The sequence below is a fragment of the Lentzea sp. NBRC 105346 genome, from assembly GCF_030269605.1.
Lineage (GTDB): Bacteria > Actinomycetota > Actinomycetes > Mycobacteriales > Pseudonocardiaceae > Lentzea.
Genome location: NZ_BSTQ01000001.1, coordinates 881,465 through 1,112,150 on the forward strand (window position 1 = coordinate 881,465; position 230,686 = coordinate 1,112,150).

Annotated in this window: 123 protein-coding genes and 1 pseudogene (2 of these 124 cut by a window edge); 63 read left to right on the top strand and 61 right to left on the bottom strand. The window is 69.3% G+C overall.

The window, feature by feature from the left end; all coding sequences use genetic code 11:
- Window positions 1-5,230, bottom strand: partial view of a non-ribosomal peptide synthetase gene (locus QSK35_RS03360; RefSeq protein WP_285742082.1) — the start only. It extends 8,474 nt beyond the left edge of the window; the window shows 5,230 of its 13,704 coding nt (coding positions 1-5,230); its start codon is at window positions 5,228-5,230; its stop codon lies off the left edge, out of view.
- Window positions 5,227-16,770, bottom strand: coding sequence for a non-ribosomal peptide synthetase (locus QSK35_RS03365; RefSeq protein ID WP_285742084.1), 11,544 nt, complete (start codon window positions 16,768-16,770; stop codon window positions 5,227-5,229). Before QSK35_RS03365 ends, QSK35_RS03360 begins: the two co-directional genes overlap by 4 nt.
- A 174-nt stretch (window positions 16,771-16,944) precedes the next feature.
- Here QSK35_RS03365 and QSK35_RS03370 point away from each other — a divergent pair, with 174 nt between their 5' ends.
- Both QSK35_RS03370 and QSK35_RS03375 read left to right on the top strand, forming a co-directional pair.
- A complete protein-coding gene (locus tag QSK35_RS03370) occupies window positions 16,945-18,498 on the top strand; it encodes a tryptophan halogenase family protein (RefSeq protein WP_285742086.1) in 1,554 nt (517 codons plus the stop codon).
- Complete coding sequence (locus QSK35_RS03375; RefSeq protein ID WP_285742474.1) at window positions 18,498-18,983, top strand: flavin reductase family protein; 486 nt, start codon at window positions 18,498-18,500, stop codon at window positions 18,981-18,983. The genes QSK35_RS03370 and QSK35_RS03375 overlap by 1 nt, the downstream gene beginning before the upstream one ends.
- Here QSK35_RS03375 and QSK35_RS03380 read toward each other — a convergent pair.
- Window positions 18,964-20,199, bottom strand: coding sequence for a cytochrome P450 (locus tag QSK35_RS03380; protein ID WP_285742088.1), 1,236 nt, complete (start codon window positions 20,197-20,199; stop codon window positions 18,964-18,966). The genes QSK35_RS03375 and QSK35_RS03380 overlap by 20 nt on opposite strands.
- A 145-nt stretch (window positions 20,200-20,344) precedes the next feature.
- Between QSK35_RS03380 and QSK35_RS03385 the strand changes: the two genes are divergently transcribed.
- From QSK35_RS03385 to QSK35_RS03395, 3 genes are all read left to right on the top strand, one after another.
- Window positions 20,345-21,568, top strand: coding sequence for a cytochrome P450 (locus QSK35_RS03385; protein WP_285742090.1), 1,224 nt, complete (start codon window positions 20,345-20,347; stop codon window positions 21,566-21,568).
- Entirely contained in the window at window positions 21,568-22,779 is a 1,212-nt protein-coding gene (locus QSK35_RS03390; protein ID WP_285742092.1) for a cytochrome P450, read from the top strand. Before QSK35_RS03385 ends, QSK35_RS03390 begins: the two co-directional genes overlap by 1 nt.
- Window positions 22,780-22,926: 147 nt before the next feature.
- Window positions 22,927-25,728 carry a right-handed parallel beta-helix repeat-containing protein gene (locus tag QSK35_RS03395; RefSeq protein ID WP_285742094.1) on the top strand — a complete coding sequence of 934 codons (2,802 nt, stop codon included), beginning with the start codon at window positions 22,927-22,929 and terminating at the stop codon, window positions 25,726-25,728.
- Here QSK35_RS03395 and QSK35_RS03400 read toward each other — a convergent pair.
- Window positions 25,725-26,330 carry a GNAT family N-acetyltransferase gene (locus QSK35_RS03400; protein WP_285742096.1) on the bottom strand — a complete coding sequence of 202 codons (606 nt, stop codon included), beginning with the start codon at window positions 26,328-26,330 and terminating at the stop codon, window positions 25,725-25,727. The genes QSK35_RS03395 and QSK35_RS03400 overlap by 4 nt on opposite strands.
- Window positions 26,327-26,479 (bottom strand): hypothetical protein, encoded by a 153-nt coding sequence (locus tag QSK35_RS03405; RefSeq protein WP_285742097.1) that lies wholly within the window; start codon window positions 26,477-26,479, stop codon window positions 26,327-26,329. Before QSK35_RS03405 ends, QSK35_RS03400 begins: the two co-directional genes overlap by 4 nt.
- Window positions 26,480-26,533: 54 nt before the next feature.
- On the opposite strand from QSK35_RS03405, the gene QSK35_RS03410 reads away from it, so the two are divergent.
- A complete protein-coding gene (locus tag QSK35_RS03410) occupies window positions 26,534-27,481 on the top strand; it encodes a helix-turn-helix transcriptional regulator (RefSeq protein WP_285742099.1) in 948 nt (315 codons plus the stop codon).
- Here QSK35_RS03410 and QSK35_RS03415 read toward each other — a convergent pair.
- The gene (locus tag QSK35_RS03415; protein ID WP_285742101.1) at window positions 27,444-28,631 is read right to left on the bottom strand and encodes a cation:proton antiporter; all 1,188 of its coding nucleotides are present in this window, start codon (window positions 28,629-28,631) and stop codon (window positions 27,444-27,446) included. The two genes, QSK35_RS03410 and QSK35_RS03415, sit on opposite strands and share 38 nt — an antisense overlap.
- 117 nt (window positions 28,632-28,748) lie before the next feature.
- Here QSK35_RS03415 and QSK35_RS03420 point away from each other — a divergent pair, with 117 nt between their 5' ends.
- Window positions 28,749-29,930 (top strand): cytochrome P450, encoded by a 1,182-nt coding sequence (locus QSK35_RS03420; protein WP_285742103.1) that lies wholly within the window; start codon window positions 28,749-28,751, stop codon window positions 29,928-29,930.
- Between the two features lie 12 nt (window positions 29,931-29,942).
- On the opposite strand, the gene QSK35_RS03425 is transcribed toward QSK35_RS03420, so the two are convergent.
- From QSK35_RS03425 to QSK35_RS03445, 5 genes are read right to left on the bottom strand one after another with little or no spacing between them, the layout of a single operon-like run.
- Window positions 29,943-37,115 carry a non-ribosomal peptide synthetase gene (locus tag QSK35_RS03425; protein ID WP_285742105.1) on the bottom strand — a complete coding sequence of 2,391 codons (7,173 nt, stop codon included), beginning with the start codon at window positions 37,113-37,115 and terminating at the stop codon, window positions 29,943-29,945.
- Window positions 37,112-53,563, bottom strand: a complete 16,452-nt coding sequence (locus QSK35_RS03430) for a non-ribosomal peptide synthetase (protein ID WP_285742107.1) — start codon at window positions 53,561-53,563, stop codon at window positions 37,112-37,114. Before QSK35_RS03430 ends, QSK35_RS03425 begins: the two co-directional genes overlap by 4 nt.
- The gene (locus QSK35_RS03435) at window positions 53,560-55,767 is read right to left on the bottom strand and encodes a non-ribosomal peptide synthetase (RefSeq protein ID WP_285742109.1); all 2,208 of its coding nucleotides are present in this window, start codon (window positions 55,765-55,767) and stop codon (window positions 53,560-53,562) included. Before QSK35_RS03435 ends, QSK35_RS03430 begins: the two co-directional genes overlap by 4 nt.
- A 10-nt stretch (window positions 55,768-55,777) precedes the next feature.
- Window positions 55,778-56,608 (bottom strand): SDR family oxidoreductase, encoded by an 831-nt coding sequence (locus QSK35_RS03440; protein ID WP_285742111.1) that lies wholly within the window; start codon window positions 56,606-56,608, stop codon window positions 55,778-55,780.
- Window positions 56,605-57,282 (bottom strand): thioesterase II family protein, encoded by a 678-nt coding sequence (locus tag QSK35_RS03445; RefSeq protein WP_285742113.1) that lies wholly within the window; start codon window positions 57,280-57,282, stop codon window positions 56,605-56,607. The genes QSK35_RS03440 and QSK35_RS03445 overlap by 4 nt, the downstream gene beginning before the upstream one ends.
- Before the next feature lie 113 nt (window positions 57,283-57,395).
- On the opposite strand from QSK35_RS03445, the gene QSK35_RS03450 reads away from it, so the two are divergent.
- Window positions 57,396-58,661, top strand: a complete 1,266-nt coding sequence (locus tag QSK35_RS03450) for a glycosyltransferase (protein ID WP_285742115.1) — start codon at window positions 57,396-57,398, stop codon at window positions 58,659-58,661.
- Here the strand turns inward: QSK35_RS03450 and QSK35_RS03455 are convergent.
- The 5 genes from QSK35_RS03455 to QSK35_RS03475 are packed head-to-tail and all read right to left on the bottom strand — an operon-like array spanning window position 58,658 to window position 100,282.
- The gene (locus QSK35_RS03455; protein ID WP_285742117.1) at window positions 58,658-62,977 is read right to left on the bottom strand and encodes a type I polyketide synthase; all 4,320 of its coding nucleotides are present in this window, start codon (window positions 62,975-62,977) and stop codon (window positions 58,658-58,660) included. The genes QSK35_RS03450 and QSK35_RS03455 overlap by 4 nt on opposite strands.
- Window positions 62,970-73,037 carry a type I polyketide synthase gene (locus QSK35_RS03460; RefSeq protein ID WP_285742118.1) on the bottom strand — a complete coding sequence of 3,356 codons (10,068 nt, stop codon included), beginning with the start codon at window positions 73,035-73,037 and terminating at the stop codon, window positions 62,970-62,972. The genes QSK35_RS03455 and QSK35_RS03460 overlap by 8 nt, the downstream gene beginning before the upstream one ends.
- Before the next feature lie 13 nt (window positions 73,038-73,050).
- Complete coding sequence (locus QSK35_RS03465) at window positions 73,051-87,384, bottom strand: type I polyketide synthase (protein WP_285742120.1); 14,334 nt, start codon at window positions 87,382-87,384, stop codon at window positions 73,051-73,053.
- The gene (locus QSK35_RS03470; RefSeq protein ID WP_285742122.1) at window positions 87,384-99,311 is read right to left on the bottom strand and encodes a type I polyketide synthase; all 11,928 of its coding nucleotides are present in this window, start codon (window positions 99,309-99,311) and stop codon (window positions 87,384-87,386) included. The genes QSK35_RS03465 and QSK35_RS03470 overlap by 1 nt, the downstream gene beginning before the upstream one ends.
- Before the next feature lie 8 nt (window positions 99,312-99,319).
- On the bottom strand, window positions 99,320-100,282 hold the full coding sequence (locus QSK35_RS03475; protein ID WP_285742124.1) for a TauD/TfdA family dioxygenase: 963 nt from the start codon (window positions 100,280-100,282) through the stop codon (window positions 99,320-99,322).
- 202 nt (window positions 100,283-100,484) lie between these two features.
- Between QSK35_RS03475 and QSK35_RS03480 the strand changes: the two genes are divergently transcribed.
- The gene (locus tag QSK35_RS03480) at window positions 100,485-101,759 is read left to right on the top strand and encodes a lysine N(6)-hydroxylase/L-ornithine N(5)-oxygenase family protein (protein ID WP_285742126.1); all 1,275 of its coding nucleotides are present in this window, start codon (window positions 100,485-100,487) and stop codon (window positions 101,757-101,759) included.
- Window positions 101,746-102,387, top strand: a complete 642-nt coding sequence (locus QSK35_RS03485; protein ID WP_285742128.1) for an FMN-binding negative transcriptional regulator — start codon at window positions 101,746-101,748, stop codon at window positions 102,385-102,387. The genes QSK35_RS03480 and QSK35_RS03485 overlap by 14 nt, the downstream gene beginning before the upstream one ends.
- Here QSK35_RS03485 and QSK35_RS03490 read toward each other — a convergent pair whose 3' ends face one another.
- Both QSK35_RS03490 and QSK35_RS03495 read right to left on the bottom strand, forming a co-directional pair.
- On the bottom strand, window positions 102,388-102,741 hold the full coding sequence (locus QSK35_RS03490; protein WP_285742129.1) for a hypothetical protein: 354 nt from the start codon (window positions 102,739-102,741) through the stop codon (window positions 102,388-102,390).
- 21 nt (window positions 102,742-102,762) lie between these two features.
- Entirely contained in the window at window positions 102,763-105,231 is a 2,469-nt protein-coding gene (locus tag QSK35_RS03495) for an ATP-binding protein (RefSeq protein ID WP_352243140.1), read from the bottom strand.
- Window positions 105,232-105,523: 292 nt separating this feature from the next.
- Here QSK35_RS03495 and QSK35_RS03500 point away from each other — a divergent pair, with 292 nt between their 5' ends.
- The 4 genes from QSK35_RS03500 to QSK35_RS03515 all read left to right on the top strand — a co-directional run bounded on the left by QSK35_RS03500 (window position 105,524) and on the right by QSK35_RS03515 (window position 112,120).
- Entirely contained in the window at window positions 105,524-107,917 is a 2,394-nt protein-coding gene (locus QSK35_RS03500; protein WP_285742130.1) for an ATP-binding protein, read from the top strand.
- On the top strand, window positions 107,914-108,870 hold the full coding sequence (locus QSK35_RS03505; RefSeq protein WP_285742132.1) for an ABC transporter ATP-binding protein: 957 nt from the start codon (window positions 107,914-107,916) through the stop codon (window positions 108,868-108,870). Before QSK35_RS03500 ends, QSK35_RS03505 begins: the two co-directional genes overlap by 4 nt.
- On the top strand, window positions 108,867-109,625 hold the full coding sequence (locus tag QSK35_RS03510; RefSeq protein ID WP_285742133.1) for an ABC transporter permease: 759 nt from the start codon (window positions 108,867-108,869) through the stop codon (window positions 109,623-109,625). The genes QSK35_RS03505 and QSK35_RS03510 overlap by 4 nt, the downstream gene beginning before the upstream one ends.
- 95 nt (window positions 109,626-109,720) lie before the next feature.
- A complete protein-coding gene (locus tag QSK35_RS03515) occupies window positions 109,721-112,120 on the top strand; it encodes an AMP-binding protein (protein ID WP_285742134.1) in 2,400 nt (799 codons plus the stop codon).
- Here QSK35_RS03515 and QSK35_RS03520 read toward each other — a convergent pair.
- The 4 genes from QSK35_RS03520 to QSK35_RS03535 all read right to left on the bottom strand — a co-directional run bounded on the left by QSK35_RS03520 (window position 112,102) and on the right by QSK35_RS03535 (window position 116,401).
- Window positions 112,102-113,142 (bottom strand): ABC transporter ATP-binding protein, encoded by a 1,041-nt coding sequence (locus tag QSK35_RS03520; RefSeq protein WP_285742135.1) that lies wholly within the window; start codon window positions 113,140-113,142, stop codon window positions 112,102-112,104. The genes QSK35_RS03515 and QSK35_RS03520 overlap by 19 nt on opposite strands.
- Window positions 113,139-114,668, bottom strand: coding sequence for an ABC transporter permease (locus tag QSK35_RS03525; RefSeq protein ID WP_285742136.1), 1,530 nt, complete (start codon window positions 114,666-114,668; stop codon window positions 113,139-113,141). Before QSK35_RS03525 ends, QSK35_RS03520 begins: the two co-directional genes overlap by 4 nt.
- Window positions 114,669-115,676 carry an iron ABC transporter substrate-binding protein gene (locus tag QSK35_RS03530; protein ID WP_285742138.1) on the bottom strand — a complete coding sequence of 336 codons (1,008 nt, stop codon included), beginning with the start codon at window positions 115,674-115,676 and terminating at the stop codon, window positions 114,669-114,671. It lies immediately after the preceding gene.
- A 275-nt stretch (window positions 115,677-115,951) separates the two neighbouring features.
- Window positions 115,952-116,401: a DUF4396 domain-containing protein gene (locus tag QSK35_RS03535; protein ID WP_285742139.1), complete on the bottom strand. Its 450-nt coding sequence runs from the start codon at window positions 116,399-116,401 to the stop codon at window positions 115,952-115,954.
- A 67-nt stretch (window positions 116,402-116,468) separates the two neighbouring features.
- Between QSK35_RS03535 and mmuM the strand changes: the two genes are divergently transcribed.
- Window positions 116,469-117,320 carry a homocysteine S-methyltransferase gene (mmuM, locus tag QSK35_RS03540; RefSeq protein ID WP_285742140.1) on the top strand — a complete coding sequence of 284 codons (852 nt, stop codon included), beginning with the start codon at window positions 116,469-116,471 and terminating at the stop codon, window positions 117,318-117,320.
- Window positions 117,320-117,754 (top strand): Hsp20/alpha crystallin family protein, encoded by a 435-nt coding sequence (locus QSK35_RS03545; RefSeq protein WP_285742142.1) that lies wholly within the window; start codon window positions 117,320-117,322, stop codon window positions 117,752-117,754. The genes mmuM and QSK35_RS03545 overlap by 1 nt, the downstream gene beginning before the upstream one ends.
- On the opposite strand, the gene QSK35_RS03550 is transcribed toward QSK35_RS03545, so the two are convergent.
- Together QSK35_RS03550 and QSK35_RS03555 are read right to left on the bottom strand one after the other, a co-directional pair.
- Window positions 117,741-118,898, bottom strand: coding sequence for an MFS transporter (locus tag QSK35_RS03550; RefSeq protein ID WP_285742144.1), 1,158 nt, complete (start codon window positions 118,896-118,898; stop codon window positions 117,741-117,743). The two genes, QSK35_RS03545 and QSK35_RS03550, sit on opposite strands and share 14 nt — an antisense overlap.
- Window positions 118,899-119,008: 110 nt before the next feature.
- Window positions 119,009-119,845, bottom strand: a complete 837-nt coding sequence (locus tag QSK35_RS03555) for a GNAT family N-acetyltransferase (protein ID WP_285742146.1) — start codon at window positions 119,843-119,845, stop codon at window positions 119,009-119,011.
- A gap of 17 nt (window positions 119,846-119,862) precedes the next feature.
- Here QSK35_RS03555 and QSK35_RS03560 point away from each other — a divergent pair, with 17 nt between their 5' ends.
- Window positions 119,863-120,615, top strand: coding sequence for an SDR family NAD(P)-dependent oxidoreductase (locus QSK35_RS03560; protein ID WP_285742148.1), 753 nt, complete (start codon window positions 119,863-119,865; stop codon window positions 120,613-120,615).
- Between the two features lie 151 nt (window positions 120,616-120,766).
- Here the strand turns inward: QSK35_RS03560 and QSK35_RS03565 are convergent, their stop codons facing one another.
- Window positions 120,767-121,306, bottom strand: a complete 540-nt coding sequence (locus QSK35_RS03565; RefSeq protein ID WP_285742149.1) for a TetR/AcrR family transcriptional regulator — start codon at window positions 121,304-121,306, stop codon at window positions 120,767-120,769.
- Between the two features lie 96 nt (window positions 121,307-121,402).
- On the opposite strand from QSK35_RS03565, the gene QSK35_RS03570 reads away from it, so the two are divergent.
- Together QSK35_RS03570 and QSK35_RS03575 are read left to right on the top strand one after the other, a co-directional pair.
- A complete protein-coding gene (locus tag QSK35_RS03570) occupies window positions 121,403-122,464 on the top strand; it encodes a cytochrome P450 (RefSeq protein ID WP_285742151.1) in 1,062 nt (353 codons plus the stop codon).
- A 40-nt stretch (window positions 122,465-122,504) separates the two neighbouring features.
- Window positions 122,505-123,374: a glycosyltransferase family 2 protein gene (locus QSK35_RS03575; protein ID WP_285742506.1), complete on the top strand. Its 870-nt coding sequence runs from the start codon at window positions 122,505-122,507 to the stop codon at window positions 123,372-123,374.
- Here QSK35_RS03575 and QSK35_RS03580 read toward each other — a convergent pair.
- Window positions 123,371-124,312, bottom strand: a complete 942-nt coding sequence (locus tag QSK35_RS03580; protein WP_285742153.1) for an NADP-dependent oxidoreductase — start codon at window positions 124,310-124,312, stop codon at window positions 123,371-123,373. The genes QSK35_RS03575 and QSK35_RS03580 overlap by 4 nt on opposite strands.
- A gap of 137 nt (window positions 124,313-124,449) precedes the next feature.
- Window positions 124,450-124,680, bottom strand: coding sequence for a hypothetical protein (locus tag QSK35_RS03585; protein ID WP_285742155.1), 231 nt, complete (start codon window positions 124,678-124,680; stop codon window positions 124,450-124,452).
- Between QSK35_RS03585 and QSK35_RS03590 the strand changes: the two genes are divergently transcribed.
- Window positions 124,679-125,770 carry an ABC transporter substrate-binding protein gene (locus QSK35_RS03590; RefSeq protein WP_285742157.1) on the top strand — a complete coding sequence of 364 codons (1,092 nt, stop codon included), beginning with the start codon at window positions 124,679-124,681 and terminating at the stop codon, window positions 125,768-125,770. The two genes, QSK35_RS03585 and QSK35_RS03590, sit on opposite strands and share 2 nt — an antisense overlap.
- A 10-nt stretch (window positions 125,771-125,780) precedes the next feature.
- Window positions 125,781-126,560 (top strand): alpha/beta hydrolase, encoded by a 780-nt coding sequence (locus tag QSK35_RS03595; RefSeq protein WP_285742159.1) that lies wholly within the window; start codon window positions 125,781-125,783, stop codon window positions 126,558-126,560.
- Between the two features lie 81 nt (window positions 126,561-126,641).
- Here QSK35_RS03595 and QSK35_RS03600 read toward each other — a convergent pair whose 3' ends face one another.
- On the bottom strand, window positions 126,642-128,414 hold the full coding sequence (locus QSK35_RS03600) for a beta-N-acetylhexosaminidase (protein ID WP_285742161.1): 1,773 nt from the start codon (window positions 128,412-128,414) through the stop codon (window positions 126,642-126,644).
- Window positions 128,415-128,533: 119 nt separating this feature from the next.
- On the opposite strand from QSK35_RS03600, the gene QSK35_RS03605 reads away from it, so the two are divergent.
- Genes QSK35_RS03605 through QSK35_RS03615 form a run of 3 tightly spaced genes read left to right on the top strand, consistent with a single transcriptional unit; the run spans window position 128,534 to window position 130,813 of the window.
- Window positions 128,534-128,881, top strand: a complete 348-nt coding sequence (locus QSK35_RS03605) for a hypothetical protein (RefSeq protein ID WP_285742163.1) — start codon at window positions 128,534-128,536, stop codon at window positions 128,879-128,881.
- A gap of 40 nt (window positions 128,882-128,921) precedes the next feature.
- On the top strand, window positions 128,922-130,472 hold the full coding sequence (locus QSK35_RS03610) for an MFS transporter (protein WP_285742165.1): 1,551 nt from the start codon (window positions 128,922-128,924) through the stop codon (window positions 130,470-130,472).
- A gap of 32 nt (window positions 130,473-130,504) precedes the next feature.
- The gene (locus tag QSK35_RS03615) at window positions 130,505-130,813 is read left to right on the top strand and encodes a hypothetical protein (protein WP_285742167.1); all 309 of its coding nucleotides are present in this window, start codon (window positions 130,505-130,507) and stop codon (window positions 130,811-130,813) included.
- A gap of 149 nt (window positions 130,814-130,962) precedes the next feature.
- Here QSK35_RS03615 and QSK35_RS03620 read toward each other — a convergent pair whose 3' ends face one another.
- Window positions 130,963-131,814 (bottom strand): glycosyltransferase family 2 protein, encoded by an 852-nt coding sequence (locus QSK35_RS03620; protein ID WP_285742169.1) that lies wholly within the window; start codon window positions 131,812-131,814, stop codon window positions 130,963-130,965.
- Between the two features lie 42 nt (window positions 131,815-131,856).
- On the opposite strand from QSK35_RS03620, the gene QSK35_RS03625 reads away from it, so the two are divergent.
- From QSK35_RS03625 to QSK35_RS03655, 7 genes are all read left to right on the top strand, one after another.
- On the top strand, window positions 131,857-132,681 hold the full coding sequence (locus tag QSK35_RS03625) for an SAM-dependent methyltransferase (RefSeq protein WP_285742171.1): 825 nt from the start codon (window positions 131,857-131,859) through the stop codon (window positions 132,679-132,681).
- 140 nt (window positions 132,682-132,821) lie between these two features.
- The gene (locus tag QSK35_RS03630) at window positions 132,822-133,304 is read left to right on the top strand and encodes a hypothetical protein (RefSeq protein WP_285742173.1); all 483 of its coding nucleotides are present in this window, start codon (window positions 132,822-132,824) and stop codon (window positions 133,302-133,304) included.
- 55 nt (window positions 133,305-133,359) lie between these two features.
- Entirely contained in the window at window positions 133,360-133,872 is a 513-nt protein-coding gene (locus QSK35_RS03635; protein WP_285742175.1) for a hypothetical protein, read from the top strand.
- Window positions 133,873-133,904: 32 nt separating this feature from the next.
- Complete coding sequence (locus tag QSK35_RS03640) at window positions 133,905-135,005, top strand: MAB_1171c family putative transporter (RefSeq protein ID WP_352243203.1); 1,101 nt, start codon at window positions 133,905-133,907, stop codon at window positions 135,003-135,005.
- 38 nt (window positions 135,006-135,043) lie between these two features.
- Entirely contained in the window at window positions 135,044-136,156 is a 1,113-nt protein-coding gene (locus tag QSK35_RS03645; protein WP_352243150.1) for a metallophosphoesterase, read from the top strand.
- A 78-nt stretch (window positions 136,157-136,234) separates the two neighbouring features.
- The gene (locus tag QSK35_RS03650; RefSeq protein ID WP_285742180.1) at window positions 136,235-137,887 is read left to right on the top strand and encodes a S8 family peptidase; all 1,653 of its coding nucleotides are present in this window, start codon (window positions 136,235-136,237) and stop codon (window positions 137,885-137,887) included.
- A 69-nt stretch (window positions 137,888-137,956) separates the two neighbouring features.
- Window positions 137,957-140,512, top strand: coding sequence for a CHAT domain-containing protein (locus tag QSK35_RS03655; protein WP_285742182.1), 2,556 nt, complete (start codon window positions 137,957-137,959; stop codon window positions 140,510-140,512).
- On the opposite strand, the gene QSK35_RS03660 is transcribed toward QSK35_RS03655, so the two are convergent.
- Both QSK35_RS03660 and QSK35_RS03665 read right to left on the bottom strand, forming a co-directional pair.
- Entirely contained in the window at window positions 140,481-140,855 is a 375-nt protein-coding gene (locus QSK35_RS03660; protein ID WP_285742184.1) for a YdeI/OmpD-associated family protein, read from the bottom strand. The two genes, QSK35_RS03655 and QSK35_RS03660, sit on opposite strands and share 32 nt — an antisense overlap.
- Entirely contained in the window at window positions 140,852-141,256 is a 405-nt protein-coding gene (locus QSK35_RS03665; RefSeq protein WP_285742185.1) for a VOC family protein, read from the bottom strand. The genes QSK35_RS03660 and QSK35_RS03665 overlap by 4 nt, the downstream gene beginning before the upstream one ends.
- A gap of 146 nt (window positions 141,257-141,402) precedes the next feature.
- On the opposite strand from QSK35_RS03665, the gene QSK35_RS03670 reads away from it, so the two are divergent.
- The 4 genes from QSK35_RS03670 to QSK35_RS03685 are packed head-to-tail and all read left to right on the top strand — an operon-like array spanning window position 141,403 to window position 145,488.
- A complete protein-coding gene (locus tag QSK35_RS03670; RefSeq protein ID WP_285742187.1) occupies window positions 141,403-142,617 on the top strand; it encodes a UDP-glucose dehydrogenase family protein in 1,215 nt (404 codons plus the stop codon).
- An 8-nt stretch (window positions 142,618-142,625) separates the two neighbouring features.
- A complete protein-coding gene (locus QSK35_RS03675) occupies window positions 142,626-143,711 on the top strand; it encodes an alpha/beta fold hydrolase (RefSeq protein WP_285742190.1) in 1,086 nt (361 codons plus the stop codon).
- Between the two features lie 54 nt (window positions 143,712-143,765).
- On the top strand, window positions 143,766-144,335 hold the full coding sequence (locus QSK35_RS03680) for a carboxymuconolactone decarboxylase family protein (RefSeq protein WP_285742192.1): 570 nt from the start codon (window positions 143,766-143,768) through the stop codon (window positions 144,333-144,335).
- Entirely contained in the window at window positions 144,328-145,488 is a 1,161-nt protein-coding gene (locus QSK35_RS03685) for an NAD(P)/FAD-dependent oxidoreductase (protein ID WP_285742194.1), read from the top strand. The genes QSK35_RS03680 and QSK35_RS03685 overlap by 8 nt, the downstream gene beginning before the upstream one ends.
- On the opposite strand, the gene QSK35_RS03690 is transcribed toward QSK35_RS03685, so the two are convergent.
- Window positions 145,421-146,515, bottom strand: coding sequence for a family 2 encapsulin nanocompartment cargo protein terpene cyclase (locus tag QSK35_RS03690; RefSeq protein WP_285742508.1), 1,095 nt, complete (start codon window positions 146,513-146,515; stop codon window positions 145,421-145,423). The genes QSK35_RS03685 and QSK35_RS03690 overlap by 68 nt on opposite strands.
- Window positions 146,515-147,363 carry a geranyl diphosphate 2-C-methyltransferase gene (locus QSK35_RS03695; protein ID WP_285742196.1) on the bottom strand — a complete coding sequence of 283 codons (849 nt, stop codon included), beginning with the start codon at window positions 147,361-147,363 and terminating at the stop codon, window positions 146,515-146,517. Before QSK35_RS03695 ends, QSK35_RS03690 begins: the two co-directional genes overlap by 1 nt.
- 167 nt (window positions 147,364-147,530) lie before the next feature.
- Here QSK35_RS03695 and QSK35_RS03700 point away from each other — a divergent pair, with 167 nt between their 5' ends.
- On the top strand, window positions 147,531-149,102 hold the full coding sequence (locus QSK35_RS03700) for a PKD domain-containing protein (RefSeq protein WP_285742198.1): 1,572 nt from the start codon (window positions 147,531-147,533) through the stop codon (window positions 149,100-149,102).
- A 171-nt stretch (window positions 149,103-149,273) separates the two neighbouring features.
- Window positions 149,274-150,890, top strand: a complete 1,617-nt coding sequence (locus QSK35_RS03705; RefSeq protein WP_285742200.1) for an alpha-L-fucosidase — start codon at window positions 149,274-149,276, stop codon at window positions 150,888-150,890.
- 81 nt (window positions 150,891-150,971) lie between these two features.
- On the opposite strand, the gene QSK35_RS03710 is transcribed toward QSK35_RS03705, so the two are convergent.
- Window positions 150,972-151,910 (bottom strand): hypothetical protein, encoded by a 939-nt coding sequence (locus QSK35_RS03710; RefSeq protein WP_285742202.1) that lies wholly within the window; start codon window positions 151,908-151,910, stop codon window positions 150,972-150,974.
- A 266-nt stretch (window positions 151,911-152,176) separates the two neighbouring features.
- Between QSK35_RS03710 and QSK35_RS03715 the strand changes: the two genes are divergently transcribed.
- From QSK35_RS03715 to QSK35_RS03725, 3 genes are all read left to right on the top strand, one after another.
- On the top strand, window positions 152,177-153,379 hold the full coding sequence (locus QSK35_RS03715) for an AMP-binding protein (protein WP_285742204.1): 1,203 nt from the start codon (window positions 152,177-152,179) through the stop codon (window positions 153,377-153,379).
- Between the two features lie 296 nt (window positions 153,380-153,675).
- Window positions 153,676-154,788 carry an HNH endonuclease signature motif containing protein gene (locus QSK35_RS03720; protein ID WP_285742206.1) on the top strand — a complete coding sequence of 371 codons (1,113 nt, stop codon included), beginning with the start codon at window positions 153,676-153,678 and terminating at the stop codon, window positions 154,786-154,788.
- A 257-nt stretch (window positions 154,789-155,045) separates the two neighbouring features.
- Window positions 155,046-155,390: an MmcQ/YjbR family DNA-binding protein gene (locus QSK35_RS03725; RefSeq protein WP_285742208.1), complete on the top strand. Its 345-nt coding sequence runs from the start codon at window positions 155,046-155,048 to the stop codon at window positions 155,388-155,390.
- On the opposite strand, the gene QSK35_RS03730 is transcribed toward QSK35_RS03725, so the two are convergent.
- The gene (locus tag QSK35_RS03730) at window positions 155,361-156,440 is read right to left on the bottom strand and encodes a glycosyltransferase (RefSeq protein ID WP_285742209.1); all 1,080 of its coding nucleotides are present in this window, start codon (window positions 156,438-156,440) and stop codon (window positions 155,361-155,363) included. The genes QSK35_RS03725 and QSK35_RS03730 overlap by 30 nt on opposite strands.
- A gap of 67 nt (window positions 156,441-156,507) precedes the next feature.
- Between QSK35_RS03730 and QSK35_RS03735 the strand changes: the two genes are divergently transcribed.
- Entirely contained in the window at window positions 156,508-157,728 is a 1,221-nt protein-coding gene (locus QSK35_RS03735; protein WP_285742211.1) for an MFS transporter, read from the top strand.
- On the opposite strand, the gene QSK35_RS03740 is transcribed toward QSK35_RS03735, so the two are convergent.
- Window positions 157,663-158,634 carry a beta-ketoacyl-ACP synthase III gene (locus tag QSK35_RS03740; RefSeq protein ID WP_285742213.1) on the bottom strand — a complete coding sequence of 324 codons (972 nt, stop codon included), beginning with the start codon at window positions 158,632-158,634 and terminating at the stop codon, window positions 157,663-157,665. The genes QSK35_RS03735 and QSK35_RS03740 overlap by 66 nt on opposite strands.
- Window positions 158,635-158,802: 168 nt before the next feature.
- Between QSK35_RS03740 and QSK35_RS03745 the strand changes: the two genes are divergently transcribed.
- From QSK35_RS03745 to QSK35_RS03770, 6 genes and pseudogenes are all read left to right on the top strand, one after another.
- Window positions 158,803-160,338 (top strand): FAD-binding oxidoreductase, encoded by a 1,536-nt coding sequence (locus QSK35_RS03745; protein ID WP_285742215.1) that lies wholly within the window; start codon window positions 158,803-158,805, stop codon window positions 160,336-160,338.
- A 417-nt stretch (window positions 160,339-160,755) separates the two neighbouring features.
- A complete protein-coding gene (locus QSK35_RS03750) occupies window positions 160,756-162,036 on the top strand; it encodes a serine hydrolase domain-containing protein (RefSeq protein WP_285742217.1) in 1,281 nt (426 codons plus the stop codon).
- A 59-nt stretch (window positions 162,037-162,095) separates the two neighbouring features.
- Window positions 162,096-169,637: pseudogene (locus QSK35_RS03755) on the top strand (amino acid adenylation domain-containing protein); the annotation flags it as partial.
- A gap of 77 nt (window positions 169,638-169,714) precedes the next feature.
- The gene (locus QSK35_RS03760) at window positions 169,715-187,990 is read left to right on the top strand and encodes a non-ribosomal peptide synthase/polyketide synthase (protein WP_285742221.1); all 18,276 of its coding nucleotides are present in this window, start codon (window positions 169,715-169,717) and stop codon (window positions 187,988-187,990) included.
- Entirely contained in the window at window positions 187,987-189,195 is a 1,209-nt protein-coding gene (locus QSK35_RS03765) for an MFS transporter (RefSeq protein ID WP_285742223.1), read from the top strand. The genes QSK35_RS03760 and QSK35_RS03765 overlap by 4 nt, the downstream gene beginning before the upstream one ends.
- Window positions 189,192-189,386, top strand: a complete 195-nt coding sequence (locus tag QSK35_RS03770) for an MbtH family protein (RefSeq protein WP_285742225.1) — start codon at window positions 189,192-189,194, stop codon at window positions 189,384-189,386. The genes QSK35_RS03765 and QSK35_RS03770 overlap by 4 nt, the downstream gene beginning before the upstream one ends.
- 52 nt (window positions 189,387-189,438) lie before the next feature.
- Here the strand turns inward: QSK35_RS03770 and hsaB are convergent, their stop codons facing one another.
- Genes hsaB through QSK35_RS03810 form a run of 8 tightly spaced genes read right to left on the bottom strand, consistent with a single transcriptional unit; the run spans window position 189,439 to window position 196,967 of the window.
- Entirely contained in the window at window positions 189,439-190,008 is a 570-nt protein-coding gene (gene hsaB / locus QSK35_RS03775) for a 3-hydroxy-9,10-secoandrosta-1,3,5(10)-triene-9,17-dione monooxygenase reductase subunit (RefSeq protein WP_285742227.1), read from the bottom strand.
- Window positions 189,972-190,874, bottom strand: coding sequence for an iron-dependent extradiol dioxygenase HsaC (gene hsaC / locus QSK35_RS03780; RefSeq protein ID WP_285742228.1), 903 nt, complete (start codon window positions 190,872-190,874; stop codon window positions 189,972-189,974). Before hsaC ends, hsaB begins: the two co-directional genes overlap by 37 nt.
- Window positions 190,875-191,678, bottom strand: a complete 804-nt coding sequence (hsaD, locus tag QSK35_RS03785; RefSeq protein ID WP_285742230.1) for a 4,5:9,10-diseco-3-hydroxy-5,9,17-trioxoandrosta-1(10),2-diene-4-oate hydrolase — start codon at window positions 191,676-191,678, stop codon at window positions 190,875-190,877.
- 9 nt (window positions 191,679-191,687) lie between these two features.
- The gene (gene hsaA, locus QSK35_RS03790; protein ID WP_285742232.1) at window positions 191,688-192,854 is read right to left on the bottom strand and encodes a 3-hydroxy-9,10-secoandrosta-1,3,5(10)-triene-9,17-dione monooxygenase oxygenase subunit; all 1,167 of its coding nucleotides are present in this window, start codon (window positions 192,852-192,854) and stop codon (window positions 191,688-191,690) included.
- Window positions 192,851-193,855 carry a 4-hydroxy-2-oxovalerate aldolase gene (dmpG, locus tag QSK35_RS03795; protein ID WP_285742233.1) on the bottom strand — a complete coding sequence of 335 codons (1,005 nt, stop codon included), beginning with the start codon at window positions 193,853-193,855 and terminating at the stop codon, window positions 192,851-192,853. Before dmpG ends, hsaA begins: the two co-directional genes overlap by 4 nt.
- Window positions 193,824-194,708, bottom strand: a complete 885-nt coding sequence (locus QSK35_RS03800) for an acetaldehyde dehydrogenase (acetylating) (RefSeq protein ID WP_285742235.1) — start codon at window positions 194,706-194,708, stop codon at window positions 193,824-193,826. The genes dmpG and QSK35_RS03800 overlap by 32 nt, the downstream gene beginning before the upstream one ends.
- 1 nt (window position 194,709) lies before the next feature.
- Window positions 194,710-195,480: a 2-keto-4-pentenoate hydratase gene (locus tag QSK35_RS03805; protein ID WP_285742237.1), complete on the bottom strand. Its 771-nt coding sequence runs from the start codon at window positions 195,478-195,480 to the stop codon at window positions 194,710-194,712.
- Window positions 195,474-196,967 carry an FAD-binding protein gene (locus QSK35_RS03810; RefSeq protein ID WP_285742239.1) on the bottom strand — a complete coding sequence of 498 codons (1,494 nt, stop codon included), beginning with the start codon at window positions 196,965-196,967 and terminating at the stop codon, window positions 195,474-195,476. Before QSK35_RS03810 ends, QSK35_RS03805 begins: the two co-directional genes overlap by 7 nt.
- 99 nt (window positions 196,968-197,066) lie before the next feature.
- Here QSK35_RS03810 and kstD point away from each other — a divergent pair, with 99 nt between their 5' ends.
- The 6 genes from kstD to QSK35_RS03840 all read left to right on the top strand — a co-directional run bounded on the left by kstD (window position 197,067) and on the right by QSK35_RS03840 (window position 202,426).
- On the top strand, window positions 197,067-198,656 hold the full coding sequence (gene kstD / locus QSK35_RS03815; protein ID WP_285742241.1) for a 3-oxosteroid 1-dehydrogenase: 1,590 nt from the start codon (window positions 197,067-197,069) through the stop codon (window positions 198,654-198,656).
- Window positions 198,653-199,783: a 3-ketosteroid-9-alpha-monooxygenase, oxygenase component gene (locus tag QSK35_RS03820; RefSeq protein ID WP_285742244.1), complete on the top strand. Its 1,131-nt coding sequence runs from the start codon at window positions 198,653-198,655 to the stop codon at window positions 199,781-199,783. Before kstD ends, QSK35_RS03820 begins: the two co-directional genes overlap by 4 nt.
- Window positions 199,776-200,015 carry a hypothetical protein gene (locus QSK35_RS03825; protein ID WP_285742246.1) on the top strand — a complete coding sequence of 80 codons (240 nt, stop codon included), beginning with the start codon at window positions 199,776-199,778 and terminating at the stop codon, window positions 200,013-200,015. Before QSK35_RS03820 ends, QSK35_RS03825 begins: the two co-directional genes overlap by 8 nt.
- On the top strand, window positions 200,008-200,973 hold the full coding sequence (locus QSK35_RS03830; protein WP_285742248.1) for a ferredoxin--NADP reductase: 966 nt from the start codon (window positions 200,008-200,010) through the stop codon (window positions 200,971-200,973). Before QSK35_RS03825 ends, QSK35_RS03830 begins: the two co-directional genes overlap by 8 nt.
- A 10-nt stretch (window positions 200,974-200,983) precedes the next feature.
- Window positions 200,984-201,850 carry an enoyl-CoA hydratase ChsH3 gene (chsH3, locus tag QSK35_RS03835; protein ID WP_285742250.1) on the top strand — a complete coding sequence of 289 codons (867 nt, stop codon included), beginning with the start codon at window positions 200,984-200,986 and terminating at the stop codon, window positions 201,848-201,850.
- Window positions 201,851-201,943: 93 nt separating this feature from the next.
- Window positions 201,944-202,426 (top strand): hypothetical protein, encoded by a 483-nt coding sequence (locus QSK35_RS03840; RefSeq protein ID WP_285742252.1) that lies wholly within the window; start codon window positions 201,944-201,946, stop codon window positions 202,424-202,426.
- A 39-nt stretch (window positions 202,427-202,465) separates the two neighbouring features.
- On the opposite strand, the gene QSK35_RS03845 is transcribed toward QSK35_RS03840, so the two are convergent.
- A complete protein-coding gene (locus tag QSK35_RS03845) occupies window positions 202,466-202,822 on the bottom strand; it encodes an excisionase (RefSeq protein WP_285742254.1) in 357 nt (118 codons plus the stop codon).
- A gap of 64 nt (window positions 202,823-202,886) precedes the next feature.
- Between QSK35_RS03845 and QSK35_RS42660 the strand changes: the two genes are divergently transcribed.
- Window positions 202,887-203,852, top strand: a complete 966-nt coding sequence (locus QSK35_RS42660; RefSeq protein ID WP_352243164.1) for a Clp protease N-terminal domain-containing protein — start codon at window positions 202,887-202,889, stop codon at window positions 203,850-203,852.
- Here the strand turns inward: QSK35_RS42660 and QSK35_RS03860 are convergent.
- Genes QSK35_RS03860 through QSK35_RS03885 form a run of 6 tightly spaced genes read right to left on the bottom strand, consistent with a single transcriptional unit; the run spans window position 203,832 to window position 210,289 of the window.
- Entirely contained in the window at window positions 203,832-204,974 is a 1,143-nt protein-coding gene (locus tag QSK35_RS03860; RefSeq protein ID WP_285742256.1) for a lipid-transfer protein, read from the bottom strand. The genes QSK35_RS42660 and QSK35_RS03860 overlap by 21 nt on opposite strands.
- Entirely contained in the window at window positions 204,971-205,354 is a 384-nt protein-coding gene (locus QSK35_RS03865) for a hotdog family protein (protein ID WP_285742258.1), read from the bottom strand. Before QSK35_RS03865 ends, QSK35_RS03860 begins: the two co-directional genes overlap by 4 nt.
- A complete protein-coding gene (locus QSK35_RS03870; protein ID WP_285742260.1) occupies window positions 205,341-206,234 on the bottom strand; it encodes a bifunctional MaoC family dehydratase N-terminal/OB-fold nucleic acid binding domain-containing protein in 894 nt (297 codons plus the stop codon). The genes QSK35_RS03865 and QSK35_RS03870 overlap by 14 nt, the downstream gene beginning before the upstream one ends.
- Window positions 206,234-207,376: an acyl-CoA dehydrogenase family protein gene (locus QSK35_RS03875; RefSeq protein ID WP_285742262.1), complete on the bottom strand. Its 1,143-nt coding sequence runs from the start codon at window positions 207,374-207,376 to the stop codon at window positions 206,234-206,236. Before QSK35_RS03875 ends, QSK35_RS03870 begins: the two co-directional genes overlap by 1 nt.
- The gene (locus tag QSK35_RS03880) at window positions 207,366-208,331 is read right to left on the bottom strand and encodes an acyl-CoA dehydrogenase family protein (protein ID WP_285742264.1); all 966 of its coding nucleotides are present in this window, start codon (window positions 208,329-208,331) and stop codon (window positions 207,366-207,368) included. The genes QSK35_RS03875 and QSK35_RS03880 overlap by 11 nt, the downstream gene beginning before the upstream one ends.
- Entirely contained in the window at window positions 208,331-210,289 is a 1,959-nt protein-coding gene (locus QSK35_RS03885) for an acyl-CoA dehydrogenase family protein (RefSeq protein ID WP_285742266.1), read from the bottom strand. The genes QSK35_RS03880 and QSK35_RS03885 overlap by 1 nt, the downstream gene beginning before the upstream one ends.
- Before the next feature lie 136 nt (window positions 210,290-210,425).
- Between QSK35_RS03885 and kstR the strand changes: the two genes are divergently transcribed.
- Window positions 210,426-211,040 carry a cholesterol catabolism transcriptional regulator KstR gene (kstR, locus tag QSK35_RS03890; RefSeq protein WP_285742268.1) on the top strand — a complete coding sequence of 205 codons (615 nt, stop codon included), beginning with the start codon at window positions 210,426-210,428 and terminating at the stop codon, window positions 211,038-211,040.
- Here the strand turns inward: kstR and QSK35_RS03895 are convergent.
- The gene (locus QSK35_RS03895) at window positions 211,015-212,052 is read right to left on the bottom strand and encodes an MBL fold metallo-hydrolase (RefSeq protein ID WP_285742270.1); all 1,038 of its coding nucleotides are present in this window, start codon (window positions 212,050-212,052) and stop codon (window positions 211,015-211,017) included. The two genes, kstR and QSK35_RS03895, sit on opposite strands and share 26 nt — an antisense overlap.
- Complete coding sequence (locus tag QSK35_RS03900) at window positions 212,045-213,112, bottom strand: DUF5005 domain-containing protein (protein WP_285742272.1); 1,068 nt, start codon at window positions 213,110-213,112, stop codon at window positions 212,045-212,047. The genes QSK35_RS03895 and QSK35_RS03900 overlap by 8 nt, the downstream gene beginning before the upstream one ends.
- A 119-nt stretch (window positions 213,113-213,231) precedes the next feature.
- On the opposite strand from QSK35_RS03900, the gene QSK35_RS03905 reads away from it, so the two are divergent.
- From QSK35_RS03905 to QSK35_RS03925, 5 genes are all read left to right on the top strand, one after another.
- Entirely contained in the window at window positions 213,232-213,822 is a 591-nt protein-coding gene (locus tag QSK35_RS03905) for a phosphoribosylanthranilate isomerase (protein ID WP_285742274.1), read from the top strand.
- 16 nt (window positions 213,823-213,838) lie between these two features.
- Window positions 213,839-214,561, top strand: coding sequence for a VOC family protein (locus tag QSK35_RS03910; RefSeq protein ID WP_285742276.1), 723 nt, complete (start codon window positions 213,839-213,841; stop codon window positions 214,559-214,561).
- Between the two features lie 153 nt (window positions 214,562-214,714).
- Complete coding sequence (locus QSK35_RS03915; RefSeq protein ID WP_285742278.1) at window positions 214,715-215,320, top strand: TetR/AcrR family transcriptional regulator; 606 nt, start codon at window positions 214,715-214,717, stop codon at window positions 215,318-215,320.
- Window positions 215,317-216,858 carry an MDR family MFS transporter gene (locus QSK35_RS03920; RefSeq protein WP_285742280.1) on the top strand — a complete coding sequence of 514 codons (1,542 nt, stop codon included), beginning with the start codon at window positions 215,317-215,319 and terminating at the stop codon, window positions 216,856-216,858. Before QSK35_RS03915 ends, QSK35_RS03920 begins: the two co-directional genes overlap by 4 nt.
- Window positions 216,859-216,918: 60 nt before the next feature.
- Window positions 216,919-217,506, top strand: a complete 588-nt coding sequence (locus QSK35_RS03925; RefSeq protein WP_285742282.1) for an acyl-CoA-like ligand-binding transcription factor — start codon at window positions 216,919-216,921, stop codon at window positions 217,504-217,506.
- Here the strand turns inward: QSK35_RS03925 and QSK35_RS03930 are convergent.
- Window positions 217,490-218,743 carry a cytochrome P450 gene (locus tag QSK35_RS03930; RefSeq protein WP_285742284.1) on the bottom strand — a complete coding sequence of 418 codons (1,254 nt, stop codon included), beginning with the start codon at window positions 218,741-218,743 and terminating at the stop codon, window positions 217,490-217,492. The two genes, QSK35_RS03925 and QSK35_RS03930, sit on opposite strands and share 17 nt — an antisense overlap.
- A 72-nt stretch (window positions 218,744-218,815) precedes the next feature.
- Between QSK35_RS03930 and QSK35_RS03935 the strand changes: the two genes are divergently transcribed.
- The 3 genes from QSK35_RS03935 to QSK35_RS03945 are packed head-to-tail and all read left to right on the top strand — an operon-like array spanning window position 218,816 to window position 222,292.
- The gene (locus tag QSK35_RS03935) at window positions 218,816-220,855 is read left to right on the top strand and encodes an McrB family protein (RefSeq protein ID WP_285742287.1); all 2,040 of its coding nucleotides are present in this window, start codon (window positions 218,816-218,818) and stop codon (window positions 220,853-220,855) included.
- Complete coding sequence (locus QSK35_RS03940; protein ID WP_285742289.1) at window positions 220,852-221,988, top strand: McrC family protein; 1,137 nt, start codon at window positions 220,852-220,854, stop codon at window positions 221,986-221,988. Before QSK35_RS03935 ends, QSK35_RS03940 begins: the two co-directional genes overlap by 4 nt.
- A gap of 13 nt (window positions 221,989-222,001) precedes the next feature.
- Entirely contained in the window at window positions 222,002-222,292 is a 291-nt protein-coding gene (locus QSK35_RS03945; protein WP_285742291.1) for a hypothetical protein, read from the top strand.
- 207 nt (window positions 222,293-222,499) lie between these two features.
- Here the strand turns inward: QSK35_RS03945 and QSK35_RS03950 are convergent, their stop codons facing one another.
- From QSK35_RS03950 to QSK35_RS03980, 7 genes are all read right to left on the bottom strand, one after another.
- Window positions 222,500-223,726, bottom strand: a complete 1,227-nt coding sequence (locus QSK35_RS03950) for an HNH endonuclease signature motif containing protein (RefSeq protein ID WP_285742293.1) — start codon at window positions 223,724-223,726, stop codon at window positions 222,500-222,502.
- A 279-nt stretch (window positions 223,727-224,005) separates the two neighbouring features.
- Window positions 224,006-226,333 carry an RICIN domain-containing protein gene (locus tag QSK35_RS03955; protein WP_285742295.1) on the bottom strand — a complete coding sequence of 776 codons (2,328 nt, stop codon included), beginning with the start codon at window positions 226,331-226,333 and terminating at the stop codon, window positions 224,006-224,008.
- Window positions 226,334-226,413: 80 nt separating this feature from the next.
- The gene (locus QSK35_RS03960; protein WP_285742297.1) at window positions 226,414-227,412 is read right to left on the bottom strand and encodes a TolB-like translocation protein; all 999 of its coding nucleotides are present in this window, start codon (window positions 227,410-227,412) and stop codon (window positions 226,414-226,416) included.
- Window positions 227,397-228,518, bottom strand: a complete 1,122-nt coding sequence (locus QSK35_RS03965; RefSeq protein ID WP_285742299.1) for an MFS transporter — start codon at window positions 228,516-228,518, stop codon at window positions 227,397-227,399. The genes QSK35_RS03960 and QSK35_RS03965 overlap by 16 nt, the downstream gene beginning before the upstream one ends.
- On the bottom strand, window positions 228,518-230,053 hold the full coding sequence (locus tag QSK35_RS03970) for a galactose-binding domain-containing protein (protein ID WP_285742300.1): 1,536 nt from the start codon (window positions 230,051-230,053) through the stop codon (window positions 228,518-228,520). Before QSK35_RS03970 ends, QSK35_RS03965 begins: the two co-directional genes overlap by 1 nt.
- A gap of 159 nt (window positions 230,054-230,212) precedes the next feature.
- Complete coding sequence (locus QSK35_RS03975; RefSeq protein ID WP_285742302.1) at window positions 230,213-230,485, bottom strand: YggT family protein; 273 nt, start codon at window positions 230,483-230,485, stop codon at window positions 230,213-230,215.
- Window positions 230,482-230,686, bottom strand: partial view of a serine/threonine protein phosphatase gene (locus QSK35_RS03980; RefSeq protein WP_285742304.1) — the final stretch only. Its footprint extends 422 nt past the window's final position; only the last 205 of its 627 coding nucleotides appear in the window; the start codon falls outside the window, past its right edge — the gene reads right to left on this strand; it ends in the stop codon at window positions 230,482-230,484. The genes QSK35_RS03975 and QSK35_RS03980 overlap by 4 nt, the downstream gene beginning before the upstream one ends.

Genomic DNA, 230,686 nt, shown 5'->3' on the forward strand with positions numbered 1-230,686 from the left:
CGCCGACCGGCACCGGCCGCAGCGACGAGTCCAGCACGTAGACCCGAGTGTTGATCAGTGGCCGGCCGATCGGGGCGCCATCGGTCAGCGGCGAGCTCATGGTCGCGCAGACGGTCGTCTCGGTCGGCCCGTACGCGTTGATCATCCGACGTCCGGGAGCCCACGCCGACACCACCTCGGCCGGACAAGCCTCACCGGCGACGACCAGGCATTCCAGGCCTTCGGGCGTCAGCCCGGTCAACGCCACCGGCGGCAGGGTCGCGTGCGTGACACCACGCAACGCGTCGGCGAGATCATCACCGATCAACTTGTGGTCCGACAGCACGAGCGTCGCCCCGGAGAGCAACGCCATGCAGATCTCCCACCACGCCGCGTCGAAACTCAACGACGCGAACTGCAACACCCGGCTCTCGGCAGTGACACCCAGGTGAGCCTGCTGCGACGCCAGCAGACTGGGGACGCCCGCATGCGACACCACGACGCCCTTGGGCTTACCCGTGGAGCCCGAGGTGTAGATGACATAGGCCGGGTGAGAGGGCCGTAGATCGACCACCGGGTCGGAAACAGGCGTGTCGAGCGACGGCAACGAGGAAAGCACGACCTGCGGCGCGGCATCCGCCAGCATGAAGTCGATCCGGTCCTGCGGATAATCAGGGTCGACCGGCAGATAAGCGCCACCGGCCTTCAACACACCCAGCACCGCGACGACCATGTCGATCGACCGCGGCATCGACACCGCCACCACCGACTCAGGCCCAACACCAAGACCGATCAGATGATGCGCCACCTGATTCGCCCGCGCGTTCAACTCCACATAGGACACAGACGTGTCCCCGAGCACCATCGCCGTACGATCGGACACCTGCGCAGCGAACAACTCCGGAACCGTCAACGCCGGCACATCACGACCAGTCGCGTTCCAGTCGACCAGGATGCGCGAACGCTCCTCAGAACCAAGCAGGTCAATGGCACTGAGAGGGCGTTCGGGCTCCGCCGCCACGGCTTCGAGCACCAGCACGAGCCGGTCGGCGAACGAGCGCATGGTCGGCTCGTCGAACAGGTCCGTGGCGTACTCGATCTTGCCGTGCAGACCGCGCGGCGTGCCGTCGGCGGCGCGCTGCTCGAAGAACGCGACGGTCATGTCGAACTTCGACACGCTGTGCGTGCCGGGCGGCTCCCCCGCGACCCGCAGACCGGGCAGTTCGAGGTCGCCGTCGGCGGCGTTCTGCAGGCCGACCATGATCTGGAACAGCGGGTGCCGCGCCAGCGACCGGGCCGGGTTGAGCACCTCGACGAGCCGGTCGAACGGCACGTCCTGGTGCGCGTACGCGGCCAGCGCGACCTCGCGGACGCGCTCGACCAGCTCGGTGAACGCCGGGTCGCCGGACACATCGGTCCGCAGCACCAACGTGTTGACGAAGAACCCGACGAGGTCGTCCAACGCGTCGTCGGTGCGGCCGGCGATCGGAGCGCCGAGCGGGATGTCGGTGCCCGCGCCGAGCCGCGTCAGCAGCGTCGCCAGACCCGCCTGCAGCACCATGAACAGGCTCGCCTGGCCACGCCGGGCCAGCGTCGCGAGCTGGGCGTGCACCTCGGGGCTGATCTCGAAGCTCAGGTCCTTGCCGCGGTACGTGGCGACCGCGGGCCGCGGCCGGTCCAGCGGCAGCGCCAGCTCCTCGGGAATCCCGGCGAGCGCCTCGGTCCAGTACGCCAGCTGGGCGGCGAGGGCGCTGTCCGGGTCGTCCTGGCTGCCGAGCAGTTCTCGTTGCCACAGGGCGTAGTCCGCGTACTGCACGGGCAGCTCGGGCAACAACGGACGTCGGCCCAACCGGCGTGCGCCGTACGCCGTCGCGAGGTCACGCCACAGCGGTCCCATCGACCACTCGTCACCCGCGATGTGGTGCACCAGCAGCAGAAGGACGTGCTCGTCCGGCTCGACGCGGAAAATCCAGCCGCGGATGGGGATCTCGGTGGACAGGTCGAACCGGTGCGCGGCCGCCTCACCCAAAGCCGACGCGAGACCGTCCCGGTCCACGTCGACCCGCTGCAACACCGGCCACGCCTCGTCCTCGGGAATGACCACCTGGCAGGCGACACCGTCCTGCTCGGTGACCACGGTCCGCAGACTCTCGTGCCGCACCACGACGTCACCAAGCGCTGCCCGCAGCGCGACCTCGTCGAGCTCGCCGGTGAGCCGCACGGAGAACGGGATGTTGTAGACCGGGTTCGGGCCTTCGAGGCGGTCGAGGAACCACAACCGCTGCTGCGCGAACGACAACGGCACCTGATCGGGCCGTTCACGCGGCTCCAAAGCCCGCCGGGCAACGCCACCCTGCGCACTGATCACCGCCGACAGGCCCGCCACGGTCGGCGCCTCGAACAGCGAGTGCAGCTCGATCTCCACCCGCAGCACCGCGCGGATCCGGCTGACCAGCCGGGTCGCGAGCAGCGAGTGACCGCCGAGGTCGAAGAAGTCGTCGTCGATGCCGACCTGCTCCACGCCGAGGATCTCGGCGAACAATCCGGCGAGCACTTCCTCCTGCGGCGTACGCGGTTTGCGGCCGCCCCCCGAGGTGAACTCGGGGTCGGGCAGCGCGGCCCGGTCGAGCTTTCCATTGGGCGTCAAAGGGAACACGTCCAGCTCGACGACCGCCGACGGGATCATGTGCTCCGGCAGGGCGAGCGCGCTCAGGTCGGCCTTGCCCGTCACGTACGCGACCAGGCGCGAGTCCCGCACGACCACGACCGCCTGCGTTACTCCGTCCTGCGCGGTCAGCGCAGCCTCGATTTCGCCCGGCTCGATGCGGAACCCGCGCAGCTTCACCTGCTCATCGGCACGCCCGACGAACTCCAGCTCACCGCCAGTGTTCCACCGGACCAGATCGCCGGTCCGATACATCCGGCCCCCGAAGGGACACGCCACGAACCGCTCGGCCGTCAACGAGGGCCGGTTCAGGTAACCACGCGCAAGTCCAGCACCCGCAACATAAAGCTCACCCACGACACCGGCCGGAACGGGCCGCAACGCCGCGTCCAGCACGTACACCTGGGTGTTGATCAGTGGCCGGCCGATGGGCACATCACCGGACAGTGGCGAGCTCATCGTCGCGCACACGGTCGTCTCGGTCGGTCCGTAAGCATTGATCATCCGACGGCCGGGAGCCCACGCCGACACCACCTCGGCCGGACACGCCTCCCCCGCCACGACCAGGCATTCGAGCCCCTCGGGCACCAGTCCGGTCAGGGCCGTCGGCGGCAACGTCGCATGGGTAACTCCGCGCAAAGCGAATGCCAGCTCGTCACCGAGCAGCTTGCGGTCCGACAACACGAGCGTCGCCCCGGAGAGCAACGCCATGCAGATCTCCCACCACGCCGCATCGAAACTCAACGAGGCGAACTGCAGAACGCGGCTCTCGGCAGTGACACCCAGCTCAGCCTGCTGCGACGCAAGCAGGCTCGGGATGCCCGCATGCGTGACCACGACACCCTTGGGCTTGCCCGTCGATCCGGACGTATAGATCACGTACGCCGGATGCGACGGCCGCAGATCAACAACCGGGTCAGAGGCCGGGGTGTCCAACGGCGGCAACGAGGAGAGCACGACCTGCGGCGCGGCATCCGCCAGCATGAAATCGATCCGGTCCTGCGGGTAGGAGGGGTCGACCGGCAGATAGGCACCACCGGCCTTCAACACACCCAGCACCGCGACGACCATGTCGATCGACCGCGGCATCGACACCGCGACCACCGACTCAGGCCCAACACCAAGACCGATCAGATGATGCGCCACCTGATTCGCCCGCGCATTCAACTCCACATAGGACACAGACGTGTCCCCGAGCACCAACGCCGTCCGATCGGACACCTGCGCAGCGAACAACTCCGGAACCGTCAACGCCGGCACATCACGACCAGTGGCGTTCCAGTCGGCCAGGATGCGCGAACGCTCGTCGTCACCGAGCAGCGGCAGATCCCGGACGAGCTGGTCCGGGTCGTCCGCGAACGCTTCCATGAACCGCACCAGCCGCGCGCCGATCGTCTCGATCTCGGCGGCGGTGAACACGTCGGTCCGGTACCCGAGCTTGAGCCGCAACCCGTCCGCGAGGCTCACGTTGAGGCTCAACGGATAGTGGGTGGTGTCGCCACCCTCACCACCGGCGGGCGCGATTCGCACGCCAGGCGCGGGCGTGTACGAGGTGTCCGGGTCGACCGGCAGGTTGACGAACACGGTCACGGTGTCGAACAGCTCGCCGACCCCGGCCTGCCGCTGGATCTCCACCAGCTCCAGGTGCTGGTGCTCGGTGAGCCCGGCCCGGTGGTCCTGGATCTCGGCCAGCAACGACGCCAGCGACGCGGACAGCCGCGGCCGCACCCGCACGGGCACGGTGTTGATGCACAACCCGACCAGCCGATCACTGCCCGGCAGCTCGGGCGGCCGCACCGCGACCGTCGTGCCGAACAGGACATCGGAACTGCCGGTCATCGTCCCGAGCAGCACCGACCACGCACCCTGCACGACCGTGTTCATCGTCAGGCCCCGGCTCCGAGCCACCGACGCGACGCGTGAAGTCAGATCCGCGGGCACGTCGACCGTCACCAGCGACGGTGTGTCCGGAGCGTCGACCAGACCGGCGGGTGCGATCCGCGTGGCGCGTTCGACCCCGGCCAGCGCGTCACGCCACGCCGTGCGCGCGTCGTCGCGGTCCTGAGCCCGCAGCCACGCCAGGTAGTTCCGGTACGACGGCGCCTTCCCCGGCACCTGACCGGAATACAAGGAGAACAGCTCTTCCAGCAGGATCGGCATGGACCAGCCGTCGAGCAGGATGTGGTGGCTGGTGAACAACAGCCGGAAGTCCGCCGGCCCCAGCCGTACCAGCGTGAACCGCAGCAACGGACGACCGGGATCGAACGGCCGGGCGTGGTCGGCGGCCAGCACCCGATCGAGCTCGGCCGGGTCGGCGGACACCTCCTCCCACGGCAGGTCGATCTCGCGCGGAATCAGCTGTACCGGCGTGTCGAGGCCCTCGTGGTGGAACCGCGCGGCCAGGTGCGGGTGCCGCCGCAGCAACGCGTGCGCCGCCTCCCGCAACCGCTCCGGCTCCAGCGGCCCGGACACCTCGTACACCAGCTGGACGACGTAGACATCCACGGCCCGCGGGTCGTACAGCGCGTGGAACAGGAAACCCTGCTGCAGCGGTGAGAGCGGCAGTACGTCGGCGAACCCGGTCATGACGTCGCCCTCCAGGCGGTCTCGAGCAGGTCGATCTCGTGCTGGCTCAGCCCGGCCAGCGGCAGGTCGGACGGCGTGAAGCCGCCCTCGGCGTGGTCGGCGTACGCCACGAGTCCACGAAGGACGGTGAACCACCGTTCGGCCAGATCACAGACATCGGCCTCGGTGAACAGGTCGCGGGCATACGACCAGTGAGCGGTCAGCTCGGGCCCGTCCACCCGGTCGTACGTCATGGCGTTCAACGAGATCGCGTGCGGTGGCGGCAGCACCGCCTCGCCGAGGTGCGCCCAGTCCTGGTCCTCGGGCGCCGGGAACCGGCCGAGGTAGTTGAAGCCCAGCTGCGGCTGTTTCGAGAACGACTCGCCCGCCAGGTAACGCAGCAGCCCGTAGCCGAACCCGTTGTCCGGCAACGCCCGCAGCTGCTCCTTCACCTTCTTCACCACGCGTCCCAGCGCCGGGCCGCCGGAGCGGACCTCGGACCAGTCGACCTGGCCGGGCTTCAGCCGGACCGGGTGCATGCTGGTGAACCAGCCGACCGTGCGAGCCAGGTCCAGGCCCGGGGCGTCGAGCGCCTCGGTCTCCCGGCCGTGGCCCTCGACCTCGACGAGCACGCCGTCCGGCCGGGTGCGCCAGTGCTGCACGGCGATCGCGAACGCGGTCAGCAGCACGTCGTTGATCCGGCCGTGGAAGAGCGCGGGCAACCTCGTCAGCACCGGCTCGGTGACGGCCGCGGGCAGCGTCACCGTCACCGACTCGGCCACATCCGAAGCGCCGACCGGCCGTGACGTCAGCAACGGGTCGGGACCGTCCACAACGGACCGCCACAGCGGCAGCTCGGACCGTCGCCCGGCGGCCTCCTCGCCGAGCACCTGCGACCAGCGGCGCACGGACGTGCCGACCGGGTCGACGGAACCGGTCTCCAGGGCCTGCCGCAGGTCCGGCAACAGGATCCGCCACGACACACCGTCCACCACGAGGTGGTGCAGCACGATCAGCAGCCGGTCCGGCGCGACCCGCACGAACCGCGCCATCGCGCCGCTCCACGGGTCCAGCTCGGCCAACGCGGTGTCCGCATCTGGAGTCAGCTGGGCGATCACCGATCCCGGCGGCGCGATCTCCATCTCCCACTCCGGAGACAGCCGCATCCGCAACGCGTCGTGGCTGTCCAGCAACACCTGTAACGCGGCGAGCAGGGCCGTGTCGTCGACGTCCGGCAGCCGCACCACCTGCGCCTGGTGGAACGTCCTGATGTCGCAGTCACGTTCACGCAGCCACGAAACGATCGGCAGCGGCCCGACGCGGCCGACACCGACGTCCTCCACGGCCACGTCCTCGACGGCGTCCGCGACCGCCTCGGCGAGACCCGCCACCGTCGGGTTCCGGAACACCTCGCGCACCCCGGACACCACGATCCCGCGCTGCCTCGCCCGGCTCACCACCTGCAAGGCGGAGATGCTGTCACCGCCGAGGTCGAAGAAGCCGTCGTCGACACCCACCTCGGACAGGCCCAGCACCTCGGCGAACACCTCCGCCAGCAGGCGTTCCCGCCGCGTCTCGGGCAGCCGGCCGTGGCTGAGGAACTCCGGCGCGGGCAGCGCGTCGCGATCCAGCTTCCCGTTGGGGCTCAACGGAAGCTCGTCCAGCACCACGACGGCCGCGGGCACCATGTGGTCCGGCAACGTCCGAGCCACCGCGGCGCGCAGGTCCGCCGGCTCGGGCACGTGGCCGTCGGCGGGCACGACATAGCCGACGAGCTGCCGCAGACCGGGCCGGTCCTCGCGCACGATCACCACGGCCCGGTCCACGGACGCGTCCGAAGCCAATACGGCCTCGATCTCGCCCGGCTCGATCCGGAAACCGCGGATCTTCACCTGCGAGTCCGCGCGCCCGATGAACTCCAGCTCACCGTCGGCCGTCCACCGCGCCAGGTCGCCGGTGCGGTACATGCGCCCACCGAACGGCGATGCCACGAACCGTTCGGCGGTCAGCCCCGGCCGCTTCAGGTACCCGCGCGCGACACCCAGTCCGGCGACGTAAAGCTCACCGACCACACCGACGGGCACGGGCCGCAGCAACGGGTCCAGCACATACACGCTGGTGCCGGGGATCGGCGACCCGATGGTCGGCGCACCGGCGACCGGTCCGGTCGCGGTGGCCGACACCGTCGTTTCGGTCGGACCATAGGCGTTGATCAACCGGCGGCCGGGCGCCAGGCGCGCCACGGTCTCCGGCGCGATCGGCTCGGCACCGGTGAGCACGGTCCGGACGGTCTGCAGCCGATCCGCCGGCAACGTCGCCAGCACCGACGGCGGGATCACGCAGTGGGTGATCCGCTGCGACGCGATCACGTCGGCCAGGGGTTCACCCGGCAGCAGCCGGTCCTTCGGTGCCAGCACGAGGGCCGCGCCGGAGAACAATGCCATCGTCAGTTCGCAAACAGCCACGTCGAAGCTGGGCGACACGAACTGCAGCACGCGGCTGTTCGGCATGACCGAACAGCGTTCGACATGGTCGGACGCCAACGCGGCCAGGCCGGTATGCGGCACGACCACGCCCTTCGGCGTGCCGGTCGAACCGGACGTGTAGATGACGTACGCCGGGTGCTCGGGCCGGATCTCCACGTCCGGATCGGTGTCCGGGGTCGCCAGCACGGGAAGCCGATTCAGCAGCACCCGCGGTGCGGCGTCGGCGATCAGGTAGCGGATCCGCTCGTCCGGGTAGTCCGGGTCGATCGGCAGGTACGCGCCACCGGCCTTCACCACGCCGAGCACCGCGACGACGAAGTCGATCGAGCGCGGCAACGTCAACGCCACCACGCTCTCCGGCCCGACGCCGAGCCCGATCAGGTGGTGCGCCACCTGGTTCGCGCGGGAGTTCAGCTCCGCGTACGTCAGCGACCGATCCTCGAAGACCACCGCGATGTTGTCCGGCGTGCGCTCCACCTGGGCGCGGAACAGTTCGGGGAACGTCGCCACCGGCGCCGGTCCGGCCGGAAGCACCACCTGGGAACGTTCCGCGGTGCCGAGCAGATCCAAGCGGTGCAACGGGATCGTGGGCGAGTCGGCCACCGCGTGCAGCACGCGCAGCAGTCGTTCCGCGATCCGGCTGACGGCCTCGGGGGTGAACACGCCACGCTGGTAGCCGAGCCGCAGCTCCAGCCGTTCGCCCGGCTGCGCCAGCAGGTTCAGCGGATAGTGCGTGTTGTCGCCGCCGGTCCAGTCGACCAGCTCGACCGCGAGTCCGGACTCATCCGCGGAGATCGGGTAGTTCTCGAACACGGTGAGCGTGTCGAACAGCTCGCCCATGCCGATCAGCCGCTGGATGTCGACGAGCCCGAGCGGCTGCCGCGCGAGCAACCCGGTCAGCTGCTCCTGCACCCCCGAGATCACGTCCAGCAGCGAGCCGCGCAACCGGACCCGCAGCGGCAGGGAGTTGATGAACAGCCCGACCATGGACTCGACACCGGGGATCTCCGGCGGCCGGCCCGCGACGGTCGTGCCGAACACGACGTCGTCGCTGCCGGTCAACGTCCCCAGCAGCACACCCCAGGCGCCCTGCACCACGGAGTTCAGCGTCAGCCCGTGCCGACGGGCCTGAGCGACCAGCCGCTCCGTGACGTCGAGCGGAAGCTCAACGGTCACGGCGTCCTGCCCGGCGGAAGCATCAGCACTCGCGGGAGCGACACGGGTCGGGTGGTCCAGGCCGGCGAACAGGTCGACCCACGCCTTCGAAGCGTACTCGCGGTCCTGCTCCTGCAACCACGTCAGGTACTCGCGATACGGCGTCGCCGGAGGCAGCTCGACCCCGTGATACAGCTGGAAGAGCTCGCGGATCATCACCGGCGTCGACCAGCCGTCCACGAGGATGTGGTGGTAGGTCAGCACGAGCCGGTGCACCTCGGGCGCCATCCGCACCAGCGCCGCGCGGAACATCGGCGGCGCGGCCGGGTCGAACGGGTGCGCCAGCTCCTCGGCCAGCACGGTGTCCAGGTCGTCCGACTCGCGCCAGGGCAGCGTGACGTCACGCGGGAACACCTGCACCTGGTGCTCGTGGTGGAACGCGGCCACGAGCTGCGGATGCCGGCGCACCAGCGCTTCCGTCGCGGCACGCAGCCGGGCCGGGTCGAGCGGTCCGGTCAGCTCGAAGACCACCTGCACCCGGTAGGCGTCCGATGCGGCGGTGTCGTCCAGCACGTGGAACAGCAGGCCCTGCTGCAACGGCGCCAGCGGCAGGAAGTCGGTGACACCGCCGTGCCGTTCCTCGAGCGCGTCGATGTCGTCCTGGCCCAGCCGCACCACGAGGTCGGACGGCGTGAACCCGCCCGCGTCCGGACGCTCGGCGTGCGCGACCAGTCCTTTCAGGACGGTGAACCACAGGTCCGCCAGCTCGCGGATCTCGGCGGCGGTGAACAGGTCGCTCGCGAACGACCACTCGGCGGTCAGCTCCGGTCCGTCCGCGCGGTCGTGCGCGATGGCGTTGAGCTCGATCGCGTTCGGCAGCGGCAGCACGGCTTCGGTCACCATGGCCATGGCACTGTCCGGCGCCGGAGTCCAGTCGCCGCTGTCCGCACCGAACCGGCCGAGGTAGTTGAACCCGATCTGCGGTTTCGGCAGCGCCGCCAGCACGTCCGAGGTGTCCGGGTTGAGGTAGCGCAGCATGCCGTAGCCGATGCCGTTGTCCGGCAACGCCCGCAGCTGCTCCTTCACCTGTTTCACGGCGCGCCCCAGCGCCGGGCCGCCATTGACGACGTCGTCCCAGCCGACCTGGCCCGGCCGCAGCCGGACCGGGTAGATGCTGGTGAACCAGCCCAGAGTCCGGGACAGGTCCACGCCGGCGGCATCCACGGCCCCGGCCTCGCGGCCGTGCCCCTCCACCTGGACGAGCACACCGTCCGGGCGCGGCCGCCAGTGGTCGACGGCGATCGCGAACGCCGTCAGCAGCACGTCGTTGATCCGGCCGTGGAACAGGCCCGGCAACCGCGTGAGGACCGGCGCGGTCACCTCCGCCGGCAACGTCACCTCGACCGTGCTCATCGTCGCGGTCGTGTCGCGCTCCGGGTGCAACGGCCGGTGCGACAGCCGCGGGTCATCACCCTCCACAATGGACTGCCACAGCGAGAGCTCCGACTGGCGGATCGGCCCGTTGGCCTCCTCACCGAGCAGCTGGGCCCAGCGCCGCAACGACGTGCCCGCCGGGTCCACGGAACCGGTCTCGACGGCCTGCCGCAGGTCGGGCAGCAGGATCCGCCACGACACGCCATCCACCACGAGGTGGTGCAACACGATCAGCAGCCGGTCCGGCGCGACCCGCACGAACCGCGCCATCGCGCCGCTCCACGGATCCAGCTCCGCGACCGCGGACGACGCATCCCGCGAGAGGCAGGAACGAGCCGAAACCGACCCTGGCGGGGAGATCTCCACCGACCACGATCGGGACAGCCGCATCCGCAGCGTGTCATGCCGGTCGAGCAGCACCTGGACACCTCGGACCAGCGCCTCTTCGGTCAGGTCGGCCGGTACGCGCAGCACCACCGACTGGTGCAGCTTCCCGACCTCACCACCGCGCTCGCGCAGCCAGTTGACCATCGGCAGCTCGCCGACCCGGCCGACGCCGATGTCCTCGACCGCGTCGTCCTCCACCACCGCGGCGGCCGCGGCGACGGCGAGCCCGGCGACGGTCGGATACCGGAACACCTCGCGCACGCCGATCTCCAGACCGGCACGCTTCGCCCGGCTCACCACCTGCAGCGCGGTGATGCTGTCACCGCCGAGCGCGAAGAAGTCGTCGTCCACACCGATACCGGACGCCCCGAGCACCTCGGCGAACACCCGCGCCAGCGCTTCTTCCGCGGCGGTCGCGGGCGCGCGCCCGGCCCCGCCGGACACCTCGGGCGCGGGCAACGCGGCCCGGTCGAGCTTGCCGTTCGGGGTCACCGGGATGGCGGCCAGCTCGACGATCACCGCGGGCACCATGTAGTCCGGCAACCGCCGGGCGACCAGTTCCCGCAACGCCTGCGGGTCCACAGGTCCCGCGGGCACGACATACCCGACGAGCTGCCGCGCGCCGGACCGGTCCTCGCGCACGACCACGACGGCCCGCGCCACCGACTCGTCGGACGCCAGCACTGCCTCGATCTCGCCCAGCTCGATGCGGAACCCGCGCACCTTGACCTGCTCGTCGGCACGGCCGGCGAACTCGAGCTCGCCATCGACGGTCCAGCGCGCCAGGTCACCCGTGCGGTACATGCGCCCGCCGAAGGGACACGCGACGAACCGCTCGGCCGTCAACGTGGGCCGGTTCAGGTACCCACGAGCAAGTCCAATGCCCGCGACGTAAAGCTCACCCACCACGCCGGCCGGAACCGGGCGCAGCGAGTCGTCGAGCACGAACACCCGCGTGTTGTCGATGGGCTTGCCGATCGGCGGCACACCACCGGTCAGCGCCTGGCTCATCGTGGCGCACACCGTGGTCTCGGTCGGACCGTACGCGTTGACCATGCGACGGCCGCGCGACCACGTGTCCACCAGCTCGGCCGAGCACGCCTCACCCGCCACCACGATCGTCCGCAGGCCGGGCAGCTCGGTCAGTCCCGCCAGCACCACCGGCGGCACGGTCACGTGCGTGATGCCGTGCCGCGTCACGACGTCGGCCAGGTCGTCGCCGAGCAGCTTGCGGTCCGACAGCACGAGCGCGGCACCGGACAGCAACGCCATGCAGACCTCGGAGAACGAGGCGTCGAAGCTCGGTGAGGTGAACTGCAGGACCCGGCTCGCGGGCGTCACGGCGAACCGTTCGATCTGCGCGGCGGCCAGGTTCGGCCCGCCCGCGTGCGACACGACGACACCCTTCGGCACACCGGATGACCCGGACGTGTAGATCACGTACGCCGGGTGTTCCGGCAGCACGGCCACATCGGGATCGGTGACCGGCGTGTCCAGCGAAGGCAGTTCCGACAGCACGACCTGCGGCGCGGCGTCCGCGAGCATGAACGCGATCCGGTCCTCGGGGTACTCCGGGTCGACCGGCAGGTAGGCGCCACCGGCCTTCAGCACGCCGAGCATCGCGACGACCAGGTCGATCGACCGCGGGAACCGCAGCGCCACCACGGATTCGGGTCCCACTCCGAGCCCGATCAGGTGGTGCGCCACCCGGTTCGCCCGCGCGTTGAGCTCCACATAGGACAGTGCGGTGTCCTCGAACACGACCGCCGTGTTGTCCGCCGTGCGCGCGACCTGCCGGGCGAAGGCCTCGACCACCGTCTTCGCGGCCACGGGCCGTTCAGTGGAGTTCCAGTCGACGAGGACGCGCTCGCGTTCGGCGGAGTCCAGCAGGTCGATATCCCGCAGCAGCTGGTCGGGGTCGTTCGCGAACGCCTCCAGCAGCCGGACGAGCCGGGCCCCGACGGCCTCGACCTCGGCGAGGCTGAACAGATCGGCCCGATATCCCAGGCGCACCAACAGTTGTGCGCCCGCACGGGCGGACATGCTCAGCGGGTAGTGCGAGGTGTCCCACGGCGTCCGGTCGACGATGCGCAGCCCGTCGACCGCGGTCTCGAACGCGCTGTGGTCGATCGGGTAGCGCTCGACGCCCGCGAGCGTGTCGAACAGCTCTCCCAGGCCCAGCAACGACTGGATCTCCGAGAGGTCCAGGTGCTGATACTGAGTGAGCGAGGTCTGCTGGTCCTGCAACGCCTCCAGCACGGTCGCCAGCGAACGCCGCGGGTCCAGTTCCATCCGCACCGGAACGGTGTTGATGCACAGACCGACCATCCGGTCGCTGCCGGGCAGGTCGGGCGAGCGCACCGCGACCGGGCTGCCGAACACCACGTCCCGGTTGCCGGTCAGCTGCCCCAGCACGATGCCCCACGCGCCCTGCAGCACGGTGTTCATCGTCAAGCCACGCCGGCGTGCCTGTGCCGCAACGCTTTCGCTGAGCTCCTCGGACAGCAGCACGGAGGTGTCACGCGGCAGCTCCTGCACCAGCCCGGCCGGCGCGACGCGGGTCGGGCGGTCGAGCCCGGACAGCATCTCCGACCACGCGACGCGGGCCGCGTCCCGGTCCTGCCGCTGCTGCCACGCCAGGTACTCGCGGTACGGCGTGACCGCGGGCAGATCCGTTTCCCCGTTGTAGAGCGCGAACAGCTCGGCCATCAGGATCGGCATCGACCAGCCGTCGAGCAGGATGTGGTGGCTGGTGAACAGCAGCCGGTGCTGCTCCGGCCCAAGGCGCATCAACGTGAACCGCAGCATCGGCCCGGCCACGTCGAACCGCTGCGCGTGATCCCGTGCGACCGCCTCGTCGACGTCAGCGGGTTCGAGCTCGAGCCACGGGACGTCGATGTGCGACGGCACGACCTGCACGGGCGCGTCGAGGCCCTCGTAGTGGAAGCCGACCGCGAGGTGCGGGTACCGGCGGATCACCGCGTTCGCCGCGGCCCGCAGCCGGTCGGCGTGCAGGGCGCCGGTGATGTCGAACATCACCTGGATGATGTAGGCGTCCGACGACTCGGTCTCGTTGACCGCGTGGAACAACAGGCCCTGCTGCAACGGCGTGAGCGGCAGGATCTCGGCGGCATCCAGCGTGTCGGCCCGGCCGTGCGCGGCGAGCCCGAGCAGTGCCTCGAACCACAGCTCGGCCAGCTCGCGGATCCGGTCGTCGGCGAAGAGGCCTTCGGGGAACGACCAGCGCGCGGTCAGCACCGGGCCGCCCGGCCGGTCATGTGCGGTGGTGTCCAGCGTGATCGCGTTCGTCAGCGGCATCGGCGCGTCGCCGAACCCGTCGACGGAGACCTCGTCGGACGTGCGTGCCCAGTCCTCGTCGGCCGGTTGCGGGAAGCGGCCGAGGTAGTTGAACAGCAGCTGCGGCTCGCCGAACGCGGCCAGCACGGGTGCGGTGTCCGCGTTGAGGTGCCGCAGGATGCCGTAGCCCAGGCCGTTGTCGGGGATCGTGGCCAGCTGGTCGCGGACCCGCCGGACGGCTTCGCCGAACGCCGTGGCGTCCCAGGGACCGGGGTCGATCCGGACCGGGTACAGGTTGGTGAACCAGCCGACCGTCCGCGTCAAATCGATCGCGCCATCCGCCTCGCGGCCGTGGCCGTCCATCTCTACGAGCACGGAACCGGCTTCGCCCCGCCACTTCCCCACCGCCAGGGCGAACGCGGTGAGCAGCACGTCGTTGATGCGCGCGCCGAACAACGCCGGCAGCTTCGTGAGCACCGGCCCGGCCACGTCGGCGGGCAGGGTCAGCTCGACCGCGCGCAACGTCGCCGTCGTGTCGACCTGTGGGTCGAGCGGGCGTTCGGACAGCAATGGGTCCGGCCCGTCGAGAATTCCGTTCCACAGCGAGAGTTCGTGGAGCCGCGCGGGGCTGTCGGCCTGCTCGTGCAGCAGCTGCGACCAGCGCCGCCACGACGTGCCGACCAGGTCGAGCGCGCCGGTCTCGTACGCCTGGCGCAGGTCGTCGAGCAGGATTCGCCACGACACCCCGTCGACCACGATGTGGTGCAGCACGATCAGCAACCGGCCCGGCTCGCCGCCGCCGTCGAACCACACCAGCCGCGCCATCACCCCGGTCCACGGGTTCAGCTCGGCGACCGCGATCCGCTTCTCGCGCTCCAGCCGCTCCTCGGTGAACCCCTCGACCCGGCGGACACATCGGTCCGCTGCCACGGATCCCGGCGGCGTGAGCTCGACCGACCAGTCGCGCAGCAGCCGCATCCGCAGCGCGTCGTGGTGATCGAGCACCCGCTGCACCGCGGTGACGAGGTCGTCCCTCGTCATGCCCGCGGGCGTGCGCACAACGGTCGAGTGGTGGAAGCCCTCCACCGGTCCGCCCCGGTCCCGGAGCCACCTGATGATCGGCATCGGCGGAACCTGCCCGATACCGACGTCCTTGACGCCGTCCTCGGCGGCCGCGTCGCTGACCGCCTGGGCCAGCTCGCCGACCGTCGGGTGCCGGAAGACGTCGCGCACCACGATGTGCAGCCCGGCCTTGCGCGCCTTGCTGACCACCTGTGCGGCGCTGATGCTGTCGCCGCCGACGTCGAAGAAGCTGTCGCCGACCCCCACCTCGGGCAGCCCGAGCACCTCGGCGAACACGTCCGCGAGGACCTGCTCGCGGGCCGTGCGGGGCTGTTCCGACACGGCGAACTCCGGCGCGGGCAGTGCGGCCCGGTCCAGCTTCCCGTTGGGGTTCAACGGAATGGCGGGCAGCACGACGATCGCGGCCGGCACCATGTAGTCGGGCAGCTCGCCGGCCACACGGGCGCGCAACGCCGCCGGATCCGGCTCCTCGCCGACGACGTAACCGACAAGCCTGCGGTCGCCGGGCCGGTCCTCGCGCACGACCACCACGGCCTGGCGCACCGAGGGGTCTGCGGACAGCACCGCGGCGACCTCACCGGGTTCCACGCGGAAGCCGCGGATCTTCACCTGCTCGTCGGCGCGGCCCAGGTACTCCAGCTCGTCGTCCTCGTTGTACCGCACGACATCGCCGGTGCGGTACATGCGGCCCGAACCGAAGGGGCTGGCCACGAAACGTTCCGCGGTCAGCCCCGGCCGGTCGAGGTAACCGCGCGCGAGGCCGTCACCGGAGACGTACAGCTCGCCGGTCCGGGCGGGGCGCAGCTCGTCGTCCAGCACGTGGATCTCGGTGCCGCGGACGGAATGCCCGATCGGCACGGCGTTGCCGGTGAAGTCCGCCCGGCACCGCCACAGCGTCGCGTCGACCGTGGTCTCGGTGGGGCCGTAGGAGTTGAACATCCGGGTGGTCGCGGCCCACCTGCGCATCAGGTCCGGCGGGCAGGCCTCGCCGGCGACGATCAGCGTGGTGCCCGGCGCGAACGCGAAGTCGTCCGGCAGGGACGCCAGCGCGCTCGGCGGCAGCGTCAGGTGCGTGATCCGGTGCCGTGTCACGAACTCCGCCAGCGGCGCGCCGACCCGGTCGTCACCGGGAACGATCACCAGGGTCGCGCCGGAGAGCAGCGCCATCGTCCACTCCCACACCGAGGTGTCGAAGCTCATCGACGCGAACTGCAGCACCCGGTCGCCCACGCCGACGCCGAACGACTCGACCAGCGTCTCGACCAGGCTCGGAATGCCCTGGTGCGACACGAGCACACCCTTGGGCCGCCCGGTCGACCCGGACGTGTAGATCACGTACGCGGGGTGCTCCGGGCGAACCTCGATCCCGGGATCGCTGTCGGCGAAGCCGTCCGCGTCGACTTCGGTGATCACCTGCCGCGGCCGGGCATCGTCGAGCATGAGCCGCACGCGCTCCGGCGGATACTCCGGGTCGACCACGAGGTAGGCCGCGCCGGCCTTCAGCACGCCGAGCAGCGCGACGACCAGGTCGGCCGACCGAGGCAGCGACACCGCGACGACGTCCTCCGGCCCGATCCCCGCCGCGATCAGCCGGTGCGCCACCCGGTTCGCGCGGGCGTTGAGCTCGGCGCAGGTGAGTGTCACATCACCGGAGATGACGGCCGTGGCATGCGGATGGCGTGCAACCTGAGCCTCGAACAGCTGGGCCAGACCGGACACAGGAGTCTCCTTTCCCGGTAATGTCCAGTCACTGTAGAAGTGGATCAGAATTGATTGCACACAGATCTGCGAGAGCGTCTCCACGATGCGGTAATCTCGTCTCAATTACCGCCGGGTTCCCAATTGCGGAATAACCTTCCCGCGACCGGACCACCGGATCGGTGTGGAGGCGAGATGCTCAGGAACGTCGTGGTCGTGGGTGGCGGTACGGCCGGGTGGATGACGGCGTCGTATCTGCGCGCCGCCTTCGGGGACCAGATTTCCGTTACCGTTGTCGAATCTAGTAAAATCCCCACTATCGGCGTCGGCGAAGCCACGTTCTCGACAGTGCGTCACTTCTTCGACTATCTGGGCCTGGACGAACGCGACTGGATGCCGGAATGCAGTGCGTCCTACAAGCTCGCGATCCGGTTCGAGAACTGGCGTGAGCCCGGCGGCCATTTCTATCACCCTTTTGAAAGGTTGCGGGTCGTCGACGGGTTCTCCCTGACCGACTGGTGGCTGCACACCTCGGGCACGGGGCGGTTCGACCAGGACTGCTTCCTGATCTCGTCGCTGTGCGACAACCACCGCTCGCCGCGCTACCTCGACGGGCGCCTGTTCGAGCAGGACTTCCAGGAGAGCGAAGCGCCGTCGTACCGCACGACGCTGGCCGACCAGGGCACGCAGTTCCCGTACGCGTACCACTTCGACGCGGCGCTGCTCGCGGGGTACCTGACGAAGTACGGTACCGACCGGGGCGTGAAGCACGTGCTCGACGACGTCCTCGACGTGGCGCTCGACGAGCGCGGCTGGATCAGCCACGTGGTCACGCGCGACCACGGCGACGTGCACGGCGACCTGTTCATCGACTGCACCGGCTTCCGGTCCCTGTTGCTGGGCAAGGCGCTCGAGGAGCCGTTCCAGTCCTATCAGGACACTCTGCCGAACGACAGCGCCGTGGCGCTGCGGGTTCCCACCGACGGTGACACGCCGATGCGGCCGTGCACCACGGCCACCGCGCAGGAGGCGGGCTGGATCTGGACGATCCCGCTGTTCGGCCGGATCGGTACCGGGTACGTCTACGCGAGCGACTACGCCACGCCCGAGGAGGCCGAGCGGACGCTGCGGTCGCACGTCGGGCCGGCCGCCGAGGGCCTGGAGGCCAACCACATCAAGATGCGGATCGGCCGTTCGCGCGACTCGTGGGTGCGCAACTGCGTCGCGATCGGCCTCGCCAGCGGGTTCGTCGAGCCGCTCGAGTCGACCGGCATCTTCTTCATCCAGAACGCGATCGAGCAACTGGTCAAGCACTTCCCCGCCGCCGGCTGGGACGAGCGCCTGACCAGGTCGTACAACCGGCAGATCGCGGGCGTCATGGACGGCGTGCGCGAGTTCCTGGTGCTGCACTACTACGCGGCCGCGCGGGCCGACACCCAGTACTGGCGAGACACCAAGACCCGTCCGCTGCCCGACGGTCTGGCCGAGCGCATGGAGCTGTGGCGGGCCGGTCTGCCGGACACCGGCACGATCTGGCCGCACTACCACGGGTTCGAGCCGTACTCCTACAGCGCGATGCTGCTGGGACTCGGCGGTTTCGCCGTGCAGGCGCCGCCCGCGCTGCGGTACATCGACGACACCGCGGCCCGCAAGGAGTTCCAGCTCGTGCGGGACCAGGCGCGGGATCTGACCGAACGCCTGCCGTCCCTGCGGGACTATCTCGGCTCGCTGAACAAGGTGGCGCCGTGATGACCACCGCGGCGGTGACCGACTCGTTCCGCTCGCTGATGGCGAGCTTCCCCACGGGCGTCGCCGTCGTGACGGCGTTCGACGGAAGCTCGCCGCGCGGCATGACCGTGTCGTCGTTGTGCAGCGCGACCTTGACGCCGCCGACGTTGCTGGTGTGCCTGCGCGCGGAGAGCCCGACGCTGAGCGCGGTGCTGTGCGGCGGCGTGTTCTCGGTGAACCTGTTGCACGCCAACGCACAGCCGGTCGCGGAGCTGTTCGCGTCCGGCGACCCGGACCGGTTCAAGCGGGTCGGCTGGATCTCCGGCGCCGGCGGTCCGCACCTCGTGGACGACGCGCACATGGTGGCGGACTGCAAGATCAGCAAAACGTCACTGGTGGGCGACCACGTCGTGGTCTTCGGCGAGGTCATGACGATCACCTCGCCGGCGGACCACGACGTGCCGCTGCTCTACGGACTGCGCCGGTTCAGTTCCTGGCAGGCGTGATCGTGACGTCGAGGCGGTCGAACCCGTGCAGGAAGTTCGACCGCTTCCGGCGGATCTCCCCGGCCAGTTCGAACTCCTGCACCAACGGGAGCATCAGCTCCAGCACGACCTGGATCTCCATCCGCGCGAGCTTGGCGCCCACGCAGTAGTGCGGGCCGCCGCCGAAACCGACGTGCGCGTTGGGGTTCGGCCAGCGTTCGATCACGAACCGGTCGGGGTCCGGGTAGATCGTCTCGTCGCGGTCGCACGACGGCAGCCACACGACGACCTTGTCGCCGGCTTTCACCTCGGCCTCGCCGATGGTGACGTCCTCAGTGGCCGTGCGCATGACATGCATCGGCGGTGAGGTCCAGCGCAGGATCTCGTCAATGGCCGCGTCGATCAGCTCGCTGTCCTTGCGCAACTGCTGCCACGTCTCCGGGAACCGCGTGAACGCGAGGATCGCGCCGGCGATGGCGTGCGGCGTGGTCTCCAGGCCGCCGTTCATCAGGCCGTCGCAGTTGAAGAGGATCTCCTCCTCGGTGAGCTTCTCGCCGCCCACCTCGGCGTGCGCGAGCGTGGAGACGATGTCGTTGCCGGGGTTGGTCCGGCGGTGCTCCAGCAGTTCACCGAAGTACGAGAAGATCTCCGAGTGCGCCTCGACGCGCGCGACCATCCCGTCGCGGGTGTCGTCGGAGTCGTTGAACGCCGCGTCGGTCAGGCGCGACAACCGGTTCCAGTCGCTCTTCGGCACACCCATCAGCTGGCAGAGGATCCAGCTGGGGATCTTCGCGGCGAGCTCCTGCACGGCGTCGAACGGCGTGCCGCGCGCGATCAGCCGGTCGAGGTGGGCGCGCAGCTTGCTTTCCAGCTCGGGGCGCATGTTCGCGACCGCCTGCGTGGTGAACCACGACGCCTGGATCCCGCGCAGCCTGCGGTGCTTGCTGCCGTCCGCGACCACCAGCATCTTGCCGGCGGCCCGCCGCACGGCGACCGCGTTGCCGCCCAGGCGCATGCCCTGTTCGGAGATGAACACCTTGGGCTGCTTGAGAACCTGCATGCCGGGCTCGTAGGCGGTGATCGACCAGAAGTCCCCCGCCTCGGAGGACGCCCAGGCGACGGGATGTTTGGCCCGTGCCTCGCGCCAGACCTCGAAGTGGCGTTCCGTGGTGTAGAACTCCGGTGCGGCGAGGTCGATGCCGGGTCCGCCCGCGGTCCATGCTGGTGTCCTGGTCACCCTGCCATTCACTCACAATCGCCCTGCCTGAGTGCGCTGTCGCATTTCCATCGAGCCCCCACTCCGCAGTAATTCAATTTGATACGCCGTGGACACGCGGGCACCCCGCTGGCAGAGTCGCGGTTCGACGAAAAGGAGCGGGTAGATGCCGTCTGTCGACATTCTTTCCGACAAGCCACCGTCCGCCGTCGATGGCGGTGCCCAGCTGGTGGAGTGGCTGCGGGCCCAGCGAGAGCGCCACGCGGTCAGCTTCAGCGAAGAGTTCGGCATGTACCACGTATTCCGGTACGCCGAGGTTAAAGAGGTCCTTTCCGATCCGCACACCTATTCGTCCGACATGATCACCGGTCTGATCCCGGACGAGGAGCAGAAGAAGGTCGGCCTTTTCTTCGAGCACCACCTCGGCAAGAAGGATCCGCCGTCGCATCGCATCATGCGGGGCCTGTTCAACCAGGCGTTCACGCCGCGCATGGTCGCGCAGCTCGAGGACCGCGTCACCGAGATGACCAGCGGCCTGCTCGACGACGCGGGCACCGGCGAGGTCGACCTCGTCGTGAAGCTCAGCTACCGGCTGCCGGTCACGATCATCGCGGAGATCCTCGGCATCCCGCCGGCCGACGAGAACACCTTCATGCGCTGGGCCGACGCTCTCCTTGCCGTGACCGGGCAGGAGGAGGGTTTCCCCGAGGACCACGTCCCGGACGTCGCGGACGCGCTGAGCCATCCGTTGATGGAGATCCAGAACTACCTGATCGAGCACTGCGCCGACCGCCGGGAACGGCCGGGCGACGACCTGATCAGCCGCCTCGGCCAGTCCGAAATGGATGGTCACCGGCTGAGCAACGACGAGGTCACCGCGCTGGCGATGAACCTGCTGGTGTCCGGGTACTTCACCGCGACCATGCTGATCGGCAACTGCCTGTTGTTCCTGTGCGAGAACCCTTCGGTGCAGGCGCAGCTGCGCGCCGACCCGAGCGGACTGCCCGCGCACATCGACGAGATCCTGCGGCTGCGCCCGTCGCTGACGCGCAACCCGCGCCGCATCATGGCGGACACCACGCTGGGCGGTGTCGACCTGAAGGCGGGCGCGCCGCTGGTCGTGTGGATGGCGGCGGCCAACCGTGACCCGCTGGTGTTCGACGACCCGGACACGTTCAACCCGCTGCGCGACCCGAACCCGCACCTGTCGTTCGGCCACGGCAGCCGCTTCTGCCTCGGCGCCAACCTGGCGCGGCTGGAGGCGAAGGTCGCGCTGGAGCAGCTGTTCGCGCGCTACCGGCCGTTGACGATGGTGCCCGGCAGCGCCCGGTTCCACGACAACTCCGACACGTTCGGGCTGCGCAGCCTGACGCTGAACCTGGAGCGCTGATGTCGATCACCGAACTCCCCGTGCAGCCGCCGTCGGGTCCCGAGCAGGTCGCGTGGCTGCGGGAGAACATGGCCGCGGACGGCGTGCAGCACGTCGAGGAACTGCACCTGTGGAACGTGTTCACGCACGCCGAGGCGAAGCAGGTCCTCAACGACACCGTCACGTTCTCGTCCGACCTGCTGTCCGTGCAGATGCCCGAGCACCTGCGCAAGAAGCTCGGCCTGATCGCCGAGCACAACCTGGCGCGCAAGGACCCGCCCGAGCACCGCGGCGCGCGCAACCTGTTCCAGCAGGCGTTCACCGCGCGCATGGTCACGCGCCTGGAGCCGCGCATCCGCGAGATGACCGACGAGCTGCTCGACGAGGCGGGAACCGGTCGCGTCGACGTCGTCGACAAGCTCACCTATCCGTTGCCCATCACCGTGATCGCCGAGCTGCTCGGCATCCCGACCGCGGATCGCGACACGTTCCGCTGGTGGGTCGACACGATGATCGGCGCGAGCGAGTCCGACGAGGAGTTCGCCGCCTCACCGGAGGCGATGGAAGCGGCCATCGACAAGATGACCGGCACGGTGAAGAAGGTCGAGGCCTACCTGCTCGATCACACCCTCCAGCGCCGCGAGGCTCCGCTCGACGACCTGATCAGCCGCCTCACGCAGGCGTCCGTCGACGGCGTGCGGCTGTCCGACGACGAGGTCGTGGGGCTCGCGGGCATGATGCTGGTCGCCGGGCACCTCACGTCGACCATGCTGCTCGGCAACTGCCTGCATTACCTGGCGACGCATCAGGACGTGCAGGCTCGGCTGCGGGCGGACCGGTCCCTCATCGGGTCCGCGATCGAGGAGATCCTGCGGATGAGCCCGTCCGTGACGCGCATGCCGCGCATCACGACGGCGGACGTTTCCCTTGGGGGCAAGACGATCCCGGTCAACTCGATCGTGATGGTGTGGGCGGCGTCGGCCAACCGCGACCCGGCCGTGTTCGCCGAGCCGGACCGGTTCATCGCCGACCGGGATCCCAACCCGCACCTGGGTTTCGGGCACGGCATCCACTTCTGCCTGGGCGCCTCCCTGGCACGGCTGACGACCCGCGTCGCCCTGGAGGCGGTGTTCGACCGCTACCCGTCGTTCACGGCGGAGGCCGGCGGGGTGGAGTTCCACGACAACCCCAACATGGTCGGCCTGAAGAAGCTCGTCGTCACCACGTCCTGAATTTGATTTGTCGGCGGAAAAGCTTTTCATCTCCCTATTTCAGGGATATGAATAAATTGACAGGTTCCAAGACAATGGGCTACAACTGAAACACCGCCGCCCCGCACCGAAGGGCACTCGATGTTGCGGGCGTTCATTGTCTTGAGCATGTTCACCACCCTGACGATCACGGCGCTACCTGCACAGTCCGCGCAGGTAGCGCCACAGTCCGACCGGCGTCCGCCGATTGCCGGTCTCTACGACTGGAGCAAGGCGGGATATCGCGGAACCGGTGTCCTGCCAGGTTCGAACGACATCAACCCCAACCAGAACTGCCAGATCACCGCGGCCGAGCTCGCGAGTCAGCACAATGTCAAGCCGAATGACGGAATTGACGACTCGCCGGGTTTGCAGGCCGCGATCGACGCGATCCGGACGTCGTGCTCGCCCGGCGCCAGCTACACGAAGCTCAGCCTCATCACCCTGCCCGCCGGGGAACTGAAGGTGACCCGCGAGCTGCACGTCGACGCCGACTACCTGGTCATTCGCGGCGCCGGTGCGGCCACGCGGATCGGGTACGAGCCGGACGCGAACACCCTGTACGACACGTTGACCGAGGACGGGTCGGACTGGGACGAGGACGGCATGACGTCCGGCAGCGGCAAGGGCGGCTGGCTCTGGCCGGGCCGCGGACTCTTCCGCGTCCAGTCGCGCGGTGTCCACTCCAGCTACGCGAGCGACTACCGCGGTGCGCCGGCGAACCGCAAGGACATCTTCGAGGGCACGGTCAACGTGCACTGGAAGTCGGGCGTCAAGCTGCGCGCCAAGCCCGGTGACACGGGGTTCGCCGCGCGCACCGGGGACCGCGTGATCCACCTGGCCGCCAACGGCACGTTCACGGCCGGGTCGCTGGTCAACATCCGGGCGGCGAACACGCAGAAGTTCTATGCCCAGCAGCAGGCGCTCGGCACGCAGTATCCGTTGCTGAACATGCACATGCGCCAGCAGATCTTCACGGTCAGCGCGGTCGACACCAGGAACAAGACGATCACCGTGGACAAGCCGCTGGAGTTCGACGTGCCGGTGTCGTCCATATCGGACGGTTCACCACCGATCGACGGCGCCACGTACGACTCGAAGGCGGCGCCACTGGTCGACCCGGTGGTCGGCGTCGGGTTCGAGAACCTGAGCTTCACGCAGCTGATGCCCGGCCTCGACCCGGCCGAGGCCACCCATAACTACGGCAATATCGCGCCGAAGGCCGAGATGCACGGCATCGTCTTCAAGTGGGCGGCGAACTCGTGGGTGCGCGGCGTGCACGCCTCCATGACCGGTTCGCATCCGATCGTCACCGAGGAGGCGAAGAACCTCCAGATCGTGGACAACGTGCTCGACGGGTCGTGGAACAAGGGCAAGGGCGGCAACGGTTACTTCCGCGGCTCGCGCGTGTGGGACTCGCTGTACGAGGGCAACACGTCGCGCAACCTGCGCCACTTCACGTTCCAGTGGTCGGCGTCGGGCAACGTGGTGCGGGGCAACGACTTCGACTCCGACCTCAACCTGCACGGCGGCTGGGAGCGCAACAACCTGTTCGAACGCAACACCGTGCGCGTCCCGTACGACCACCGGTCCGGCAGCTGCCGCGCGAACTGCGGTGAGGAGGGCGGCGGCGGTCCGGACGACTCGACGTGGTTCCCGATCTGGTGGGGCGCGGGCAAGAAGGCGGTCAAGTGGTCCGGCGCCACCGGGCCGCGCAACGTGTTCTTCAACAACGCGATGACCAAGCAGGTCACGCCGAACGGCCCCTACGTCGAGTACTACCCGGACCGGCACCGGATCTACCAGTTCGGCTGGACCGGCAGCGCGTACCAGCACCTGGACTTCGCCGGCACGCCGATCACCGACTGGGCGCACAACGAGCAGCGCGACTACACCGGCGGGCACGGCGTGGACGCGACGAGGACCGATCCGGCGGACTCCTTGTTCCTCAATGATGCCAACGCGACTGAAGTGTCCAATTCGGACCAACTGAAGGCGGCGCTGGCGAACGCGACTCCCGGCACGACGATCAAGCTCGCGCCCGGCACGTACCGCGGGGCGTTCGCCACGCAACGCGCCGGGACGGCTGCGAAGCCGATCACCCTGACCGGCCCGCCGGCCGCCGTGCTGATCAACGACGGCCCGTCCGGCGAGCCGCCGCAATGCCCGGTGCCGACCGCGGGCTGGGACTCGGGTTACGGCCTGTGGCTGTTCGGCGCGCCGTACTGGAACCTGACCGGGTTCACCGTGGCGGAGTCCAAGAAGGGCATCGTGCTGGACAACTCGCCGCACGTCACGATCGACGGGGTGACCGTGCATCACGTCGATGAGGAGGCGGTGCACTTCCGGCGGTCGTCGAGTGACGCTGTCATCAGGAACTCGCGCATCACCGACACCGGGCTGGTGCAACCGAGCTACGGCGAGGGTGTGTACATCGGGTCCGCGAACTCCAACTGGTCGTGTCACGGCAACACCGGTGGCGCCGACCGGTCCGACCGGGTGCAGGTCGTCGGCAACACGTTCGGGCCTCGCGTCGCGGCCGAGCACATCGACGTCAAGGAGGGCACGTCGCAGGGCGTGATCCGCGGCAATACGTTCCACGGCCAGGGAATCGCGGGCCAGAACTCGGCGGACTCGTGGATCGACGTGAAGGGCAGCGGTTACCTGATCGAGGACAACACGGGCGACTTCAGCAGTCCCGGTGTGTTCGCCAACGGGTACGAGACGCACAATCCCGGCACCTCGCCGTCGTTCCCCAACGGATGCGGCAACACGTGGCGCGGCAACAAGTCCGACCTCGGCGGCGTCGGTCAGTACGCGATCTACGTGTCGTCCGCGTCGAAGTGCGCCGCGAACCCGAACGTCGTGTTCGCGTCGAACACCGTGACGCGGGCCAAGAAGGGCCTGACGAACGTCAAGGTCACCCCTTAGCGCCCGAACTCGACCCGCATCACCACGCGGCGTTTCGTGGGGTGGGCGACCTCGGTGAACCCGGCCTCCTCGAACACCTGGCGGGCACCGACGTGCAGCTCACCCCACGTGATCTCCTTGCCCGGCTCGGTGATCATCGCGTACGCCTCCAGCGCGCGGGCGCCGCGTTCTCGGGCGTACGCGACCGTCGCCTCGGCCAGGTGGTAGGTGAGGCCCCGGCCGCGGTAGCCCTTGCGGACCGCGAAGCACGTGACCGCCCAGACGCCCGCGTCCTGTTTGTCCTCGTTGCGGCCGCGCCACGGGACGGGCGAGCTCCCGTGCAGCAGCTTCGGGTAGGCGGTACGGGGTTCCACCGCCACCCAGCCGGCGGGTTCATCGTCCACATAGGCCACCAGCCCGCTGGTGACCGGTGATCTCTCGTCACCGCACCGGGTCTGCGCCTGGAGTGCGGCGATCCGCTGCTCGTGCGTGGTGTCGCGCCACACCCAGCCGGTGACCTTGAACCGCTGGCACCGGCACCGGCCGGGGTAGTCGGCCAGGCCGAAGATCGCGTCGAGGTCGTCGGCCGACGCCTCGTTGGCGGGCACGATCCTGATGTTCACCGCGTACGTTCCTGTTCCCTCTCCCGCAGCATGTCGGAGTGCCGGTCCGCCGGGTCGTTGCCGAGCGGGCACAGTCCGGTCAGATGGTGCAGCATGCCCAGTCCGACCGCGTCGAAACTCTCGTGTTTCGTGATCGTGTTGTCGGTCATGACCGCAGGTTAGGATGCATTCCGGACGTTCTACTTCCGGATTGGAGCTCCGCTGTGAGACCGGACGCGAGCCCCACCGCCCGTGCCCTGCTGACGCTCGAACTGATGCAGGGCAGTCCGGGCATCACCGCGGAGCGGCTGGCGGAGAAACTCGGCGTCACCGACCGTGCCGCGCGCCGCTACGTCGGCATCCTGCGCGAGGCGGGCATCCCGGTCGAGTCCGCGCGCGGGCCGCTCGGCGGCTACCGGCTGGGCCGCGGGCTGCGGCTGCTCACGTTCAGCGCGGCCGAGGCGCTCGGTCTGGTGATGGCGGTGCTCGACGGCCACCACGCGGCGGCCGACCCGACCGGGCCGGTCGGCAGCGCGCTCGGCAAGATCGTGCGAGCCCTGCCCAGTGCGGTGGCGGCGCAGGCTGAGGCGGTGCGCCGGACCGCGGCCCCCGCGCCCGACCGCAGTGCGGCGCGGCCGGATCCCGCGACGACGTCCGCGCTCGTGCAGGCGTGCGCGGAACGCCACAAGGTGCGCATCGGGTACCGCTCGGAGGCCGGTTCCGAGTGGGACGCCGAGGTCGAGCCGTGGGCGGTCGTCGTGCGGCATGGCCGGTGGTATCTGCTGTGCTGGTCGTGCAAGTCCTCGGCGCGGCGGGCGTATCGGGTGGACCGGGTGCGCTCGGTGGAGCCGCTGTCCACCACGTTCGTGCCGCCTCAGTTCGACCCGGTCACCGAGCTCGAGGAACACCTGGCGGTCGGCTGGGAGTACGACATCGAGGTCGTGATCGAGGCACCGCTCGACCTCGCGGCGCGCTGTCTGCCGCGCACCCTCGGCCGGCTGGAACCGATCGACGCCGCGACCACCCGGTTGACCGGCAGCACCAGCAATCCCGTCTGGTACGCCGAGGAGCTCGCCAGGCTGCCCGCGCCGTTCCGGGTCGTGGGGTGCCCGGAACTGCGGGAGGCCGTGCGGGCTATCGGGCGGCGGCTGCTGGCTGCCGCTGCGGACTGACCCGTTCGACCAGCCCGAGCAGCGGCCCGGTCAGCAGCGTCGTGATCACGGCGACCACGACCAGTTCCGAGTACAGGGTCTGCGAGATCAACCCGCTGCGCAGCCCGATGTCCAGCGCCACCAGCTGCATCAGACCCCTCGCGTTCATCAGCACCCCGACCTGCACGGCCGCCCGCCACCCCTCCCCCGTCATCCGGGTGGCCAGGGTGCCCGCGATCACCTTGCCCGCCACGGCGACGACGAGGAACGCGCCGGTCACCGCGAGCTGCCGGGGATCGGCCAGCACGCGCAGGTCGACGCTGAGCCCGGTGTAGACGAAGTAGAACGGCAGCAGCAGGACGACGCTGACCCGTTTGAGCTCCTGCATCGCCTCCGACGCCGGGAACACCAGCCCCATCGCGAACGCGCCGATCACCAGGTGCAGGCCGAGCACGTCGGTGACGGCCGCGGCGCCGAACACGAGGGCGGCGACCACGGAGAGCCCCGCCGGTGTGCGGATGCGCCGCAGCAGTGGCCGGACGACGAACACGAGCACCAGCGCGAACACCGCGAGGCCGGCCAGGGTGGCGAGCGGGCCGTGCCCGTTGCCGACGCCGACTGCCATGAGCAGGGCCAGAAGTAGCCACGCGAGCACGTCGTCGACGAGCCCGGCGGCCAGTGCGATCGACGCGACCTTGCTGCCCCGCAGCCCGCGTTCCTCGATGATCCGCGCCAGCACGGGCAACGCCGTGATCGCCAGGACGAGGCCGATGAAGATCGCCGTGATCCGGTTCTCGACGCCGACGAGCACGGCCGTGCCGAACCCGAGGAACAGCGGCAGCACGATGCCCGGAATGGAGACGACCGCCGAGTTGACCAGCAGCCGTTTGCTCAACGTCTTCGAGAAATCCATGCCCACAAGGAACATGTAGAGGCAGACCCCGAGCTGTCCCAGAATGGCGAGCACCGGCCGGACGTCCGGCGCGACGAACGTGTGACTGGCCGCGGGCAGCAGCGTGCCGAGCAGCGACGGGCCGAGCGCGATGCCGGCGCACATCTCGGCGACCACGACGGGTTGCCGCAGCCGCGTGAACACCATGCTGAGGATCCGGCACACCAGCAGCACGGCGGCCAGCGCCAGGAACAACCGGGCCAGGGGGGTCAGATCCATGTTCGCACCTTTCGCCTTGCCCACTGTCCGGCACAAGTGCCCAAAGGAGCACCACAGCCCGTCCATCGCGCGGTAATCGCGGGTCTTTCCGCTCCCCGGTCTCGCTAGCCTGGGTCAATGGCCGATGTTGACACCAAGCCACCGTCCGGTTTGGACGGTGGGGTGGAGCTGCGACGCTGGTTGGACGCCCACCGCTCGCGTGGCGCGATGCTGTTCGCCGAGGAGTTCGGCATGTGGCACGTCTTCCGCCACGCCGAGGCGAAGAAGGTGCTGTCGGACCCGGCGACGTTCTCGAACGACACCCTCATCGGCGACAGCCCGGAGATGGACGTCATCCGCGGGCTGTTGCAGTACGACATCGGCATGATGGACCCGCCGAAGCACCGCACCATGCGGAGCTTCGTCAACCAGGCGTTCACGCCCAGGGTGACCGCGCAGCTCGAACCGCAGATCGCCGCGATCACCTCGCGGTTGCTCTCCTCCACCGGCCCGGATCTGGTGGCCGGCCTCACCGACCCGTTGCCGGTCACCGTGATCGCTTCGCTGCTCGGTGTGCCCGACCAGGACATGTTGCACAGCCTGGTGGACGCACTGTTCTCCGGTGGCACGACCGAGGAGCGCATGTCCCTGTCACCTTCGGAACAGGTCGCCTTGCTGACGTATGTCAAGGGCAAGGTCGACGAGACGCACTCTTACCTGGTCTCGTTGTGCCGCTCGCGGCGGAAGTCACCCGCGCCGGGCCTGTTGAACTCGCTGATCGAGTCCGAAGTGGACGGTGTTCGGCTGTCCGACGACGAGATCGCCGGGTTCGCCCGCGCGTTGCTGGTCGCCGGGCACGTCACCACGAAACTGTTGCTGGGGAACTGTCTGCTGTACCTGGGTTCACATCCCTCGATTCAGGCCGATCTACGCGCCGATCCGTCGGGTATTCCGGCCGCGGTCGAGGAGATCTTCCGGCTGCGGCCGCCGCTCGTGCGGGTGCAGCGTCTCGCGCGGTCCGATGTCTCGTTCGAGGGTGTGACGATCTCCAAGGACCAGTCGGTCAGCGTGTGGATCGCCGCGGCCAACCGCGATCCGCTCGTGTTCTCCGCGCCGGACGAGTACCGGCCGGGTCGCTCCGCCGGGCACCTGGGGTTCGGGCACGGCATTCACTTCTGTGTGGGGGCGCCGCTCACCCGTCTGGAGACCAGGGTGGCGTTGCGGGCGGTGCTGGAGCGGTTCCCCTCCTACACCGTGGATTCCGTGGAGTTCCACGACTACTCGGAACTGATCGGGCCCGGCCGGCTCGTGATCGCCTGACCGGGCTGCGTCTCACCCGCCCTGTCGGCTCCTGATCGCCTGACCGGCCTCCACCGTCGCGAAGAACTCCAGCAGCCCCGGCACGAAGTCGTCGTCGAGCTCGGCCGCGTGCTCGATCGTGCCCGTCAGTCCGTCGTCCTCGAACAGCTCCAGGAACAGGTCGAGGTCGGTGTTCGCGACGTCCACGCGGCCCGGCCGGATGGTCAGCCCCTGCACCTCCCGCGGCCCATCGGGTGTGTTCCGCAGCGACAGCCCCACGTTGAACGGCGACTCGTGCCGCTCGTAGGGCACGTCCTGGTTGGCGAACGCGGCCAGGTCGGTCTGCCGCACGCGGTCCAGCAGCTCGCCGAACGTCGGGTCGCCGGAGGTGTCGGTGCGCAGCACGAGGACGTTCGCGAAACACCCCACCAGGTCGTCGAGCCGCTCGTCGACGCGGCCGGCGATCGGCGTGCCGATGGGGATGTCCATGCCCTCCCCGCGCTCGGTGAGGTACGCGGCCAGCCCCGCCTGCAGCACCATGAACAACGTCGTGCCGGTCGACCGGGCCAGCGCCAGCAGCCGCTGGTGCGTCTCGCCGGGGAAGCTGATCGGCGTCGTGTCGCTCTGCCGTCGCGTGCGCCGTTTGGCCGGGAGACCGTGCAGCGACTCCGTCCAGTACCGCAGTTGGTCGTCCAGGGGCAGTTCGCGGTGCCACAACGTGTAGTCCGCGTACTGCACGGGCAGCGGTGACCACGACGGGGCCTCGCCTCGGCAGCGCGCCTCGTAAGCCGTGGCGAGATCGCGGAAGAGCGGGCCCATCGACCAGCCGTCCGCGGCGATGTGGTGCACCAGGAACAGGAACGTGTGCTCCCGCTCCCCCGTGCGGAACAGCGTGGCGCGCACCGGTATCTCTTCGGCAATGTCGAACGGGTACCGCGCGGCGTCGGCCAATCCCGAATCGCCTTCGACGATGCCGAACGGGACGTCGGCCGTGACGATCTCCTGGTACGGCTCGTCGCCGGGGAACCGGGTGCGGAGGACCTCGTGCCGCTCGACGACGTCGCGCACCGCGGCCTCGACCGCGGCGACGTCGAGCTCGCCGGACAGGGTCAGCACCGCGGGCATGTTGTCGTTGGCGCTCGGCCCTTCGGCCCGCCACTTGGTCCAGTACCGCAGCTGCGCGGCCGAGAGCGGTAGCCGGGCCGGGCGTTCGACAATGTCCAACGGCGTTCGGGTCACACCGCTGTCGAGCAGCGGTGCCAGGCGAGCGACGGTCGGCGCCTCGAACAGTGCGCGCACCGAAAGTTCGACGTTGTCGAACAGCGTTCGGATGCGGTTGACCACGCGGATGGCCAGCAGGGAATGCCCACCCAGTGCGAAGAAGTCGTCGTCGACGCCGACCCGTGGCAGGCCCAGCACGTCGGCGAACACCGTGCACAGCACGTCCTCCCGCGGTGTGCGGGCCTCGCGGGCCGAGACGAGCGCCGCCAGATCCGGGGCGGGCAGCGCCTTGCGGTCGACCTTGCCGTTCGGCGTTGTCGGAAGCTGTTCGACCATGACGAACGCCGCGGGCACGAGATAGTCCGGCAACAGCGTTCCGAGGTGCTTGCGCAGCTCGGCCTGGTCCAGGCCGCTCGCAACGACGTACCCGACCAGCATCTTCTCTGGTTCCTCGCGCACCACGACCACAGCCTGTGTCACCGAGGGGTGCGCCAGCAGCGCGTTCTCGACCTCACCCGGCTCGATCCGGAACCCGCGGATCTTCACCTGGTGATCGACCCGGCCCAGGAAGTCCAAGTGGCCCAGAGAACTCCAGCGCACCAGGTCGCCGGTCCGGTACATGCGACCGCCGAAGGGGCAGGCCACGAACCGCTCGGCGGTCAGCCCAGGACGGTTCAGGTAACCGCGCGCGAGGCCGTCACCGGCGATATACAGCTCGCCCGGCACACCTGGCGGCACGGGGCCCAGGGCGTGGTCGAGGACGTACACCCGCGTGTTGCCGAGCGGCGTCCCGATCGGCGGCCGGTCGGCTTTCTGTCCATTGAGGACGCACGTCGTCGACCAGATCGTGGTCTCGGTGGGGCCGTACACGTTGTGCAGTTCCCCGACGTGCTCCAGCAGCGCCCGCGCCAGCTGCCCGGACACGGCCTCGCCGCCGATGAGCGCCTTGATCCCGTCGAGGCTCGACGGCTCGGCCTGCACCAGCGCGTCCCACAGCGTCGGCGTGGCCTGGACGATCGTCGCCTCGCGCACCAGCGAAGCCAACTCGGCGGGGTCCCGCACGGTGTCGCGTTCGGCGACGACCAGCTCGGCTCCGCTGAGCAGGGGCACGAACAGTTCCAGCGCGGAGATGTCGAACCCGACCGTGGTGACCGCGAGGAACCGGTCCGCGGTGGTCAGGGCACACCGGCGGACCATGTCGGCCAGCAGGTTGTTCAGGGCGTGCCGGGTGACCACGACTCCCTTGGGACGGCCGGTCGAACCGGACGTGAAGATCACGTACGCGGGATGGTCCGGCCGCACGGCCACCACGGGATCGTGGTCGGGCCCTACCCAGATAGCGGGGTCGTCGAGCGTCAGTTCGGTGATGACCAGCGGCGCACGCGTGTCCTCCAGCATGAAGCCGACGCGTTCGGCCGGATACTCGAGGTCCAGCGGCAGGTAAGCCGCACCGGACTTGAGCACAGCCAGCAGCGCGACCACGAGGTCCGGCGACCGCGGCAGCGCCACCGCGACGATGTCCTCGGGCCCGAGACCGAGGCCGATCAGGTGGTGCGCCAGCCGGTTCGCCCTCGCGTTCAGCTCGGCGTAGGAAAGCGGCCCGACCGCGGTCGCATCTGGGGTGCGCTTTGCCTGCGCGGAAATGAGCTCGGGCAACGTGCTCGCGGGCACGTCGCGTGCGGTGTCGTTCCACCGGTGCAGCACCGTCTTACGTTCCTCGGCGTCGAGAACGTCAATCCGCGTGATCGGCTCGTCGGGCCGCTCCACGGCCGCGGTGAGCAGCCTGGTGTAGCGGGCGATCATCGTGTCGACGGTCGCCGCGTCGAACAGGTCGGTCGCGTACTCCACGACGCCGGCCAGCCCGTCGTTCTCCACCAGGTAGAGGCTCAGGTCGGCTTTGGTGGTGCCGGTGCCGACGGCGAGCACGGACGCGCGCAGGTCGCCGAAGTCCGGCCAGTCCTCCGGGGTGTTCTGCAGCACCAGCATGACCTGGAACAACGGGTGGTGCGCCTGCGAGCGGACCGGGTTGAGCCGCTCGACCAGCAGCTCGAACGGCACCTCCTGATGCGCGTACGCGGCCAGGTCGGTCTCCCGGACCCGCTGCAGCAGCTCGGCGAACGACGGATCACCCGACACGTCGTTCCGCAGCACCAGGGTGTTGATGAACAGGCCCACGACGTCATCGAGCGCGTCGTCGACGCGGCCGGCGATCGGCGACCCGATCGGCACGTCGGTACCAGCGCCGAGCCTCGTCAGCAACGCCGCGAGTCCGGCCTGCAGCACCATGAACAGACTCACGCCGTGCGTGCGCGCCAGTTCGTTCAGTCCATTGAGGAGTGTCGGTTCGATGGTGAAGTCGCGGGTCGCGCCACGGTAGCTCTGGATCGCGGGCCGCGGCCGGTCGAACGGCAGCACGAGCTGGTCGGGCAACCCGGCGAGCCGCTCCAGCCAGTAGTCGACGTCGAGCGGCTGATCCTGTTGCCACAGCACGTAGTCCGCGTACTGGACCGGCGGCTCCCGCAGTTCGGCCCCCGCATAGGCGGCCGCCAGGTCTCGCGCGAGCGGTCCGAGCGACCAGCCGTCGGCCACGATGTGGTGCACGAGGAACAGCAGCACATGGTCATCGGGCGCCCGCCGGAAGAGCCACACCCGGACCGGAACCTCGGACAGGTCGAAGCAATGCCGCGCGGCGTCGGCCAGTCCCGAATCGCCTTCGACAATGTCGAACGGCAGGTCGGCCGAGACGATCTCCTGGTAGGGCTCGCCGTCGATCTCGACGAACCGCGTCCGCAACGCCTCGTGCCGCGCCACGACCTTGGTCAGCGCCGACCGCAGGGCGGCCTCGTCGAGCGGGCCCTGCAGGCACACGGTGAGCGGCATGTTGTAGGTCGCGCTGGGTCCTTCGAACCGGTGCAGGAACCACAGCCGGCGCTGCCCGAACGACAACGGCAGCCGCTCCGGCCGAGTGACGCGCTCGACCCGCGAACGCGCGCGGCCCGACCGGTCGAGGCGCGACACCAGCCCGGCCACGGTCGGCGCCTCGAACAGCACACCGACGGGCAGCTCGGCCCCGAGCACGCTGCGGACGCGGTTCACGAACCGCATCGCCAGCAGGGAATGCCCGCCGAGCGCGAAGAAGTCGTCGTCGATGCCGACCCGGTCCAGGCGCAGGATCTCGGCGAACAGCCCGCAGAGGATCTCTTCCTCGGGCGTGCGCGGCGCACGGCCGGTCCCGGCGCGGAAGTCCGGTTCCGGCAGCGCCCGGCGGTCCAGCTTCCCGTTCGGCGTTGTCGGAATGTGTTCGACCATGACGAACGCGGACGGCACGGCGAAGTCCGGCAGCACCCGAGCCACCCGCTCCCGCAGCCCGGCCACGTCGCCCACGACGTAGGCGATGAGCCGCTGATCCCGTGCGATCACCACGGCCCGCGCGACCGCGGGATCGGCCAGCAGCGCCGCCTCGACCTCGCCGGGCTCCACCCGGAACCCGCGGATCTTCACCTGGTCATCGGCCCGGCCCAGATACTCCAGCTCACCCGAGGCGTTCCACCGCGCCACGTCGCCGGTCCGGTACATGCGGAAACCATCATTTCGGCTGCCGAACGGACACGCCACGAACCGCGACGCGGTCAGTCCCGGCCGCCGCGCATACCCGCGGGCCACACCCGCGCCGGCCAGGTACAACTCTCCCGGAACACCAACCGGAACCGGCCGCAGCGCATCATCGAGCACGTAAGCACGGATGTTGCTGATCGGCCGCCCGATCGGCGGCGACGCCGGCCACTCCCCCGGATCAGCCGGCAACGTGCACGCCGTCACCACATGGGTCTCCGCAGGCCCATAGTGGTTGTGCAGCCGCGCGGTCGAGCCCGCGAAGAACCGGCTGATCGCACCTTGGGGCCGCAACGCCTCACCGGCCTGCGCCACATCCCGCAGCGCGGGCAGCGTGATCCCTTGCTCCACCGCGGCGTCACACATCGCGTCGATCACGAGGTTCGGCGTGTACATCGCCTCGACCCGCTGCCCGGCCATCCACCGCGCCAGCGCGTGCGGATCCTGCCGAGTCTCCTGCGGGCACGGCAACAACATCCCGCCGGACAGCAACGTGCCCAGCATCTCCTGCACCGACACGTCGAAACTCACCGCGGTGAACTGCGCCGTCCGCGCGGGTGGCAACTCGTGCCACGTCAACAGGTTCACCATCGCCACACCGGGCATCAGAATGCCCTTGGGCTGCCCGGTGGACCCCGAGGTGTAGATCAGATACGCCGGGTGCTGTGGATCAACGGCAACGTGCGGATCCGTATCGGGAAAGTCCACTGCACACGGCAATGAGTCGATCACACAGACCGGCCGCGCGTCCTCCAGCATGAACGCGATCCGCTCCTCCGGATAGTCCGGATCGACGGGCATGTACACGGCGCCGGCCTTGAGAATCGCCACCAGGGCGACCACGAGGTCCGCGGACCGCGGCAACCGCACGGCGACGACGTCCTCCGGCCCGGCACCCTGCCGGATCAGCCAGTGCGCCAACCGGTTCGCCCGCGCGTTCAGCTCCGCGTACGTCAACTCGTCCACGGCCAGCGCTTCCGGCGAACGCCGGACCTGTGCCTCGAACAACTCCGCCAGCGAGACTTCGGGGATTGGTGCGCTGGTGTCGTTCCACCGGTTCACCACGAGCTCGCGCTCGGCCGGGTCGAGGATCTCGACGTCACCGATCCGGCGGCCTGGATCGGCGACGACCGCCCGCAGGAACCGGACGAACCGCCCGGTCAGGGTCTCGACCGTGGCGTGGTCGAACAGGTCGGTGGCGTAGTCGGTGATCGCGTGGATGCCGTCCTCGTGCTCCACGAGGTGCAGCGTCAGGTCGAACTTGGTGGTGGTGACCGCGATCCGCTCCGGCCGGGCGTCGAGGTCCGCGAATCGCGACGTGATCGGTGGGGTGTTCTGCAGCACCATCATGACCTGGAACAACGGGTGGTGCGCCCGCGAACGCGCGGGGTTCAGCGTCTCCACCAGGTACTCGAACGGCACGTCCTGATGCGCGAACGCGGCCAGGTCCGTCTCGCGCACCCGGCCCAGCAGCTCGGTGAAGGACGGGTCGCCGCTCGTGTCGGTCCGCAGGACGAGCGTGTTGACGAAGAACCCGACCAAGTCATCGAGGGCTTCGTCGGTGCGGCCGGCGATCGGCGACCCGATCGGCACGTCCGTCCCGGCACCGAGCCTGGTCAGCAATGCCGACAAACCCGCCTGCAGCACCATGAACAGGCTGACGTCGTGGCGGCGCGCCAGGTCGTTGAGCTCGGACCGCAGCCCGGCGTCGATGGTGAACTCGACGGCGGCACCGCGCTGGGACGCGACCGCGGGCCGTGGCCGGTCCGTGGGGAGGACGAGCTGCTCGGGCAGTCCGGCCAGCTGTTCGGTCCAGTAGGCCACCTGCTCGGCGAGCAGGCTGCCCGGATCGGCGGCGTCGCCGAGGAGTTCCTGTTGCCACAGCGTGTAGTCCGCGTACTGCACGGGCAGCTCGTCCCACGCGGGCCGGGCCCCGCGGCAGCGCGCCTGGTAGGCCGACGCGACATCGCGGGCGAGCGGCGCCAGTGACCAGCCGTCGGCCGCGATGTGGTGCAGGAGAAGCAGAAGCACGTGCTCATCCGGCGCGACGCGGAACAGGTACACCCTGATCGGAAGTTCGGCGGACAGGTCGAACCGGTACCCCGCGGCCTCCGCCCAGCCCTCCCCTTCCAGCGTCTCGAACGGCACCTCGTACGAGGACACGATCTCCTGCACGGGTTCGTCGCCGACCTCGCGGCACCGCGTGCGCAGCACCTCGTGCCGCCCGACGACGTCGTCGAGCGCCATCCGCAGTGCCGGGACGTTCACCTCGCCCCGCAACCGCACCGCCAGCGGCAGATTGTAGGTCGCGCTCGGCCCCTCAAGTTTGTGCAGGAACCACAACCTCCGCTGCGCGAACGACAGGGGAGTCATTCCGCCTCCTCAGAACGCATACGCCGCAGCGCCGGCCGTCGGCGGGTCGTGCCGTCCAGGCGTGGCACGAGGGCCGCCACGGTCGGGTGGTCGAAGATCGCCCGCACCCCGATCTCAGCGCCGGTCGCCGTCCTGATCCGGTTGACAAGGCGGGCCGCGAGCAGCGAGTGCCCGCCTAGATCGAAGAAACTGTCGTCCACCCCGACCCGATCGAGCCCCAGCACCTCCGCGAAGAGTCCACAAAGGACTTCCTCCTGCGGCGTGCGTGGACCGCGAGAAACCGACTCGAACACCGGCGCCGGCATGGCGCGCCGATCCAGCTTCCCGTTGGGCGTCAACGGCATCGCGTCCAGCACGACGACGGCGGACGGTACGGCGTGCGCGGGCAGCAGTTCACCGGCGCGCGACCGCAGCGCCACGGTGTCGACCAGCAACCCGTCGACCGGCACCACGTAACCGATGAGCCGCTCGTCGCGCACGACCACGACCGCCTGGGCGACCGAGGGGTCGGCGAGCAGCGCGGCCTCGACCTCACCGGGTTCGATGCGGAACCCGCGGATCTTCACCTGGTCGTCGGTGCGGCCCACGAACTCGAGGTCGCCGGACGCGACGCGGCGCACGACGTCACCCGTGCGATACAGGCGCCCCGGCCCGAACGGATTCGCGACGAACCGCGACGCGGTCAGCCCGGGCTGCCCGGCGTACCCGCGAGCGAGACCGGCGCCGGCCACGTACAGCTCTCCCGCCACCCCGATCGGCACCGGCTGCAACGACGGGTCCAGCACGTAGAGCCGCAGATCGTCGATCTGCCTGCCGATCACGCTGGTCTCGTGCGAGCGGTCGAGCTCGGCGTACGTGACGTGGACCGTGGTCTCGGTGATGCCGTACATGTTCACCAACGAGATGCCGCGGCCGAACCACGGGGTGATCCGCCGCGGGTCGAGCGCCTCACCGCCGAAGATCACCGTGCGCAAGGCCAGGTCCGGGTGCGGGTTGAGGGCGTAGAACGCCGACGGCGTCTGGTTGAGCACGGTGACCCGCTCGCGGACGAGCAGCCGCAGGAAGTCCTCGGGCGAGCGGCTGACCGCGAACGGCACCACCACGAGGCGGCCGCCGTGCAGCAGCGCGCCCCAGATCTCCCAGACCGAGAAGTCGAACGCGAAGGAGTGGAAGAACGTCCACACGTCGTCGCCACCGAACTCGAACCACCGGCGGGTGGCCGAGAAGAGCCGCACGACGTTCGAGTGCGGGATGACCACGCCCTTCGGGGTGCCGGTCGACCCGGACGTGTAGATCACGTACGCGGGGTGCTCCGGCCGCGGTCGCGGCACCGGGTTCGTGTCGGGACCGCCGGGCAGTTCACGCACGACCGTCGTCGCACCGGAGTCGTTGAGCAGGAAGGAGATCCGCTCGGCGGGGTACTCCGGGTCCACGGGCAGGTAGGCGGCGCCCGCCTTCAGCACGCCGAGCAGCGCGACGACCAGGTCGGCCGAGCGCGGCATGCTCACCGCGACGACGTCCTCGGGTCCGATCCCCTGCGCGATCAGATGGTGTGCCAACTGGTTCGCGCGCGAGTTGAGCTGCGCGTAGGTCAGGTCGTCCACCGCGAGCGCGTCCGGCGTGCGGGCCGCCTGCGCCTCGAACAGCCCGGGAATCGTGTCCCCGGCCGGCGCGGACGCCTCCGTGTTCCAGCCGTGCAGCAGCTGATGGCGTTCGGCGGGGTCGAGCAGGTCGACGTCGTCGACCGGCCGGTCCGGGTCGGCGACGACGGCCTCCAGGAGCCGGACGTACCGCTTCGTCATCGAGTCGACCGTCGCGGCGTCGAACAGATCCGTCGCGTACTGGACCGCACCGGCCATGCCGTCGCCGGTCTCCCTGAGGTGCAGTTCGAGGTCGAACTTGGTGGCGCCGGTGTCCGCCTCGACGGACGACGCCGTCAGCTCCCCGAAGTCCGGTTGGGACTGCCGGTGTTGCAGCTCCAGCACGACCTGGAAAAGTGGGTGCCGGGCCCGCGAGCGCGCCGGGTTGAGGTGTTCCACCAGCAGCTCGAACGGCACCTCCTGGTGAGCGAACGCCTCCAGGTCGGTGCTCCGCACCCGGCTCAGCAGTTCCGCGAACGTCGGACGGCCGGACGTGTCGGTGCGCAGGACGAGGGTGTTGACGAAGAAGCCGACCAACTCGTCCAGGGCCTCGTCGACGCGGCCGGCGATCGGCGAGCCGATCGGCACGTCGGTCCCCGCACCCAGCCGGGTGAGCAGCGCGGCAAGACCGGCCTGCAGCACCATGAACAGGCTCGCCCCGTGCCGGCGAGCCAGCTCTACAAGTCCACTGTGGAGCTTCGCGTCGATCGCGAAGTGCCAGGTCGCTCCCTGGTAGGAGGCCGCTGCGGGCCGTGGCCGATCGTACGGAAGTGTCAGTTCGTCCGGGAGGCCGGCGAGCCGTCGCGCCCAGTACTCGATGTCCAGTGGCTGATCCCGTTGCCACAGCGCGTAGTCCGCGTACTGGACCGGCAGCGGCGAGAGGCTCGTCCCGGAGTACGCCGCCGCGATGTCCCTGGTGAGGGGCGCCAGCGACCAGCCGTCCACCGCGATGTGGTGCACCAGCAGCATCAACACGTGCTCGTCCGGTGCGACGGCGTGGAGCCACACCCTGATCGGCGGTTCCGCGGAAAGGTCGAAACAGTACCGCGCGGCCTCCTCCCACCCGTCACCGTCCACGACCGTGAACGGAACATCGGGGTCCACGACCTCCTGGTAAGGCTCACCGTCGATCTCGACGAACCGGGTCCGCAGCACCTCGTGCCGTGCCACCACGTCGTGCAGGGCCCGCCGCAATGCCTCGTGGTCGAGCGGCCCGGTGAGCCGGACCGCGAGTGGCAGGTTGTAGGTCGCGCTCGGCCCCTCCAGCTTGTGCAGGAACCACAACCGGCGCTGTGCCGCCGACAGCGGCACCCGTTCCGGGCGCTCGGCCCGCTCGATCCTGGATCGCATCCGGCCGGTGTGGTCCAGCGCGAGAGCGAGGCCCGCGACGGTCGGCGTCTCGAACAGCCTGGCGACCGGCAGCTCGACGCCCAGCACGCCACGGACGCGGTTCACCAGCCGCATCGCCAGCAGGGAGTGGCCGCCGAGGTCGAAGAACCCGTCGTCCACGCCGACGTGGTCCAGCCCCAGGACCTCGGCGAACAGTCCGCAGAGCAGCTCTTCCTCGGGCGAGCGCGGCGCCCGTCCGCCGCCGCGGGTGAACACCGGGTCGGGCAGTGCGCGCCGATCGAGCTTCCCGTTCGGCGTTGTCGGAAGGTGTTCGACCATGACGAACGCGGACGGCACGGCGAAGTCCGGCAGTACCTGGGCGACGCGGCCCTTGAGCCGCATCGGATCGACATCGCCGACGACATACGCCACCAGGCGTTTCTCCCGCACGACGACAACGGCCTGCTTGACCGAGGGGTCGGCCAGCAGCGCCGACTCGACCTCGGCGGGCTCGACGCGGGCGCCGCGGATCTTGACCTGGTCGTCGGTGCGGCCGACGTACTCGAGCCGGCCGTCACGCCACCTCGCCAGGTCGCCCATGCGATACATGCGGCCGGGCTCGAACGGGTTGGCGACGAACCGTTCCGCGGTCAGGCCGGGACGTCCCGCATAACCGCGCGCGAGTCCAGGACCGGCCACGTACAGGTCACCGGGGACACCGGGCGGCACCGGACGCAGCCGCGAGTCGAGCACGTACGCCCGGTTGTTCCAGGTGGGCGTGCCGATCGGTGCGACGCCCGAGTCGCTGCCGGTGACGGTGTGCGCGGTGACGACCTGGACCTCGGTGGAGCCGTAGTGGTTGTGGATCCGCAGCTCCGGATAGCGGTCGAGCAACGAGCGCAGGTCGCGGTCCAGCGCCAGCGCCTCACCCGCCTGGGAGATGTGCCGGAGAGCGCTCAGGTCCACTTCGGACTCTGCGGCGACCCGGCACAGCTCGCGCACCATGACGTTCGGCACGAACAGCTGGTTGATCTCCCGGTCCGCGAGCCACCGGACGAACGCGACGGGGTCGCGCCGCACCTCATTGGTCGGGATGACGAGCGTCTCGCCGTAGAGCAGCGCGGAGAGGACCTCCTGGACGTGCACGTCGAACGTGAGCGCGGTGAACTGCGCGGTCCGCGTGCCCGGCCCGCCCGGCACGGCGACCTTCTGCCACGCCAGCATGTTCACCACGCAGCGCCCGGACATCGCGATGCCCTTGGGCTTGCCGGTGGATCCCGAGGTGTAGACGACGTAGGCGAGGTTGTCCGGTGCGGCGCCATCCAGTGGCGTGTCCGGTCCGGTGCACTCGACCGAGTCCACGACGAGCGAAACGCCGGCGTCGTCGAGGATGAACCGGATGCGCTCCTCCGGATGCTCCGGGTCGACGGGCACGTACGCGCCGCCCGCCTTGAGCACGCCCACCAGACCGACGATCATGTCGACGCCGCGCGGCATGCGCAGCCCGACCGTGGTGTCCGGGCCGACGCCGAGCGACCGCAAGTGGTGCGCGAACCGGTTGGTGCGCCGCTCGAACTCCGCGTAGGTGAGCCGGTCGTCCTCGCATTCCACGGCGATCAGGTCGGGCGTCCTGACGGCCTGCGCGGTGAACAGCTCGGCCAGCGGACGGATCTCCACCGGCACATCGCTCGCGTTGCGCTCGACCAGCAGTTCGTGCCGTTCGGCATTGTCGAGCAGGTCGAACGAGCTGATCGGACGCTCCGGCGTGGCGGCCGCGGCGGTGAGCAACCGGTTGAACCGCACGAGGAGCGTCTCGATCGTGCTCGCGTCGAACAGGTCCGTGGAGTACTCGACCGCGCCCCGCCCGTCGGGATACACGTGGACGGCGAGGTCGAACCGGGACGTGCCGGTGCTCGCCCGCTCCAGCGTGGCGTCCACTCCGGACAGTTCCAGGCCGGCCGGGTCGGTGTTGTGCAACGCCAGCATGACCTGGAACAGCGGGTGCAGCGCCCGTGACCGGACAGGGTTTAGCACCTCGACCAGGTGCTCGAACGGCACGTCCTGATGCGCGTACGCGGCCAGGTCCGTCTCCCGGACGCGGCGCAGCAGTTCGGCGAACGACGGGTCACCGGACGTGTCGGTCCGCAGGACGAGGGTGTTGACGAAGAACCCGACGAGGTCGTCGAGGGCCTGGTCGGTGCGGCCGGCGATCGGCGACCCGATCGGCACATCCGTTCCCGCACCCAGTCTCGTCAGCAACGCCGCGAGCCCGGCCTGCAGCACCATGAACGGGCTCACGCCGTGCTTGCGGGCCAGCGGTGCGAGGTCCGCGTCGATCGTGAAGTCGTGCACCGCGCCGCGATACGACGACACCGCGGGGCGTGGCCGGTCGAACGGCAGAGCGAGCTGGTCGGGCAGATCGGCGAGCTGCCGCGTCCAGTACTCGACCTGCTCGTCCAGCGGCAGTTCGCGCTGCCACAACGCGTAGTCCGCGTACTGCACGGGCAGCGGAGCCCAGCTCGGCGCCTGTCCGGCCACGCGGGCCGCGTAGGCCGTTCCGAGGTCACGGCCGAGCGGGCCGAGCGACCAGCCGTCCGCCGCGACGTGGTGCACCAGCAACAGCAGCACGTGCTCGTCCGGCGCCACCCGGAACAGCCACACCCTGATCGGCAGTTCGGCAGACAGATCGAAGCAGTACCTCGCGGCCTCTTCCCAGCCGTCCCGTTCGACGATGTCGAACGGGACCTCGGTATCGGCGACCTCCTGGTGCCCTTCGTTCGTGATTGTCGAACGCAGTACGTCATGGCGCTCGACCACGTCACGGACAGCCGCCCGCAACGCCGCGACGTCGAGCGGTCCACGCAGCCGGACGGTCAGGGGCATGTTGTAGGTCGCGCTCGGGCCTTCGAGCCGGTGCAGGAACCACAGCCGTTGCTGCGCGTACGACAGTGGCACGTGCTCGGGCCGTTCGACCGGCGTGAGCGCGCGCCGCGCCGGGCGAGCGCCGGCGATCGCCCCGGCGAGTGCCGCCGGGGTCTGCGTCTCGAACAGCGTTCGGACGTCCAGTTCGGCGTTGAACGCGGCGCGGACGCGGTTGACGAGCCGGGTGGCGAGCAGTGAGTGCCCGCCGAGGTCGAAGAAGTTGTCGTCCGGCGCGACCCGCTCGTGTCCCAGCACGTCCGCGAACAACGCGCACAGGATCTCGGTCTCGGGCGCGTCCCGGCGGACTGGCACCACGGACGCCGCCTCACCGGCGGTCGTCACCGTGCTGCCGAGTTGCTCGACCTCGATATCGCCGATGCCGCGCGCCGGGTCGGCCGCGAGCGTGTCCAGGGCGCGCAGCCACAGTTCGGCGAAGCGTTCGACCGTGGGCCGGTCGAACAGGTCGGTGGCGTACTCGATCGTGCCGCTCAGGCCGTCCACCTCGTTGAGCTGGATGGCCAGGTCGAACCGCGCGGTCGCGGTGCTCACCGGTTCGAACCGCGTGGTGAGGCCGGGCAGCGTGAACCGGTCGAGCGGGGTGTTCTGCAACGCCAGGGCGACCTGGAACAACGGGTGGTGCGCCATCGACCGGGCCGGGTTCAGCACCTCGACCAGATGCTCGAACGGCACGTCCTGGTGCGCGTACGCGGCAAGGTCCGTCTCCCGTACGCGACGGAGCAGCTCGGCGAACGATGGGTCGCCGGAAGTATCAGTCCGCAACACCAGCGTGTTGACGAAGAACCCGACCAGATCATCCAACGCATCATCGGTACGTCCCGCGATCGGCGACCCGATCGGCACATCCGTCCCCGCACCCAACCTCGTCAGCAACGCCGCGAGCCCGGCCTGCAGCACCATGAACAGGCTCACGCCGTGCTCGCGGGCGACCTCCCGCAGCGCGTCCTGCAACACGGGCGGGACCGACAGGTCGATCACGTCACCGCGATAGGACTGGACGGCACCGCGGGCTCGGTCGGCCGGCAGCGCGAGCTGCTCGGGCAGACCTGCCAGCTGCTCGGTCCAGTACTGGATCTGCTCGTCGAGGGGCTGTTCTCGTTGCCACAGCACGTAGTCCGCGTACTGCACCGGCAGCTCGGCCCACTCCGGGGCGGTCCCGGCGCACCGCGCCCGATAGGCCGTCGCGAGGTCACGCGAGAGCGGGCCCATCGACCAGCCGTCGGCGGCGATGTGGTGCAACAGCACCAGGAGAACGTGCTCGCCGGGCGCCACCGTGAACAGCGTCGCCCGCAGCGGCGGCTCTGCCGACAGGTCGAATGGATAGCGCGCGGCTTCACTTATAGCGGCCGCGACGTCCATCGCCTCGACCTCGAAGAACGGCGGTTCCGGTGCGGTGACCATCTGGTAGGGATCGTCGTCGTCCTGCCGGAAGACCGTGCGCAGCGTCTCGTGCCGGCCGGCCAGGTCTCCGAAGGCGGCGCGCAACGCGTCGCGGTCCAGGTCGCCGAGGAGCCGGATGGCGACCGGGATGTTGTAGATCGCGTTCGGTCCGGAGAGCTGCCGCAGGAACCACAACCGCTGCTGCGCGAACGACAGGGGCACGCGCGAGGGCCGTTCGGCGGGCTGGATCGGGCGGCGCGCCTCGGGTCCACCGGCGAGTCGCTCGGCCAGCCCGGCCACGGTCGGCGACTCGAAGACCGCGCGTACCGGCAGGTCGACGGACAGCACCGTGCGGATGCGGTTGGTCAGGCGCGTGGCGAGCAGCGAGTGCCCGCCGAGGTCGAAGAAGCTGTCGCCGACCCCGGCGGGCACTCCGAGCACGTCGGCGAACAGTCCACAAAGGATCTCCTCGACCGGGGTGCGCGCGTCCCTGGTCTCGGCCGCCGCGTACTCGGGTGCGGGCAGCGCGCGCCGGTCGATCTTCCCGTTCTGCGTCAACGGGAGTTCGTCGAGCACGACGAGCGCCGCGGGCACCATGTACTCGGGCAGCACGTTCGCGACGTGCTTGCGCAGGGTGATCGTGTCGATCTCGACACCGTCGGCGGGCACGAGGTAGCCGACGAGCCGATCTTCGCGCAGGACGACCGCGGCCCGGCTCACCGCGTCGTGCGCGAGCAGCGTCTGCTCGATCTCGCCGGGTTCGATGCGGAACCCGCGCAGCTTGATCTGCGCGTCGGCGCGACCCACGTAGTCGAGCTCGCCGTCGGGCGTCCACCGGGTCAGGTCGCCCGTCCGGTACATCCGGCCGGCGCTGAAAGGATTGGCGACGAACCGTTCCGCGGTGAGCGCGGGCCGGTTCAGGTAACCGCGGGCCAGGCCGTCACCGGCGATGTACAACTCCCCCGCGACGCCCGGAGGAACAGGCCGCAGCCCCGCGTCCAGGACGTACACCTGCTGGTTGGGCAGGGGTTTGCCGATCAGCGGCCGGTCGGTGAGCTCGTGGGCGGTGGACCAGATCGTGGTCTCGGTCGGCCCATACAGGTTGACCGCGCGCCCCAGGCCCGCCAGGTCGCGAGCGAGGGACGGCGGCAGGGCCTCGCCGCCGACGAGGATCGTGCGGTCGCGCAACGACTCCGGGTGCTCGCGCACCAGTGCGTGCCACAGCGTCGGCGTGGCCTGCATGATCGTCGAGTGCTCCGCGAGCCGGGCGAGCGCGGCCGGGTCGGTGATCGTGTCGCGATCGGCGAGCACCACGGTCGCGCCGCGCAGCAGCGGCAGGAAGAGCTCCAGTCCGGCGATGTCGAACCCGACCGTGGTGACCGCGAGCAGCCGGTCGTTCCCGGTGAGCGGGAACCATTCCGACATGGCGGCCAGGAAGTTCGTCAACGCCCGGTGCGGCACGACGACGCCCTTGGGCACGCCGGTCGACCCGGACGTGTAGATCACGTAGGCCGGGTCGGCCCCGCGCGCCGGGGCACTGCGCGGACTTCCTTCCGTGACCTCATCGATCACCAGGACGGGCTCGGCGTCGGCGAGCATCAGCTCAATGCGTTCGGCCGGGAAACCGGGGTCGATCGGCAGGTACGCGGCACCGGCGCGCAGCACGCCGAGCAGTGCCACGACCAGGTCGATGCCGCGCGGCAGCACGACCGCGACCAGGTCGCCGGGTCGCACGCCGCGGTCGATCAGGTGTCCGGCGAAGCCATCCGCACGCTCCAGGAGCTCCACATAGGACAGTTCGGCGTCGCCGCTGACGAGCGCGGTGGCGTACGGGGTGCGGGCGGCCTGGGCGGCGACCAGGTCGGGCACGGTCGCGTCCGGGACACCGCGCCGGGTGTCGTTCCAGCCGCGGAGAACGCGGTCTTCCTCGTCCGGCGCGAGGATCGGCGCCTCGCCGATCGGGCGCGACGGGTCGGTGGCGAACGCCGTCAGCAGCCGCAGCCAGCGGGCCAGGATCTCCTCGACGGTGCCGCGGTCGAACAGATTGGTCGCGTACTCGACGACACCGGTACCGTCCTCTCGAACGTTCAGCGACAGGTCGAACTTGGTGGTGCCGTTGGCGACCGCCTCGATCTCCAGGTCGTTGGCCGGCGTGTTCTGGACGGACAGCTCGATCTGGAACAGCGGATTGTGCGCCATCGACCGGGCCGGGTTGAGCACCTCGACCAGGTGCTCGAACGGAACATCCTGATGCGCAAAAGCGGCCAGATCCGTCTCCCGCACCCGGTTCAGCAGCTCTGCGAACGACGGGTCGCCGGACGTGTCCGTCCGCAACACCAGCGTGTTGACGAAGAAGCCGACCAGATCGTCCAGCACATCATCGGTACGGCCCGCGATCGGCGACCCGATCGGGACGTCGGTCCCCGCACCGAGCCGCGTGAGCAGTGCGGCAAGTCCGGCCTGCAGCACCATGAACAGGCTCACGCCATGCCGGCGGGCGAGGGCGGTCAGCGGTGCGGGGTCGAACGTGAACGGGATGACGTCACCGCGGTAGGACGGCACCGGCGGTCGCGGCCGGTCGACGGGGAACGTGACCTGGTCCGGGAGTCCGCCGAGCTGTCGCGTCCAGTACTCGACCTGCTCGTCGAGCGGCAGGTTCCGTTGCCACAGCGCGTAGTCCGCGTACTGCACGGGCAGTGGCTCCCACACCGGCGCCTCGCCACAGCACCGCGCCTCGTACGCGGTGAGCAGGTCCTTCGACAGCGGCCGGATGGACCAGCCGTCGCCCGCGATGTGGTGCAGCACCAGCAACAGGACGTCACCGTCGAGCCAGGCCCGGACCGGGATCTCCCGCTCCAGGTCGAACGCGTACAGTGCCGCGCCCTCCCGCGAGCCCACCACAAGCTCCGGCGCGGCCTCGTCGAGCACGAGCTGGTACGGACCGTCCGGACCCTCCGGGAAGATCGTGCGCAGCGACTCGTGCCGCGCGGCCACGTCGGCGAGCGCGGCGCGCAACGCCTCGACGTCGGCCTCGGGCAGCCGGACCGCGCCCGCGATGTTGTAGGTGGCGGTACGGCCTTCGAACCGGTGCAGGAACCACAGGCGTTGCTGCGCGAACGACAACGGCACGCGCTCCGGCCTGGACACCGGCGTGATGGCGGCCCGGACGCGACCTTCCCGCACCTTCGTCGCGAGACCCGCCACGGTGGGCGACTCGAACAGGTCACGGACCTCGAGCTCGGCGCCGAGCACGGTCCGGACGCGGTTCACGACCCTGGTGGCGAGCAGCGAGTGGCCACCGAGATCGAAGAAGCTGTCGTCGATCCCCGCCGGCATCCCGAGCACCTCGGCGAACAGGCCGCAAAGGACCTCCTCGACCGCGGTGCGTGGCGTCCGGCGTTCGACATTGCCGTACGCCGGTTCAGGTAGTGCGCGCCGATCGACCTTGCCGTTCGGCGTGAGCGGCAGCTGTTCGACAATGACGAACGCCGACGGCACCATGTACTCCGGCAGCTCCCGCGCGAGGTGCGCCTTGAGCGCGTCGACCTCGACATCGCCGACCACGTAGGCGACCAGCCGCTTCTCGCCGTTGTGCTCGCGGACGAGGACAACGCTGCGCGCCACGTCGGGGTGCCCGGCGAGCACCGAGTCGACCTCGGCGGGTTCGACGCGGAAGCCGCGGATCTTGACCTGGTCGTCGGCGCGGCCGAGGTACTCGAGGGTGCCGTCGGCGCGCCACCGGCCGAGGTCGCCCATCCGGTACATCCGGCCGTTCGGCGATGCGACGAACCGTTCCGCGGTGAGCGAAGGCCGTCCGGCATACCCCCGCGCGAGGCCAGGCCCCGCGGTGTACAGCTCGCCGGGCACGCCGACCGGAACCGGCCGCAGTGCGGCGTCCAGAACGAACATCCGGTTGTTCCAGGTCGGCGCGCCGATCGGCGCCACGCGATAGTCGTCGCTCGCGGAGACGGTGTGCGCGGTAACGACCTGGACCTCGGTGGAGCCGTAGTGGTTGTGGATCCGCAGGTCCGGGTAGCGGCTCAGCAGCGCGCGCACGTCCTCGTCGAGCAGGAGCGGTTCTCCGGCCTGACAGATGTGCCGCAGTGCCGAGAGATCCGCGTCGAGCCGGCCCGCCTGGTCGCAGATCGCCCTGATCATCACGTTCGGCACGAACAGCCGGGTGATCCGCTGGTCGGCGAGCCAGCGGGTGAATGCCACGGGGTCGCGGCGCACGTCGTCGGTGGCGACGACGAGGGTTTCGCCGTCGAGGAGTGCGGAGATGACCTCCTGGATGTGCACGTCGAACGTGAGCGCGGTGAACTGGGCGGTACGAGCGCCGGGGCCGCCGGGCACGGCTTCGCGTTGCCACGCCAGCATGTTCACCACGCAGCGCCCGGACATCTCGATGCCCTTCGGCCGTCCGGTGGATCCCGAGGTGTAGACGACGTAGGCGAGGTTGTCCGGCGTGACCCCGGAGTCCGGCGCGGTGCGCGGATATCCGCCGAGGTCGCGGAAGGTGTCCTCGGTGACCTCGACGGTGATCCCGGAGTCGTCGCGGATGTACTGGATCCGGTCGGCCGGGTGCGTCGGGTCGAGCGGTACGTACGCGGCGCCGGCCTTGAGGATGCCGAGCAGTCCGGCGATCATGTCGACGCTGCGGCCGATCCGCAGGCCGACCTTGTCATCCGGCCCGATTCCCCGCGCCCGCAGGTGGTGCGCCAGCTGGTTGGCACGTTCGTGCAGCTCACGATAGGTGAGCGCGGCTCCGGCGCACTCCACCGCGATCCCGTCGCCGGTGGCGCGCGCGTTCAGCAGCTCGGGCAGCGGGGTCTGGGCGACGTCGTGGCCGGTGGCGTTCCAGGTGTCGAAGCGGTCGCGTTCGTCGAGCAGGTCGATGTCGCCGATGCGCCGACCGGCGTCCTCGACGGCCGCTTCGAGCAGACGGATCCAGCGGGCCGTCGCGGCCTCGATCGTCGTGCGGTCGAACACGTCGGTGGCGTACTCGATCATCGCCTCGATGCCCGACGCGTTCTCCCACAGCTGCACGGTCAGGTCGAACTTGGTGGTGCCCGTGCCGATCGGGTGCGGACGAATGTCCAATCCGGACAGTTCGAGCTCTTCGCGCGCGGTGTTCTGCAGCTGCAGCATCACCTGGAACAGCGGCGTGTGCGCCATGGAGCGGGCGGGGTTGAGCACCTCGACGAGCTGCTCGAACGGAACGTCCTGGTGGGCGTAGGCGGCGAGGTCGGTTTCCCGCACGCGGTTCAGGAGTTCGGCGAACGTGGGGTCGCCGCTGGTGTCGGTGCGCAGCACGAGCGTGTTGACGAAGAACCCGACGAGGTCGTCGAGTGCCTGGTCGGCGCGGCCGGCGATGGGTGAGCCGATCGGCACGTCGGTACCCGCGCCCATCCGCGTCAGCAGGGCGGCGAGCGCGGCGTGCAGGACCATGAACAGCGTGACGCCGTGCGCGCGGGCGAGGTCGATCAGGTTCCGGTGGAGTTCGGGGCTGATCGCGGTGAACAGGATGTCGCCGCGGTAGCTCATCTCGGCCGGGCGCGGGCGGTCCATCGGCAGCGTGACCTGATCCGGCAGGTCCTTGAGCTGCTCGGTCCAGTACTCGACCTGCTCGTCCAGCGGCAGTTCCCGTTGCCACAGCGCGTAATCCGCGTACTGCACCGGCAGCGGTTCCCACGTGGGCGCCTCACCCCGACAGCGCGCGTCGTAGGCGTCGAGGACATCACGGGCCAACGGGCGCATCGACCAGCCGTCGCCCGCGATGTGGTGCAGCAACAGGAGCAGCACGTGCTCGGTCGCGCTCTCCTCGAAGAGATAGACCCGCAGCGGCGGTTCGACGCCGAGGTCGAACCCGTGCCGGACCGCTTCACGCAGCGCGACGTCGATGTCGTCCGGTCGCGTGGCGATCCACGGGACGTCGACCTCGTCGAGCACGACCTGGTGCGGCCCGGCCGCGGTCTCCGGGAAGATCGTGCGCAGCGACTCGTGCCGGGCCACGACGTCCGCGACGGCCTCGCGCAGCGCGGCGCTGTTCAGCGGGCCGGTGATCCGCAGCGCGGCGGGGATGTTGTAGGTGGCCGCCGCGCGCTTGAGGCGGTGCAGGAACCACAGGCGTTGCTGCGCGAACGACAGCGGCACGGCCTCGGGCCGCGGTCGCCGTTCGAGCGGCTTGCGGGCTTCACCGCCGGCGCGCGCGGCGAGGGCGGCGACCGTGGGACTGTCGAACAGGTCGCGCACGCCGAACTCGACGCCCAGGCCGGTGCGGATCCGGTTGACCAGCCGGGTGGCGAGCAGCGAGTGGCCGCCGAGGTCGAAGAAGTCGTCGTCGATGCCGACTTTCTCGAGCCCGAGCACCTCGGCGAAAAGTCCACAAAGGATCTCTTCGACGGCGTTGCGCGGCGTCCGGCTCTCAGTGGTCGTGTACTCGGGTGCGGGCAGCAGGTCGCGGTCGAGCTTGCCGTTGCTCGTCAACGGCAGCGCGTCCAGCACCACGAACGCCGACGGCACCATGTAGTCGGGCAACGACCTGGCCGCGTGCTCGCGCACGCCTTCGGCACCGCCCACCAGGTAGGCGACCAGCCGCTTGTCCCCCGGCCGGTCCTCGCGCAGCAGCACGGCGGCCTGGCCGACGTTCGGGTGTTCGAGCAGCACGGACTCGATCTCGCCGAGCTCGATGCGGTAGCCGTTCAGCTTGACCTGGTGGTCCGCGCGGCCGAGGAACTCGAGGTTGCCGTCGGCGCGCCACCGGGCCAGGTCACCGGTCCGGTACATCCGGCCGGGGCCGTAGGGGTTGGCGACGAACCGTTCGGCGGTGAGTCCCGGCCGGTTGAAGTAGCCGCGGGCGAGCTGCGGTCCGGCGATGTAGACCTCACCGCCGACGCCGATCGGTGCGGGCCGCAGCGCCGGATCGAGCACGTACATCCGGGTGTTCCAGTTCGGCTTCCCGAACGTGAGCACGCCCGCCGGCACGACCTGGCCGGGTTCGATCGGGTACTCGGTGCAGCCGACCGTGGTCTCGGTGGGGCCGTACTCGTTGATCACGCGGACGCCGGGGTTGCGGTGCCGCCACTGGTCGAGCAGGTCGCCGTACAGCGGTTCGCCGCCCGTCACGAGCTCGGTGCTCGGGCTGAAGTCGCCGGGCAGCAGGTTGAGCAGCGCGAGGTGGCTGGGCGTGATCTTGAGGTAGTCCGGCTTCTCGGTGGTGTCGCCTTCGAGCGGTCCGATGTGGACGCGGCCGCCGCTGACGAGTGGCGCGTACAGGGCGGTGACGGACAGGTCGAACGCGGGTGAGGAGTGCAGCAGCGCGGTGCCGCTGGTGCTCGGGTAGGTCGCGCAGGCCCAGGCGATGTAGTTGGTGAGCGCGGCGTGGTCGATGACGGTGCCCTTGGGACGGCCGGTCGACCCCGACGTGTAGATCACGTACGCCGCCGTGGCCCGGTGGATCTCGACATCGGGCGCGGTGTCCGGATACGCGTCCAGGTCCGGGATCGCGTCAAGCGTGAGGACCGGCCGGGTCTCCTCGATCATGAACGCGATGCGGTCCGCGGGGTGATCGAGGTCGATCGGCAGGTAGGTCGCCCCGGCCCTGAGCACGGCCAGGCTGGCCACGACCATGTCCACACCGCGCGGCAACGGCAGCGCGACGATCTGTTCCGTTTGGACGCCCTGGGCGATCAGGTGGTGAGCCAGGCGGTTCGCGCGCGCGTCGAGTTCGGCATAGGTCAGAGTGCTTTGTCCATCCGAGACCGCGGGCCTGGCCGGCGTGCGCTCGGCTTGCGCCGCGACGAGGTCCGGGACGGTCTGCGCGGGCACCGGGTGGTCGGTGTCGGTCCACTCGACGAGCAGGCGGTGCCGTTCCGCTTCGGGCAGCAGACCGACCTCGCCGAGCGGCCGGTCGGCCTGGGCGCTCAGCGCACCGGTGAACTCGATGAAGCGTTCCTGTTGCAGCGCCAGGGTTTTCGCGTCGTAGAGATCCGGGTGGGCGTCGAACTCCAGCAGGATGCCGTCGCGGCCGTGGACGCTGCCGTAGGAGTTGAGGACGAGGTCCTTCACCGGCCCGGACTGCACGATGTGCCGGGTGGCGGGGAGGTCACCGAACTTCGTCTGCCGTTCGAACAGCATGACGTTCACGATGGTGCCGAACAGGTCGCCGCGGCCGCCGGCCATGCCGAGCTCGCGGTGCAGGACCTCCATCGGGTAGAGCTGGTGGCGCAGTATCAGCTCGATCTTCTTCGACACCTGGTCGATGAGGTCGGCGAAGCTGGTCTCCGGGGTGATCCCCACGCGTAGCGGCAGCTCCTTGGCGAGCATGCCGGGCGTGGTGCGTGCGGCGGGCCCGCGCCGTGCCGGGAGCGACAGGCCGACGACGACGTCACGTTCGCCGGTCATCCGGTGCAGGTACGCCACCGAGGCGGCGATCATGACGGCGGACCAGAGCGTCCGCTTCTCCCTGGCCAGGGCGAGCAGGCTCGCGGCGTGGTCGCCGGGCAGGGCGGCGGTGCGGTGGAACGAGCTGGGCACGGCGTTGCCGATCCGGCCGGCGACGCTGACCGGGACGGGCAGGTCGGCGAGCTCGGTGTGCCAATGGTCCCGGTCGGCGACGAACTCGGGCGACTCGCGGTAGGCGGCGTCCTCGGCGACCAGTTCCTCGAGCGTGCCGAACTTGCACGGCGCGGGTTGCTCACCGCGGGTCAGCGCGGTGTAGATCTCGGCGATGCGGTTGGTGTAGAGCTGCTGGCCGACGCCGTCGATGGCGATGTGGTGGTAGCGCAGGAAGAGCAGGCTCCGGTCACCGATCGTGATCACCGCGTGCGCGAAGAGCGGTCCCCGCTGCAGGTCCATCGGGTGGCGCAGGTCGGCGCGCATCCACTCCCGCGCGGCCTCGTCGTCCTCCGCATCCACATAGGACACGGGTACTTCGGTGACCGGTTCGACGATCTGCCAGAGCCGGCCGTCCTCCTCGGCGAAGCGGACGCGCAGCGCCTCGGTCTCGCCGATCGCCTGGCGCAGTGCCCGTTCCAGCAGTGGCAGGTCGAGGGTGCCGTCGATCGCGAGGTACCCGCCGCAGTGGAACAGGGTGCTGGTGGGATCGAGCTGCTGCGACACCCACACCGCGAGCTGCGAGGCCGAGACGGGCTGCTTCACGGTTGTCCTCCTGAAGAGACCAGTGCGGCGGGCGTGGGGTTGCGGTAGACGTCGCGGACGGTCAGCGCGATCCCCTGATCCCGCAGGGCGCGGACGATGCGCGCCGCCAGCAGCGAGTTGCCGCCGAGGTCGAAGAAGTTGTCCGTGGCGGTGACTTCCGTGCGCAGCTGCGCCCGCCACACCGACAGCACCTTGGCCAGCTGATCGTCGCCCTCGGGTTCTTGTCGCGCCGGCTCCTCGAACTGCGGCAGCTGGCTCACATCGAGCTTTCCGTTGCCGGTCAACGGCAGCGCGGGCAACTCGGTCACCGACGGGACCATGTACTCGGGCAGCATCCGGGCCGCCCTGCGTTTGAGATCGTTCGCGGTCGTGCCGTCGAGCACCACGTAGGCATCGAGACGCGCGGTCGCAGCGTCGCCCGGCTGGTTGAGGATGACGGCCGCGGCGACGACCGCGGGGTCGGTGAGCAGTACCTCGCGGATCTCGTCGAGCTCGATGCGGTGACCGCGCAGCTGTACCTGGTTGTCGAGCCGGCCGAGGTGTTCGAGCGTGCCGTCGGCGTTGAGCCTGCCCTTGTCGCCGCTGAGGTAGAGGCGTTCGCCGTCGATCTCGACGAAGCGCTGGCTGGTGAGCTCCGCGCGGTTGAGGTAGTGCAGTGCGAGGCCGGCGCCGCCGACCGCGATCTCGCCGGTGTGCCCGAACGGGACGACGTTGCGTTGTTCGTCGACGACGCGCACGTTCCAGCCGGGGATCGGCCTGCCGACGGACTTCGTGCCGTCGAGCGCCTCTTTCCTGGTGATCGTCTGGGCGGTGACGTGCACGGTGGTCTCGGTGATGCCGAACATGTTGACCAGGCGGGTCTCGGGGTGTGTGTCGAGCCAGCGGGTCAGCGGCCGGGTGTCGAGCGGTTCGCCGCCGAAGATGACGAGCCGAACGTCGAGTTCGCTGGGCTGGCGGGATTCCAGGTCGAGGAGCTGGGAGAACGCCGACGGGGTCTGGTTGAGGACGGTGACCCGGTGGTGCCGCAGGAGGTCGCGGAAGTCCTCGGGGGTGCGGCTGGTCCAGTGCGGGACGACGACCACGCGGCCGCCGGTGAGCAGGCAACCCCAGATCTCCCAGACGGAGAAGTCGAACGCTGCCGAGTGGAACCACGTCCACGTGTCGTGCGGGCCGAAGCCGAAGTCCTTTGTGGTGCCGTCGAGCAGCGCGGTGACGTTGCGGTGCGGGATGACGACGCCTTTGGGGGTTCCGGTGGATCCGGAGGTGTAGATGACGTAGGCGGGGTCGTCGGGGTTTCCCTTGAGGGCTTCGGGTTCCGCCTCGTCCTGTTCGACGCTGTTGATCACCTGGGTGAGTCCGGCGTCCTGGGCGATGAGGTCCCGGCGGGCCTCCGGGTGTGCGGGGTCGAGCGGGACGTAGGCGGCGCCGGTCATCAGTACGGCGAGCAGCGTTATGATGAGGTTCGCGGAGCGGTCGAGGCAGACGCCGACGAGATCGCCGGGGCCGGCGTCCAGTGCGGCGGCTCGCCGGGCCGCACGGTCGACGAGCTCCCGATAGGTGATCTCGTTGTCACCGTCGACGATAGCGATCGCGTCCGGAGTTCGTTGCGCTTGCTCGGCTACTCGCTCATGGATGGTTCCGCGTGGGTGGTCGTTGCGGTCGCCGCGACCGCGGGCGATGATCTGCGCCGGGTCCGCGGTGAGCCGATGCAGCAGTTCGCGGACGTGGTTCTGCTGGGCGGGACGGTGCCAGCAGCGGGCGATGAGCGCGCCCGTGTGGTCATGCGTGATGTGCACGTGCGGGTCGAGGCTGGGGAGGTAGCGAACGAGTTCGGGAATGGGGTGCCCGACAGTTCCGCTGACGTCCGCCGGTGCCTCGCGCAGCGTGGTCTCTTCGAGTCGCAACGGGCCCCGGTCGTCGGCTGGCAACGGGATGATCGCGTTGTCAGTCCACTCTGGACTTTTCTCGGCGACGACGCGGTCGAGTTCGGCTCGTCCGCCGGGTCCGCGTTCGGCGGTGATGACGAGTTCAGTCGCGTCCGGGTAATGGAGCACGACCGTGCGGGTTCCGGGCCGGGTCAGTTCCCGGTGCCGCCGGCGTTCCGCCTCCGCGCTGTCCACCGGAAACGGGACCGTCTGTACCCAGGCGCCCGCCGGTACGTCCACATCGGACACGATCCGATAGACCGCGGCGTGGTGGGTCATGCCTTCTCCTTCACCGCGCCGTGAAGGCGCCGTCCACGGTGATGACCGATCCGGTGACGTGGGGCGACTCGTCGGAGGCGAGCCACACCGCGGTCGCGGCGACGTCCTGCGCCTCGACGAGGTGGTTGGTCGGCTGTTGTTCGGCGAACACGGCCTCGTGGTCGGTGGTGTCGACCGCGAGGGACCGGGCGATCTCGACGAGCATGCGGCCCTCGAGGTGCGGGTCGTCGCGGACGGATCCGGGGCACAACGCGTTGGCGCGCACGCGGAACGGCGCGTAGTCGAGCGCGGTCGCTTTGGTCAGTCCGATCAGGCCGTGTTTGGCGGTGACGTAGCCGGCGAAGTTGCGGTAGCCGACGAGTCCGGCCGTGGAGGCGATGTTGACGATGCTGCCCGCGCGTTGCCCGATCATCACGGGGGCGACGGCGCGGGTCAGGTGGAACGCGCCGGTGAGGTCGACGCCGAGCATGACGTCCCATTCGGTGTCGGTGATCTCGTGGACGACCTTGCCGCTGGGTGCCGCGATGCCGGCGTTGTTGACCAGGACGTCGATCCGGCCGTACCGGCCGGCGGCCGCCTCCACCGCCTGTCGGGCGGCCGCCGGGTCCCGTACGTCACAGGCCGTCGTGATCACCGACGCACCGGCGGCTTCGCACGTTTTCGCGGTGTGGTCGAGCTGGCCGCGCGTGCCCAGCGGGTAGGGCACGCCGTCGACGTCACCGCACACGTCCAGCAACACGAGGTCAGCGCCCTGGGCGGCGAACGCGGTGGCGCAGGCGCGGCCGATGCCGCGTGCGGCGCCCGTGATGATCGCGACCTTGCCCTCGAGGCGGCCGGTCACGTGAGCTTCTCCACCTCGGCGAGCAGCGAACGCCAGTTGTCCACGAGGTACATGTGGCCGCCGGTGATCTCGAGCTGGGTGAAGGTCGCGCTGGTGAACTCGGCCCATTCGGCGGTGTGCGGGGCGCTGACCACGTCGTCGTCCTCGCCGCGGACGGTGATGATCGGGATGGTCAGCGGCTCCTGGTCCTTCGGCTGGTAGCCCTCGTGCAGGGCGACGTCGGTCCGCAGCTGCGGGAGCAGGAAGTCGCGCAGTTCGGGGTCGTCGAGTGCGGGGTGGTGGTATCCGGCGATCTCGCGGACGCCGGCGATGAACTCGTCGTCCGGGCGGCCGCTGATCCGGGTGCCGCGCAGGACACCGGGCTTGGGGGAACCGCTCACAACGAGCGTCAGGTCCAGTTGGGCGTCCTTCGCGAGAGCGTGTCGCACGGTCTCGTAGGCGAGGATGGCGCCGAAGCTGTGCCCGAAGACGACGGCCTTGTCGTGCTCGGCCAATTGAGGCGCGATGTCCGCGGCGAGTCCGTCGAGGTCGTGCGGCACGGGGTCGATGAACCGCTTCTCGCGGCCCGGTAGTTCGACCGGGACGATCTCGAGCGCCCCCTGGTGCCCACGCCACTCATGGTAGAAGCTGGCACCCGCACCCGCGGGCGGAAAGCAGAGGAATGCCGCGGACATGTCGCTCCTTTGTCAGGCCGTGAAATCACCGTATACAGCCATTTCCGGAGCCAGGTAACTATGCGGTTCTCGGGCGGTAATCCCGGTCTTTCTCACCGCTAACGTTCTTACTCATGCGGGTTCTGTTGATCGCGTATGGAACGCGTGGTGACGTGCAGCCGTACCTGGCGCTGGCGGCCGCCTTGCGCGCGGCCGGGCACAGACCGGTGCTGGCGGCTCCGGCCCGGTACGAGCGGGCGGCGGCCTCGTTCGAGGTGCCGTTCGCGCCGCTGGACGACGGGTTGCTCGCGTTGCGGGACGAGCCGTTGTTCCGGCGAGCGGTGGGGCGCGGGATGCGGCCGGTGGCGGTGGCGCGGGCGGCCGCGAGGACGGCACGGGAGTCCATGCGCGCGGCGGCGTTGATGTTGCGGGACGTCGCGAAGGCCGGCGCTGGCGGCGCGGATGTCGTTGTGCACCATCCCGGTCTGCAGTACGCGCCGCTCGTGGCGGAGAAGCTGGGCGTGCCGTCGGTGGTGGCGCCGTTGCAACCGGGGTGGGTACCGACATCGGAGTTCCGGGCGTTGCGTGGTCAGGGCGCGTCGTCGTGGCCGGGCTGGGCGAACCGGGCGAGCTACCGTGTGCTGTACCGGCTGGCGGCGTTGCCGCGCGGGCCGATTCGGAAGTGGCGGCAGGAGGTGCTCGGGCTGCCGCCCTCCTCCGGTCCGTACAACCCGCTGCTCCTGCCGGACGGTTCACCCGCGACCGTGCTGCAGGCGTACAGCCGTCACCTCTTTCCCTCCACTTCGGACAGTTCTCCTTCCGTGCACACCACCGGGTTCTGGTTTCTGCCCGCTCCCGCGTCGTGGACCCCACCTCCGCGGCTGACCGCGTTCCTCGAGGCCGGGCCGCCGCCGGTGTATCTCGGGTTCGGCAGCATGGTGGGCGCCGAGCCGGCGGCGACGGGACGGCTGGTGGCGGAGGCCGTGCGGCGCGCCGGGGTGCGTGCGGTGGTCGCCGCCGGGTGGGGTGGTGTGCAGATAACGTCGTCGTCGGAGCTGTACTTCGTCCCCGAGGTTCCGCACGCGTGGCTGTTCCCGCGGGTGGCGGCGATCGTCCACCACAGCGGTGGTGGTACGTCGGGTGCGGCGCTGGCGGCGGGACGTCCGCAGGTGTTGTGTCCGCACCTGTCCGACCAACCGTTGTGGGCCAACCGCATGCACGCCTTGGGTGTGGCGCCGTCGCCGCTGCCGTTTCGCAGGCTCACGGCAACCGCGCTGGCTTCGGCCATCCGTCGGGCGGTGGACGACCCGTCCATGGCCGCTGCCGCCGACGAGCTGGGCCGTCTGGTGCGGGCCGAGGACGGGACGTCCGCCGCGGTGTCGTTGATCGAGCGGTCCTAAAGGGCCATCTCGGTGCGCAGGTAGCGGGCGACCTCGGCGGGGGTCGGGTAGTCGAACACCATGGTGGGCTGCAGTTGCAGTCCGGTGGCGGCGTCGAGCTTGTTGCGCAGTTCGAACGCGCTGAGCGAGTCGAACCCGAAGTCCATCAGTTCCGCGTCCGGATGGATCGCGTCCGTGTTGGTGTGTCCAAGCACCGCGGCAATCTCGGTTCGGACGAGTTCCAGCAGGACGTCCTCTTGGTCCTCTTCGGATAGTCCTTCGAGTCGTTCCGTTATGGTCGTTCCCGTTTCCTGTTTCTTCGCTTTGGCTTCCGGCAGATCGTCCAGCAGCGGCCGGGCGCGCAGTGCCGTGTAGCGGGGCGCGAAGAGGTCCCAGTCGACGTCGGCGACCGTCACGCGGGTCTCGCCGATCGCCTGCCTCAGTGCGGTGATCGCAAGGTCCGGGTCCATGGCTCGGAGGCCGGTCCTGCGGACCTCGTCGCCGCTTTCGGCCCCCATTCCGTCGCCGTCCCACAGCCCCCACGCGATCGACGTGGCCGGTTTGCCCTGGGCGCGACGACGTTCGGCGAGCGCGTCGAGGTGGGCGTTCGCCGCGCCGTACGCGGACTGCAGCGCACTGCCCCAGGTGCTCGCGACGGACGAGAACAGCACGAACGCCTCGACGTCTCCGGCGAGCTCGTCCAGGTGGTTCGCGCCTTCGACCTTGGCGGCTGCCATTTCTTTCAGGACCTGGTCGTTCGTGTCCTCGACCGAGACGGCGCGGTCGACGCCGGCCGCGTGGAACACCGCGGTCAACGGGTGGTCGGCCGGTACCGCTTCGAGCACTCGTTGGACGGCTTCGCGGTCGCTGACGTCCGCCGCGACCGCGGTCGTCTTCACGCCGAGTTCGAGGTCCTCGCCTTTCCGGCTGACGAGGACGAGGTGGTCGATCCCTTCCTTCGCCAGCCACCGGGCGACGTGCCTGCCGACGCCGCCGGTGGCACCGGTGATGATCGCCGTGCCGTGTGGTTTCCAGGTGCCGTGGTGGCGCGGCGCTCGCACCAGCCGTCGTGCGAACGTCCCGTGGGGCCTGACGGCGACTTGGTCCTCTTCTTTCTGGAGTGCCTGCAAGAGTCGTTGCACGGACTGGGGATCCGGGTCCTGTGGTACGTCGATGAGTCCGCCCCATCGTTGGGGCTGCTCAAGGCTGACGGTGAGTCCGGCGCCCCACACCTCGGCCTGGGCGGGATTCCTGGTGTCGTCGCCGGGTCCGGTGCTGACCGCGCCGCTGGTGACCAGCCACACCTGCGCGTCCGTTTTCCTTACCAGGTCGAGCGTTTTCGCGGTCGCTCCGGCCTCGTCGAGAGCCAGCAGCGACAGCACGCGTTCTGCTTGCGTGGGCAGGTCGTTCACGGTGACTCGCTTCACCGGCAACACCTCGGCGATCGCGTCTCCCCACGTGCAGCCGCCTTCGGGTTCGACGAGCAGCCAGGTTCCTTCGTGGTTCTGCGGGGTTGCCGTTATCGGCTTCCACCGAACGTAGTAGCGCCAGCCGTCGACCGTGCTCTGGGCCTTGCGCTTGCGCTGCCACTTCTCCAGCAGCGGCAGCAGCGTTTCCAGCTCGTCCGGCTCGACGTCCAGCTTCCTGTGATCCCGGCTCGCGACGGCGTCCCAGAACCCGCTGTCCGGTTCCTCCTCGGCGTAGAGCCAGTAGTGCTCGCGCTGGAAGGCGTACGTCGGCAGGTCGACCTTCTTCCCTCTCGGGTAGAACGCGTCCCAGTCGAGATCCACGCCTCGCGTCACAAGCCGCGCCACCGCGTGCATCAGCGCTTCGGGCTCGCTCATGTTCTTGCGCTGCGCCGGAATCGCACCTTCGACCATGCCTGACAGCACGCCGTCCGGCCCGATCTCCAGGAAGGTGCAGTCGCCGGTTTTCGCCACGTTCTCTGTGAACCTGACCGTCCCGCGCACGTGGCCGACCCAGTATCCCGGGTCGGTGACGTCGCCCGTGGCGGCAATCGGAATCTTCGGCTCGTGGTACTCCAGTTTCTCCACGACGGCCCGGAACTCGTCGAGCATCGGTTCCATCAACGGCGAGTGGAACGCATGCGACACACTCAACCGCTTCGACTTCGCGAATCGTTCGGCAATGTCGAACGCCGTTCGCTCATCACCCGCGACCACCACCGCGTCCGGCCCATTGACAGCGGCGATCGACACTCCGTCGGTCAGATGCGGCAGAACCTCGTCCTCGGACGCCTGAATCGCGATCATCGCCCCACCCGAAGGCAACGCCTGCATCAACCGCGCCCGCTCACCCACGAGCGTGCACGCATCCTCCAACGACAACACCCCGGCAACATGGGCAGCCGCAATCTCCCCGATCGAATGACCCACCAGATGGTCCGGCGTGACGCCCCATGACTCGACCAGCCGGTACAGCGCCACCTCAAACGCGAAGATCGCCGGCTGCGCATGCCCGGTGTCATCCACCCCCAGGCCGTCAACCTCAAATCGCGACCACACCTCATCGAACGCGCCCGCGAACACCGGGAACCGCTCCCCCAGCTCCCGCCCCATTCCAGCCCGCTGCGAACCCTGCCCAGTGAACAAGAACGCGAGCTTCCTCTTGGCCGCCACACCCTCGGCGACCACCTCGCCATCCACCAGCACGGCCCGGTGCTCGAACAACGACCGCGTTGTCACCAACGAGTACCCAATATCGACCGGGTCGCCCACCAACCCCCGCACCCGCTCAACCTGACCACGCAACGCCGCCTCAGACCTCGCCGACACCACCCACGGTACCGACTTATCCACAGACCGCCCAACGCCCCCGTTTTCCCCGTCCTCCACCACTAGACTCGAAACCGGGGAACCCCCCAGGGGGGAGAACGAGGTCCCCACTCCAATCGTCTCACGCCGGTCCGACAGTTCCGGATCCGAAATGAAGTTATCCACAGGACAATCTTCAAGAATCACGTGCGCGTTCGTCCCACTCACACCAAAGGACGACACAGCTGCACGGCGAGGCCGCTCTCCACTCGGCCACGGCCGGGCGGACGACAGCAGCGACACGGCGCCGGCCGACCAGTCCACGTGCGGCGACGGCGCGTCGATGTGCAGCGTGCGCGGCATGAGTCCATTCCGCATCGCCATCACCATCTTGATCACCCCGGCGACCCCGGCCGCGGCCTGCGTATGACCGAAGTTGGACTTCAGCGACCCCAGCCACAACGGCGCCGAACGATCCTGCCCATAGGTCGCGAGCAGGGCCTGCGCCTCGATGGGATCTCCGAGCGTGGTCCCGGTCCCATGCGCCTCGACCACGTCGACATCGGAAGCAGTCAGAACGGCATTCGACAATGCCGAACGGATCACCCGTTCCTGCGAAGGGCCGTTGGGTGCGGTCAACCCGTTCGAGGCACCGTCCTGGTTGACCGCGGATCCACGCAGCACCGCGAGCACACGGTGCCCGAGCCGCCGTGCGTCGGACAGTTTCTCGACGACGAGCAGCCCGACGCCCTCGGACCACCCGGTCCCGTCCGCCGCGGCGGCGAAGGACTTGCACCGCCCGTCCGGGGCAAGTCCGCGCTGCCGGGAGAAGTCGATGAACGTGTGCGGCGTCGACATGACCGTCACACCACCGGCGAGCGCGACGGAACACTCCCCGGACCGCAGCGCCTGCGCCGCCAGATGCAGTGCCACCAAAGAAGAAGAGCACGCGGTGTCGACGGTGACCGCCGGGCCTTCGAGCCCAAGCGCGTAGGCAACGCGGCCGGACACGATGCTGGGACTGTTGCCGGTCACGAGGTAGCCCTCGTAGCCGTCGGGGATCGTATGCAGCCGCAGCCCGTAGTCGTTGTACATGACGCCGGCGAACACGCCGGTCCGGCTGCCACGCATGGAGAGCGGGTCGATGCCCGCGTGCTCGAACGCCTCCCAGGCGACCTCGAGCAGCAGCCGCTGCTGTGGGTCCGCGGCGGTCGCCTCGCGCGGCGAGATGCCGAAGAACGCCGCGTCGAACCGCGCGGCGTCGTGCAGGAACCCGCCCTCGGACGCGTAGCTGGTGCCGTGGTGATCGGGATCTGGGTGGAACAGCCCGTCGAGGTCCCAGCCGCGGTCGACAGGGAACCCGCTGATCGCATCACGTTCGTCGGCGACGAACCGCCAGAGTTCCTCCGGCGACTGGACGCCGCCCGGGAAGCGGCACGCCATGCCGACGATCGCGATCGGCTCCTGCTCTCCGGACTCCACCTGCTTCAGCCGCTGCCGCGTGCGCTGCAGCTCCCCGGTGACCCGCGCCAGGTAGTCGCGAAGCTTCTGGGTGTCATCCATCGAGGTCAACTCCAAGCTGCTTGTCGATGAAGTCGAAGAGCTCGTCGTTCGTCGACGATCGCAGGTGCTCGGTGACGTCGTCCGCACTCAGTTCGTCCCCGGTGGCGACCAGCGCCGTGAGCCGCGCCATGACCGTCGTGCGCACGGAGTCCCCCTGCGGCAACGCCTTCACCGCGGCTTCGAGCTTCCCGAGTTCGGCGAGCAACGCGTCGGCCGGCGCCCGTCCGGGTCCGCTCTGCGCGCGCAGGAACCGCGCCAGCGCGCCGGTTGTCGGGTGGTCGAACACGAGGGTGGTGGGCAGCCGCAGTCCGGTCGCCGCGCCGAGCCGGTTGCGCAGCTCGACGGCGGTGAGCGAGTCGAACCCGAGCTCGCGGAACGCCCGGTCGGGGTCGATCTCGGCCGCCGAACGCCCGATCACGGTCGCGACGTGCCCGCTCACCAGGTTCAGCAACTCGGCGTCGGACAGGTCGACAACCCGCACCGCGTCCGCGGGCCGCTTCGGCCGCGTCCGGACGAGTCCCCGCAGCATCGGCGGGACCGTGTCGACCGCGCGCAGGTCCAGCCTCGCCGGCACCACAACGGGGTCGTTCGCCGCACAGGTGGCGTCGAACAGCGTGAGCCCATCCTTTTCGGACAGTGGTAGTAGCCCGCCGCGGCTGAGCCTGGCCCGGTCGCCGTCGCCCAGTTCGCCAGCCATGCCGAGGTCCCACGCACCCCAGGCCAGCGACACACCGGGAAGTCCCTGTGCGCGCCGGTGTTCGGCCAACGCGTCGAGGTAGGCGTTCGCCGCAGCGTAGTTGCCCTGTCCAGCGCCGCCGACGATGCCGGAGATCGACGAGAACAACACGAACGCCTCGACGTCACCTGCCAGCTCGTGCAGGTTCCACGCTCCATCCACTTTGGAGCGGAACACGGTGTCGACACGTTCGGGCGTCATCGCCGTGACGACACCATCGTCGAGCACGCCAGCCGCGTGAATCACACCGGTCACCGGGTGTTCGGCGAACACCGCGGCCAGCGCGTTCCGGTCCGCGACGTCGCATGCCACCGTCACGACCTCGACGTACTTCTCGAGCTCCGCCCGCAACGCCGGCGCGTCGCCGCGTCGGCTGACCAGCACGAGTTTGCGCACGTCGTGTTCTTGGGCGACGTGCCGCGCGATCACCGCGCCAAGCCCGCCGGTGCCACCGGTGATGAGCACCGTTCCGCTCAGCCGCGTGCCCGTCACCGTCGTCCGCGCCAGCCGCGCGACCCGCACTTCGCCGGCCCTCATCGCGACCTGCGGCTCGCCGATACCGACCGCGGCGGGCAGCATGCGCGCCGACTCCGGGCGCCCGTCGTCGTCGACCAGCACGATCCGGCCAGGGTTCTCGGTCTGCGCCGATCGCACCATGCCGCGCACGGCGGCGTGCGCGAGGTTGTCGTCGCGGGTCACCACGACCAGACGCGTGGTCGCGAACCGGTCGTCACCGAGCCACTCCCGCATCGTGGCGACCATGTCGTTGACCGCTTGCCGCGGATCCATAGTGGACGAAGCTCGGACGAGCACGACGTCCGGAATCTCCTTGATGTCGCCGAGGTTCGCGACCTCCACGACGTCCGCGACGCTGTCCGAGAGCCCGACATTCTCGCCACCGAGCACCGCCCAGCGTTCGGCGGACGCCTCAGCGGCAGCCTTTACCGGTGTCCAGTCCACCCGGAAGAGCGAGTCCGTGTTGCCGAACTGCTCCCGTGACACGGGCCGGGTGACCACGGAGGAAACGACCGCGACCGGCTGTCCCTGTGGGTCGGCCAGCTCCAACGACGCCGTGCCGTCGTCGCGAACCGACAGCCGCACCCGCACCGCGTTGCTCTGCCCGACGAGCTCGACGCCCTCCCAGGAGAACGGCATCACGACCTGGTCCTCGTGGCTCAGCGAACTGAACGCCAGCGTATGCAGTGCCGCGTCGAGCAACGCCGGGTGCACGCCGAACCCGTCGTGTCCCTCGGGCAACGCGACCTCGGCGAAGACGTCCGTTCCACGCCGCCACGCGGCCTTCAGCCCCTGGAACACGGGCCCGTACTCGTATCCCCGGTCGATCATCCGGTCGTAGATGTCGGCAACAGACACCTCTTCCGCGCCTGCGGGCGGCCACTCGGTCAGGTCGAACGCCGGGCTGATCCCTTCGGTCACCGTCCCGCTGGCGTGCCTGGTCCAGTCGCCGTCATCACGCGCCGGCCGCGAGTGCACGGTGACGCTCCTCCTGCCGGCGTCGTCGGCGTCACCCACATTGACCTGCAGCTGCACGGCGTCTTTCAGCACGAGCGGCGCCTCGATCGTCAGGTCCTCAACACGCCCGCACCCGACGCGAGCCCCCGCCGCGATCGCCAGCTCGACGTACGCGGTGCCCGGCAACACCGCCGATCCGAGCACGGCGTGATCGGCCAGCCAAGGGTGAGTGGTGAGGGAAACCCTCCCGGTCAACACGATCCCGTCGCCGCCCGCGAGCGGCACCTCCGCGCCGAGCAGCGGGTGCCCGGCCGCACCAAGTCCAGCGGAGGTCACGTCACCCGTCGACGGTGCGTCCAGCCACAACCGCCTGCGCTCGAACGCATAAGTCGGCAGGTCGACCTTCTTCCCGCCACGGTAGAACGCCTCCCAGTCGAGGTCGACACCGCTGACCATGACCCGCGCCAACCCGGTAACCAGTGCCTCGTGCTCGCCCTTGCTCTTGCGCTGCAACGGAATCGCACCCTCGACCAGCGCCGACAGCACGCCGTCCGGTCCAATCTCCACGAACACGCAGTCGTTCAGGTTGCCCACGTTGTCCGCGAACCGCACGGTCTCCCGAACGTGCCGCACCCAGAATTCCGGGTCCGTCACATTCCCATCCGTGGCAATGGGAATCTTCGGCTGGTGGTACTCCAGCTTCTCCACGATGGCCCGGAAGTCGTCGAGCATCGGTTCCATCAACGGCGAGTGGAACGCATGCGACACACTCAACCGCTTCGACTTCGCGAACCGTTCGGCAATGTCGAACGCCGTTCGCTCATCACCCGCGATCACCACCGCGTCCGGACCATTCACCGCCGCAATCGACACCTGCTCGGTCAGATACGGCGTGACTTCATCCTCGGACGCCTGGATCGCGATCATCGCCCCGCCCGGCGGCAAGGCCTGCATCAACCGCGCCCGCTCACCCACGAGCGTGCACGCATCATCCAACGACAACACCCCAGCAACATGGGCAGCCGCAATCTCCCCGATCGAATGACCCACCAGATGGTCCGGCGTGACGCCCCAAGACTCGACCAGCCGGTACAGCGCCACCTCAAACGCGAAGATCGCCGGCTGCGCATGCCCAGTGTCATCCACCCCCAGACCGTCAACCTCAAACCGCGACCACACCTCATCAAACGCAGCCGCGAACACCGGGAACCGCTCCCCCAGCTCCCGCCCCATTCCAGCCCGCTGCGAACCCTGCCCAGTGAACAAGAACGCGAGCTTCCTCTTGGCCGCCACACCCTCGGCGACCACCTCGCCATCCACCAGCACGGCCCGGTGCTCGAACAACGACCGCGTTGTCACCAACGAGTACCCAATATCGACCGGGTCGCCCACCAACCCCCGCACCCGCTCAACCTGACCACGCAACGCCGCCTCAGACCTCGCCGACACCACCCACGGTACCGACTTATCCACAGACCGCCCAACGCCCCCGTTTTCCCCGTCCTCCACCACTAGACTCGAAACCGGGGAACCCCCCAGGGGGGAGAACGAGGTCCCCACTCCAATCGTCTCACGCCGGTCCGACAGTTCCGGATCCGAAATGGAGTTATCCACAGGACAATCTTCAAGAATCACGTGCGCGTTCGTCCCACTCACACCAAAGGACGACACGCCGGCGCGCCAGGGCCGGTCGACCTCCGGCCACGGCCGCGGTGACGTCACGAGCTCTACCAACCCGGCGGACCAGTCGACGTGCGGCGTGGGCGTGTCGACATGCAGAGTGCGCGGCAGAACACCGTGCCGCATCGCCATCACCATCTTGATCACACCGGCGATACCCGCCGCCGCCTGCGTGTGACCGATGTTCGACTTCACCGAACCGAGCAACAACGGAGAAGTGCGATCCTGCCCATAGGTCGCCAGCAAGGCCTGGGCCTCGATCGGATCACCCAGCCGCGTTCCGGTCCCGTGCGCCTCCACCGCATCGACATCCGCAGCAGTCAGACCGGCGTTCGACAATGCCGAACGGATCACCCGTTCCTGCGACGGACCGTTCGGCGCGGTCAACCCGTTCGAGGCGCCGTCCTGGTTGACGGCCGACCCTCGCAGCACCGCGAGCACCCGATGGCCGAGACGGCGAGCATCGGAGAGACGCGCCAGCACAACCATGCCGATGCCCTCACTCCACGCGGTGCCGTCGGCGGACGACGCGAACGCCTTGCACCGCGCGTCCGGTGCGAGACCGCGCTGACGCGAGAACTCGATGAACATGCCGGGCGTCGCCATCACGGTCACACCACCGGCCAACGCCAGCGAACACTCGCCCGACCGCAACGCCTGCGCCGCCAGATGCAGTGCCACCAAAGAAGAAGAACAAGCCGTGTCAACCGAAACCGCAGGTCCCTCCAGACCCAGGGCGTAGGCAACGCGCCCCGACGCGACACTCGCCGTGTTGCCGGTCCCGAGGTAGCCCTCGACGTCGAGCGGCACCGATCCCAGCCGCGTCCCGTACTCCTGCGTGATCAGCCCCGCGAACACCCCGGTCCGGCTGCCGCGCAACGACGACGGCGCGATCCCGGCCCGTTCGAACGCCTCCCACGACGTCTCAAGCAGCAGCCGCTGCTGCGGGTCCATCGCGATCGCTTCACGCCGGCTGATCCCGAAGAAGTCCGGGTCGAAGTCCGCGACGTCATCGATGAACGACCCGTGCCGCACATAACTCGTGCCGCGGCGGTCGGGGTCCGGGTCGAACAGCCGCTCCAGATCCCAACCACGGTCCGCCGGGAACTCCGTCACGGTCTCGCCGCCCGAGTCGAGCAGCCGCCACAGGTCCTCCGGCGACCGCACGCCGCCGGGGAACCGGCACGCCATGCCGACGATGGCGATCGGCTCGTCGGGAGCCGCCGAGGTCACGACAACCTGTGCGGATGCCGGGCGTCCGCACAGTTCGGCATTGACGAACGCCGCTAGCGCGCTGGGCGTCGGGTGGTCGAACACTGCGGTGGTCGGCAGCTTCACACCGGTCGCGGCGCCGAGCCGGTTGCGCAGCTCGACGCCTGTCAGCGAGTCGAAGCCGAGAGCCTTGAACGCCAGTTCCGGGTCGATGCCGGAAGCCGAGCCGTGCCCGAGCACGGTCGCCGCGTGCCGGCACACGAGGTCGAGGACCGCGCGCCGCCGTTCGGTCTCCGGCAACGCGGCGAGCTCGTTGCCCGCGCCGGAATCGACAACCTTCCGCAACGCCGGCCGGACCAGACCCCGCAGCACGGTGGGAATGTCGTCGCGCGCGCGTAGTGAGGCGAAGTCGAGCCGTGCGGGCACCAGCAGCGGAAGATCAGCGGCCAGCGCGGCGTCGAACAGCTCCAGTACCTCGGCGGTGGTCAGCGCCTGGAGGCCGCCGCGGTTCAGCCTGGCCTTGTCGGTGTGACCGAGGTGGCCGGTCATGTCGCTGGCCTGGTCCCAGAATCCCCACGCGAGCGACACCGCCGGCAGCCCAGCCGCCCGCCGGTGCGCGGCGAGCGCGTCGACGAAGGCGTTCGCGGCCGCGTAGTTGCCCTGCCCCGGCGCGCCGACGACGCCCGAGACCGAGGAGAACAGCACGAACGCCTCGAGGTCGCGCGTCAGCTCGTGCAGGTTCCACGCGGCGTCGATCTTCGGCCGGAACACGGCGTCCACCCGCTCGGGCGTGAGCGACTCGATCACGCCGTCGTCCAGCACTCCGGCCGCGTGCACGACAGCACTCAGTGGAACGCCTTCGATCACCTTGGCGAGCGCGTCGCGATCGGCCGCGTCGCAGGCTACGAGTTCGAGCGCGTCACCGAGCTCATCTCGCAGTTCAGTCGCACCGGGCGCATCAGGCCCGCGTCGGCTGAGCAACATCACGCGGCGCACGCCGTGCGAGGTGACGAGGTGCCGGGCGATCACGCCACCAAGTCCCTGCGCGCCACCAGTGATGAGCACCGTGCCGTCCAGCCGCGTCTTCTCGTCCGCGACAACCGCGCGCGTCAGCCGTGGCACGAACACGTCACCGTCGCGCATCGCCAGCTGCGGCTCACCACAACCGGCCGCGGCGGCGATCTCCTCGTCAGACGCGTGTCCGTCGACATCGACGAGCACGAATCGTCCGGGCCGCTCCGCCTGAGCCGAACGCACGAGTCCCCAAGCGGCGGCGTGGGCCAGGTTGGTGCGGTCGGTCACCACGACGAGCTTCTCGGCTTCCCGCAACCGTTCCAGCAACTCGTTCGTAACCGTGCGCGTGTCAGATACGACGTCACCGGTGCCGGCCGGGCAGCGGAACAGCTCGGCCTCCACAGGCTGTCCGACGGACGTCGGCACCCAGTCGAGCCGGAACAGCGAGTCCCGGCCGGCCGATCGCGCCAGCTGCTCCCGCGACACCGGCCGCGTCGCCAACTCGCTCACGACCGCGACCGGCCGACCGTCGAAATCGGCCACCCGCAAGGAAACGCCGCGTTCGTGCCGTGACAGCCGCACGCGCACCGACGCCGCGCCTTGGGCGAACAGCCGCACGCCGCCCCACGAGAACGGCATCACGGTCTGGTCCGGATCGGTGTCGAACCGGCTGAACACAATGGTGTGCAACGCGGTGTCGAGAACTGCCGGGTGCAGCCCGAACCGCTCGGCCTCCGCCCGATGCTCCTCCGGCAGCACCACCTCGGCGAACACCTCGTCGCCGCTCCGCCATACCGACCGCAGCCCCTGGAACGCGGGCCCGTAACCGTAGCCGCGCTCCCGCAACCGCTCGTAGAGCCCGTCGACGGATACCTCGTCCGCGTCCGGCGGCCATGCGGTCAGCTCGAAGTCTTCGGGCGCCGCGTTGGCGGCAAGCGTGCCGGCGGCATGACACACCCACGGCTCATCGTCCTTTGTGGAGTAGACGCCGACGGTGCGACGGCCGGCATCGTCCCGACTTCCTACCGTCACCTGAAGACGCACCCAGCCCTGGTCCGGCACGACCAGCGGCGCCTGCAGCGTGAGCTCCTCCAGTTCAGCGCAACCAACGTGGTTCCCGGCCCGGACCGCGAGCTCGACCATCGCGGTGCCCGGCACCACCACGGTGTCCAGCACGGCGTGATCGGCGAGCCAGGCGTGCGATGCCAGCGACAGCCGTCCGGTCAGCACGACGCCGTCCCCGTCGGCCAAAGCCACTTCGGCGGCGAGGAACGGGTGATCCGCACTGCTGAGGCCTGCGGTCGTGACGTCGCCGGTACTGGACGGCGACGTCAACCAGTACCGCTCGCGCTGGAACGCGTACGTGGGCAGGTCGACGCGCTTCGCGCCGTCGAAGAACAGGTCCCACCGCACCGCGATCCCACGAACGTGCGCCTCGGCCAACGAGGTCACGAACCTGGTCATGCCGCCTTCGTCGCGGCGCAGCGTCCCCACACCCAGCATCAACACCGGATGCGCACTCACCTCGATGAACGTGTCACCCTCAAGCTGACCGATCGTGTCCGCGAACCGAACCGTCTGCCGCAGATTCGTATACCAATACTCGGCATCCAGGCGAGTGGTGTCGATCTTTTCGGCAGTCACCGTCGAGTAAAACGGAATCTCAGCCCGCTGCGGCGCGATCCCATTCAGCGCAGCCAAAATCTCATCCCGCAACACCTCCACATGCGGAGTGTGCGAGGCATAGTCCACAGGAACTCGCTTAGCCCGCTCATACCTGGCCAGCACCACGTCAAGCCCGGCCACATCCCCCGCCACCACAGTCGATTCCGGGCCGTTCACCGCGGCGACGAATACGCCCTCACGCAGCTCAAGCTGCTCGACCGGCAGCGGAACCGACACCATCCCACCCCGACCAGTAATCGCCCTGATCGCCCTACTCCGCAACGCCACCACGCGCGCGCCATCAACCAACGACAACGCACCAGCCACACACGCCGCAGCAATCTCCCCCTGCGAATGCCCCACAACCGCGGCCGGCTCAACACCGAACGACCGCCACACCTCGGCAAGCGACACCATGACCGCCCACAACACGGGCTGCACCACATCAACCCGCCCAAGCGCCGCCTCATCCCCCAACGCCTCAAACAGATCCCACTCAACAAACGAACTCAACGCATCAGCACACTCACGCATCCGCCCCGCGAACACGTCAGACGAGGCCAGCAACTCCCGCCCCATCCCAACCCACTGGGCCCCTTGACCGGGGAACACGAAGACAGCACGTCCCGAACCACTGGCCTCCCCCGAAGCCACCTCACGCCCGCCGAGCAACACCGCGCGCCAAGGCAGCATCGATCGCGAGGTGAGCAACGAGAACCCGACATCCCGAGGGTCCCCCTCAACACCTCGCATCCGCTCCACCTGTTCGCGCAGCGCGACCTCAGACTTCGCCGACACCAACCACGGAATCGATTCCGCCTGGCCCCCCGCCAGGGGGCGCGAGGCCCCCTTCTTAAGCGTCCCACGAAGGTCTGACAGATTCGGGTCCGAAATGGAGTTATCCACAGGACAATCTTCAAGAATCACGTGCGCGTTCGTGCCACTCACGCCGAACGACGAGACGGCCGCGCGACGAGGCCGGTCCGACGACGGCCACGGCTGCGCCGACGTCAGCAGCGAGATCGCACCGGACGACCAGTCGACATGCGGGGTCGGCGAGTCAACGTGCAACGTGGGCGGCAGCGCACCCGCCCGCATCGCCATCACCATCTTGATCACACCGGCAACACCGGCAGCCGCCGATGTGTGGCCGATGTTCGACTTGAGCGAGCCGAGCCACAGCGGCGACGTGCGCTCGCGGCCGTAGGAGGCGAGCAACGCCTCCGCCTCGATGGGATCGCCGAGCACCGTTCCGGTTCCGTGCGCCTCGACCACGTCGACATCAGCAGGAGACAAGCGGGCGTTCGACAATGCCGAACGGATGACGCGTTCCTGCGCCGCGGCGCTGGGCGCGGTCAGTCCGTTCGAAGCGCCGTCCTGGTTGATGGCGGTGCCGCGGATGACGGCGAGCACCTGATGCCCCAGTCGCCGTGCGTCTGAGAGCCGTTCCAGCAGGAGCAGACCGACGCCCTCGCTCCAGCCCGTCCCGTCGGCCGACGCGGCGAACGACTTGCACCGCCCGTCGGGCGCCAGCCCGCGTTGCCGAGAGAACTCGACGAACAGGCCGGGCGTCGGCATGACCGAGACGCCGCCGACCAGCGCGAGCGAACAGTCCTGGGCGCGCAGCGACTGCGTGGCCAGATGCAGTGCCACCAAGGAGGAGGAGCATGCCGTGTCGACCGTGACGGCGGGACCCTCCAAGCCGAACGTGTACGACAGCCGGCCGGACGCGACTGCGGTCATGTTGCCGGACATCACGAAGCCCTCGACGGACTCCCCTGCCTCGGCCAGTCGTGGGCCGTAGTCCTGCTGGATCACGCCGACGAACACACCCGTCGGACTGCCCTTCAACGACGAAGGTGCGATCCCGGACCGTTCGAACGTCTCCCACGCGGTCTCCAGCAGCAGCCGCTGCTGCGGATCCATTGCCAACGCCTCGCGGGGCGAGATCCCGAACAGGCCGGCGTCGAAATCTCCGGCGTCATAGAGGAAACCGCCCTCGCGCACGTAGCTCGTGCCCGACTGGTCGGGATCGGGCGAGAACATCCCGTCCAGGTCCCAGCCGCGGTCGGTGGGGAATCCGCCGATCGCGTCGACACCGTTGGCGACGAGCTGCCACAGGTCCTCCGGAGATCGGACGCCGCCGGGGAATCGGCACGCCATGCCCACGATCGCGACCGGCTCACCGACGACCAACCGCTCATTGCGCTGGCGCAGCCGCTCGTTCTCCTTCAGGGACTCGCGCAGAGCCTCGACGAGTTCCTCGGTACTGGTGTCCATAGTGGTCTCCGGATCAGGAACGGTCGTCGGACTTCTTCATCGCCATCAGCACGAGGCTTCTCGCGTCGAGCTCGTCGATCGACGTCGCGGCCGGCTCGTCAGCGGTCGGGTTCGCCAGGCGCAGCAACGAATCCAGCAACCCGGCCTCGCGCACGCGGCTCAACGGGATGGCCGCCAGCACTCGCTTGATCTCCTGGTCCTCGGCGCTCTCGACCGGCTCGGCGTTCGAGAACATCCGCACCCATAGATGATCGGCGAGCGACACGACCGTCGGGTGGTCGAACACGGCCGCGGTCGGCAGGTCGAGCCCGGTGAGCGTGTTGAGCCGGTTTCGCAGCTCCACCACCCGCGCCGAGTCGAACCCGATCTCCTTGAACGTCCGTTGCGGGTCGACGGCGTCGGCGTTCTCGTGCCCGAGCACCGTGGCGACGTGCCCGCGCACGAGTCGCGTCAACGTGTGCTGCTGCTCGGGCTTCGACTGCCCGGCCAGCCGTTCCCGCAACGACCCGCTGCCGCCCTCGGTCCGCGCGATCCGCCGCACGCGCCGCTGCACCACCGGCAGCGCGACGGCGTCCGCCGCGGCCTGCGGTGTGCCGAGAACCACCGATCCGATCGCCGCTACCGGCAACCCGGTGGAGTCCGCTACCTCCACCGCCAGCACCCCGTCGCTGATCGTCGCGAGCCGGACCCGCACGGACGACGCGCCTTCGGCGAACAACTCGACGTCACTCCACGACAACGGCGTGCCCAGCCCGGTCGTTGCCACAGCCGCGTCGAGCAACGCCGGGTGCAGCCCGAACCTCCGTTCGTCGTCGACCGTGACCTCGACGAAGAACTCCTTGTCCCGCCGCCACATCGACTCCCCCGGCACCGCCTCCGCACCGGGCGGCGGCCATGCCGCGAGGTCGAACGACGGCTCTTCCTCACCAGGCACAACGGTCCCGCTCGCGTGGCACAACCACGAGTCGCCCGAGCGCGAGTGGATCGTGACCCGGCGTTGCCCGTGCTCGTCCGCACCACCAATAGCCACCTGCAGCCGACCGCCCGATCGAAGTGCACTCGCGATCTCGAGCTCGCGAATCCGCCCGCACCCGACGCGGACCGCCGCCGCCATGGCGAGTTCCACGAGTTCAGCGCCGTTGAAGGCGGTGTCGAGTCGACCGGTCAGCAATACGCCACCGTCCGCCAGGTCGACCACGGAGTCGAGCAACGGATGATCGAACGGCTCGGTGGCCGGCCGCGCGGCCTCCAACCAGAACCGCTCGCGCTGGAACGCATAAGTAGGAAGGTCGACGCGCCTGGCTCCTGGGAACAGGCTCGTCCAGTCCACCGCCACACCCCGGACGTGGGCCTCTGCGAGGGACGTCAGGAACTTCGTCATGCCGCCTTCGTCGCGGCGCAGCGTCCCCACACCCAGCATCAACACCGGATGCGCACTCACCTCGATGAACGTGTCACCCTCAAGCAGCCCGACCGTCTCCGCAAACCGAACCGCCTGCCGCAGGTTGGTGTACCAATACTCGGCATCCAGCCGAGTGGTGTCGATCTTCGCGGCAGTCACCGTCGAATAGAACGGAATCTCAGCCCGGTGCGGTGTAATCCCGTCCAACGCAGCCAAGATCTCGTCCCGCAACACCTCCACATGCGGCGTGTGGGAGGCATAGTCCACCGGAACGCGCTTAGCCCGCTCATACCGAGCCAGCACCACATCCAGCCCGGCCACATCCCCCGCCACCACGGTCGATTCAGGACCATTCACCGCAGCAACAACAACACCCTCAGGCAGCTCGAGCTGCTCGACCGGCAGCGGGACCGACACCATCCCACCCCGACCAGCAATCGCCCTGATCGCCCTACTCCGCAACGCCACCACACGCGCGCCATCAACCAACGACAACGCACCAGCCACGCATGCGGCAGCGATCTCGCCCTGCGAATGCCCGACCACTGCGGCCGGCTCGACGCCGAACGATCGCCACACCTCGGCGAGCGACACCATCACCGCCCACAACACCGGCTGCACCACGTCAACCCGCGCGAGCGCCGCCTCATCCCCCAACGCCTCAAACAGATCCCACTCAACAAACGAACTCAACGCATCAGCACACTCACGCATCCGCGCCGCAAAAACCGGGGATTCGTCAATGAGGTCCCGCCCCATCCCCACCCACTGAGCCCCTTGACCGGGGAACACGAACACGGTTTTACCGGGATCCCCAGCAACCCCGGAAGCCACCTCACGCCCGTCGAGCAACACCGCCCGCCAAGGCAACATCGACCGCGAAGTAGCAAGCGAGTACCCGATGTCCACCGGGTCGCCAACCAGCCCCCGCACCCGCTCAACCTGACCACGCAACGCCGCCTCGGACCTCGCCGACACCACCCACGGCACCGACTTATCCACAGACCGCTTGACGCCCCCGTTTTCTCCGTCCTCCACCACTAGACTGGAAACCGGGGGACCCCCCAGGGGGGAGAACGAGGTCCCCACTCCAATCGTCTCACGCGGGTCCGACAGTTTCGGATCCGAAGTGGAGTTGTCCACAGGGCAATCTTCAAGAATCACGTGCGCGTTCGTGCCACTCACGCCGAACGACGACACGGCGGCACGACGAGGCCGGTCCAACGACGGCCACGGCTGAGCCGACGTCAGCAACGACACCGAACCCGACGACCAGTCCACATGCGGCGTCGGCGAGTCCACGTGCAGAGTCGCGGGCAGCACACCCGCCCGCATCGCCATCACCATCTTGATCACGCCGGCAACACCAGCCGCAGCCTGAGCGTGCCCGATGTTCGACTTCAACGAGCCCAACCAGAGGGGAGCCGACCGATCCTGCCCATAGGTGGCGAGCAACGCCTGGGCCTCGATCGGATCACCCAGCCGTGTTCCGGTTCCATGCGCCTCCACGGCATCGACATCCGCAGCAGTCAGACCGGCGTTCGACAATGCCGAACGGATGACGCGCTCCTGGGCCAGGCCGTTCGGTGCGGTCAACCCGTTCGACGCGCCGTCCTGGTTCACCGCCGACCCGCGCACAACGGCGAGCACCGTGTGCCCGAGCCGCCGCGCGTCCGAAAGCCGTTCGAGTACCAGGAGCCCGGCGCCTTCCGCCCATCCCGTGCCGTCCGCTGAAGCCGCGAAAGCCTTGCACCGCCCGTCCGGCGCCAGCCCGCGCTGCCGGGAGAACTCGACGAAGAGACCCGGCCCGGACATCACGGTCACCCCACCGGCCAACGCCAGCGAACACTCACCCGACCGCAACGCCTGCGCCGCCAGATGCAGCGCCACCAACGACGACGAACACGCCGTGTCAACCGTGACCGCAGGCCCCTCGAACCCGAACGTGTAGGCAATTCGTCCGGAGGCGACGCTCAAAGTGTTGCCCGCCAACAGATAGCTCTCGACATCGGCGGGCACCGAGTGCAGCCGACTGCCGTAGTCCTGTGGGATCGCACCCGCGAACACCCCGGTATCGCTGCCGCGCAGGGAAGCCGGATCGATCCCCGCCCGTTCGAACGCCTCCCACGCCGTCTCCAGCAGCAGCCGCTGCTGCGGATCCATCGCCAGGGCTTCGCGCGGGTTGATACCGAAGAACGCAGCGTCGAACCGGGCCGCATCCTCCACGAACCCACCCGAACGCACATAGCTCGTGCCCGCGTGGTCGGGGTCGGGTGAGAACAACCGGTCCAGGTCCCAGCCACGATCAGCCGGGAACGACGACACGGCGTCCACACCATCGACGACCAGCCGCCACAAGTCCTCCGGCGAGGCGACGCCGCCCGGATAGCGGCACGCCATCCCGATGATCACGATCGGGTCGTCGGTCGCGACAGAAGTCGTCTGCACAGAACGAACAGTCGAAGCACCGAGCAGCGAAGACCGCACGAACTCAGCCACAGCCGTCGGCGTCGGATAGTCGAACACCAGGGTCGTCGGCAGGTTCAACCCGGTCGCCGATGTCAGCCGGTTGCGCAACTCAACCGACGTGAGCGAGTCGAAACCGAGTTCCTTGAACGTCCGGTCGGCCTCGACCCGGCCGGACGAGCCGAGCACGGTCGCGACGTGCGCACCGATCAGGTCGAGCACCGCGCGCCGCTGATCGGCTTCGGACAGCCCGTTGATGGCGAACGACCCCACCGGGGCCTGCCGGACCGGAGTCCGCACCAGGCCGCGCAGCACCGGCGCCACCTGGGCTTGCGTGCGCAATGCGGCGAAGTCCAGCCGGACGGGCACGACGACCGGTTCGTCCATGCGCAGTGCGGCATCGAACAGCGCGAGTCCCTGCTGTTCCGACAGCGGCGCCACGCCTCCGCGACTCATGCGCGCGACCGCGGACCGGTCGAGGCCGCCGCCCATCCCGCCAGGCTGCTCCCACAGTCCCCATGCCAGCGAGACCGCCGGCAGACCGGCCGCCCGGCGGTGCTCGGCGAGTGCGTCGAGGAACGCGTTCGCCGCGGCGTAGTTGCCCTGTCCCGGACTGCCGAGCGTGCCCGCCACGGACGAGAACAGCACGAACGAAGACACGTCACCGGCGAGCTCGTGCAGGTTCCACGCAGCGTCCACTTTGGATCGGAACACCGCATCTACTCGCTCGGGCGTCAACGACTCCACGGTCGCGTCGTCGAGCACACCGGCCGTGTGCACGACAGCGGTGACCCGATGTGCGGCAAGCAGAGCAGCCAGAGCCGCACGGTCCGCCACATCGCACGACGAGATGGTCACCTCGGCGCCCAAGCCGGTGAGCTCGTCCTGCAGCTCGCGGGCTCCTGGCGCGTCGAGGCCGCGCCGGCTGACCAGCAGCAGGTTCCGCGCGCCGTGTTCGGCGACCAGATGCCGCGCGACCAGCGCACCGAGGCCACCCGTGCCGCCGGTGACCAGAACCGTTCCGTAGTCGGGCGAAGGAACGATCAGTACGACCTTGCCGATGTTCTTGGCCTGGCTGAGGTACCGGAACGCCTCGGGCGCGCGCCGTATGTCCCACGTCGTCACCGGCAACGGGTGGAGCACGCCGCGTTCGAACAGGTCCAGCAGCTCCCCGAGCATCTCACCGATGCGCTCGGGACCCGCGTCCATCAGGTCGAACGCCTGGTACGTCAGGTGCGGGAACTCGGCCACGACCGCGGCGGGATCGCGCACGTCCGTCTTTCCCATCTCAACGAACCGGCCACCGTCGGCGACCAGGCGCAGCGACGCATCGACGAACTCGCCCGCGAGCGAGTCGAGCACGACATCGACCTGTGGGAACCGCTCTGCGAACTCCAGCGTCCGCGAAGACGCAATATGGTCGTCGTCGAGTCCCGTCGCACCCCACTTCGCGGGGCCGGCCGTGCCGAACACCTCGGCGCCGATGTGCCGCGCGAGCTGTGTGGCCGCCATGCCCACACCGCCTGCGGCTGCGTGCACCAGCACCGACTCGCCTGCTCGCAGCCCTGCGAGGTCGACCAGCCCGTAGTAGGCGGTCAGGAAGACGATAGGCACACCTGCGGCGTCCACAAAGGACCAGTTGTTCGGGATTCGCGCGAGCATGCGGTGATCTGTGACCGCCTGTGGCCCGAACGCGCCCTGGAACAGCCCCATGACGCGGTCGCCCGGCGCCACACCGGTCACGCCCGGTCCGACCTCGAGCACCACGCCGGCGCCCTCGACGCCGAACTTGCCCGCGTCGCCCGGATACATGCCCAACGCGTTCAGGACGTCTCGGAAGTTCAGGCCAGCCGCCCTGACCGCGACGCGAACCTGCCCGTGCGTCAGCGGCTCGTCGGGATATTCGGCGAGCACGAGGTTCTCCAGCGTGCCTTTGCCGGTCGTGTCCAGCCGCCACGCGCCCGACGGCACCGCCAGCACGCCACTCGCACTACCCCGTGCCAGCCGCTGCGCAAACGCATTTCCGCTGCGCAGCAACAGCTGTGGCTCATCTACCGCAGCGGCCAACGGGATCGCCGCACGCGACGCCGGATCATCGTCGACGTCCAGCAGCACGATCCGTCCGGGATGCTCCGACTGCGCCGACCGCACCAGACCGCGGGCGGCGGCATGCGCCAGGCTCGCGCTGCGCGTAACGACCACGAGCCGCGAGCCGGTCGGTTCCGCCAGCCAGGCCTGCAACCGCTCCAGCACGTGACAGGTGACCTCGCGGGGATCACCCGCATCGGGATCCAGCTCCAGCAGGGCATAGTCCGTCGATGCCTGGTCCGGCAACGCGATCGGCACCTGCTCCAACCGGTACAACCCGTCGCGGGCGCGCAGCTGTTCCGCGGACACGGGCCGCGTCACGAGCGTCTCGACCTCGGCCACGGGGGCGCCGAACTCGTCCGCGACGACCAACGACAACGAATCCTCTCCGGTGCGACGGATCCGCACGCGTGCCGCCGCGGCTCCTTGCGCGTAGACGCTGACGCCGGACCACGAGAACGGCAGCCGAAGCTCACCTTGCGCGGCCATGACGTGCAGTGCGGCGTCGAGCAGTGCCGGATGCACCGCGAATCCGTCGATCTGTTGCGGCAGTTCGACTTCGGCATAGACATCGTCACCCGCACGCCACGCCTTGCGCAGCCCGCGGAAGGACGGCCCGTACTCGTATCCCTGATCGGCGAGCTGCTCGTACAAGCCGTCGACGGGCAGCTCCTCCGCACCTTGCGGCGGCCATGCCTTCAGCTCGAACGAAGGCGATTCGCCGTTGCTCAACGACCCCGTCGCGTGCCGCGTCCACTCACCGTCGGCGTCTTCGGCCCGCGAGTACAACGCAAGCTCATTGTCCTCCCCCACGCGCACACGGAGTTGGACTGCACCATGTTCGGGCAATACGAGTGGCTTCTCGATGGTGAGCTCGCGCACCCGTCCAAGCCCGACCTCCTGTCCGGCCCGCACGGCGAGCTCGACCATCGCCGTGCCAGGCAGCAGAACCGACCCCAGCACCGAGTGATCGGCGAGCCACGGGTGCGTCGCCAGCGACAGCCGTCCGGTGAGCAGCGTCCCGGCCGAGTCGGGCAACGACACAGCCGCCCCCAGCAGCGGATGCGCCGCAGCGGCCAGACCCGCAGAGGTCACATCCCCGACAGCCGGTGCGTCCAGCCACAACCGCCTACGCTCGAACGCATACGTCGGCAGGTCGACCTTCTTTCCACCGGGGTAGAACGCTGCCCAGTCGATGTCGGCACCGCTGACCATAAGGCGCGCCAAGGCGATTACCAGCGCCTCGTACTCGCCTTTGTTCTTCCGCTGCGTGGGGATCGCTCCCTCGACCATGGCCGACAGCACGCCGTCCGGTCCGATCTCCACGAATGTGCAGTCGGTCAGCCTGCCGACATTGTCGGCGAACCGCACGGTCTCCCGGACGTGCCGCACCCAGTACTCCGGGTCGGTCACGTCCCCCGATGCCGCAATCGGGATCTGCGGCTGGGCGAAGTCCAGGGTCCGCACCACCGCGCGGAACTCGTCGAGGATCGGGTCCATCAAGGGCGAGTGGAACGCGTGCGACACGCTCAGACGCTTGGTTTTGTCGAACCGTTCGGCAATGTCGAACGCCGTTCGCTCATCACCCGCGATCACGACCGCGTCCGGCCCATTCACCGCGGCGAGCGACACTCGCTCGGTCAGATGCGGCAGCACCTCGGCCTCGGACGCCTGAATCGCGATCATCGCCCCGCCTTGCGGCAGAGCCTGCATCAAACTCGCGCGCGCACCCACCAACCTGCACGCATCATCCAGCGACAACACCCCGGCGACATGCGCCGCCGCTATTTCCCCGATCGAGTGACCGACGAGATGATCAGGCCGGATCCCCCAAGACTCGAGCAACCGGAACAGCGCCACCTCGAACGCGAAGATCGCCGGCTGCGCATACCCGGTCTGATCAACATCCAGGTCGGCAACGTCGAACCGCGACCACACATCGTCGAACGCGGCCGCGAACACCGGAAACCGCTCACACAGCTCCCGCCCCATACCGGCACGCTGCGAACCCTGCCCCGTGAACAAAAACGCCAGGTCGCCACCCGCCGCCACGCCCTCGGCAACGACCTCGCCATCCACCAACACAGCGCGGTGATCGAACAACGACCGCGTAGTCACCAACGAGTACCCGATGTCGACCGGATCCCCGCTCAACCCGCGCACCCGCTCAACCTGTTCGCGCAGCGCAGAGCCCGACTTGGCCGACACCAACCACGGAATCGATTCCGCCTGGCCCCCCGCCGGGGGGTGCGAGGTCCCCTTCTTAAGCGTCCCACGCGGGTCTGACAGATTCGGGTCCGAAGTGGAGTTATCCACAGGGCAATCTTCGAGAATCACGTGCGCGTTGGTGCCCGAGATGCCGAACGAGGACACTGCGGCACGTCGGGGCCGATTCGGCGAGGGCCACTCCGCCGAGTCGGTCAGCAGTGAGACCGCGCCCGACGACCAGTCCACGTGCGGTGAAGGCTCGTCGATGTGCAGGGTGCGCGGCAGCACGCCGTGGCGCATCGCCATGACCATCTTGATCACACCGGCGACGCCGGAGGCCGCCTGCGCGTGGCCGATGTTCGACTTCAGCGAACCTAGCCACAGAGGTGAGGTGCGGTCCTGGCCGTACGTTGCCAGCAGGGCCTGGGCCTCGATCGGATCACCGAGCCGCGTTCCGGTTCCATGCGCCTCCACCACGTCGACGTCGGAAGCAGTCAGGCCTGCGTTCGACAATGCCGAACGGATGACGCGTTCTTGCGAAGGACCATGCGGCGCCGTCATGCCATTCGACGCGCCGTCCTGGTTCACCGCCGAGCCGCGCACGACGGCCAGTACCGGATAACCGAGGCGCTGAGCGTCGGATAGTCGGGCGACCAGCAGCACGCCGGCACCCTCGGACCAGCCGGTGCCGTCCGCCGAAGCGGCGAAGGACTTGCACCGGCCGTCCGGCGCAAGCCCGCGTTGGCGGGAGAACTCGACGAAAGTGTTGGGGGTCGACATCACGGTCACACCGCCCGCCAGCGCGAGCGTGCACTCGCCGGACCGCAGCGACTGCACCGCCAAATGCAGTGCCACCAAAGATGAAGAGCACGCCGTGTCCACCGTGACCGCCGGCCCCTCGAGCCCGAACGTGTAGGCGACGCGACCGGACACGACGCTCGGGCTGTTGCCGGTCAGCAGGTATCCCTCGAACCCTTCGGGTATCGAGTGCAGCCGCAGCCCGTAGTCGTTGTACATGACGCCCGCGAACACACCGGTCCGGCTGCCCCGCATCGAGACCGGGTCGATGCCCGCACGTTCGAACGCCTCCCACGAGGTCTCCAGCAGCAGCCGCTGCTGCGGATCCATCGCGGTGGCCTCGCGCTGGCTGAACCCGAAGAAGTCGGGATCGAACTGGTCGGCGTCGTGCAGGAACCCGCCTTCGCGCGTGTAGGACTTGCCGGCCCGGTCGGGATCGGGGTCATAAAGCCCGTCGACGTCCCAGCCGCGGTTGGTCGGGAATCCGCTGATCGCATCGACACCTTCGACGACCAGTCGCCAAAGGTCTTCGGGCGAAGTGACCCCACCGGGGTAGCGGCACGCCATGCCGACGATGGCGATCGGCTCGTCGCTTGTCGCCGTCACGACCGCCGCGGTCGGTGCCGACCCGGAGATCAACGTCAGCAGATGCCGTGCAAGCGCGGCCGGTGACGGATGGTCGAACCCCGCGGTCGCGGGCAGCCGCAGGCCGGTAAGGGTGTTCAGGCGATTGCGCAGCTCCACGGCCGTGAGCGAGTCGAACCCCAGAGCCTTGAACGCCTGATCGGCGTCCACCGCGTCGTGGCCGAGGACGGATGCGACCGTGGTCCGCACGAGATCGAGCACGGCCCGCGAACGCTCGCCCTCGCCGAGGGTGGCCATCCGGTCGATCCACGACGGCGCGGCGGCTCGACGGCGATGAACCCGGTTGGGCAGTCGCGCCGGGACGACCAGGGCCCGATCCGCCCCGAGTGCCGCGTCGAACAGCGCGAGGCCTTCCTCGGCAGAAAGGGGCGTCACGCCGAGCCGCGCGGCATCGGCGCCCTTGCCCATGCCGCCTTCCCACAGCCCCCACGCCAGGGAGGTCGCGGCTAGCCCGTTGGCACGCCGATGCTGTGCGAGCGCGTCGAGGAACGTGTTCGCCGCCGCGTAGTTGGCCTGTCCGGCCGTGCCGATCACCCCGGCGAGCGAGGAGAACAGCACGAACGCCTTGAGGTCGCGCGTCAGCTCGTGCAGGTGCCAGGCGCCGTCGGCCTTGGCGCGCAGCACCGTGTCGAACCGTTCGGGGGTGAGGGAGTCGATGGTGCCGTCATCGAGAACGCCCGCGATGTGCACGACCGCGGTGAGCGGATGCTCGGCGGGGATGCTCGCGAGCAGATCGGCGACCGCATCGCGGTCCGCCACATCGCAGGGCACATAACGAACGGACGCGTCGAGCTCCAGATGTGGCGCCTCGGCCCGCCGGCCGGTGAGCAACAGATGACGAACCCCATACCGCGCAACGAGATGGCGGGCGAACAGCCGTCCGAGGGTGCCCGTCGCACCGGTGATCAGCACGGTGCCGTCCAACTGGAGATCGGCCGATCCCGCCGCGATTCGGTTGACACGCGGCGCGTACAGCTCGCCCTCGCGCACGGCCAGCTGCGGTTCACCGCTCGCAAGCGCGGCGCCCAGCACAGCTTCGGACAGGTCCTCGTCGGTATCGATGATCACGAGCCGGCCCGGTTGCTCCGCCTGTGCGGACCGAACCAGCCCCCACACCGGCGCGTCGACGAGGTTGGGCACGTCCTCGTCGACCACCGCGACGGCCCCGCGAGTGACGAATACCAACGGTTCGTCCGTGCTCTGGATCCGGCCCAGCACGTCCGACAAACGCGTCCTGATGTCCTCTGCGGACTCATCAACGACCGTAGCGTCCACAGTGGATTCAGACGCCTGAACCTTCACCCAGTCGACGCCGTACAGCGTTCGACGGACCGCCGAAGGCTGACGCAGTACGAATGACTCGACGGATATGACCGGTGATCCGTTCGGGTCGGTAGCCGTCAGCGTGAACGTGTCCGGCGCGGATTTCGTCAACCGCACTCGCAACGTCGTGGCACCGGTCGCGTGCAGCGTCACACCACGCCACTCGAAAGGAACCCGTAGCTCGTCGGCACCGTCCAGTGCAACCGCGTGCAACGCCGCGTCGAGGAGTGCCGGGTGGATACCGAACCGGGTGGCGTCGGACGGCAGTTCGACCTCGGCGCAGAGGTCGTCACCGTCCCGCCACGCCTTGCGCAGCCCGCGGAACGTCGGCCCGTAGTGGTAGCCAAGTGCGGCGAGGTCCTCGTAGAAGGTGCCGAGATCGATCGACGTCGCCTCGGGCCACGAGCGAGGTTCGCCGTCGTTGGTCGCGACGCCGAGGAGGCCCGTCGCGTGCTTCGTCCACGCGTTCTCGTCATCCTCGGGACGCGAGTAGATCCCGATCGAACGCTGCCCCGCGTCATCGGGCTCGCCGACCACGAGCTGCAGATGAACACCGCCGCGCTCCGGCATCGCAAGGGGCGCTTCCAGAGTCAGCTCTTCGACGCGGTCGCACCCGACCTGGTCTCCCGCCGCCAACGCCAGTTCGACGAACGCCGTGCCGGGCAGTATGGGGGTGCCGCCGATCGCGTGGTCGGCCAGCCAGCTCTCCGTCGCGAGCGACAGCCTGCCGGTCAGCAGCAGACCATCGCCATCGGCGAGGGTCGTCTTCGCGGCGAGCAACGGGTGATCACTGCTGCCCAGTCCGAAGCCGGACGCGTCGCCGCGGGCAGCCGGCGCGTCGAGCCAGAACCGCCTGCGCTGGAACGGATAGGTCGGCAGATCGATCCGATTCGCTCCCGCGAAGAACGTCTCCCAGTCGACCGCAACACCGCGCACGTACAACTGCGCCAGCGCGGTGATCACCCCGCTGGCCTCGCCGCGGTTCTTGCGCAGCGTCGGGATGGCACCGTCGACCATCGCCGACAACACGCCGTCCGGTCCGATCTCCACGAACGTGCAGCCGGCCAGCTTGCCCACGTTGTCGGCGAACCGCACGGTGTCCCGGACGTGCCGCACCCAATACTCCGGGTCCGTCACGTCCCCCGATGCCGCAATCGGGATCCGCGGCTGGGCGAAGTCCAGGGTCCGCACCACCGCGCGGAATTCGTCCAGCATCGGGTCCATCAAGGGCGAGTGGAACGCGTGCGACACGCTCAACCGCTTCGTTTTCGCGAAGCGTTCGGCAATGTCGAACGCCGTTCGCTCATCACCCGCAATCACCACCGCCCTCGGGCCGTTCACCGCCGCGATCGAGACGCTGTCAGTCAGAAGCGGCAGAACCTCGGCCTCGGACGCCTGGATCGCGATCATCGCCCCACCAGGAGGCAAAGCCTGCATCAAACTCGCACGCGCACCCACCAACCTGCACGCATCATCCAGCGACAACACCCCGGCGACATGCGCCGCCGCGATCTCCCCGATCGAATGACCCACCAGGTGATCCGGCGTCACACCCCACGACTCGAACAGCCGGTACAGCGCGACTTCCAGCGCGAAGATCGCCGGCTGCGCATACCCGGTCTGATCAACATCTAGCTCGGCAACGTCGAACCGCGACCACACATCGTCGAACGCGGCCGCGAACACCGGGAACCGCTCGTACAGCTCGCGGCCCATGCCCGGTCGCTGACTGCCCTGCCCCGTGAACAAAAACGCCAGCTCGCCGCTCGCGGCGACTCCTTCGGCGACGACCTCGCCATCGACCAGTACGGCCCGATGATCAAAAGCCGATCGGGTCGTCGCGAGCGAGTACCCGACATCGCGTGGATCACCCTCAAGCCCCCGCACCCGCTCCACCAGTTCGCGCAGTGCGACCTCAGACTTGGCCGACAGCAACCACGGAATCGATTCCGCCTGGCCCCCCGCCAGGGGGCGCGAGGTCCCCTTCTTAAGCGTCTCATGCGGGTCTGACAGATTCGGGTCCGAAGTGGAGTTGTCCACAGGGCAATCTTCAAGAATCACGTGCGCGTTCGTGCCGCTCACGCCGAACGATGAGACGGCGGCACGACGGGGCCGGTCCGACGACGGCCACGGCTGGGCCGAGGTGAGCAAGGAGACAGCACCGGATGACCAGTCGATGTGCGGCGAGGGCGCGTCCACCTGCAACGTCGCGGGCAGGACGCCCGCCCGCATCGCCATCACCATCTTGATCACACCTGCGACGCCCGCCGCGGTCTGGGTGTGACCGATGTTCGACTTCAGGGAACCGAGCCACAACGGAGTAGCCCGGTCCTGTCCATAGGTCGCGAGCAGCGCATGGGCCTCGATCGGATCGCCCAGCCGCGTACCGGTGCCGTGCGCCTCCACCACATCGACGTCCGAAGGTGCCAGAACGGCGTTCGACAATGCCGAACGGATCACCCGTTCCTGCGCCGGCCCGTTGGGTGCGGTCAGGCCGTTCGACGCGCCGTCCTGGTTCACCGCCGAACCACGAAGCACGGCCAGAACTGGATAGCCCAGGCGCCGGGCATCGGACAGGCGCGCGACCAGCAGCAGACCGACGCCCTCGGCCCAGCTCGTTCCGTCGGCCGCCGCCGAGAACGCCTTGCTGCGGCCATCGCGCGCGAGTCCCCGTTGCCGGGAGAACTCGACGAACATGCCCGGCGTCGGCATGATCGAAGCACCGCCGGCCAGAGCGAGCGAACACTCGCCGGAACGAAGTGACTGCGCCGCCAAATGCAGCGCCACCAACGACGACGAGCAGGCCGTATCGACGGTGACGGCTGGGCCGGAGAAGCCGAACGTGTAAGCGATTCGGCCCGATGCGACGCTGGACGTCGTGCCCGTCAGCAGGTGCCCGTCCGACGAGACCGCTTCGTGCAGCCGAGCGCCGTAGTCCTGGGCCGCGGCACCGATGAAGACGCCGGTCTTGCTGCCGTGCAACGAGGACGCGGGGATACCGGCGCGCTCGAGCGCCTCCCAGGCGGTCTCCAGCAGCAGGCGTTGCTGGGGGTCCATCGCCAGCGCCTCACGCGGCGAGATCTCGAAGAACTCCGGATCGAACATGGCCGCGTCGTGCAGGAAGCCGCCCTCGGTGGCGTAGGTCGTGCCAGGGCGGTCGGGGTCCGGGTCGAACAGCCGGTCGAGGTCCCAGCCGCGATCCGTCGGGAACCCGGACACGGCGTCGACGCCGTCGATGACCAGTTGCCACAGCTCTTCCGGCGACGTCACGCCACCGGGGAAACGGCACGCCATGCCGATGATCGCGATCGGCTCGGTCATCCCGGCGACCAGCTGCTGGTTGCGTTGCCGCAGCCGGTCGTTCTCCATCAGCGACGCCCGGAGCGCCTCGACGACCTTGTCGTCCGAACTGCTCATCACGAACTCCACGCGTCGTCGTCGGACCGGCCCGCGAGCGCCATCTGCACCAGGTCGTCCACGTCCATGGTCTTGATGGACATCTCACTCTCGGAAGTCGAACGCTCCGATGCCTCCACAGTGGACTGTGGATTGAACTTCGCGGCGAGGAACCGGGCCAGCGCCACCGGTGTCGGATGGTCGAACACCACCGAGCTCGGCAGTTTGAGTCCTGTTGCCGTCGCGAGCCGGTTGCGCAGTTCCATCGCGGTCAGCGAATCGGAACCCTGCTTGCTGAACGCCGTCTCGGCGCGCACCCGGCCCGGTGACGAATGACCGAGCACGGTCGCCGTGTGGTCGCAGACGAGATCCAGCAAGAGGCGTTCCTGTTCGGCCGGGCCGAGCCCGGCCAGCCGCGAGCTCACATCTGGTTCGGCCATCGCGCGGCGCAGCGGAGCGCGGACCAGGCCGCGCAGCAACGCAGGCACATCACCGGTGGCCCGCAGCGGTGCGGCGACGACCGTCGCCACGTCCACACCACCGGCGACGTCGAGCAGCCGCAATCCTTGTTCCGTGTTCAGCGCACCGAATCCGGTGCGGCTGATCCGGGCCAGGTCGGCGTCCGCCAGGTGGCCGGTCATGCCGCTGGCCTCCTCCCACAACCCCCACGCGATCGAAACCGCGGGCAGGCCAAGGGATCGGCGATGCGCGGCCAGGGCGTCGAGATAGGCGTTGGCCGCCGCATAATTCGCCTGCCCGGCCGTGCCGACCACACCGGCGATCGACGAGAAGAGTACGAACGACGACACGTCCCCGGCCAGCTCGTGCAGGTTCCACGCCGCGTCCACCTTGGGTCGCAGCACGGCGTCCAGCTGGGCCGGGGTCAGCGCGCCGACAAGCCCGTCGTCCAGCACACCCGCCGCGTGGATCACACCGCTCACCGGGTGCTCGGCCAGCAGCGCCGCCAGGGCGTCCCGGTCCGCCACGTCACACGCGGCCACAGTGACCGACGCACCCATGCCGGTCAGCTCGGCGCGAAGCGCGGCCATGCCGGGCGCGTCGGCGCCGCGCCTGCTGACGAGCAGCAGTTCCCGAGTTCCCTGCCGCACCACATGCCGGGCGACCAGACCGCCGAGCGTGCCGGTCGCGCCGGTGATCAACAGCGGGCCGCTCGGGATCGTCAGCACCACCTTGCCGATCAACTGTCCCTGTCCGAGCAGCCGGAAGGCCTCGGGCGCACGCCGCACGTCCCAGGTCGTCACCGGCAACGGCCGCAGCACGCCCGCCTCGAACAGGTCGACGAGCTCGGCCAGCAGCTCCTGGATGCGGTCCGGTCCGGCGTCCATCAGGTCGAACGCCCGGTACCGCACGTCGGCGTCGACCGACTCGCGGATGTCCGTCTTGCCCATCTCCGCGAACCGCCCGCCCGGCCGCAGCAGTCCCAGCGACGCATCGACGAACTCGCGCGCCAGCGCGTTCAGCACTACGTCCACTTGCGGGAACTTGTCCGCGAACTCCAGCGTTCGCGACGAAGCCAGGTGGTCGTCGTCGAGTCCGGTGGCGGCCCACTTCGACGGGCTCGCGGTGCCGAACACCTCCGCACCGATGTGCCGGGCCAGCTGGACCACCGCCATGCCGACGCCACCGGCGGCCGCGTGCACGAGGATCGACTCGCCCGCGCGCAGTTCGACCAGATCGCGGAACGCGTAGTGCGCGGTGAGGAACACGATCGGCACGGACGCCGCCTCAACCCACGACCAGCCCTTGGGAATCCGTGCCACCAAACGGTGATCGGTCACCGCGGCCGGGCCGAACGATCCGAGGAAGAGCCCCATCACGCGGTCGCCGGGCGCGAGTCCGGTCACGTCGTCGCCGACCTCGGTCACAACGCCGGCGCCCTCACCGCCGAGCGGCAGGTCGCCGGGATACATGCCGAGGGCCAGCAGCACATCGCGGAAGTTCAACCCCGCCGCGTGCATCGCGACTCGGATCTCGCCGCGCCCCAACGGTTTCACGTCGGTGGGAACCAGGGCGAGGTTCTCCAGCGTGCCGCGACTTGTCACGTCGAGCCGCCACGGGCTCGCGGGTGGTACGAGCGCGTCGCTCGTTACCCGCCTGAGCCGAGGCACGAACACCTCGCCCCGCCGCACCGCCACCTGCGGCTCGCCCGCCGCGAACGCGGTGTCACCAGAGTCGGAGTCGACCAGCACGATCCGGCCGGGGTGTTCGGCCTGCGCCGAGCGCACCAGCCCCCACACCGCGGCACCGGCCAGATCCTCGACCGTCTCCTCGTCGTTGACGGCCACCGCGCCTCGTGTCACCACGGCGAGAGTCGCTTCACCGTCCTCCGCGAGGAACTTCTGCACCTCGGCCAGTACGCGGTGAACCGCATCCCGCACGGACTCTCCGGCGCAATGCACCACAACGAGCTCGCCGTTTGGTTCGCTCTTCTCGTGCGGTGCCCAGTCCATTGTGAACAGTGCGTCGTCGTTGGCTCGCAACCGGCCCACCGGCCGCGTGACCAGCGAGTCGATCCGCGCGACCGGCGCACCGGTCGTGTCGGCGATGTCCAGCGAGACCACGTCGTCGCCTATGCGGGACATCCTGACGCGCAGCTCCGTCGGGCTACTCGGCCGCAGCGACACGCCGGACCAGACGAAGGGCATCCGGAGCTCGCCCGCGTCCAGCGCCACGGTGTGCAGCGCGGCGTCGAGCACGGCCGGATGCAGGCCGAACCGCCCAGCGGCCTCATCTGGCAACACGACTTCCGCGAACACGTCGTCGCCGCGCCGCCACATTTTGCGCACACCCTGGAATGCAGGTCCGTAGTCATATCCACGGGTGGCGAGCAGTTCATAGACACCGTCGACCGCGTCGCCATCAGGTGGCCATGCACCGACGTCGCCGAGTTCGACGGCCTCGGCGGCGAGAACGCCGCTGGCGTGCCTGGTCCATTCGTCGCCACCGGCATGGACGGTGACCGCCCTGCGACCGTCCTCATCGGACCCCACGACGACACGCAGTCGCAGGCCGCCGCGTTCCGGAAGAACCAGTGGGGCTTCCAGGGTCAGTTCTTCCAACGTGTCGCAGCCGACCTGGGCCGCGGCGTGCAGGATGAGCTCGACCAACGCGGCACCGGGCAAGACGACCGCGCCGCCGATCACGTGGTCGGCGAGCCACGGGTGCGACCGCAGCGACAGCCTGCCGGTGAACACCACGCCGCCGTCGTCCGGCAGTTCGACCGCCGCGCCGAGCAACGGGTGATCGGCCGGGGCGAGGCCCGCCTCTTCGAGGTCGCCGTCCGGGGTGGTCAGCCAGAAGCTCTGCCGCTGGAACGCATACGTCGGCAGATCGACCTTTCGGGCCCCGGCGAAGAACGTCGTCCAGTCGATCTCCACGCCTCGCACGTGCAGGCGCCCGAGAGCCATGATCAACGTGTTCACTTCACTACGGCCGCGGCGAAGCGCGGGAATCGCTCCGTCGACCATGGCCGACAGCACGCCGTCCGGCCCGATCTCCAGGAAGAAGCAGTCGGTCAGCTTGCCGACGTTGTCGGCGAACCGCACGGTGTCGCGGACGTGCCGCACCCAGAACTCCGGGTCCGTCACGTCGCCGCTCGCCGCGATCGGTATGCGCGGTTCGTGGTACTCAAGCTTCTCCGCCACAGCCCGGAACTCGTCGAGCATCGGTTCCATCAACGGCGAGTGGAACGCATGCGACACACTCAACCGCTTGGTTTTCGTGAACCGTTCGGCAATGTCGAACGCCGTTCGTTCATCGCCCGCGATCACCACCGCGTTCGGGCCGTTCACGGCGGCGATCGACACCTGCTCGGTGAGATACGGGCTGACTTCGTCCTCGGACGCCTGGATCGCGATCATCGCGCCGCCGGGCGGCAAGGCCTGCATCCGCCGGGCCCGTTCGCCGACGAGCGTGCACGCGTCGTCCAACGACAGCACGCCAGCCACGTGCGCAGCCGCGATCTCCCCGATCGAATGGCCCACCAGGTGATCGGGCGTCACACCCCATGACTCGATCAGCCGGTATAGCGCGACTTCGAGCGCGAAGATCGCCGGCTGTGCGTGCCCGGTCTGATCCAGGTGGAGGCCACCGACGTTGAACCGCGACCACACGTCGTCATACGCGGCCGCGAACACCGGGAACCGCTCGTACAGCTCGCGGCCCATCCCCGGTCGCTGACTGCCCTGTCCGGTGAAGAGGAACGCGACCTTCCCGGTGCCCGCCACACCCTCAGCGACCACTTCGCCGCCCACCAGCACCGCGCGGTGATCGAACATCGACCGCGTCGTCGCGAGCGAGTACCCGACATCCGCCGGGTCACCCTCAAGCCCCCGCACCCGCTCAATCTGTTCGCGCAGCGCAGAGCCCGACTTCGCCGACACCAACCACGGAATCGATTCCGCCTGGCCCCCCGCCGGGGGGCGCGAGGTCCCCTTCTTAAGCGTCTCATGCAGGTCTGACAGTTCTGGGGCCGAAATCGAGTTATCCACAGGGGACTGCTCGAGAATTACGTGCGAGTTCGTGCCCGAGATCCCGAAGGAGGACACGGCGGCACGCCTCGGGCGGTCGTGGGATGGCCAGGGGTGCGGCTCGGTGGCAAGTTCTAGTGCGCCCGTCGACCAGTCGACGTGAGGGGTCGGTGTGTCGATGTGGAGGGTTCGGGGCACCGCGCCGTGGCGCATCGCCATCACCATTTTGATCACGCCGGCCACGCCCGCTGCCGCCTGAGTGTGACCGATGTTCGACTTCAGCGAACCTAGCCACAGAGGTGAGGTGCGGTCCTGGCCGTACGTTGCCAACAGGGCCTGCGCCTCGATCGGGTCGCCCAGCACGGTGCCGGTGCCGTGCGCTTCGACGACGTCCACGTCCGACGGAAGTAGGCCTGCGTTCGACAATGCCGAACGGATGACGCGTTGCTGTGCCGGGCCGTTGGGTGCGGTCAGGCCGTTCGAGGCGCCGTCGGAGTTCACGGCCGAGCCGCGCACCACGGCCAGCACGGGGTGGCCCAGGCGGACGGCGTCCGACAGGCGTTCCACGACTAGCATTCCGGCGCCCTCGGACCAGCCGGTGCCGTTGGCGGCCGCGGCGAAGGACTTGCAGCGGCCGTCGGGCGCCAGGCCGCGCTGGCGCGAGAACTCGACGAAGGTGCCCGGCGTCGCCATGACGGTCACGCCGCCGGCCAATGCCAGGGAGCACTCCCCCGAACGCAACGCCTGCGCCGCCAGGTGCAGGGCCACCAGCGATGAGGAACAGGCGGTGTCGACGGTGACGGCCGGGCCTTCCAGGCCGAACGTGTAGGCGAGCCGGCCGGACAGGACGCTGCCGGCATTGCCGGTCAGCAGGATGCCCTCGAGCTCGCCCGGCATCCGGCCCACCGCGGGGGCGTAGTCGTGGTACATCACGCCGGCGAACACGCCGACCTGGTTGCCGCGCAACGAAAGAGGGTCGATGCCGGCTCGTTCGAAGGCCTCCCACGAGGTTTCCAGCAGCAGGCGTTGCTGCGGGTCCATCGCGAGGGCTTCACGTGGTGAGATGCCAAAGAAGTCGGCGTCGAACTCGTCCGCGTCGTGGAGGAACCCGCCCTCGCGCGTGTAGGAGGTGCCGGGCCGGGTGGGATCCGGGTCATAGAGCGAGTCGACGTCCCAGCCGCGGCCGGTGGGGAACGACGAGATCGCGTCGACGCCGTCGGCTACGAGGCGCCACAGGTCTTCCGGCGACCTGACTCCGCCCGGATAGCGGCATGCCATGCCGACGATGACGATCGGATCATCATCCACAGCGGACCGAGTGACAGAAGCCACGGTGGAGGCGCCGGACAGGTGCTCCACTAGCCCCTGCGGCGTCGGATGGTCGAACAGCAGCGTTGTGGGAAGACTCATACCGATCACGGCGTTCAGCCGGTTTCGGAACTCCACCGCCGTAAGGGAGTCGAAGCCGAGCTCCTTGAACGCCCTCGTGACCTCGATCGCATCCGCCGTCGAGTGACCCAGCACGGCGGCCGCTTCGGTCCGTACGAGGTCGAGGAGTTGGTGCGAGTTGAGCGACGAGATGTCCATAGTGGACGCGGAGCGCGAGCGGGCCGGCGCTCGCACGAGGCTGCGCATGATGTGCGGGACCGAGGAAGCCGCAGGGTTGAGGCGCATCGGAACCACCAGCGCCTCGTCGGTCGAGATGGCCGCGTCGAAGAGGGCTAGGCCCTGCTGTTCGGACAGGGCCGCGACGCCGGCGTCGGCCATTCGGCGCTCGTCCGCGTCGCTCATGGTTTGCGCCATGCCGGCGCTGCGGTCCCAGAGTCCCCACGCCAGGGACGTCGCGGGCAGGCCGGCCGATCGCCGTTGCTCGGCTAGTTCGTCGAGGACCGCGTTCGCGGCCGCGTAGTTGCCCTGTCCGGCGGCGCCGATGAGGCCGGAAACCGAGGAGCAGAGCACGAAAGCGTCTAGGTCGGCGGTCAGCTCGTGCAGGTTGAGGGCGCCATCGACCTTGGCGCGCAGCACGCGGTCCAGGCGCTCGGGGGTCATCGACTCGATCACGCCGTCGTCGAGGACACCCGCGGCGTGCACGACGGCGTTGAGCGCCACGCCGTCGAGCACGCGGGCCAGCGCGTCGCGGTCCGCGATGTCGCACGCCGCGACGTGTACGTCGGCGCCGTGCGCCGTGAGCTCGTCGACCAACTCGTCGTTCACACCGCTTCTGCTGACCAGCAGCAGATTGCGCACGTCGTGGGAGGTGACCAGGTGCCGAGCGATGGCGCCGCCGATGCGGCCGGAGGCGCCGGTCACCAGTACGGTTCCGGTCAACGTCCGGATATCGGTCACAGCCGGCATACGGGTCAGGCGCGGTGCCAGCAGCTGACCGTCGCGGATCGCGATCTGCGGTTCGTCGGTGGCCACGGCCCGCGCTTCGCCTTCGATCAGGGCGAAGCGGCCGGGGTGTTCGGACTGCGCGGAACGCACCAGCCCGCGCACCGCTGCGCCGGCCAGGTCGTCCGCGGTGTGCAGGATGAGCTTGCCGGTAAATCGGTCGTCGGACAGCCATGTCTGCACGAGGTCGAGCGCGCGCCCGAGAGTGGCCCGCACATCCCCCGCGGGCAGCCGCATCGCGACGGCGTCCGGCACTTCGCTCAGCGTGCCGGGATCCTCGGTCCAGGACACTTCGCCGGTGCCGTCGACCGGAACCCAGTCCACTCGGTACAGCGGCTCGCGCACGACGGTCTTCGCGGGCAGCATCACCAGCGACTCGACCTGCGCCACCGGCTTCCCGGACGAGTCCGCCATCGTGATCGACACCGTGTCCGGACTCGACCGGGTGCAGTGCACGCGCAACGCCGACGCGCCCGTTGCGTACCACGTGATGCCGGAGAACGAGAACGGCAGCAGCAGGCCGGTCTGCTCCAGCAGAACGGCGTGCAGCGCGGCGTCCATCAGTGCTGGGTGCAGGCCGAAGGCCTCCGTCTGCACCGGTAGCGACACCTCCGCGAACACGTCGTCGCCACGGCGCCACATCCTGTGCAGGCCTTGGAACGCCGGTCCGTACTCGTATCCGCGGTCCGCCAGCCGCTCGTAGTCGACGTCGACCGCCTCCGCACCCGGTGGCGGCCACTCGGCGGGGAACTTCGGTTCCGCGGTGCCGTTCGCCAGCGTGCCCGTTGCGTGCAACGTCCACGCGTCGCCGTCGTTCGCGTAGATCCGGATCGCGCGGTCGGCGACCTTCACCTGTAGGTCGACGCCGTTGTCCGGCAACGGCAGAGGTGCGTGCAGCGTCAGATCCGCGAGCCGGTCGCAGCCCGCCTCCTGCGCGGCGCGCCACGCCAGTTCGACGAAGGCTGTGCCGGGCAACAACACCGTGCCGTTGATGACGTGATCCGCCAGCCACGGCTGGGTGCGCGGGGACACGTTGCCGGTCAACACGATCTCGCCGGTCTCGGCGAGGTTGACCGTCTTGTCGACCAGCGGGTGGCCGACGTGGGCCGTCAGCCAGTACCGCTGCCGTTGGAAGGCGTAGGTGGGCAGGCCGACCTTCTTCGCGCCCTGGAAGAACTTCGCCCAGTCGATCTCGACACCGCGCACGTGCAACCGGCTCATCGCCGTGACGATCGCCGCTACCTCGCCGCGGTTCTTGCGCTGGGTCGGGATGGCACCGTCGACCATCGCTGACAGCACCCCATCCGGCCCGATCTCCACGAACGTACAGCCGGTCAACTGACCGACGTTGTCGGCGAACCGCACGGTCTCCCGGACGTGCCGCACCCAGTACTCCGGGTCCGTCACGTCACCCGATGCCGCAATCGGAATCCGCGGCTGGGCGAACTCCAACGTCCGCACCACAGCGCGGAACTCGTCCAGCATCGGTTCCATCAACGGCGAGTGGAACGCGTGCGATACGGTCAACCGCTTCGATTTCGCGAACCGTTCGGCAATGTCGAACGCCGTTCGCTCATCACCCGCGATCACCACCGCCGTCGGGCCATTCACCGCCGCGATCGACACCCGTTCGGTAAGAAGCGGCAGAACCTCGGCCTCGGACGCCTCGATCGCGATCATCGCCCCACCAGGAGGCAAGGCCTGCATCAAACTCGCACGCGCACCAACCAACGTGCACGCGTCGTCCAGCGAGAGAACTCCAGCGACGTGCGCCGCCGCGATCTCCCCTATCGAGTGGCCCACCAGGTGATCGGGTGTCACGCCCCACGACTCGAACAGCCGATACAGCGCGACCTCGAACGCGAAGATCGCCGGCTGCGCGTACCCAGTCTGATCAACATCCAGGTCCGCCACGTCGAACCGCGACCACACATCGTCGAACGCCGCCGCGAACACCGGGAACCGCTCGTACAGCTCCTGTCCCATACCGGCACGCTGCGAACCCTGCCCCGTGAACAAAAACGCCAGCTCGCCAACCGCCACCACGCCCTCGGCGACGACCTCGCCATCCACCAGTACGGCCCGATGATCAAAAGCCGATCGGGTCGTCGCGAGCGAGTACCCGACATCCGCCGGGTCGCCCTCAAGCCCCCGCACCCGGTTGATCTGTTCGCGCAGCGCAGACTCAGACTTCGCCGACACCAACCACGGAATCGATTCCGCCTGGCCCCCCGCCGGGGGGCGCGAGGCCCCCTTCTTAAGCGTCTCACGTTGGTCTGACAGTTCTGGGGCCGAAATCGAGTTATCCACAGGGGACTGCTCGAGAATTACGTGCGAGTTCGTGCCAGAGATGCCGAACGACGACACTGCGGCGCGGCGGGGACGGTCGTGGGACGGCCACTCGATGGTGGACGTGGGTAGGGAGACGGCGCCGGAGGACCAGTCGACTCGTGGGGTGGGCGCGTTCAGGTGCAGGGTTCGCGGCACGACTCCGTGTCGCATCGCCTCCACCATCTTGATCACGCCGGCCACGCCCGCCGCCGCCTGCGTGTGACCGATGTTCGACTTCAGCGAACCGAGCAGCAGAGGCGAAGTTCGGTCCTGGCCGTAGGTCGCGAGCAAAGCCTGCGCCTCGATCGGGTCACCGAGGCGGGTGCCGGTGCCGTGCGCCTCCACCACGTCTACGTCGGACGGAAGCAGGCGTGCGTTCGACAATGCCGAACGGATGACGCGTTCCTGGGCCGGGCCGTTGGGCGCGGTAAGGCCGTTCGAGGCGCCGTCGGAGTTCACGGCCGTGCCGCGCACCACGGCCAGCACCGGGTAACCAAGACGCTGAGCGTCGGACAGCCGGGCGACCAGCAGCAGGCCGACGCCCTCGGACCAACTCGTACCGTCGGCCGACGCCGAGAACGGCTTGCAGCGGCCGTCGGGAGCCAAGCCGCCCTGGTGGGTGAACTCGACGAACATGCCCGGCGTCGGCATCACCGCGGCGCCACCCGCCAGTGCCAGAGAACACTCGCCGGAACGCAGCGACTGCGCCGCCAAGTGCAGCGCCACCAACGACGACGAGCAGGCCGTGTCGACGGTGACCGCCGGACCTGAGAAGCCGAACGTGTAGGCGATCCGGCCCGACGCAACACTGGACGTCGTGCCCGTCAACAGGTGGCCGGCGGACGAATCGGACTCGTGCAGACGCGTGGCGTACTCCTGCTGCACTGCGCCGATGAAGACACCGGTCCGGCTGCCGCGCAACGACGACGGCACCAGGCCCGCGTGCTCGAACGCCTCCCACGCGGTCTCCAGCAGCAGGCGTTGCTGCGGGTCCATCGCGAGCGCCTCGCGCGGGGAGATGCCGAAGAACGAGGCGTCGAACAACGCGGCGTCGTCCAGGAAGCCGCCAAGAAAGTCAGCATCCCAGCCACGAGAAGCAGGAGACGTGGAGATCGCGTCGACGCCGTCCAGGACCAGCTGCCACAGCCCGGATGGCGACGTGACACCACCGGGATAGCGGCACGCCATGCCGATGATCGCGATCGGCTCGTCCGGCGCGGTCGGCGCCACCACTTCCACGGAAGAAGCACCGCGCAGATGTGAAGCAACCAGCGCTGGCGTTGGGTGGTCGAACACCAGGGAGTCCGGCAGGCGGCGGCCGATCAAAGCGCTCAGGGAAGCACTGAGCTCCGTCGCGGTGATCGAGTCGAAGCCCAGCGACTCGAACGTCTGGTCCGGCGGAACGGTGGAGTAACCGAGAACAGAGGCCGCCGCGCCGCGCACCAGGTCCAGCAGGTCGTCACCCGAGACCACCACGGATGTGGTGTCGCCAGGCCAGAATCGAGCCCGTTGGAACGGAGAACGGCGGGCCGCGACGACAGCAGAACCGTCCACTGGGGACTGTTCCAGAATGAGATGGCAGTTGGTGCCGCCGAGGCCGAACGACGACACGCCCGCCAGCAACGGGCCGGTCCACGGCGACGACGACACCTGAACGCGCAGGCCCAAGGACACAAGAGGCAGAGCAGACGAGGCGAAGTTGAGACTCGGCACCAAGGTCCGATGCGACAGGCACAGCATCGTCTTGATGAACCCGGCGATGCCGGCCGCACCCTCCAGGTGGCCGATGTTGGTCTTCACCGACCCGACAGGCAACAAAGAATCACGACCGGTCCCGTAGGCCGCGCCGAGCGCGGAAGCCTCCACCGGATCACCGACCGGCGTGCCCGTGCCGTGCAGCTCGACGTAACCGAGAGAAGCCGGCGAGACACCGGCCGAAGCGCACGCCGAGAGCAGGACTTCCTGCTGCGACGACGAAGAAGGGACCGCCAGAGAAGAGCCGCTGCCCGTGTTGACCGCGCCGCCACGGATCACGCAGAGGATGGGGTCACCTGCGGCCAGCGCGTCGGACAATCGCTTCAGCACGACCAGGCCGCCGCCCTCGCCGCGCACGAAACCGTTGGCGCGCGCGTCGAACGTGTAGCAGCGACCGTCGGGCGACAGCGTGCCCGTCGAGGAGGCCTCGGCCGACAGGTTCAGGTGCACACCACCGGCCAGCGCCGCATCGCAGGCGCCGGAGAGAAGACTTTCGCACGCCATCTGGACGGCGACGAGCGAGGACGACTGTCCGGTGTCGACGGTCATGCTCGGCCCACTGAAGCCGAAGTGGTGTGACACGCGGTTCGCGATCATCGCGCGGGACACGCCGGTGAACGCGAAGTGGGTGGTGGCCAAGCCGTGCTGCTGCAGGACCTGCGCGTAGTCGTCGCGAATCGCGCCGATGAACACACCAGTGCGCGTCAACGAGTCCAGGCCGGCGTCATCGATGGCCTCCCAGGCCAGCTCGAGCGCGAGGCGTTGCTGCGGGTCCATCGCGACCGCTTCCCGCGGCGAGATCCCGAAGAACGCGGCGTCGAACGCCGCGACGTCCGAAAGGAACCCACCCCAGCGCGGACCAGGGCGTCCGGCGGGCAGCGGACCGACCGCGTCCACACCGGCGGAGAGCAGCTGCCAGAACGAGAAGGGATCGGGCGCCTGCGGAAACCGGCACGACACCCCGACAACGGCGACAGACATGGCGCGGCTCAGACGACGACGTGGCCGTCGAGTGCGCGAAGCGCCCGCGACCGGCGGAAGTCGAGGTGCACGAAGGTGCGCTGCAGCCACCGGTCCTGGCCGTCGTAGCGCGGGGTGAACGCCGTGCGGCCGTGCACAGCCACCCGGTTGTCCACAATCACCAGATCACCCGGCGACAACACAGCCGTCTGCCCGACCGAGATCAACGCCTCCTGGAGCACAGCCAAAGCCCGCTCCGCATCAGGGTCGAGAGCCCGCGTGGCCGCGAAGTCCACCACCAGGTCCGGGTCGTCTACCGATCCACGCAACACCGGCTGCGGCACGGCATCGCCCGCGCCGGCACCGAACGACGGCGGCGCGGCCGTGACGAACCGCGGCTGCGCCAGCACCGACACGACGTCGTCCGGCAGCAGGGGAAGCGCCCGCCGGATCGACGCCACCTGCAGGCCGGCCGACCCGTCGTGGTCGCCGCGCAGGCACAGCAACGCCAGGAAGTCCGGCCGGTGCGGGTGGAAGGCGTTCTCGGTGTGCATCTCCAGGCGCGTGGACCCGGCGTTGCCCTGCATCTGCTCCTGGCCGGGCACCGGCACGACGTCCTGCACGAGCGCACCCGACTTCTCCGGCCGGAACGCCACGAGCTCGCCCAGGTGGGACATGAACAGCACCAGCACCGCGGCGGGAATGGTCGCGTCCCGCTGCACCGAGAGCGGCCGGGTGGGAGTGGGCGGCAACGACGACGCGTCGATCGGCAGGTCGCGGATCAGGAGCAGACCCTCCTGCCCCGAGCAACGCCGGAAGTCCCGCAGAACCCGCCGCAGCCCCTCGGGCAGCGCACACGACAACGCCCGCGCACGGTTCACCCACGCGGGGTCGTCCACGAGGCCCGGCGTCAGCGACGCCGCCAGTGATCGCACCGCGGCGTGGTCTTCGGCGGCCACCGTGGTGGCGGCGAGGTTCAGGCTGACCGTCACATTCCCCTCCACCATCAATGAGTGTGTTCGCTCGCCGAAAGTAAGTCGTCACCACGGTTGCCCAGCAATTCCGTGGTTCCACGGCGCACCCACTGTCCAGCAACGGGTGGAAGCGATTACTCGATGGTGGGCGCCGGTCTGAAGCACGGGACCTAAATTCAGGCCCCACCAGAATGTCCTAGCAGCAGGCGAGGTGAATTCATTGCCATCGCGTGAAGATCCGGACGTCGTGGACGTGGCCGGGATCGGGTTCGGGCCCGCCAACCTGGCGCTCGCCATCGCGCTGCACGAGACCGACGGCCACGATCTCACGGCGGCCTTCTTCGAACGGCAACCCGAGTTCGGCTGGCACCGCGGCATGCTCATCGACGACGCCACGATGCAGATCTCGTTCCTCAAGGACCTCGCCACGATGCGGGACCCGCGCAGCGAGTTCAGCTTCCTGTGCTACCTGCACGACAAGGGCAGGCTGGTGGACTTCATCAACCACCAGATCCTGATGCCGTCGAGGATCGAGTTCCACGACTACCTCGGCTGGGCCGCGGCCAAGCTCGACCACGTCGTCAGCTACGGCGCCGACGTCCTCGCCGTGCACCCCGTCGAGGAACACGGCCGCATCACCCACCTCGACGTCGAGACGGCGACCGGCACCCGGCGGGCCCGCAACGTCGTCGTCGCGACCGGCCTCATACCGGACATCCCCCAGGACGTTCAGCTGTCCGACCGCGTCTGGCACAGCTCACACTTCGTGCGGCACCTACAAGATCTGCCCGACGGGCCGCACCGGTTCACCGTCGTCGGCGCCGGGCAGAGCGCCGCCGAGATCACGAACCACCTCCTCGACCGCTTCCCGCACGGCGAGGTCAACGCCGTGTTCGCGCGCCGCGGCTACAGCGTCGCCGACGACAGCCCGTTCGCGAACCGCATCTTCGACCCCGAGTCCGTCGACCACTTCCACACCGCGCCGCCGGACGTCAAGAAGTCGCTGCTGAACTACCACGCCAGCACCAATTACTCCGTGGTGGACCTCGACCTCACCAAGGAGCTGTACCGGCGGCACTACCAGGAGCTGGTCCGCGGCACCGAACGGCTGCGCCTGCTGCACACCACGCGCATCCGCGACATCCGGCAGAGCGACGCCGTCCGGCTCCAGCTCGAGTTCCTGCCCACCGGCGAACACCGGGAACTGGTGTCGGACTTCGTCATCTACGCCACCGGCTACCGCCCCAACGACCCGCGCAACCTCCTCGGCGACCTCGCCGGCTACGTCAAAGAGGACGACTGCGGCAAGTTCCAGGTCGACCGCAACTATCGGCTCGTCACCACCGAGGACGTCCGCTGCGGCATCTACGTGCAGGGCGGCGCGACCGAACACACGCACGGCATCTCCTCCGGACTGCTGTCCACCACCGCCGTGCGCGCCGCCGAGATCGCCCGGGCACTCATCGCGGACGGAGTGTGCCGTGTACGTGCCTGAGATCTACCAAGACGACACCGCGGCCCTCGGCATCATCCGCAACAACCCGCTCGCGCTGTTCGTCTGCGACGGACCGATCGCCGCGCACCTGCCGATGGTCCTCGAAACCGACGGCGACGACGACCTCATCGGAAGAGTCCTCTTAGGACATATCAACCGCAGCAACCCGCAGTGGGCCGGTCTAAAAAACGGTGACAAGGCGCTCGCCGTCTTCCACGGACCGCACGGCTACATCTCCCCCGCGGTCTACGAGAAACACCCCGCGGCACCGACCTGGAACTTCACCGCCGTCCACGTGACCGGCGAGATCACCGTCGCCGACGACCCGGCCGACGTCCTCCCGATCATCACGCGCACCGTCGAGCAACTCGAGGGCCGCTTCGGCGTCGGCTGGGACATGACCGGCTCGCTGCCCTACTTCCACGAGCTGCTCCCCCACGTCGCCGCGTTCCGGCTGCGCGTGCGGGCCGTCGACACCATCTGCAAGCTCAGCCAGGAACAACGGCCGGAGCAGCAGGAACGCGTCATCCAGTGGTTCGAGAACAGCGACACCGGCCAGCACCACCAGCTGGCCAGGCTCATGCGGGACCGATCGCTGGGCCACACCAACCCACTTGTGCACCGCTGACTAACGCAACCACCGCAGGGCGGCGTCGGCCATGTCCTCGGGGCCGCTGTTGAACGCGATGGCCGCACCGGGCGCGTACTGCCGCACCAGGTTCACCACCCGCTCGAACAACTCGAGCAGCGGCTCGTGCTTGCGAATACCGCCCCCGACCACCACACACGCGTAGTCCCCACCGGTCAACGCCGCCACAATCGCTTCCTCGGGCCGGTCTTCCGGCACAACCAGGCACATGTCCGCCTCGAGGCCAAGCTCCTCGAAGCGGGCCTGCCCACGGGCGATCGCCGCCTGGACAGGTGCGGGATCCCAGCCGGGAATTTGCGCGGGGTCGAGCCCGATCACCAATACACGCCCCATGCGTTCTTCTTACACGAACGATCAGGACTCGGCGAGCTCGTGCGCCGCCGACCACCGCTCGGCCAGCCGTTCCTTGTGCGCCCGCACGGCCCGGGGCAGCTGCCCGTAGGCGACGTCGCGCACGAGCATGTGCCCGAACCGGTACCGCGTCTGGGTCCTGTGCCACCCGTGCGGCGAGCGCCGGAGGAAATCCCAGCGCTCCAGGTGCTCCAGCTGCCGCTCCACCTCGGCGGAGTCCACATCGGACACGGCGGCGACGGCATCGGCGGACACCGCCTCGCCGAACACGGCCGCGTCCTGCAGCACCGACTTCGTCACGGCCGGCAGCGTGTCCAGCCGTGCCGCGATCACCCCACGCACCGAGTGCGGCGGATGCACCCCGACACCGGAGCCGCCGTCGCGCAGCATCCGCACGTACTCCGTTGCGAACAAAGGGTTTCCGCCGACCGAGCTGACCAGCTCACGGCAGGGGCTCGCGATCAGCCCGTGCGTCTCGACCAGATGCCCCAGCAGTCGCAGCGTCGCGTCGTCGGACAGCCGGTCCAGCGTCGTCACCGTCGCCTCCCGCGTACCGCCACCCCAGCGGGGCCGCCGGTCCAGCAGCTCCGGGCGGGCGGTGGCCACGACCAGCATCGGCACCGGCACGACCCGCTCGGCCAGGTCGCCGACGAAGTCGAGTACCGCCTCCGACGCCCAGTGCAGGTCCTCCACGACGACGATCAACGGCCGCTCGAGCGCCACCGCCTCCAGAAACCGGCGCAGCGCCATGGGTTCACAGTCCGCCGCGGGACCGAGCAGCGCGCGCAGCTCGTCCAGCACCCACGCACCGGAGGCGCCCATCAGCCGGTCGACCGCGTCGGCCAACCGCCGGTCCACGGTGGACGGACTGTCGCTGTCCCGTACGCCCGCGTAGGCGGCGACGACCTCGGCCAGGGCGGAACCACCGCCGAACGCGGGCGCGCGGCCCGTCAGGCAGCGCACCCCGTCCCCGGACACGCGCGCCAGCTCCGCCAGCAGCCGGCTCTTGCCCATTCCCGGCTCCCCGAGAACGGTCACCAGATGCGGGCGGCGGTAGCGCAGCACGTTGCCCAGCAGACCGCGCAACAGGTCCAGCTCGCGTTCCCGCTCCACGAACGGCGCCGTCACCCGCGGCACCGGGCGCGGCCGGATCGCCTCGACCACCCACCCCGACGCCGGGTCGTCGGGCACCGAGCACATCACCGCGCGCTCACTCGCACGCCGCGTCACGTCACACACCCGCACGTCGAACGGCGACGCCGTGGTGCCCAGCGCCCAGCACTCGCGCGTCACCGGGCCGGTCGCCGACGGCGGCTCGTCACCGTGGTAGGTCACCAGCACCTCGCCGGTCGTCACCGCGCAGCGCGGCGCCGGCCAGTCCGCCTCGAACGCGTCCCGGATCGCCACCGCCGCCCGCACGGCCCGTTCGGCGTCGTCCTCCCTGGTGCTCGGCACGCCGAACAACGCCCACCACGTCGACCCGATACCGCTCACCAGCATGCCGCCGAACCGGTCGACCTCGGCCCGCACGGCGTCCGCCATGCCGGTGTGGACCTGGTCGACCTGCTCCACGTCATCACGCTCGCGGGAGTCCAGATGGGACGTCACGAGCAGCACGCTCACCCACCGGCGCTCCACCACCGGCACCAGGACGTCCACAGTGGACTCGACCGGCTCCGGGTCCGCGGCGACCGGCGCCTCGCCGGACGACTCCTCCAGCCGCAGTGCCAGATCCGGCGAGTGGTTGAGGATCGCGCGTTCCAGCTCCTGCAGCTCGCGGCACGGTTCGACGCCGAGCTGCTCGATCAGCGCGGCCCTGGTCGCCCGGTAGACCGCGAGCGCGTCGACCTGCCGGCCACACCGGTACAGGGCGCGCATCAGCTGCGCACACAGCCGTTCACGCAACGGCTCGGTCTCGACGAGCACCTCCAGCTCGCCGACGACGTTCTGGTGGCCGCCACGGGCCAGCTCGGCGTCGAAGCAGTCCTCGTAGACGGCGAGCTTGCTGTCCTGCAACGCCGAGAGCTCCGGCCAGCCGACGCCGCGTTCGGCGAGGTCCGCCAGCGCCGGCCCGCGCCACAACCCGAGCGCGTCGCGCAACGTCTTCGCCGCCTGCTCGTGCTCCCCGGCGGCCAGCTCCGCGCGGCCGCGCTCGGCCAGCCGCTGGAACGCCGTCACGTCGAGATCGGCGGGATCGACCTGGAGCAGATATCCCGGCGCCTGCGTCAGCAACAACGCGGAGCTCTCCGCGGACAACGCACCACGCAACGTCGAGACGGCGTTCTGCAGCATCTTCCGCGCGGTGGGTGGCGCATCGCCGTCCCAAACGACTTTCAACAACCGGCTCACCGGCACGACTTCACCGGCATGTAACAACAGGTATCCCAGAACTGCACGTTGTTTGACACCGTACAAAGGCACCGGAACCCCATTGTCCAGCACTTCCAGGGGACCCAGCAGGTTGAATCGCACGGTTCGCCACCCCAACGGTGAGGGTTGTCACACAACATCCGACCCTACTGGTGGCGGCGAACCAAGTAGGCACTAAACGGTAACCATGCCCACCAATTGATACCCACTGGCAACACTAGGAAATTTCCTATGCCTTGTGGGGGATCCAATTGAGATCTCCGATACCGCTTTTTCATCCGGCTACCTTGTGGCCACGGGTGATACACCGCACAACCGATCACACACTCCGGGACCTATCGAGATCACTCCAGAGGCTTGGGACGGGACCATGCATTTTTCTCTACTGGGTGCCTTGGAAGTCAACGACTGTGGATCCTCCGTCGCGCTCGGCAGTCCGAAACAACGCGCAACGCTGGGTTTCCTGTTGCTGCACGCCAACACCGTGGTGCCGACGAGCAAACTGCTGAAGGCACTCTGGGGCGAGGAGGCTCCGCCCACCGCGAGGAAGATGCTGCAGAACGCGGTGTGCGGGATCCGAGCCATCCTCGCGGACGAGAGAAATGATGCGGAAGCACCCGCGGCGCTGCTCACCCACGCGCCCGGATACCTGTTGCGAATCGATACTAATTCGATCGATCTGTTCCGATTCCAGGCACTGGCCGAGGATGGCCGCGCCGACCTCGCCGCCGGATCGTGGGAGTCGGCCGCCCGCAAGCTGCGCGAGGCACTGAGCCTGTGGCGTGGTCCGGCGCTCGCCGACCTCGTCGAGGCCGGCATCGCCTGGCCCGAGCTCACGGCCGTCCAGAACGGACGGATCGCGGCGCTGGAGGACCTCGTCGAAGCCGAGCTCGCCTGCGGCCGTCACCACGAGGCCGTGGCCGAGCTCGAGGCGATGGTCGCCGCGGAACCGTTGCGCGAACGGCTGTGCGGACAGCTGATGCGCGCCCTCTACCGCGACGGCAGGCAGGCCGAGGCGGTGTCCGTCTATCGCCGCACGCGCACGCTGCTGCGCGAACGGCTCGGCATCGAACCCGGCCACGAGCTGCGCGACCTGCACCGCGCGATCCTCGACCACGACCCGGCGCTGCAGCACCCCGCCACCGAACGAATCGTTATCCCGCAACAACAACAGCCGCGAGTGGAAGCACGGCCGGCCGCGGCCGAACGAAAGTGGATCACCGCGCTGCTCGTCGCCACCGAGACCGACGAGGACGACATCGAGGACGCCGACCGGAATCTCAAGGACGTGCTCGGCGCGGTCCGCGACGAGGTCGCCCGGTTCGGCGGCATTGTGACCGCGTCCGCCGGCCCCATGGCACTGGCCGTGTTCGGCGTGCCCCTCACGCGCGAGGACGACGCCTCCCGCGCCCTCATGGCCGCCACGGCGATCCGCGACCGCTTCCCCTCGGTCCGGATCGCCGTGGCCACCGGCGAGACCTTCGTCCGCCCGCGCGGCGGGCCGCCGCTGATCACCGGTGAGGCGCTCAACACCGGGTTGCGCCTGCTCACCGCAGCCGAACCCGGCGCCATCGAGCAGTGCGACGTCACCCGCGACATCACGGGCCGCGTGCCCGGCCGGGCGCCGCTGATCGACCGCGACCGCGAGCTGAAGCTGCTGCGCGAGCTCGTCGAGCACACCGCCCGCACGAACACCGCGCACCTGGTGACCCTGGTGGGCGAACCGGGCATGGGCAAGACGCGGCTCGTCACCGAGCTGGCGGGCGCGCAGTTCCTCACCACGCCGCACATCCCGGACACCGCGCGGGTCGTCGTCTTCGAGGACCTGCACCTCGCCGACGACGCGCTGATCGACTTCGTCCACAGGATTCCCCAGCGATCCGGCCCGCTGCTGGTCGTCGCGACCGCACGGCCTGAACTGCGGTGGTCGAGACCATCTTGGGGCGGTGGACCGCGGCACACGACGATCACGCTCGGCCCGCTGTCGGAGATCGGCACCAGCCGCCTGCTGGACGCGCTGCTCGACGGCGCCGACAGCCGGCTGGTCCGCAGCAACCCCGCGCTGCTCACCCGCATCGGCGGCAACCCGCTGTTCGCCGAGGAGTACGTCCGCGCGCTCGGCACCCACAGCGCGGCCCTGCCGAACACGTTGCGCGCCGTCGTCGCGGCCCGGCTCGACGCCGCGCCGGCCGAGGAAAAGACGGTGCTGCAGAACGCGGCCGTGCTCGGCGAGACCGTGTGGCCCGGCGCCGTCGCCGCGATCAGCGGCCTCGAACGCGCCGAGGTGAAGAAGATCCTCGACCGGTGGGAGCGCCGCGACATCGTGCGCCGCCGACCGGCCAGCACGATCCCCGGCGAGACCGAGTACGCGTTCCGGCACCAGCTCGTGCTCGACGTCGCCCACGACCAGCTGCCGCGCGCGGTCAGAGCGGACAAACACCGGCTGGCCGCCGCGTGGCTGGAGCAGCAGCCCGCCGTGAAGGCCGACATGCTCGCCTGCCACTTCGGCCACGCGGTCCGGTTGTCGGCGGCCGCCGGGAAGCCGACCGAGGAGCTGCGTGAACGGGCCCGCACGGTGCTCGCCGACGCCGGTCGCCGGGCCGCCGCGCTCGGCGCGTACGCGATCGCCGTGCGCTGCTACCGGACCGCGATCGAGCTCGCGCCCGAGGACGACCCGAACCGCGCGTCGCTGTTGCGCCTGTACCGCAAGAGCCTCGCGCACTGCGACCCCGACCAGGTCTTCATCTCGGTCGGCGACGTGGCGCCACGGGTGCTGGTCCGCGCATGACCCAGCACGACGCGGTCACGGTCAGCGCCCTGGTCAAGCGCTACCCGCGCAAGCCGCGCCCGGCCGTCGACGGGCTCGGCTTCACCGTGCGGCGCGGCGAGGTGTTCGGACTGCTCGGCCCGAACGGGGCCGGGAAGACGACCACGATCGGCGTCCTCACCACCAGGGTGCTGCCCACCTCCGGCACCGTGACGGTCGAGGGCGTCGACGTGGTCACCCAGCCCAGTGCCGCGCGGGCGCTGCTCGCCGTGGTGCCCCAGCACAACAACCTCGACCGGGCGCTGACCGTGCGGCAGAACCTCCTGTTCCACGCCAAATACCACGGCGTGCGGCGTGGGGAGCGCCGGCGGCGCGCGGACGAGATCCTCGACCTGATGGGGCTCGCCGAGCACGCGGGCAGCACGATCATGCGTCTGTCGGGCGGGCAGCAGCAGCGCGTCATGATCGCCCGCGCGCTCATGCACCGCCCCACGGTGATGTTCTTCGACGAACCGTCGAACGCGCTCGACCCGCAGGCGAAGCTGTTCGTCTACCAGAGAATCTCCGAGCTGCGAGACGAAGGCGTCACCGTCGTCCTCACCACGCACGACATGGACGAGGCCGCGCGGCTCTGCGACCGCGTCGGCATCATCGACCACGGCCGGCTGCTCACCCTCGACACCCCGGCCGCGCTCACCGCCGCCATGGAGGGCGACGTCACCGTCAAGCTCACCGTCGAGGGCGCCGACCCCGGACAGCTCGCCACCAAACTGTCCACAGTGCACGGTGTGCAGCACGTGGAGACGCTGGGCGCGCACGACTTCCGGCTCCGCGTCGACGCCGACAGCGCACCCGTGCTCGCCGCGGCGCTGCGCGTCGTCGACGAGTTCGGCGCCCGCCTGCGGGACGTCGCCACCGACCGGCCGAGCCTCGAGGACGTGTTCATCAAGCTCACGGGCAGGGATCTGCGATGAGGGCCTTCACCGCCGTGCTGTCCCGCGACGTGTTAGTCACGTGGCGGGAACTGCCGAGCTTCCTGCTGCAGACCATCGTGCAGCCGCTGTTCGTGCTGTTCGTGTTCGGCACCGTGCTCACCGACCTCGGCTACGTCCAGTCCGGTTACGGCGCGGTGCTGCTGCCGGGCATCATCGCGCTGACCGGGTTCTTCGGCGCCGTGCAGCAGACGTCCATCCCGCTGACCCTGGACTTCTCCTGGACCCGCGAGATCGAGGACCGGCTGCTGGCCCCGATGCCAATCCACCTCGTCGGCGTCGAGAAGATCCTTTTCGGAGCGTTGCGCGGCCTGGTGTCCGCGCTGTGCATGGTGCCGATCGGGTTCGTCCTGCTCGACACCACGTGGCCCTTGCCGAGCCTGCCCCTGGCACTGGGCGTCTTGACCCTCGGCACGTTCTGCGGCGCCGCACTCGGCCTGGTGCTCGGCACGGTCGTGCACCCCGACCGGATCAACACCGTGTTCGCCGTGCTCGTGACGCCGATGATGTTCACCGGCGCTACCCAGTTCCCGCTGCCACAGCTGGACAACCTGCCGTGGTTCCAGTGGGTCTGCGCGCTCAACCCCCTCACCTACGTCAGCGAGGGCATGCGCGCGCTGCTCGTGCCCGCGGTGCCGCACGTGCCACTGTGGGTGTGCCTGGATGTGCTCTTCGTGACGACCGCGTTGTTCGGCTGGATCGGTGTGAAAGGGTTCCTGCGCAGATCTCTGGACTGACCGAGTGATGTAGGTCAGCCTATCTTTCTGTTTGGTTAGCCTGTGCTTATCCTGCGTCCGGCCGTGTTCGCCGCCCCACGGCCGGAGGTGACGTCGTGCATCAACCGCAGACCCGCACAGCACGGGTTCCCTTCGCGTACGACCTGCACGTGCACGGCGACGCTCCAGCGCTCATCGCGGCCGACGGCACACCGGTGTCCTACACGGACCTCGAGGACCGTGTCGAACACCGGGCGCGCCAACTCGGTGACACACGGCGACTCGTGCTCGTCACCGCCACCAACGACGTCGAGCCGATCGTCACCTACCTCGCGGCGTTGCGCGGCGGCCACCCCGTCCTGCTCACCGCACCCGAACACGCCCCGGCGCTCGTGGCCGCCTACGACCCCGATGTCGTTGCCGACCAAGGGAAACTGACGGAACGCCGCGAGGGCACGGCACACGAGCTGCACGAAGACCTCGCGCTGCTGCTGTCCACGTCCGGAACCACCGGCTCGCCCAAGCTCGTGCGGCTCTCCGCCGAGAACCTGCGGTCCAACGCCGCCGCGATCGCCGAGTACCTCGGCATCCGCGCCACCGACCGCGCGCTGCTCTCGCTGCCACTGCACTACTGCTACGGACTGTCCGTGGTGAACAGCAACCTGTCCCGTGGCGCGGCCGTCGTGCTGTCCGACCGATCTGTGCTCGACCCGCGGTTCTGGGACCACGCGAGGAACGCCGGTGCGACCAGCCTGCACGGCGTGCCGCACACGTTCGACCTCCTCGACCGCGTCGACGTCGATCTGCCGTCGCTGCGGTACGTCACGCAGGCCGGTGGGCGGCTCGCGCCCGAGAAGGTGCGGCGCTACGCGCGAAGTTGGACGTTCTTCGTCATGTACGGCCAGACCGAGGCCACCGCGCGCATGGCCTACCTGCCCCCCGAGCTGGCCGAGTCGCGGCCGTCGGCCATCGGGATCCCGATCCCCGGCGGCGAGTTCGCCATCCGCGGTGGCGGGGACGAAGGCGAGCTGATCTATCGCGGCGCCAACGTGATGCTCGGGTACGCGGAACGACCGGCGGATCTCGCCCTGGGACGGGAGATCGACGAACTCGTCACCGGCGACCTCGCCCGGCGCGCACCGGACGGGCTGTACGAGGTGATCGGCCGCACCAGCCGATTCGTCAAGCCGTTCGGGCTGCGGCTCGACCTCGACCGGGCCGAGCGGCTCTTCCGCGAGCGCGGGCACGACGTGGCGTGCGCGGGTGACGACCACGGTGTCACCATCGCGGTCACGGGCGAGGCCGCCGAGGTGCGGCGGCTCGTGCCGTCGTTGACCGGCCTGCCCGCCGGCCACGTGCGCGTCGTGGAGTTCACCGAGCTGCCGAGGCTGGCCAACGGGAAGATCGACTACAGCGCGGTGTCCACCGCGACCTCAGATGGTGCGACCGAGACAGTGCGCGCACTGTACTGCGAAATCCTGCACCTGCCGGACGTCGACGACGAGGCCACGTTCGTGTCGCTCGGCGGCGACTCGATGTCGTACGTGCAGATGTCGATCAAACTGGAGGAGCTGCTCGGCTCCCTGCCGCCGAACTGGCCGACCACGCCGATCGCCGAGCTGGAGGGCGCCCGCGGTGGCCCCACCACCGTCGAGACCAACATCCTGTTGCGCGCCTTGGCGATCGTCCTCGTCGTCGGCACCCACATCGGGCTCTACCAGGTGCTCGGCGGGGCGCACCTGCTGCTCGCCGTGGCGGGCTGGAGCTTCGCCCGGTTCGGCCTGTCCCACGTGGACACCGGAAAGGCCGTGCTGCGCAGTGCCGCGCGGATCGCCGTGCCCGCGATGGCGTGGATCGGCTGGCGGGCGCTGGTGCGCGACGACGTCGGTACCGCGAACGTGTTGCTGGTCAACAACTACGCGCACCAGGGCGCGTGGGGCTACTGGTACGTCGAGGTCGCCGTCCAGCTGCTGCTCGTCCTCGGCATCCTGTTCGCGATCCCGGCGGTCCGCCGCCTGGAACGCCGCCACCGCTTCGGGTTCGCGGCCGGTGCGCTGGCGATTGGCCTGGTCGCCTACCTCTTCGCGAACGACACCGTCGAGTTTCCCGAACGCGCGCTGGCCACGCACGGCGTCGCCTGGTTCTTCGCGCTCGGCTGGCTCGCCCACCGGTCGACGACCCTGCGGCAACGGCTGTTCACCGCGGCGCTGACGCTCGTGCTCGTGCCCGGCTACTTCGACAACCCGTTGCGGGAAGCGGTGATCACGGCCGGCGTCCTGCTGCTGTTGTTCGTGCCGCGGGTCGTGGCTCCGCGCCTGCTGGTTCGCGTGGCCGGGCTCATCGCGGGCGCGTCGCTGTACATCTACCTGTCGCACTGGTCGATCTACATCCCGCTCGTCCACCTCGGCGTGCCCAAGGCGGTCGTGCTGCTGATCTGCCTGACCGCGGGCGCCCTGCTCTGGCGGTTCGCCCAGCGCGCCGAACGGCTGATCCGCCGCTACCCGCTCAAGGGATAGGCCAGCGCGTCACCCGTCACGACGAGACCGACCTGTTGGCCGGGAGCCGGCAGGTCCCGCTCCCCCGTGATCCGCGCGACCACCCGCGGGCCGTCCGGCAGCAGCGTCAGCCGCACCGCCGCGTCGTGACCGTAGAAGCTGACCTCCTCGACCCGCGCGGGCACGCCGCTGCCGTCGCCGCGCAGCAGGATCTGTTCCGGCCGGATCAGCACCTCGGCCGCGCCATCAATGTTTCCGGCGCGCAGAGCAATAGTCCCGAGTGGACAGTCGACGTGCGCACCGCGTACCTGACCCGCGAGCAGCACGGCGTCGCCCACGAACCGCGCCACCCCCACGTCCAACGGACTGCCGTACACAACAGGCGGTTCGGCGAGCTGCACGAGCCGACCGGCGCGCATCACCGCGACCTGGTCGGCCAGCGACAACGCCTCCGCCTGGTCGTGCGTGACCAGCACGGCCGTCGCGTTCGTCGCGCGGAGCGCCGACACCACCGCCCGCCCGGTCGCCTCCCGCAGCCCGGCGTCCAGCGACGAGAACGGCTCGTCCAGCAGCACCACGGACGGTTCGGGCGCCAGCGCGCGGGCGAGCGCGACGCGTTGCTGCTGGCCGCCCGACAACTGGTGCGGGTACCGGTCGGCCACCCGCACGTCCAGCCCCACCAGCTCCAGCAGCTCGGGAACGCGGTGCTTCGCGACGCGGGCCTTGCGCGGCAGGCCGAACGTGATGTTCGCGGTGACCGTGAGGTGCGGGAACAACGCGCCTTCCTGCGGCACGTAACCGACGTGCCTGCGCTGCGGCGGCGTGGAACGGCCGTCGCCGAACACGGTCTCGTCGCCGAAGGCGATCACACCCGCGTCCGGGTCGTCGAACCCGGCGATCAGCCGCAGCAACGTCGTCTTGCCGCACCCGGACGGGCCGAGCACCGCCGTCAACGACTCCGCCGGCACATGCAGGTCGATGCCACCGAGCACCGGCGTCGCGCCGAACGACTTCGTGACACCCCGAATCGTCAGCGCCGTCATCTCCGGATCCCTTCCCTGGTCAGCAGATACGTCGCGGGCACGGACAGCAGCACCATCAGCGCCGCGTAGGGCGCGGCGGCCCCGTAGGCGGCGCTGTCGCTGTGGCTCCAGAACTGCGTCGCGAGCGTCGTCGTCCCGATCGGCGCGAGCAGCAGCGTGGCGGTGAGCTCGGTGACGACCGCGATGAACACGAGCGCCGCCCCCGCGCCCAGACCGGGAGCGATCAGCGGCAGCGTCACGCGCCGGAACGCGGCGAGCCGGCCGGAGCCGAGACTGTGCGCCACGTCGTCGAGCACCGGCGGCGCCTGCGCGAGCGCGGACCGGACGTTCACCACCGCGCGCGGCAGGAACAGGATCGCGTACGCCGCCAGCAGCATGACCGTCGTCTGGTAGAGGCCGGGCACAACCTGAATGCCGATCGTCACCAGCGCCAGCGCGACCACGATGCCCGGCAGGGCGTTGCCGAAGTATGTGCTGCGTTCCAGGAACGTGCTCAACGCGTTGCGGTGCCGCACCACCAGCCACGCCACGGGAATCGCCAGCCCCACCGTGCACACCGCGCCCAACGCGCCCAGCGCCAGCGACGTCGTCGCCGTGGCGGCGATCATCTCCGCGTCGAACTCGGCCGAGCTACCGCTCAGCCAGTACGTCAGGCTCGCCAGCGGGACGGCCAGCGACAGTGCCACGAGCACACAAAGCGCGGTCAGCACCGGGATCGCGGCCCGGCCGAGCCGTGCACGGGTGGCCGGTCGCGCGACACCCGTGCCCACCCGCGAGAGCCGCGCCCTGCCGCGTCCCTTCAACTCACCCACGAGCAGCAACAGACAACAGAGCACCAGCACGACGGCGAGCATGTTCGCGGCCGGACCGTTGTAAGTGGACTGGTACTGGTCGTAGATCGCGGTCGTGAACGTCGGGAACCGCAGCATCTGCAGCGCGCCGAACTCCGCCAGCAGGTGCAGCGCCACGAGCAGCGCGCCACCGAGCAGCGCGGGCCGCAACTGCGGCAGCACGACGCGCGTGAAAGTCCGCCATCGGGACAGCCCCAACGCGTGGGCGGTCTCCTCCAGCGCGGGATCGAGGCCCTGGAACGCCGCCGCGACCGGCAGGTGCACGAACGGGAAGTACGACAGCGTCACGATCAGCAGCGCCCCGCCGTACCCGGTCGCGGAGGGCAGCAGCGACACCCACGCGTAGCTGTTCACGAACGCGGGGATCGCGAGCGGCGCGGTCAGCAGCACGTGGAACGCTTTTCGTACCGGTAGGTTCGAGCGCTCGACGAGCCACGCGGTCGCCGTGCCGATCACAGCGCACAACGCGACCGCGCCCGCGGTGAGCCGCACGGTGTTCCACAGCAGCTCACCGGTACGCGGCCTGAAGATCAGCTTCTCGGCCTCGGCCCAGCCAGTGCTGATGGTCGCCCAGACCACGAACCCCAGCGGGAGCAACGCGAGCAGCGCCACTCCCGTGGCGAACACGAGAACCGGGACCGGACCCACCCGGCGGCGGAGGAGGGTGAGTGTCAACTAGATCAGGCCGGCCTGTTGCATCAGCTCGACGACCTTGGGCCCGTTGAGCTTCGCGACGTCGATCGGCGGCGGCTTGAGCTCGTTGAGCGGCTTCAGCTTGCTGTTGGGCGTGGCGTCCTTGGCGATCGCGTACTCGAGTGCCTTGCTGTCGCTGAGGATCTGCTGACCGCCCTTGCTCGTCAGGTACTTGACGAGCTTCTGCGCGTCGGCCTGCTTCTTGCTCGCCTTCACCACACCCGCGCCGGACACGCTGACGAACGCGCCGGGATCGCCGTCGGTGAAGAACTTCAGCTCGGTGTCCTTGGAGTTGGCACTCGCCTCGGCGCGATCCTTGTACCAGTAGTAGTGGTAGATCACGCCACCCTGGATCTCGCCCGAGTTCACGGCCTTCATCACCGCGATGTTGCCGGGGTAGATCTTGGCGTTGCGCTTGAGTCCGGCCAGCCACTGCTTCGTGGCGTCCTCACCGGTCACCTCCAGCACGGCGCTGACGATCGCCTGGAAGTCCGCGCCCGCGGCGGCCACACCGATCTTGCCCTGCCACTGCGGCTGCGCTACGTCCACAATGGACTTCGGCAGCTGTTCGGCGGTGAGCTGCTTGCTGTTGTAGGCGAACACGGTCGACCGCGCCGCGAACCCGACCCAGTTACCGCTCGACGGCGAGTACTGGCCCGGCACCTGCGCGAGGGTCGCGTCGTCGACCTTCGCGAACCGCCCCTTGGCGTCCACGAGGCTCATCGCCGGCGAGTTCTCCGTGACGAACACGTCGGCCGGCGACGCGTCACCCTCCTGCACGATCTGGTTGGCGAGCTCGAAGTCCTTGCCGGACCGCAGGTTCACCTTGATGCCGGTCTCCTTGGTGAAACCCTCCACCATGGCCTTCATCAGGTCCTCGTGCTGCGCGTTGTACAGCGTGAGCGCGTCACCACCGCTCGCGCCATTGCCGCATCCGGCCGCCAGCACGACAGCGCTGACCGCCGCCGTGACCCGCATGGACCACCGCATCGTCGCCCTCTTCCCACCCCAGGACTTCGTTAGGTTAGGGCTACCTTAGATGATGGTTCGTGCGGTCACGTTCGACGGATCGGGCGTCTTCGCACGGTGACCACGCGGTTTCGGTGGGTCAGTGGTGGTACTGGTGCATGACCGCGTGCCCCTTGCCGCGCGCGATCAGCCACCGGTTGACCGGCACGGTGGCCACGAAGGCGATGCCGAGCGAGAACACCAGGCTCGCCCGCCGGGGCGTCCTGGTGCATGCCGCCCATCCACCTGGCGGTGGGTCAGTGGTGGTACTGGTGCATGACCGCGTGCCCCTTGCCGCGCGCGATCAGCCACCGATTGACCGGCACCGTGGCCACGAAGGCGATGCCGAGCGAGAACACCAGGCTCGCCCAGAACACCCAGTTGCCGAGACCGGCGTTCATCGCGCCGGGAACGAGCACCATCACGGCGTTGTCGATGATCTCCATGACGGTGATGGACACCGTGTCCGACGCCAGCGCCACCCCGATCGCCACCTTGAAGGCGACGCCCGAGCGCAGGACGGGCCGCATGGTCAGCGAATAGCCGAACAGGAACGCCAGCGCGATCGACAGCACGATGGTCGGCACGTTCGACCAGCCCAGCGCCGTGCCGATCACCATGCCGAGCACCTCGCCGATCGCGCAGCCGGTGAGGCAGTGCAGCGTCGCCGAGATCGCCTGCCTGGTGAGGCTCTCGCCGTGATCCATGATCTCCTCCTTCACGTTGACCGCTACGATACCCCTAGGGGGTATGGGCGGCAACTAGAGTGGTGACGTGCGTATTTCCGACGGCGGGCTCGCCACCGAGCTCGAACGGCGCGGGCACGACCTGTCCGACCCGCTGTGGTCGGCACGGCTGCTCCGGGACGCGCCGGACGAGATCGTCCAGACGCACCGGGCGTTCTTCTGCGCCGGCGCGTCCATCGCGACCACGGCGAGCTACCAGGCGTCGTTCGAAGGCCTCGGCCGCGACACGAAGATGCTTCTGCGCCGGTCTGTAGAACTCGCCCGGACCGCGCGTGACGAGGAGGCGCCCGGTGGCTGGGTGGCCGCGTCCGTCGGCCCGTACGGGGCGATGCTCGCCGACGGCTCGGAGTACCGGGGCCGCTACGGGTTGTCCGTCAGGGAACTCACGCGCTGGCATCGGCCGCGCATCGAGATCCTCGCCGACGAGGGGCCGGACGTCCTCGCCGTCGAGACCGTGCCGGACATCGACGAGGCCGAGGCGGTCGTCGCCTCGCTCGGCGGGGTGCGCGCGTGGCTGTCGTTCACCATCGACGGCGACCGCACGCGCGCCGGACAGCCGCTCGCTGAGGCGTTCGCGCTGGCCGAGGCACCCGAGGTGATCGCGATCGGCGTCAACTGCTGCGCGCCGGAAGACGTGTCCACCGCCATCGCGATCGCCCGCGCGACCACGGACAAGCCGGTGATCGTCTACCCGAACAGCGGCGAGGAGTGGACCGGCCGCTGGGTGGGCCGGTCGCATTTCCGGGCGGCGCAGGCGAAGCAGTGGGCCGACGAGGGCGCGAGCATCATCGGCGGCTGCTGCCGCGTCTACCCGGACGACATCGCGGCCATCAGCCGCGCGGTTTCGGGTACCCCAGCGCCGGAAGGGAGTGATACGTGATGACTCTGCCCGTGAGGCGTTCCGCCGGCCGATGGGATCCGGTCCGCGAGTTCGAGGACCTGTTCGACCGGATGGGATCGCTGCTGCAGAACACGATCACCGGCGCCGGGGCGTGGGTGCCCTCCGCCGATGTCTGTGAGACCGACTCCGCCTACGTCGTCGAGATCGACGTGCCGGGGGTCAAGCGGCAAGACGTGACGATCGAGGTGACCGGCAACGACCTGGCCGTCAGCGGTGAGCTCAAGGAACGCGAGGAAGAAGGCACGTTCCGCCGCCGCACGCGGCGGGTCGGCCAGTTCGAATACCGCGTCGCGCTGCCCGGCGACCTGGACAGTGAGCACGTCGAGGCCGCGATGTCGGACGGCGTGCTGACCATCCGGGTCCCGAAGGCCGAACGCGCCAAGGCGCGCCGGGTCGAGATCAGCGGCGACTGACCAGCGCGATGAGGAGTCCGGCGAGGCTCAGCGCCACGCCGACCCACGCCGTCGACAGGTAACCCCACCCCGCCGCGATCGCCAGGCCGCCGAGCCACGCGCCCCCGCCGTTCGCCACGTTCAACGCCGAGTGGTTGGACGACGAGGCCAGCGAGGGCGCGTCCGGCGAGGCGTCCATCAGGCGGATCTGCAACGCCGACGCGAGCACCTGTGACACGAAGCCGAGCAGGAACACGAACACGAACGCCGGCACCGGTGACGTGCCCGTCAGGCCGAGCAGCGTCAGCACCGCGGACGTCGCGATCAGCGAACCGAACAGGGCGCCGGTCACCGACCGGTCCACGAACCGGCCGCCGTAGGTCGCGCCGAGCGTCATGCCGAGGCCGAACGTGGCGAGCATCCACGGGACGGCACCCGCGGGCAGGCCGGTGACCTCCGTGGTGATCGGCGAGATGTACGAGTAGACGGCGAACATGCCGCCGAAGCCGATCATGCCGGTGAAGATCGCGAACCACACCTGCGGGCGGCGGAACGCGCTGAGCTCGCCGACGATCGTGGCGTCGTGCGCGGGCGGGGTGCGCGGCACCCACTTGGCGACCGCGAGGGTGGTGACCAGGGCGATCACCGCGACCGCGAGGTAGGCCACCCGCCAGCCGATGTGCTGCCCGGCCGCCGTCACGGCCGGGACGCCGGCGAGGTTCGCGATCGTCAGGCCCACCATCACCCTGGCGACCGCGGTGCCGCGCCGGTCGGCGGGCACGAGCGTGGTCGCCACGACGGCGGCGATGCCGAAGTACGCGCCGTGCGGCAGGCCCGCGAGGAACCGCGCGGCCAGCAACGAGGACGAGTTCCATGCCGCCGCCGACAGGCCGTTGCCGACGGCGAGCGCGATCGTCAGGCCGATCAACAGGCCCTTGCGCGGCAACTTGGCCGCCAGCGCGGCGATCAGCGGCGCGCCGACCACGACGCCGAGCGCGTAGAGGCTGATCGCGTGGCCCGCTTCGGGGATGGAGACGTGCATGGTGTCCGCGATCTGCGGCAGCAGGCCCATGGTCGCGAACTCGGTGGTGCCGATGGCGAACCCGCCGAGCGCGAGCGCCGCCATGGCAGGTGTGTTCGTCTGACGCGTCGCGGTGAGAGTCATCGAAAGCCGTCCCCAGATCACGTGTCCGGAGTCGACGGTGACCGGGACCGATTCGTTAGCTTCTGAAACGATCCTACCCGCGCGTCAGCGGTGGTTGAACGTGCAACCGATCACAGCCGCCTGACCAGGCGGACCTCCGTCGTGGTCCGGCGGAACCCCAGCCGCTCGTTGACCGACAGCATCGCCGGGTTGCCACTCGACGTGGCCATCGCGACGACGCCGCGCGACCGGGCGAGCCGCACCGCGCGGACCTTCAACGCGGTCGCGATGCCGCGCCCGCGGTACTCGGGCCGCACCCCGGTGCCCGCGAACGGCCCCGTGAAGCCGACGTAGCGGTCGCCGTGGACGGCGACGAAACAGTCCGGCGTGCGGGGTTCCAGTTCGGCGTCGGTCAGCGGTTCCCGGACCGGGCGCGGATCCGGGTCCGGCCACCCCTCGGCGGCCGCCCGCATGACGTCACCGAACTCGGCGAGTGAGTCCGCGGGTAATGGCTTGATCACGATGCCGCTCGTCCGCAGCGTGTTCTCGATGTGGTCGAACGGTTCGAGAGTCGCGTCGGCGACGTCGAGGACCTGGCGGTGCATGAGCATGGTCTCGGCGAACCCCCGATTTCCGAGGAACGCCAACGACTCCCGCCACGTGTCGTCCACGCGGGCCTGCAGCGTGATCGAGCCGGCGGCACGGGCCGCGCCCGCGAGTAACTCCAGCAGCCGGCTTCCGGCTCCGCGGCGGCGTTGATCGGGCGCGACGACCAGGTCCATGCGGTGCCCGTCGGACTGGAACGGCCACAGCGCGGCGTACGCGATCACCCGATCGGCGTCGATCGCGACGTACCGGCCCGCGTCCGTCCAGCCGCCGACCTCGTTGGCGCGCAAGGGATAGACCGCGGTGAACAACTCCCCCGCGGCCCGGTGATCCGCCGGGCCCAACCCCCGCACCGACGCCATTGCTCAATGATGCCCCCATGGAGATCTCACTGACCGGACGGGTCGTCGTCGTCACCGGCGCCAGCGGCGGCATCGGCCGCGGAATCGCGCTGCGGTTCGCCGAGGCCGGTGCGGCGGTCGTCGCCCACCACCACAACGGCGACGCCGCCGGCCTGGTCGGCGAGATCACCGCGCGGGGCGGCCGGGCCACGGCGATCCGGGCCGACCTCGCCGGGGAAAGCGGCTGCCACGACCTGATCGAGGCGGCGGTCGCGTGGGGCGGCCGGCTGGACGCGCTGGTCAACAACGCCGGCGTGCAGCCCGTCGAGGAGCTCGACGGCATGACGGCCGCGCAGTGGCGAGCGGTCGTCGACACGAACGTGCTCAGCGCGTTCGCCTGCACGCAGGCCGCGGTCGCGCACATGCGGGAGTCCGGCGGCAGCGTCACGCACATCGCGTCGATCGAGGGCAGTCATCCCGCGCCCGGACACGCGCACTACAACGCGTCGAAGGCGGCGCTGATCATGCACGCGCGGTCGGCGGCGCTGGAGTACGGCCGGTTCGGTGTCCGGGTCAACACCGTCTCCCCTGGGTTGATCGACCGGCCGGGACTGGCCGGCGACTGGCCCGAGGGTGTGGCTCGCTGGCACCGGGCGGCGCCGTTGGAACGCCTTGGTACGCCGGAGGACATCGGCAACGCGTGCGTATTCCTGGCCTCGCCGCTGGCGGCGTGGATCAGCGGGCACGACCTCGTCGTGGACGGCGGGGTGAGCGCGCGCCCGACGTGGTGACTCTTTGTGCGGAGAACGCTATTCGACATTGTCGAACTCCCGGTGCACGCCGTTCGGGCGCCACCTGCTCGACAGCGGTGCCGCCCGAACGCCGTTGGGCATTGTCGAACGCCCGGCCCGGCTACCGGCCTAGGCCCGCAGCTGCTGAGTCCTATGTGGACGCCGCCTCGATGACCGCGCCCACGAGCCGTCCCACGCGCTCGGCCGCGTGCTCCGGATCGGGCTGACCGGCGTCCAGCCAGGCGATCACGGCCTCCAGCGTCACCGACGGCAGCAGCCGCGCCGCCCAGTCGTACCAGGGGCCGGGCGGGATGACGGCGGCCAGCTCGCGCCGCGCGATCTCCGTCGACATCGCGCGCAGCCCGTCGACCACGTCGCGGAACTCGGGTTCCCGCGCGGCATGCCGGAAGAGCAGCCGGAACCCGTCCGGATCCGCCGCGGCGCCGCGCACCAGTGCGGGAATGCTGTTCTCGTCGAAGTCCTCGCCGATGGTGGCGTCCAGCCGCGCCATCGCCTGCGCCAGCACGGCCCGGTAGAGGTCGTTCTTCGACTCGAAGTGCCGGTACAGCAGCACGCGCGTGATGCCGGCCTCGGTGGCCACGTCGTCCAGCCCCGTCGCGCTGTACCCGGCGCGGGCGAACGCGCGCGTGGCCGCGTCGATGATCTGCTCGCGCCGCTCCGCGCGTGGCATCCGCCGGACAGTCTCCACCCCACTTGTATACACGAGAGTCAACAAGTACGTTGTTTACATCGGCGTGTACAACCGGGGGTAGACATGATCGAACGCGTGCGTGACCGGGTCTGGCGCGTGACCGGACACGCGGAGGTGCGGCGACTGCTCGGTGACGACCGGCTCGGCCGGTCCCACCCGGATCCGCAGAACGCCGAACGCGTCGGCGAGTCGGCGCTGTTCGGCGGGCCGATGGGCGACTTCGCGACCGAGCACGAGGGCCACGCGCGGATGCGGTCGCTGATGCAGCCGCACTTCGCACCCAAACACATGAAGACCATCAAGCCGCGCGTCGCGGCCCTCACCACGCAGCTGCTCGACGGGCTCACGCCACCGGCCGACCTGCACCAGGCGCTCGCCCTGCCGTTGCCGGTCCTGGTCATCTGCGAGCTGCTCGGCGTGCCATACGAAGATCGCGCCGAGTTCCGCGTGTGGTCCGAGGCCGCCGGCAACACCGCGGACGGCAAGCTGTCCGAACAGGGCCTCGCCGAGTTGTACGGCTACGGCCTGCGGCTCGTCGCGGCCAAACGGAAAGAGCCGGGCGACGACGTGATCTCGCGGTTCTGCGCGCAGGACGACGTGTCCGACGAGGAAGCCGCGATGCTCTCGATGGGCCTGCTGTTCGCCGGGCACGAGACGACGGTCGTGCGGATCGGGCTGGGCGCGATGTTGCTGCTCACCAACCGGGACCAGTGGGACGCGTTGTGCGCGGACCCGAGCCTCGTACCGGCCGCGGTCGAGGAGATCCTTCGCGCGCCGAAGCGCACGGACAACGGCGGCATGATCAGATACGCGCGCACCGACCTCGAAGTCGACGGCGTGACCGTCCGCCTGGGCGACCTGGTGCTGCTCAGCCTCGAGTCGGCCAACCACGATCCGGCTGTGTTCCCCGAACCGGAACGGTTCGACATCAAGCGGTCCGCCGCCGCGCACCTGACGTTCGGCCACGGCCCGCGGTTCTGCCTCGGCGCGCCGCTGGCCCGCATCGAGCTCACCGAGGTGTTCACCCAGCTCGTGACGCGGTTCCCGGCAATGCGTCTCGCCGTCGAACCGGCCGAGCTGTCCTACCGGCGAGACGCGCTGACCGGAGGGCTGACCGCGTTGCCCGTGACGTGGTGACGGATCGGGGTAGCCCAGTGGGGTGCGAACCACCGTCGTGATGATCACCCGCAACCGGCGGGCCGAACTCCTGCACACCCTCGACCACATGACCGCGCTGCCCGATCGGGCGCCGATCATCTTGGTGGACAACGGATCCAGCGACGGCACCGCCGACGCCGTCGCACGCCGCCATCCCGATGTCGTCCTGATCCGCGCCCGCACCAACCTCGGCGCGCTGGGCCGCAACCTCGCCGTCCGCCGGATCACGACGCCGTACGTCGCGTTCTGTGACGACGACACCCGCTGGCAGCCCGGCGCACTGACCCGTGCCGCCGACCTGCTCGACGCGCACCCGCGGCTGGCGTCGGTGACCGGCCGCTGTCTCGTCGAGCCGGAGCTCACCGAGGACCCGATCACTCCGGAACTGCGCCACTCCCCGGTGCCCGGACCGGCCTGGCTGCCCGGCCCGGCGCTGCTCGGCGTGCTCGCCGGGCTGTCGATGTTCCGGCTGAGCGCGTTCCGCGAAGCAGGCGGGTTCTCCGACCGCATGTGGTTCAGCGGCGAGGAGGAACTGCTCGCGATCGACATGGCCGCGCTCGGCTGGTGGATGTGCTGGTCGGAGGACGTCGTCATCCACCACGCGGCGTCGACGACCCGCGACTCGCGGCTGCGGCGGCACCTCGGGATCCGCAACACGCTGTGGACCCTGTGGCTGCGCCGGCCGTGGCGCAGCGCCCTGCGGCGCACGAGGGTCGTGCTCGGCTCCGCCCCCGCGGACCGGGTGACCGCGGGGGCGGTCATCGCGGCGCTGCGCGGGTTGCCGTGGGTGCTGCGGGACCGCCGCGTCGTCCCGCGCCACGTCGAGCACGGGCTCACCCTGCTGGAGGACTCGCAGCGCCGGTCGACGGCCCGCCGGTACGTTGGCTAGACCTCGATCACGATCTTGCCCGCCACGTGGCCGGAGGTGAACATCTCCAGCCCGTCGGTGGCCTCGTCGAGCGGCAGGACCGTCTCGACGTCGATCTTCAGCAGACCCGCCGCGGCCCGCTCGGCGATCGCGCCGATGACCGCGCGGACCGGCTGCGCGATGATGTTGGTCCCCGTCAGTCCCGCCGCCGCGAGCGTGTCCTCGTCGGCGGAGTTCGTGGTGCTGGCGACCTTGCCGCCCTTGCGGACGGCCGCCAGTATCGACGGGTCGGACGGGTAGACGGACACTTCGAGCAGCGCGTCGACACCGTCCGGGTACGCGGCGCGCACGCGATCGACCACGGAACCCGCGGTGTGGTCGACCACCTCGGTCGCACCCAGGCCGATCAACCGCGCCGCGTCGCCTGGTAGTCCGGTGGCGATCACCGTGGCGCCGCGGTCCGCTAGCAACTGCACGGCGTAGGAGCCCACACCGCCGGACGCACCGTTCACCAGGACGACCTCACCCGGTCCCGGATCGATGGCGTCGACGGCCCCGACCGCCGCCGCGCCCGCGATCGGGATCGCGGCGGCGGCGACGAAGTCCAGCGCGACGGGCTTGGCGGCCACCGAGTCGGCGGGCAGCACCGCGTACTCGGCGACGGTCCCCGCATGGATCGGCGGCACCACGGTGAGGTGTCCGAACACCTCGTCCCCCACCGCGATGTCGTCGACGCCGGCCCCGACCTCCTCCACCACACCGGCCGCGTCCCGGCCGATGACCAGCGGATACTCGTGCGGCATCAGCCCGGCGAGCAGGCCGGCCGCTACGCCGCGGTCCAGGGCGTTGAGCCCCGCCGCCTTCACCTTGATCAGCACGTGGCCGTCGATGACCACCGGAGCGGGCAGCTCCGAGACCTGCGGGCGTTCACCGGGGGCGGGGACGTTGAGTGCGCGCATGACGGGCTCCTTGGGCGTGCAGGAGTGCGGCCGCCCCGACTTCAACCGTGGACAGAGTGTGCGCCCGGTCCCGCATCGCCGCTGGCCGGAGGCATTCCGCAATTCATCGGTAATGAATGGTTTTCTTTTCCGGTGTTTCACGCCACACTGCTGTATCCGCCGCTTGGAATGACACCATAATCCCCGCTACCCATCGGTAACTTAAGTTGCGAGGCCTTCATGTCGTTGCGGCGCGTCGTGAGCTCCATCGTGGTGTTGTCGGTTGTGGCCACCGGCTGCGCCAGACCGGAGAAATCGGCGTCAGTCGAGGTCAGGTCCGGTCCAGGCGTCACGAAGGACACCATCACGCTCGGGGTGCTCACCGACATGACCGGCCCCTTCAAATCGTCCGCGATTCTGCGGATCCGCGGGTATGAGCTCTATTTGGACCACGTCAACCAGCATGGTGGGGTGTGCGGACGGCGTATCGAGTTGAAGCAGAAGGACCACGGCTTCAATGTCCAGCGCGCGCTGGACGGCTATTTCGAGCTCGAACCGGAGGTCCTCGGATTCATCGACGTCGCGGGGTCGGCGATGACCGAGGCCATCGAGCCCGACCTGATGCAGACCAGGGCACTGACGGTGCCCGGTTCGTGGGCGGCGGCGTTGCTCGGCAACCCGCACATGATGATCGTCGGCACGACGTACGACCTCGACATCATCAACGGCGTCGACCACTACCGGCGCAAGGGCATCCTCAAGCAGGGCGACACCGTCGGCCACGTCTACATCCAGGGCAACTACGGCGACAACGCCCTGGAGGGCACGGAGTTCGCCGCGACGAACTGGGGCCTCACCGTCGCCAAGCAGCCCATCGGCGAGACGACCGCGGACCTGACCACGCAGATCGCCGCACTGAAGGCCGCGGGCGCCAAGGCCGTCGTGCTGAGCACCACCCCGCCGCAGACCGCGGTCGCCGTGGGCGTCGCCGCCGCACTCAAGTGGGACGTGCCGTTCCTGGTCAACGTCGTCGGCTACGACCCAGCCATCCTCGAGTCGCCCGTCGCCGCGGCCGTGCAGAAGAACGTCACCGTCGCGACGTCGGTGGCACCGTTCGTCGGCGAGGCCGAGGGTCCGCGTGAGGTTCGCCAGGGCTATCAGGCGAAGTTCCCCGGCGAGAAGGCGTCGGTCAACGTCGACCACGGCTACGCGGTCGCCATGGCGTTCGTCGGCGTACTGGAGAAGGCGTGCGGCAAGAACGACCTGACGCGCGACGGCGTGCTGCGGGCGTTCCACGACACCAGCGCCATCGACACCAAGGGCCTCACCGGGCCGCTGCGCTTCTCGCTGGTCGGCCGGCCGTCGGCGACGCAGTCGTACATGACGCGACCCGACGCCCAGTCGCCCGGCGGCCTCGCGATGGTCGAGGAGCTGCGCGAGTCCGAGTTGGTGAAGGCGAAAGGCACGCGGGCCAAGTAGGTTCGGTGTTGTGCGTAGGTACGCGAAGCGAGCTCTGATCGCGCTCGCTATCGTCGCCCTGGTGTTCGGCGCCCTCTTCGCGTTCCAGCGCAGGCTGATCTACTTTCCCTCCGCCGGGCCGCTACCCAGCGCGCCCGGCGGCCGTGACGTCACGCTGATCACCGCCGACGGCGTTCGCCTTACCGCTTGGCACTTTCCGGTGCCTGGCGCTCGGGCGGCCGTGCTCGTCGCGCCCGGCAATGCGGGTGATCGCTCTATGCGGTTGCCGCTTGCGCGGGCGCTCAACGCGCGTGGGCTGTCCGTGCTGTTGCTGGATTACCGCGGTTATGGCGGGAATCCTGGTCGGCCCTCGGAATCCGGGCTCGCGTGGGATGTTCGGGCTGCCCGCGAGTATTTGGAGGACGAGCGGGTTATTTACTTCGGGGAGAGTCTCGGGGCTGCTGTGGTTTCGGAGCTCGCTACCGAGGTGCCGCCAGCGGGGATGGTGTTGCGGTCGCCGTTCACCAGCCTGGCTGACGTGGGGCGGTATCACTATCCGTTTCTGCCGGTGCGGTCGTTGTTGCTCGATCGGTTCCCGGTTGTGGACTACGTGGCTAAGGTTCGCGTGCCCGTTACCGTGGTGTATGGCGGGTCCGACACTGTCGTCCCGCCTGGACAGTCGCGAGCCGTTGCCGTTGCGGCGCATGGGAAGGCTGTTGAGGTGCCTGACGCTGACCACAATGATGCGGTGTTGCTTGACGGGCCTGAGGTTGTCGAGGCTGTCGTTTCGCTTGCGTTGTCCGGGGCGTAGGTTCTGCGGTCCCAGGGGTTCTGTGGCCTGGGGTGGTGAGCGGGGACCATCCCCCACTCATCACCCCAAAAACCCAACTACCTAACAAACACCATCGTCACGCCACACGCCCCACTCCCCGGTAGTGCCGGGCTCCTCCCCCTGCGTCCACCACTTCGCGTACCACTTATGCCCGTTGTGCGACACGACGTTCCCGCCGACATACACCTTCGAACGATCCCAAGCGGGCTGCGTGCATGGGCCGGGCGGCGGACCTCCGGTCTCCCAAGGCACCTGCGAGGACCGGTAGAAGTTGATGCCCATCGTCGCCCAGCGCGGCGCCTGGGCACCCAGCCGCAGCTTGAAGGCCTCCCAGCTGTGCGTGGACCACGGCGACCACCCGAGCTCCGCGTACGCGGACAGCCGCGGGAACGCCATGAACTCGATGTCGGAGGACGTCACGATCGTCTCCGTCCACAGTGGAGCCTCGACGCCACGCACCGCGGACTCCGGCACCCCGCTGAGATGCGTACCGGGATTCCACTCGTAGGCGGTTTGCACCTCGATGTAACCGGCCCACGATAGACCGAGCGGCGTGCTGGAGTTGTACTTCATGTCCAGGTAAGCCCTGTTGGCAGGCGACATCAGCACCTTGTTGCCACGCTGCGCCGCGGCCTGCACGGTCGCGTTCGACGTCGAAGTACCCCAGTACTGCGGAATGGCCGCAACATCCGTGGTGGTCTTCACGAACTCGTGCCAGCCCAGCACGGTCTTGCCGTACTTCTTCACGATCGGCAGCGCCTTGTTCATGAACGCCTGGTAGTCCGCGTCCGAGGTCGCGCTTGCCTCGTCACCACCGATGTGGAAGTACGGGCCGGGCGTGATCGCGGCGATCTCGCGCACCACGTCGTCGATGAACTTGTAGGTGATGTCCTTGCTGACGCACAACGAGGAGTAACCGACCTCGATGTCGGTGCGCAACGGCGGTGCCTGGCCGTTGCAGTTCAGCTCCGCGTACGACGCCAGCGCCGCGTTCGTGTGGCCCGGCATGTCGATCTCGGGGATGACCGTGATGTGCCTGGCGGCCGCGTACGCCACGACCTCGGAGTACTGCGCCTTGGTGTAGTAGCCGCCCGCGCCGCCGCCGACCTGCGTGCTGCCGCCGTACGTGGCCAGGCGCGGCCAGCTGTCGATCGCGATGCGCCAGCCCTGGTCGTCGCTCAGGTGCCAGTGGAAGTAGTTGATCTTGTACAGCGCCATCTGGTCGATGTACTTCTTGACCGCCGCGACCGAGTGGAAATGCCTTGCCACGTCCAGCATCGCGCCGCGGTGGGTGAAACGCGGGTAGTCGACGATCGTGGCGCCGGGGACGGTCCACGGCCCGGCCTGCACCGAAGTGCTCTCCACCTTGGCGGGCAACAGTTGCCGCAGCGTCTGCACGCCGCCGAACAGGCCGGCGGCGGTGTTCGCGCGCAGCACCACGTTGCCCGCGTTGACGTCCAACTGGTAACCCTGCTGTCCCACCGAAGACGGTGCGCCGGACAGCAGTAGCGAGATCCCGTCCGCAGGTGTGCCCGTCGTCGTCGACACCGGGAAGGTGTAGCCGGTCGACCGCCGCAGGAGTTCAGCCAGGAACGTGCCGACGCCCTCCGCGCCGGCCGCGGTGTAGATCTTCGAGGTGCTGGTGAGCGTGTGCGTCACGCCGGACTTCGCCTGCACCGAAACGGGAACCGGTACGAGGCTCTGCAGCGGTTCCGCCGCCTGTGACTGGCCGCTGACGGCGGTCGCGGCAACCAGGGCGCAGGCGAGCGCCAATACACGTGCTCTCACAACGCGTTCCTCCTCCACGAGCACGAGCAGGGGGCGGCGACCCATTGTCCAGCCTGAATGGGCGATTCGTCCGTGTCAATGGTCTAGGCCAATTGCAACCGGTTGCGCCGGCCTGCGATGATGATCGCGCTGCCGCTCCCCTCTCGACGACGAGGAGCTGTTGCGTGCGCATTCTTCTTCTCACCGTTGCTTTTCTGGCCGCCTTCGTGACGCCCGCCGAGGCGGGCGCGGTGCACGTCGTGACCGTGACACCGCAGGGCTATCAGCCGCTCGAGCTGCAGATCAAGGTCGGCGACCGGGTGAAGTGGGTGTTCAAGGGTCCCGGCGTGCAGAACGTGCGGAAGGGCCTCGACCCGGCCCGGCCGTGCAAGGCCACGGGGCAGCCGAACAGCGGTCCGCGCGAACCGGGCCAGAGCTACACCCACCGCTTCACCCGCTCCGGCCGCGTCACCGTGTTCGACGAGGTCACGGGGTGCCGCGAGGAGCTGATCGGCACCATCCACGTGGACTGACCCCGCTGCGCGGCCGCGGGCGCGACGGCAGGATCGGGGCATGACGTCCGCCCTGGCCCCGCTGTACCGGCCCGCGTTCCGTGCTTTGTGGATCGCGCAGTTCGCCTCCAACATCGGCACCTGGGCGCAGACCGTCGGCGCCCAGTGGCTGATGGGCGACCTCGGCGGCACCGCGTTCGAGGTCGCGCTCGTGCAGACCGCGACGACGCTGCCGGTGTTCCTGCTGGTCGTGCCGTCCGGGGCGCTCGGCGACATCCTCGACCGGCGGCGCGTGCTGATGGCCGGCCAGGCGCTCATGCTGGCCGGGTCGGCGGCGTTGATGTTGCTGGCGAGCACACCGGCCTGGCTGCTCGCGCTCATCGCGGTGGTGGGTGTCGGGCAGGCGTTGTCGATGCCTTCGTTCCAGGCGATCCAGCCGGAACTGGTGCCGCGCGAGGAGATCCCGCAGGCGGCGTTGCTGAACGGCGCCAACATGAACGTCGGCCGCGCGCTCGGGCCGGCGCTCGGCGGCGCGCTGATCGCCGCGGCCGGGCCGGAGGCGGCCTTCGCGTTCAACACGGTGTCGTTCCTCGGGGTGCTGCTCGTGCTGTGGCGGTGGCGCCGGCCCTCGGACCACCGCCCGCTCGGCGCCGAACACCTGGTCACCGCGGTGCGGACCGGCGCGCGGTACGTGCGCAGCTCGCCGTTGTTCCGGCGGGTGCTGTGGCGGTGCGTGGCGTTCACCGTCTTCGCCGGCGCACTGTGGGCGCTGCTGCCCGCTCTCGCGCGCGGGCCGCTCGGGTTCGGCGCGAGCGGTTACGGCGTGCTGCTCGGCAGCGTCGGCGCGGGCGCGATCGGCGGGGCCTTTCTCGTGCCGCGGCTGCTGACCAGGTTCGGCAAGAACGTGCTGGTCACGATCGCTTCGTGCGTGTTCGCTCTCGCCATGGCGTTGTCGACGTTGACGACGAACGTGCCCGCGGTGATCGTCTGCATGCTCCTCACCGGCGCGTGCTGGATCGCGGTTCTGTCGACCCTCAACGCCACCGCGCAGATCCTCGTGCCCGCGTGGACGCGCGCACGGGCCCTGGCGTTCTACCAGCTGATGCTCATGGGCGGTCAGGCGCTCGGTGCGGCCGTGTGGGGTGCGGTCGCGGACTCCTTCTCGTTGCGCGCGGCCATGATCGCCCCCGCGGCCGGTCTCGTCGTCAGCGTGCTCATCGCGGCGCGCACGGTGCCGCTGACCTCGCGCAAGCTCGACTTCACCCCCGTGACGATGTGGGATGAGCCGCCCGAGCTCGACGACGTCGCCGCCGGTCCGGTGCTGGTGACCGTCGAGTGGCGGGTCGCGGTTGCCGACCATCCTTCGTTCGTCGCGGCGATGAGCAAGGTCGAACGGTCGCGCAAGCGCACCGGCGCCACCATGTGGGGGCTGTTCCGCGACACCGACGACCCGGAGCTGCACCTGGAGACGTTCACCGTCGCGACCTGGCAGGAGCACCTGCGGCAACACGTCGAGCGCGGGACCGTCAACGACCTGGAGGTTCAGCGCGCCGCCCGGTCGCTCGCCATGGAGGCTCCGCGCGTGCGTCACCTGATCTGGGCGTCGTCCTGATTGTGTGTTCTTGATCGGGGTACCCGTGGCGCATGACGTCACGTGATCAGAACGCCGCAGAAGATCTGGACGAGGACCGCATCCGGCTCGACCCGCTCGAGGCCGGCATGGACCCGCCCGAGCACTGGTCGGAGGCCGACAAGTACGGCACCACGCCGTATGAGCAGTCGCACCCGCGGCCGCTGGACTCGCGGCTGGCCGAGGAGCAGCCCGATGGGACGGCGGAGATCGATGGACTCGACGGCGAGGCGCAGCTGGAGGCCGTTCAGCGTGGTCAGGCCGCGGACGAGGCGGGCGGGTCCAGCGCCAGCACGATCCGGGAGCCCGACGAGGACGCCTGACCGCAGGCGGGTGCGGGGGTACTCCCGTTCGGAGCAACCCTTGCGGATAGCCAACCACGCACCCCTGACAAGATCGCGAAATACTGTTTGCGGGGGTAAGGGCGGGGGCGCGTGAGGATGGCGTCGCGCGAGCTCCACCGGCCAGGGCCTCACGAGCGCTCCATCAGGTCGACCTGCGCCTGCACGGCCGGTGGCAGCGGCCGGCGTGACCGCAGCGCCATCGGCAGCCGCCGCAAGGCTCCGGCCAGCGCCCACCCCGCCGCCCGGTCCCGCACCGCGAGCGCCGCCAGTGCCCCGAACCCGGCCACACCACACCGAGCGGGCCGCCGCAGCCAGGTCGACAACAGGTCGTTGCGCAGCTCCAGCATCCGCCGCGTCCGCGTGCCATCGCGGCGCGGCGACGGGTGGTGGTGCGCGACCACCGAATCCACGTAGCAGCTGGCCCACCCGGCGGCCGCGAGGTCCCACGCCAGCAGCTTCTCCTCGCCGATGAAGAACAGCACCGGGCTGATCCCGCCGACCTGCAGGAACGCCGACCGCCGCACGATCGCCGCGCAGCACAGGAAACCGAACACCGACGGGCCGGGCAGGCCGGGTGCGCGGCCGAGTGGGCTGGTCGCCAGACTGGTGTTCATCGGGTCCGGGGTGTTCGACGGGCCCACCAGCGTGCGGCCGGCGATCAGGCCCAGACGTGGGTGCGCGTCGAACAGGGCTTCGGCTTGGCGCAGAGCGCCGGGTGCCCACCACGAGTCGTCGTCGCTGAACGCGACATAAGGCGTGCCCGCCGCCTCGACCCCGGCGTTGCGCGCCGAGGAGCCGAGGTTGCGGCCCAGCTCGATCACAGTGGCCGACGAACGGGCCACCTCGGCGGTGTCGTCGCTGGAACCGTTGTCCACCACGACAATCGGCACGTCCGGGGTGTTCGCCCGGAGCTGCGCCAGGGTCTGGGTGAGGTCGTCACGTCGATCGCGCGTCGCGATCACCAGCGTCGTACGGGACATGGGGGTGTGCTACCCCAGGCGCCTGTGTGTACACCTATGCGTGTGACCGAACGGGGAGAACGACCGGCGTGGGCCGGACCTGAGATCGACGTCGACCGGCCCAGTGCGGCCAGGGTGTACGACGTGCACCTGGGCGGGTCGCACAACTTCCAGGTGGACCGGGACGCCGCCGCCCAGATCACGGCGGCGATGCCGGAGCTGCCGGACATTCTGCGCGCCAACCGGTCGTTCCTGCGCCGGGCCGTGCGGTACCTGGTCGGGCAGGGCGTCACACAGTTCCTGGACCTCGGGTCCGGCATCCCCACGGTCGGCAACGTGCACGAGATCGCGTGGCAGATCGACCCGGACTGCCGCATTGTCTACGTCGACATCGACCCGATCGCCGTCGCGCACAGCAACGCGATCCTGCAGGGGGCGTTCAACGCCAACGCGGTGCTCGGCGACCTGCGCGACCCGGACCGGATCCTGGCCGACGTGAAGGACCTGCTGGACTTCAGCCGGCCGATCGCCGTGCTGATGGTCGCGGTGCTGCACTTCATCCCGGACAGCGACGACCCGAAGGGGGTCATCCGGCGGTACCTCGACGCGGTGCCCGAGGGCAGCTACCTGGCCATCTCGCACGCCAGCCTCGACGGGTCGGCGCCCGAACGTGCGGAGGCGGCGACCGAACGGTTCCGCAACCGCGTGACGGACTTCTCGATGCGCACCCGCGCGGAGATCACCGCGTTGTTCGACGACGTCGAGCTCGTCGACCCCGGCGTCGTGTACCTGACCGAGTGGCGGCCCGACGAAGGAGACGACATCGGCGATCCCAAGCGGATGTCGCAGTTCGCGGGCTTGGGCCGGAAGAAACAAGCCGGAAACTGAACAAGGTGTCGAGGACACCCCCTGACTCCTCGACACCTTGTTCATCCGCTGAAGCGGATACGCTCAGCCTACGCCGCGCGCTCCACAACTTGTCAACCCTGGCGGACAGCCAGACAATTTTTTTGTACGATAAATCCGCCATGGCGGATGGATGGCGGGGGGACGTCAGCATGGACGCGGTCGAGGAAGGCCAGCTCGCGCGCAAGATCAACCACTTGATCGAGACGCTGTATCCGGACAAGCGCACGCGGCCCGGTTACGCGAAGCTGGCCCAGGAGATCCGGGAGAAGACCGGTTCGTCGGTCTCCAACACGTACCTGTGGGAGCTCGCGACCGGCAAGAAACGCAACCTCACACAGAGCACGCTCGCGACACTCGCGGAGTTCTTCGGCGTGCCCAGCGAGTACTTCCTCGACGACGCGGTCGCCGCCCGCGTGAACACGCAGCTGGAGCTGGCGGTCGCCTTGCGCAACCAGAAGGTCCGGTCGATCGCGTTGCGTGCCGAAGGGCTGTCCGACACCACACTGGACTCGATCCTCACCATGCTCTCGCAGGCCCGCAGGATCGAGCGGCTGCCCGACGTCGAGCCGGACTCCGGAGACTCTCCAAGATCAGGCGGCTAGCATGACCCACAGCTGCTCGTTCCGCAGATGTCCGGTGGGAAAGCGTGGCGAGGCGATGATCTCTCGACAGGTCCGCAAGCGGTGCCAGGCGCTGGTGGACGGGCTCGCGCTGCCCGAACCGTTCAGCGTGGACGCACTCGTGGACTCGATCGCCGCACTCCGGAACCGGCCGATCCACCTGTTCGCCCTGCCGCCCGGCATGGTCGTCAACGCCTGCGGGTTGTGGATCGCCACCGAGTCGCACGACGAGATCTATGTCGAGGAGAAGACGACCCCGCTGCACCGGGAACACATCCTGCTGCACGAGATCGGCCACATCCTGTGCGACCACGAGTCCGGTGAGGACGTCCCGCTCGCCCGGTTCCTTCCCGACCTGAGCCCCGAACTGGTGGAACGGCTGCTCGCTCGCACCAACTACACGAGCGAGCAGGAGCAGGAAGCCGAGCTCGTCGCCAGCCTGATCCGCACGGCCGCGGGCGTCGCCAACGAGGCGGCCTCGGACGGCGTGCGCGGCGAGCTCGAAGCCGCGCTGGGAATCCGGAGGAGATCATTTCCGTCTACGAGTTAGGCACCCGCGTCCAGCTCTACGGCGTGCTCGCGATGTGGGTGGTCATCGCCCTGCGCATCCCCGCCGCACGCCGATCCCCCCAACAACGCATGCTCCTGCTCGCCGTCGCGGGCATGGCCGGCTCGATCACCGTCTACCTGGCACCGGTACTGAGCGCGCTCAACGCGTTGCCCGGCATCGTGGTGCAGGGCTGTGGCCTGTTCACCAACGTGTGGGGCGTCTTCAGCTCCGCGCTGGTGCTGGACTTCGTGCTCGGCGCGCTGGGCAAACGGCGGGCCCGCCTGGTGTACGGGGTGACCGCGGGCGTGATCGCCGCGCTGATCGTGCTGAACGTGACGATCTTCCCGAACGACGAGGGTTGCGTCACCACGAACCACGCCGCCTGGTACAGCACGTTCTGGTGGCTGCTGATCGCGTCGCACCTCGTGGCCAAGATCCCCTGCGTCATCCTGTGCGCGCGCTACTCGTACCGGGCGAGCGAGGACCGCTCGCTGCGGATCGGCCTGGGCCTGTTCGCCGCGGCGTTCGCGGTGTCCACTTTCTTCTGGCTGACGATGCTGTACGTCCTGCTGTTCGACGCGCGCTGGATCGGCAAGTACAGCAGCCTGATGATCGGCACCACGGCCGTGCTGATGGCCGCGGGCGCCGCGCTGCCGCTGGTGCTCGACACCGCTCGGATGGTGCGCGACATGATCTCGCTGTGGCGGCTGTGGCCGTTGTGGCGCGACCTCGTCGCGGACGTGCCGCATGTCGCGCTCACCGAACCGGGCCCCCGCGTGCGCGACCTGATCGGCACACCACGCTCGACCTACCTGCGGCTGTACCGCCGGGTCATAGAGATCCGCGACGCCATGCTGATCCTGCGCGACTACGTCACGCCGGAGACCATCGAGCGGGCGCGGTCGCAGGTCACCGGTGGGTCCGCGGCCGTGACCGCGACCTGGCTGGAGATCGCCCGGCAGGCCAAACGCGCCGGCGCCGAGCCCGTGCCCAACCCGCTCACGTTCACCGAGCTGACCGGCGACGACCTGGCCGCCGAGATCCGCTACCTGCTCGCCGTCGCTGAGGCTCGCGCAGAAGCGCTCTCAGCTGAGGGAACATCGGCAGAACGCCCGTCGTTCCGTCAGACATGACGACGACCGCCGCCCGGCCACGCGTTTCCGTTAGACGCGTGGTGTTCACGCTGGTGCTGGTGAGCATCACGACCCTGCTGTTCTGGGTGCCGTGGGCGGGGCTGTTCCCGGAGTCGGCGCAGTGGCCGGCGCCGGTCCGCCCGCTGACCGGTCTGCTGTTCGCGGCGGCGGGACTGACGATGATGGCGCTGATCGTGCGGCGCGGTTCCGACCGCGCCGCCCGCGTCTCGCACTTCCTGCTGGGTTTCATCTGGATCGCGTTCGCATGGACGTTGCTCACGCACGTCCTGCGGCTCGGGCTGCTCGTGTCCGGAGTGGACGATCCACTGCGGTCCCGGATCGTGACCGTGGTGCTGGCCGCGATCATCGTGGTGGTGACGGCATACGGTGTGTACGAGGCGATGCGCGTGCCGCGGATCAAGCGGGTGGACGTCCCGCTCCCCCGGCTCGACCCGGCGTTCGACGGGCTGAAGATCGCGGTCATCACCGACACGCACTACGGCGCGATCGACCGCAGCGGCTGGTCCAGGCGGATGGTCGACGCGGTGAACTCGTTGCGGGCCGACGTCGCCGTGCACGTTGGTGACATCGCCGACGGCACCGCCGAGCAGCGCCGCACGCAGGCCGCGCCGCTGGCGGATGTCCTGGCGCCGCACCGGTTCTACGTGACCGGGAACCACGAGTACTACTCCAACGCGCAGGGCTGGCTCGAGCTGATGGGGTCGTTCGGCTGGACCCTGCTGCGCAACGAGCACCGCGTGCTCGAACGCGACGGCGCCCGGCTCGTCTTCGCCGGCGTCGACGACGTGACGGCGAGCCACTCGGGCGAGGCGGGCCACGGCGCCGACCTCGACGCCGCGCTGCTCGGCACGCGCGGGGGCGACCCCGTGGTGCTGCTGGCGCACCAGCCGTCCGAGATCAGCAAGGCCGTGACGGCAGGCGTCGACCTGCAGCTGTCCGGGCACACGCACGGCGGGCAGATCTGGCCGTTCCACCTGCTGGTGAAGCTGCAGCAGCCCGTGCTGGCCGGATTGAGCGCGCACGGCGACCGCACGCGGCTCTACACCAGCCGGGGCGCCGGCTTCTGGGGCCCGCCGATGCGCGTCTTCGCGCCGAGCGAGATCTCGTTGCTCACTCTCCGCGCAGGCTGACTACTCCGTTTCGGTGCTCCCTAGGAACACCCCTCGCCCGTAGAGCGACCTATGGGGTGACGAGGAGGGACGCATCACATGACGATTCGATTTCCCGACCACGAGCACACCGGTCAGGCGGCCTACCCGAACCTTGCCGCCTGGCCACCGTGGCTGCTGGAGAAACACGGCGCGCAGATGCTCGATCCGGCGACCGCGACGCGCACGGACGCCACGAACACGCTGCGCTCCACCGTGTACCGCAACGCCGTGCTGCTCTTCCCCAGGGCCGTGCTCACCGACACGGCGGTGCGCGGCCGGATCGAAGACGAGGTGCTCGGCCCGATGGGCCTCACCCTGCGGGACAGCGACAACGAGTTCCCGCCGGTCACGCTCCCTGAGGAGCTGGCCGGGCTCGACCAGGAGCTGCTGCGCCGGTTCCCGGTCCCGGTGGCGCTGAACGTCCGTGCGGGGGCGCGCGCGGTCGTCGACGCATGGGAAGCGGTGCAGGCCATCCGCCTCTGGGCGCGTCGCGACGGAGGGGTCGAGCTGGCCGACGACGCCGGTGCCGAGGAAACCCGTCGCGAGGAGGTGCTCGCGACCTCGGTGGAGCACCTGCTGGTCGGTGCGAACTTCAACGGCGTGCCGACGTGGGGGCCGGGCGACGTACGCGACGAGGACGGCGGATCGGGCGGGTCGGCCTACCGGCTCATCCCGGTCGCGTTCACCGGGCCGCGGCCGGTCCGCCAGCCCTGTGCGCGCCGCGTGGTCGTCGCGGTGCCCGACACCGGCGTGAACGTGCACCCTTGGTTCGGCGTGAGCAAGGTCGGGGATCCCTTGCCGCCCAACGGGTTCCTCCTCCCCTACCTGGCCTCCGAGGTCGCGATCAAGGAGCAGCAGGAACGGCTCGGCAAACTGACGCCGACGAGAGTGCTCATGGACTGCTGGGAGCGCGACGCGTACGAGGACACGCTCTCGGAGAACCTCAGCCGCGCGACCGGGCACTTCACGTTCATCGCCGGGCGCATCCACCAGAACGCGCCGGACGCCGACATCCTCGTCATGCGTGTGCTGCACCCGGACAACATCTGTTACGAGGCGGACCTGCTACTGGCGTTGTGGTTGCTCATCGCGCGGGTCAAGAGGGCGCACGAGGGTCATCCGAAGGATCTCGTCGACATCGTGTCGCTGTCGCTCGGCGGGTTCGTGGAGAAGGACTCGTCGCAGGCCAGTCACCTGCGCACCGCGATCAGCACGCTGACCGGGCTGGGTGTCCTGGTCGTCGCCGCCGCGGGCAACGACTCCAGCACCCGCCCGTTCTACCCGGCCGCGCTCGCCACCGAGGACCCGAACACGCCGTGGCCGGGCGAGCGAGTATTCGGGGTGGGCGCGCTGAACCCGGACGGCACGCAGGCGTGGTTCAGCAACGCCGGACCCAACGTCACGATCGAGGCGTCCGGCGCGAACGTGGTGAGCACGTTCCCGACGCGGCTGCGCGGCAACCGCGGGGCGTTCCGCACCACCGAGAACGGCCTGCGCCAGGTCGCCGACCCCGACCGGTTCCGCGGCGGATGGGCGGTCGGGTCCGGGACGTCGTACGCCGCACCGGAGGTGGCCGCGGCGCTGGCGAACTGCCTGCGCGACCAGAACACCGTGGCGATCACGGAGGTCGGCGCCGACCTGATGCGGGCGCGGGCGGAGGCCGCGGTCAAGCTGCTGACGGACCAGGTGCACGCCAATGGCTCCGACTGAGGTGTGTGCCGTCATGGCCACTTTTACGGACCTCAGGTCCCTCATGGTGGCCATAACGGGTGTGTCGTTATGGCCACCTTCACGGACCTCAGGTCCGTCATGGCCACCATTGCGGACCTCAGGTCCGTGATGGTGGCCATAACGGCAACCCCGGAGGCTAGAGCACGAGAGCTGCACGCGCGGGGACGTGCGGCCATCGAGGGCAGCCGGTCCGCCGAGGGCATCCGGCTGTTCCGGGTCGCGCTCGGCCTGCTGAACTGGCCCGACGCCGAGCCGCGGCACCACGAGATCGCCGCGCGGGTCCTGATCAGCATGGCGGCCGCCGAGGTGCACCTGGGTCGCAGCGACACCGGGTTCGGGTTGCTCGACGACGCCGAGAAGATCGTCGCGCCGCGCGACCGAGGTTTGCTGCTCTCGCAACGGGGTCTGCTCTGCATGCTCACCGGCCGCATGGACGACGCGCTCGGTTACCTCAACGAGGGCATCCCGCAGTTCCAGGACGACCCGTACGGCCTGGCCACGGCGTTGCTGAACCGGGCGATGCTGCACGACCTCGCCGGCCGCGCCCGGTTCGCCGTCGCCGATCTGGACCGGTGCGAGGCGATCGCGGGGGCCGCCGGCCTGCCGCTGGTACTGGCGAAGGCGCGGCTCAACCGCGGGTACAGCGAGCTGCTGATGGGTGACGTGCCCGCCGCGCTGCGGTCGTTCGACCTGGCCAAACCGGGGTTCGTGGCGCACGCGCACAAGCTGCTGCCGGTGCTGGCCGTCGACAAGGCGCGGGCGCTCATGCAGGCCGGGCTCGCCGACGAGGCCGCGGCCGAGCTGGACGAGGCGATCCGGCTGCTCGGGCACGCGCGGCCGACCTACGAACGCGCCGAGGCCGCGCTCACCCGCGCCCAGGCCGCCGTGGTGCAGGGCGACTTTCCCGCCGCCCGGACGTGGGCGCGCCGAGCCGAGCGGTGTTTCCTCAGCCGCGGTGATCGCGGGTGGGCCGCGGTCGCGGTGCTCACCCGGCTGCGCGCGGACTTCCGGTCCGGGCGGCGGCTGGCGGCGATCGCGGCCGAGGCCGCCGCGCTGGTGCCGCGGCTGCGGGGTCTGGGCCTGACCAACGACGCCGAGATCGGGTCGCTGCTCGCCGCGCGCGCGTGCATCCGGCGCGGCCGGCTCGACGACGCACGGAGATTCATCAACGGCCGCAGCGCATACCCGGCGTTGGAGACCGTGCTGATGCGCCGGGTGACGGCGGCCGAGTTGCACGCCGCGACCGGCGACACGGGCCGGGTGTTCCGCAGCGCGCGGGCGGGGCTCGCCGTGCTGGACGACCACCGCAGCCGCCTGGGCAGCCTCGATTTGCGGACCGGGTCCGCCGCGCTGGGCGTCGAACTGGCCGCGATCGGCCTCGCGACCGCGGTGCGGCACAGCACCCCGCCGGTGATCTTCGCGTGGTCGGAACGCTCCCGCGCCCAGGCGTTCCTGCTGCCGCCGGTGCGCCCGCCCGCCGACCGCGAGACGTCCGACGCGGTCGCCGAGCTGCGGCAGCTGGCCGTCGTGGTGCGCACCGCGGAGCTGGCCGGACGTCCTTCGGCCGAGGCCCGGCGCCGCTGCGCCGAGCTCGAACACGTGATCCGCGCCCGCGGCTGGACCACGAACGGGAACGGTCAGCGCACCCGGCTCGCCGGGTTCCACGACGTCGCCGACGCGCTCGGGTCGTCGGTGATGGTGAGCTTCCTGGCCGCGGAGACGGACCTGCTCGGCGTCGTGATCGTCGACGGCGCGAGCACGCTGGTGCGGTTCGGCCCGCCGGCGGAGGTGACCGAGGCGATCACGCGGCTGCGCACCGACCTGGACGCGCTGTGCGGCCACCACCACCCGTCCGCGCTGCTCGAGGTGATCGGACGGTCGGTGCACCACCAGCTCGCGCTGCTCCGCAGGTTCCTCATCGCACCGATGATCTCCCTGCTCGGCGACCGCGACCTGGTCGTGGTGCCGACCGGCGCGTTGTCCGGCGTGCCGTGGGGACTGCTCATGCCGGGCCGTCCGGTGAGCGTGACGCCATCCGCTTCCGTGTGGCTGCACGGAAGATTCGGTCCTCCGGCTTCGGGCGCGCTGCTGGTCGCCGGCCCGGATCTCGAGTTCGCGCCCGCCGAGGTGGCGTCGATCGCGGGGCTGCTGCCCGGCAGCACCGTCCTGGTCGACGAAGAGGCCACTGTGGACTCGACGCTGAAGGCGTTGTGCGGCAAGCGGGTCGCACACTTCGCCGCGCACGGGCACCACGAGCCGGGCAACATCCTGTTCTCCCGCCTCGATCTGGCGGACGGTCCGCTGATGGCCCACGACATCAGCACGCTGGCGTCCGCGCCGGAACACGTCGTGCTGTCCTCGTGCGACACGGGCCGATCGGAGATGCGGGCGGGCGACGAGATGCTCGGCTTCGCGGCGGCGTTCCTGTACAGCGGCACCCGCACGGTCGTGGCCGGGGTGGCCCGCGTGCCGGACGACACGGTCGTGCCGGTGATGACCGCCTACCACTCACTGCTGCTGGGCGGCGCGACGCCGGCGGCCGCACTGGCCGAGGCGTCACTGTCCGCGCCGCTCATTCCGCTGGTGTGCTTCGGTTCCCGCTGAGCCACTTGCCGGTGGCGCGCGCCAGGTCGATCATCGCCTGGCCCCGTTCCGTCATCAGCCCGAGCGCCATCATCCGCTCGGCGCGCTCCCGGTTGCGTGCACTCCACGTGCTGCGCGGCGACCGCGGCGTGAACCGGAGGCGGGAGCTGTGTTCGTCGTTCTTGCGATGCAAGCTGTCGATCCAGCCGAAACACAGAGCGTGCTCGATCGCCTCGTGGTAGCGCGGGGTGTACGTCGGGCTGTCCTTGTGGTGGATGATCAGCCACACCTCACGTGAGGTCTCCCCGTTCGCCGCGAGCCACGCGCGCCACTCGTCGGTGCTGTGCGCGAGAAACGTGCTCATCGCTTCTCACCCAGCACGTCGAGGTAGTGCTGGTTGTACATGATCCCGAGGATGTTGCCGAACGGGTCGATCACCGACGCGGGCACGAACCCGTCGCCGCGCTTGATCGGCATCATGTGCGCCTTGGCGCCCAGCGTGAGCAGCCGTTCGAACGAGGCGTAAACGTCGTCCACGTGCCAGTAGACGATCTGCCCGCTCTCCCGCTCCCCCGCGGGCACGTACCGGCGGTCGGCGATGCCGAGCTCGTGGGTGTAGTCGCCGACACGGAACTCGACGTAGGCGGGCTGCCCGTTGATCTCGTGCTTGAAGTACGGCTCGGCGCCCAGCACCTCGGTGTACCAGGCCACGGCGGCCGGGACATCGTCGGCGAAGTAGTTGACGGTGGCGAAGCCTCGCAACATCGGACTGGTCCTCTCGTCAGTGGTCCCCCGCATCATCCGACAGCAAAGTGCTCACCGATTGAGCACTTTTTCGAAAGTACTCAGGACACGTTTCATTTGGGCCCGGCAGGTCATGTCACGGCCCCGCTGCGGGACAATCCGATCCCATGCGTGACACCCGAATCACCGTCCTCGGCAGCGGACACGCCGGCCTCGTAACGGCCGCCGGGCTGGCGAGCAGAGGCCACTGGGTGATCTGCGCGGACCACGACGAACCGGACGTCGCCGTCGCCGGTCTGCTGGAACCGGGGCTCGGCGCGCTGGTCTCGGACTGCGTGTCGGCCGGACGTCTGTCGTTCACCAAACGAATCCGCGAGGCGGTCGCGGACGCGGACGCGGTGTTCCTGTGCCTGCCGGACGTCCTGGCCGTCGTGCCCGAGATCCGGGCCGTGCTGCCGGCGGGCTGTGTGCTGGTGCTGCGCTCGACGGTGCCGATCGGCACGGCCGACCAGGTCGTGATGCTGCTGGGCCGCCACGACGTCCCGGTCGTCACCAACCCCGGCTTCGTGCGGGAGGGCACGGCGGTGCGCGACTTCCTGCAGCCCGACCGGATCGTCGTCGGCTGCTCGGACCTGGAGGCGGGTGAGTTCGTCGCGGGCCTGTACGGCGATCCGGACGTGCCCGTCGTCATCACAGACCAGCGCACGGCCGAGGTCGCCAAGTACGCGGCGACCTGTTTCCTCGCGGTCAAGCTGTCCTACATCAACTCCATCGCGCGGCTCTGCGAACTGGTCGACGCCAGCGCGTCCGGCGTGGCCGCGATCATGGGGTACGACCACGGGATCGGGCCGTCGCACCTGTGCCCCGGTCCCGGCTGGGGCGGCTCGTCACTGCCGGACGACACCGCCGCCCTGCTGCGCACCGCGGACGCCGTGGGGCTGGACTTCGAGGTGCTGCGCTCGGCCGTCGAGTTCAACCGCTCGCACCAGACCGTGCTCGCGCACCGGATCTACCTGGCCGCCGGTACGGGTCCTGTGCGGATCGGGGTACTCGGCCTGACGTTCAAGGCCAACACCGACAACCTCCGCGAGTCCCCGGCGCTCGCCGTCACGCGGACGCTCATCTCGCTCGGCGCGGAGGTCACCGCCTACGACCCGACCGTCTCGCGGCTGCCGAACGTGCTCACCGTCAACGACGCCCACCACGTGGCCAAGGGGGCGCACGCCATCGCCGTGCTGACCGAGTGGGAGGAGTTCCGCCACCTCGACTGGGAGCTGATGGCGCAGCTCATGGCTGGTGACGTGGTCATCGACACGCGCAACGTGCTCGATCACGCAACACTGCACGACGCGGGGTTGCGGTTGCACGGGTTCGGTGGCTGAATCGGGAGGTGTCGTCGGACCGCAGCACGGCGTCGCCACCGCAGGAGCTGAAATTCTGCCGGTCGGCCGATGGCACGCGCATCGCCTACGCGCGGCACGGATCCGGCCCACCTCTGGTCATCGCGACCTGCTGGCTCAGCCACCTGCAGCACGACTGGCAGAGCCCGGTGTGGCGGCACTTCCTCGCTGAACTCGGCGAGATCGCGACGGTCATCCGCTACGACGAACGCGGGCACGGTCTGTCCGATTGGGACGTCGACGACTTCGGTCTCGAAGCCCGGATCGCCGACATCGAGGCGGTCGTCGACGACGCCGGGGTCGACCGGTTCGCGCTGATGGCCATGTCGCAGGGCGGGCCGGTGTCGATCGCCTACACGGTCCGGCATCCCGAGAAGGTCGAACGGCTCGTCTTCTACGGCAGCTACGCGGCGGCGTTCCGCGACCCCACGCCGGACCAGCTGGAGCTCGACGCGACGTTCGAGCAGCTCATCAAGGTCGGCTGGGCGCGGCCGGACTCGACGTTCCGGCGCGTCTTCACGTCGATGATGATCCCCGGCGGCGCCGAGGAGCAGATGCGCTGGCTGGACGAGCTGCAGCGCGTCTCGACGAGTGCGGACAACGCGTTGCGCGCCCGCAGGCAGCGCAAGCGGGCCAACGTCGTCGAGCTGCTGCCCGAGATCGGCGTGCCGACGCTGGTGCTGCAGTCGCGGGGCGACCGGATGACCAGCTTCGAGGAGAGCCGGTTCCTGGCGTCCACGATCGCCGGCGCCCGGTTCGTCGTGCTGGAGAGCTCGAACCACATCGTGCTCGGCGACGAACCCGCGTGGCCGGTGTTCCTCGACGAGGTCACCGCGTTCCTGCGCCCCGAGGGCAAACCCACCAAGATCAACCTCTCGCCGCGCGAGCTCGACGTGCTGCGGCTCGCGGCCGAGGGACAGGACAACGCGGCGATCGCCGAGCAGCTCAGCCTGAGCGTGCGGACGGTCGAACGCCACCTGACCAACACCTATGCCAAACTCGGGATCCAGGGCAAGGCCGCCCGCGCGGCGGCGGTCGCCCAGCTACTACGCGCACACCGCCAACCCTCCGGCTAGAAATGCGTGTACGCACCGACGCGGCGTGCCCAGCGCGAAACCTAACGTCGGTGCATGACCTTCCTCGACGCTCCTTCCCCGACCGCCGACGCCCGGCGGATGTACGACAACGACGTGGCCCGCGACGGGTACGTGATGAACCTGTCGCACCTGTGGGCACATCACCCGTCCTTCCACAGTGGACTGATCAGGCTGCTCGACGAGGCCGCCACCGAAGCCGGACTGAGCTTCCGGGACCGCGGCGTCCTCATCGTCGCGTGCGCCTCGACCCTGGGGGACGCCTACTGTTCGCTCGCGTGGGGCAAGCGGCTCGCGAGCGTCGCCGGCGACGACACGGCCCAAGCCGTCGTGCGCGGTGACGACAGCGGACTCGACGACCGGGAACGCGTGCTCGCCGGTTGGGCCCGCAAGATCACGAAGAATCCCAACGGCACCACGAAGAACGACACCCAGGAGCTCCGCGACGCCGGGTACGACGACGCACAGATCTTCGCGCTCACCGTGTTCGTGTCGCTGCGGGCCGCCTTCGCCATGGTCAACGACGCGTTGGGCGCGCTGCCCGACGACGCGCTGCTCGACTCGGCGGTCAGCCCCGCCGTCACCTTCGGGAGATTCTGTGCGTGACGCCATCATCGTCGGCGCCAGACCGGCCGGCGCCGCCACCGCGTTGCTGCTCGCCCGCGCCGGACTCGACGTGCTGGTCGTCGATCGCGGCTCCTACGGCACGGACACGTTGTCCACGCACGCGTTGATGCGCGGCGGCGTGCTGCAGCTGGCCCGCTGGGGCCTGCTCGACCGGATCGTCGCCGCGGGCACTCCCCCGGTCCGGCGCACGACATTCCGTTACGCGGGCGCCGAAGTCCCGATCACGATCAAGCCGTCGCCCGGAGTCGACGCGCTGTACGCGCCGCGCCGCACCCTGCTCGACCCGATCCTGGTCGACGCGGCCCGCGAAGCGGGCGCCGAGGTGCGCTACGGAACCACTGTCACCAACGTGATCCGTGAGGACGACACCGTCACCGGCGTCGCCGGACGTACCCGTGACGGACAGCCGTTCCAGGCGAAAGCCAAGATCGTCATCGGCGCGGACGGGTTCCGCTCGACCATCGCGGACCTGGTGCACGCGCCGTTCGACCGGGTCGGCAGGTCGGTCGCGGCCGTCACCTACGGTTACTGGACCGGGCTGCGCACCGACGGCTACGAGTGGAACTTCCGGCCCGGCGCCGCGTCCGGCGTGATCCCCACGAACGACGGCCAGGCGTGCGTGTACGCCAGCGGACCGCCCCGGCACATCGGCCGCGGCGGGCTCGACATCCTCACGCGGATCGTCGCCTTGTCCTCCCCCGGCCTCGCGAAACGCCTCGAACACGCGACACCGCCGCGTTCGCTGCGCACGTTCACCGGCCAGCGCGCGCATCTGCGCCGGGCCCGGGGTCCGGGCTGGGCGCTCGTCGGCGACGCGGGCTACTTCAAGGACCCGCTGAGCGCGCACGGCATCACCGACGCGTTGCGCGACGCCGAACTGCTCGCCCGCTCGATCCTCGACGGCACCGACTACCAGGGCATCCGCGACGCGCTGTCGATCGAGATGTTCGACGTGATGGACGTGATCGCCGGGCATCGCTGGACCGACGACGAGATACCGGAGCTGCTGCTCCGGCTCAACGCCGCCATGTCCGATGAGATCGCCGTTCTGAACAGTTACAGCCTTACTGGTACCTCGGATTCGTCGCGTGCCACTCGAAGCCGCCGCCCATCCACGCCCGCAGTCCCTTGAGGAACCGCTGCAGTTCCGGAGACGGCACGCCGAGCAGGTTGCGGTGCCCCTCCTCGAAGTCGCGCACCAGCTGGTTGTGCAGGTCGACGGTGATCTCCGTGGCCTCCTCGACCGGGATGTTCCGGTCGGCCGCGATCTGCAGCACCATGTTGCAGACCGGCGTCTCGTCCGCGGCGTCCTTCGCCACGGAGAAGAGGTCGTTGACCATCACCGACGCGGTGCCCGCCTGCATCATCAGCTTGCGGACGTGCGGCTCGTAGTAGAGGTTCGCGGTCAGCTCGTAGCCGCCGACGGCGTCGATCAACGTCATCGACGTGTAGAAGCTGTCGTGCTGCCGCGCCGCGAGGTACTCCCACGCCGGCGGGTAGTCGCCGGTGTAGCGCCAGGCGGCGTAGGCATCCCACGAGACGAACATCGCGAACGTCGAGTAGTTCACCCGCTGCACGACCGACGGCGTGCTGCGCGCGCCGAGGTGGTCGATGCCCGCTCGCAACGCGATGAGCACGGGATCGCCGCGCAACGCGTTGTCCAGCTCCAGGGAGAACTCGCCCGCGGGTGCGACCGGGTCCATCGCCGCCATCACCAGCGCCAGCCGTGGCGGCAAAGCCGTTGGCGTGGCGCCACGTTCGCTGTCGTCGGCGTACAGGTCGTCGGCCGCCCACCACGCCGCGTTGAGCTTCGCCGCGATCAGCAGCTGCTCGGGGTCGTTGGTGTCGACGTGGGTGAGCATCGCGAGCCGGCCGAACCCGGCCTTGCGCATCAGCTCCGCCTCGTCCGGCTTGAACCCGCACTCCAGCGCCCACGCGCCGACGCGGTCGTCGACCACCTCGGCGAGCGCCGGGTCCACGCGTTCCGCGATCGGCACGTACATCGGCTTGAACGACCCGTCGCCCCAGCTCCGCTCCACGTAAGCGGGATCGGGAGCAGCGGGCTCGGGTGTTTCGACCTTCGCCAAGAGGCGGGCCGCCGACGTGCCCAGCCCCGAGGGGCCGGGCAGGACGGCGGCCTTCGCGAACTCCGTCACGATCAGATCCGGTCCGCGGCGATCAGCAGGTAGTGGAAACTGTTCTCGCGGTACGCGGTGAGGAACGGGCCCTCGATGCCGGTCGCGACCGACGACTTCTCGCGCAGCTCCCAGTACGGGATCGTCGCCGCGGTCAGGTCGACCACGTTGATCGGCACGAACCCGTTGTCCGCCAACGCCTTGAAGTACGCGCTGCGGGCGTGGATGTTGCAGATGTAGTGCTGGTCGATCTGGCTGACCGCCCGCGACCGGCCACCGGTCACGTCGTTGTAGCAGCCGGTGATGGTGACGTACCGGCCGCCCGTCGGGATGAGCCGCGCGTACTCGGCGAACAGGTTCTGCAGGTCGACGTACATGGTCGACTCGTTGTTCCAGATCGCCTGCATCGAGCCGGTCTCGAACCCGGTGTCGAGCATGTTCTTGAAGTGGTAGCGGACCTTGCCGTCCACGCCGCGCCGGCGGGCCTCGTTGTTCGCGAACTCGACCTGCGTCTCGGAGATGCTGATGCCGTCGACGAAGCAGCCGAACCGGGCGTTGGCCATGATGCTCGTGCCACCGCGGCCACAGCCGGAGTCCATGATCCGGTGCTCCGGCCGGATGTCCCCGAGGTGGTCGAGCAGGACGTCGGCCTGCGCGGTCTCCAGCCGGTGCAGCTCGTTGATGATCGCTTCGTCGCGCGTCTCGGCCGGTGCCTCGAGCACGGCGGGGTCGTAGTCACCGATTCCGTAGTGGTGGTGGAACAGGTTGTCGACCTCGCCGAGCTTGATGTTGACCGGGTCCTTCTCGTGGTTCCAGTAGTTGGCCACCGAACGCTGGTAGTCGGTGCGCAGAACCGGTCGGGCAGTCGTCATGATCCGCAGTGCTCCCCTATGTGCAGGTCTCGTTCGTAACCGAACAGGTGGTGAGCCTGTCAGCCGATCGGCCCGATCAGCCATCCGCCAAGCGGGGTCCTGTCAGTCACCAACGTGTGTCACACCGCGTAACATCATTACGAGACTTAGCGGTATCGTAAATGGCTGTGAAACCCTTTCTAGTCGCGATTTCCGTGGTGGCGCTGACGGCGACACCAGCCGTTGCCGCACCCGACCACAACCCACGCCCGCAGGTGCTCGACGTGGACCTGACGCAGGTCTGCGGCCAGCCGACGGCCGGCCGGGTGAGCATCTATCACCCAACCGGCCGTACGTCTCAAGTGGCGTGGCGCTTACGGCTCAACGGAGCCGTCGCCGCGACCGGCTCGGTCACGATGGAACGCAGCGTCGCCACCGCCGAGTTCTCCTTGCCGGCGGGCGCTTCCGGTGAGGTTCTAGTCGATGCGGGCGGGAATACCTGGCGGGAGAACGTCAACGCGGGCTGCGACCCGGTCCGCGTGGTGTCGGTCGGCGACTCGGTCGTGTGGAACCAGGGTGTCGCGGCGGACCACAAGTTCCCGCGCCGCACCGCCGAACTGCTCGGCGAGGCCACCGGTCGTGGTTACACGCACCGCGACTACTCGATCTCCGGCGCCGTGCTCGACGCGCCCGGCGACGACTGTCCCGGCAAACCCCTCCAGAACGTCGACGACGACGGCGAGATGGAACTGGGCGAGGTCACCGCGCAGATGCCGGACGTGTTCTGCCAGCTCGACCGCGCGGCCGCCGACGGCCCGGTCGACCTCGTGATCATGAACGGCTGCATCAACGACATGGACCCGTTGCTGGGCATCCCGTTCGGCATCACGCCGGGCACCGAGGACGTTCCCACGGCGGTGCGCCGCGAGTGCACCGGCGTCGGCGCCGCGCCGGAGAACCCGGCCAAGGACGTTCCGTACTTCAGCGGCGCCAAGGTCGGCTACGGCGGCCGTGGCATGCGTGCGGCCGTCGAACGCGCCCACGCGCTGCCCGGCCACCCGAAGGTCCTGCTCGTCGACTTCTACTACGCCCTGTCGCGCGCCAGCGGCCGGCTGAGCTCCCAGTGCACCGATCGCGGTTTCGCGGCCGAGGTGCAGACCGAGTGCATGCGGCGGCTCGACCTGGCGCCGCAACGGTACGAGCAGTTCACCCGCCACTCGGCCGAGGCGTACCGGCAGGCGGTGGCGGAGGCCAACGCGGCCTCGCCGGACGGTCCGTACGCAGTCGCCGCCGACGGACTGTTCACTGTGGACAATGCGGTCTTCACCGAGAACCCGCTGGTGTGGCAGTTCCCGACCGAGGACCCGGCCGCGGCGCTGCGTCACTTCGCGTGCCCCGAGTTCAGCCCGACGCCGCCGCAGTGCCTCACCGCGGCGCTCGCCCACCCGAACACGGCCGGATCGCAGCAGTACGCGCAGAACTTCCTGCTCAACCCGAGCCTGCGCAGCTGGTTCAAGCTGCCCGGCGAGGCGCACGAGCTCACCGCGTCGATGAGTGGCAACACGGTTTCCCTGCGGGCACACGGGGTTCCGGGTGCGAAGTACCGCTGGTTCTTCGGCGACGGCACCACCGCCGTCACGCCCGTGCCGACGACGTCGCACACCTACACCACGTCCGGCCCGCACCTGCCGCGCGTGGTCGCCGAAGCCATGGGCGTCCGCTCGCTCCAGGAGGCCACTACACCGGTAGTCATCCGATGACTGTTCGGCGGTCAGGGCAGCACGAAGTGCCCTGACCGTCGATCAGTGCTGCGGTTTTCCTTATCCGCCAGTGCTTTGGAGTAACCCGCACATCGGCCGTTGATTCCGCCGAGCGCCTAGTGCTACAGCTCATACCTCCAATGTTTCGACGATCCGAACGGGAGTCCGAGCATGAGCATCCGGGCCTTCGCCTCGGTCGCGCTGGTCCTGGCGAGCGCACTGACCGTGCCCGTCGCCGGTGCTGCGGCCGGCGCCTCGGTGGTCGCCATCGACAGCGATGACACCGACGCGCAAGTACTCGAGAAGGCGGGCAGCGTCGTCCCGTCCGAACGCCAGCGAACCTGGCAGCGCATGGAACTGACCGCGTTCCACCACTTCGGCCCGAACACGTTCACCGACCGTGAGTGGGGCACGGGCACCGAGGACCCGGACGTCTTCAACCCCGAGGACCTCGACACCGACCAGTGGATGCGCACGTTGCGCGACACCGGGTTCAAGCAGGCGATCCTGACCGTCAAGCACCACGACGGCTTCCTGCTCTACCCGACCCGCTACAGCACCCACTCGGTGAAGTACAGCTCGTGGCAGGACGGCGGCGGTGACGTCGTGCGGTCCTTTGTGGACTCCGCTCGGCGGCACGGCCTCAAGGTCGGCTTCTACCTGTCCCCGGCCGACCTGCACGAGGCCCAGCCGGGCGGCCGGTTCGGCAACAACAGCAAGCCCGTCGAGACGGAGATCCCCGAGGTCGGTCTGGACGGAACCCGGCCCGACGGCCCCCGGTTCACCGTCACCGCCAACGACTACAACCGCTTCTACCTCAACACGATGTACGAGCTGCTCACCGAGTACGGCCACATCGACGAGGTGTGGTGGGACGGCGCGGACGCCGTGGGCGGTAGCAAGGAGAAGTTCGTCTACCCGGACTGGATCCGGCTGGTCCGCACCCTGCAGCCCGACGCGGTGATCTTCCAGGACGGCGGCCCGGACGTGCGCTGGGTGGGCAACGAGAGCGGCGTCGCGCGCACGCGGGAACACAGCGTCCTGCCGTTCAACGGCGAAGCCGACGGCGCCGAGGACCGTCTCACCAAACCGGATGACAACGGCGCAGCCGATCTGGGGAGCAACGCCCTCATCACGCAACGCCGCCCGGACGGCTCGCGCCGGTGGGACTACCTGAAGTGGCTGCCCGCCGAGTGCGACACCCCGATCGGCGGCGGCTGGTTCTGGCACCCCGGCCAGGACCCGAAGTCGTTGGGCGAGCTGCAGTCCATCTACTACGCCTCGGTCGGCCGCAACTGCCAGCTGCTGCTCAACATCGCACCCGACCGCCGCGGCAAGCTGCCCGACGCCGACGTGCAACGCCTGACCGAGCTCGCGCAGTGGCGCCACGACGTCTTCGGCACCGACTTCGCGCGCGGCGCACGGGCGACCGCCACCACGAGCACGCCCGGCAACCCGCCGGCGAGGGCGGTCGACGGCGACGACACCACGTCGTGGCAGCCGACGGGCCGGACCGGCACGCTGACCCTCGACCTGCGGCGTGAACGGACCGTCGGCGCCATCGGGCTCCAGGAGAACCTCGGCGTGGGCCAGCGGGTGACCGGGTTCGCGGTGGACGCGTGGAACGGCAGCGCCTGGCAGCAGGTCGCGACCGGCACGACCATCGGCTACAAGCGCCTGCTCAAACTTTCGCCCTCGGTGACGACGACCCGGCTGCGCCTGCGCGTCACCGCCTCGCGAGCACTGCCCGCGATCGCGTCGTTCTCGGTGCACGCCCCCGGACGCTAACCGGGACGCGGTCGTTCCGGAAACGCCGCGACCAGGCACGGGACCGCCCTGGGACCTCTACGGGACCGGGGTGGCTCGTGGTCAGGCCCGGCACTCCGCCTTCACGGCCGACGCGGCATGGTGCGCGTAGGTGGGCCCGGAGGAGTTCCAGTCCTGCCCGCGGGAGAGCAGTTGCACCGCGAGCTTGCCGCTGCGCACGGAGAACGTCCCGGTCCCGACCCACTTCCCGCGCTGGTCGACCTGCTTGATCACGAACGACCCGATGGGCGACCCGGACGGCCGGTCGCCGTCGAACACACGGTACGAGGTCGGGTTGCCCCCGACCTCTTCCAACGACCCGTTGGGGATGTAGACCGACAGCGAGCAGGACCCCGACGAGATCGGCCCGGTCGAGAACGTCCACAGCCCGAAGGCCGACGAGTCGTCCTTGTTCGCGTCCCCGGACATGGGGATGGACACGAAGGCCGACCCGCACCCGCTGCCGTGGTCGACCCACCCCTCCCTGCCGTCGCGGTACGAGCCCACGCCCGCGAACCCGCCGCAGCCGGGCCCGGCGGTCCCGGAGAACGACGGCGGCGCCTTCACCCCTTGGGCGGGTGTACCCGGTGTACCCGGTGTGCCCGGTGCCGGCGGCGCCTCCGATGTCGGCGGCACGCTGGTGAGCGGCACCGGCGACGACGAGAACTGCCCGATCAGGTTGGGATCGGGCGTCATCACGCCAGGCACATACCCACCGTTGGGCTCGGTCGTCTGCGCGGTCGCGGGCGGCGGCTCCGGCGACCCACCGCTCACGAGCGTTCCGGTGATCACGGCGGCACCGACCAGCAACGCTCCGGCCACGGCGATCACCGGCAGCTTGAACTTCCGCTCTCTGGTCGCAGCGGCGGCGGCCGGCAGCTCCGCTGGCGCCTGCCAACGCGCGGTGATCCGGGCGCGCGCGTCCGCCATGAGGGTGGGGTCAGCAGTCACGTGTGTCGCCGCGTGCGGCTCACCCGGCGACGACGGGACCTCGGTCGACATACTTCCGGCCTCCAACTCTGTTCCGGACAGGAGTACGGGCCGATCACCCCGGAAGCCCACTCCGGGGCGAAAACGAAACCATTTCGCGATGTTATCCGTTGACCTCCGACAACCCGACGGCCCAACGCTCACGACCGAATGGCCCAATGCCTTCGAACCCTTTTCTTCCCAAACAAACCGTGAGAGCGATCCCATTCCCGTGAATTGATCAGGACGCCCATCCGATCGAGATCGGCAATCGTCTTTCGACCACGCCGTGTTGGCCATTGGACACGTTCGCCGTCAATACGATCCGGCCGCCCAAAATCCCCGAGAAGGGTCATCTATTGCGCGTCGTTCCGGACAACCAGCAGATCGCGTGGAACGACACAGCGGTCGACCTACCCCGATCCACGCTCCCGGCGCTGCTCAGACAGGCCGCCGACACGTCACCCGACGTGGTCGCCGTCCGCGACTCCACCGGATCGCTCACCTACTTGGAACTGGTGGAGCGGGTCCACCAGTTCGCGCACCACCTTGATGAACTCGGCGCTCGGCGCGGGACCCGGATCGCCTGCGCACTGCCGCGTGGCATTGATGCCGTGGTCGCGCAGGCGGCGGTGTTCGCGGTCGGTGCGATCTACGTTCCGGTCGATTCTTCGACACCTGCGGCTGGGGACATCGTCGTCGGGCCTGCGGAGATCCGCGATCCGCGCATTGCGGATCAGCCGGCGGTGCCGTTGGACCATGATCCCGGCTTCGAGGACATCGCCTATTTGATCCACAGCTCCGGAGGCCCGGTTGCTGTGTCGCATGGCGCGATCGCTCATTCCACGTTGGCGCGGCTGCATCGGTACGGCGTTGCCGTTCGGCGGTTCGCGCTCATTTCTGCTCTGACGTCCGACGCTTCGCTCGCCGGGATTTGGTGGACGCTGGCGTCCGGCGGCGAACTGGTTCTGTTGTCCCCGGATACGTCCACCGCTGTTGTTGAGCTGACTGCGGCTGTGTCTTCGGGCGGTGTTAGCCACACCCTCCTCACGCCCTCGCTGCACCATGCGCTGTTGTCGGCTGTGGACGAGGTGGCGCCTGGGATGCGGCAGGTGATCGTTACCGGGGCGTCGTGTCCGGCATCGTTGGTGTCCTCGCACTACCGGTTGCTGCCGGAGGTTTCGCTGGTCCAGGAGTACGGGCCTGTTGAGGCCGCTGGGTGGTGCACTTCGGCGACGTTGTCGCCCGGTGCGCCGGTGGCGGTTGGGACGCCTATCGCCAATGCCTCGGTTTGGGTGCTTGCCGGTGATCGGCTTGCCGAGGCTGGTGAGGTGGGTGAGGTGTGCGTTGGTGGCGCCGGTCTGGCGTTCGGTTACCTCGGGGCACCTGGGTTGACTGCCGCTCGGTTCGGGCCGCACCCCGTTGATGCTGGTCGGGTCGTGTTTCGGACTGGGGATCTTGGGCGGTGGCGGTTGGATGGACAGTTGGAGGTATTGGGTTAGTTGGCTTTGGACGCGGCTGCGCCGCGACACGTTGGCATTTTCGTGCGGGCCCGGCGCTAGGGCGCCTGGCCCGCACGAAAATGCCAACGTACCGAGACGGTGGTTGGCCGCCGTCGTGGTCCCGATCCTGTCCAGACTTGCGTCGTTCGGTGCGGTTGCGGGCGTGGCTGGGATGAGGTGGCTGGAGTTCCGTAGATTTATTTTCACCCGATAGTGGTCTCCATTGCGGGGTGGGTCGTTTAATTGTGATCTTGCGGTAGATTTGTGCCATGGACCGAGCGGCGGCTATCGACAATATGCTGTTCATACAAAAGCAAGTTGATTACTGGCAGGCCCAGCTATTGCGTCAGCTGGCCGACTTCGCCATCGGTACCGCCGACGACGAATTCGCGGCGGCCGAGATCGTCGCGGCGATGAAGTGGACCTCGAAGTGGGCCGAGGATCAGCTGCTGGTCGCGCGGGAAACCGTCACCAAGCTGCCCCGCACGGTCGACGCCCTGCAGGCGGGGGAGATCGACTCCTACAAGGCGAAGATCCTGTTCAACTACACCCACCGGCTCACCGCCGACCAGGCCGCAGAGGTCGAGGAACGGGCGCTGGTCAAGGCACCGGGACAGACCAGCACCCAGCTGCGCCGCTCGTTGCAGCGCATCGTGATGGCGGTGGATCCCGAGGGTTGCGCCGAGCGGCGGGAGGCGCGCAAGGCCGAGCGGATCGCCGGGATCGAGGAGCGGGTCGACGACATGGTGAAGCTGTTCGCCTGGCTGCCCGCCGACCGGGGCATTGCGGCTGCGCATCGGGTGGACAAGCTGGCGCGGGCGGCGAAGTTTCCTGGTGACACGCGCACGTTGAGCCAGCGCCGGGCCGACGTGGTCGCGGACATGCTCCTCGCGACGCCCGACCACACCCCGAGCGTGAAGGTCAACCTCAACGTCACCGTCTCCTCGACCACCCTCATGGGCCTGGATGATCACCCCGGCGAACTGCAGGGCTACGGCCCGATCAGCGCCGAACTGGCCCGCGAGCTCGCGGGTGACTCGACGTGGCGTCGACTGCTCACCGATCCGCAGTCAGGGATGCTGCTGGATGTGGGCACCAGCACCTACCGGCCGCCGGAGCATCTGCGCCGGTTCCTGTGGGCGCGTGATCAGACGTGCCGCCAGCCGGGTTGCATGATGCCCGCGCAACGGTGCGAACTCGACCACACGGTGCCCTGCCCCGACGGCCCCACGGCGGCCTGCAACCTGTGCCCCTTCTGCAAGCATCATCATCGCTTGAAGCACAAGAGCAACTGGGCGGTCACCCAGCCGATCCCCGGGCACTTCATCTTCAAGGCCCCGTCGGGAAAGGTGTACGTCCGCGAACCCGAACCGGTCCTCGCTGGCTTCCCGGCCGATCCACCCTTCTAAATCAACAAACAACGAAACTCAAGCCACACATCCCGGCCACGCCCGCAACCGCACCAAAGCTACGCAAGTCTGGGCGGTGTCTGGGGCACGACGGCAGCCAACCACAGACCTCGGTACGTTGGCATTTTCGCGCGGACGCGGCGCCCTAGCGCCGTGGCCGCGCGAAAATGCCAACGTGTCGCGGCGCAGCCGCGTCCAAGCCAGGACCTTCCATCCGTACAAGACCGCAGGCGCCGCCAGGAAGCACCATGGACACCATGCCGACATGGGACGAAGTCGTCGAGATGGCGCAGCAGCTGCCCGAGGTCGAGGTGACGACCTGGTACCGCACCCCGGCCCTCAAGGTCGCAGGCAAGGGCTTCGCCCGCCTACGAACCGAGGCCGAGGGCGGCCTGGTCCTGATGTGCGGCCTCGACGAGAAGGAAGCACTCCTCGCAACCGGCGACCCGGCGTTCTACACGACCCCGCACTACGACGGCCACGGTTCAATCCTCGTCGACCTGACAAAAGTGGACGCCGGTCAACTCAAGGAACTCATCGAGGAGTCCTGGCGCCAAAAAGCCCCGACCCGCCTAAAGCGCGGCGAGGCGTCGCACGACTGACCCAGGCGAAGGCATGGAGGCGATCTCGTCCCGCACCTCCCGCGCAGCAACGCCAAGCTTCTCGTCAGCCAACAGGCGCGACACCAACGAAGCAGACGCGTCGGCCGCAGTCGCCTGAATACCGGCCCCACGATCGTGCACAGCCTGAGCAGTGATGAACCGATCGGAACCATCGGGCAGCACCAGCTGCGGAATACCCTCGGCGAGCGCCGCCAACGCGGTACCCGAACCACCGTGGTGAATGGCCGCGTCAGACGTCCGCAGCAGGCCATCCCAAGGCACCCACCCGTACGAATGAACGTTGGGCGGCAACGGCCCCAGCGTGTCGATGTCCAAGCTACCCATGGCAAGGACGAACTCGGCGTCCACAGCAGAAGCAGCCGACACCACGGCCTCCAGCCGAGCCAGACCGTCCACTTTGGGCGCAATCGTCCCGAGAGTCACGGCGATCCGCGGCCGAGAACCGCGCGGAGGCACCGCACCACCAGTGCTATGCGGGGTAGGACGCAACGGCCACCCGCGCGAGACACCACCCACCATGCTCGGCGGCGCAACATCCAGCGAGTACCCGGCAGGCAGCGCAACGCCCATCTCGTCGAGCATCAGCCGGTGCAGCGGCGCGATATCGGTGAACCCCAGATCGTGCCGAACCGCCGGAACGCCCAGCGCTGCGGCAGCCACAGCCGCGACCGGAAAGACGTAGTCGTACACGATGACGTCTGGAGACCAAGACCGGGCCACCGAAGTCATCTGATCGACCAATACGGAGTTGACCAAGGCAGCCAAGGGCACATATGCCTGCCGATCGGCGGAGTTGGTTTCGAACGTTCGTTGTAACAACTCGGGACGATGTGTTCGCCCCAGCGCACGGATCTCGGTGAACCAATTTACGTTACGGTCGATGTTCACGAAGGGCACATCGCCCACGATCTCGCCGCCCTGCAGTGAGGCGACCAGCACGTCATGCCCCTGCCCCTGAGCGGCTGCAAGCAGGCTGACCAGCGGAAACAGATGTCCGGCGCCGGGTGCGCCACAAAAGAGAACCCTCATGTAGATAATTGTGTTCACACGGGTGCAAGTTTCTATCAGAGTATCGAAAGAAACGAGGATCGCTCAGGTGCCGGAGCGGGTGGTACGGCTTTACAAGAATTATCAACTATCGAACAGCCTGCTGGTGTGGCTGCCGATCTTCTACCTTTACCAGCGTGAAAGCGGTCTCAGCGACGGGCAGATCTTCGGCATTCAGGCGATCTATTACGTCGCGTTCTGCCTGCTGGACGTCCCAACCGGCATGATCGCCGATCGGTACGACTACCGGCGGTTCCTGCAGGCCGGCGCGGCGCTGCTGACACTCGCGAACCTCGTGCCGGTCTTCTTCCCGTCGTACTGGGGCTTCCTCACCCACTTCATGATCATCGCGCTGGCCTACTCGTTCACCTCCGGCGCGGGCAGCGCGTACGTCTACGAGTACCTGCACCGCAGCGGCGCCGACCATGCCTACCGGCAGGCCGAGGGCAGCGCCCGCGCGTACGCGTTGATCGGGCGGGTCGTGTGCCTGCCCGCCGCCGGTGTGCTGATGCAGTGGGAACCGACGGCGCCGTACTGGCTGTCGGCGGTCGCGACGACGGCGGCTTTCGTTGTCGCGCTGCGGTTTCCCAAGCTGCCACCTGGGACTGTCCACCACGAGAACGCGAGTGTCGCGCAGGCGTGGAACGTGCTGCGCCGGGCACCGCTGCTCGCGCTGATCATGGTGCAGGGCGTCGCGATCTTCACGCTCGCGCGGATCCTCCAGGCGAACCTGTTCCAGCCCGTGCTGGACGCCAAACACCTGCCGGTGGCGTGGTTCGGCGTGCTGATGGCGGCCACGCAGCTGTTCGAGGCGGCGGGTGCGGCGCGGCCGGGACTGTTGCGCCGCCGGGTGAGCGACCTCGGAGCCGTGTTCGGCCTGACCGTGATCATGGCGGTCTGCCTGGCGTTCATCGTGCCCGCGGGCATCGCCGGGACGATCGCGTGTCTGTGCGTGTTCTCGCTCGCGACCGGACTGTCGTTCCCCGTGCAGCGGCAGCTGATGAACGACGCGATCAGCGACCCGCGCACCCGCGCGACCCTGCTGTCGGCGGAGTCGCTGATCGACCGGGCGGTGTGCTCCGGCGCGATCTTCGTGCTCGGCAGCTACCTGTCGGCGGGCGCGATGAACACCTTCCTGGTGCACGCCGCGATCACCACCGTGGTGCTGATGATCGCGATCGCCGTGCTGATCAAGTGGGTCCGGCTACGGCAGGGTGACCACCTGCGACGCCACCGCGAGGCCAGCTCCGAACCCGACCAGCAGCGCTGACCCGCCCGGCGCCACCTCCCCGGACGACAGCAGGGCGTCCAGCGCCAGTGGGATCGACGCCGACGACGTGTTGCCCGCCGTCACGACGTCGCGCGCCACGGCCACGTGCGGCGGCAGGCCGAGCTTCGAGGCGATCGTCTCGACGATGCGCAGGTTGGCCTGGTGCGGCACGAGCGCGGCCAGCTCGTCGGCCCGCACCCCGGCCTTGGCCAGCGCGGCCGCGGCGGCCTCGGGCACGTGCTGGGTGGCCCACCGGAACACCTCCTGGCCGGACATGCGCATCGTCGGCCACTCGGCGTCCGGCTTGTCGCGCAGATCGAGCCACGACGACGAGTGCTCGATCAGGTGGTGGTTGCCGCCGTCCGAGCTCCACTCGACCGGGCCGATGCCGCGCACGTCCGACGGACTCACCACGGCCGCGCCCGCGCCGTCGCCGAAGAGGAACGCCGTCGTGCGGTCCAGCGGGTCGATGATGTCGGTCATCTTCTCCGAACCGACCACCAGGACGTGCTCGGCACAGCCACCACGCACCAGGGCGTCCGCGACACCCAGGGCGTGGCAGAAGCCGGCGCACGCGGCGCTGATGTCGAACGCGGCGCATTTGGTGCCCAGTCTCGAGGCGATCTGCGGTGCCGCGGCCGGGCTCTGGTGCAGGTGCGACATCGTCGCGAGGATGACGGTGTCCACTTCGGACACATCGAGACCCGCGCGGGACAGGGCGATCCGGGCGGCCTCCTCGCCCATCGTCACCACGGTCTCGTCCGCACTCGCGTACCTGCGGCTGGTGATCCCCGACCGGCGGCGCACCCACTCGTCGGTGGAGTCGATCAGCGCACACACCTCGTCGTTGCCCACCTCGCGGGCAGGGCGGTACGCGCCGACACTGACGATACGAGATTGCCTCATCAACGCACCCCGCCGCTTAGAAAATGTAGGGAATTCACCAGAAAATAATCTCATTTGGCATTTGCCCGCACTCCGAGTTCAAACATACGCGCCTGAGAATGTGAACGTCCATACACGTCTCACCTCGCAGGCGGCGAATACGCCGACTCCATAACATAAGGTCTTCTCATGACGCGGTCGTGGTGGGGCTGGGGTCACGTCGAGGACGCGGTGGGCGCGCGGGAGCGCGCCAAGCTGGTCGAACGGGTCCGGGCGGTGCTGCCGGACGCCGATCTCGCCCTCCACGAACCACCCGATCCAGCGACGCTTCCGGTCCCGCGGAGCCGGATCGCGCCGCGCTTCGACCACTGCTCGGCCGACCCGGTCGACCGGCTCGCGCACGCCCGCGGCAAGGCGTTCCGCGACGTGGCGCGCAATCTCGCCGGACAGGTGTCCGACGTGCCCGACCTCGTCGCCCGGCCGCGCACCGAGCAGGACGTCGTGGACGTGCTCGACTGGTGCGGGCACGAGGGCATCGCGGTCATCCCCTTCGGCGGCGGCTCCAGCGTGGTCGGCGGCGTCGAGCCGCGCGGGCTGGCCGGCCCGGTCGTCACGCTCGACCTGGGCGCGCTCGACCGCGTCCTCGAGGTCGACCCGGTGAGCCGCGCGGCGCGCATTCAGGCGGGCGTTTTCGGACCACACTTGGAACAGCAACTGAAGCCGCACGGACTCACGTTGCGGCATTTCCCCCAGTCGTTCGAGTTCTCCACACTCGGGGGCTGGCTGGCCACCCGCGCGGGCGGTCACTTCGCCACGCTCTACACCCACATCGACGACCTGACCGAATCACTGCGCGTCGTCACACCCGCCGGGGTCAGCGAGTCGCGGCGGCTGCCCGGCTCCGGCGCGGGCCCCTCGCCCGACCGCATGTTCCTCGGCTCCGAGGGCACCCTCGGCGTGATCACGGAGGCGTGGGTGCGCCTGCAGCGGCCACCGGGCCACCGGGCCAAGGCATCGGTGCGGTTCGCCGGCTGGCCGGAAGCGGTCGCGGCCACGCGGGCCGTCGCACAGTCCGGTTTGTACCCGGCCAACTGCCGGCTGCTCGACCCCGCCGAGGCGTTCCTCAACGCGGGAACCGGCACCGCGGTCCTCGTGCTCGCGTTCGAGTCCGCCGACCACCCGGTGGACTCGGCGCTCCAACGCGCGCTCGAACTGTGCCGCGACCACGGCGGTGAGTCCACAGTGGAGGACACGAGCGCGGCGTGGCGATCGTCGTTCCTCCGCATGCCCTACCAACGTGACGCAATGGCACAGCACGGCATGATCACGGAGACGTTCGAGACGGCGTGCACCTGGGACGGTTTCGACCGGCTGCATGCCGCCGTGACCGAGGCGGCGACCGACGCCGTGCGCGAGGTGTGCGGCGCCGGACTGGTCACGTGCCGCTTCACCCACGTCTATCCGGACGGTCCGGCGCCCTACTTCGGCGTCTACGCGCCGGGACGGTGGGGCAGCCTGGTCGCGCAGTGGGACGAGATCAAGGCCGCGGTCTCGGAGGCGATCGCCACCGCGGGCAGCACGATCACCCATCACCACGCGGTCGGGCGGGACCACCGGCCCTGGTACGACCGGCAGCGGCCGGAGCCGTTCGCGCTCGCCCTGTCCGCCGCGAAACGGGCGCTGGATCCGCACAATGTGCTCAATCCCGGCGTGCTCGTCGGATGAACGACTCGCTGTTTTGATCAGTTCCAATGCGAGGCCTTCAGGTGCCTCATACTCGCATCGGCCTCATGAAATATCGTAAGTTTCACGAGATCGGAAAAGATTTCTTTACAGCGTGTAGCGGATGACTACTCGGTGTATGTGAAGCTTGCTCAAACATGTTCCCATGAACTACCTAGAAATTTTGGGCTAATACGGTACGTTTCGGTCCAAACGCGTCTGATTGGGTGAACCGGAGGGCCACCCCGATGAACAGCCTGTGACATCGAAAGCCCGTCTAGCGTCCCAATTGGGGAAATGCACACGCATGCTCCATTCGGCGGTCCCGGTCGGTGACATGTATTTGACAACGTACGACCGAGGCTGAACGGTCTAACGAGTTGATCCTTCAGGGCTTCCAGCAAAGGTCAGCGAGGAACGATGGAACACGCCAACTTGTCTCATTTGCTCGAAAAGCTTGCCAGACATCACCTCATTCCCGGTGCGCAACTCGTGGTTCACCGGCAGGGCACCACGGAAGCATTCGAGTTCGGGGAACAGGTGCACGCCGGCGGCCTGCCGATGTCGCGTGAGGCACGCGTTCCCGTGGGGTCGATCAGCAAGACGTTCACCGCCTCGCTCGCCATGATCCTGGCGTCCGACGGCGACCTCGACCTCGACGAGCCGCTCGCCGAGTACCTGCCCGAGGCGGGCGGGCTGAGCGACCGGCTCACCGCGCGGCACCTGCTCAGCCACACCGGTGGCCTGCCGTCGGAACCGGATGAGGTGCGCGCCACGACGCTGCGCAAGCACGTGCTCGACTGCTGCCGCCGGGTGCGCCCGATGCACGAGCCGGGTGACGGGTTCTCCTACTCCAACATCGGCTACTCCCTGGCCGGGCACCTCATCGAGGTCGTGACCGGTATGAGCTGGTGGGAGGCCATGTCGTCGATTCTGCTGCAGCCACTGGGAGTGCGTCCGCACTTCGTGGTGGCGCCCGGCGGCGGACATGTTTCGGTGCCCGGCCACGCGGTAAACCCGGCGCGTGGGCGCATCGTCCCGGTGCAGCAGTCCCTCACGCTCGTGGACGCCCCCGCGGGCGCGATCGCGGCCAGCGCGACCGACCTGGCGCTGCTCGGCGAACTGCTCGCCGGGCGGGGCCCGGAGCTGATCGGCACCGCCGAGCTCAAGGAGATGCGCCTGCCGGTCGCCGGCGCCGAGCCGTTCGGAATGGCCGACGCCTGGGGCCTGGGCGTCGCGTTGTACGACGACGGATGGTTCGGACATGACGGCACCGGCGACGGAACCTCATGTCATCTGCGCGTGCACCCGGAGTCCGGAACTGTTGTTGCGCTCACAACAAACGGCAGCACCGGATTCGCGATGTGGCGTGAGTTCGCCCGAGAAGCGGGTATAGGTGACTATGACCCGCTGCGTCAACTGGGCAAACCCCTAGAATCCGCGCCGGAATTCACCGGACGTTTCTACAACGGCGACACGGAGTATTCAGTCATCCCCGGTCATGAAGCACCACTGCGTCTCGTCGTCGACGGCGAGCCGTTCGCCGAGCTCACCCTCTACGACGGTTTGATGTTCGCCATGAGGGACGTCGACACGGGAGAGACCAACCAGAGCGGGCGCTTCATCCGGGATTCGAGCAATTACGAAATCGGATGGCTGCAGGTAGGCGGCAGGCTCGCCCGCCGGCACGTCGCCGCCTGACCCTCCCCCCGTTTCTCAAACCGCCTTGTCCCCCCGAAAGGCTCTCGCGTCCGATGATGCTCCATGAACTGTTTCGCGCCCAGGTCGACCGGACACCGAACGCCACCGCGATCGTGTCAGCCGACGAAACGCTCACCTACGCCGAGCTGAACGCGCGGGCCAACCGGCTCGCGCATTGGCTGGTCGCGCGAGGGGCGGGCCCGGAACGGGTCATCGCACTGCGGCTGCCACGGTCCGTCGAGATCCTCGTCGCGCAGCTGGCGGTGCTGAAGGCCGGTGCGGCGTACCTCCCGATCGACCCGGCCTACCCCGCGGAGCGGATCGAGTTCATGCTCACCGACGCCGCGCCGCTGCTGGTGCTGGACGGCCCGGTGGACGCGAGTGGCTGCCCGGACACCGACCCGGTCACGGACGTCACGCCGGACAACAGTGCCTACGTGATCTACACGTCCGGCTCGACTGGACGGCCCAAGGGCGTCGTCGTGCAGCACACGGGACTGGCCAACTTCTCCGCGGCCGAGATCGAGCACTTCCAGGTCCGGCCGGGTGACCGGGTGCTCGAGTTCTCGTCCCCCAGCTTCGACGCCTCGGTGCTGGAGCTCTGCATGGCCTGGCCCGCGGGGGCCGCAATGGTCGTGCCGCCGGAGGGGCCGCTGCTCGGCGACCAGCTCGCCGAGGTGTTGCGGGACAACCGGATCACGCACGCGCTGATCCCGCCGGTCGCGATGGCGACCGTCCCGGACGTACCGCTGCCCGACTTCCGGACGTTGATCGTCGGCGGCGACGCCTGCACGGCCGAACTGGTCGCGCAGTGGGCGCCCGGCCGCCGGATGATCAACGCCTACGGGCCGACCGAGTCCACCGTGGTCTCGACGTGGAGCGAGCCGCTCGTCCCCGGCGGCACCCCGCCGATCGGCAAGGCCATTCGCGGCATCGTCACCCACATCCTCGACGACGACCTGCGGCCCGTGCCGGACGGCACCGCGGGTGAGCTGTACGTCGCCGGGGTCGGGCTCGCCCGCGGGTACCTCGACCGGCCCGGCCTGACCGCGCAACGGTTCCTGGCCAACCCGTTCGCGCCCGGCCGGATGTACCGGACCGGTGACGTGGTGCGGCGTGGCGCCGACGGCGTGATCGAGTTCGTCGGACGCGCGGACCACCAGGTCAAGATCCGCGGGTTCCGCATCGAGCTCGGCGAGATCGAGACCGTGCTGCGGACGCATCCGGCGGTCCGCGAGGCGGTCGTGATCGCTCGCGAGGAACAGGGGCTCAAGCGGCTCGTCGCTTACTTCGTCGGCGACGCCACCGCGGCCGAGCTGCGGGAGCTGGTGGCGGGCCGGCTGCCCGACTACATGGTGCCCGCGGCGTTCGTGGCGCTGGAGGCCTTCCCGTTGAGCCCCAACGGGAAGCTGGACCGCAAGGCACTGCCCGCCCCGGTCGTCGGCACCGAGACGCCCGGCTACGTCGCACCGCGTACGGCCGCGGAACGGACCGTCGCGGCGGCGTGGTCCGAAGTGCTCGGCATCGCCACGATCGGCGCCGACGACGACTTCTTCCGCCTCGGCGGCGATTCGGTTTTGGCCGTGAAAGCGCTATCCACGCTCGGCCTGCCGTTGCGGGCGATCTTCGACCACCGGACGGTGGCGGAGCTGGCGGCAGTGCTGCCCGAACGCCCGGCCGACGCGATCCCGCGAGTCCACACCGGACAGCCGGTTCCGCTGTCTCCCACCCAGAAGCGGTTCCAGCAGGCCGAGGGCATCGACAACAACACGGCCGTCGGTGTGCGGCTGACCGGCCCGCTCGACGTCGACCGGCTGCAGACGGCTCTCACCGCGCTCGCCGGCCGGCACGACGCGCTGCGCACCACGGTGCACGACGACATGCAGGTCATCGCGCCGACAGCCGACCTGCGGCTCAGAGTGGTCGGCGAGGCCGAACTCACGGACGTGCTGGCGACGCCGTTCGACCTGCGCACCGGGCCGCTGACCCGCGTGCTGCTGGTCCGGCTCGCACCGGACGAGCACGTGCTCGTGCTGAACCAGCATCACATCGTCACCGACGGCTGGTCGGTGTCGCTGCTGCTCGAGGAGCTGGCCGCGCTGTACGCGGGCGAGGAGTTGCCCGAGAGCGGCCTGCAGTACCCGGACTTCGCGTTGTGGCAACAGGACCAGCCGGAACCGAGCCTGGAGTACTGGCGGCACCGGCTGCACGGGCTGGAGGCCCTGGACCTGCGCACCGATCGCGTGCGCCCGCCGTTGCGCACCACCTCCGGTGCGGTACACCGCACGCTGTTCCCGCGGGAGCTGGTCGACCGGCTCACGACGGTCGGCCGCGCGCACGACGCCACGCTGTTCATGACGCTCACCGCCGCCATGAAAGTGATCATGGCGCGGTACAGCGGACAGCGGGACATCGCGATCGGCACTGTCAACTCCGGCCGTGACCGCGCCGAGCTGCACCGCGTCGCGGGGTTCTTCGTCAACACGCTGGTGCTGCGGTCCTGGCTGGACCCGGAGGCGCCGTTCACCGAGTTCCTCGACCGGGTGCGCGACACCGTGCTGGAGGCGTTCGCCCACGACGACGTGCCGTTCGACCGGCTCGTCGAGGCAGGGAACATTGATCGCGACCCGAGCCGCACTCCACTCATCCAGGCCGCGATCGCGCTGCAGCAACCCCTGTTGCGGCGCGACGACTTCGGTGACCTGACCGCGGCCGAGTTCGACCTGCCCCGGCCGGCCGCCCGGTTCGACCTGGTCGCGGACTTCTGGCCGCGCGCCGAAGGGCTGACGCTCGCGCTGGAGTACAACACCGACCTGTTCGAGGCGAGCACGGTCGAGCGGATGGCCGCCGACCTGCTGGAGCTGTGCGAGGCGATCGTCGCCGACCCGGACCGCGACCTCACCGCGTTCGCGGGCACGGCGTCCACCGCGGCCCGTGTACGTGGCTTCCGCGTCGACACCGATGTCGTCGAGGCCGCGCTCGCCGGGCACGTCCGGGACGCGCACGTCGTGGTCCACGGCGACCGGCTGGTCGGGTACGTGGTGCCGGGCGAGCTGCACACCGCCGCGTTGCGCGGGCTGCTCAGCCAGGTGCTGCCCGACTACCTGATCCCGACGACATGGGTGGAGCTCGACGCCATCGATCGCACCGACCTGCCCGAGCCGCCCGAGGAGCGCCCGGCCGAAGTCCGTTACGTGGCACCGCGCACGCCGGTCGAGGCGGTGCTGGCGACGATCTTCGCCGAGGTGCTCGGAGCCGGCCGCGTCGGCGTGCGGGACAACTTCTTCGCGCTCGGTGGTGACTCGATCCTGGGCATCCAGGTCGTCACCCGCACCCGGCGCGCCGGGCTGCGGCTGACGTCGCGCGACATCTTCCAGCACCAGACGATCGCGGCGCTCGCCCCGCATGTCGAGACGTCCGCGACCGGCCAGGCAGACCAGGGCCAGGTGAGCGGTGAGGTGCCGCTGACGCCGATCCAGCGGTGGTTCTTCGAGCACCACCCGCAGCCGGACCGGTTCCACCAGTCGATCATCGTCGACTTCGACGAGGACGTGGATCCGCAGCGGCTGCGCAACGCCGTGAGCTCGCTGGTCGACCACCACGACGCGCTGCGCATGCGATACACCCGCGACGGTCTGGTGTGGCGGCAGCACAACGAGCTCACCGGCCATTCGCAACTCGAATACTCGCTCGTCGGCCCGCGCTCGGTCCGGCTGTCGGCGCACCACCTCGTCGTGGACGGCATCTCGTGGCGGATCCTCGCCGAGGACCTGCTGACCGCGTACTCCGGCCGTCCGCTGCCCGCCAAGACCACCTCGTTCCGTGACTGGGCGCTGCGGCTCAAGGAAAGTGCGGAGTCCGGCGGGTTCGACGACGAGCGCGGGTACTGGGAGCGGATCACCGGCGACACCCCGCGGACCGGCACCACGGCGTCGCAGCGATCGGTGACCGTGCGACTGTCCAAAGCGGACACCGACGCGCTGGTGCGGGACGTGCCGCCGGTCTACCGGACGCAGATCAACGACGTGCTGCTCGCCGCGCTGGGCTGTGTGCTGAGCGGCTGGACGGGCGACCGTCGGGTGACCGTGGCCCTGGAGGGGCACGGGCGCGAGGAGCTGTTCGCCGGCGTCGACCTGTCGCGCACGGTCGGCTGGTTCACGACGATGTTCCCGGTAGTCCTCGACCTGCCTGAGGCGGGCTGGGGCGCGACGCTCAAGTCCGTCAAGGAACAGCTGCGGGCGGTGCCGCGCAAGGGCATCGGGTACGGCGCGCTGCGGTACCTGACCCAGCCGGGCCTGCCCGAGGTGATGCCGTCGGTCGCGTTCAACTACCTGGGCCGGTTCGACGGCGGGCACCGCGACCTCGACCTCGACGCGGGTCCCGCTTCGCCGCGTCCGCACGTGATCGACGTCGTCGGCCGGATCGAGCGCGACGAGCTGGAGCTGACCTGGTTCTACAGCACCGAGCTGCACACCGAGCCGGAGATCACCCGCCTCGCCGACGAGATGGCCACGGCGTTGCGCGACGTCGTGCGCCACTGCGCGTCGCCGACGGCCGGTGGCCGCACGCCGTCGGACTTCCCGCTCGCGGCACTGACCCAGGCGCAGGTCGACGCGCTGGGAGTCGTCGAGGACGTCTACCCGCTGACGCCGATGCAGGCGGGCATGGTGTTCCACTCGCTCGACGGCACCTACCTGCAGCAGACCAGCTTCGTGGTCGACGGTTCGGCCGACCGGCTGGCGAGGTCGTGGCAGGAGGTCGTCGACCGGACGCCGATCCTGCGCAGCGGCGTGGTGTGGGAGGGCGTACCCACTCCGGTGCAGGTCGTGCACTCCGGGGTACGGCTGCCGGTGCGGAAGCTCGACTGGACCGGTGTGTCCGAAGAGGAACGCCGCGCCCGGCTGGAGTCCCTGCTGGCCGAGGACCGCGCCGAGGGCCTCGACCTCTCGTCGGTGCCGCTGATGCGGATCACGCTGGCAACGCTGTCCGAGCGCGAGGTGCAGGTGCTGTGGACGTTCCACCACGTGCTGCTCGACGGGTGGAGCGTCTTCCACGTGCTCAGCGACGTGCTCGAAGGGCCAACTGACCGGCCGCCGTTCCGTGACTACGTCGAATGGTTGCAGCGGCAGGACGACGGCGAGGCCGAGTCGCACTGGCGCGGCGTGCTCGGCGACTTCCGCGACCCGACTCCCCTGCCGTACGACCGTCCGCCGTCCGGCCAGCACTCCTCGTCCTCCTCACAACACGTGCGAATCACGCTGGACGCTGCCGCCTCTGAAGCGCTTTACACGTTCGCGAGACGCAATCGCGTCACGTCCGGCACCGTGGTGCAGGGCGCTTGGGCACTGCTGTTGTCGCGCTACAGCGGCTCGTCCGACGTGTGCTTCGGCTCGACCGTGTCAGGCCGGCCGGTCGAGCTGCCCGGTGTCGACGCCATCACCGGCATCTTCATCAACACGCTGCCCGTGCGCGTCCCGGTCTCACCGGATTCCGAGGTGGGGCCGTGGCTGCGCGGGCTGCAGGCCGCGCAGGCCGAGTCGCGCCGGTTCGAGCACCTGCCGCTGACGCGGCTGCACGGCTGGAGCGGTGTCGACGGCGGCACGAACCTGTTCGACAGCGTCGTGGTGTTCGAGAACTACCCGGTGGACGGGCTCGCTTTGCGGTCGCTGGAAGCGGTCGAGACGACGAACTTCCCGTTGAGTGCCACGGTGTATCCGCACGCCGAGCTGGCCGTGCTGCTCGGGTACGACCCGGCGCTGTTCGACGAGTCCACCGCCACCCGGCTCGCCGCGCACCTGCGGGAGTTGCTGCTCGGCCTGTCGTCAGCCCGGCTGGTGGGCGACGTGCCGATGCTCTCCGCCGCGGAGACCGAGCAGGTGCTCGTCGGCTGGAACGACACCGCCCATCCGGTGCCCGACCGCACGCTGGTGGACCTGCTGCGGCCCAGCGATCTGTCCGCCGAGGCGCTGCGGTTCGAGGGTGAGTCGCTCACCTACCAGCGTTTGCACGAGCGGGCGAACCGCCTGGCGCACAAGCTGATCTCGCTGGGCGCCGGGCCGGAACAGGTGGTCGCGGTGCGGCTGCCGCGGTCGATCGACCTGGTCGTGACGTTGCTCGCGGTGCTCAAGGCCGGTGCGGCGTACCTGCCGATCGACCCGGACCTGCCGGCCGAGCGGATCGAGTTCATGCTGTCGGACGCGGCCCCGGTGCTGGTCGTGGACACGCCTCACGACGCCTCCGCTTTCCCGGCCACGGAACCGGACGTCGACCTGGATCCGTCGAGCCCGGCCTACGTGATCTACACGTCCGGTTCGACCGGCCGCCCCAAGGGCGTGGTCGTGCCGCACTCGGGCATCGTGAACCGGCTGCTGTGGACACAGCATACGTATGGGCTTGGAAACACCGACCGCGTGCTGCAGAAGACGCCGGCGAGCTTCGACGTCTCGGTGTGGGAGTTCTTCTGGCCGTTGGCCGTCGGCGCGACCCTGGTGGTGGCCAAGCCCGAGGGGCACCGTGACGCCGCCTACCTCGCCGACCTGATCCAGCACGAGCAGATCACGACCGTCCACTTCGTACCGTCGATGCTGCGCGCGTTCCTCCGCGAGCCCTCCGCTGCGGGCTGCACGGGCCTGCGCCGGGTGCTGTGCAGCGGCGAGGCACTGCCGCCGGACCTGGTCCGGGCGTGGTACCTCGTCCTTCCGTCGGTGCCGCTGCACAACCTCTACGGCCCCACCGAGGCATCGGTCGACGTCACGTCGTGGGCGTGCACCACTGACGACGTGGTCGTGCCGATCGGACGGCCGGTCTGGAACACCGGGCTGCGGGTGCTCGACGCGGACCTGCGGCCGGTGCCACCCGGTGTGCCCGGCGAGCTCTACCTGACCGGTGTGCAGCTGGCGCGCGGCTACCTGAACCGGCCCGGTCTGACCGCCTCGCGGTTCATCGCCGATCCCTTCGGGGACGGGCGGATGTACCGGACGGGCGACCTGGCACGATGGCGCGCCGATGGCTCGGTCGAGTACCTCGGGCGCACCGACCACCAGGTGAAGATCCGCGGTCTGCGGATCGAGCTCGGCGAGATCGAGGCCGCCCTGACGCGCGTCGCCTCCGGTGCCGCGGTGGTCGCGCGGGATGATCGGCTCTACGCCTTCGTGACTCCAGCTGACTGTGACGTCTCCGCGGCTCGTTCGGCCGTCGCGGCGGCGTTGCCCGAGTACATGGTGCCGTCGCTGATCGTGCCCATCGAATCGCTTCCGTTGAGCCCCAACGGAAAGCTCGACCGGCGTGCTCTGCCGATCCCGTCCTTCGAACCGGCCGCCGTCTACGTGGCGCCGCGCACGCCGACCGAGGAGGCGCTGGCCGCCATCTGGTCGGAGGCGCTGGACGTCGAGCTGGTCGGCGCGGAGGACGACTTCTTCGGGCTGGGCGGTGACTCGATCCGCAGCCTGCACGTGACCTCGTTGGTACGCACGACTTTCGGGGTCGAGCTGACCCCGCGGGACGTGTTGTCCACCCGGACGGTCGCCGCGCTCGCCGACCACGTCGAGGAACTGATCCTGCGGGAGCTGGAACAGGTCGCAGCCATGGACCAGGCCCCGTAACGGGCCGCTCCCCGCCCCTTCCCCATCCACTCCCGCGCATCGTCGCCGCCCCCGACGAAGTCTGGTGAAGCACAAACATGACCACGTCCAAGCACAGCCGCGTCTCCGCCCTGCCCGCCCACCTGCGCGAGCAGCTGCGTCAACGCCTCGCCGGCGGGGCCGCGCCCGCCAAGAGCACCGCGCCGGTGATCCCGGCCGTGCCCCGCACCGACCCACTGCCGTTGTCGGCCGCGCAGCAACGGTTGTGGTTCCTCAACCGGATGCAGCCCGGCAGCAACGAGTACAACTCGGCGCGGGCGTTGCGCTTCACCGGAAAACTGGACGTATCGCTGCTGGTCAGGTGTGTGCAGCGGCTGGCCCGCAGGCACGAGTCGCTGCGCACGACGTTCGCCGACGGGCCCGTGCAGGTGGTGCACGCACCGGGTGAGCTCGACGTGCGGATCGTGGAGTGCGCGCCGGCAGCGCTGCGGGAAACCCTCACCGCGGAGTTCGCGCGGCCGTTCGACCTGCTGCGCGGGCCGTTGTTCCGGGCGATGCTCGTCCGGCTCGCACCGGACGAGCACGTGCTGCTGCTGAGCGCGCACCACATCATCGTCGACGGCTGGTCGCTCGGTGTGCTCACCGAGGAGCTGGCCGCGCTCTACCGCGGCGAGCCGCTGCCCGAACTGTCCATCCAGTACGCGGACTACGCGGCGTGGCAACGCAAGCAGCAGTTCGACCTCGACAAGTGGAAGACGAAGCTCCAGAACGTCGCACCACTCGAACTGCCGACCGATCGGCCACGGCCCGCCGAGCGCACCGGACAGGGCAGCGCACACACGTTGACCGTGCCCGCGCACATCACGCGCAACCTCAACCAGGTGGCGCGGCAGCACGGGGCCACGTTGTTCGCCACGCTCATGGCCGCCTGCCAGGTGCTGTTCGCGCGGTACGCCGGGCAGGACGACATCGCGGTCGGCACGGTCACGTCCGGCCGCGAGCGAGCCGAGCTGAGCAAGCTCGTCGGGTTCTTCGTCAACACCGTCGTCGTCCGCTCCACTGTGGACACGCGCCGGACGTTCGCGGACTTCCTTGCTCAGGTCCGGGAAACGACGCTGGACGCGCTCGGCGCGGAGGTGCCGTTCGACCAGGTCGTGGACGCGGTCGGCGCGCGGCGCGACCCGAGCCGCAACCCGTTGTTCGACGTCATGGTGCTGCTGCAGAACACCGAGCGCGGGCTGCCCGAGTTTCCCGGTCTCACCACCGCCGATGTGGCGCTGGAGCGGTGGGCGTCGAACTTCGACCTGTGCGTCGAGTTCACCGCCCGTGGTGACGAGCTCGAGTGCGTCGTCGAGTACAGCACCGATCTGTTCGACGGGTCCACGATCGAACGGCTCGGCCAGCATCTGGTCACGCTCCTCGACGGCATCGGACGGGAGCCGAGCAGGCCGATCGGTGAGCTCCCGCTGCTGACCGAGGTCGAGAAGCAGCACATCAGCCGGTGGAACCGCACCGCGCTCGACGTGCCGGGCACGACGTTCACCGCGGTCTTCGAGGACCAGGTTCGGACGACCCCCGAGGCGACGGCCCTGGTCTGCGGCACCTCAGAGCTGACGTACGCGGAGCTGAACGCGCGGGCGAACCGCGTGGCGCACAAGCTGATCGCGGACGGACTCGAGCCCGAGCAGGTCGTCGGCGTCGAGCTGCCCCGCACGGCCGACATGATCGTGGCCATCCTGGGCGTGCTCAAGGCCGGCGGCGTGTACCTGCCGATCGACCCGTCGCTGCCGGACGAACGCCGGGAGCACCTCGCGCAGGACTCGAAGGCGGTCCGGATCATCAAGGACCTGCCGGACAGCGACGACGAGTCGAACCCCGGCGTCGAAGTCGCACCGGACAACGCCGCATACGTCATCTACACCTCGGGATCGACCGGCACGCCCAAGGGTGTCGTGGTCGAGCATCGCAACCTGGTCAACCTGCTCTTCAACCACGTCAACGACTTCGCACCCCGCGACCAGCGGCTGAAGGCGGCCCTCAGCGCGGTGTTCTCGTTCGACACGTCGTGGGAGGGCCCGGTCCTGATGGCCGCCGGGCACGAGCTGCACGTGCTCGACGACACCGTGCGCCTCGACCCGGACGCGCTCGTCGCGTACGTCCGCACCCACGGCATCGACTTCCTCGACCTCACGCCGTCCTACCTGCAGCAGCTGATCCCGGCCGGGCTGCTGGAACAGAACCCCAAGGTCTTGATGCTCGGCGGCGAGGCCCTGCCCGAACGGCTCTGGAAAGAGCTCGGGAACACTGCCGCGTACAACTTCTACGGCCCGACCGAGGTCACGGTCGACGCCGTGTCCTGCAAGGTCAGCGGCGATCGGCCGGTCATCGGCACGCCGCTGAGGAACCTCCAGGCACACGTCCTGGACCCCGACCTGAACGAGGTTCCGGTCGGGGTCGCGGGCGAGCTGTACCTGAGCGGTGCGCAGGTCGCGCGCGGCTACCTCGGTCGTCCCGGTCTGACGGCACAACGGTTCCTGCCGAATCCGTTCGGTACGGGCCGGATGTACCGAACGGGCGACCGGGTGCGGTGGACCGCGGAGGGGCAGCTCGAATACCTGGGTCGCGCGGACGACCAGGTCAAGGTGCGCGGGTTCCGCATCGAGCCCGGCGAGATCGAGGCCGCGCTCACCAGGCACGCCCTGATCACCGACGCCGTCGTGGTTGTGCGATCCGACGGCGGGCACGACCGGCTCGTCGCGTACACCGTGGGCACGGCACCGGATCTGCGGGCGTGGCTCAAGCGCACGCTGCCGGACTACATGGTGCCGTCCGCGTTCGTCGAGATCGACCGGATGCCGTCGACGCACAACGGAAAGGTCGACAAGCGCGCGCTGCCCGCGCCGACGTTCGAGCAGGAGACCTTCCAGGCACCGCGCACCCGCACGGAACAGCAGCTCGCCGCGATCTGGGCGGACGTGCTGGGCGTCGAACGGGTCGGCGTCGCCGACAACTTCTTCGGGCTGGGCGGCGACTCGATCCTCGCCATCGGCCTGGTCTCCAAGGCTCGCAAGGAAGGCCTGCGGCTGTCGTCGCGGGACGTGTTCCGCCACCAGACGATCGCGGAGCTGGCCCTGGTCGCCGCAGCGGACGAGGTCGACGACACCCCGGTCATCGAGGGCCCGGCGCCGCTCACGCCGATCCAGCACTGGTTCTTCGAGCACGAGAACAGCCCCGGCTACGTCATGTCGATGTACGTCGACCTGGTGTCCGATGTGGACCACGCGCGGCTGCGGCGAGCCTTGGACACCGTTGTCGTTCACCACGAGGCGCTGCGCACGCGGTTCGTCGACGGCAGGCAGGAGGTCACCGGGCTCGCGCCGTTCCTCGAGGTCATCGACGACGAGGACCACGAGCCGCACCTGCGTGACGTCCACCTGGACATCACCCGCGGACCGGTCGTGCGCGCGGTCCTGTTCACCTCGCCGACGCCACGACTGTTCCTCGCCGTGCACCACCTGGTGATCGACGGTGTGTCGTGGCGAATCCTGCTGGAGGACCTGGAGAAGGCCTACCAGGGCGAAGAACTCGACCCCATCGGCACCCCCTTCACCCAATGGGCCCACCGCCTGACCGCCCACGTCCAGTCCGGCGCCTTCGCGGACGCTCTCCCCCACTGGAATGCCGTTAAGGCCACCATCACTGCGTCCAGCGCAGCAAAGGTGGCCATAACGGCACCTCGGCGGAGGTTCACGGTGGAGTTGGATGAGGGGACCACTGGGAAGCTGCTGCACGACGTCCCGGGGGTATACCGGACGCAGGTCAACGACGTTCTGCTCGCTGCGCTTGCGAAGACCGTTAGCCCGCACATCACGCTGGAGGGTCATGGGCGCGAGGACGTTGTTGACGCGGATCTGTCACGCACGGTCGGCTGGTTCACCACCCAGTTCCCGGTGGCGCTCAACGTCCCCGACGGTGACTGGGGCACGATCCTCAAGTCCGTCAAGGAACAGCTGCGCGCGATCCCGCACAAGGGCCTGTCCTACGAGGCGCTGCGCTACCTGACCGACAGTGGTCTCACCGGTGATCTGCCGGACGTCGTGTTCAACTACCACGGCCAGTGGGACGCCGGCCGGTCAGCGTTGTTCGGCGCCCGGCACGAGGTGCCCGGCGACCTGTCCCGGCACGCCCTGGAGATCAACGGTCTCGTCGAGGACGGCCGGCTCAAGCTGACCTGGTCCCACGTCGGCGAAGACCGGAAGCCGCAGGCCGAGGCGATGCTCCAGGCGCTGCGCGAGATCGTCGAGCACTGCGCCACCAGCCCCGGCGGCCGCACGCCGTCGGACTTCCCGCTGGCCAGGCTCACCCAGGCGCAGGTCGACGCGCTCGGACCGGTCGAGGACGTCTACCCGCTGACGCCACTGCAGGCCGGCATGGTGTTCCACAACCTGCTCGACGAGAACGCCTACGTCGACCGGCTCGAGCTCGTGCTCGACGGCGTCGACGACCCGGAGAAGCTGCGCGAGGCGTGGCGGAAGGTCATCGCCCGCACTCCGGTGCTGCGCACGAGCATCGTGTGGGAGGGCGTCGACGAACCCGTCCAGGTCGTGCACCGCGACGAGTCGCCGTTGGTGAAGATCGACATCGAACCGCTGGGCGAGCAGCGGGTCCGGCTCGGCTGGGAGTCGCACCACGTGCTGCTCGACGGCTGGAGCACCGCGCAGGTGTTCGCCGAGGTCTGCGCCGAGTACCGAGGTGAACGACCGCCCGTCCGGCGCCCGTTCCGCGACTACCTGCAATGGCTCGCCGACCAGGACGCGACCGCCGCGGAACAGTACTGGCGCACCGCGCTGCACGGCGCCGAGCCCACGCCGCTCCCCTACGACCGGCCACCGGCCGAAGCCCATCAGGCCGAGTCGACGTCGTCCGTCAAGGTCGCACTGTCCACTCCGGACTCCGCCGAACTCCGCGAGTTCGCCAGGAAGCACGGTCTGACGGTCAACACGCTCGTGCAGGGCGCGTGGGCACTGCTGCTCTCCCGGTACAGCGGCGAGCGCGACGTCGTCTTCGGCAGCACGGTGTCCGGCCGTCCCGCCGAGCTCGCGGGTGTCGAGTCGATGATCGGCATGTTCATCAACACCGTCCCGACCAGGGTCGTCGTCGACAACCGGCCCGTCACCGAGTGGCTGCGGCGGCTGCAGGACACGCAGAGCGAGTCGCGGGCGTTCGAGCACGTGTCGCTCGCGCAGCTGGGCGCGAACCTGTTCGACAGCGTCGTGGTGTTCGAGAACTACCCGTTCGACCGGGCGTCCACGGCCGTGCCGCGCGTGGTCGAGGTCAACGCCACCGACACCACCAACCTGCCGATCACGCTGACCGCGCACCTCGACGAGCGGCTGAACTTCGACCTCGCCTACGACCCGCGGCTGTTCGACGACACCACCGCGCGACGCATGGCGGACCGGCTGCACCTGCTGCTCACCGGCATCGCCGCCGACCCGGCCCAGCGGATCGACGAGATTCCGTGGCTCACCGCTTCGGAACGCACCCAGGTGCTCCACGAGTGGAACGACACCGCGCTGCCCACGTCCGGTGAGCTGTTCCACCGGGTGTTCGAGCGGCAGGCCGAGGCGACTCCGGACGCTCGGGCCGCGGTGCCCTACACGTTCGCCGAACTGAACGCGCGCGCGAACCGGTTGGCGCACAAGCTGATCGCTCAGGGCGCCGGTCCCGAGCGGATCGTCGCGCTGTCGTTGCCGCGCACCGCCGACATGGTCGTGGCGATCCTGGCCGTGCTGAAGGCGGGCGCCGCGTACCTGCCGATCGACCGGGACCTGCCGCAGGAGCGTGTCGACCAGCTGCTCGCCGACGCCGGCGCGACGTTGCTCACCGAGATCGGAGACCTCGACTTCCCGGACACCAACCCGGACGTCGCGGTGCGGCCGGAGAACGCGGCGTACGTGATCTACACGTCCGGATCGACGGGCAAGCCGAAGGGTGTCGTCGTCGAGCACCGGCAGCTGGCGAACCTCTACGCCGACCACCGGCACACCCTGATCCCCGATGAGCCGCAACGGTTCGCGCTCACCGCGGCGTTCTCGTTCGACACGTCGTGGGAGGGCCTGCTGTTCCTGGCCGCCGGCCACGAACTGCACGTGATCGACGAGGAGCTGCGGCTCGACCCGCCCGCGCTCGTCCGGTACGTCACCGAGCACGGCATCGACGTCATGGACGTGACGCCGACCTACGCGCGGCAGCTGATCCCGGCCGGCCTGCTCGACTCCGGCCTGCGGGCGCTCATGCTCGGCGGCGAGGCGGTCGACGAGGCGCTGTGGCGTGAGGTTCGCGAGAAGGTCAAGGCGTACAACTACTACGGCCCGACGGAATGCGCCGTCGACGCGACGTGGTGCACGCTCGACGAGTCCGAGCGGCCGGTCATCGGCCGGCCGATGCGCAACCTCCAGGCGCTCGTCCTCGACTCGTCGCTGCGGCCGGTTCCCGTCGGCGTTCCGGGCGAGCTGTACGTGGCGGGTGCGCAGGTCGCCCGCGGTTACCTCAACCGGCCCGGCCTGACCGCAGAGCGGTTCATCGCCAATCCGTACGGACCGGGGCGCCTCTACGCGACCGGTGACCGGGTGCGATGGACGTCCGACGGACTGCTCGACTACCTCGGCCGCACCGACGACCAGGTCAAGATCCGCGGCATGCGGATCGAGCCCGGCGAGGTCGCCGCGGCCCTGCTGGCCGTTCCCGGTGTGCGGGAGGCCGTTGTCGTGGCGCTCGACGGGCGGCTCGTCGCCTACCACGTCGGCACGCCGTCCACGGATCCACGCGAACACCTTTCGCGGATTCTGCCCGATCACATGGTTCCGTCCGCCATTGTCGAACTCCGTTCGCTTCCGCTGTCCTCGAGCGGCAAGCTCGACCGGAAGGCGCTGCCCGCGCCGGAGTTCAAGACCGCCGAGTTCGTGGCACCGCGCAACGCCACCGAGCAGGTGATCGCGGACGCGTGGGCCGAGGTGCTCGGCGTCGACCGCGTCGGCGCGCACGACAACTTCTTCGCGCTCGGCGGCGACTCGATCCTGAGCATCCGGGTCATCTCGCGGATCCGAACGGCGTTCGACATCGTCGTGTCGCCACGGGCGGTGTTCCAGCACCCGACCGTCGCGGGCCTGGCGTCGGTCCTGCCGACCGGGTCGGCCGACACGATTCCCCGTGCACCACGCGACCAGGCGCTGCCCCAGTCGTTCGCCCAGCAGCGGTTGTGGTTCCTCGACCAGTTCGAGCCGGGCGGCACGGAGTACATCACCCCGACCGCGCTGCGACTGCGCGGACCGCTCGACCTCGACGCGTTGAACCGATCGCTGACGGCACTTGTCGCGCGACACGAGTCGTTGCGTACGACATTGTCGAACGGCGTTCAGATCGTGCACGAGCCGTACGAGGTGCAAGTGCCGGTCGTCGAGGGCTTCCTCCACGAGATCCTCCTGGAGGAGACGACCCGGCCGTTCGACCTGCGCACCGGCCCGCTGCTGCGAACGCGCCTCGTCCGGATCGACGACGAGGAGCACGTGCTGATCCTGACGCTGCACCACATCATCACCGACGGCTGGTCGACCAGCGTGCTCACCGAGGAGCTCGGCACGTTGTACGCGGGCGGCGAGCTGCCGCCGCTGCCGGTGCAGTACGCGGACTTCGCGGTGTGGCAACGGGAGCAGGACCTCGACGGCCAGCTCGACTTCTGGCGTGAACAGCTGCGCGGCGTCGCACCGCTGGAGCTGCCGACCGACCGGCCACGCCCCGCGGTGCGCACCAGCAACGGCGCGATGCACGAGTTCGCCGTACCCGAGTCCGTGCTCAAGGGCCTCCGCGACGACGAGCACACGTTGTTCATGACCCTGGTCGCGGCGTGCCAGCTGCTCTTCGCCCGCTACGCCGGGCAGGAGGACGTCGCGGTCGGCACCGTCACGTCCGGGCGCGACCGCGCCGAGCTGGAGAACGTCATCGGGTTCTTCGTGAACACCGTCGTGCTGCGGTCCACTGTGGATCCGGCGCGGCCGTTCCGCGACTTCCTCGGCGATGTCCGCCAGACCGTGCTGGACGCGTTCGCGCACCAGGACGTGCCGTTCGAACGCGTCGTGGACGCCCTGCGGCCCGAACGCGACACCAGCCGCAACCCGCTGTTCGACGTGATGGTGCTGCTGCAGAACACCGCGTCGGAGGTGCCCGACCTCGCCGGTCTGGCCGTCGAGGAGGTGCAGCTGCCGGTCGTCACCTCGACGTGCGACCTGACGATCGAGTTCCAGGAGCAGGACGGGCTGCTGCGCGGCGCGTTCGAGTACAACCCCGACCTGTTCGACGCGAGCACGATCGAACGGATGGCGCGGCATCTGGTCGTGCTGCTCACCGAGGTCGCCGCCGGTCGGCCGGTCACCATGCTCGACCAGGGTGAGGCGGCCCAGGTACTGGCGTGGAACGACACCGCCACCGAGGTGACCGACCGGCCGTACCCGCGGATCTTCGAGGCGCAGGCGTGGCTCACGCCCGACGCGACCGCGCTCGTGTGCGAGGGCACCGAGCTCACGTTCGCCGAGCTGAACGCGCGGGCCAACCGGTTGGCGCACAAGCTGATCGCCGACGGCGCCGGTCCTGAGCGGATCGTCGCGCTGACGTTGCCGCGCACCGCGGACTTCGTGGTCGCGCTGCTCGCGGTGCTCAAGGCGGGCGCGGTGTACCTGCCGGTGGACCGCGACCTGCCCGCCGACCGGATCGAGTTCCTGCTGCGGGACGCGCGGCCGGTCGTCGTGCTGGACGAGATCGGCGACCTGTCGGGCTATCCCGACACGGCCCCCGAGGTGGCGATCGACCCGGCGCACACGGCGTACGTGATCTACACGTCCGGTTCGACGGGCACGCCGAAGGGTGTCGCGGTCGAGCACCGCAACCTCACCAACCTGGTTGCGAACCACCGGGCCGAGTTCCCCGCGGACCGGCTCAAGGTCGCGCTGACCGCGGTGTTCTCGTTCGACACGTCGCTGGAAAGCCTGGTGCTGCTGGCCTGCGGGCACGAGCTGCACGTGATCTCCGACGACGTGCGGCGCGAACCGGAGGCGCTCGTCGAGTACGTGGGCCGGCACGGCATCGAGTTCCTCGACCTCACGCCCGCCTACGCACAGCAGCTCATCCCGGCCGGTCTGCTCGACCAAGACCCGAAGATCATCATGCTGGGCGGCGAGGCGGTGACCGACGCGTTGTGGCGGCAGCTGGCCGCGGCCGACGTGACCGCGTACAACTTCTACGGCCCAACCGAGTTCACGGTCGACGCCACGTCGTGCGAGATCACCGGCACGCGCCCGGTCATCGGCCGGCCACTGCGCAACCAGCGCGCGTACGTGCTCGACGAGGCGCTGCGGCCCGTACCGGTCGGCGTGCCGGGTGAGCTGTACCTGGCGGGCACGCAGGTCGCCCGCGGCTACCTCAACCGTGCCGGGCTGACCGCGCAACGGTTCGTCGCGAACCCCTTCGGGCCGGGCCGGCTGTACCGCACGGGTGACCGCGTCCGCTGGACGCCCGAGGGCACGCTCGAGTACTTCGGCCGGGTCGACGACCAGGTCAAGGTGCGCGGGTTCCGCATCGAGCCCGGCGAGATCGAGGCCGTCCTGCTGCAGCACCCGGACGTGTCAGCCGCTGTGGTCGTGGCGCGGGAGGTCAACGGGCACAAGCGACTCGTCGCGTACGTGGTGTCGAGCAACACCGACCTGGCCGGCTGGGTGGGGAAAACACTGCCCGCGCACATGGTGCCGTCGGCGTTCGTCGCGCTGGAGGCGTTGCCGCTCACGCCGAGCGGCAAGGTCGACAAGCGGTCGCTGCCGGAACCGGTCTTCGCCGAAAAGACGCGCACTGAGCCGCGCACGGGCACCGAACGAGTCTTGGCCCAGGTGTGGGCCGAGGTGCTGGGCGTCGGCGCGGTCGGGATCGAGGACAACTTCTTCGGTCTCGGCGGCGACTCGATCCTCAGCATGCAGGTGGTCGCCCGCGCGCGCCGTGAGGGTCTGCTGATCACGTCGAAGGACGTGTTCCTCCACCAGACCGTCGCGGCGTTGGCGACCATCGCGCGAGAGGCGCCGGAGCCGGAGGGCCACGACCTGGTCACCGGCCCGGCGCCGCTCACCCCGATCCAGAACTGGTTCTTCGCCCACGACGGCACGAACGACTACACGATGTCGATGTACGTCGAGCTGGCGCTTGGCACCGACGTCGACCGGCTCGCCAAGGCGGTCGAGGCCGTGGCACGGCACCACGAGGCGTTGCGGACGCGGTTCGTGAACGGGCGCATGGAGGTCACCGACGAGGTGCCGCGCCTGGAGCTGGTGTCCGAAGTGGACCGTGGTGGTCTCGACATCGCCGCCGGGCCGGTCATGCGCGCGCAGCTCGTCGGTGGAACTCGACTGTTCCTACTCGTGCACCACCTGGTGATCGACGCGGTGTCGTGGCGCATCCTGCTGGAGGACCTGGAGCTGGCTTACGAGAACAGGCCACTCCCGGAGACGACCACGCCGTTCGGCCAGTGGGCGCACCGGCTCACCCGCCGCGACTTCCGCGACGCGCTGCCCTACTGGCGGGCGATCGAGCTGGGTGCGGCGAATGTTCCAAATCAACGGGAGCAGTTCGTCGTCGAGCTCGACGAGGACACGACCGCGAAGCTGCTGCACGAGGTGCCCGGCGTGTACCGCACGCAGATCAACGACGTGCTGCTCAGCGCGCTCAGCAAGACCCTCGGCGGCACCTTCACGCTCGAAGGACACGGCCGCGACGACAGCGTGTCGCGCACGGTCGGCTGGTTCACCAGTCAGTTCCCCGTGCACCTCGACATCCCAGACGGCGACTGGGGCGTGGTCCTCAAGTCGGTCAAGGAGCAGCTGCGGGCCATCCCGCACAACGGCCTGTCGTACGAGGTCCTGCGATACCTCACGCCCGACAGTGGCCTGACCGGCGACCTGCCGGACATCTGCTTCAACTACCTGGGCCAGTGGGACTCCGCCGACGCCGAGGGCCTGTTCCGCGACCGGCTCGACGCACCCGGTGAGGACGCGAAGTCCACGCACCTGATCGACATCACGGCCGCAGTCGAGAACGGCCGGCTGCGGATCGACTTCGATCATGGTCTCGAAAAAGCCGAGATGCGCACCAAGGCCGAAGCGCTGCTGCAGGCGTTGCGGGAGATCGTCGACCACTGCGCGACCAGCCCCGGCGGCCGCACGCCGTCGGACTTCCCGCTGGCCAGGCTGACCCAGGCGCAGGTCGACGCACTGGACCTGCCCGAGGACGTCTACCCGCTGACGCCGCTGCAGACCGGCATGGTGTTCCACAGCCTGCTCGACGAGAACGCCTACGTCGACCGGCTGGAGGTCGTCATCCACGGCGTCACCGACGCCGAGGAGTTCCGCGCCGCGTGGCAACGGGTCATCGCACGCAACCCGGTGCTGCGCACCAGCATCGTGTGGGAAGGCGTCGACGAACCGGTCCAGGTCGTGCGGGCCGGGCAGTCACCACTGCTGAAGATCGACGTCACGGAGATCGACGCGAACACCGTCCGTCTCGTTTGGTCGACGCACCACGTGCTGCTCGACGGCTGGAGCGTCGCGCAGGTCTTCGCGGAGGTCTGTGCGGAGTACCGGGGTGAGCCGATCGGACCTCGCCGTCCGTTCCGCGACTATCTGGGCTGGCTCGCCGAGCAGGACGCCCAGGCCGCCGAAACCCATTGGCGGGCCGTGCTCGACGGGTTCACTTCGCCCACCCCGCTGCCGTTCGACCGGCCGCCGGCCGAGGCGCACCGCAGCGAGTCCAGCGCGGTCCTGCAGCTCGACCTGGCCGTAACGGAAATCGACCGCATGGCCCGGAATCACGGGTTGACCGTCAACACCGTGGTCCAGGGCGCCTGGGCGTTGCTCCTCTCGCGGCTCAGCGGTGAACGCGACGTCGTGTTCGGCAGCACGGTCTCCGGCCGTCCCGCCGAGCTGACCGGCGTCGAGTCGATGATCGGCATGTTCATCAACACCGTCCCGACCAGGGTCGTTGTCGACGACCGCGTCGTGGCGGACTGGCTGCGGGACCTGCAGAACGCCCAGAGCGAGTCCCGCGCGTTCGACCACGTGTCGCTCGCCCAGCTGCAGGGCTGGTGCGGAACCCGGCTGTTCGACAGTTTGCTCGCGTTCGAGAACTACCCCGTCGGCGATTCGGATGACACTCTGCGGGTCGAGATCATCGAGGGCAGGGACACGACCACACTCCCGCTGGCCGTGCGCGCCCATGCTGATGAGGAGCTGCACGTGGAGCTCACATACGACCCGCGTCTGTTCGACGCGGAGACGGTGGCGCTGCTGGGCAGACGACTGTCCGAGCTGCTGCAGGAGCTGGCCGCCAAGCCCGACCGGTCGCTGCGGGAGCTGCGCTGGATGTCGGCCGAGGAAGAGCACCAGATCCTCGTCGAGTGGAATGGAACCGCGACCGGCCACCCGTCGGCCACGCTCCCCGAGCTGTTCGCGGAGCAGGCGGCACGCACGCCGGACCGCATCGCGGTGACGTTCGAAGGGGAGCACCTCACCTACGCGGAGCTCGACTCGCGGGCGAACCGGCTGGCACACCGGCTCATCGCCGACGGCGCCGGGCCGGAGCGGTACGTGGCGCTGCGGCTGCCGCGCGGCCTGGACCTGGTCGTCGCGATCCTCGGCGTGCTCAAGTCCGGCGCCGCCTACCTGCCGATCGACCTCAGCTACCCGCCCGAGCGCGTGCAGCGGATGCTCGACGACGCGAAGCCGATCACGTTGCTCGAGGAGCTGCCCGACCTCTCGGAGTTCCCGCACACCGAACCGGCGGCGCCGCTGCGGGCCGACCACCCCGCCTACGTGATCTACACGTCCGGGTCGACCGGTGTGCCCAAGGGCGTGGTCATCCCGCACAGCAACGTCGTCCGGCTGTTCGAGCAGACCCGGCAGTGGTTCCAGTTCGACGAGGACGACGTGTGGACGCTGTTCCACTCGTCCGCGTTCGACTTCTCCGTGTGGGAGCTCTGGGGACCGCTGCTGTACGGCGGCCGGCTCGTCGTGGTGCCGCACGACGTGTCGCGCTCGCCCGAGGCGTTCCTCCGGCTGCTGCACGACGAACGCGTCACCGTGCTCAACCAGACGCCGTCGGCCTTCTACCAGCTGATGGCGTGCGAGCAGATCCCGTTGTCGCTGCGGTACGTCGTCTTCGGCGGTGAGGCGCTCGACCTGTGGCGGCTCGCGGACTGGTACCGGCACCACGACGCGGTGCTGGTCAACATGTACGGCATCACCGAGACGACCGTGCACGTGTCGTTCCTCGCGCTCGACCCGGACCTCGCGGCGAAGGCGAACGGCAGTCTGATCGGCGCCGGCATCCCGGACCTGCGCGTGTACGTGCTCGACGAGAACCTGCGGCCGGTGCCGCCCGGTGTCATCGGCGAGATGTTCGTCGCCGGCGAGGGGCTTGCCCGCGGCTACCTCAACCGGCCGGGGCTGACGGCGTCGCGGTTCATCGCGAACCCGTTCGATAGCGGACGCATGTACCGCACCGGCGACCTGGCGCGCTGGCAGCCGGGCGGGCAGCTCGAGTACCTCGGCCGCGCCGACCACCAGGTCAAGATCCGCGGGTTCCGCATCGAGCTCGGCGAGATCGAGGCCGTGCTGCACCCGGCCGTCGAGCACGTCGCGGTGATCGAACGCGACCAGCGGCTCATCGCCTACTTCGTCGGTTCCTCGGAGATCGCCGACCTGCGGGAGCTGGCCGCCAGGTCGCTGCCGGACTACATGGTGCCCTCGGCGTTCGTGCGCCTCGACCGGCTGCCGTTGAACTCCAACGGAAAGCTCGACAAGCGGGCCCTGCCGGATCCGGACCGTGACGCGGCCACCAGCACCGAGTACGTCCAGCCGCGCACCGAGACCGAACGCGTCATCGCGCGCGTCTGGGCGGACGTGCTCGGCGTCGAACGGGTCGGCGCCGCGGACAGCTTCTTCGAGCTGGGCGGTGACTCGATCAGCAGCATCCGGGTGATCTCCCGGCTGCGCGGCGAGTTCGGTGTCGACCTCTCGCCCCGCGACCTGTTCGACCACCCGACCGTCGCCGGGCTCGCACTCGTGCTGCCCGGCCGCGGGATGACGACGATTCCCGTGGTGTCGCGCGACGGCGAGCTGGAACTGTCGTTCGCGCAGCAACGGCTGTGGTTCCTCGACCAGTTCGAGCCCGGCGGCACGGAATACGTCACGCCGCTCGCGGTCCGCCTGATCGGTGACCTCAACGTGGTCCTGCTGTCGTGGGCGATGACCGCCCTGGTCGCCCGGCACGAGTCGCTGCGCACCACGTTCCGCACGATCGACGGGCGCGGGGTGCAGGTGGTGCATCCGCCGGCTCCGGTCGTGGTTCCCGTGGTGTCCGGTGACGTCGAGGAGATCCTGGCGCGCGAGGCGAACACTCCGTTCGACCTCACCACGGGTCCGCTGCTGCGGCCCTTGCTGATCAAGGTCTCTGATAGCGAGCACGTCCTGGCGCTCACCATGCACCACATCGTCACCGACGGCTGGTCCGGCGGACTGGTGATGGAGGAGCTCAGCGCCCTCTACGCCGGTCACGATCTGCCGCCGCTGCCCGTGCAGTACGCGGACTTCGCGGCGTGGCAACGATCCCTGCCGCTCGGCGAGCAGCTGGACTACTGGCGCGAGCAGCTGCGCGGGGTCACCGCGGTCGAGCTGCCGACCGACCGGCCGCGCCCTGCCGTGCACACGACCAACGGCGCGCAGCACGAGTTCACGCTGCCCGCCTGCGGACTGCGCTCGCTGGTCCGGGGGCACGACAGCACGATGTTCACCGCGCTGGTCGCGGCGTGCACGCTGTTGCTGCAGCGGTGGTCCGGGCAGGACGACATCGCGATCGGCACGGTCACGTCCGGCCGCGAGCACCCGGAGCTGGAGCGGCTGGTCGGGTTCTTCGTGAACACGCTGACGCTACGGTCCACTGTGGACGGCGAGAAGTCGTTCACCGAGTTCCTCACCGACGTGCGCCGGACCGTGCTGGACGCGTTCGCGCACCAGGACGTGCCGTTCGAGCGCGTGGTGGACGCGGTGCAGCCGGACCGCGACACCAGCCGGACTCCGCTCTTCCAGGTGCTGGTGGCGTTGCAGAACGCGCCCGGCGCGGTGGCCGGCCTGCCGGGCATCGAAGCGGAGGACATCGACCTGCCGGTGCAGACCGCCAGCTTCGACGTGGCGTTCGAGTTCACCGAGCTGGGCGACGAGCTGCTCGGGTCCATCACCTACAACACGGACCTGTTCGACCACTCGACGATCGCGCGTCTGGCCGAGCATCTCACCGTGCTGGTCGACGGGATCGTGGACGCGCCGCACCGGCCGGTCGGCCAGCTGCCGATGCTCACCCCGGCCGAGCTCGACGTGCTGCGGTCGTGGAACGACACCACGCGTGCGGTCTCGCCGGCATCGCTTTCGCAGCTGTTCGAGGCGCAGGTTCTCCGGACGCCGGACGCCCCGGCGCTGGTGTTCGCCGGTGGCTCGATCAGCTTCGCGGAGCTGAACGAACGGGCGAACCGGCTGGCTCGGCTGCTGGTCGATCGCGGTGCCGGGCCCGAGCGGATCGTGGCGGTCAAGCTGCCCCGGTCGGTCGACATCATCGTGACCGAGCTGGCCGTGGCGAAGACCGGCGCCGCGTTCCTGCCCGTCGACCCGAACTACCCGGCCGAGCGCATCGAGTTCATGCTGCGCGACTCCGCACCGGTGTTCGTGGTGGATTCCACTTTGGACGCGTCCACGTATTCGGCCGAGAACCTCGACACCCCGATCGACTTCGACCAGCCGGCCTACGTGATCTACACGTCCGGTTCGACGGGCACGCCGAAGGGTGTCGTCGTGACGCACGCCGGCCTGGCGTCGTTCTCGGCGGCGGAGATCGAGCACTTCCAGGTGCGGCCCGGCGACCGGGTGCTGGAGTTCAGCTCCCCCAGCTTCGACGCCTCGGTGCTCGAGCTGTGCATGTCCCTGCCCGCCGGTGCCGCACTGGTCGTGCCGCCACCCGGACCGTTGCTCGGGTCCGCGCTCGCCGACGTGCTGCGGGAGTTCGGCGTCACGCACGCGCTCATCCCGCCGGTCGCGATGGCGACCGTCCCGGACGAGCCGCTGCCCGACTTCCGGACGTTGATCGTCGGTGGTGACGCCTGCTCGGCCGAACTGGTCGCACAGTGGGCGCCCGGCCGCCGGATGATCAACGCCTACGGTCCTACCGAGTCCACTGTGGTCACTTCGTGGAGCGAGCCGCTCGTCCCCGGCGGGCTGCCGCCGATCGGCGGGCCGATCTGGAACACGCAGGTGCATGTGCTCGACCCGTCGTTGCGCCCGGTGCCGGTCGGGGTGGCCGGCGAGCTGTACGTCAGCGGTGTCGGCCTGGCGCGGGGATACCTGAACCGGCCGGGACTCACCGCGGCTCGGTTCCTGCCGAACCCGTTCGGGCCGGGCCGCATGTACCGGACCGGCGACGTCGTCCGGTGGAACACCTATGGAGAGCTGGAGTTCGTGGGGCGCGTCGACGAGCAGGTGAAGATCCGCGGGTTCCGCGTGGAGCTGGGCGAGATCGAGACCGCCCTGTTGCGGCACCCGGCCGTGCGCGAGGCCGTCGTGGTGGCGCAGGAGTTCCACGGCCACAAGCGGCTCGTCGCCTACGTGGTCGGCTCGGTCGACGGGTTGCGCGAGTTCCTCGGCGAGACGCTGCCGGACTACCTGGTGCCGTCGGCGTTCGTTCCGCTGGACCGGGTGCCGATGTCGCCCAACGGCAAGGTCGACCGCAAGGCGCTGCCGGTGCCGGACCTCTCGGCCCTGCACACCGCGGCGTACGTGGCGCCGCGCAACGAGGTCGAGTCGTCGCTGGCGTCGCTGTGGGCGGATGTGCTCGGCCTGGACCGGGTGGGCGTCGAGGACAACTTCTTCGGCCTGGGCGGCGACTCGATCCTGAGCATCCAGGTGGTCGCCCGCGCCCGGAAGATCGGTCTCGGCCTGGCGACGAAGGACCTCTTCCTGCACCAGACGATCGCCGAGCTCGCACCGCACGTGTCGCACTCGTCCGCTGAGGGCGACCGCGGTGAGGTGGTCGGCGACGTGCCGCTGCTGCCGATCCAGCGCTGGTTCTTCGCCGGGCAACGCCGGTCGCCACACCACTTCAACCAGTCACATCTGGTCCGGTTGACGTCCTCGCCCGACCTGGATGCGCTGCGGCTCGCCTTCCAGGCGTTGCTCAAGCACCACGACGCACTGCGGATGCGGTTTGTGGACGGGGTGCAGCACAACCCGCCGTTCACGCCGGTGGACGTGCTGTCGGTCGAGGCCGGTGATATCTCCGAGGTGGCCGACGCGCTGCACGCCGGGTTCGACCTGGCCTCGGGCCCGCTGCTGCGGGCGGCCCTGTTCGACGGCGACCTGCTGTTCATCGTGGCGCACCACCTGGTGGTGGACGGCGTGTCGTGGCGCATCCTGCTGGACGACCTCGACACCGCCTATCACCAAGCGCTGCGGGGTGAGCCGATCGACCTGGGCACCAAGTCGACGTCCGTCCGCGACTGGGCCGTCGCACTGGAGTCCTTTGTGGATTCCGGCGGCCTCGACCACGAGATCCCCTTCTGGGAGTCGGTGACCCCGTGCGCTTTGCCCGGGTCTGTCGTCGACGAGTCCGTCGCCGCGTTCGAGCTGTCGGCCGAGGACACCACGGCCCTGCTGCGCGGCGCGCCCGCCGCGTACCGCACGGGTATCAACGACGTGCTGCTCGGTGCGTTGTCGTGGGCGCTGACCCGCTGGACCGGGTCGTCGTCGGTGACGATCAACCTGGAGGGCCACGGCCGCGAGGACGTGCTGGACGGCGTGGACCTGTCCCGCACGGTCGGCTGGTTCACCACGATGTTCCCGGTGCAGCTCACCGTCGGTTCCGGCTCGAACTGGCGCGATCTGGTCAAGTCCGTACGCCGGCAGCTGCGCCGCGTACCGGGCAACGGCTTCGGCTACGGCGCGCTGCGCTGGTCCGGCCGCGTACCGGGCGTGGACCCGCTGGTGTCGTTCAACTACCTGGGCCAGTTCGACTCGCGGGCGGAGGACACCTCGCAGTCGCTGTTCGGCGAGGTGCTGCCGGCGGTGGGCCAGGAGCACGATCCCGCGGACCGCGACCCGCACCTGGTGCAGGTGGTCGGCGAGGTCGGCGACGGGCGGATGACGTTCAGCGTGATCCACCGGGTGGCCGGATTCGATCAGGTGATCTCGGACTTCCAGTCCGCGCTGCGGTCGATCGCCGAGGATTGCCGGGGTGCGCTGTGACAGTCCCCTTGTCCCGCAACCGCAACTACACCCTGCTCTGGGCCAGCCAGGCGCTGTCCGAGGTCGGGTTCAACGCCTCACTGATCGCCTTTCCTTTGGTGGTCCTGGCGGTCACCGGCTCCGCCGCCGCTTCCGGCCTGGTGCTTGCCGCCGACGCGGTGGCGCAGCTCGTGGTCGGTCTGCCCGGCGGCGCGTTGGTCGACCGGTGGGATCGCCGAAAGGTGATGCTGTGCTGCGAGGCGGTGCAGGGGCTGTCGCTGGCGAGCCTGGCCTTCGCGCTGTGGCAGGACACGGCTTCCGTGGCGCACATGGTGTTGGTTTCCGCGGTCATGGGCACCTGCCGTGCCCTGTTCGAACCTGCCGAGGACGCGTGTCTGCCGAACGTGGTGCCCGAGTCGCAGCTGTCCACTGCGGTCGCGATGAACGCGGCCCGCTCGTCGGTCGGGCAGATGGCGGGCACCGCGCTCGGTGGCTTCCTGGTGGCGCTCGGCCGCTGGGTCCCGTTCTTCGTCGATGCTGTTGCCCGCCTGATCGCGGTGATCGCGTTGTCGTTCCTTCGCGTGCCGCCGCGCCCACCTCGGGTCGAGGAGCGGCACTTCGGCCGCGAGATCCTCGAAGGGTTGCGGTGGGTGTGGCACCAGCGGGAGATGCGGGTTACCGCCTGGTGCGCGGTCACGCTGAACCTGTTCTTCAGCGCCTACTACCTGGTGATCATCGTGCTGACCGAGCAGCGTGGTGTGCCCACCGGTGAGATCGGTGTGATGGCCGCGATGCTCGGCGTGGGCGGGATCATCGGGTCGCTCCTCGCGCCCAAGCTTGGCGAGTGGCTGACGCCGTACTGGTCGATCGCCGGGGTGTTCTGGGCTTTGACTGCGATCACCCCGCTGGCGGTGTTCGTCCACAGCGGATACGTGATGGGGTTGTTGTTCGCGTTGATGGCGCTTCTTGCGCCTACTGCCAACACGGTTATCAGTACTCACCAGCTGCTGCACACCCCGGACTCGTTGCGTGGCCGGCTCAGTGGGGTGATGAGCGTTGTGGTTGGCGCTGCCGCTGCTGCCGGTCCGGCGCTCGGTGGTGTGTTGGTGGAGTTGGTTCCTGGTTCTGGCGCGGTGCTGCTGTGCGCGGGCGGTATCGCGGTCATCACGGTGCTCGTCACCGTGAATCCTGTGCTCCGCGCTTATCCACGGAAGGTCATGGCATGAGGGACGACATCGAGTACCAGGTGCTGATCAACGAGGAGGAGCAGTACTCGTTGTGGCCCGCTTCGCACGAGGTGCCCGCCGGGTGGCGGGCGGTTGGGTTTACTGGGTCGCAGGAGGAGTGCTCGGCTCACGTTGACTCGGTGTGGACGGACATGCGGCCGCTCAGCCTGCGCCAGCGGATGGGCGCCTAAGGGGCGACACGCGGGGGCTGAACGGGCAACACGCGCGAGTCGGCCGTTCGGACTAGGACCACTCCGACTGGCGTTGCCACGTCAGCAGGTTGTCTAACACCTCGCCCGGCCAGCCTCGGTCGTCCAGTTCGGCCATTGCGGCGTACCGGCCACGGTAGAAAAGCAGCGGCGCCTCGTTCTTTGGCTCGCCCAGCTCCACGACTCGGCCGATCACCACGTGGTGGTCGCCCGCGTCGTGGACCGTGGACACCGTGCAGTCGACCCATGCGAGCGCCCCGTCCAGTACGGGCGCCCCGGTGGACGAGAGCGACCACGAGATGCCGGAGAACTTGTCCGCACCAGCGCGCCCGAACACGGCGGACACGTCACGCTGCGACTCCGCCAGCACGTTCACACAAAAGTGCCCGGCCGAGGCGATGGCTGCCCAACTCCGCGAACTCCGCTGCGGGCAGAACAACACCAGCGGCGGATCCAGCGACAGCGCCGCGAACGCCTGACACGCGAACCCGACCGGCTGCCCGGAGGACACACCGGTCACCACGGTCACGCCCGTACAGAAATGCCCGAGCACCGACCGAAACCGGGTCACTTCTGGAAGCCCACGCTGAAGTCGTGTCCCCACAGGCTCACCGCCGTACTCTCTCGCGCGATCCACTCCTCATCGGACACCTGACGCCCTTCGCAGCCGAACTCCACGTCAAACCCGCCGGGCGACTTCATGTAGAACGACAGCATCAGGTCGTTCACGTGCCTGCCCAGCGTCGCGGACATGGGCACCTTGCGGCGCGAAGCGCGGTCCAGGCAGAGGCCCACATCGTCGGTGGAAGCCACCTCGACCATGAGGTGCACGATGCCGCTGGGCGTGGGCATCGGCAGGAACGCCAGGCTGTGGTGTCTTGGGTTGCAGCCGAAGAAGCGCAGCCACGCGGGTGGGCCGTCCGCCGGGCGGCCTACCAACTGCGGGGGTAGCCGCATCGAGTCGCGCAGGCGGAAGCCGAGCACGTCCCGGTAGAAGTGCAGGGCGGCCTCGTCGTCGTGGGTGGAGAGCACGACGTGGCCGAGGCCTTGTTCCTCCGTCACGAAGCGGTGTCCGTAGGGCGACACCACGCGGCGGTGTTCCAGGGCCGCGCCGTGGAAGACCTCCAGGGTGTTGCCGGACGGGTCGTCGAATCGGATCAGGCCGTTGACCCGGCGTTCGGCCAGCTCGTCGGGCGAACCCTCCTTGAACGCGACTCCGGCGGCGGTGAGCCGGTCACCGATCTCGCCCAAAGCAGCTTCGTGCGCCACTTCCCACCCGGACGCCAAAAGCCGGTCGGTGGAGCCCGGCACGATCACCAGACGTGCGGGGAAGTCGTCCATCCTCAGGTACAGGGCACCGTCCACAGCGCCCTTGCCCTCGACCATGCCTAGGACCTTCAACCCGAACTCGCGCCACCGGTCCATGTCGGTGGCCTCGATCCGCAGATAGCCCAGGGAACGGATACCCATCTACGCCTCCGCCAAGAAGTCCATCGCCAAGCGGTTGAACTCGTCGAACTTCTCCAGCTGCGCCCAGTGCCCGCAGCCGCCGAACACGTGCAGCTGCGCGCGCGGGATGAGTTTCAACGCCAGCAACGCCCCGTCCAGCGGGTTGACCCGGTCCTCGCGGCCCCAGATCAATAGCACACGCTGGCGCAGCTTGTAGGCCTCCCGCCACAGCATGCCCTGCTCGAAGTCGGGGCCGGCGAACGACTTGCCCAGCGCGGCCATGGCGCGCAGCGACTCCGGTTGGGAGGCAACGGAGAACCGTTCGTCGATCAGTTCGTCGGTGACCAGGGACTGGTCGAACACCATGATCCGGAGGAACTCCTCGATCCGCTTGCGGGAGGGATCGCGGGCGAACGCGCTGAGCTTGCGCACGCCCTCGGTCGGGTCCGGCGAGAAGACGTTCAGCGAGAGACCACCGGGACCCATCAGCACCAGACGAGCCGCGCGACGAGGGTTGTCCAGAGCGAACCGGACTGCCGTGCCGCCGCCCAGCGAGTTGCCCAGGATGTGTGCCTTCTCGATCTCCAGAGAGTCGAGCAGGTCGCGGAGTGCGGCTGCCGCGAAGGTGAAGTACTGGTTGTGCTCCGTGGGCTTGTCGGACTCGCCGAAACCCGGCATGTCCACCGCCAGCACGCGGAACGACTTGGCGAACACCGGGATGTTGCGGCCGAAGTTGCTCATCGCCGACGCGCCCGGACCGCCGCCGTGCAGCAGGACCAGCGTCTCGGCGTGGTCGGCGCCGGCCTCGTGATAGTTCAACCGCATGCTTCCCCCTCAGAACAGGCCGTCGCGGACCGGGATGCCGAGTTCGCCCTTGCCGTACATGACGAGCGCGCGTTCCGGGTCGTTGGCCGCGTGCACTCGAGCGGCGTGGGCGTCGCGCCAGAACCTGGGTAGCGCCTTGCCGTTGTCGATGGCCTTGCCGCCCGCGCTCTCGAAGAGGCGGTCGATGGCCGCGATCGCCCTGGCGCTGCCGAGGACCTGGTCGCGCCGGGCCCGCAGGCGCAGCTCGATCGGGATCTTCTCCGAACGCGCGGCCAGATCCATCTCCTCGTTGATGTCGCGTTCGAGCTGCAACCAGGCGGAGTCGATGTCGTTGGCCGCATTGGCGATCCGCACCTGTGCGAACGGGTCTTCGGACGACTTCTCGCCCAGGTACGCCGACCGGATGCGTTCGCGAGTGGCGCCGACGTGCGTCTCGTACGCGCCGACGGCCATGCCGATCATCGGTGCGGTGATGGCGTACGGATGGATTGTGCCGTAAGGCATCCGGAACAGCGGGCCGGGGTTGACGTCCTGGCCGGGGCAGACACACCTCGCCGTATTAGCCATGCTCAGCGTGCGGTGCTCGGGCACGAACACGTCCTCGACGAGGATGTCGTTGCTGCCGGTGCCGCGCAGGCCAACCGTGTCCCACACGTCGATGATCGTGTAGTCGGCGATCGGCAGCAGGAACGTGCGGAAGTCGACCGGCTTGCCCTCGTCGTTCATCACCAGGCCGCCCAGCAGCACCCACGTCGCGTGGTCGCAGCCGGACGAGAAGCTCCATCGGCCGCTGAACCGGAACCCGCCGTCGACGGGACGGGCGCGGCCCACGGGAGCGTAGGAGGACGAGATGCGGGTGTCCTGATCGTCCGCCCACACCTCGTCCTGCGCTTGGGCGGCGAAGAGCCCGACGTGCCATGGATGCACGCCGAGCACCGAAGCCACCCAACCGGTCGAGCCGCACGCGCTCGCGATCAGCTTCACGGCAGTGTAGAACGCGAGCGGGTGCGCCTCGAACCCTCCGTGCCGCAGGGGTTGCAGCAACCGGAAGAACCCTGTCTCCTGTAACGCTTTGATCGACTCCACGGGCACGCGCCGGAGATCCTCCGCCTCCTGGGCCCGGTCGCGCAGCGCGGGCAGCAGCTCGCGCACCTTGTCGAGGACCTGCTCGGTCATGCCTGCTCCCTGCTCAGCTCCAGTGCGATGTCGATCAGCTGATCCTCTTGCCCGCCAACGAGTTTGCGTTCCCCGGCACGAACCAGAATCTGCGCACCGGACACGCCGTACCGCGCGGCCTGCGTATACGCGTGTTTGAGGAAGCTCGAGTAGACGCCGGCGTAGCCCATCATCAGCGCCATCCGGTCCAGCAGGCACTCCTCAGGCATCACCGGCCGGACGACGTCCTCGGCCGCGTCCACGATCTTGAAGAAGTCCACCCCGGTGGAGAAACCGAGCTTGTCACACACGCCGACGAACGCCTCCAGCGGCGTGTTCCCGGCACCGGCCCCGAACCCGCGCACGCTGCCGTCGATCTGCTGCGCCCCAGCACGTACCGCCGCCACCGAGTTGGCCACCGACAGCCCGAGGTTCTCGTGCCCGTGGAACCCGACCTGCGCGTCATCGCCCAACTCCCCGACGAGAGCAGACACACGGTCCGAAACCTGTTCCAGGACAAGGGCTCCGGCCGAGTCCACCACGTACACGCACTGGCACCCGGCGTCGGCCATGATCCGCGCCTGCTTCGCCAACGCCTCCGGTGGCCTCGAGTGGGACATCATCAGGAACCCGACGGTCTCCAGCCCGCGCTCACGGGCGAGCCCGAAGTGCTGCACCGAGATGTCCGCTTCCGTGCAGTGGGTGGCGATGCGGCAGATCGAAGCGCCGTTGTCCTGCGCGACCAGGATGTCGTCCTTCACGCCGACACCGGGGAGCATGAGCACGGCGATCTTGGCAGAACGAGCCGTGTCCGCCGCGGTCTTGATCAGCTCCTGCTCCGGGGTGTGACTGAAGCCGTAGGTGAACGACGAGCCGCCAAGCCCGTCGCCGTGCGCGACCTCGATGACCGGCACACCGGCCTCGTCGAGCGCGCCGACGATCGAGCGGACGTCGTCGACGGTGAACTGGTGCCGCTTGTGGTGCGAGCCGTCACGCAGTGACGTGTCGGTCAACCGCAGCATGCGCGATCTCCTCCCCCACCTTGGTCGCGGCGGCCGTCATGATGTCGAGGTTCCCGGCGTACGCGGGCAGGAAGTCGCCGGCGCCCTCGATCTCCACGAAGATCGACACGCGGCCGGGATCGAACTGCGGTTCGCTGAGCAGCCGGTAGCCGGGTACGTACGACGCGATGTCCGCGGCCATCCGGTCGATCGAGTCGGCGATCACGTCGACCGGCGCGCCCTCGGGGATCGCGCAGAAGATCGTGTCCCGCATGATCATGGGTGGGTCGGCCGGGTTCAGCACGATGATCGCCTTGCCACGCTGGGCGCCGCCGATCGCCTCTATCCCCCGGCTCGTCGTGCGGGTGAACTCGTCGATGTTGGCGCGCGTCCCCGGTCCCGCGCTGACCGACGCGACACTGGCGACGATCTCCGCGTACTCCACCGGAACGACCCGGGAAACCGCGTACACCATGGGAATCGTGGCCTGGCCACCGCACGTGATCAGGTTGAGGTTGGGCGCCTCGCGGTGTTCGCCGAGGTTGACCGGCGGCACGACGTACGGCCCGACCGCCGCGGGCGTCAGGTCGACCGCGCGGATGCCGGCCTCGGCGTAGCGCGGCGCGTTGGCCGCGTGCACAGCGGCCGAGGTGGCCTCGAAGACGATGTCCGGCAGCTCGTCCTGGCGCAGCAACCAGTCGACGCCCTCGACGGTCGTCTCCAGCCCCGCCTCGCGGGCCCGCCGAAGCCCCTCGCTCGACGAGTCGATGCCGACCATCCACCGCGGTTCGATCACCGGCGAACGCACGAGCTTGTACATCAGGTCGGTACCGATGTTGCCGGACCCGACGATGGCCGCCTTCAACCCGTTCACCTCACTCGAATCGCAGGGACACCGTGCCGAGCCCGGAGAACTCGGCGTCGAACGAATCACCCGCGCGCGCGTCGATCGCCCGCGTGCACGAGCCCGGAAGCACCACGTCACCCGCCTTCAACCGCACGCCGAAGCTCGCGACCTTGCCCGCCAGCCACGCCACCGCGATCACCGGATCGCCCAGCACCGCGTCACTGCGCCCTTCGGCCACGGTCGAGCCGTTGCGCCGCAACACGACGTCGATCGCACGAAGGTCCACTTCAGACGGAGGAACTCCGTTGTCACCCAGGATGAACCCGGCGGACGACGCGTTGTCGGCGATCGTGTCCGGCAGGCTGATCCGCCAGTCGATGATCCGGCTGTCGATCAGCTCGATACTCGGTGCGACATAGGACGTCGCCGCCAGCACGTCGTCGACCGTGCACCCCTCGCCGGGCAGGTCGGCGCCGAGCACGAACGCCACCTCGACCTCGACCCGCGGATACAGGTAGTCGGACGCACGGGCGACCCCGGTCAGCTCCATCTCGTCCAGCAGGTGGCCGTAGTCGGGCTCGTCGACCCCCATCATCTGCTGCATCGCCAGCGACGACAGCCCGACCTTGTGCCCCAGCACCTTCCGGTCGCGCCGCCGGATGTTGATCAGCTGGATCTCGTAGGCGTCCACCACGTCGATGTCCGGGAAGAGCTCGACAAGCGGTTTGATCGGCGCGCGGTCCCGTTCCGCCGCGCGCAGCAGGTCCGCCGCCTCCGCCCGCTGCTCCGGGGTCAACATCCGCTCTCCTTCGCCACGTGCTGGCCCGCCCGTCGACCTGAGAAGACGCAGTCCGCCAACGACAATCCGCTCACGTAGGACTCCGAACACACGCCGACCGCCGACCGGCCGGCCGCATAAAGCCCCGGCACGCCGACGACCTGGCCGGTGTCCTCGTCCACCACCAGCCCGCCGAGCGTGAGAATCGGGGTCGGCCCTGCTTTCCTGCTGCGGAACGACACGTCGATCAGCGAATATGGCGGTTTTCCGAACGACCCGGCGGTGTCCCGCAGCCCTGCGGCGTCGACGCCCGCGCGCGCGGCGACCTCGTCCAGCGTCGCGCCGCGCACCCGCCCGCGTCCCAGCCGGTTCAGCGCCGTCAGCCGCTGGAACCACAGCGTCTCCACCGGAATCTGCGCTCGCGCCTCGCGCACGATGTCGTCGTCCACCAGCAGCCACGCCCTGCCGCCGTGGTCCCGCACGATCGCGTCGCCGATCGCCGCCCCGTACAGCCGGGCGTCGCAGACACCACGTCCGTTCGCGCCGACCAGGATGCCCTTCTGCAACGCGCTGGGCGGCGTGATGAACCGCCAGGCCGAGACGTTGTCCATCCGCGCTACCCGGCCGCCGACGGACGCGCCGAGCTCGATCCCGCGACCGTCGTCGCCAGGCGTCCCGAGCGGGAGGCCACCGCGATATCCGGGCGCGTACAAGCGCATCATCTCGCGGTTGTTGACGAACCCGCCCGCGCTGATCACGACCCCGCGCCGCGCCCGCACCTCGAGCGGGCGCCCGAACCGGCGTTCCAGCGCGGCGGCCATCGCGTGTAGCTTCCGTCCGATCTTCGGCACATAAAGCCCCGGCTTGGCGGCATAGCGGGACAACACTCGGTGCACGGCCCGCGGCCACCCGCGCAGCACGCGACACCGCACCCCGGCCACCCGGTCATCAGACATGATCAGCTCGCGTGCGTCCGTCTGGGTCAGCACGCGGACACCGTGGCGGCGCGCGGACTCGGCCAGCCGAGCGAAGAACACCTTGCCGGACGTGCCCGTGCCCTTGGCCCGGTGGCCCCGCGCGGCCGGCGGCGCGACCTCGCTTCGCACGATCTCGCTGCCGGAGTGGTAGAGGTAGTACTTGTTGCTGGGGTAAGAGGTCTTGTACGGACAGAGGCTCGCCTCGAACGGCACGCCCTGGTCCTCCAGCCAGGCCAGCATCTTCGCGCTGTCGTCGCAGAACCGCCGCAACGTCTCCTTCGACACGGCGCTGCCGACCTCGGTGAGCAGGTACCGGAACATCGCGTCCGTCGAGTCGGTCACGCCCGCGGCCACCTGCTGCCGCGTCCCACCACCCGCGTAGACGACGCCGCCGGACATCGCGGTCGCACCGCCACCGGCGAACCGGTCCAGGACCACTACGGACACGCCCGCCGAGGCCGCCTCGATCGCGGCGCAGACGCCCGCGGCGCCGTATCCCACGATCACCACGTCCGCCTCGACGTCCACCAAAGCCTCCGGAACACGTTCTCGTTAGCCCGACATCCCCACCATAGCGCCAAACTGTTCCGGAACTATAACCTGTTCTAGTCTGGAACGCAGGGAGGTGCCGTGGGCAGCGAGTTCGACGTGGTGGTCGTGGGCAGCGGTGCTGCCGGCATGACCGCGGCACTGTGCGCGGCCCACCAGGGGCTGCGCACGGTCGTGATCGAGAAGGGCTCAGAGTTCGGCGGGTCGACCGCGCGGTCGGGCGGCGGGATCTGGATCCCGAACAACGCGGTCCTGCGCGCGGCCGGTGTCCCCGACTCACCCGAACAGGCCGCCACCTATCTCGAACATCTCGCCGGCGACGTTCCCGCTGAACTGCGGGAAGCGTTCCTCCGGACGGGTCCGGCGATGCTGGAGTTCGTCCGTGCGCACACACCGCTGGACTTCCGCTGGGTGCGCGACTACGCCGACTACTACCCCGAAGCGCCCGGCGGCCTGCGGCAGGGCCGTTCGGTCGAGCCGAAACCGCTCAGGGCGGCCGTGCTCGGCGCGGAACTGGCGAACCTGATCCCGCCGTACGTCCCGACACCGGCCAACATCGTCATCACCCAGATCGACTACCGGTGGCTCACGCTCATCACCCGGCATCCGCGCGGCGTGCTCACCGCGGTCAGGGTGTTCGCGCGGAAGTTCCTGCCCGGCAGGCGGTTGTCGATGGGCCAGGCCCTCGCGGCCGGCCTGCGGGCGGGACTGTTGCGCATGAACGTGCCCGTCCGGCTCAACACCCCGCTGACCGACCTGCACTTCGAGAACGGCCGGGTGGCCGGGGTGATCTCGAACGACAAGGTCATCTGCGCACCCAATGTCGTCCTGGCCGCGGGCGGGTTCGAGCACAACGAACGCATGCGCAAGGAACACCAGCGCGCACCGATCAGCACCGAATGGACCGTCGGCGCCAAGACCAACACCGGCGACGCCATCGAGGCGGGCATGCGGGCGGGTGCGTCGACCGCGCTGCTGGACGACGCGTGGTGGGGCCCGTCGGTCCCGTTGCCGCGCGGGCCGTTCTTCCTGCTGGCGGAACGCTCTCTGCCCGGTTGCATCCTGGTCAACGGCCGCGGCGCGCGGTTCGTCAACGAGGCGGCGCCCTACATCGACGTGGTGAACGCGATGTACGAGCAGAACATGCCGACGTGGCTGATCGCCGACCAGCGCTACCGCGACCGGTACCCCTTCATGGGCTTCCCGCCGCGCCGGCCGCTCCCCCGCCGCTGGCAGATCACGCGAGCCTCGAGCCTCGAAGAACTCGGCAAGGAAACAGAACTCCCTGGTCTCGTCGACACCGTCCGGCGGTTCAACGAGCTGGCGGAATCGGGAGAGGACACCGACTTCCGCCGCGGCGACAGCTCGTACGACCGCTACTACGGCGACCCGACCAACCGGCCGAACCCCTGCCTGGCCGCGTTGGTCAAGCCGCCGTTCTACGCGGTGCGCATCGTGCCGGGCGACCTCGGCACCAAGGGCGGCCTGCGCACGGACGCCCGTGCGCGGGTGCTGCGCGACGACGGTTCCGTGATCCCCGGCCTGTACGCGGCCGGCAACACCAGCGCACCCGTGATGGGCCGCAGCTACGCGGGCGCGGGCTCCACCCTCGGTCCGGCCATGACCTTCGGCTACCTCGCCGGCCTGGACATCTCTGGAGGAACTCCATGACGCAGGAAGCGTTCCGGACGATCGACACGAGCACGCCGCCCGCGCGGTTCGCCCGCGGCTGGCACTGCCTCGGTCTGGCCGACCACTTCCGCGACGGCCAGCCGCACGCGATCGAGGCGTTCGGCACGAAGCTCGTGGTGTTCCAGGGCGAGGACGGCAAGCTCAACGTGCTCGACGGCTACTGCCGGCACATGGGTGGCGACCTCACCCAGGGCACGGTCAAGGGCGACACGATCGCGTGCCCGTTCCACGACTGGCGCTGGGCGGGCAACGGCCGCTGCGTCGCGATCCCTTACGCCAAGCGGGTTCCGCTGCGGGCGCGCACCCGGTCGTGGCTCACGCTGGAGGAGAACAAGCAGCTGTTCGTGTGGAACGACCCGCAGGGCAACCCGCCGCCGGCCAACGTGATCATCCCCAAAATCGACGCGGCGTTCAGCGACGAGTGGTCGAACTGGACCTGGGACTCGGTCGTCATCGAGGGCGCGAACTGCCGCGAGGTCATCGACAACGTCGTCGACATGGCGCACTTCTTCTACATCCACTTCGCGTTCCCGACCTACTTCAAGAACGTCCTGGAAGGCCATGTCGCCACGCAGTACCTGAACACGCGCGGGCGTCCGGACGTCACGGGTGCGGGCACCAACTACACCGGCGACACGGAAGTCCGATCGGAGGCGGCCTACTACGGGCCGTCGTACATGATCGACTACCTGTGGAACGACTACAAGGGCATCACCATCGAGACCGTGCTGATCAACTGCCACTACCCGATCACCGCCAACTCGTTCAAGCTGCAGTGGGGCGCGATCGTCAAGAAGCTGCCCGGTGTGTCGGACGAGCACGCGGACAAGATCGCGGCGAAGTTCGCCCGTGGCATCGGCAACGGTTTCCTGCAGGACGTGGAGATCTGGCAGAACAAGACGCGCATCGACAACCCGTTGCTGTGCGAGGAGGACGGCCCGGTCTACCAGCTGCGCCGGTGGTACGAGCAGTTCTACGTGGACGTCGAGGACGTCACCGACGAGATGGTGCGCCGGTTCGAGTTCGAGGTCGACACCAGCCGCGCGATCGAGGTGTGGGAGAAGGAAGTCGCGGAGAACCTGGCCAGGCAGCAGTCCCATGAGTGAGGTTGACGAGTTCCTGTCGGGTGGCCTGCGCCCGGTGACGTGCGACTGCGGGAACCGGGTGCTGGTCAAGAAGAACAGCCTGCAGCACACCAGCGTGCAGTGGCTGTCGGACACGCGTTCCTGCCCCGAGCTCTGTGGTCCCGGCTCGGCGTTGGTGCCGACGTGCCTGCGGCTGCGCGACAGCATCGAGAAGGCCGTGCGCGAAGGGACGCTGGAGGTCGCCGATGACTGAGGTCCACCGCGTGCGCGTGGTCGAGGTGATCGACGAGACGCCGGACACCCGGTCGTTCGTGCTGGAAGGCGCTTCGTTCACCCCGCGGCCCGGCCAGTTCCTGACCGTGCGGATCGGCGACGCGGCCCGTTGCTACTCGTTGTCCAGCGCACCCCACGAGCCGTTGAAGATCACGGTCAAGCGCACTCTCGACGGCTACGGATCAAACTGGATGTGCTCCGAAGTGTCCGCGGGCACCGAGCTCGACGTCCTGGCGCCCGCCGGCGTGTTCACTCCCGCTTCCCTCGACGGTTCCCTGCTGGCGTACGCGGGCGGCAGCGGCATCACCCCGGTCATGTCGATCATCCGGACTGTGCTGGCGTGCGGCCTCGGCCGGATCACGCTCGTCTACGCCAACCGCGACGAGCGCTCGGTGATCTTCGCCGCCGAGCTGGCCCGGCTGGCGGCGTCGTTCCCCGAACGGCTGACCGTCGTGCACTGGCTGGAATCGTTGCAGGGACTGCCTTCCGTCGAACAGCTGCGCGCGCTGGCCCGACCGTGCGACGAGGCGTTCATCTGCGGACCGGGTCCGTTCATGGACGCCGCCAGGGCCGCGCTGCGGGGTGTCCCACGGGTGCACGTCGAGAAGTTCGTGTCCCTGTCCGAGAACCCGTTCTCCCGGCCGGTCGAGGAGCCGGGTGCTGTTGTGGCGACGGTCGAGGTGGAGCTCGACGGCGCGCACCACACGTTCGACTGGCCGGCGCGCACCCGGCTGCTGGACCTCTTGCTGGACAAGGGACTCGACGCCCCCTACTCGTGCCGCGAGGGCGCGTGCAGCGCGTGCGCGTGCCGCCTGGTCTCCGGCGAGGTCAAGATGCTCAACAACGACGTGCTCGACGAGGACGACCTCGCCGAGGGCATCGTCCTGGCGTGCCAGTCGGTCCCGGTCACCGACACGGTGAAGATCACCTACACCTGAGAGGACCCGCATGCCGATCGACCCCGCCATCGCCATCGGCGCCGAGCTGCCGGAGACGAAGTTCTCCTGGAGCACTTCGGACATCCTGCTCTACCACTTGGCACTGGGCGCCTCCGAGCTTCGCTACGTCTACGAGGAAGGTTTGCGGGTGCTGCCGACGTTCGGCATCGTCGCGCCGCGCTTCCACGAGACCGCGCGCCCGGTCGTGTCGTTCCCCGGCGTGGACATCGATCTGGCCCGCGTGCTGCACGGCACCCAGTCGATCACCATGCACCGGCCGCTGCCCGTGGCGGGTGAGGCCGTGCTGCGCACCCGGATCGCCGACGTGTACGACAAGGGCACGGCCGCGGTGCTGGTGCAGGAGGCCACAGCGGTCGGGCTCGACGGCACGGCATTGTTCACGACGCGGTCGAGCATCTTCGCGCGCGGTGAGGGCGGGTTCGGCGGCTCGCGCGGCCCGTCGACCCGTGTGGAGGTGCCTTCCGGCGAGCCGGATGCCGTGATCGACACACCGACCTTGCCGCAGCAGGCGTACCTCTACCGGCTGTGCGGTGACCGCAATCCGCTGCACGCGGACCCGGAGTTCGCTCTTCGCGCCGGCTTCGAGGCGCCGATCCTGCACGGCCTGTGCTCGTACGGCATGGTGTGCAAGGCGGTCATCGACGCGATCCTCGACGGACCGGAGCAGGTCGGCACGTTCAGCGCCCGGTTCGCCGGCGTCGTCTATCCCGGCGAAACCCTGCGCACCCGCGTGTGGCGCGACGGTGACCGGCTCGTGCTGACCACGATCGCGGTCGAACGTGACGCGCCGGTGCTGTCCGACGCCGTGCTGACCGCGTCCACTTCAGACGGACCAATGGATCATTCGACCGGGTGAACAGGGCCAGACGGTTCCGCCTTCATACGCCCGTACGGCATAGCCTGTGCCGTCTTCGCCGCGGAAGGCGAAGCGTCCGAAGGAAGAGCAACCATGCGTCTACGCAACATCTTCGCCATGTTCGCAGCGGTCGTCGCCGCACTGCTCATGGTGACCTCACCCGCTGGGGCCGACGCCCCGAAGTTCCACACGGCCGGCAGCAGCGTGAACGGCTCTGGTGCACTCGCCGTCAGCTTCGACGAGAGAGGCCTCGGCAACGCGAACATCGACTACGTGCTCAGAGCCGACGCGACCGCGACGTACGCGTGCATCAACGGCGGCGGGAACCACCCGCAGGCCGCGAACAAGGAGACCTTCAACGCCGGCGTGTCCGGTGGCGGGTCGTTCGAGCCGAAGAACGGGCGCGTCACCGCGAGCCTGTCCGCCGGCCCGATCCCAGCCGGCTCGTTCAGCTGCCCGAACGGGCAACGCCTGGTACTGGCCGGCGTCTCCTACAGCAACGTCGTGCTGACCGACACGACGAACGGCGTCAGCACCTCGGTCGCCGGTGTTTCGAGGACGTTCTTCAACGTCTGACCCTTCGGCGACACGGCGGGCGCTCGGGAGAGCGTCCGCCTACCCACGCCGTTCGAGCGCCGCCAGCCGCATCTCCAGCTGGTCCACCCGGTGCCGCAACAACGCCACCTGGGCCTCCAAACTGACTTCGCGCTCCGCCCGCCGCTGGATCCGCGGCGACTTCGCGGCCCGGTCGACCACGGCCTCCAACGGCACCAGGCGCTGGGGCCCGTTCGGACCGTCCACCAGCCGCGACTGGATCTCGCCGTTGCGGTACCACGCGCGCAGCGCCGACCGTGACACCCCGGTCTCCGCCTCCGCCTGTGCCAGCGACACCCAGGCGGTGTCCTCCAGCTGCGCGAACAGCGCCAGCTCGTCCTGCCACTTCGCGAGCCGGTCGTCCCATTCGGCTGACATTGACACCCCACCCTGTCAGTGACACTGCATTGACAGGGTTAATAGTACGGCGGACTCTGGAGAAATGTTCGAGCGATTCACAGGGGAAGCCCGCCAGGTCGTGGTCAACGCCCAGGAAGCGGCTAGGGGAATGCAGCACGGCTACATCGGGACCGAGCACATCCTGCTCGGTCTGGTCGAGGCACCGGCCAGCGTCGCGACGCGGGTGCTCCGGCAGCTGGGGTTCACGCGGGAGTCGATCGTCGAGGGCGTCGAGATGATCGTCGGCCGCGGCGAGAAGCCCGTGAAGGGCGGGCACATCCCGTTCACCCCGCGGGCGAAGAAGGTGCTGGAGCTGGCGCTGCGCGAGGCGATGAACCTCAAGCACAACCACATCGGGACCGAGCACATCCTGCTGGCGCTGATCCGGGAGGGCGAGGGCGTCGCGGCGAAGGTGCTCTCGCAGCACATCGACGACCTGAACAAGGTGCGCAAGATCGTGCTGGCCGAGATGAAGGCGCAACCCGAGGGCGAGGGCCGCGCACACAAGGCGACCAGCGCCGCGGGCGAGGTCTACACGGCCGCGGAGGCGTTGGCAGGTGGCGCGCCGGTCGGCAGCCACCACCTGCTGGAGGCGTTGGTGCGCACCGAGGGCAGCATGGCGGCGAAGGTGCTCGCCGAGCTCGGCGTCGACCCGAAGACGATCGCCGCCAAGATCGACGAGCTCGATCCGGAGACCACCACCGACGCCACGCCGGAGGAGACGGCCGCTCGCAAGATGGAACTGCGCCTGGTGGAGGGAGAGGCGCAGCTCGTGTTCCGCGACGACCAGACCATCGAGCTGGTCGGCAAGATCGTGGAACTCACCGGTGGCCCGATCAAGGGAACCGGTCCGGTCGCGGGCGACTTCGTGCCGTTGTGGAGTTCCACCAACGACCTGTTGCTCAAGCTCCTCGAGTACCTCAAGACAGAGCCCGACGAGGAGACCACGGGACTCCTGCCGTTCATGCGCCGCGTCATGCGCGACCGGCTACGGCGCGCCCAGGACTAGGCCGCTCGTCGGCACACCGGTACCCGCGGTGACCAGGACGTGCTCCACGTCGGCGACCTGGTTCACCGCGGTGCCGCGCACCTGACGAACCGCCTCGGCGATGCCGTTCATGCCGTGGATGTAGGCCTCGCCGAGCTGGCCGCCGTGCGGGTTCAGCGGCAACGACCCGTCGAGCTCCAGCGCACCCGAGGCGACGAACCCGCGAGCCTCACCGCGGCCACAGAATCCGAGTTCTTCCAGCTGCACCAGGACGAACGGCGTGAAGTGGTCGTACAGCACCGCGACGTCCACATCGGACGGTGTGATGCCGGACTGACGCCACAACCCCCGCGCCACTACGCCCATCTCGGGCAGCTGAGTGAGATCGTCACGGTAGTAGCTCGTCATGGTGAACTGGTCGCGGCCACTCCCCTGCGCCGCCGCCCTGATCACTACGGGCGACTGCCGCAACGACCGCGCACGCTCCAGTGACGTGACCACGAGCGCGACCCCGCCATCGGACTCCTGACAGCAGTCGAGCAGCCGCAACGGTTCGGCGATCCACCTCGACGACTGGTGGTCGTCCAGGGTGATCGGCCGCTCGTGGAACCACGCGTGCGGGTTGGTGGCCGCGTGCTTGCGGTCGATCACGGCGATGCGGCCGAAGTCCTCGGACGTGGCGCCGTACTCGTACATGTACCGCTGCGCGAACATGGCGACCATCGCGGCCGGCGTGCCCAGGCCCATCGGGTAGGACCAGCTGTTGTCGACGTTCACCGCGGCGGCGGCCGACACCTGGCCGAACCGGTGGCCCGACCGTTCGTTGAACGCCCGGTAGCAGACCACGACGGAAGCCGCGCCGGTCGCCACGGCCATCGCGGCCTGCTGGACGGTCGCACACGCCGCGCCACCGCCGTAGTGCACGCGGCTGAAGAACGTCAGCTCGGGAATCCCCAGCTCACGTGCCACGGCGATCTCGGCGTTGGTGTCCATGGTGAAGCTGACCAGACCGTCCACATCGGACGGCTCCAGGCCGGCGTCCGCCAACGCGGCCCGCACGGCCTCGGCGGCCAGTTGCAGCTCGCTGCGCCCGGAGTCCTTGGAGAACTCCGTGGCCCCGATACCGACCAGAGCCGCCGTCACCCCGGTACCCCGATCCGAACCGTGCCCGTCACGTGGTCGCCGTGACCGGTTCGTCCGACGACCTCCACGACGAGGTCGTCTTCGACCCGCTCGATGACCTGACCGAAGAACTTGAGTGTGTCATAGGCGTAACAGGGCGCCCCGAGACGGATGTTGACCTGTTTGACCTGGGCATCTTCACCCGCCCAGTCCGTTACGTAACGTTGCACCAACCCGGTAGTGGTCAGGATGTTGATGAAGATGTCCTTCGACCCGCGCTTGATCGCCAGATCGCGGTCGTGGTGCACGTCCTGGAAGTCCCGCGTCGCGAGCGCGGTGCTGATCACGAACGTCGGCGTGGCCTCGACGTGCCACTCCGGCAACGAATCACCGATCCTCACGGGGCCTCCAGGTGGGCATGGTCAGCTCGTCGTCGACCTTGGTGAACACGACCTGGACGGGCAGCCCGATCCGCGGCACCCCCGCCAGTTCGCCGAGCATCCGCACGCCCTCGTCCAGCTCGACCAGGGCGATCACGAACGGAACCTCGCGGCCCGGCACGCGCGGGTGGTGGTGCACGACGTAGCTGTAGACCACGCCATACCCCTCCGAGACGAGGTACTTCGGCTTCGTGGCACCGCATTCCGGGCACATCGGGCCGGGCGGGTGACGCAGCAGGCCGCACTGTCCGCAGCGCTGGATGCGCAGCTCGCCCTGCTTCAGGCCTTCCCAGAAGTACTCGGTGTCGCGGTTGATCGCGGGCCGGATGACCTGCGTCCGCACAGGTTCGGCCTTCGGCTTCTCGGCGACCGCGGGCCGGAACTTCAGGATCCGGAACCGCATCTCGGCGACGATCTCGTCCTCGACGTACCAGGTGCTCCGGGTCGTCACGAACCAGCCTTCGCCCAGCGCGGTCTTCTTCGGCCCGGTCACGTCCTCCAGCCGGGCCGTCACCGACACGTGCTCGCCGGGTTTGAGGTAGCGGTGGTAGGTCTGGTCGCTGTTGGTCGCCACGACGGACGTGAACCCCGCCTCGTCCAGCACGCGCACCATCGCACCGAGCGGATCGTCCGCGTCGCGCACGCCGTTCAGCCCGTACATCGTCCAGACCTGAACCATCGCCGGCGGCGCGACCGCGTCCGGCCCGGTGTAGCGGGGGTTGGTGTCGCCGATCGCCTCGGTCCAGTTGTGGATCATCGGCAGGTTGACCGGGTCACGCGCGAACCGGCGCGCGCTCTCCCCCGCCTCCGCGATCCGCGCGGCCTCCTTCTCGACGTCCATCACCGCACCACCCTGGGCAGGCCGAGACCGATGGACGCCACGAGCTCGCGTTGTACCTCGTTGACCCCGCCGCCGAACGTCAGCACGAGGTTGCGCCGTGACTGCACGTCCAGCCACCGCACCAGTTCCGCGGTCTCCGGGTCCGACAGATCCCCATGTCTGCCAACGACTTCTTCCAGCAACCGGCCGACCCGTTGCGTCCGGTCCGCGGCGAACACCTTGGTGGCGGAGGCGTCCGCGACCTCCACCGGCCCGGACGCCACCTGCCAGTTGAGCAGTTCGTTGACCCACAGCACGGCCCGGACCTCGGCGAACGCCCGCCGCACGTCCGCGTGCCGCAACAGCCCGCGCGGAACAGCCCACTCGTGTACGCGGTCCAGCAGCACGGCGATCCGACCGGCCGGGCCGAGCATGACGCGCTCGTGGTTGAGCTGCGTGGTGATCAGCCGCCAGCCGCCGTTCTCCTCACCGACCCGCATGCCGACCGGCACCCGCACATCGCTGTAATAGGTCGCGTTGACGTGATGCGCGCCGTCGCACGTGATGATCGGCGTCCACGAGTAGCCGGCGGCCGTCGTGTCGACGATCAGGATGGTGATCGCCTTGTGCCGCGCCTCCGCCGGCCCGGTGCGGCAGGCGAGCCACACGTAGTCGGCGTCGTGCCCGCCGGTCGTGAAGATCTTCTGCCCGTTGACGACGTAGTGCTCGCCGTCCAGAACCGCCTTGGTGCGCAACGAGGCCAGGTCCGTGCCCGCGTCCGGCTCGGTGTAGCCGATTGCGAAATGCAGGTCGCCGGCGAGGATGCGCGGGAGGAAGAACTCCTTCTGCTCCGCGGTGCCGAACCGCTGCAGCGTCGGCCCGACCGTCTGCAACGTCACGTACGGCAGCGGCACGTCCGCGCGTGCGGCCTCGTTGACGAAGATCTGCTGCTCGACCTGGCCGAACCCGCGCCCGCCGTACTCGACGGGCCAGCCGACGCCGAGCCACCCGTCGCTTCCCATCCGGCGCACGACCGCGCGATAGATCTCGCCGTGCCGATCGGTCAGCATCGCCTCGCGTTCGACCGGGGTGATCAGGCCGCCGAAGTACTCGCGCACCTCGTCGCGCAACCGGCGCTGCTCGGGCGTGAGGTCAACGAACACGGTGTTCCTCCTCCGCGAGCACGGAAAGCCGATGGTCCACGCCGCCGACGAACCGCGTGAGCTCCTTCGCCATGCCGTAGAACCGGTGCATCGGATACGTGATGTCCAGGCCCAGCCCGCCGTGCAGGTGGTGGCACGTGTGCACGGCCGGAAGCACCTCGGCCGCCAGCCAGTAGGCCGCCGTGCTCAGGTCCGCGGGATCCAGACAGCCGGCGATCGTGGCCAGGTGCAACGTGCGCGAGGCGATGTAGACGTCCGCGACGTGACACGCCACGGATTGAAAGGCCGACAACGGCTTGCCGAACTGGTGGCGTGTGCCGACATGCTTCACGGTCAGGTCCAGCGCACCCGCGAGCACGCCGTCGCCCAGCGCGCACGCAGCCGCCAAGGCGTGCAGGTACAACGCTCCGGATGTCACGTCCCCGAGCAACCGTCCCGGTGTCTCCGCCAGCCGGACCGTGCTACCGGAGATCCGGGCGTCCGCCGCGTCGACCACGAACACACCGCGGTCGGCGGTCACCAGAATCCGGTCCGCCTTGGTCGCGGACGGCACGCAGATCTTCGTGCCGGACAACAGGAATCGCTCGCCGTCCGGCCGGGCCGTCGTGCGCGGGGCACTCGGCAGCGGCGCGGACGGCTCGCTCAGCGCGACCGTGACCAGGAGGTCGCCGGTCAGCAGCTCGTCCTGCTGCTCGGGCGTGCCGAACCGCGCGATCGGCAGCACGCTCGACGCCCATGCCAGCGCGGGCACGTCGGCGGCGCGGCGGCCGATCTCGGTGAGCACAACGGCGACCTCGAGCACGCCCAGGCCGTCGCCGCCGAGCCGTTCGGGGACGGGCAACGCGAGCAGACCCGCCTCCCGCAAGGCCTTCCACGGGGTGCCGGCCTCCCGGTCGAGCACCTGGGCGGTGAGCCGGGCGATCTCCCGCTGTGTGTCGTCCAGGGTGAAGTCCATCAACTCTCCCTCGGGAGTCCGAGAATCCGTTCCCCGGCCAGGTTCAGCAGCACCTGCGTGGTGCCGCCCGCGATGCTCAGACAGCGGGTGAGCAGGAACTCGTGCACCAGCGGGTGATCCGCCGTCGCCTCGAGCCCGAGCAACTCGACCCCGAACTCCGCCACGGCCTGCCGATGCCGCACGCCGACGAGCTTCCGCACACTCGACTCCGCACCGGGATCCTGACCGCTCAGCGCGCGCAGCCCGGCGCGCAGTTCGAGTACCGACCCGGCCAGTCCCTCCGCGACGAGCGCGCCGATCCGTTCGCTGGTGTCCGGATCACGCGCCGCTTCGAGCTCCAGCACCCGTTCCAGTCCCTCGCCCAGCGACGACCCGCGGCCCATAGCCACGCGTTCGTTCGCCAGCGTCGTGCGGGCCAGCCGCCAGCCGCCGTTCACCTCGCCGACCACGCACTCGTCGGGCACGAACACGTTGTCCAGGAAGACCTCGTTGAACCGGGCCTCGCCGGTGATCTCCCGCAACGGCCGCACGTCGATGCCGGCGGTGCGCATGTCCACGAGGAAGTACGTGATGCCCTTGTGCTTCGGCGCTTCCGGATCGGTCCGCGCCAGGCAGATCGCCCAGTCGGCCTCGTGGGCGAGCGACGTCCACACCTTCTGCCCGGTGAGCAGCCAGCCGCCCTCGGTTTTCGTGGCTTTCGTCCGCAACGATGCGAGATCCGATCCCGCCTCGGGTTCGCTGAACAGCTGGCACCAGGTGATCTCACCGCGCAGCGTCGGCCGCACGAACCGTTCCTGCTGCTCGGGTGTGCCGTGGTTGAGGATGGTCGGCGCCGCCCACGCCCCGATGATCAGGTCCGGCCGGTGCACGTCCGCGAGCTCGTCGTCGATCACCAACTGGTGTGCCGGTGAGGCATCCAGCCCGTACGGCTTCGGCCAGTGCGGCACCAGGTAACCGCTCTCCGCCAGCCTGATCCGCTGTTCCTTCTTGGGGAGTCTCGTGATCTCCTCGGCGAACTCCCTTGCCGCGGCGCGTTCCGCGTCGTGACCGTCAATCTCGACCCGCAGCGACCGGCGCGCGCCGGCCAGGGTCAGCTCGGCGACCCGCCTGCGCCACTTCGCGCTGCCGCCCGCGTGCTGCCGCAACGCCAGCGCCCGGCGCAGGTAGCGGTGGGCGTCGTGTTCCCAGGTGAACCCGATGCCGCCGAGCACCTGGATGCAGTCCTTCGCGTTCTCCACCGCGGCGTCCAACGCGACGGCGGCGGCGACCGCGGCCGCCAGCGGAAGTTCATTGGAACTCTCGTCGGCGGCCCGCGCGGCGGCCCACGCGACGGCGCTCGCCTGCTCGACACGGCACAGCATCTCGACGCACAGGTGCTTGACCGCCTGGAACGACCCGATCGGCCGCCCGAACTGCACGCGGTGCCGCGCGTACTCGGTCGCCGTGTGCAGGCACCACGCGGCGATTCCGCTGGCCTCGGCGGCGAACAGTGTCATCGCCAGGTCCGTGGGGTCGGCGATCTCATGGTCGGTCACGACTTCGCCGACATGCGTGAGTGGACGGGTCAGGTCGACGGCGTCCAGCGGCGTCGGCGTCGCACGTGCGAGGAACCAGCCGTCGTCGGTGCGCAGCAATACGTGCGGCGCGTCGCCCAGCACGTACCGGGGACCGTTCAGCCCCAGCCCGACGGTCACGCTGCCGTCCGCGATCTGCTCCGCTATCGGATGATCGGCCAGCACCACGCCGGCCAGCGCGGTCGTCAGCACGGGACCGGGGACGAGGTCGGTCGCGGTCTGCTCGAGCATCGCGGCGAGGTCGGTGATCGTGCCGCCGTCCCTGGTGACCGAGAAGATCCCGAGCCGGGCCAGATCAGGCCAGTGCACCGGATCCGCCTTCGCCGCCCACTCGCGGAGACTGGACTGGGCCGCGCGTTGCTCGTCGGTCGTGGCAATCGGCATTCGAACTCCTCCCGGACATGAAGAAGTTTATAGAACGTGTTCTACTTCTATCAAGATCCGGGAACGGATCACTCCCGCAACAGCGGTCAGGTAACATGAAGCCGCCGCTGAAACAGGTTCCAGGAGGGTCAGCTCCGTGACAGCATCGAAGCCTCGCGCGGACGCACTGAACGTGCTGTCCGGTGAGGAACTCAGCTCGGCCGCCCAGCGCGAACGGCGCAAGCGGATCGTGGACGCGACGATCGCGCTCGCGTCCAAGGGCGGGTTCGACGCCGTGCAGATGCGAGCGGTCGCGGAGCGCGCGGACGTCGCGCTCGGCACCCTCTACCGCTACTTCCCGTCCAAGGTGCACCTGCTGGTGTCCAGCCTCGCCGTCGAGCTGGAGCGCGCCCAGGAGAAGATGGATCGCGGCAGCATCCCCGGCGAGAACGCCTACGAGCGCGTGCTGTTCGTGCTCGGCCGGATCACCCGCGGCCTGCAGCGCAACCCGCACCTCACCGAGGCGATGACCCGCGCGTTCACCTTCGCCGACGCCTCCGCGGGCACCGAGGTCGACAACGTCGCCCACTTGATGGAGCGCATGTTCACCAGGGCGATGAGCGACGAGGAACCGACGGACGAGCAGAAGGCCATCGCCAGGGTCATCGGTGACGTCTGGCTGGCCAACCTGGTCGCCTGGGTGACGCGCCGCGCCACCGCCACCGACGTCGCGACGCGCCTGGAGCTCACCGTCCGGCTGCTGCTGGCCTGACCACCTCGTACTGCAGCACTCCGTCCACCAGCGACGATGCGAGTTCACCGCGGACGACGAGCACATCGAGGTGCGCGTTCGTCTCGCCCACAGCGAGGATCCGGTCGAACAGGTTCAGGTCCTTGTACGCCCGCTGCCTGCTGGTCCACCCCAGCTTCTCGGCCACCTCGCGCGCCGTGTGCTCGCCACCCTGAACCGCCGCCAGCGTCGCACCGAGCCGGTCCTCGTGGTGCTGCAACAGCTCGTCGACCCGGTGGTGCACGCTCGGCGCGACCGGGCCGTGTGCCGGCAGCAGCCGCATGTCCGGGAAGGACCGCACCAGCCGCAACGAGTCCAGGTAGTCGCCGAGCGGCAACTCGGCCCGCGCGGTCTCGAACCCGATCGACGGCGTGATGTGCGGCAGCACGTGGTCGCCCGCGAACATCAGCTGTTCGGCCGCGTCGACGTACACGACGTGCCCGTTGGTGTGTCCTGGCGTTGGCACCGCACGCAGCACGCGTTCGTGCAAGGCGATGTCGGTCGTGCCCTCGAGCCACTCGTCCGGCTGGTCGTACAGGCGCAGCGACTCCGCCGCATCCTGGCCTCGGTACGCACCGCGCAGCTCGTCGGCGAGATCCGCCGCACCCCACCGGACGAGGTCGGCGAGGTGCCGCTCGCCCTCGCCGTTGAGGATCGCGTTCAGCGTGGGCTGTTCGCCAATTCCGAGGGAGACCTTGGCGCCGAACAGCTTCCGCAGCACGACCGCCATCGTGTAGTGGTCGCGATGCAGGTGCGTCACCAGGAACCGGTGCACCTGCTCCAACCCGAACCCGATGTCATCGAGCGCTTTCTCCAGCTGTTTGCGCGCTTCGTCGAGCGCCCACCCGGAGTCGATCAGCACCAGCCCGTCGCCGTCCTCGACCGCGTAGACGTTCACCGCGCGCAGCCCGTCCATGGGCAGCGGCAGCGGGATCCGGTGCACGCCCGGCGCGACCTCGAAGGCTCCCGGTTCGATCCAGGCGTGCTTACTCATCAGCGCCACCGTTCAGTTCTAGGTCGAGGAACCGCGGCCGGTAGATCCGCGCGTCCGCGAGGTTGTCGGCCAGGTCGAGGCTGTTGACGTTGTAGGACAGTACGTTCAGCTGCGGGTGCGTCGTCGCGTCGTACACGATGATCCGCCGCTCCGGCGTGGCCCCTTCCGGCGCCTCGTAAAGTACGCGCGGTGCGCCGAACGGACCGGTCGGCGAGGTGGCCGGGTAGGCGAGGATCTTGCGGCTGAACGGAGTCGTGCCGTCCACGGTCACCAGCACGAACCCGGTTCCCGCGCGGGTCACCGAGAACGCCGTGCCGATCCCTGACAGCGCGGGCGCCGCGTCCGACTCGTGCGGCGACCAGCCGGCGCCGGTCCAGAACTCCCACGCTTTGCTCAGGTCGTGCGTCCTCGCGATCAGCAACTGTTTCGGCTCGTGCCCCCGATGTTCGGCGCCGTACACGTACGTGAACTCGCCGTCGTCGAGGATCTCCGATCCCCACGCGACATCCGGGCTCAGCGGCAGCGGCGTGACGGTGTCGAGCTTGAGGTCCGGCAACGCGAACGTGGCCAATGACGTTCCGGTGCTCCGCACGTCCAGCGCGCCGTTGCCGGTCTTCTCGTACCGGTTGTAGAGCACGCTCAAGGCGCCATTCACGACAGTTCCGTCAGCCACCCACAGGTGCTCGTTGCTCGTCCCCTCCACCAGCGCCCGCGGATGCTCGGGCGTACCGCCGTGCAACGTCGCGCCGAGCGTGCCGTCCTTTTCCTGCACGACCATCGTGTTGCGCGGCATCGGACTGCCCGGCGGCCTGCTGTGGTCGGGGTTGACCGTGCCGAGGAACGTGTCCGAGAACAGCCACGCGGTGCGCCCGTCCGGCAGCGGGATCGAGGTTGTGCGGTCACCGCCCGTCCAATGACCGCCCTGGTCGCCGTAGGTGTTCCATAGGGCGTTGAGCACGCCGGACGGCGAGGCGATCATCGGAGCCTGCTGGCTCGCGGTCATCGCCATCGACGTCAGCACGACCCACGGCACCCGCCACACGCGCCACGTGTACCGCATGAAACCACTGGCGCACAACATCGTGCTCCACTGTGGACGGGTCCATATGCGATGAGGGGACCCTTCATGGCGGTCAGCGCTTGCAAAGCTCCCCTCATGGCACCTCTAGAGTTGGGGGCATGTTCGTGAAGCTGTGCGGTCTGCGGACCCCGGAGGACGTCGCGGTCGCCGTCGAGGCCGGCGCCGACGCGGTCGGGTTCGTCTTCACCACGAGCCCGCGCCAGGTCTCCCCCGACGCGGTCCGCCGCCTGCTCGCGGGCGTCCCGACGCACGTGCTCAGCGTCGGCGTCGTGCACGGCATCACGGCGGCCGAAGCCCGTGAACTGGCCCACGCAGCCGGCGTCGACGCACTCCAGCTGCACGGCGCGTACCCGCGTGAGGCGTTCGACGAGCTCAAGGACCTGCGACTCCTGCGCGCCACGTCCCTGACCGCCGACACCGACGTCGTGACCGGAGCGTTCGGCGAGGAGTGGCTGCTGCTCGACTCGCCGGTCGCCGGGTCGGGCGAACGCTGGGACCTCACCGCGCTCAACGCCACCCGCCCGTCCGGACATTGGCTGCTGGCAGGCGGCCTGTCCCCGGACAACGTCGCGGAGGCCATCGCCACGGCCCAGCCCTGGGGTGTCGACGTATCCAGCGGCGTCGAGTCCAGCCGCGGCGTGAAGGACCACGGCCGCATGCGGGCGTTCGTGGCAGCGGCCCGCCACTGAGGCGATGATGTCCGGCATGACCGCGACCGGACGTTTGGAGCTCGTCGCCTTCGACGCGACGGACATCGAGGGACTGGCGTCGTTCTACGCCGACCTGACCGGCTGGGAGACCGTCCGCAACGTGGGGGGCTGGATCACGCTGCGCGCCGACGACGGGCAGGAGGTCGCCTTCCAACAGGTCGCCGAGCACAATCCCCCGCGGTGGCCGGGCCAGGAACGCCCCCAGCAGTTCCACCTCGACCTGCTGGTCGACGGGCACGAGGAGGCGGCCCAGCGCGCGGTCGCGCTCGGTGCCACCCGGCTCGCCGATGGCGCCACCTGGATCACGCTCGCCGACCCGGCCGGCCATCCGTTCGACCTGTGCCAGCGGGACGGCGTCGGGCCGCAGATGCAGCTGTTCGCCGTGACCATCGACGCTCCCGACGCCTCGGCGCTGGCCCGCTTCTACGGCAGCCTGCTCGGGATGGAGCTGGCCTACGACGGCCCCGAGGGCGCGCTCATCTCGGAGGGCGGCAAGAGTCTGATGTTCCAGCAGGTCAGCGACTACACGCCGCCGCGGTGGCCGGATCCGGCGCACCCGCAGCAGGCGCACCTCGACATCATCGTCGACGACGCCGATCACCTGAAGGCGGTCGGGGCGAGGGCCGAGGAGCTCGGGGCCACCCGGCTCGCCGGCGGCACCAGCTGGATCACGCTGGCCGACCCCGCGGGGCACCCGTTCGACCTGTCGGTTCCCTGACCTGCGCTTCCCTCACCCGTGCGCGTCCCTGGCCATCGCCTCCCTGACCCGCGCGCCCTCCTCCCCTGACACCACCAGCCGGAAAATGAGTTGCGACTCATTTCACGTCGTGCAAACTTGCACGTCGTGCAGAAATGCTCGTACCTTGGTCTGGTGACCGAGACCCTCCGCGACCGCAAGAAGCGGCAGACGCGCCAAGCACTGGTGCGCGCGACGCTGCGCCTTGCCGCCGAGAAGGGCCTCGACCACGTCACCGTCGAGGAGATCAGCACGGCCGCGGACGTCTCGACGCGCACGTTCTTCAACTACTTCCAGGGCAAGGACGAGGCCGTGGCCAGCTCGGACCCGGAAGCGGGTCCCCGGCTGCGCGACCGGATCCGCAACCAGCCCGCGCAACACACTCCGTTCGAGGCGCTCAAAAAAGCATTGCTCGACGAGGTGGCCGACGAGCTGACCGAGGACCGGGACCTCTGGCTGCTGCGCAAGCAGGTGATCGGCCAGCACCCGGAGCTGCTCGCGAAGGTGTTCGCGAGCGGTGAGCTCGCCGAGCGGCACCTCGTCGCCGCCATCGCCGAACGGTCCGGGCTCGCCGAGACCGACACGTACCCGATGATGCTGACCGCCGCGACCGGCGCGGCGTTCCGCGTCGCGATGGCCCGCTGGGCCTGCGTCGAACGACCGCTGGGCGAGCTGCTCGGCGAGGCGCTCGACGTGCTCGGCGCCGGACTGTCCGAAGTTCCAACGCAAGGGGGATCATGACCACGCCAACCCACTCCAGACGCGACATCGTGCAGGCGATGTCAGGCCTGATGCTCGGCATGTTCGTGTCGATCCTGGCGTCGACGATCGTGTCGAACGCCCTGCCGCGCATCATCTCCGACCTGAACGGCTCGCAGTCGGTCTACACGTGGGTCGTCACCACCGAGCTGCTCGCGATGACGGCGACCGTGCCGCTGTGGGGCAAGCTCGCCGACCTGTACAGCCGCAAGCTGCTCATCCAGTCGTCGCTGGGCCTGTTCGTCGTGGGCTCGCTGATCGCCGGGTCCGCGCAGAACGTCGAGGTGCTCATCGCGAGCCGCGTCGTGCAGGGTCTCGGCGCGGGCGGCATGACCGCGCTCGCGACGATCGTGATGGCCGCGATGATCCCGCCGCGTGAACTCGGCCGGTACTCGGGGCTGTTCGGCGCCGTGTTCGGCGTCGGCACGGTCGCGGGTCCGCTGATCGGTGGCCTGCTGGTCGACACGTCGTGGCTCGGCTGGCGCTGGTGCTTCTTCATCGGCGTGCCGTTCTCGCTGGCCGCGATCTACCTGCTGCAGAAGACGCTGCACCTGCCGTTGGTGCGCAAGGAGAACGTCCAGATCGACTACCTGGGCGCCGCGCTCATCGTCGGCGGCGTGTCGACGCTGCTGGTGTGGTCGACGCTGGCGGGCAACAAGTTCGACTGGTGGTCGGCGTGGACGGCCGTGCTCGTCGCGACCGGACTGGCGCTGCTCGTGCTGGCCGTGTGGGTCGAGTCGCGGGCGAAGGACCCGATCGTGCCGTTGACGATCTTCCGCAACCGGACGGTCGCGCTCACCACGATCGCCAGCGCGCTGGTCGGTGTCGCGATGTTCGGTGGCACGGTGTTCCTGTCGCAGTACTTCCAGATCGCGCTCGGCAAGACGCCGACCCAGGCCGGTCTGCTCAGCCTGCCGCTGATCTTCGGCCTGCTCGTGTCGTCGACCCTCGCCGGTCAGCTGATCACCCGGTTCGGCCGCTGGAAGGCGTTCCTGGTCTCCGGTGGCGCGATCACGGTCGGCGGCATGCTGCTGCTGAGCACGATCGACGCGAAGACGACCGTGTTCAACGTCAGCGTGTTCATGGCGGTGCTCGGCGCCGGGCTCGGCCTGCTGATGCAGAACCTGGTGCTGGCGGCGCAGAACGACGTGGCGGCCAAGGACCTCGGCGCCACCACGTCCACGCTCACGTTCTTCCGCAGCCTCGGCGGCGCGATCGGCGTGAGCGCACTGGGTGCGGTGCTGGCGAACAAGGTCACCTCGCTGATGACCGAGAAGTTCGGCCCGATGGCCACCTCCGGTGGCGGCAGCAAGGTGCCCGACCTGTCGGTGCTGCCGGCGCCGGTGCGCGAGATCATCGCGGACATCTACGCGACGGCGACCGCCGAGCTGTTCCTCGTCGCCGCACCGATCGCGGCACTGGCGCTGCTCGCGGTCATGTTCATCAAGGAGAAGCCGCTGAAGACGCAGAGCGGTGACGACCGGCTCAAGGCCGAGGCGGAGCTCGCCGCGACCCACTGAGACACCGGTTGAGTGCGGTGATCGCCGGTTTTCGGCGGTCACCGCACTACTGTGTCCGCCATGACCGGGCTGCGTGAGCGGAAGAAGGCGGCGACGCGTGCCGCGCTCGCGGACGCGGCGCTGACCCTGTGCGCGGAACACGGCGTGGACGTGGTGACCGTCGAGCAGATCGCCACCGCGGCCGGCGTGTCGCTGCGGACGTTCTTCAACTACTTCCCCTCCAAGGAGGAGGCGGTCGTCGCCGGCGACATGGCCACGGCCGAGGCGTTCGTCCACGCGTTCACCGAACGACCCGCGTCCGAACCCGTGCTGGTCGCTCTGGGCGCCGCGTTGCACGAGACCATCCCGGAGCAGATCGAGCTCGGACGGCTGAAGCAGCTGCGGGCGTTGCGCCACACGCCGTCCCTGCTGCCGCACCTGATGGCGGCGTATGCCGTGCGGGAACGCGAGCTCGCGGACGCGGTGGCCGCGCGGGCCGGGATCGACGCGGACGCCGATCCCTACCCCCAGATGACGGCCGCCGCCGTGATGGCGACGTTGCGCGCGATCGTGCAGTGGTGGTTCGACAAACCCGACACGCACACGACCGGGCAGTTGATCGACCGGCTGATCGCTCAGCTCGGCGCGGGGTTCACGCGTCCCAGCTGACCGGTAGCGCGTGCACGCCGTAGATCGCCATCGTGTCGCGCGTCGGCACCTCGTTCGCGGGCACCGCGAGTCGCAGCCCCGGCAACCGCCGCAGCAGCTCGCTGAACCCGACCGCCATCTCGACCCGCGCCAGCTGCTGCCCCAGGCACTGGTGAATCCCGTACCCGAACGCGATGTGGTGCCCGCGCTGACGGTCGAGTGTGAGCCGGTCCGGTTCCGGGTACTGACCGGCGTCGCGGTTCACCGCGGCCACCGAGATCAGCACCGTCGTGCCCGCCGGGATCGTTGTGCCACCGACTTCCAGCTCGGTGCGGGTGTACCGCGGGATTCCGATGTGGATGATCGACAGATAGCGCAGCAGCTCCTCGACCGCGCCGTCGATCAGGCTCGGGTCGTCGCGCAGTTTCGCCAGTTCGTCCGGGTGTTCCAGGAGCGCGAACGTGCCGAGCGCCAACATGTTCGCCGTCGTCTCGTGCCCCGCGACGAGCAACAGGTTCGCGACGCCGACGAGCTCGTCGTCGGTGAGGTCGCCCTCGACGATGAGCCCCGAGACCAGGTCGTCGGCCGGCCGGGCCCGCTTCTGCCGCACGAGCCGGTGCATGAATTCGCGGAACCCGTCGCGCACCTCGACGATCTCCTCGAACGACGTCTTCAGGTCGAGCAGCTTCGCGGTGCGGTGCTGGAACGACGCGCGGTCGTCGTACGGCACACCGAGCAGCTCGCAGATCACCAGTGACGGCACCGGCAGCGCGAAGTCCCGCACGAGATCGGCGGGCGGCCCGGCGGCGATCATCGCGTCGATGTGCTCGGTGACGATCTCGTGGATGCGCGGCGTGAGCTGGCGCATGCGGCGCACGGTGAACTGGCCGGTCAGCAGTTTGCGGAACCGAGTGTGCTCGGGAGCGTCCATCGCGATGAACGACCCCGCGCGCGCCTTCGGATCCAGCAGCTTCTCGCGAACCTCCTCGCTCGCCTGGGCGAACAGCCGCGGGTCGGCGAACCGGTCGGAACTCAGCCGCGGGTCGGTCAGCAGGGCGCGAGCCTCCTCGTGGCCGGTGACGAGCCACATCGAGTCGCCCACATCGGTGGTCACCTGGTGGACGGGGCCGTCGGCGCTGAGGTCGCGCAGCCCCGCGGCGGGATCAAACGGGCAGCCGGATCGGTCCATCAGCTCGGCCGGGAGCTGGAGACGCAGACCGGCCCGACTGGGTGTAGCCGTCTTGTTGCTGGGCGTCATGAAGTCCACGGTACCGAAACTTGCACAGCGTGCAAGATTTCCAGGTGACGGCGGTCCTGGGATGCTGATGGCATGCGACTGAAGCAGGTCGAGCTGCCCGCTCGGCGGATCATCGATCTGGGCCTCGGCCAGAGCCGCTCGGCGATCGAACCCGACGTGCTCGCCTGGGACGCGCCGGTCGCCCGCGACCTGGCCGGCCGGGTCGTCGACGCCGCCGACAAGGGCAGCGGCACGTTCCTGGAGAAGCTCCGGAACGAGATGTCCGGCGCGCCACGGGAGTCGCTCCTGCTCCTCGCCGAACTGCTGACGCTGCACGCGTTGCCGCTCACGAACCTGAGCCCCGCGGCGAAGCTCGGCCGCGTCACCACCGTGCTGTCGTGGCTCACGCCGCCCGCCGAACTGCCCGCCGATCTGCGCGACGGCCTGCAGGCGCGCGGCGTGTTCAACGGCGGGGTCGGCTTCAACGTCCAGATCTGGCAGCAGGTCGGGTGGCTGCTGTCGTTCCTGGAAGAGTGGCACGAGCTGCGCGCGAGCGAACGCGAGGCCGCTCTCGCGGAACCGTGGCGGTTCCGCAGTTTCGTGCACCAGGTCGACACCGGTCAGCAGGCCATCCGCAACTCGTTGCTGTACCTGGCTTTCCCGGACGTGTTCCTGCCGATCGTGCGCCAGGCCGACAAGGTCGCCATCCGCGACGCCTTCGCCGAGGAGCCGAGCGGCACCGACCCGGTGTCGATCGACCGCGACCTGTACGAGCTCCAGGACAAACCGGTCGACTACTACACCCCCGAGTGGGCTTCGCGGTGGCAACGGCGAAAGCCCAAGCGTGCCGACAAGGCCGCACGCGCGTGGCTCGTCTCCGGGACCGACGACGAGTCCGTGTTCATCGACGCCGAACACCTGGGCGAGCTGAGCCCGGACTCCACCCGCGAGCAGGTCGCGGCCCTGGTCGACGCCGGCTACGAGCACCTCGACTACGCCCGCCGCGACACGCTGGCCACCAGCTACTTCAACTTCCTGTCGACGATGAAGGTCGACGACCTGGTCGCCCGCATCACCGACGGCAGGCTCTACACCGGAGTGATCACCGGCGAGGCGGAACGGGTGGACGACCGCCTGCGCCGGTCCGTCACCTGGACGTCCACCGCCGCGGGCCGCGTCGAGGAACCGGAGCTGGCCGCTTTGCTGTCCGGCCGGCAGGGCGCCGTCGTGGACATCACGGCCGCCCTGCCCACCCTGACCGCCGAGGCACCCGAGGAACCGACCGGCCTCGAGCTCCCCGGCGCCACCCGCGAGTTCGCCGAGTCCCTGCACTTCGACCAGAAGTGGCTGCAGAAGCTGATCACGCTGCTGCACCACCGCAAGCAGATCGTCCTGTACGGCCCGCCCGGCACCGGCAAGACCTACCTGGCGCGCGAGCTGGCCCGCCACATCGCCGCGCCGACGGCGATCCGGCTCGTGCAGTTCCACCCGTCGTACGCCTACGAGGACTTCTTCGAGGGTTTCCGCCCGCGCGCCAAGGGCGACACCGCCACGTTCGAGCTGGTGCCCGGACCACTGCGCCAGCTGGCGGCCGCCGCCGAGGCCGATCCAGGCCGGCCGTACGTGCTGATCATCGACGAGATCAACCGCGCCAACCTGTCGAAGGTGTTCGGCGAGCTGTACTTCCTGCTGGAGTACCGCGACGAGACGATCGACCTGCAGTACTCCCCCGGTGACCGCTTCAAGCTGCCCGCCAACGTCTTCGTCATCGGCACGATGAACACCGCCGACCGCTCCATCGCCCTGGTGGACGCCGCGATGCGCCGCCGCTTCGCGTTCGTCGAGCTGCACCCCGACCACCCGCCGGTGCGCGATCTGCTGTCCCGCTGGTGCAGGGCCAACGGCAAGACCGACGGCCGCGCCGACCTGCTCGCCCGGCTCAACCGGGAGATCGACGACCACGAGTTCAAGATCGGCCCGTCGTACCTGATGAAGCCGGACGCCGACCACGGCCTGGAAGTCGTGTGGGAGCACTCGATCCTGCCGCTGCTGGAGGAGCACTACTACGACCGCATGTCGCGGCAGAAGCTGCACGACACGTTCGGCCTCGACGCCATCCGCCGACTGCCGTGATCACCCTGCGGGAGAACTCGACCACGGGCGCGGTGACGGAGTTGACCGCGCCGCAGCTGGCGTTCCTCCGCTCGTGTCCGCTGGTCTCGGTCCGGGCCGCCGGTTCGGGCTACCGCCTGGTGCCCAGGCCACGTCAGGTCGGCGCTGTTCACGCCCACGGCCTCGACGTGGTCGTGTCGCCCAAGGTCAGCATTCCGCGCCTGCTGTTCATGATCGGTTACGCGAACAATCCCAGGTTCCTCCCGGAGAACGTCGAGGGCGTGTCGGCGTCCGGCCTGTGGGCCATCGTGGCGGAGACGTTGTGTCGCAACGCCGAACGCGCCCTGGCCGGTGGTGTGTTGCAGGGTTACACGACGACTTCCTCGGCGAGCACCGTGCTGCGTGGCCGGATCCGCGTTGGCGACCAGATCACGCGGCGACCGGGTCGCTCTCTGCCGGTGGAGATCACGCACGACGAGTACACCGTGGACATTCCGGAGAACCGAACTCTGCGCGCCGCGATCCGTCGCATGCGTACGGTTCCGCGCCTCTCGCCTCTCCTGCTGGCGCGCTTGCGGCACCTGGACAATCGGCTTCCTGATGTTTCGCCTGTTGTTTCGCCTTGGCGGCCGAACCGGTTGAACGCTCGCTACCAGCCGGCGTTGCGGATCGCCGACCTCGTGCTCGACACGATGTCCTTCGAGGTTGGTGCTTCCGGGCTGTCCATTGCCTCGTTCGTCGTGAACATGGATCGGGTGTTCGAGGCCTTCGTCACCACCGCTTTGCGGGAGGCCTGGAGTTCGTTCCCCGGCCGGACTGTCGATCAGTTTCGTACCAGCCTGGACGAGGACGGCTCTCTCGCCATGCGCCCTGATGTCGTGCACCTGGTGGACGGCCGGCCTCGGTTCGTCGTCGATGCCAAGTACAAGCTGGAGTCGCCCAATACCGATCACTACCAGGTTCTTGCCTACTGCACCGCCTTACAGGTCACCTCTGCCTGGCTCGTTTACGCCAGTGGCACGGGGTCTGTGCGGCGTCGGCGGGTTCGGAACTCGCCGATCACCATCACCGAGTACCCGCTGCGGCTTGATGTCCCGCCTGCGGATCTGCTGGCTCAGATCTCGGATCTGGCTCACTCGGCTTGGGCTTCCTGAATAGCATCGGTCCATGACCTATGGTTCGCCTCGTCCTCAGGGTCCTTGGTTCGGGCTCGCCGCTGTGGTCCTTGGGCTGCTTGGATGTGTGGTGCCGTTGCTGCCGATCGATCTGACGAACATTCGGTTCTTCATCGCTCTTCCGTTTGCGGCTGCTGGGTTCGTTTTCGCGATCGTCGGGCTTACTGGGCGGCGGCGGGGGAAGGCGTTGGCTGCTGTTGGTGTGGTGCTGTCGCTTCTGGCTTTGACGCTCGGCATGATCATGTCTGGTAATCGGATCGTGCATGAGGTGCTTGGTCTTTAGGTTTGGACGCGGCTGCGCCGCGACACGTTGGCATTTTCGTGCGGGCCAGGCGCTAGGGCGCCTGGCCCGCACGAAAATGCCAACGTACCGAGACGGTGGTTGGCCGCCGTCGTGGTCCCGATCCTGTCCAGACCTGCGTTCGTTCGGTGCGGTTGCGGGCGTGGTTGGGATGAGGTGGCTGGAGTTGGCACCGTTTGTTCCCATGCGTCAGCTCACCATGTGCAGCGGGTTGCGTCTCGGCTGCCGTAGCGGATCGAGGAAGGCCGGTGGGATGAAGTACGGGATTCCGTTGCGGAGCTTCACTTCCCAGTCGCTGTGGTGGATCAGGTCGTGATGTCGTCGGCAGAGTAGGACGCCGTTGTGCAGGCTCGTCTTGCCGCCCTCGACCCACGGTTTGATGTGGTGGCCTTCGCAGTGCCGTGGTGGCCGGTTGCAGCCCGGGAAGGCGCAGCCTTTGTCCCTGGCGACCAGCGCTCGGCGTAGGCCGCTATTGAACAGCCGCGCCTTGCGGCCGACGTTGAGCGGTTGCGAGCGGCTGCCCATCACGATCGGGATGACGCCTGCCTCGCAGGCGAGTTTCCGGAGTTGCTTGACCGGGATGTGTTCCTGGTTGTCCAGCAGCGCATGACCGGTCTTGGCGGCCAGGTCGTCGTAGGAGACGGTGACGGCCAGGGTGACGGTTTCGCCGCCGTGCTCGGGCAGCACGTCGGCGCGCAGCACCAGGTTGATCAGCTCGACGAAGGCGTCGCCCTGCCGTTCGGCATAGGTGCGCGTGTCGGGGCCGTCCGGGCCGGTGGGACGGGGCTTGGCCAGCGGGTCCAGCGCGCCCAGGAATTTAGCGCCGATCTCCGGGCCGAGATCGAAGCTGCCGCGGCAGCGGCCGCGTTCCCAGCGGGCGATCAGCTGGTCACTCGGTGGCGCCGGATCCTTCTCGTCGGGTTCCTCGTCGTTCTGGAACATCCGGTAGATGATCTTCTTGCCGAAGTCGCGGATCGCGCCCGGCTCGAACGTCCGGCCGAACTCGGCCAGCTGCTGCTCGACGAACGCCGTCTTGTCGGGCGTGGCATCGGCAGGCATGTTCTTCATCGCCCTGGCGATCGCGTCGACATGCTCCTCGGTCAACTCGCCCTCGGCCATCGCCTCGGCGGTCGCGGGCAGCTCCGGTGCGATCTCCGCACCGGACGGGCCGAGTTGATGTGTCAGCAGCCGCGCGCGGCGCAGCTTCCCCTTCGCCACGCTCGGATCCCAATGCACCTGATCCTTCAACACCCCGACCAGGTCCTTGTAGCCCAACTCTGCCGCCAGGCCACGCCGATCCATCTCGGCAATCCAGCGCAGCAGCCGCTCATGACGCGCACGGATCTCACGCTCCATCTCGGCGAAGCCGTCAAGCAGCTCACCGCTGGAGAGAAGGGACAGATCCGTGTCGACCATGCGTTCGACTCTACCGCAAGATCACGACCAGATAACGCGTTTACCAGCGAAAACATGTGACCCGATCGGGTGAATCAAATAAACGATCAAAACGCAAGCCACCTCATCCCAGCCACGCCCGCAACCGCACAACACAACGCAACCCAGCCAACGGATCGGGACCACGACGGCAGCCAACCACCTTCTCGGTACGTTGGCATTTTCGCGCGGACGCGGCGCCCTAGCGCCGTGGCCGCGCGAAAATGCCAACGTGGCGGCCGAAGGCCGAAACACCCCGGATCAGACCGCCACAAGCTCCCACTGCTGACTGTCCCCACCGTTGGCCCGAGCCTGCACCACGGCCGCACCATCCCCCGAGCCAACAACATCCGCAACCAGTCCACTGTAGACAGAGGTCAGCGTGCCTGAGACAGTCCACTGCTGATTGGCCCCACCGTTGGGCTCCCACTGAATCAACTGCGTCCCGGGAGTAGTAGAGAACCCAGGCACATCCAAAGCCTTACCACTGGCCACATTCAGCAAGGCAGCCCCACTACGCACCCACTGCTGATCAGCAGACCCGTTGTCAGTCCACTGGACGATCTGAGAACCAGAGGTGGCGAGCACCTTCCCAGTCCCCCGATTAACGATCTTGACCTTCGACGAAGACCCACCACCACTCAAGGCAAGGTTGTCGAACTGAACGTTCCGCCAACCCCCAACCTGCAACCCACCAGGCCCAGACCGGTAAGTGCCATCAACCGCACTACCAACCACAGCCCCGTCAACCCGAGCCGTAATAGTGCTCCCAGCGAACGACACGGAGAGGTTGTGCCAAGTCCCGACCCCAAGGCGAGCACGCGTACCGCTGGCCAACGTGTCCAAAGCCCCGTTGGTACGCCCACGCAGGAGAGCCCAAGCCCCGGTATCCGAAACCCGGAAGTAGTAGGCGTTGATACGCCCAACCTCCCAGTAGTCACGATCACCGTGCCGACCGAGCAAGGAGACGGACCCAGCCTGCTCGAACAGCACGTCAGAGGAGATCGTGTAGTCCGACAAACTGTTATCCCCGATCAACGCATACGGCGTAGCGGAGTTCTGCTGCCAGGGAATCACCTTGATCGGAGCCATCTGCCGCACACACTTCCCAGTCCGGCCAGTACAGGGAACGACCTCGAACGACCCGTGCTGATCAGCCAGGTAACGCGCAGGCCGAGCCACGTCATAGGACTCGAAGTCATCCCGATGCGGCAACGGGAAGGGCCGCGAACCAGGTGACACCGCAGTCCCTTTACCCTGTCCACCAACGGAACTGATCGTGTAGATGTACCCAGGCTGCAACGACAACGCGGTCCCCGGCCGATAGTCGGCCTGCCGCACGAACCAGTCACCGGGCGAGTTGGACCGCAGGTTGGTGGCATAAACCCGCGCCGCCCCACCAGGCAACCCACGCACGTCCAACGTCACCGACTGCGCCGAAGACGCACGCGTAGTCTCGATCACCGTCGAATAGGCGGAGTGGTCCGCAGCCTGCAGGCTGATGTAACTACCGTTGACCCGGTTCCCGGAGAGCAGCCCAGACCCGGAGTCGATGAACTTCCAGCCGATCTGCGTGAACTGCGTGAGGTGGGCCATCGTCCAGGCCTGCTTACCGATCTCGTACGCACCAGACCAGGGCTGAGCGGCCACTGCAAGCCCCGTGGTCTGGAACGGCAACCCAGGCGGCAACGCGGCGATCAACGGCCAGTTGATGTACGCGGTCATGCGCGCGTCGACGTACCCGAGCGTGAGCTGCCGAGCCATCCGATCCGCCCCGCGATGGAAGTCCAAGGACCCGTTCTCACTGGCCCACAACGGTTTCCCGATGTTTCGCGCGGTAGCCGTGGAGTGACAAGAGTAGGCGGTAGCGTCATCACCGTTGGCCCCGTCGCACGGATAGTGCGTGCCCAGAACGTCGACCGCGTCGTGGAACGACGCATCGCTGACCATGTCATCGGCGACACCCCACCCGGTGGAGTCCGCGCCGACCACAAGCGTGGGCAGGCCGTTGTCCCGCAAGGCCCGCTTCAACCGGACGAACCACCCGCGGTCCCAGCCGTTCTCGTTCCAACCACCGATGTAGTCGATGGTCAAACCGTGCGAATCACGCGCACCCTTCAGCCACTTGACCAGGTAGTCGATCATGTCGTCGGACCAGAACTCGCCGCCACCGATCCAACCGGGCGCGCCCCACGCCAGGCCGGCGAGCTTGATCGACGGGTTGCGCGCCTTCGCCTGCTCCATCAGCCACCACTCGTAGCCGCGCTGGTAGTTCTCGTCGTCGCGGCTGTGCATGTGGCTCGGCTCGGCGCCGTCGGTGGAGTTCATGTCCCCGCCGACCTCGACCTTGAACAGCTGGATCGACGCGCCGTAGCCCGGTTTGAACAGGTAGTCGAGGATCCGGCTGCGTTGCGGCTCGGGATAGTCGAGCAGCAGTTTGCTGTTGCCACCGCCGCCGCTCACCGCGCCGACGCCGTCGTATGTGCGACCGCCCTGTGCGCCGTCGACCATGATCGTCGTGGCCGCGGCGGCCGGGGTGACGACCACCGAGCCCGCCAGCAACGCGAGCACCGCCAGGAGTTTCCGCATACTCCGCGACGCTAGGGCGATCGGGCGAACCCGAGACCGAACTCTGTCCAGTCGGGACAGCAGCATTGCCCGTTCGGGCGTCACCCCGCCGGTTCAGGCCGATCGTCGTAGTCCGACGGGGAAACCGTAACTCCCGTAACGGAGGGGGACGAAGCGTGCGGGACGAGGAGGCGGGGCGCGCCCGACCCGTCGGCGCGCACCGCCCAGATGCCCTCGCCGGGCAGGCCGTAGGCGATGGTGGAGTCGTCCAGCCACACCATCTGGTCATCGACGCCGCGGGTCTCGGCGAGCGCCGTCTCGGTCATGGTCGCGAGATCGAGCACGTAGGCCCGCCAGGGCCGCGCGCCGTCCGAGGCCACGCGTTTCTTGAACGCCACGCGCCGGCCGTCCGGGGACAACGAGGGGCACTCGGCGTTCTCCCGCAGCACCGTCGCCTCCCACGTGTCGTAGGAAGCCCGGACCAGGTACGTCCGGCCGCCTGCCCCGACCGTGGCGAAGAACGTCTTGTCATCGGCAGAGAACGTAACGCCCCAGATGTTCGTGTCAGGCGACTGAGACACTCCTTCCACCCGCAGGTCCTCGATGTTGCTGGACAACTGGTCGTCTCGCAGGTCTCGAATCGCCGTGCGAGTCGAGAAGCTGCCGGGCGCGGTGTAGGAGTCGCCGGTGACGAACGTCGTCCACGACGCCATCCGGCCGTCCGCGGACAGCTTCACCCGGTTCGGCACCCCCGCGACCTCCACGCGTGACCGCTCGGTCAACGACGAGTCGACCGACACCGCCACCGCGCTCGGCAACGGCCCCGACGCCGTCGCGAGGCATAGCCCCGTCCCCGCAGCCACATAGAACCGTTGGCATGACAGGGAACTGAGCCGACGAGCCCCACCCGGATCCAAGAGGGACACCGAAGCCACGCGACCGCTCACCTCGTCACGGAACACCAGCCGCCCAGGCTCGGACAGGTCCACCGGACCGGGCTCCACCGCCACCGAGGGCGCGGGCGCAGCCCGCATCGCGTAGAACACCCCGGCGGCAGCGAGCACCACCGCACACCCAAAAGCGATCAGGACGCGAGCCATGTCCACACCGCCCCCACGAGCAACGACGAGCACATCCGTGCGAGCGCCTGCGCGGTCTGCAACACCGCGAGCCCACTGGTCCGTGAAGCGGCAGGCACGAGCGGGCCCGCCGCCGCCATCAGCACCCCGTCGGTCGCGGCGTAGAACACGCCGTGTGCCACCAGAACGCACACGAGCAGCACGACCCCCGAAGCACTGAACAGCAACACGTACATGCACAACAGGGCGACGTGCCCGGCCACGAACATCCGCCACCGCCCGACCCGGTCCGCGAGCCCGCCGAGCGGCACGGCCAGCAGCAGGTACACCCCGGCCGTGCCGAGCGGCAGCAACGCCACATAAGCCGCGTCGAGTCCCAACCGCTTCTGCAGCAACAGGAAGACGAACCCGTCGCCGAGCGTCAGCAGCCCGAGCCCGACCGCGAGCAGGCAGAGCCGCCGGAACGGCCGGGAGCGCAGCAGTCCGAACGACACCGGAGCCGAGACCACCGGGCCGCGCCGGTCCCGCACGAACAGGATCAGCAGCACCACGCCGAACAAGGCGAACAGGAAGCTGACGACGAACACCGTGTCGTACCGGCCCGGCAGCGTCCACAACAGACAGAACGCGACGAGCGGTCCGAGGAACGCACCGACGGTGTCCATCGCCCGGTGAACGCCGAACGACCGGCCGAGCGCCGAAGGCGTGCTGCTCAACGAGATCAGCGCGTCCCGGGGCGCGGTCCGGATGCCCTTGCCGGTCCGGTCCAGGACGAGCACAGCACCCATCCCGAACGCGGACCCGCCCGATGCAAGCAGCCCGAGCTTGGCGGCACAGGACAGCCCGTACCCGAAGCCCGCCACCAGTTTCCGGCGCTGCCACCGGTCCGCGAGGCCGCCGCCGACCACGCGGACCAGTGCGCCGACCCCGGTGTACAGGCCGTCGAGCAGGCCGAACTGCAGTGGGGAGAACCCGAGCCCGAGCACCAGGTAGAGCGGCAGGACCGCGGTCACCATCTCCGACGAGATGTCCGTGACGAGGCTGACCGAGCCCAGGGCCAGCACGTTCGCCGCGATCCGTCCCGCGGATCCGGTGACCGGGGCCTGCCTTGCCGACGCGATGTACATCAGCGGCAGGTGTAGGGGCCGGCCTTGTCGAGCACCTTGCCGTCCAGGCCGATGATCTCCCACGAGTAGGAGCGGCCGGACAGGGTCAGCTTCATGACCCCGTGCTTGGCGAACGACCTCTCCACGCCGACCCGCGGCTTGATGTCCTTGTACAGGTTGTCACCGCCGATGCCGACGATCGCCGAGCGCAGCCCGTTCGCCTCGTCGACCTTGCCGCTGGAGTTCAACGGCTTGAGCCGCTCGTAGTGGTGGTCGTGGCCGCTGAACACCACGTCCGCGCGCGCCTTGACCAGCTCGTCCCAGAACGGCGCCATCTTCTTGAGATCGCCGTACTCGCCGGAGTTGAACCGCGGGTGATGCCAGTACCCCGCGACACACGGCTTCTTGTTGTCCTGGAGGTCCTGCCGCAGCCAGTTGATCTCGTCGCCCGGCTTGCCCTCGTACACCGGGGTGGAGTCCAGCGCGAGGAAGTGCCAGTCACCGACTTCCCAGCTGTAGTAAGGCTTTCCCTGTGGTGTGGCGATGGCGGCGCCGAAGTAGGACTTGTACCCGTTGAGCTGGTTGTACCACTCGTGGTTGCCGGGCGTGGGCTTGGTGATGTTCTTGAACTTGCCCCACGTCTTGGCGTAGTACGCCTGGTACTCGGCGAGCGTGCCGTTGTCGTACTGGTTGTCGCCGACGGTCAGCACGTACGCGGGCTTGATGCCCTCCACGAGCTTCGCGGTCTGGCTGTGCTCGGCGGGCAGCTGGGCCTTCGCGATGTCGCCCGCGACGACGAGGACGATCCCCTCGCCCGCGGTCGTCCCGGCCTGCACCGGCGCACTGGCCGGCGAGACGTTGCCCGCCGCGTCGCGCGCCCGCACGGTGTAGGTGAACGTCGTGCCCGACGCGAGACCGGTGTCGGTGAACGCCGACGAGGCCGACGTGCCGACCACGTTTCCGTTGCGCAGCACGTCGTAGGACGTCACGGCCACGTCGTCCTGCGCGGCGTTCCACGCGAGCGAGACGGAGTCGCTGGTCGAGCCGGTGGCCTTCAGCCCGCCCGGTGCGGTCGGCGGCGTGACGTCACCGCCGGAGCGGGAGCCGTAGACCTCCAGCTCCCACAACGAGTAGCCGTACGTCGTGGCGCGCTTCGTGCCGTAGACGCGCACGTAACGGCCGGTGGCGCCGATGCTGACCTCGTCGGTGCCACCGTCGCCACTGGTGACGGTCTTGGCCGACGTCCAGGACGTGCCGTCGGCGCTCGTCTCGACGCGGTACTCCTTGGCGTAGGCGGCCTCCCAGGTCAGCTTGACCGTGGTGATCGTGGCCGGGGCACCGAGGTCGACCGCGATCCACTGGGGATCGGAGCCCTCGGCGCTGGCCCATCGGGTGGTCGCGGAGCCGTCGACGGCGTTGCCGCCGTTGAGGCTCGCGTCCTCGACGGACGAGGTGGTGGTCGGTTTGTCATGGGACAGCAGCGTGTCCGCAGCGCTCGCCGGAACGGGTGGGGCGAGCAGCGTCAGCAACGCCAGCAGGATGGCTGTTCGGTTCACTTCTCTCCTCGACAGACAGGGGCGGCGTCGAAGTATTCGTAAAGAAGCTTTCCTATTGAGCCGGAGGTTAACGGCAGGCAAACGCGCACGTCAAGACGTGTTTCAGTCCACAGTGGTCAGTCAACCACTGTCATGATCCGGTCAAGACCTGTCAGGTCGTCAGAAGATCGCGAGCACGATCGAGCGCAGGATGATGGCTCCGATCAGCACGACCGTGAATGCCAGATCGATGCCAACGGCACCGAACCGGACGGGCGGCAGGACCCGTCGAACGGGCGCAAGAACGGGTTCGGTGGCGCCGTGCGTGACGCGTCGCGCGGTGTACAACCAGGCGCCGCTCGCGCCCGCCACCGAGATCCAGTCGACGATCATCCTGGCGATCAGCACGAAGATGAACAGCGAGATCAGGGCCCCGAGCAGAAAACCGATCACTGGTTCCTCCCGACCACGAGCGCCGTGGCGTTGTCGGTACCGCCCGCGTGCAGCGCCGCGCGCACGAGTCGTGCGGCCGCGTCTCCCCCGCCCGCGATGGCGGCGATCTCGGCGTGTGACAGCACGCCGTGGACCCCGTCCGACGTGAGCACGAGCGTGCCGGAACCCACTGAGGCGCGCCCGATGTTGTCGGGCGTGCAG

Bases quoted from the DNA above. Each gene is read 5' to 3' on its own strand.
- QSK35_RS03370 (WP_285742086.1), top strand. From the start codon at position 16,945: ATGCTCAGGAACGTCGTGGTCGTGGGTGGCGGTACGGCCGGGTGGATG.
- QSK35_RS03375 (WP_285742474.1), top strand. From the start codon at position 18,498: ATGACCACCGCGGCGGTGACCGACTCGTTCCGCTCGCTGATGGCGAGC.
- QSK35_RS03385 (WP_285742090.1), top strand. From the start codon at position 20,345: ATGCCGTCTGTCGACATTCTTTCCGACAAGCCACCGTCCGCCGTCGAT.
- QSK35_RS03390 (WP_285742092.1), top strand. From the start codon at position 21,568: ATGTCGATCACCGAACTCCCCGTGCAGCCGCCGTCGGGTCCCGAGCAG.
- QSK35_RS03395 (WP_285742094.1), top strand. From the start codon at position 22,927: ATGTTCACCACCCTGACGATCACGGCGCTACCTGCACAGTCCGCGCAG.
- QSK35_RS03405 (WP_285742097.1), bottom strand. From the start codon at position 26,479: ATGACCGACAACACGATCACGAAACACGAGAGTTTCGACGCGGTCGGA.
- QSK35_RS03415 (WP_285742101.1), bottom strand. From the start codon at position 28,631: ATGGATCTGACCCCCCTGGCCCGGTTGTTCCTGGCGCTGGCCGCCGTG.
- QSK35_RS03420 (WP_285742103.1), top strand. From the start codon at position 28,749: ATGGCCGATGTTGACACCAAGCCACCGTCCGGTTTGGACGGTGGGGTG.
- QSK35_RS03425 (WP_285742105.1), bottom strand. From the start codon at position 37,115: ATGACTCCCCTGTCGTTCGCGCAGCGGAGGTTGTGGTTCCTGCACAAA.
- QSK35_RS03435 (WP_285742109.1), bottom strand. From the start codon at position 55,767: ATGACCCACCACGCCGCGGTCTATCGGATCGTGTCCGATGTGGACGTA.
- QSK35_RS03445 (WP_285742113.1), bottom strand. From the start codon at position 57,282: ATGTCCGCGGCATTCCTCTGCTTTCCGCCCGCGGGTGCGGGTGCCAGC.
- QSK35_RS03450 (WP_285742115.1), top strand. From the start codon at position 57,396: ATGCGGGTTCTGTTGATCGCGTATGGAACGCGTGGTGACGTGCAGCCG.
- QSK35_RS03455 (WP_285742117.1), bottom strand. From the start codon at position 62,977: ATGGATGACACCCAGAAGCTTCGCGACTACCTGGCGCGGGTCACCGGG.
- QSK35_RS03460 (WP_285742118.1), bottom strand. From the start codon at position 73,037: ATGGACACCAGTACCGAGGAACTCGTCGAGGCTCTGCGCGAGTCCCTG.
- QSK35_RS03465 (WP_285742120.1), bottom strand. From the start codon at position 87,384: ATGAGCAGTTCGGACGACAAGGTCGTCGAGGCGCTCCGGGCGTCGCTG.
- QSK35_RS03470 (WP_285742122.1), bottom strand. From the start codon at position 99,311: ATGTCTGTCGCCGTTGTCGGGGTGTCGTGCCGGTTTCCGCAGGCGCCC.
- QSK35_RS03490 (WP_285742129.1), bottom strand. From the start codon at position 102,741: ATGGGGCGTGTATTGGTGATCGGGCTCGACCCCGCGCAAATTCCCGGC.
- QSK35_RS03505 (WP_285742132.1), top strand. From the start codon at position 107,914: ATGACCCAGCACGACGCGGTCACGGTCAGCGCCCTGGTCAAGCGCTAC.
- QSK35_RS03510 (WP_285742133.1), top strand. From the start codon at position 108,867: ATGAGGGCCTTCACCGCCGTGCTGTCCCGCGACGTGTTAGTCACGTGG.
- QSK35_RS03520 (WP_285742135.1), bottom strand. From the start codon at position 113,142: ATGACGGCGCTGACGATTCGGGGTGTCACGAAGTCGTTCGGCGCGACG.
- QSK35_RS03530 (WP_285742138.1), bottom strand. From the start codon at position 115,676: ATGCGGTGGTCCATGCGGGTCACGGCGGCGGTCAGCGCTGTCGTGCTG.
- QSK35_RS03535 (WP_285742139.1), bottom strand. From the start codon at position 116,401: ATGGATCACGGCGAGAGCCTCACCAGGCAGGCGATCTCGGCGACGCTG.
- QSK35_RS03545 (WP_285742142.1), top strand. From the start codon at position 117,320: ATGACTCTGCCCGTGAGGCGTTCCGCCGGCCGATGGGATCCGGTCCGC.
- QSK35_RS03550 (WP_285742144.1), bottom strand. From the start codon at position 118,898: ATGACTCTCACCGCGACGCGTCAGACGAACACACCTGCCATGGCGGCG.
- QSK35_RS03555 (WP_285742146.1), bottom strand. From the start codon at position 119,845: ATGGCGTCGGTGCGGGGGTTGGGCCCGGCGGATCACCGGGCCGCGGGG.
- QSK35_RS03560 (WP_285742148.1), top strand. From the start codon at position 119,863: ATGGAGATCTCACTGACCGGACGGGTCGTCGTCGTCACCGGCGCCAGC.
- QSK35_RS03565 (WP_285742149.1), bottom strand. From the start codon at position 121,306: ATGCCACGCGCGGAGCGGCGCGAGCAGATCATCGACGCGGCCACGCGC.
- QSK35_RS03575 (WP_285742506.1), top strand. From the start codon at position 122,505: ATGATCACCCGCAACCGGCGGGCCGAACTCCTGCACACCCTCGACCAC.
- QSK35_RS03580 (WP_285742153.1), bottom strand. From the start codon at position 124,312: ATGCGCGCACTCAACGTCCCCGCCCCCGGTGAACGCCCGCAGGTCTCG.
- QSK35_RS03590 (WP_285742157.1), top strand. From the start codon at position 124,679: ATGACCGGCCCCTTCAAATCGTCCGCGATTCTGCGGATCCGCGGGTAT.
- QSK35_RS03585 (WP_285742155.1), bottom strand. From the start codon at position 124,680: ATGTCGGTGAGCACCCCGAGCGTGATGGTGTCCTTCGTGACGCCTGGA.
- QSK35_RS03600 (WP_285742161.1), bottom strand. From the start codon at position 128,414: ATGGGTCGCCGCCCCCTGCTCGTGCTCGTGGAGGAGGAACGCGTTGTG.
- QSK35_RS03610 (WP_285742165.1), top strand. From the start codon at position 128,922: ATGACGTCCGCCCTGGCCCCGCTGTACCGGCCCGCGTTCCGTGCTTTG.
- QSK35_RS03615 (WP_285742167.1), top strand. From the start codon at position 130,505: ATGACGTCACGTGATCAGAACGCCGCAGAAGATCTGGACGAGGACCGC.
- QSK35_RS03620 (WP_285742169.1), bottom strand. From the start codon at position 131,814: ATGTCCCGTACGACGCTGGTGATCGCGACGCGCGATCGACGTGACGAC.
- QSK35_RS03630 (WP_285742173.1), top strand. From the start codon at position 132,822: ATGGCGGATGGATGGCGGGGGGACGTCAGCATGGACGCGGTCGAGGAA.
- QSK35_RS03635 (WP_285742175.1), top strand. From the start codon at position 133,360: ATGATCTCTCGACAGGTCCGCAAGCGGTGCCAGGCGCTGGTGGACGGG.
- QSK35_RS03640 (WP_352243203.1), top strand. From the start codon at position 133,905: ATGTGGGTGGTCATCGCCCTGCGCATCCCCGCCGCACGCCGATCCCCC.
- QSK35_RS03650 (WP_285742180.1), top strand. From the start codon at position 136,235: ATGACGATTCGATTTCCCGACCACGAGCACACCGGTCAGGCGGCCTAC.
- QSK35_RS03655 (WP_285742182.1), top strand. From the start codon at position 137,957: ATGGCCACCTTCACGGACCTCAGGTCCGTCATGGCCACCATTGCGGAC.
- QSK35_RS03660 (WP_285742184.1), bottom strand. From the start codon at position 140,855: ATGAGCACGTTTCTCGCGCACAGCACCGACGAGTGGCGCGCGTGGCTC.
- QSK35_RS03665 (WP_285742185.1), bottom strand. From the start codon at position 141,256: ATGTTGCGAGGCTTCGCCACCGTCAACTACTTCGCCGACGATGTCCCG.
- QSK35_RS03670 (WP_285742187.1), top strand. From the start codon at position 141,403: ATGCGTGACACCCGAATCACCGTCCTCGGCAGCGGACACGCCGGCCTC.
- QSK35_RS03680 (WP_285742192.1), top strand. From the start codon at position 143,766: ATGACCTTCCTCGACGCTCCTTCCCCGACCGCCGACGCCCGGCGGATG.
- QSK35_RS03695 (WP_285742196.1), bottom strand. From the start codon at position 147,363: ATGACGACTGCCCGACCGGTTCTGCGCACCGACTACCAGCGTTCGGTG.
- QSK35_RS03705 (WP_285742200.1), top strand. From the start codon at position 149,274: ATGAGCATCCGGGCCTTCGCCTCGGTCGCGCTGGTCCTGGCGAGCGCA.
- QSK35_RS03710 (WP_285742202.1), bottom strand. From the start codon at position 151,910: ATGTCGACCGAGGTCCCGTCGTCGCCGGGTGAGCCGCACGCGGCGACA.
- QSK35_RS03720 (WP_285742206.1), top strand. From the start codon at position 153,676: ATGCTGTTCATACAAAAGCAAGTTGATTACTGGCAGGCCCAGCTATTG.
- QSK35_RS03725 (WP_285742208.1), top strand. From the start codon at position 155,046: ATGCCGACATGGGACGAAGTCGTCGAGATGGCGCAGCAGCTGCCCGAG.
- QSK35_RS03730 (WP_285742209.1), bottom strand. From the start codon at position 156,440: ATGAGGGTTCTCTTTTGTGGCGCACCCGGCGCCGGACATCTGTTTCCG.
- QSK35_RS03740 (WP_285742213.1), bottom strand. From the start codon at position 158,634: ATGAGGCAATCTCGTATCGTCAGTGTCGGCGCGTACCGCCCTGCCCGC.
- QSK35_RS03745 (WP_285742215.1), top strand. From the start codon at position 158,803: ATGACGCGGTCGTGGTGGGGCTGGGGTCACGTCGAGGACGCGGTGGGC.
- QSK35_RS03750 (WP_285742217.1), top strand. From the start codon at position 160,756: ATGGAACACGCCAACTTGTCTCATTTGCTCGAAAAGCTTGCCAGACAT.
- QSK35_RS03760 (WP_285742221.1), top strand. From the start codon at position 169,715: ATGACCACGTCCAAGCACAGCCGCGTCTCCGCCCTGCCCGCCCACCTG.
- QSK35_RS03770 (WP_285742225.1), top strand. From the start codon at position 189,192: ATGAGGGACGACATCGAGTACCAGGTGCTGATCAACGAGGAGGAGCAG.
- hsaC (WP_285742228.1), bottom strand. From the start codon at position 190,874: ATGGGTATCCGTTCCCTGGGCTATCTGCGGATCGAGGCCACCGACATG.
- hsaD (WP_285742230.1), bottom strand. From the start codon at position 191,678: ATGCGGTTGAACTATCACGAGGCCGGCGCCGACCACGCCGAGACGCTG.
- hsaA (WP_285742232.1), bottom strand. From the start codon at position 192,854: ATGACCGAGCAGGTCCTCGACAAGGTGCGCGAGCTGCTGCCCGCGCTG.
- dmpG (WP_285742233.1), bottom strand. From the start codon at position 193,855: ATGCTGCGGTTGACCGACACGTCACTGCGTGACGGCTCGCACCACAAG.
- QSK35_RS03805 (WP_285742237.1), bottom strand. From the start codon at position 195,480: ATGTTGACCCCGGAGCAGCGGGCGGAGGCGGCGGACCTGCTGCGCGCG.
- QSK35_RS03820 (WP_285742244.1), top strand. From the start codon at position 198,653: ATGACGCAGGAAGCGTTCCGGACGATCGACACGAGCACGCCGCCCGCG.
- QSK35_RS03825 (WP_285742246.1), top strand. From the start codon at position 199,776: ATGAGTGAGGTTGACGAGTTCCTGTCGGGTGGCCTGCGCCCGGTGACG.
- QSK35_RS03830 (WP_285742248.1), top strand. From the start codon at position 200,008: ATGACTGAGGTCCACCGCGTGCGCGTGGTCGAGGTGATCGACGAGACG.
- chsH3 (WP_285742250.1), top strand. From the start codon at position 200,984: ATGCCGATCGACCCCGCCATCGCCATCGGCGCCGAGCTGCCGGAGACG.
- QSK35_RS03840 (WP_285742252.1), top strand. From the start codon at position 201,944: ATGCGTCTACGCAACATCTTCGCCATGTTCGCAGCGGTCGTCGCCGCA.
- QSK35_RS03845 (WP_285742254.1), bottom strand. From the start codon at position 202,822: ATGTCAGCCGAATGGGACGACCGGCTCGCGAAGTGGCAGGACGAGCTG.
- QSK35_RS42660 (WP_352243164.1), top strand. From the start codon at position 202,887: ATGTTCGAGCGATTCACAGGGGAAGCCCGCCAGGTCGTGGTCAACGCC.
- QSK35_RS03870 (WP_285742260.1), bottom strand. From the start codon at position 206,234: ATGGACGTCGAGAAGGAGGCCGCGCGGATCGCGGAGGCGGGGGAGAGC.
- QSK35_RS03880 (WP_285742264.1), bottom strand. From the start codon at position 208,331: ATGGACTTCACCCTGGACGACACACAGCGGGAGATCGCCCGGCTCACC.
- QSK35_RS03885 (WP_285742266.1), bottom strand. From the start codon at position 210,289: ATGCCGATTGCCACGACCGACGAGCAACGCGCGGCCCAGTCCAGTCTC.
- QSK35_RS03895 (WP_285742270.1), bottom strand. From the start codon at position 212,052: ATGAGTAAGCACGCCTGGATCGAACCGGGAGCCTTCGAGGTCGCGCCG.
- QSK35_RS03900 (WP_285742272.1), bottom strand. From the start codon at position 213,112: ATGCGGTACACGTGGCGCGTGTGGCGGGTGCCGTGGGTCGTGCTGACG.
- QSK35_RS03905 (WP_285742274.1), top strand. From the start codon at position 213,232: ATGTTCGTGAAGCTGTGCGGTCTGCGGACCCCGGAGGACGTCGCGGTC.
- QSK35_RS03910 (WP_285742276.1), top strand. From the start codon at position 213,839: ATGACCGCGACCGGACGTTTGGAGCTCGTCGCCTTCGACGCGACGGAC.
- QSK35_RS03920 (WP_285742280.1), top strand. From the start codon at position 215,317: ATGACCACGCCAACCCACTCCAGACGCGACATCGTGCAGGCGATGTCA.
- QSK35_RS03925 (WP_285742282.1), top strand. From the start codon at position 216,919: ATGACCGGGCTGCGTGAGCGGAAGAAGGCGGCGACGCGTGCCGCGCTC.
- QSK35_RS03930 (WP_285742284.1), bottom strand. From the start codon at position 218,743: ATGACGCCCAGCAACAAGACGGCTACACCCAGTCGGGCCGGTCTGCGT.
- QSK35_RS03935 (WP_285742287.1), top strand. From the start codon at position 218,816: ATGCGACTGAAGCAGGTCGAGCTGCCCGCTCGGCGGATCATCGATCTG.
- QSK35_RS03945 (WP_285742291.1), top strand. From the start codon at position 222,002: ATGACCTATGGTTCGCCTCGTCCTCAGGGTCCTTGGTTCGGGCTCGCC.
- QSK35_RS03950 (WP_285742293.1), bottom strand. From the start codon at position 223,726: ATGGTCGACACGGATCTGTCCCTTCTCTCCAGCGGTGAGCTGCTTGAC.
- QSK35_RS03955 (WP_285742295.1), bottom strand. From the start codon at position 226,333: ATGCGGAAACTCCTGGCGGTGCTCGCGTTGCTGGCGGGCTCGGTGGTC.
- QSK35_RS03960 (WP_285742297.1), bottom strand. From the start codon at position 227,412: ATGGCTCGCGTCCTGATCGCTTTTGGGTGTGCGGTGGTGCTCGCTGCC.
- QSK35_RS03965 (WP_285742299.1), bottom strand. From the start codon at position 228,518: ATGTACATCGCGTCGGCAAGGCAGGCCCCGGTCACCGGATCCGCGGGA.